Origin of the sequence: Cellulosimicrobium protaetiae, from assembly GCF_009708005.2 — a bacterium.
Classification (GTDB): domain Bacteria; phylum Actinomycetota; class Actinomycetes; order Actinomycetales; family Cellulomonadaceae; genus Cellulosimicrobium; species Cellulosimicrobium protaetiae.
The window spans coordinates 3,560,453-3,791,138 of record NZ_CP052757.1; the positions used below are offsets into that span (position 1 = coordinate 3,560,453).

At 74.3% G+C, this 230,686-nt stretch carries 188 protein-coding genes, 1 tRNA gene, 2 pseudogenes and 2 riboswitches (2 of these 193 cut by a window edge); of the genes and pseudogenes, 89 read left to right on the forward strand and 102 right to left on the reverse strand.

All coding sequences use genetic code 11. The features are described 5' to 3' along the window. Positions 1 to 359 carry the beginning of a YqeB family protein gene (locus FIC82_RS15360; RefSeq protein WP_154799083.1) on the reverse strand. It extends 394 nt beyond the left edge of the window, so the window shows 359 of its 753 coding nt (coding positions 1-359); the start codon lies at positions 357 to 359; its stop codon lies beyond the left edge, outside the window. Between the two features lie 181 nt (positions 360 to 540). Between FIC82_RS15360 and nhaA (FIC82_RS15365) the strand changes: the two genes are divergently transcribed. Beyond that, positions 541 to 1,827: a Na+/H+ antiporter NhaA gene (gene nhaA / locus FIC82_RS15365; RefSeq protein ID WP_154799084.1), complete on the forward strand. Its 1,287-nt coding sequence runs from the start codon at positions 541 to 543 to the stop codon at positions 1,825 to 1,827. Between the two features lie 88 nt (positions 1,828 to 1,915). On the opposite strand, the gene FIC82_RS15370 is transcribed toward nhaA (FIC82_RS15365), so the two are convergent. Then, a complete protein-coding gene (locus FIC82_RS15370; protein ID WP_168731961.1) occupies positions 1,916 to 3,409 on the reverse strand; it encodes an extracellular catalytic domain type 1 short-chain-length polyhydroxyalkanoate depolymerase in 1,494 nt (497 codons plus the stop codon). A 262-nt stretch (positions 3,410 to 3,671) separates the two neighbouring features. Here FIC82_RS15370 and FIC82_RS15375 point away from each other — a divergent pair, with 262 nt between their 5' ends. The 14 genes from FIC82_RS15375 to FIC82_RS15440 all read left to right on the forward strand — a co-directional run bounded on the left by FIC82_RS15375 (position 3,672) and on the right by FIC82_RS15440 (position 18,475). Further along, on the forward strand, positions 3,672 to 4,886 hold the full coding sequence (locus FIC82_RS15375) for a substrate-binding domain-containing protein (RefSeq protein ID WP_154799085.1): 1,215 nt from the start codon (positions 3,672 to 3,674) through the stop codon (positions 4,884 to 4,886). A 1-nt stretch (position 4,887) separates the two neighbouring features. Next, positions 4,888 to 5,664 carry an ABC transporter ATP-binding protein gene (locus FIC82_RS15380; RefSeq protein ID WP_168731962.1) on the forward strand — a complete coding sequence of 259 codons (777 nt, stop codon included), beginning with the start codon at positions 4,888 to 4,890 and terminating at the stop codon, positions 5,662 to 5,664. Next, positions 5,661 to 6,440 (forward strand): ABC transporter ATP-binding protein, encoded by a 780-nt coding sequence (locus tag FIC82_RS15385; protein WP_154799086.1) that lies wholly within the window; start codon positions 5,661 to 5,663, stop codon positions 6,438 to 6,440. Before FIC82_RS15380 ends, FIC82_RS15385 begins: the two co-directional genes overlap by 4 nt. Beyond that, complete coding sequence (locus FIC82_RS15390; protein ID WP_168731963.1) at positions 6,437 to 7,312, forward strand: branched-chain amino acid ABC transporter permease; 876 nt, start codon at positions 6,437 to 6,439, stop codon at positions 7,310 to 7,312. The genes FIC82_RS15385 and FIC82_RS15390 overlap by 4 nt, the downstream gene beginning before the upstream one ends. Continuing rightward, complete coding sequence (locus tag FIC82_RS15395) at positions 7,309 to 8,466, forward strand: branched-chain amino acid ABC transporter permease (protein ID WP_154799087.1); 1,158 nt, start codon at positions 7,309 to 7,311, stop codon at positions 8,464 to 8,466. Before FIC82_RS15390 ends, FIC82_RS15395 begins: the two co-directional genes overlap by 4 nt. Next, complete coding sequence (locus FIC82_RS15400; protein ID WP_253691216.1) at positions 8,463 to 10,079, forward strand: class I adenylate-forming enzyme family protein; 1,617 nt, start codon at positions 8,463 to 8,465, stop codon at positions 10,077 to 10,079. The genes FIC82_RS15395 and FIC82_RS15400 overlap by 4 nt, the downstream gene beginning before the upstream one ends. Continuing rightward, positions 10,076 to 10,774: a TetR/AcrR family transcriptional regulator gene (locus FIC82_RS15405; RefSeq protein WP_154799088.1), complete on the forward strand. Its 699-nt coding sequence runs from the start codon at positions 10,076 to 10,078 to the stop codon at positions 10,772 to 10,774. Before FIC82_RS15400 ends, FIC82_RS15405 begins: the two co-directional genes overlap by 4 nt. Then, entirely contained in the window at positions 10,771 to 11,565 is a 795-nt protein-coding gene (locus FIC82_RS15410) for a 3-hydroxybutyrate dehydrogenase (protein WP_154799089.1), read from the forward strand. Before FIC82_RS15405 ends, FIC82_RS15410 begins: the two co-directional genes overlap by 4 nt. Further along, a complete protein-coding gene (locus tag FIC82_RS15415; RefSeq protein ID WP_168731964.1) occupies positions 11,562 to 12,662 on the forward strand; it encodes an alpha/beta hydrolase in 1,101 nt (366 codons plus the stop codon). The genes FIC82_RS15410 and FIC82_RS15415 overlap by 4 nt, the downstream gene beginning before the upstream one ends. Further along, positions 12,659 to 13,543, forward strand: a complete 885-nt coding sequence (locus FIC82_RS15420) for a CoA transferase subunit A (RefSeq protein WP_154799090.1) — start codon at positions 12,659 to 12,661, stop codon at positions 13,541 to 13,543. Before FIC82_RS15415 ends, FIC82_RS15420 begins: the two co-directional genes overlap by 4 nt. A gap of 3 nt (positions 13,544 to 13,546) precedes the next feature. Next, positions 13,547 to 14,251 carry a CoA transferase subunit B gene (locus tag FIC82_RS15425; RefSeq protein WP_154799091.1) on the forward strand — a complete coding sequence of 235 codons (705 nt, stop codon included), beginning with the start codon at positions 13,547 to 13,549 and terminating at the stop codon, positions 14,249 to 14,251. Then, entirely contained in the window at positions 14,248 to 15,414 is a 1,167-nt protein-coding gene (locus FIC82_RS15430; RefSeq protein WP_216609915.1) for an alpha/beta hydrolase, read from the forward strand. Before FIC82_RS15425 ends, FIC82_RS15430 begins: the two co-directional genes overlap by 4 nt. Positions 15,415 to 15,428: 14 nt before the next feature. Further along, positions 15,429 to 16,649: an acetyl-CoA C-acetyltransferase gene (locus tag FIC82_RS15435; protein WP_168732315.1), complete on the forward strand. Its 1,221-nt coding sequence runs from the start codon at positions 15,429 to 15,431 to the stop codon at positions 16,647 to 16,649. 65 nt (positions 16,650 to 16,714) lie between these two features. Then, positions 16,715 to 18,475 (forward strand): alpha/beta hydrolase, encoded by a 1,761-nt coding sequence (locus tag FIC82_RS15440; RefSeq protein WP_216609916.1) that lies wholly within the window; start codon positions 16,715 to 16,717, stop codon positions 18,473 to 18,475. On the opposite strand, the gene FIC82_RS15445 is transcribed toward FIC82_RS15440, so the two are convergent. Then, the gene (locus FIC82_RS15445) at positions 18,429 to 19,949 is read right to left on the reverse strand and encodes an MFS transporter (protein ID WP_154799092.1); all 1,521 of its coding nucleotides are present in this window, start codon (positions 19,947 to 19,949) and stop codon (positions 18,429 to 18,431) included. The two genes, FIC82_RS15440 and FIC82_RS15445, sit on opposite strands and share 47 nt — an antisense overlap. Before the next feature lie 87 nt (positions 19,950 to 20,036). Here FIC82_RS15445 and FIC82_RS20860 point away from each other — a divergent pair, with 87 nt between their 5' ends. Next, positions 20,037 to 20,711 carry a TetR/AcrR family transcriptional regulator gene (locus FIC82_RS20860; protein ID WP_216609917.1) on the forward strand — a complete coding sequence of 225 codons (675 nt, stop codon included), beginning with the start codon at positions 20,037 to 20,039 and terminating at the stop codon, positions 20,709 to 20,711. Positions 20,712 to 20,746: 35 nt separating this feature from the next. Here the strand turns inward: FIC82_RS20860 and FIC82_RS15455 are convergent, their stop codons facing one another. Continuing rightward, positions 20,747 to 22,243: a helix-turn-helix transcriptional regulator gene (locus FIC82_RS15455; RefSeq protein ID WP_154800391.1), complete on the reverse strand. Its 1,497-nt coding sequence runs from the start codon at positions 22,241 to 22,243 to the stop codon at positions 20,747 to 20,749. A 180-nt stretch (positions 22,244 to 22,423) separates the two neighbouring features. Here FIC82_RS15455 and aceA point away from each other — a divergent pair, with 180 nt between their 5' ends. The 4 genes from aceA to FIC82_RS15475 all read left to right on the forward strand — a co-directional run bounded on the left by aceA (position 22,424) and on the right by FIC82_RS15475 (position 28,550). Then, on the forward strand, positions 22,424 to 23,851 hold the full coding sequence (aceA, locus tag FIC82_RS15460) for an isocitrate lyase (protein WP_256390395.1): 1,428 nt from the start codon (positions 22,424 to 22,426) through the stop codon (positions 23,849 to 23,851). A 109-nt stretch (positions 23,852 to 23,960) separates the two neighbouring features. Continuing rightward, entirely contained in the window at positions 23,961 to 25,682 is a 1,722-nt protein-coding gene (aceB, locus tag FIC82_RS15465; RefSeq protein ID WP_154799093.1) for a malate synthase A, read from the forward strand. A gap of 201 nt (positions 25,683 to 25,883) precedes the next feature. Beyond that, positions 25,884 to 26,672, forward strand: coding sequence for a hypothetical protein (locus FIC82_RS15470; protein ID WP_154799094.1), 789 nt, complete (start codon positions 25,884 to 25,886; stop codon positions 26,670 to 26,672). Between the two features lie 102 nt (positions 26,673 to 26,774). Then, the gene (locus FIC82_RS15475; RefSeq protein ID WP_154799095.1) at positions 26,775 to 28,550 is read left to right on the forward strand and encodes a SulP family inorganic anion transporter; all 1,776 of its coding nucleotides are present in this window, start codon (positions 26,775 to 26,777) and stop codon (positions 28,548 to 28,550) included. A 25-nt stretch (positions 28,551 to 28,575) separates the two neighbouring features. On the opposite strand, the gene FIC82_RS15480 is transcribed toward FIC82_RS15475, so the two are convergent. Next, positions 28,576 to 29,016 (reverse strand): winged helix-turn-helix transcriptional regulator, encoded by a 441-nt coding sequence (locus FIC82_RS15480; RefSeq protein WP_154799096.1) that lies wholly within the window; start codon positions 29,014 to 29,016, stop codon positions 28,576 to 28,578. Between the two features lie 179 nt (positions 29,017 to 29,195). Here FIC82_RS15480 and FIC82_RS15485 point away from each other — a divergent pair, with 179 nt between their 5' ends. Further along, positions 29,196 to 29,561 carry a DoxX family protein gene (locus FIC82_RS15485; RefSeq protein ID WP_154799097.1) on the forward strand — a complete coding sequence of 122 codons (366 nt, stop codon included), beginning with the start codon at positions 29,196 to 29,198 and terminating at the stop codon, positions 29,559 to 29,561. A gap of 83 nt (positions 29,562 to 29,644) precedes the next feature. Here the strand turns inward: FIC82_RS15485 and FIC82_RS15490 are convergent, their stop codons facing one another. The 3 genes from FIC82_RS15490 to FIC82_RS15500 form a co-directional block, all read right to left on the reverse strand. Then, positions 29,645 to 30,505 carry a phosphotransferase gene (locus tag FIC82_RS15490; protein ID WP_154799098.1) on the reverse strand — a complete coding sequence of 287 codons (861 nt, stop codon included), beginning with the start codon at positions 30,503 to 30,505 and terminating at the stop codon, positions 29,645 to 29,647. Positions 30,506 to 30,577: 72 nt separating this feature from the next. Continuing rightward, a complete protein-coding gene (locus tag FIC82_RS15495) occupies positions 30,578 to 31,144 on the reverse strand; it encodes a hypothetical protein (protein WP_154799099.1) in 567 nt (188 codons plus the stop codon). Between the two features lie 9 nt (positions 31,145 to 31,153). Further along, on the reverse strand, positions 31,154 to 34,528 hold the full coding sequence (locus FIC82_RS15500; protein WP_168731965.1) for a type I restriction endonuclease subunit R: 3,375 nt from the start codon (positions 34,526 to 34,528) through the stop codon (positions 31,154 to 31,156). A gap of 302 nt (positions 34,529 to 34,830) precedes the next feature. On the opposite strand from FIC82_RS15500, the gene FIC82_RS15505 reads away from it, so the two are divergent. Next, complete coding sequence (locus FIC82_RS15505) at positions 34,831 to 35,262, forward strand: hypothetical protein (protein WP_154799100.1); 432 nt, start codon at positions 34,831 to 34,833, stop codon at positions 35,260 to 35,262. A gap of 4 nt (positions 35,263 to 35,266) precedes the next feature. Here the strand turns inward: FIC82_RS15505 and FIC82_RS15510 are convergent, their stop codons facing one another. Both FIC82_RS15510 and FIC82_RS15515 read right to left on the reverse strand, forming a co-directional pair. Then, a complete protein-coding gene (locus FIC82_RS15510) occupies positions 35,267 to 36,064 on the reverse strand; it encodes a YidC/Oxa1 family membrane protein insertase (RefSeq protein ID WP_154799101.1) in 798 nt (265 codons plus the stop codon). Between the two features lie 130 nt (positions 36,065 to 36,194). After that, entirely contained in the window at positions 36,195 to 36,479 is a 285-nt protein-coding gene (locus tag FIC82_RS15515) for a DUF6412 domain-containing protein (RefSeq protein WP_154799102.1), read from the reverse strand. 250 nt (positions 36,480 to 36,729) lie between these two features. Between FIC82_RS15515 and FIC82_RS15520 the strand changes: the two genes are divergently transcribed. Together FIC82_RS15520 and FIC82_RS15525 are read left to right on the forward strand one after the other, a co-directional pair. Beyond that, the gene (locus FIC82_RS15520) at positions 36,730 to 36,990 is read left to right on the forward strand and encodes a helix-turn-helix domain-containing protein (protein WP_154800392.1); all 261 of its coding nucleotides are present in this window, start codon (positions 36,730 to 36,732) and stop codon (positions 36,988 to 36,990) included. Next, positions 36,987 to 38,240: a type II toxin-antitoxin system HipA family toxin gene (locus FIC82_RS15525; protein ID WP_154799103.1), complete on the forward strand. Its 1,254-nt coding sequence runs from the start codon at positions 36,987 to 36,989 to the stop codon at positions 38,238 to 38,240. The genes FIC82_RS15520 and FIC82_RS15525 overlap by 4 nt, the downstream gene beginning before the upstream one ends. Positions 38,241 to 38,256: 16 nt before the next feature. Here FIC82_RS15525 and FIC82_RS21105 read toward each other — a convergent pair whose 3' ends face one another. The 6 genes from FIC82_RS21105 to FIC82_RS15555 form a co-directional block, all read right to left on the reverse strand. Next, a complete protein-coding gene (locus FIC82_RS21105) occupies positions 38,257 to 39,819 on the reverse strand; it encodes an SNIPE associated domain-containing protein (protein ID WP_154799104.1) in 1,563 nt (520 codons plus the stop codon). Continuing rightward, positions 39,816 to 41,315 carry a hypothetical protein gene (locus FIC82_RS15535; protein WP_154799105.1) on the reverse strand — a complete coding sequence of 500 codons (1,500 nt, stop codon included), beginning with the start codon at positions 41,313 to 41,315 and terminating at the stop codon, positions 39,816 to 39,818. Before FIC82_RS15535 ends, FIC82_RS21105 begins: the two co-directional genes overlap by 4 nt. Before the next feature lie 36 nt (positions 41,316 to 41,351). Next, positions 41,352 to 41,789: a hypothetical protein gene (locus FIC82_RS15540; RefSeq protein WP_154799106.1), complete on the reverse strand. Its 438-nt coding sequence runs from the start codon at positions 41,787 to 41,789 to the stop codon at positions 41,352 to 41,354. Positions 41,790 to 41,824: 35 nt separating this feature from the next. After that, the gene (locus tag FIC82_RS15545) at positions 41,825 to 43,093 is read right to left on the reverse strand and encodes a restriction endonuclease subunit S (protein ID WP_154799107.1); all 1,269 of its coding nucleotides are present in this window, start codon (positions 43,091 to 43,093) and stop codon (positions 41,825 to 41,827) included. Further along, a complete protein-coding gene (locus FIC82_RS15550; protein WP_154800393.1) occupies positions 43,086 to 44,666 on the reverse strand; it encodes a class I SAM-dependent DNA methyltransferase in 1,581 nt (526 codons plus the stop codon). Before FIC82_RS15550 ends, FIC82_RS15545 begins: the two co-directional genes overlap by 8 nt. 92 nt (positions 44,667 to 44,758) lie before the next feature. After that, complete coding sequence (locus FIC82_RS15555) at positions 44,759 to 46,912, reverse strand: hypothetical protein (protein ID WP_154799108.1); 2,154 nt, start codon at positions 46,910 to 46,912, stop codon at positions 44,759 to 44,761. Between the two features lie 181 nt (positions 46,913 to 47,093). Between FIC82_RS15555 and FIC82_RS15560 the strand changes: the two genes are divergently transcribed. The 7 genes from FIC82_RS15560 (at position 47,094) to FIC82_RS15590 (ending at position 55,490) form a co-directional block, all read left to right on the forward strand. Then, complete coding sequence (locus tag FIC82_RS15560) at positions 47,094 to 47,234, forward strand: hypothetical protein (protein WP_154799109.1); 141 nt, start codon at positions 47,094 to 47,096, stop codon at positions 47,232 to 47,234. 61 nt (positions 47,235 to 47,295) lie between these two features. Continuing rightward, positions 47,296 to 47,577, forward strand: a complete 282-nt coding sequence (locus FIC82_RS15565; RefSeq protein WP_154799110.1) for a DUF3892 domain-containing protein — start codon at positions 47,296 to 47,298, stop codon at positions 47,575 to 47,577. Between the two features lie 44 nt (positions 47,578 to 47,621). Further along, on the forward strand, positions 47,622 to 48,362 hold the full coding sequence (locus tag FIC82_RS15570; protein ID WP_154799111.1) for a FliH/SctL family protein: 741 nt from the start codon (positions 47,622 to 47,624) through the stop codon (positions 48,360 to 48,362). Positions 48,363 to 48,494: 132 nt separating this feature from the next. Beyond that, positions 48,495 to 50,171 carry an anti-phage ZorAB system protein ZorA gene (gene zorA / locus FIC82_RS15575; protein ID WP_168731967.1) on the forward strand — a complete coding sequence of 559 codons (1,677 nt, stop codon included), beginning with the start codon at positions 48,495 to 48,497 and terminating at the stop codon, positions 50,169 to 50,171. After that, the gene (locus tag FIC82_RS15580; RefSeq protein WP_216609918.1) at positions 50,168 to 50,968 is read left to right on the forward strand and encodes an OmpA/MotB family protein; all 801 of its coding nucleotides are present in this window, start codon (positions 50,168 to 50,170) and stop codon (positions 50,966 to 50,968) included. Before zorA ends, FIC82_RS15580 begins: the two co-directional genes overlap by 4 nt. Beyond that, complete coding sequence (locus tag FIC82_RS15585) at positions 50,965 to 52,482, forward strand: EH signature domain-containing protein (protein WP_154799113.1); 1,518 nt, start codon at positions 50,965 to 50,967, stop codon at positions 52,480 to 52,482. The genes FIC82_RS15580 and FIC82_RS15585 overlap by 4 nt, the downstream gene beginning before the upstream one ends. Next, a complete protein-coding gene (locus FIC82_RS15590; RefSeq protein ID WP_168731968.1) occupies positions 52,482 to 55,490 on the forward strand; it encodes a DEAD/DEAH box helicase in 3,009 nt (1,002 codons plus the stop codon). The genes FIC82_RS15585 and FIC82_RS15590 overlap by 1 nt, the downstream gene beginning before the upstream one ends. A gap of 87 nt (positions 55,491 to 55,577) precedes the next feature. On the opposite strand, the gene FIC82_RS15595 is transcribed toward FIC82_RS15590, so the two are convergent. The 4 genes from FIC82_RS15595 to FIC82_RS15610 form a co-directional block, all read right to left on the reverse strand. Beyond that, positions 55,578 to 56,030, reverse strand: a complete 453-nt coding sequence (locus tag FIC82_RS15595) for a DUF779 domain-containing protein (protein WP_168731969.1) — start codon at positions 56,028 to 56,030, stop codon at positions 55,578 to 55,580. A 175-nt stretch (positions 56,031 to 56,205) separates the two neighbouring features. Then, positions 56,206 to 57,729 (reverse strand): aldehyde dehydrogenase, encoded by a 1,524-nt coding sequence (adh, locus tag FIC82_RS15600; RefSeq protein ID WP_154799115.1) that lies wholly within the window; start codon positions 57,727 to 57,729, stop codon positions 56,206 to 56,208. Between the two features lie 162 nt (positions 57,730 to 57,891). Beyond that, the gene (locus tag FIC82_RS15605) at positions 57,892 to 59,205 is read right to left on the reverse strand and encodes a transcriptional regulator (RefSeq protein ID WP_253691218.1); all 1,314 of its coding nucleotides are present in this window, start codon (positions 59,203 to 59,205) and stop codon (positions 57,892 to 57,894) included. A 59-nt stretch (positions 59,206 to 59,264) separates the two neighbouring features. Next, entirely contained in the window at positions 59,265 to 60,254 is a 990-nt protein-coding gene (locus tag FIC82_RS15610) for a LysR family transcriptional regulator (RefSeq protein WP_168731970.1), read from the reverse strand. Between the two features lie 108 nt (positions 60,255 to 60,362). Here FIC82_RS15610 and FIC82_RS15615 point away from each other — a divergent pair, with 108 nt between their 5' ends. Next, positions 60,363 to 61,772 (forward strand): aspartate aminotransferase family protein, encoded by a 1,410-nt coding sequence (locus tag FIC82_RS15615; RefSeq protein WP_154799116.1) that lies wholly within the window; start codon positions 60,363 to 60,365, stop codon positions 61,770 to 61,772. Between the two features lie 44 nt (positions 61,773 to 61,816). Here FIC82_RS15615 and FIC82_RS15620 read toward each other — a convergent pair whose 3' ends face one another. Then, on the reverse strand, positions 61,817 to 62,344 hold the full coding sequence (locus FIC82_RS15620; RefSeq protein ID WP_168731971.1) for an SAM-dependent methyltransferase: 528 nt from the start codon (positions 62,342 to 62,344) through the stop codon (positions 61,817 to 61,819). 76 nt (positions 62,345 to 62,420) lie between these two features. On the opposite strand from FIC82_RS15620, the gene FIC82_RS15625 reads away from it, so the two are divergent. The 3 genes from FIC82_RS15625 to FIC82_RS15635 all read left to right on the forward strand — a co-directional run bounded on the left by FIC82_RS15625 (position 62,421) and on the right by FIC82_RS15635 (position 64,457). Then, positions 62,421 to 62,813: a hypothetical protein gene (locus tag FIC82_RS15625; RefSeq protein WP_154799118.1), complete on the forward strand. Its 393-nt coding sequence runs from the start codon at positions 62,421 to 62,423 to the stop codon at positions 62,811 to 62,813. A 112-nt stretch (positions 62,814 to 62,925) separates the two neighbouring features. After that, the gene (locus tag FIC82_RS15630) at positions 62,926 to 63,837 is read left to right on the forward strand and encodes a sulfurtransferase (protein WP_154799119.1); all 912 of its coding nucleotides are present in this window, start codon (positions 62,926 to 62,928) and stop codon (positions 63,835 to 63,837) included. Between the two features lie 158 nt (positions 63,838 to 63,995). Continuing rightward, positions 63,996 to 64,457, forward strand: coding sequence for a SufE family protein (locus FIC82_RS15635; protein WP_154799120.1), 462 nt, complete (start codon positions 63,996 to 63,998; stop codon positions 64,455 to 64,457). Between the two features lie 27 nt (positions 64,458 to 64,484). Here FIC82_RS15635 and FIC82_RS15640 read toward each other — a convergent pair whose 3' ends face one another. The 6 genes from FIC82_RS15640 to eda form a co-directional block, all read right to left on the reverse strand. Next, positions 64,485 to 65,471 carry a bile acid:sodium symporter family protein gene (locus tag FIC82_RS15640; protein WP_168731972.1) on the reverse strand — a complete coding sequence of 329 codons (987 nt, stop codon included), beginning with the start codon at positions 65,469 to 65,471 and terminating at the stop codon, positions 64,485 to 64,487. 21 nt (positions 65,472 to 65,492) lie between these two features. Next, positions 65,493 to 66,263 carry an SDR family NAD(P)-dependent oxidoreductase gene (locus tag FIC82_RS15645; protein WP_168731973.1) on the reverse strand — a complete coding sequence of 257 codons (771 nt, stop codon included), beginning with the start codon at positions 66,261 to 66,263 and terminating at the stop codon, positions 65,493 to 65,495. A gap of 25 nt (positions 66,264 to 66,288) precedes the next feature. Continuing rightward, positions 66,289 to 66,756: a TFIIB-type zinc ribbon-containing protein gene (locus FIC82_RS15650; RefSeq protein ID WP_154799121.1), complete on the reverse strand. Its 468-nt coding sequence runs from the start codon at positions 66,754 to 66,756 to the stop codon at positions 66,289 to 66,291. A 111-nt stretch (positions 66,757 to 66,867) separates the two neighbouring features. Beyond that, a complete protein-coding gene (locus FIC82_RS15655) occupies positions 66,868 to 67,263 on the reverse strand; it encodes a hypothetical protein (RefSeq protein ID WP_154799122.1) in 396 nt (131 codons plus the stop codon). 87 nt (positions 67,264 to 67,350) lie between these two features. Further along, positions 67,351 to 68,472, reverse strand: a complete 1,122-nt coding sequence (locus tag FIC82_RS15660; protein ID WP_168731974.1) for a sugar kinase — start codon at positions 68,470 to 68,472, stop codon at positions 67,351 to 67,353. Between the two features lie 3 nt (positions 68,473 to 68,475). Next, positions 68,476 to 69,135 (reverse strand): bifunctional 4-hydroxy-2-oxoglutarate aldolase/2-dehydro-3-deoxy-phosphogluconate aldolase, encoded by a 660-nt coding sequence (eda, locus tag FIC82_RS15665; protein ID WP_154799123.1) that lies wholly within the window; start codon positions 69,133 to 69,135, stop codon positions 68,476 to 68,478. A gap of 70 nt (positions 69,136 to 69,205) precedes the next feature. On the opposite strand from eda, the gene FIC82_RS15670 reads away from it, so the two are divergent. Next, a complete protein-coding gene (locus FIC82_RS15670) occupies positions 69,206 to 70,105 on the forward strand; it encodes an IclR family transcriptional regulator (protein WP_154799124.1) in 900 nt (299 codons plus the stop codon). Positions 70,106 to 70,130: 25 nt separating this feature from the next. After that, complete coding sequence (locus FIC82_RS15675) at positions 70,131 to 70,532, forward strand: universal stress protein (RefSeq protein WP_253691219.1); 402 nt, start codon at positions 70,131 to 70,133, stop codon at positions 70,530 to 70,532. 58 nt (positions 70,533 to 70,590) lie between these two features. On the opposite strand, the gene FIC82_RS15680 is transcribed toward FIC82_RS15675, so the two are convergent. Beyond that, positions 70,591 to 71,469 (reverse strand): SDR family oxidoreductase, encoded by an 879-nt coding sequence (locus tag FIC82_RS15680; protein ID WP_154799126.1) that lies wholly within the window; start codon positions 71,467 to 71,469, stop codon positions 70,591 to 70,593. Positions 71,470 to 71,611: 142 nt separating this feature from the next. On the opposite strand from FIC82_RS15680, the gene FIC82_RS15685 reads away from it, so the two are divergent. Next, positions 71,612 to 72,022, forward strand: coding sequence for a winged helix-turn-helix transcriptional regulator (locus FIC82_RS15685; protein WP_154799127.1), 411 nt, complete (start codon positions 71,612 to 71,614; stop codon positions 72,020 to 72,022). 48 nt (positions 72,023 to 72,070) lie between these two features. Here FIC82_RS15685 and FIC82_RS15690 read toward each other — a convergent pair whose 3' ends face one another. After that, positions 72,071 to 73,147 carry a hypothetical protein gene (locus FIC82_RS15690; RefSeq protein ID WP_168731975.1) on the reverse strand — a complete coding sequence of 359 codons (1,077 nt, stop codon included), beginning with the start codon at positions 73,145 to 73,147 and terminating at the stop codon, positions 72,071 to 72,073. 2 nt (positions 73,148 to 73,149) lie between these two features. Beyond that, entirely contained in the window at positions 73,150 to 74,322 is a 1,173-nt protein-coding gene (locus tag FIC82_RS15695; protein ID WP_154800402.1) for an SPFH domain-containing protein, read from the reverse strand. Between the two features lie 223 nt (positions 74,323 to 74,545). Here FIC82_RS15695 and FIC82_RS15700 point away from each other — a divergent pair, with 223 nt between their 5' ends. Then, positions 74,546 to 75,265, forward strand: coding sequence for a nucleotidyltransferase family protein (locus FIC82_RS15700; RefSeq protein WP_168731976.1), 720 nt, complete (start codon positions 74,546 to 74,548; stop codon positions 75,263 to 75,265). 51 nt (positions 75,266 to 75,316) lie between these two features. On the opposite strand, the gene FIC82_RS15705 is transcribed toward FIC82_RS15700, so the two are convergent. From FIC82_RS15705 to FIC82_RS15715, 3 genes are read right to left on the reverse strand one after another with little or no spacing between them, the layout of a single operon-like run. Beyond that, a complete protein-coding gene (locus FIC82_RS15705; RefSeq protein ID WP_154799128.1) occupies positions 75,317 to 78,394 on the reverse strand; it encodes a molybdopterin-dependent oxidoreductase in 3,078 nt (1,025 codons plus the stop codon). Beyond that, a complete protein-coding gene (locus FIC82_RS15710; protein WP_154799129.1) occupies positions 78,391 to 79,266 on the reverse strand; it encodes an FAD binding domain-containing protein in 876 nt (291 codons plus the stop codon). Before FIC82_RS15710 ends, FIC82_RS15705 begins: the two co-directional genes overlap by 4 nt. Further along, positions 79,266 to 80,636: an XdhC family protein gene (locus FIC82_RS15715; RefSeq protein ID WP_154799130.1), complete on the reverse strand. Its 1,371-nt coding sequence runs from the start codon at positions 80,634 to 80,636 to the stop codon at positions 79,266 to 79,268. Before FIC82_RS15715 ends, FIC82_RS15710 begins: the two co-directional genes overlap by 1 nt. A gap of 260 nt (positions 80,637 to 80,896) precedes the next feature. Here FIC82_RS15715 and moaA point away from each other — a divergent pair, with 260 nt between their 5' ends. Together moaA and FIC82_RS15725 are read left to right on the forward strand one after the other, a co-directional pair. Beyond that, a complete protein-coding gene (gene moaA, locus FIC82_RS15720; RefSeq protein WP_154799131.1) occupies positions 80,897 to 82,003 on the forward strand; it encodes a GTP 3',8-cyclase MoaA in 1,107 nt (368 codons plus the stop codon). A gap of 94 nt (positions 82,004 to 82,097) precedes the next feature. Continuing rightward, positions 82,098 to 82,370, forward strand: coding sequence for a DUF456 domain-containing protein (locus tag FIC82_RS15725; RefSeq protein WP_154799132.1), 273 nt, complete (start codon positions 82,098 to 82,100; stop codon positions 82,368 to 82,370). Between the two features lie 184 nt (positions 82,371 to 82,554). On the opposite strand, the gene FIC82_RS15730 is transcribed toward FIC82_RS15725, so the two are convergent. From FIC82_RS15730 to FIC82_RS15745, 4 genes are all read right to left on the reverse strand, one after another. After that, positions 82,555 to 83,022 carry a molybdenum cofactor biosynthesis protein MoaE gene (locus FIC82_RS15730; protein ID WP_168731977.1) on the reverse strand — a complete coding sequence of 156 codons (468 nt, stop codon included), beginning with the start codon at positions 83,020 to 83,022 and terminating at the stop codon, positions 82,555 to 82,557. Continuing rightward, positions 83,019 to 84,407, reverse strand: a complete 1,389-nt coding sequence (locus tag FIC82_RS15735) for a molybdopterin molybdotransferase MoeA (protein ID WP_154799133.1) — start codon at positions 84,405 to 84,407, stop codon at positions 83,019 to 83,021. Before FIC82_RS15735 ends, FIC82_RS15730 begins: the two co-directional genes overlap by 4 nt. Before the next feature lie 100 nt (positions 84,408 to 84,507). Further along, positions 84,508 to 85,998: an NCS2 family permease gene (locus tag FIC82_RS15740; RefSeq protein WP_168731978.1), complete on the reverse strand. Its 1,491-nt coding sequence runs from the start codon at positions 85,996 to 85,998 to the stop codon at positions 84,508 to 84,510. A gap of 44 nt (positions 85,999 to 86,042) precedes the next feature. After that, on the reverse strand, positions 86,043 to 86,522 hold the full coding sequence (locus FIC82_RS15745; RefSeq protein ID WP_154799134.1) for a nucleoside deaminase: 480 nt from the start codon (positions 86,520 to 86,522) through the stop codon (positions 86,043 to 86,045). Positions 86,523 to 86,943: 421 nt separating this feature from the next. On the opposite strand from FIC82_RS15745, the gene nhaA (FIC82_RS15750) reads away from it, so the two are divergent. Beyond that, positions 86,944 to 88,359 carry a Na+/H+ antiporter NhaA gene (nhaA, locus tag FIC82_RS15750; RefSeq protein WP_253691220.1) on the forward strand — a complete coding sequence of 472 codons (1,416 nt, stop codon included), beginning with the start codon at positions 86,944 to 86,946 and terminating at the stop codon, positions 88,357 to 88,359. Between the two features lie 889 nt (positions 88,360 to 89,248). On the opposite strand, the gene FIC82_RS15755 is transcribed toward nhaA (FIC82_RS15750), so the two are convergent. Then, complete coding sequence (locus FIC82_RS15755) at positions 89,249 to 89,797, reverse strand: DsbA family protein (protein ID WP_253691221.1); 549 nt, start codon at positions 89,795 to 89,797, stop codon at positions 89,249 to 89,251. Between the two features lie 54 nt (positions 89,798 to 89,851). Then, positions 89,852 to 90,982 (reverse strand): DUF2235 domain-containing protein, encoded by a 1,131-nt coding sequence (locus FIC82_RS15760; RefSeq protein WP_154799136.1) that lies wholly within the window; start codon positions 90,980 to 90,982, stop codon positions 89,852 to 89,854. A 146-nt stretch (positions 90,983 to 91,128) separates the two neighbouring features. On the opposite strand from FIC82_RS15760, the gene FIC82_RS15765 reads away from it, so the two are divergent. After that, the gene (locus FIC82_RS15765) at positions 91,129 to 92,250 is read left to right on the forward strand and encodes a M15 family metallopeptidase (protein WP_154799137.1); all 1,122 of its coding nucleotides are present in this window, start codon (positions 91,129 to 91,131) and stop codon (positions 92,248 to 92,250) included. 60 nt (positions 92,251 to 92,310) lie between these two features. Here FIC82_RS15765 and FIC82_RS15770 read toward each other — a convergent pair whose 3' ends face one another. From FIC82_RS15770 to FIC82_RS15780, 3 genes are all read right to left on the reverse strand, one after another. Beyond that, complete coding sequence (locus tag FIC82_RS15770; RefSeq protein WP_168731979.1) at positions 92,311 to 92,571, reverse strand: acylphosphatase; 261 nt, start codon at positions 92,569 to 92,571, stop codon at positions 92,311 to 92,313. After that, a complete protein-coding gene (locus tag FIC82_RS15775; protein WP_154799138.1) occupies positions 92,568 to 93,044 on the reverse strand; it encodes a dsRBD fold-containing protein in 477 nt (158 codons plus the stop codon). Before FIC82_RS15775 ends, FIC82_RS15770 begins: the two co-directional genes overlap by 4 nt. A gap of 71 nt (positions 93,045 to 93,115) precedes the next feature. Continuing rightward, positions 93,116 to 95,119, reverse strand: a complete 2,004-nt coding sequence (locus tag FIC82_RS15780; protein ID WP_154799139.1) for a thioredoxin domain-containing protein — start codon at positions 95,117 to 95,119, stop codon at positions 93,116 to 93,118. A 108-nt stretch (positions 95,120 to 95,227) separates the two neighbouring features. On the opposite strand from FIC82_RS15780, the gene FIC82_RS15785 reads away from it, so the two are divergent. Then, entirely contained in the window at positions 95,228 to 97,411 is a 2,184-nt protein-coding gene (locus FIC82_RS15785) for a serine/threonine-protein kinase (RefSeq protein WP_154799140.1), read from the forward strand. Between the two features lie 93 nt (positions 97,412 to 97,504). On the opposite strand, the gene FIC82_RS15790 is transcribed toward FIC82_RS15785, so the two are convergent. The 7 genes from FIC82_RS15790 to FIC82_RS15820 form a co-directional block, all read right to left on the reverse strand. Continuing rightward, positions 97,505 to 97,960, reverse strand: a complete 456-nt coding sequence (locus FIC82_RS15790; protein WP_253691222.1) for a hemerythrin domain-containing protein — start codon at positions 97,958 to 97,960, stop codon at positions 97,505 to 97,507. A gap of 272 nt (positions 97,961 to 98,232) precedes the next feature. After that, the gene (locus tag FIC82_RS15795; protein ID WP_154799141.1) at positions 98,233 to 99,036 is read right to left on the reverse strand and encodes an amino acid ABC transporter ATP-binding protein; all 804 of its coding nucleotides are present in this window, start codon (positions 99,034 to 99,036) and stop codon (positions 98,233 to 98,235) included. Then, positions 99,033 to 99,962 carry an amino acid ABC transporter permease gene (locus FIC82_RS15800; protein WP_253691223.1) on the reverse strand — a complete coding sequence of 310 codons (930 nt, stop codon included), beginning with the start codon at positions 99,960 to 99,962 and terminating at the stop codon, positions 99,033 to 99,035. Before FIC82_RS15800 ends, FIC82_RS15795 begins: the two co-directional genes overlap by 4 nt. Positions 99,963 to 99,965: 3 nt before the next feature. Beyond that, the gene (locus tag FIC82_RS15805; RefSeq protein ID WP_154799142.1) at positions 99,966 to 100,844 is read right to left on the reverse strand and encodes an ABC transporter substrate-binding protein; all 879 of its coding nucleotides are present in this window, start codon (positions 100,842 to 100,844) and stop codon (positions 99,966 to 99,968) included. A 215-nt stretch (positions 100,845 to 101,059) separates the two neighbouring features. Continuing rightward, a tRNA-Met gene (locus FIC82_RS15810) sits at positions 101,060 to 101,133 on the reverse strand. A gap of 62 nt (positions 101,134 to 101,195) precedes the next feature. Continuing rightward, positions 101,196 to 102,236, reverse strand: coding sequence for an aldose 1-epimerase (locus FIC82_RS15815; RefSeq protein WP_168731981.1), 1,041 nt, complete (start codon positions 102,234 to 102,236; stop codon positions 101,196 to 101,198). A 119-nt stretch (positions 102,237 to 102,355) separates the two neighbouring features. Next, positions 102,356 to 105,418, reverse strand: a complete 3,063-nt coding sequence (locus FIC82_RS15820) for a UPF0182 family membrane protein (protein WP_168731982.1) — start codon at positions 105,416 to 105,418, stop codon at positions 102,356 to 102,358. 158 nt (positions 105,419 to 105,576) lie between these two features. On the opposite strand from FIC82_RS15820, the gene FIC82_RS15825 reads away from it, so the two are divergent. Beyond that, positions 105,577 to 106,185: a PPA1309 family protein gene (locus FIC82_RS15825; protein ID WP_253691224.1), complete on the forward strand. Its 609-nt coding sequence runs from the start codon at positions 105,577 to 105,579 to the stop codon at positions 106,183 to 106,185. Positions 106,186 to 106,200: 15 nt separating this feature from the next. Here FIC82_RS15825 and FIC82_RS15830 read toward each other — a convergent pair whose 3' ends face one another. Both FIC82_RS15830 and FIC82_RS15835 read right to left on the reverse strand, forming a co-directional pair. Then, positions 106,201 to 107,310 carry a YlbL family protein gene (locus FIC82_RS15830; RefSeq protein WP_168731983.1) on the reverse strand — a complete coding sequence of 370 codons (1,110 nt, stop codon included), beginning with the start codon at positions 107,308 to 107,310 and terminating at the stop codon, positions 106,201 to 106,203. A gap of 83 nt (positions 107,311 to 107,393) precedes the next feature. After that, entirely contained in the window at positions 107,394 to 108,389 is a 996-nt protein-coding gene (locus tag FIC82_RS15835; protein WP_154799145.1) for an NAD-dependent epimerase/dehydratase family protein, read from the reverse strand. Between the two features lie 168 nt (positions 108,390 to 108,557). On the opposite strand from FIC82_RS15835, the gene FIC82_RS15840 reads away from it, so the two are divergent. Further along, positions 108,558 to 110,084 carry a zinc-dependent metalloprotease gene (locus FIC82_RS15840; protein ID WP_154799146.1) on the forward strand — a complete coding sequence of 509 codons (1,527 nt, stop codon included), beginning with the start codon at positions 108,558 to 108,560 and terminating at the stop codon, positions 110,082 to 110,084. A 58-nt stretch (positions 110,085 to 110,142) separates the two neighbouring features. Here the strand turns inward: FIC82_RS15840 and FIC82_RS15845 are convergent, their stop codons facing one another. Further along, entirely contained in the window at positions 110,143 to 110,754 is a 612-nt protein-coding gene (locus tag FIC82_RS15845; protein WP_154800409.1) for a YgjP-like metallopeptidase domain-containing protein, read from the reverse strand. A 223-nt stretch (positions 110,755 to 110,977) separates the two neighbouring features. Between FIC82_RS15845 and FIC82_RS15850 the strand changes: the two genes are divergently transcribed. Next, positions 110,978 to 112,093 carry a ThiF family adenylyltransferase gene (locus FIC82_RS15850; RefSeq protein ID WP_168731984.1) on the forward strand — a complete coding sequence of 372 codons (1,116 nt, stop codon included), beginning with the start codon at positions 110,978 to 110,980 and terminating at the stop codon, positions 112,091 to 112,093. Here FIC82_RS15850 and FIC82_RS15855 read toward each other — a convergent pair. Both FIC82_RS15855 and FIC82_RS15860 read right to left on the reverse strand, forming a co-directional pair. Next, entirely contained in the window at positions 112,067 to 112,579 is a 513-nt protein-coding gene (locus tag FIC82_RS15855; RefSeq protein ID WP_418884327.1) for a WhiB family transcriptional regulator, read from the reverse strand. The two genes, FIC82_RS15850 and FIC82_RS15855, sit on opposite strands and share 27 nt — an antisense overlap. 426 nt (positions 112,580 to 113,005) lie before the next feature. Next, the gene (locus tag FIC82_RS15860; RefSeq protein WP_154799147.1) at positions 113,006 to 115,060 is read right to left on the reverse strand and encodes an ATP-dependent helicase; all 2,055 of its coding nucleotides are present in this window, start codon (positions 115,058 to 115,060) and stop codon (positions 113,006 to 113,008) included. A gap of 141 nt (positions 115,061 to 115,201) precedes the next feature. Here FIC82_RS15860 and FIC82_RS15865 point away from each other — a divergent pair, with 141 nt between their 5' ends. After that, positions 115,202 to 115,468 (forward strand): mycoredoxin, encoded by a 267-nt coding sequence (locus FIC82_RS15865; RefSeq protein WP_053369708.1) that lies wholly within the window; start codon positions 115,202 to 115,204, stop codon positions 115,466 to 115,468. A 90-nt stretch (positions 115,469 to 115,558) separates the two neighbouring features. Here the strand turns inward: FIC82_RS15865 and nudC are convergent, their stop codons facing one another. Next, on the reverse strand, positions 115,559 to 116,593 hold the full coding sequence (gene nudC / locus FIC82_RS15870; protein ID WP_336240045.1) for an NAD(+) diphosphatase: 1,035 nt from the start codon (positions 116,591 to 116,593) through the stop codon (positions 115,559 to 115,561). Between the two features lie 71 nt (positions 116,594 to 116,664). Here nudC and FIC82_RS15875 point away from each other — a divergent pair, with 71 nt between their 5' ends. Then, positions 116,665 to 117,585, forward strand: a complete 921-nt coding sequence (locus tag FIC82_RS15875; RefSeq protein WP_168731985.1) for a phosphotransferase — start codon at positions 116,665 to 116,667, stop codon at positions 117,583 to 117,585. Between the two features lie 70 nt (positions 117,586 to 117,655). On the opposite strand, the gene FIC82_RS15880 is transcribed toward FIC82_RS15875, so the two are convergent. The 3 genes from FIC82_RS15880 to FIC82_RS15890 form a co-directional block, all read right to left on the reverse strand. Then, positions 117,656 to 121,267 (reverse strand): UvrD-helicase domain-containing protein, encoded by a 3,612-nt coding sequence (locus FIC82_RS15880; RefSeq protein ID WP_418884328.1) that lies wholly within the window; start codon positions 121,265 to 121,267, stop codon positions 117,656 to 117,658. Then, on the reverse strand, positions 121,264 to 124,683 hold the full coding sequence (locus tag FIC82_RS15885; protein ID WP_168731986.1) for an ATP-dependent helicase: 3,420 nt from the start codon (positions 124,681 to 124,683) through the stop codon (positions 121,264 to 121,266). Before FIC82_RS15885 ends, FIC82_RS15880 begins: the two co-directional genes overlap by 4 nt. 77 nt (positions 124,684 to 124,760) lie before the next feature. Then, positions 124,761 to 125,735: a DUF3152 domain-containing protein gene (locus tag FIC82_RS15890; protein ID WP_253691225.1), complete on the reverse strand. Its 975-nt coding sequence runs from the start codon at positions 125,733 to 125,735 to the stop codon at positions 124,761 to 124,763. A gap of 66 nt (positions 125,736 to 125,801) precedes the next feature. Here FIC82_RS15890 and FIC82_RS15895 point away from each other — a divergent pair, with 66 nt between their 5' ends. Then, positions 125,802 to 126,548: a TetR/AcrR family transcriptional regulator gene (locus FIC82_RS15895; protein WP_154799148.1), complete on the forward strand. Its 747-nt coding sequence runs from the start codon at positions 125,802 to 125,804 to the stop codon at positions 126,546 to 126,548. 92 nt (positions 126,549 to 126,640) lie between these two features. Beyond that, the gene (locus FIC82_RS15900) at positions 126,641 to 126,865 is read left to right on the forward strand and encodes a DUF3107 domain-containing protein (RefSeq protein WP_047234756.1); all 225 of its coding nucleotides are present in this window, start codon (positions 126,641 to 126,643) and stop codon (positions 126,863 to 126,865) included. Positions 126,866 to 126,978: 113 nt separating this feature from the next. Here FIC82_RS15900 and FIC82_RS15905 read toward each other — a convergent pair whose 3' ends face one another. Continuing rightward, entirely contained in the window at positions 126,979 to 127,704 is a 726-nt protein-coding gene (locus FIC82_RS15905) for a ferritin-like fold-containing protein (RefSeq protein WP_154799149.1), read from the reverse strand. Positions 127,705 to 127,945: 241 nt separating this feature from the next. Between FIC82_RS15905 and FIC82_RS15910 the strand changes: the two genes are divergently transcribed. After that, positions 127,946 to 129,595 (forward strand): DEAD/DEAH box helicase, encoded by a 1,650-nt coding sequence (locus tag FIC82_RS15910; RefSeq protein ID WP_168731987.1) that lies wholly within the window; start codon positions 127,946 to 127,948, stop codon positions 129,593 to 129,595. Between the two features lie 92 nt (positions 129,596 to 129,687). On the opposite strand, the gene FIC82_RS15915 is transcribed toward FIC82_RS15910, so the two are convergent. From FIC82_RS15915 to FIC82_RS15925, 3 genes are all read right to left on the reverse strand, one after another. Further along, positions 129,688 to 132,378 (reverse strand): family 20 glycosylhydrolase, encoded by a 2,691-nt coding sequence (locus tag FIC82_RS15915; RefSeq protein WP_168731988.1) that lies wholly within the window; start codon positions 132,376 to 132,378, stop codon positions 129,688 to 129,690. A 104-nt stretch (positions 132,379 to 132,482) separates the two neighbouring features. Next, on the reverse strand, positions 132,483 to 133,667 hold the full coding sequence (locus tag FIC82_RS15920) for a CynX/NimT family MFS transporter (protein WP_168731989.1): 1,185 nt from the start codon (positions 133,665 to 133,667) through the stop codon (positions 132,483 to 132,485). Continuing rightward, positions 133,664 to 134,389 carry a FadR/GntR family transcriptional regulator gene (locus tag FIC82_RS15925; RefSeq protein ID WP_168731990.1) on the reverse strand — a complete coding sequence of 242 codons (726 nt, stop codon included), beginning with the start codon at positions 134,387 to 134,389 and terminating at the stop codon, positions 133,664 to 133,666. The genes FIC82_RS15920 and FIC82_RS15925 overlap by 4 nt, the downstream gene beginning before the upstream one ends. A gap of 137 nt (positions 134,390 to 134,526) precedes the next feature. Between FIC82_RS15925 and FIC82_RS15930 the strand changes: the two genes are divergently transcribed. Beyond that, the gene (locus FIC82_RS15930) at positions 134,527 to 136,620 is read left to right on the forward strand and encodes a glycoside hydrolase family 18 protein (RefSeq protein ID WP_154799152.1); all 2,094 of its coding nucleotides are present in this window, start codon (positions 134,527 to 134,529) and stop codon (positions 136,618 to 136,620) included. Between the two features lie 121 nt (positions 136,621 to 136,741). Here the strand turns inward: FIC82_RS15930 and FIC82_RS15935 are convergent, their stop codons facing one another. From FIC82_RS15935 to FIC82_RS15945, 3 genes are all read right to left on the reverse strand, one after another. After that, the gene (locus FIC82_RS15935) at positions 136,742 to 138,526 is read right to left on the reverse strand and encodes a beta-N-acetylhexosaminidase (protein WP_168731991.1); all 1,785 of its coding nucleotides are present in this window, start codon (positions 138,524 to 138,526) and stop codon (positions 136,742 to 136,744) included. A gap of 132 nt (positions 138,527 to 138,658) precedes the next feature. Continuing rightward, positions 138,659 to 139,291, reverse strand: coding sequence for a MarC family protein (locus tag FIC82_RS15940; protein ID WP_154799154.1), 633 nt, complete (start codon positions 139,289 to 139,291; stop codon positions 138,659 to 138,661). Positions 139,292 to 139,298: 7 nt separating this feature from the next. Further along, on the reverse strand, positions 139,299 to 140,138 hold the full coding sequence (locus FIC82_RS15945; RefSeq protein ID WP_168731331.1) for a PHP domain-containing protein: 840 nt from the start codon (positions 140,136 to 140,138) through the stop codon (positions 139,299 to 139,301). Positions 140,139 to 140,256: 118 nt separating this feature from the next. Here FIC82_RS15945 and FIC82_RS15950 point away from each other — a divergent pair, with 118 nt between their 5' ends. Next, positions 140,257 to 141,159, forward strand: coding sequence for an alpha/beta fold hydrolase (locus FIC82_RS15950; protein WP_154799156.1), 903 nt, complete (start codon positions 140,257 to 140,259; stop codon positions 141,157 to 141,159). Then, a complete protein-coding gene (locus tag FIC82_RS15955; RefSeq protein ID WP_154799157.1) occupies positions 141,156 to 142,766 on the forward strand; it encodes an aminopeptidase P family protein in 1,611 nt (536 codons plus the stop codon). The genes FIC82_RS15950 and FIC82_RS15955 overlap by 4 nt, the downstream gene beginning before the upstream one ends. 248 nt (positions 142,767 to 143,014) lie before the next feature. On the opposite strand, the gene FIC82_RS15960 is transcribed toward FIC82_RS15955, so the two are convergent. Next, positions 143,015 to 143,824 carry a YflT domain-containing protein gene (locus FIC82_RS15960; RefSeq protein ID WP_216609919.1) on the reverse strand — a complete coding sequence of 270 codons (810 nt, stop codon included), beginning with the start codon at positions 143,822 to 143,824 and terminating at the stop codon, positions 143,015 to 143,017. Positions 143,825 to 143,969: 145 nt separating this feature from the next. On the opposite strand from FIC82_RS15960, the gene FIC82_RS15965 reads away from it, so the two are divergent. Together FIC82_RS15965 and FIC82_RS15970 are read left to right on the forward strand one after the other, a co-directional pair. Next, a complete protein-coding gene (locus FIC82_RS15965) occupies positions 143,970 to 145,310 on the forward strand; it encodes a magnesium transporter MgtE N-terminal domain-containing protein (protein WP_168731992.1) in 1,341 nt (446 codons plus the stop codon). Next, the gene (locus FIC82_RS15970; RefSeq protein ID WP_168731993.1) at positions 145,303 to 145,812 is read left to right on the forward strand and encodes a DUF1003 domain-containing protein; all 510 of its coding nucleotides are present in this window, start codon (positions 145,303 to 145,305) and stop codon (positions 145,810 to 145,812) included. Before FIC82_RS15965 ends, FIC82_RS15970 begins: the two co-directional genes overlap by 8 nt. A gap of 16 nt (positions 145,813 to 145,828) precedes the next feature. Here FIC82_RS15970 and FIC82_RS15975 read toward each other — a convergent pair whose 3' ends face one another. Beyond that, the gene (locus FIC82_RS15975; protein WP_154799158.1) at positions 145,829 to 146,626 is read right to left on the reverse strand and encodes a maleylpyruvate isomerase family mycothiol-dependent enzyme; all 798 of its coding nucleotides are present in this window, start codon (positions 146,624 to 146,626) and stop codon (positions 145,829 to 145,831) included. Between the two features lie 109 nt (positions 146,627 to 146,735). On the opposite strand from FIC82_RS15975, the gene FIC82_RS15980 reads away from it, so the two are divergent. From FIC82_RS15980 to galK, 11 genes and pseudogenes are all read left to right on the forward strand, one after another. Continuing rightward, the gene (locus FIC82_RS15980) at positions 146,736 to 147,884 is read left to right on the forward strand and encodes an Mrp/NBP35 family ATP-binding protein (protein ID WP_154799159.1); all 1,149 of its coding nucleotides are present in this window, start codon (positions 146,736 to 146,738) and stop codon (positions 147,882 to 147,884) included. A 443-nt stretch (positions 147,885 to 148,327) separates the two neighbouring features. Then, positions 148,328 to 149,347, forward strand: a complete 1,020-nt coding sequence (locus FIC82_RS15985) for an efflux RND transporter periplasmic adaptor subunit (protein WP_154799160.1) — start codon at positions 148,328 to 148,330, stop codon at positions 149,345 to 149,347. Further along, a complete protein-coding gene (locus FIC82_RS15990; RefSeq protein ID WP_154799161.1) occupies positions 149,344 to 150,234 on the forward strand; it encodes an ABC transporter ATP-binding protein in 891 nt (296 codons plus the stop codon). The genes FIC82_RS15985 and FIC82_RS15990 overlap by 4 nt, the downstream gene beginning before the upstream one ends. Next, positions 150,231 to 151,442, forward strand: a complete 1,212-nt coding sequence (locus FIC82_RS15995) for an ABC transporter permease (protein ID WP_168731994.1) — start codon at positions 150,231 to 150,233, stop codon at positions 151,440 to 151,442. The genes FIC82_RS15990 and FIC82_RS15995 overlap by 4 nt, the downstream gene beginning before the upstream one ends. Before the next feature lie 86 nt (positions 151,443 to 151,528). Beyond that, a complete protein-coding gene (locus FIC82_RS16000) occupies positions 151,529 to 152,500 on the forward strand; it encodes a hypothetical protein (RefSeq protein WP_154799162.1) in 972 nt (323 codons plus the stop codon). Next, positions 152,497 to 154,074 carry an efflux RND transporter periplasmic adaptor subunit gene (locus tag FIC82_RS16005; protein WP_253691226.1) on the forward strand — a complete coding sequence of 526 codons (1,578 nt, stop codon included), beginning with the start codon at positions 152,497 to 152,499 and terminating at the stop codon, positions 154,072 to 154,074. Before FIC82_RS16000 ends, FIC82_RS16005 begins: the two co-directional genes overlap by 4 nt. A 122-nt stretch (positions 154,075 to 154,196) precedes the next feature. Beyond that, positions 154,197 to 154,883, forward strand: a complete 687-nt coding sequence (locus tag FIC82_RS16010) for an ABC transporter ATP-binding protein (RefSeq protein WP_168732324.1) — start codon at positions 154,197 to 154,199, stop codon at positions 154,881 to 154,883. A gap of 68 nt (positions 154,884 to 154,951) precedes the next feature. Continuing rightward, on the forward strand, positions 154,952 to 156,184 hold the full coding sequence (locus FIC82_RS16015; protein ID WP_154800422.1) for an ABC transporter permease: 1,233 nt from the start codon (positions 154,952 to 154,954) through the stop codon (positions 156,182 to 156,184). A 127-nt stretch (positions 156,185 to 156,311) separates the two neighbouring features. Further along, positions 156,312 to 157,085 (forward strand): DeoR/GlpR family DNA-binding transcription regulator, encoded by a 774-nt coding sequence (locus FIC82_RS16020; protein ID WP_154799163.1) that lies wholly within the window; start codon positions 156,312 to 156,314, stop codon positions 157,083 to 157,085. 50 nt (positions 157,086 to 157,135) lie between these two features. Further along, positions 157,136 to 158,338 (forward strand): annotated as a pseudogene (galT, locus tag FIC82_RS21110) (galactose-1-phosphate uridylyltransferase); the annotation flags it as partial. A gap of 156 nt (positions 158,339 to 158,494) precedes the next feature. Further along, positions 158,495 to 159,655 (forward strand): annotated as a pseudogene (gene galK / locus FIC82_RS16025) (galactokinase); the annotation flags it as partial. A 94-nt stretch (positions 159,656 to 159,749) separates the two neighbouring features. Here the strand turns inward: galK and FIC82_RS16030 are convergent. The 5 genes from FIC82_RS16030 to FIC82_RS16050 all read right to left on the reverse strand — a co-directional run bounded on the left by FIC82_RS16030 (position 159,750) and on the right by FIC82_RS16050 (position 165,232). Continuing rightward, the gene (locus FIC82_RS16030) at positions 159,750 to 160,553 is read right to left on the reverse strand and encodes an exodeoxyribonuclease III (RefSeq protein ID WP_154799165.1); all 804 of its coding nucleotides are present in this window, start codon (positions 160,551 to 160,553) and stop codon (positions 159,750 to 159,752) included. A gap of 102 nt (positions 160,554 to 160,655) precedes the next feature. Beyond that, entirely contained in the window at positions 160,656 to 162,086 is a 1,431-nt protein-coding gene (locus FIC82_RS16035; protein ID WP_154799166.1) for an MFS transporter, read from the reverse strand. Between the two features lie 120 nt (positions 162,087 to 162,206). Continuing rightward, positions 162,207 to 163,088: a bifunctional methylenetetrahydrofolate dehydrogenase/methenyltetrahydrofolate cyclohydrolase gene (locus FIC82_RS16040; protein WP_154799167.1), complete on the reverse strand. Its 882-nt coding sequence runs from the start codon at positions 163,086 to 163,088 to the stop codon at positions 162,207 to 162,209. A 112-nt stretch (positions 163,089 to 163,200) separates the two neighbouring features. After that, complete coding sequence (gene glyA, locus FIC82_RS16045) at positions 163,201 to 164,490, reverse strand: serine hydroxymethyltransferase (protein WP_154799168.1); 1,290 nt, start codon at positions 164,488 to 164,490, stop codon at positions 163,201 to 163,203. Positions 164,491 to 164,571: 81 nt separating this feature from the next. Beyond that, positions 164,572 to 164,682: riboswitch (ZMP/ZTP riboswitch) on the reverse strand. Positions 164,683 to 164,713: 31 nt separating this feature from the next. Further along, a complete protein-coding gene (locus FIC82_RS16050) occupies positions 164,714 to 165,232 on the reverse strand; it encodes a GNAT family N-acetyltransferase (protein WP_154799169.1) in 519 nt (172 codons plus the stop codon). A 107-nt stretch (positions 165,233 to 165,339) separates the two neighbouring features. On the opposite strand from FIC82_RS16050, the gene purU reads away from it, so the two are divergent. Beyond that, positions 165,340 to 166,260, forward strand: a complete 921-nt coding sequence (purU, locus tag FIC82_RS16055) for a formyltetrahydrofolate deformylase (RefSeq protein ID WP_168731996.1) — start codon at positions 165,340 to 165,342, stop codon at positions 166,258 to 166,260. Between the two features lie 141 nt (positions 166,261 to 166,401). Here purU and FIC82_RS16060 read toward each other — a convergent pair whose 3' ends face one another. From FIC82_RS16060 to FIC82_RS16095, 8 genes are all read right to left on the reverse strand, one after another. Then, the gene (locus FIC82_RS16060) at positions 166,402 to 167,511 is read right to left on the reverse strand and encodes a substrate-binding domain-containing protein (protein ID WP_154799170.1); all 1,110 of its coding nucleotides are present in this window, start codon (positions 167,509 to 167,511) and stop codon (positions 166,402 to 166,404) included. Between the two features lie 82 nt (positions 167,512 to 167,593). Continuing rightward, positions 167,594 to 168,883 carry a multiple monosaccharide ABC transporter permease gene (gene mmsB / locus FIC82_RS16065; protein WP_154799171.1) on the reverse strand — a complete coding sequence of 430 codons (1,290 nt, stop codon included), beginning with the start codon at positions 168,881 to 168,883 and terminating at the stop codon, positions 167,594 to 167,596. Between the two features lie 52 nt (positions 168,884 to 168,935). Then, the gene (gene mmsA, locus FIC82_RS16070; RefSeq protein ID WP_154799172.1) at positions 168,936 to 170,495 is read right to left on the reverse strand and encodes a multiple monosaccharide ABC transporter ATP-binding protein; all 1,560 of its coding nucleotides are present in this window, start codon (positions 170,493 to 170,495) and stop codon (positions 168,936 to 168,938) included. 414 nt (positions 170,496 to 170,909) lie between these two features. Further along, on the reverse strand, positions 170,910 to 171,401 hold the full coding sequence (locus FIC82_RS16075; protein WP_253691227.1) for a GNAT family N-acetyltransferase: 492 nt from the start codon (positions 171,399 to 171,401) through the stop codon (positions 170,910 to 170,912). Between the two features lie 139 nt (positions 171,402 to 171,540). Further along, positions 171,541 to 177,732: a pullulanase-type alpha-1,6-glucosidase gene (gene pulA, locus FIC82_RS16080; protein ID WP_154799174.1), complete on the reverse strand. Its 6,192-nt coding sequence runs from the start codon at positions 177,730 to 177,732 to the stop codon at positions 171,541 to 171,543. Positions 177,733 to 178,010: 278 nt separating this feature from the next. Beyond that, complete coding sequence (locus FIC82_RS16085) at positions 178,011 to 181,664, reverse strand: ATP-binding cassette domain-containing protein (RefSeq protein WP_154799175.1); 3,654 nt, start codon at positions 181,662 to 181,664, stop codon at positions 178,011 to 178,013. 160 nt (positions 181,665 to 181,824) lie between these two features. Beyond that, positions 181,825 to 182,811, reverse strand: coding sequence for a malate dehydrogenase (locus FIC82_RS16090; protein WP_154799176.1), 987 nt, complete (start codon positions 182,809 to 182,811; stop codon positions 181,825 to 181,827). Between the two features lie 113 nt (positions 182,812 to 182,924). Then, the gene (locus FIC82_RS16095; RefSeq protein ID WP_154799177.1) at positions 182,925 to 184,142 is read right to left on the reverse strand and encodes an NADP-dependent isocitrate dehydrogenase; all 1,218 of its coding nucleotides are present in this window, start codon (positions 184,140 to 184,142) and stop codon (positions 182,925 to 182,927) included. 372 nt (positions 184,143 to 184,514) lie between these two features. On the opposite strand from FIC82_RS16095, the gene FIC82_RS16100 reads away from it, so the two are divergent. Beyond that, positions 184,515 to 185,603: an MIP/aquaporin family protein gene (locus FIC82_RS16100; protein ID WP_253691228.1), complete on the forward strand. Its 1,089-nt coding sequence runs from the start codon at positions 184,515 to 184,517 to the stop codon at positions 185,601 to 185,603. Between the two features lie 64 nt (positions 185,604 to 185,667). On the opposite strand, the gene FIC82_RS16105 is transcribed toward FIC82_RS16100, so the two are convergent. Beyond that, a complete protein-coding gene (locus FIC82_RS16105; protein WP_154799179.1) occupies positions 185,668 to 186,096 on the reverse strand; it encodes a DUF3017 domain-containing protein in 429 nt (142 codons plus the stop codon). A 54-nt stretch (positions 186,097 to 186,150) separates the two neighbouring features. Here FIC82_RS16105 and FIC82_RS16110 point away from each other — a divergent pair, with 54 nt between their 5' ends. After that, a complete protein-coding gene (locus FIC82_RS16110) occupies positions 186,151 to 187,545 on the forward strand; it encodes an NAD(P)/FAD-dependent oxidoreductase (RefSeq protein ID WP_154799180.1) in 1,395 nt (464 codons plus the stop codon). Between the two features lie 404 nt (positions 187,546 to 187,949). On the opposite strand, the gene purH is transcribed toward FIC82_RS16110, so the two are convergent. Then, entirely contained in the window at positions 187,950 to 189,632 is a 1,683-nt protein-coding gene (gene purH / locus FIC82_RS16115; protein ID WP_154799181.1) for a bifunctional phosphoribosylaminoimidazolecarboxamide formyltransferase/IMP cyclohydrolase, read from the reverse strand. Positions 189,633 to 189,694: 62 nt separating this feature from the next. After that, a riboswitch (ZMP/ZTP riboswitch) is annotated at positions 189,695 to 189,783 on the reverse strand. Positions 189,784 to 189,787: 4 nt separating this feature from the next. Then, a complete protein-coding gene (locus FIC82_RS16120) occupies positions 189,788 to 191,206 on the reverse strand; it encodes an MFS transporter (protein WP_154799182.1) in 1,419 nt (472 codons plus the stop codon). A gap of 102 nt (positions 191,207 to 191,308) precedes the next feature. Here FIC82_RS16120 and FIC82_RS16125 point away from each other — a divergent pair, with 102 nt between their 5' ends. Then, complete coding sequence (locus FIC82_RS16125) at positions 191,309 to 191,956, forward strand: ArsR/SmtB family transcription factor (protein WP_154799183.1); 648 nt, start codon at positions 191,309 to 191,311, stop codon at positions 191,954 to 191,956. Here the strand turns inward: FIC82_RS16125 and purN are convergent. After that, positions 191,953 to 192,594: a phosphoribosylglycinamide formyltransferase gene (gene purN, locus FIC82_RS16130; RefSeq protein ID WP_047233091.1), complete on the reverse strand. Its 642-nt coding sequence runs from the start codon at positions 192,592 to 192,594 to the stop codon at positions 191,953 to 191,955. The genes FIC82_RS16125 and purN overlap by 4 nt on opposite strands. A 171-nt stretch (positions 192,595 to 192,765) precedes the next feature. Between purN and FIC82_RS16135 the strand changes: the two genes are divergently transcribed. The 3 genes from FIC82_RS16135 (at position 192,766) to FIC82_RS16145 (ending at position 196,368) form a co-directional block, all read left to right on the forward strand. After that, positions 192,766 to 193,404, forward strand: a complete 639-nt coding sequence (locus FIC82_RS16135) for a hypothetical protein (RefSeq protein WP_168731997.1) — start codon at positions 192,766 to 192,768, stop codon at positions 193,402 to 193,404. 73 nt (positions 193,405 to 193,477) lie between these two features. After that, entirely contained in the window at positions 193,478 to 194,818 is a 1,341-nt protein-coding gene (locus tag FIC82_RS16140; protein ID WP_154799185.1) for a M20/M25/M40 family metallo-hydrolase, read from the forward strand. A gap of 59 nt (positions 194,819 to 194,877) precedes the next feature. Beyond that, the gene (locus FIC82_RS16145; protein WP_154799186.1) at positions 194,878 to 196,368 is read left to right on the forward strand and encodes an MFS transporter; all 1,491 of its coding nucleotides are present in this window, start codon (positions 194,878 to 194,880) and stop codon (positions 196,366 to 196,368) included. 799 nt (positions 196,369 to 197,167) lie between these two features. Here the strand turns inward: FIC82_RS16145 and FIC82_RS16150 are convergent. Further along, on the reverse strand, positions 197,168 to 198,442 hold the full coding sequence (locus tag FIC82_RS16150; RefSeq protein WP_154799187.1) for a cell division protein PerM: 1,275 nt from the start codon (positions 198,440 to 198,442) through the stop codon (positions 197,168 to 197,170). 81 nt (positions 198,443 to 198,523) lie between these two features. Here FIC82_RS16150 and FIC82_RS16155 point away from each other — a divergent pair, with 81 nt between their 5' ends. Both FIC82_RS16155 and FIC82_RS16160 read left to right on the forward strand, forming a co-directional pair. Beyond that, entirely contained in the window at positions 198,524 to 199,369 is an 846-nt protein-coding gene (locus FIC82_RS16155) for a patatin-like phospholipase family protein (RefSeq protein ID WP_154799188.1), read from the forward strand. Beyond that, entirely contained in the window at positions 199,366 to 200,433 is a 1,068-nt protein-coding gene (locus tag FIC82_RS16160; protein ID WP_253691229.1) for a 1-acyl-sn-glycerol-3-phosphate acyltransferase, read from the forward strand. The genes FIC82_RS16155 and FIC82_RS16160 overlap by 4 nt, the downstream gene beginning before the upstream one ends. An 85-nt stretch (positions 200,434 to 200,518) precedes the next feature. Here the strand turns inward: FIC82_RS16160 and sucD are convergent, their stop codons facing one another. The 3 genes from sucD to FIC82_RS16175 all read right to left on the reverse strand — a co-directional run bounded on the left by sucD (position 200,519) and on the right by FIC82_RS16175 (position 204,372). Further along, entirely contained in the window at positions 200,519 to 201,409 is an 891-nt protein-coding gene (gene sucD, locus FIC82_RS16165) for a succinate--CoA ligase subunit alpha (RefSeq protein ID WP_154799189.1), read from the reverse strand. 37 nt (positions 201,410 to 201,446) lie between these two features. After that, positions 201,447 to 202,616: an ADP-forming succinate--CoA ligase subunit beta gene (gene sucC / locus FIC82_RS16170; protein WP_168731998.1), complete on the reverse strand. Its 1,170-nt coding sequence runs from the start codon at positions 202,614 to 202,616 to the stop codon at positions 201,447 to 201,449. A 175-nt stretch (positions 202,617 to 202,791) separates the two neighbouring features. Then, a complete protein-coding gene (locus FIC82_RS16175) occupies positions 202,792 to 204,372 on the reverse strand; it encodes an OmpA family protein (RefSeq protein ID WP_154799191.1) in 1,581 nt (526 codons plus the stop codon). A gap of 155 nt (positions 204,373 to 204,527) precedes the next feature. On the opposite strand from FIC82_RS16175, the gene FIC82_RS16180 reads away from it, so the two are divergent. Together FIC82_RS16180 and FIC82_RS16185 are read left to right on the forward strand one after the other, a co-directional pair. Beyond that, positions 204,528 to 204,749 (forward strand): helix-turn-helix domain-containing protein, encoded by a 222-nt coding sequence (locus tag FIC82_RS16180; RefSeq protein ID WP_154799192.1) that lies wholly within the window; start codon positions 204,528 to 204,530, stop codon positions 204,747 to 204,749. Position 204,750: 1 nt separating this feature from the next. After that, positions 204,751 to 205,326, forward strand: a complete 576-nt coding sequence (locus tag FIC82_RS16185) for a Clp protease N-terminal domain-containing protein (protein ID WP_154799193.1) — start codon at positions 204,751 to 204,753, stop codon at positions 205,324 to 205,326. Positions 205,327 to 205,345: 19 nt separating this feature from the next. Here the strand turns inward: FIC82_RS16185 and FIC82_RS16190 are convergent, their stop codons facing one another. Beyond that, a complete protein-coding gene (locus FIC82_RS16190) occupies positions 205,346 to 205,573 on the reverse strand; it encodes a helix-turn-helix domain-containing protein (RefSeq protein ID WP_154799194.1) in 228 nt (75 codons plus the stop codon). Then, on the reverse strand, positions 205,573 to 206,205 hold the full coding sequence (locus FIC82_RS16195) for a hypothetical protein (protein WP_154799195.1): 633 nt from the start codon (positions 206,203 to 206,205) through the stop codon (positions 205,573 to 205,575). Before FIC82_RS16195 ends, FIC82_RS16190 begins: the two co-directional genes overlap by 1 nt. 223 nt (positions 206,206 to 206,428) lie before the next feature. Here FIC82_RS16195 and FIC82_RS16200 point away from each other — a divergent pair, with 223 nt between their 5' ends. Then, positions 206,429 to 207,121 (forward strand): DUF6518 family protein, encoded by a 693-nt coding sequence (locus FIC82_RS16200; protein ID WP_253691230.1) that lies wholly within the window; start codon positions 206,429 to 206,431, stop codon positions 207,119 to 207,121. Between the two features lie 21 nt (positions 207,122 to 207,142). On the opposite strand, the gene FIC82_RS16205 is transcribed toward FIC82_RS16200, so the two are convergent. Continuing rightward, positions 207,143 to 209,929: a UvrD-helicase domain-containing protein gene (locus FIC82_RS16205; protein ID WP_154799196.1), complete on the reverse strand. Its 2,787-nt coding sequence runs from the start codon at positions 209,927 to 209,929 to the stop codon at positions 207,143 to 207,145. 122 nt (positions 209,930 to 210,051) lie between these two features. Here FIC82_RS16205 and FIC82_RS16210 point away from each other — a divergent pair, with 122 nt between their 5' ends. After that, positions 210,052 to 210,432, forward strand: coding sequence for a VOC family protein (locus FIC82_RS16210; RefSeq protein ID WP_154799197.1), 381 nt, complete (start codon positions 210,052 to 210,054; stop codon positions 210,430 to 210,432). Between the two features lie 21 nt (positions 210,433 to 210,453). On the opposite strand, the gene FIC82_RS16215 is transcribed toward FIC82_RS16210, so the two are convergent. From FIC82_RS16215 to FIC82_RS16230, 4 genes are all read right to left on the reverse strand, one after another. Next, a complete protein-coding gene (locus tag FIC82_RS16215) occupies positions 210,454 to 210,936 on the reverse strand; it encodes a DUF456 domain-containing protein (RefSeq protein WP_168731999.1) in 483 nt (160 codons plus the stop codon). A 93-nt stretch (positions 210,937 to 211,029) separates the two neighbouring features. Further along, on the reverse strand, positions 211,030 to 211,836 hold the full coding sequence (locus FIC82_RS16220; RefSeq protein WP_154799198.1) for an alpha/beta fold hydrolase: 807 nt from the start codon (positions 211,834 to 211,836) through the stop codon (positions 211,030 to 211,032). Continuing rightward, entirely contained in the window at positions 211,833 to 212,393 is a 561-nt protein-coding gene (locus tag FIC82_RS16225) for a PadR family transcriptional regulator (RefSeq protein ID WP_154799199.1), read from the reverse strand. The genes FIC82_RS16220 and FIC82_RS16225 overlap by 4 nt, the downstream gene beginning before the upstream one ends. A gap of 146 nt (positions 212,394 to 212,539) precedes the next feature. Next, the gene (locus tag FIC82_RS16230) at positions 212,540 to 212,914 is read right to left on the reverse strand and encodes a hypothetical protein (RefSeq protein WP_154799200.1); all 375 of its coding nucleotides are present in this window, start codon (positions 212,912 to 212,914) and stop codon (positions 212,540 to 212,542) included. A 443-nt stretch (positions 212,915 to 213,357) separates the two neighbouring features. Between FIC82_RS16230 and FIC82_RS16235 the strand changes: the two genes are divergently transcribed. From FIC82_RS16235 to cobA, 5 genes are all read left to right on the forward strand, one after another. After that, positions 213,358 to 215,118, forward strand: a complete 1,761-nt coding sequence (locus FIC82_RS16235) for a nitrite/sulfite reductase (RefSeq protein WP_154799201.1) — start codon at positions 213,358 to 213,360, stop codon at positions 215,116 to 215,118. 176 nt (positions 215,119 to 215,294) lie between these two features. Continuing rightward, the gene (locus FIC82_RS16240; RefSeq protein ID WP_418884360.1) at positions 215,295 to 216,008 is read left to right on the forward strand and encodes a phosphoadenylyl-sulfate reductase; all 714 of its coding nucleotides are present in this window, start codon (positions 215,295 to 215,297) and stop codon (positions 216,006 to 216,008) included. A gap of 8 nt (positions 216,009 to 216,016) precedes the next feature. Next, on the forward strand, positions 216,017 to 217,027 hold the full coding sequence (gene cysD, locus FIC82_RS16245; protein WP_154799202.1) for a sulfate adenylyltransferase subunit CysD: 1,011 nt from the start codon (positions 216,017 to 216,019) through the stop codon (positions 217,025 to 217,027). Beyond that, entirely contained in the window at positions 217,027 to 218,409 is a 1,383-nt protein-coding gene (locus FIC82_RS16250; protein ID WP_154799203.1) for a sulfate adenylyltransferase subunit 1, read from the forward strand. Before cysD ends, FIC82_RS16250 begins: the two co-directional genes overlap by 1 nt. A 10-nt stretch (positions 218,410 to 218,419) precedes the next feature. Continuing rightward, positions 218,420 to 219,844 (forward strand): uroporphyrinogen-III C-methyltransferase, encoded by a 1,425-nt coding sequence (gene cobA / locus FIC82_RS16255; RefSeq protein ID WP_168732000.1) that lies wholly within the window; start codon positions 218,420 to 218,422, stop codon positions 219,842 to 219,844. A gap of 59 nt (positions 219,845 to 219,903) precedes the next feature. Here the strand turns inward: cobA and FIC82_RS16260 are convergent, their stop codons facing one another. Beyond that, on the reverse strand, positions 219,904 to 220,521 hold the full coding sequence (locus FIC82_RS16260) for a LuxR C-terminal-related transcriptional regulator (protein ID WP_154800428.1): 618 nt from the start codon (positions 220,519 to 220,521) through the stop codon (positions 219,904 to 219,906). Between the two features lie 77 nt (positions 220,522 to 220,598). Continuing rightward, positions 220,599 to 222,038 carry an ATP-binding protein gene (locus tag FIC82_RS16265; protein ID WP_168732002.1) on the reverse strand — a complete coding sequence of 480 codons (1,440 nt, stop codon included), beginning with the start codon at positions 222,036 to 222,038 and terminating at the stop codon, positions 220,599 to 220,601. A 136-nt stretch (positions 222,039 to 222,174) separates the two neighbouring features. On the opposite strand from FIC82_RS16265, the gene FIC82_RS21270 reads away from it, so the two are divergent. Both FIC82_RS21270 and FIC82_RS16275 read left to right on the forward strand, forming a co-directional pair. Continuing rightward, positions 222,175 to 223,926 (forward strand): PspC domain-containing protein, encoded by a 1,752-nt coding sequence (locus FIC82_RS21270; RefSeq protein WP_154799205.1) that lies wholly within the window; start codon positions 222,175 to 222,177, stop codon positions 223,924 to 223,926. Next, positions 223,926 to 224,510, forward strand: coding sequence for a hypothetical protein (locus FIC82_RS16275; protein WP_154799206.1), 585 nt, complete (start codon positions 223,926 to 223,928; stop codon positions 224,508 to 224,510). Before FIC82_RS21270 ends, FIC82_RS16275 begins: the two co-directional genes overlap by 1 nt. A gap of 205 nt (positions 224,511 to 224,715) precedes the next feature. Here the strand turns inward: FIC82_RS16275 and FIC82_RS21305 are convergent, their stop codons facing one another. Further along, positions 224,716 to 225,483: a hypothetical protein gene (locus FIC82_RS21305; protein ID WP_336240055.1), complete on the reverse strand. Its 768-nt coding sequence runs from the start codon at positions 225,481 to 225,483 to the stop codon at positions 224,716 to 224,718. A gap of 246 nt (positions 225,484 to 225,729) precedes the next feature. Between FIC82_RS21305 and FIC82_RS16285 the strand changes: the two genes are divergently transcribed. Next, on the forward strand, positions 225,730 to 226,899 hold the full coding sequence (locus FIC82_RS16285) for a glycosyltransferase family 4 protein (RefSeq protein ID WP_168732003.1): 1,170 nt from the start codon (positions 225,730 to 225,732) through the stop codon (positions 226,897 to 226,899). 4 nt (positions 226,900 to 226,903) lie between these two features. Here FIC82_RS16285 and guaA read toward each other — a convergent pair whose 3' ends face one another. From guaA to thiE, 4 genes are all read right to left on the reverse strand, one after another. Next, positions 226,904 to 228,505 (reverse strand): glutamine-hydrolyzing GMP synthase, encoded by a 1,602-nt coding sequence (gene guaA / locus FIC82_RS16290; RefSeq protein WP_168732004.1) that lies wholly within the window; start codon positions 228,503 to 228,505, stop codon positions 226,904 to 226,906. A 34-nt stretch (positions 228,506 to 228,539) separates the two neighbouring features. Next, on the reverse strand, positions 228,540 to 229,238 hold the full coding sequence (locus FIC82_RS16295; protein WP_154799208.1) for an OmpA family protein: 699 nt from the start codon (positions 229,236 to 229,238) through the stop codon (positions 228,540 to 228,542). Further along, complete coding sequence (locus FIC82_RS16300) at positions 229,235 to 229,888, reverse strand: GNAT family protein (protein WP_154799209.1); 654 nt, start codon at positions 229,886 to 229,888, stop codon at positions 229,235 to 229,237. The genes FIC82_RS16295 and FIC82_RS16300 overlap by 4 nt, the downstream gene beginning before the upstream one ends. 160 nt (positions 229,889 to 230,048) lie before the next feature. After that, on the reverse strand, positions 230,049 to 230,686 hold the 3' portion of the coding sequence (gene thiE / locus FIC82_RS16305) for a thiamine phosphate synthase (RefSeq protein WP_418884329.1). The gene runs 55 nt beyond the window's last position; 638 of the gene's 693 nt are visible here — the last part of the coding sequence; the start codon falls outside the window, past its right edge; it ends in the stop codon at positions 230,049 to 230,051.

The window sequence follows — 230,686 nt, forward strand, 5'->3', positions numbered from 1 at the left end:
CGGTCGAGCTCGGTGCGCTCGTCCCGCAGCACCAGGGTCGCCGAGCCGCGGTCGACGGTCACGACGGCGATGTCGCGCAGCGCGTGGGAGGCGAACGCCGCGCCGACGAGCGCGCCGACGACTCCGCAGATCACGACGCCGAGGAGGCCGCGCTCCCCCAGCAGGTCGTCGACGAGGCGCGCGGGCCCCTGGAACGGCGCCCACGGGAGGGTCGTCATCCAGCCGGCCAGCCGCAGCAGCCCGTACGCGACGAGCGCGCCCAGCACCGGCGCACCTCCCCACAGGACGGCGCGGTCGAGCGGTGTCGGACCGACGTCGGTGGACGGCAGGGGGTCGGGCGAGGGCGCGGTGTCGGGCACCCGGGGATCGTGCCGTGCGGTGGCGGCTCGGCGCGTCGCCCGCGAGGATGACCGCGGGACGGACACGTCGGTCGCGAGAGGTACCGGCCCGGTAAGATCGGCCTCGGTGTGCCGGGAAGTCTGGTCGGCCACGGACCCCGGAACCTGGGCCGTGCCATGCGACCGCGACCCCTGGAGAACGATGTCCCACGCCCCCACCTCCCCGCCGACCACCCTGGACCGTGTCCGCCGCTGGGCCAGCCGCGAGACGACCGGGGGCGCCCTGCTCATCGGCGCGGCGCTGCTCGCGCTGCTCTGGGCGAACTCGCCCTGGCGCGACTCCTACCTCACGCTGTCGAGCACGGTGGTCGGCCCGTCGTCGCCCCTGCACCTCGACCTCTCGCTGTCGACCTGGGCGGCCGACGGCCTGCTCGCGATCTTCTTCTTCGTCGTGGGGGTCGAGCTCAAGCAGGAGTTCGTCGCGGGGAGCCTGCGCAACCCGAAGCAGGCGGGCGTCCCGATGCTCGCGGCGGTGGGCGGGATGGCCGTGCCCGCGGTGATCTTCGTGGTCGTCCTGCTGACCATGGGCGACGCGAGCGCGCTGCACGGGTGGGCGATCCCCACCGCGACGGACATCGCGTTCGCGCTGGGTGTGCTCGCCGTCTTCGGCCGCGGGCTCCCGGTCGCGATCCGCACGTTCCTGCTCACCCTCGCGGTCGTCGACGACCTGCTCGCGATCGTCGTCATCGCGATCTTCTACACCGAGGAGCTGAAGTGGGGCTACCTCGGCCTCGCGCTGCTCGCGGTCGGGCTGTACGCGGTGCTGGTGCGGACGCGGCGGACCCGCTGGTGGCTCCTGCTGCCCGTCGCGGTCGTCGCGTGGGCGTTCATGCACGAGTCGGGCGTCCACGCGACGATCGCCGGAGTCCTGCTCGGCTTCACGGTCCCGGCTCTCGTCGTGCACGGGGAGAGCGAGTCCCGGACGCACCGCTTCGAGCGGACGCTGCGGCCCGTCTCCCAGGGGATCGCGCTCCCGGTATTCGCGTTCTTCGCGGCAGGCGTCTCGATCGTGGGCGGGGAGACGCCCGTCGCCGAGGTGCTCACCCAGCCGGTCGTCCTCGCCATCGTCCTCGGGCTCGTCCTGGGCAAGATCGTCGGCGTCCTCGGCGTCACCGCGCTGGTCACGCGCTTCACGCCGCTGCGCCTCGCGGCGGGCATCGGCGTGCGCGACCTCCTGCCCGTCGGCTTCCTCGCGGGCATCGGCTTCACCGTGTCGCTCCTCATCGCGGAGCTGTCGTTCCCCGACGCCGAGCACACCGACGGGGCGAAGATCGCGATCCTCGCGGCGTCCACGATCGCCGCGGTGCTGGCGGCGGTCGCGCTCCGCTGGGACGCGCGGCGCGCCCGGTCGAACGACATGAACCGCGACGACCTGCCGGACGACGTGACCGAGTTCATCGGCGACGAGAAGGACCGCCTCGACCACTGACGGCCCGCCCGCCGAACCCGGGGTCGTGGGCGAGGTTGCGGCCCAGCCCGCCCGTGTCCCCGGGTTCGACGCGCGGATCCCGGCGCCCTCAGCAGGTCGTCGTGACCTCGTAGCGGCCCGGCGCGGCCCCGCGGAGGGTCGTGACCGTCGCGTCGCCCTGGCCGAGGTACGCGAGCGAGCCCACCGCGTAGTACGGGTTGTACGGGTTCACGCCGTAGGAGATCGCCCGGCCGGCGGCCCGGTGCTGGGCGTTGGTCGCCGTCCCGCACCATGGCCCGGACGGCGCCTGGACCGTCACGGTGACCTGCGTCGTCGTCGCGTTGCCCGCGGCGTCCACCGCGCGCGCCGCGAGCACGTGCGTCCCGGGCGGGAGCGCCGCCGTGTCCCAGTCGTACGCGTACGGGGCAGAGCGCAGCGTCGCGAGGGCCGCGCCGTCCACGCTCAGCTCGACGCGGTCCACCGCGCGCTCGTCCGACGCCGTGACCCGCACCGGGACGATCCCGGACACGACCCCGCCCTCGGCAGGCGACGTGAGCTCGACCGTCGGGGCGACGACGTCGGGGTCCGGCCCGGTGCCGGGGTCACGGTCGACGCGGCGGTTGTTCTCGAACAGGAAGTCGGTGAGGTAGGCCGGGTAGTCGACGCTGCTCGTCGACACGTATGCCCCGCCCGGGCCGCCGCCCGCGGGCCACGCGTGGGCGAGCCCGGTGTTCCGCACCAGCGAGACGCGCGGGCCGTCGGCGTCGGACCACAGCGAGCCGGAGCCCGCCGTGTTCGTCCCCGGGAGCCCGGCGAGCGAGAACGACGACGTGGCCCCGGCGCCGTAGAGGTCGGCCATGACCTGGGCGTTGAGCGTCCCGTAGCCGGTCGCGACGGTCGTGTCGGCGCTGCCGAAGACGACGGACGTCACCTGCGAGCCGAAGTCCGCCGCGTGCGTCCCCGCGAACGTCCGGCACGTGGAGCGCGCCTGCGCGAGCGTCGTCGCGACGCTCCCGATCTGGCCCGACGTCGTCCCGACGGTCGGACCGGCCGCGATCCCGACGCCGGCGAACACGTCGGGCGCGAGGCAGCCCATGACCATCGCCTGGCCGCCGCCGGAGGACAGCCCGCTGACGTAGACCTGGTCCGGGTCGATGCCGAGCGAGGTGTCGGCGAGCAGGGCCGAGACGAGGTCGAGCAGGTTGTCGTCGTGGCGCGCGGGGTTCGTGCGGCTGTGGTTCGTGTCGTAGTAGTCCCAGCAGCCCAGCAGGACGCCGCCGTTCGGCGCGGCAGGGATCGCCACGACCATGCCGTGGTCGTCGGCGGTGGCCGCCCAGTTGCCCGCGTTCTTGAGCACCTGGGAGGTCTGGACGCAGCCGTGCAACGAGATCATGAGCGCCCGACCGCCGGGGAGCGCGGGCTCGCTCGTCGGCCGGTACACCTCGACCGTCATGCCGCCGGCCGAGCGCTGCGACCAGGAGCCGGCGGCGGAGGCCGGTGCGATCACGAGCGGCGCGAGCACGACGGCGAGCGCCGTGCCGAGCGCGAGCGCCGCCGCGGACCGGCGGGAGCGGCTGCGCCGCCTGAGGGAGTGCCTGACCATCTGAACCTCCACGTCGAGGTCGGGTCGCCGTCGGCGCTGGACGCGCCGCGACGCGCACCGTTGCGCGCCGGACCCGGGCGAAGCGGACGTTACGTGTGACCTGAATCACCTGTCAACACTCCCGCATCCGGCCCTGTGGCCGGATCGTGACCGGCGCGGGTTGACATCGCGTCGATCGCGGATCCATGATTCCCGCAACCTGAATCGCCTCTCATGTTTTTGAGCGGCGCTCCCCCAGGACCACCCAACGAAGGGCGAAGTCATGCGGACGAAGAAGTCCCAGCGGCCGGCACTCGCCGTCGCCGCGCTCGCGGCCGCGAGCCTCGTGCTCGCCGCGTGCGCGCCGACCGACGCGACCGGCGGCGACACGACCGGAGGCGAGAGCAGCGCGAGCGCCGAGCCGGTCGACGTCGGCATCATCTACTCCAAGACCGGGCCGCTCGCGGCCTACGGCGAGGCCTACTACGAGGGCTTCCAGGCCGGTCTCGACCACGCGACCGACGGCACGGGCGAGGTCGACGGCCGCCCGGTCAACGTGACCTTCCACGACGACGGCGGCGACCCCGACAAGGCGGTCGGCCAGGCCAAGGACCTCATCGGCAAGGGCTACCAGATCCTCGGGGGCACGGTCGTGTCCGGCGTGGCGCTCAAGCTCGCCGAGCAGGCCGAGCAGAACAAGGTGCTCTACATCTCCGGCCCGGCCGCGGTCGACGCGCTCACGGGCATCAACGACTACACCTTCCGCTCGGGGCGCCAGTCGCTCCAGGACGTCGCGACGGCGGGGACGTTCGTCGACCCCGACGGCGCGAAGGTCGTCGTGTTCGCGCAGGACAACGCTTTCGGCCAGGGCAACCTCGCCGCGGTCGAGGCGGTCCTCGGCGCGCAGGGCGCCGAGGTGACGAGCGTGCTCGTGCCCGAGGACGCGACGGAGTTCACGCCGTTCGCGCACCAGATCGTCGACGCCGCGCCCGACCTCGTGTTCGTGGCGTGGGCCGGGGCGACGTCGGGCGCGATGTGGCAGGGCCTCGACCAGCAGGGCGTGCTCGACTCGACGACGGTCGTCACCGGCCTCGGCGACGTCGCGACCTACGGCGCGTACGGCGGCGCCGCGAGCAAGGTCGACTTCCTCAACCACTACTTCCCGGGCGCGGCGGGCACCGACGTCGAGGCCGCGATGCTCGCGTCGGTCGAGGAGGCCGGCAAGCAGGCGGACCTCTTCACGCCCGACGGCTTCGTCGCGGCGCAGATGATCGTCCACGCGATCACCGAGGGCGGCGACGACGTCGAGGGCATGGTCGACGCCCTCGAGGGCTGGAGCTTCGAGGGCCCCAAGGGCACGACGACGGTCCGCGCGTCCGACCACGCCCTGGTCCAGCCGATGTACCAGGTCAAGCTCGTGGCCGACGGCGACGCCTGGGTCCCCGAGCTCGTCACCGAGGTGCCGGGCGAGGACGTCGCGCCGGCCGAGGCGGGCTGACGTGGGCGAGCCGCACACCCTCCCCGCGCTCGAGGTCCGCGAGCTCGGCCTCCAGATCGGCGGGGCGCGCATCCTCCAGGGCGTGAGCCTCGCCGTCGGGCGGGGCGAGATGCTCGGGGTGATCGGGCCGAACGGTGCGGGCAAGACGACGCTCTTCAACCTGGTCTCGGGGATCCACCGCCCGACGAGCGGGTCGGTGCTCCTCGAGGGCGCGGACGTGACGACCGCCTCGGTGGCCGCGCGCGCCCGCGCCGGGCTGGGCCGCACGTTCCAGACGTCGAGCCTGTTCCCGCGCCTGAGCGTCCGGGAGAACGTGCGGCTCGCCGCGCAGGGGCGCCTCGGCGGCGCCCTGTCCGTGCTGCGGTTCCCGCGTCGCGGCGACGCCGCGACGCGGGAGGCCGACCGGCACCTGGAGACCGTGGGGCTCACGCGCCGCGCCGACGTCGCGGCCGGGGACCTGTCGCACGGCGACAAGCGCAAGCTCGAGATCGCGGTGCTCCTCGCCACGGAGCCGCGCGTCGTGCTGCTCGACGAGCCCATGGCGGGCGTGTCGTCGGCCGACGTGCCCGGCCTCGTCGAGGTCATCCGCGACCTGCACGCGACCGGCTGCACGGTACTCATGGTCGAGCACCACATGGACGTCGTGCTGGGGCTCGTGGACCGCGTCGCCGTCATGCACCACGGCGAGCTGCTCGCGTGCGACACCCCCGACGCCGTCATGGCGGACCCGACGGTGCAGAGCGCCTACCTGGGCGTCACGGCAGGGGAGGCAGCATGATCGCCGGCAGGAACCGGACCGACCGGACCGGAGCGACGGCCGACGTGCCCGTGCTCGAGGTGCGCGGGCTGTCCGCGCGCATCGCGGGACAGCAGGTCGTCGAGGACGTGACGTTCTCGGTCCCGGCGACGGGCGTCACGGCGGTGCTGGGGCGTAACGGCGTCGGCAAGACGTCGACCCTCAAGGCCGTGCTCGGCCTGATCGAGCGCCGCGGCGAGGTGCGGCTCGCGGGCGAGCGCGTCGACGGCGAGCGCACGGACAGGATCGTGCGCCGTGGCGTCGGGTACGTGCCCGAGGACCGGGAGGTGTTCGCCGGGCTCACGGTCGCGGAGAACCTGCGGCTCGCGGAGCGCGACGCGCACCCGCGCCGCGAGCTCGTCGCGGAGCTGTTCCCGGACCTCGTGCAGCGCGCGGCGCAGCGCGCCGGCACGCTCTCGGGCGGCCAGCAGCAGATGGTGTCGCTCGCGCGCGCCCTGCTCAACACCAACCGCCTGCTCCTCGTCGACGAGCCCACCAAGGGCCTCGCGCCCCGGATCGTCGGCGAGGTGTCGGACGCGCTCGCCGAGGCGGCCCGCACGGTGCCGATCCTGCTCGTCGAGCAGAACCTCGAGGTCATCGAGCGGCTCGCCGAGCGTGTCGTCGTGATCGACGCGGGCCGCGTCGTGCACACCGGCCCCGCGCGCGAGCTCCTCGACGATCCCGACCGCGTCCAGCAGCTCCTCGGCGTGCACGCCGAGGTCGACCACCACGGAACCGAAGGGGCGGTGGCCCGGTGAGCACGATCGTCCTTCTCCTCGTCACGGGGCTCGGCCTCGGGGCGCTGTACTTCCTCGTCGCGTCGGGCCTGTCGCTCATCTACGGGCTCATGGGCGTGCTGAACTTCGCGCACGGGTCGTTCCTCACGCTCGGCGCGTTCGGCGGCTGGTTCGTCGCGCGCTCGCTCGGCGCGGACTCGTGGGGTGTGTTCGCGCTCTCGCTGGTCGCCGGTGCGGTCGTCGGGGCGGGGGCCGCGGCGCTCACCGAGCTGCTGCTCATCCGCCCGCTCTACGAGCGGCACATCGAGCAGGTGCTCGTCACGGTCGGGCTCTCGCTCGCGTCCGTGGCGCTGTTCGAGGGCATGTGGGGCTCAGACCCCGAGTTCATCTCCGGGCCCGCGTGGCTCAAGGGCACGACCGACCTCGCGGGCGCGCCGGTGCCCAACGACCGGTTCGTCGCGATCGCCGCGGCGGCGCTCGTGCTCGGCGCGATCGTGCTGTTCCTCCGGCGCACCCGCTACGGGCTCATCATCCGCGCGGGCGTCGAGAACCGGTCCATGGTCACGGCGCTCGGGATCGACGTGCGCAAGGCGTTCACGCTCGTGTTCGCCCTCGGCGGCGCGGCTGCGGGACTCGGCGGCGTCCTCGCCTCGCAGTACTTCGGCTACGTCTCGCCGCACCTCGGCGGGTCGCTGCTCATCTTCGCGTTCATCGTCACCGTGATCGGCGGCCTCGGGTCGCTCACCGGTGCCGCGGTCGCCTCCGTCCTCGTCGCGGTCCTGCAGCAGTTCGCGAACTACTACCTCGGCTACGGCGACCTCATCGTCGTGCTGCTGCTCGCGCTCGTGCTCCTCGTCCGTCCCACCGGCCTCCTCGGGAGGGCAGCCGCATGACCACCCAGACCGCTCCCCCGGCCGCGGCGGCCCCCGCCGACGACGCACCGCGCGCCCACCGGAACGCCCGTCGGGCGCCGTCGGGCACGCTCGTCCGCACGCTCGCGGGCGTCGCGCTCGTCGCGCTCCTTGCGTGCCTCCCGCTGCTGGCGATCCACGTCCCGGGCGTCCTGCCCGGCCCCACCTACACGCCCGGCGCGCTCCAGATGATGGCGCTGTGCTGGCTCATCGGCGCGCTCGCCCTGAGCTACCACCTGCTGTTCGGCGTCGCGGGCCTGCTGAGCTTCGGCCACGCGCTCTACTTTGCCGCCGGCGTCTACGGGCTCGCGATCGTGCTCGACACGACCGAGATCCCGCTCCTGCCCGCCGCGGCGCTCGTGCTCGTCGGGGGCATCGTCCTCGCGCACGTCGTCGGCGCGATCTCGCTGCGCGTCACCGGCATCTCCTTCGCGATGGTCACGCTCGCGTTCGCCCAGGCGGGCAACGTGCTGGTGCGCCGCAACCCCGGCGGGGCGACCGGCGGAGAGGAGGGCCTGGCGCTCGCGACCGGGAACGTCCCCGACGCGTTCGTCGGGGTGCTCAACACACGCAACCTCTACTGGCTCGCGCTCGCCGTGCTCGTCGGCGTCTACCTCGTCGTGCTGTGGGTCGAGCGCTCGCGCGCCGGGCACGTCGCGGCGGCGACGCGCGAGAACGAGATGCGCGTGCGCGTCATCGGCGGGCGCCCCTACCTCGTCAAGCTCCTCGTGTTCGTGCTCGCGGCGACGCTCGCGACAGTCGTCGGCATGGCGTACCTGCTGCTCCAGTCCGGTGCGGTGCCGCGCGCGACGTCGGCCGACTTCACGCTCACGCTGCTCGTCATGGTCGTGCTCGGCGGCGTCGGGTCCCGGTGGGGCGCGATCGTCGGCGGCGTGCTCTACACGATCCTCGACCAGCGGCTCGGGACGCTCGCGAGCTCCGCGGCCGTCGCGGACCTCCCGGCCGTGCTGCGCGTGCCGCTCAGCGAACCGCTGTTCCTGCTCGGGACCCTCTTCATCCTCGTCGTGATGTTCCTGCCCGGCGGGATCGCCGGCGCCGCGTCGCGCCTCGCCGCGCGCCGCCGCCCGCGGGAGGATCGGGAGGGAGCCCGCGAGCGCCTCGAGGAGGTGGCATGACGATGACGCAGCACCGGCCCGGCGCGCAGGACGGCCTGCACACCCTCGGGCGCTGGACGCGCGACCGCGCCCTCGCGACGCCGGACCGCGTCGCGGTCGACGACCGGGGCGTGACCCTGCGCTACCGCGACCTGCACGAGCGCGCGAGCACCCTGGCGGCCGCGTTCCGCGAGGCGGGCTACGGCGTCGGGGACCGCGTGGCCACGGTGACGGGCAACAGCGCCGACCAGGTCGTGCTGTTCTTCGCGTGCGCGCAGGCGGGGCTCGTCCTCGCGCCGCTCTCGTGGCGCCTGTCGCCCGGCGAGCTCGCGGCCCAGCTCGAGCAGGCCGACCCCGCGCTCGTGCTCGTCGAGCAGGAGTTCTCCGCGCTGGCCGACGTCGCCCTGGACCGGCTCGTCCTGCCGCCTCGGCGCACCGAGCTCGGCCGCAGCGGCGTCGAGGCGCGGGTCCCCGCGCCGTCGCGCCGCCCGCGGCTGACCGACGGCGCACGGGGTACAGGTGGCGCAGACCGTGCCGCGGTGGCGCCCGCGCCCGAGCGCCGGGACGTGCGCGACGACGACCCGCTCCTGCTCGTCTTCACGTCCGGGACGCAGGGCACGCCCAAGGGCGCGCTGCTCACGCACGCGAACTGCTTCTGGACCAACCTCTCGCTCTCGCGCACGGTCGAGCTCACGAGCCACGACGTCGTGCTGAGCGTGCTGCCGCAGTTCCACGCGGGCGGCTGGAACATCCAGCCCCTGCTCGCGTGGTGGACCGGCGCGACGGTCGTCCTGGAGCGCACGTTCGAGCCCGAGCGCGTGCTCCAGCTCGTCGCCGAGCGCCGCGTCACCACCATGATGGGCGTCCCGACGAACTACCTGCTGCTCGCCGAGCACCCCGGCTTCGCGGACGCCGACCTGTCGTCGCTGCGGCACGCCGTCGTGGGTGGCGCGCCCATGCCGGAGCCGCTGCTGCGCACGTGGCACCGGCGCGGCGTCGCGCTCTCGCAGGGGTACGGGCTCACCGAGGCCGGGCCCAACGTGCTGTGCCTGCCCGACGACCAGGCGCGCGAACGCATCGGGTCCGCCGGGACGCCGTACCCGCACGTCGAGGTCGCGGTGGCCGACCCGGTGACCGGCCGGCACCTCGACGGACCGGCGTCCGGCGAGCTGCTGGTCCGCGGTCCCGGGGTGTTCGCCGGCTACTTCCGCGACGACGCCGCGACGGCCGCCGTCCTGCACGACGGCTGGTTGCGCACCGGGGACCTCGTCGAGCGCGACGCCGACGGGTACTACCGCGTGGTGGACCGGATCAAGGACGTCTTCATCGTCGGCGGCGAGAACGTCACGCCGTCCGAGGTGGAGGCCGTGCTCCGGCGGCACCCCGGCGTCGCGGACGTCGCGGTCGTGGGCGTCCCCGACGGCCGGTGGGGCGAGGTCGGCGCGGCGTTCGTCGTCCCGCGCCAGGGCGTCCCCACCGACGCCGAGGACCTGGAGGCGTTCTGCCGCCGCGAGCTCGCGCACTTCAAGGTCCCGCGCCGCTTCGACCTCGTCCCGTCCCTGCCCCGCACGTCGTTGCACAAGGTGTCGCGCCGCTCGCTCGCCGAGCGCGTGACCGTCCCGGAGGACTCATGAGCACCCAGCCCCGCACCGCCCGCGGCAACCGCACGCGGGCGAAGATCCTCGCCGCGGCCGAGCAGGTGTTCGCCGAGGTCGGGTACCACGACGCGTCGATCGTGAAGATCACCGAGTCCGCGGGCGTCGGGCAGGGCACGTTCTACCTGTACTTCGAGTCGAAGATCGACGTGTTCGACGAGCTCGTCGACGACCTCAACCGCCGCGTGCGGCACGCGATGATCGAGGCGAGCTCGCAGGCGACGACGCGTCTGGCCGCCGAGCGTGCGGGCTTCGAAGCGTTCTTCCGCTTCACCGCCGAGCACCCGGCGCTCTACCGCATCGTGCGGCAGGCCGAGTTCGTCTCGCCCGGGGCGCTGCGCCGCCACTACGCGCGCATCGTCGAGGGCTACATGACCGGGCTCGACAAGGCGCGCGCGAACGGCGAGGTCGGCCACGACGTCGACCCGGAGGTCGCCGCCTGGGCGCTCATGGGCATCGGCGAGATCGTCGGGATGCGCTGGGTGCTGTGGGGCGGGCGCTGGGACGAGGGCGCGGAGCCGCCGTCGTACGACACCGCGGCCGCCGAGGTCCCGCCGCACGTGTTCGAGCAGACCATGCAGTTCATCGAGCGCGCGCTCGCCGCGCCGCGGGCCGCCCCACCGGCCGGGACCGGACCCGCCACCACGACCGACACCGAAGGAGACGCGCGATGACCGCCGCCGCCACCGTCCCCGCAGGCATCCCCGCCGGGTCCGGCGCCCCGACGCTCGCCGGGCGCCGCGCGCTCGTCACGGGCGGCGCGAGCGGCATCGGCGCCGCGTGCGCGCGCGAGCTCGCCGCGCGCGGCGCGCACGTGACCGTCGCCGACGTCGACCCCGACGGCGCGCGCCGCCTCGCGGACGAGCTCGGCGGCGAGGCGTGGGTCGTCGACCTCGCCGACACGCGCGCGCTCGACGACCTCACGCTCGACGTCGACGTCCTCGTCAACAACGCGGGCGTGCAGCGCGTGAGCCCCATCGAGGACTTCCGGCCCGACGACTTCCGCCTGCTCCACGCGATCATGCTCGAGGCGCCGTTCCTGCTGGTCCGCGCCGCGCTGCCGGGGATGTACGCGCGCGGGTTCGGGCGCGTCGTCAACGTCTCGTCCGTGCACGGCCTCGTCGCGTCGCCGTTCAAGTCGGCGTACGTGTCCGCGAAGCACGGGCTCGAGGGGTTGTCCAAGGTGACGGCGCTCGAGGGCGGCCCGCACGGCGTGACGAGCGTGTGCGTCAACCCCGGGTACGTGCGCACGCCGCTCGTCGAGAGGCAGATCGCGGACCAGGCGCGCGTGCACGGCATCCCCGAGTCCGAGGTGCTCGCGACGGTGCTCCTCGCCGAGTCCGCGGTGAAGCGGCTCGTCGAGCCGGAGGAGGTCGCGTCGCTCGTCGGCTGGCTCACCGGCCCCGACGCGTCGATGGTCTCGGGGGCCTCGTGGACGATCGACGGCGGCTGGAGCGCCCGGTGACCGCGGGTGCGACCGCGGGCACGGCTGCCCGCCCGACGACGGACCCCGCGCGCGCGTCGCACGACGTCACCGCGGCGACCCACACCTACGCGACGCTCGACGTGCCCGTCGCGGGCGGCCGTCTCCGCGTCGGCGTGTGGGACCCGGTCGACCCGCTCGCACCCGGGCCGGGCGCCCGGCCCGACGGCGGCACGCACCCCGCGCACGACGCGGTCCCGACCGTCCTCGCCGTGCACGGCATCACGGCGTCGCACCGCGCGTGGCCGGCGGTCGCCGCGGCCCTCCCGGGCGTGCGCGTCGTCGCGCCCGACCTGCGGGGGCGCGGGCGCAGCAACGCCCTGCCCGGCCCGTACGGCATGGGTGCGCACGCGGACGACCTCGCGACGGTCCTCGACGCGCTGGGGATCGACCGCGTCGTGGCGCTCGGCCACTCCATGGGGGCGTTCGTGTCCGTCGTGCTCGCGCACCGCCACCCCGGCCGCGTCTCCCGGCTCGTGCTCGTCGACGGCGGTATCCCGCTCCCGCCGCCGACCGGGCTCGCGCCCGACGCGACGCACGACGAGGTCCTGCGCGCCCTGCTCGGCCCGGCCGTCGAGCGCCTCGAGCGCACGTTCGCCGACCACGAGGAGTACCGCGGCTTCTGGCGCGCGCACCCCGCGTTCGCGAGCGCGTGGGACGAGCCGTGGGGCGACGTCGTCGCGGGGTACGTCGACTACGACCTCGTCGGCGAGGCGCCCGCGCTGCGCCCGGCGTCGTCGGGCGCGGCGGTCTCCGCCGACTCGCTCGAGCTCTACGAGGGCGGGCCGCTCGCGGACGCGCTCGCGGGCGACCACCCGCTCGACGTGCCCCTCGTGCTGCTGCGCGCGCCGCGCGGCCTGCTCGACGAGCCCGAGGCCCTCTACTCGCCCGAGCACCTCGCCGCGTGGCGCGCGCGGCTGCCGGGGCTGCGCACCCGCGACGTAGCGGGTATCAATCACTACACGATCATCATGAGCCCGCCCGGCGTCGAGGCCGTCGCGGGCGAGACCCTGCGGGCCCTGGCCGCCGTCACGAGCGGCGGACCCGGACCGGCGAGTGACGAGGAGGTCACGGCATGAGCCCCACGATCGCGTCCCCACGAGGGACCGGGCTGGACAAGGTGGTCGCGTCCGCGGCCGAGGCCGTCGCGGACGTGCCCGACGGCGCGTCGCTCGCCGTCGGCGGGTTCGGCCTGTGCGGCAACCCCATCGCGCTCATCGAGGCGCTGCTCGCCCAGGGCACGCGCGACCTGTGGGTCGTGAGCAACAACTGCGGGGTCGACGACTGGGGCCTGGGCGTCCTGCTCGGCGCGGGGCGCATCCGGAAGATGACGAGCTCGTACGTCGGCGAGAACAAGGAGTTCGAGCGGCAGTTCCTCTCGGGCGAGCTCGAGCTGGAGCTCACCCCGCAGGGCACGCTCGCGGAGAAGCTGCGCGCCGGGGGCGCGGGCATCGCCGGGTTCTGGACGCGCACGGGCGTCGGCACGCAGGTCGCCGAGGGCGGCCTGCCCCAGCGGTACGACGGCGCGGGCGGCGTCGCGCAGGCGAGCGCGCCCAAGGAGGTGCGCACGTTCGGCGTCGGGCCGCGCGGTCGCGACGGCGCGTTCGCCGACGACGCCGAGTTCGTCCTCGAGGACGCGATCACCACGGACTTCGCGCTCGTGCACGCGCTGCGCGGCGACCGGCACGGCAACCTCGTGTTCCACCGGTCGGCCCGCAACTTCTCCCCGCTCGCCGCGATGGCGGGCCGCGTGTGCGTCGCGCAGGTCGAGGAGCTCGTCGAGCCCGGCGAGATCGACCCCGACGCCGTGCACCTGCCCGGCGTGTTCGTGCACCGCGTCGTCGAGGTCGGCCCCGACGCGCCCAAGCGCATCGAGCGTCGCACCGTGCGCCCGGTCGCCACGACCGACCAGCCCGCGCCCGCGCCGTCGGGCACCGCGACCAGCGTGAAGGAGGGCTGAGGCATGGCGCTCACCCGTGACGAGATGGCCGCGCGCGCCGCGCGCGAGCTCCAGGACGGCTGGTACGTCAACCTCGGCATCGGCCTGCCGACGCTCGTGCCCAACTACGTGCCCCAGGACAAGCACCTCGTGCTCCAGTCGGAGAACGGGATCCTCGGCGTCGGGCCGTACCCGACCGAGGACGCCGTGGACCCCGACCTCATCAACGCCGGCAAGGAGACCGTCACCGTCCTGCCGGGCGCCGCGTTCTTCGACTCCGCGCTGAGCTTCGGCATGATCCGCGGCGGCAAGATCGACGCCGCGATCCTCGGCGGCATGCAGGTCTCCGCGACGGGCGACCTCGCCAACTGGATGATCCCCGGCAAGATGGTCAAGGGCCCCGGCGGCGCGATGGACCTCGTGCACGGGGCCGCGCGCGTCATCGTCCTCATGGAGCACGTCGCGCGCGACGGCTCGCCCAAGATCTTGCGCTCGTGCTCGCTGCCCCTCACCGGGCGGGGCGTCGTGCACCGGATCATCACCGATCTCGCCGTGATCGACGTGACGCCCGACGGCCTCGTGCTGCGCGAGACCGCACCCGGCGTGAGCGTCGACGACGTGCGCGCCGCGACCGAGCCAGACCTCGCCGTCGCGCTCGACGACGCCCCGCTCGACGTCGCCGATGCCGGCCCGGGGCCGTCCACCCAGGCCGCCGGGACGCCGTCGTGACGCGCGACGTGCTGCGGCGTGACGTGCTGCGCCACGACGTCCCCACCCCGCGCGGGCGCGAGCACGTGCGCGAGGTCGTGGCCGACGGCGACGCGCGGGCCACGGTCCTGCTCGTGCACGGCAACTGCTCGTCGTCGGCGTTCTTCGACCCCCTGCTGCGCGCGCTGCCCGCCGACGTGCGCGGCGTCGCCGTCGACCTGCGCGGGTACGGGGACGCCGAGGTCCGTCCCGTCGACGCGACGCGCGGCGTGCGGGACTACGCGGACGACGTCGCGGCCGTCGTCGACGCGCTCGATCTCGCGCGCCCGCTCGTCGCCGTCGCGCACTCCGCGGGGGCGGGGGTCGTGCTCCAGCTCGCGACCGACCGGCCCGACCTGTTCGACGCGGTCCTCCTCGAGGCGCCCATGTCGCCCTACGGGTTCGGCGGCACGCGCGACGTCGACGGGACGCCGCTCTCCCCCGACTTCGCGGGATCGGGCGCTGGGACGGCGAACCCCGCGTTCGTCGCGGCGCTCGCCGCCGGCGACCGCAGCGAGGACGCCGGGTCGCCCCGCGACGTGCTGCGCCGCTTCTACGTCGCCGACCCGGCCTCGCTCGGCGAGCCGCTCGGCGCGCTCGAGGAGCTGCTGCTCGACTCCGTGCTCTCCACGCGCACCGGCGACGGCAACTACCCGGGCGACCACACGCCGTCGGGCACGTGGCCCGGCGTGGCACCCGGGACGGGCGGCATGAACAACGCGATCAGCGCGAGGTACTGCGACCTGTCCGGCTTCGCGGCCTCCGGCGCGACGGCACCGGTGCTGTGGGTGCGCGGCGACGCCGACGCGATCGTCTCGGACGCCTCGCTGTTCGACCTCGCACAGCTCGGCGCGCTCGGTGCGGTACCCGGCTGGCCGGGCGCCGAGACGCACCCGCCGCAGCCGATGGTCGCTCAGACCCGGGCCGTCCTCGACGCCTACGCGGCCGCGGGCGGGCGGTACCGTGAAGAGGTGCGGCCCGGCGTCGGGCACAGCCCCCACCTCGAGGAGCCGGACGTGTTCCTCGGGCTCCTGCTCGGGCTCGTGGACGACGCCGTCGCCGGCACGACCACCGTACGAGCGGGCACCACACCCCCGGCGCCCGCGCAGACACCGCCGTCCGCACCCCTGGAGGTCCAGCCGTGAGCACCACCGCTCCTATCCCCCACGACTCCCGCGATGCCTCTCCCGCCGCCCGCCCCGACGACGTCGTGATCGTCGCCGCCGCCCGCACTCCCCAGGGGCGGCTCAAGGGCTCGCTCGCCGCGCTGACTGCGGTCGAGCTCGGCGCCGTCGCCGCGCGCGCCGCGATCGAGCGCTCGGGGCTCGGCGCGGACGCCGTCGACGCCGTGGTGTTCGGCCAGGTGCTCCAGGCCGGGGCGGGGCAGAACCCCGCGCGCCAGACGGCCGCAGGCGCCGGCATCGGCTGGGACGTGCCCGCCGTGACGGTGAACAAGGTGTGCCTGTCCGGCCTGACCGCCGTCATCGACGGGACGCGGATGATCCGCTCCGGCGAGGCCGAGGTCGTGCTCGTCGGCGGCCAGGAGTCCATGACCAACGCGCCGCACCTGCTGCCCGGCTCGCGCGCCGGGTTCGCGTTCGGCGACGCGACGCTCGTCGACGCCGTCGCGCGCGACGGGCTCACCGACGCGTTCGACCGCGCCTCCATGGGCGTCTCGACCGAGCGCACCAACACCGGCGACGTGTTCGTGTCGCGCGAGGAGCAGGACGCCGTCGCGGCGGCCTCGCACCAGCGCGCCGCGGCCGCGGCGAAGGACGGCCTGTTCGACGCCGAGCTCGCGCCCGTGAGCGTCCCGCAGCGCCGAGGCGAGCCGGTCGAGGTGCGCGACGACGAGGGCGTGCGCCCCGACACGAGCGTCGAGGGCCTCGCGCGCCTGCGACCCGCGTTCGACCCCGAGGGCACCATCACCGCGGGCAACGCGTCGCAGATCTCCGACGGCGCCGCCGCGCTCGTGCTGACGACCCGCGCCCGGGCCGAGTCCGCGGGCGCGCCCGTGCTCGCGACCGTGCGGGCGTGGGGCCAGGTCGCCGGCCCGGACACGTCGCTGCACTCCCAGCCCGCGCGCGCGATCCGCCAGGCCCTCGACCGGGCCGGGTGGACGGTCGAGGACCTCGACCTCGTCGAGATCAACGAGGCGTTCGCGACCGTCGTCGCGGTGTCCACGCGCGTGCTCGGCGTCTCGCCGGACGTCGTCAACGTGCACGGTGGCGGCATCTCGCTCGGCCACCCCATCGGTGCGTCCGGTGCCCGCCTCGCGGTCCACGCGGCGCACGAGCTCGCACGCCGCGGCGGCGGGCGCGTCGCCGTCGGGCTGTGCGGCGGCGGGGGCCAGGGCGAGGCGCTGCTCCTGGAGGCCTGACGGTCGGCGACGGGGGCGCGGGGGTTCGAGGGGACGGTTCGAGGCGCCTCGCCTACGCTCGCGATGTGCAGCCCACCGTGACGGAGACCCGCGCCCCTGAGCCCGTCGACGAGGAGCGGCCCCGGCACGGCGTGTGGGGGCGGTGGTTGCGGCGGTTCTCGGCGACCGGTCTGGTGCTCGCGCTGCTGTGGTTCTGCCTGTCGTTCACCCCGTCGCTCATCCCGCGCGCCTGGTACTACCAGGCCGTGATCTCGGGCGTGAGCGCGGTCGGCGGGTACGGCGTCGGGGCGTTCGTCGAGTGGTTCGCGGTCAAGGTCGGGCTGCGCATCCGGTGGACGGCGCGCGCGAGCCGGGTCGCGTGGTGGGTGCTGGCCGGGGCGACCGTCGTGCTCGTGCCCCTCTCGCTCGTCCTCGGCGCGCGCCGCCAGATCGAGCTGCGGCACCTGTTCGGCATGTCCGAGGACGTGCCCGGACGCGAGGTCGTCACGCTCCTCGTCGCGCTCGCCGTCGCGCTGCTCGTGCTCCAGGTGGGCCGGGGTCTGCGGCGCCTCGCGCGCTGGCTCAGCCTCGTCGTCGACAACGTCGTGCCCGCTCCCGTCGCGCGGTTCGTCAGCGGCGTCGTGGTTGCCGTGGTCGTCGTCCTGGTGTTCAACGGCGTCGTCTGGTCGGGTGCGCTCAACGCGCTGAACTCGATCTACGCGACCGCGAACGCCGACGTCGACCCGCGCTTGTCGCCCCCCGTCCAGCCCGAGCGGTCCGGGTCGGACGCGTCCCCCGAGACGTGGGGCTCGCTCGGCGCGGAGGGTCGCAAGTTCGTCGTGTCCGGCCCGACCGTCGACGAGCTGAGCGCGTTCGCCGAGGCGGGCGACGTCGTCGACCCCGCGGACGTGCGCGAGCCGATCCATGCCTACGCCGGCCTCGATCCCGACGGCGACCTCGACGCCACGGCGGCACGCGTCGTCGACGAGCTCGACCGCACCGACGCGTGGGACCGGTCCGTCCTCGTCGTCGCGACCACGACCGGGACGGGCTGGGTGGACCCCGGCATGGTCGAGGCGCTCGAGCTCATGCACGGTGGCGACACCGCGATCGCGAGCATGCAGTACTCGTACCTGCCGAGCTGGATCAGCTTCGTGGGCGACCGCTCGACCCCGCCCGCGGCCGGGAAGGCGCTGTTCGAGGCCGTGTACGACCGTTGGTCGGAGCTTCCCGAGGACGGCCGCCCGCGCCTGCTCGCGTTCGGCATCTCGCTCGGGTCGTTCGGCATGCAGGGCGCGTTCAGCGGCGTCCAGGACGTCGAGGCCCGCTCCGACGGCGCGATGTTCACCGGGACGCCCGGGTTCACGCCGATGTGGCGCGAGCTCACCGACGCGCGCGATCCCGGGTCGCTCGAGTACGCACCCGTGCTCGACGACGGCCGGCAGGTCCGCTGGGGCGACCCCGTCGAGACCGGGGTCGCGGACCTCTGGGGCCCAGGCCCCGGGTGGGACGAGCCGCGCGTCGTCTACCTCCAGCACGCGTCCGACGGCGTCACCTGGTGGGGACCGGAGACGCTGTGGTCGGAGCCCGACTGGCTCCGCGAGCCGCGCGGCCCGGACGTGCTGGGCGACGTGCGGTGGTACCCGTTCGTCACGTTCTGGCAGCTCACGGGTGACCTGTTCGTCGCGGCCGCCTCGGACATCCCACCCGGCCACGGCCACGTCTACCACCTCGAGTACGCCGACGGCTTCGCCGCCCTGCACGCCCCCGACGGCTGGACCGACGCCGACACCGCGCGCCTCAAGGACGCGATGGACGCGCCGACGCAGGGCGGCTCGATCGGCTGAGGACGGTAAGCGCCATGGCCACCAGGACGCCGGCCGCGCTCACGGCCGCGGCGACCCAGAACGACGCGGCGAACGGTCCGGCGGGGTCGCCCTCCGTCGTCGCGCCCGCGAGCAGCGCCGCGACGACCGGCGCAGCCGCCGCCGAGCCGACCGTCCGGATCACGCTGTTGAGCCCGGTCGCGGCGCCGATCTCCTCGGGCGGCGACCACGTCACGACCAGCTGCGCGCAGATCGCGTAGCCGATCCCGTTGCCGAGGCCCAGCACCGAGAAGGCGACGACGACCGCCCACGGCACCGTCGGCCACAGCGCGAGCCCGACCGACCCCGCGAGCATGACCCCGACCGCGACGCCTGACGTGGCGGCCGCACCCACGCGCGCCACGAGGAGCGGGGTGGACCGGCCGCCGAGGAAGACCAGGACGGCGCTCGGCAGCATCGCGAGCCCCGACGCGGTCACGTCCAGCCCGTGCCCGTATCCGGTGGCCGCGGGCGCCTGCATGAGCACCGGGAGCGCGACGTAGCACACGTACGGCACGAACCCGACGGCCGCGGTGAGGACGCTCACGAGCGCGAGCGGCCCGTGGCGGAACGTGCGCACGTCCACGAGCGGCGCCTCGGTGCGCCGCTCGACGAGCACGAGCGCGACGAGAAGGACGACCCCGACCGCACCGACGCCGAGCGTGCGGGGCGACGACCATCCCCACGCGCCGCCCTGCGACACCGCGAGCAGGACCCCGACGAGCCCGCCGGCGAGCAGCACGATGCCCGGCCAGTCGGTGCGCCGTCGCTGGGACCGCGCGCTCGCCGCCGGGACCCACAGGAGCACCAGCACGGCCGCGACCGCGATCAGGACGGCCGCGAGCACGAACATCCACCGCCACGACAGCGCCTCGACGATCACACCGCCGAGCACGAGCGCCGCGCCCGCGCCGAGGCCGATCATCCCCGAGATCCAGCCGAAGGCCGCCGGGACGCGGGGCGGAGGCAACAGGTTCCGCGCGAGCGCGAGCGCCAGCGGGAACGTCGCCGTGCTCACGCCCTGCACCACCCGGGCACCGAGGAGCACCCCGAGGCTCGGCGCGGCGGAGGCGACGATCGTCGCGGCGGCGAAGACGGCGAGCGTCGTGAGGAGCACGCGCCGGTGGCCGAACCGGTCGCCGAGGTTGCCGACCACCGGGGCGAGCACGGCGCCGGCGAGGAGGAAGGCGGTGAGGATCCACCCCGTCCCTTGCGGACCGGCGTCGAGCTCGCGCCCGAGCGTGGGGAGCGCGGGCACCACGAGCGTCTGCATGAGCGAGAACGCGAGCACGACGACGCTGAGCGCGGCGGTCACGAGGGCCGGCTGCGGGGCCGTGCCCTCCGCGACGCCCGCGCTCGCGGGAGGGGCGTCGGCGGGTACCGGCGAGCGCGCCGCGTCGTGGGTCGGCGTGTCGAGGGTCGGCGTGTCGGAGGTCGTGGTGCGGCGGGTGGGCACGGGGCTCGCTCTCGGACGGGATCAGTTATCGGAACGGAGATTCCGTTCCGGCTCGCGATCGTACCCCCTCCGGGCTACGGTGACGCCATGCCCGACGTCGTACCCGCCCCGCCCCCGCTCCCCGGCCGCCAACGCGAGGCCCGCGCCAACGACACGGCGATCCTCGCCGCCGCGCGCGAGGTCTTCGCGCTGCAAGGCCACGGGGCGCCGATCTCGGAGGTCGCGCAGCGCGCGGGCGTGGGCGTGGGCTCGGTCTACCGGCGCTACCCCACCAAGGAGGCGCTCGTCGAGGCGCTCCACGTCGCGGCGGTCCAGGAGGTCGCGGACCTCGCCTCGACGGTGGCGGACGCACGGCAGGCGGCATCCGGTTCGGACGACGCGCGCGACGACGGCGCCGTCGCGACCTTCCTGGCACGGCACATCACGGATGCCACCGGCCCGCTGCTCCGCCCCCCGGGCGCCCAGAGCCCCATCCCGCCCGAGCTCGCGGCGGCGTCGGACCGGCTCCGCGCAGGTCTGGACCGCCTCATCGCCCTCGACCGCGCGGAGCGCCGCGTCCCCGACGGCTTCACCCCCGCCGACGTCATGCAGCTCGTGGTCCACCTGCGGCCGCCGCTCCCGCTCCCCCGCGCGGAGTCGGACGCGCTGCACCTGCGCTACCTCGGGCTCGTGGTGCGCGGTCTGCGCGAGCAGGCCGCGGCCGACGCCCGGCTCGAGGACGGGCCGGGCTGGGACGAGTGGGTCGGCGCCTGGCACGACTGACCGCGGCCCTCCGGGGACGCTGCGGCGCTCGTGCGCTACCCGGCCGGGGCGTGCCGGTCCAGGAACGCGTACACCTCGGTGGTGTCGACACCGGGGAACGCGCCGGTCGGCATCGCGGCGAGCATCGACGCGTGCGGTCGGGCGCTCGGCCACGACTGCCCGGCCCAGCGGTCGGAGAGCGCGTCCGGCGGGCGGCGGCAGCACGCGCCGTCGGGGCAGCGGGAGACCAGACGCTCGGTCGTGTCGCGGCCCAGGAACCACTTCACGTGCGCGAACGGCACACCGACGCTCACCGAGAACTCACCGTCCGCGGACGCCTGCACGCGCGAGGTGCACCAGTAGGTGCCGCTCGGGGTGTCCGTGTACTGGCTGAACGGGCTGAGCCGGTCCTCGACCGCGAACACCGTGCGCGCGGTCCAGCTCCGGCACACGTACTGCCCCTCGACGGCGCCCAGCGGATCGGCCGGGAAGCGCACACCGTCGTTCTCGTACGCCTTGTGGATGACACCCGACTCGTGGACCTTCATGAAGTGCACCGGGATGCCGAGGTGCTTCGTCGCGAGGTTCGTGAACCGGTGCGCCGCCGTCTCGTACGACACGGCGAACGCGTCGCGCAGGTCCTCGATCGAGATCTCGCGTGCGTCCTTCGCGGCCCGCAGCGCCTTGACCGCGTGGCGCTCGGGCAGCAGGAGCGCCGCCGCGAGGTAGTTGGCCTCGACCCGCTGGCGCAGGAACTCGCGGTAGTCGCGCGGCTCCGCGTGACCGAGCACGTGCGGCGCGAGCGCCTGGAGCAGCGCTGACGTCGCGTTGGACCGCCCACGCATCCCGTTGCTCGGCAGGTAGACGCGGCGGTGGCGCAGGTCGAGCACCGAGCGGGTCGAGTGCGGCAGGTCGCCCACGTAGTGCAACGTGAAGCCGAGGTGCGCCGCGATGTCCGCCGCGACCCGCTGCGGGAGCGGCCCGCCCGCGTGACCGACGCCGTCGAGCAGCTGCGCTGCCGCGTCCTCGAGCTCGGGGAAGTAGTTGTCCTGCGCGCGCATGGTCGCGCGCAGCTCCGCGTTGGCGCGACGCGCCTCCTCGGGGGTCGCGGCGCGCTCGGTGTGCAGGCGCTGGAGCTCGCGCTCGAGCGCGACGATGGTCTCGAGCGCGTCGGTGGGCAGCGACTTGCCGACGCGCACCGGGCGCAGGCCGAGCGCGTCGAAGAGCGGGCCGCGCTGCGCGCGCTCCAGCTCGATCTCGAGCGCGTCCCGGCGCGACGGCGCCTCGGGCGAGAGCAGGTCGTCGAGGCTCGCGCCGAGCGCCCGCGCGACAGCCTGGAGCAGGGCGAACTTCGGCTCGCGCTTGCCGTTCTCCAGGAGCGACACCTGGGACGGCGCACGCCCGATCGCCGCGCCGAGCTCGTCGAGCGTGAGGCCCCGCGCGGTGCGCAGGTGCCGGATCCTGCGGCCGATCGTCAGGGCGTCGGGCTCGCTCTCGAGCGGAATATCCGCATGTTCCGCGATTCCGGCCGGTCGCGTCGTCGGGATAGCCATGACTGAGAGTGACACGCGCCACTCCTTCCGCACAAGAGAAGAACCGCGATTCTTTCGCGCGATCTGGCTTGAGACGGGGTTGTCAGCGGGAGGAAGGTCGAGGCACGGACCTCGCCGAGGTCCACCGACCGGCCCGTCCGGTCCGCGCAGCGCGGACCGGCGCACCACCAGGAGGCACCCGTGAACAGGCCCACCATCGTCAGCCGCCGCTCCCCGTCCGAGTACGCGGGCGGCGCCCGTCCGCTCGGCGCCGTCGCGACGACGGCGGACGTCGCGGGCCGCACCCCGGATCGCGCCGGGAGCGACGGCTCCCGCCCCGGCGACCAGACCCAGACCGCGGCGGAGATCGCCGAGCAGTGGGCGACCGACCCGCGCTGGGCCGGACTGCAGCGCGACTACACCGCGGAGGACGTCGTCGCGCTGCGCGGCTCGGTGCGCGAGGAGCACACGCTCGCGCGTCGGGGGGCCGAGAAGCTCTGGGAGCAGATCCACACCGAGGAGTGGGTCGCCGCGCTCGGCGCGTTCACCGGCAACCAGGCCGTGCAGCAGGTGCGCGCGGGCCTCAAGGCGATCTACCTGTCCGGGTGGCAGGTCGCGGCCGACGCGAACCTGTCCGGCCAGACCTACCCCGACCAGTCGCTCTACCCCGCCAACTCCGTGCCCGCCGTCGTGCGCCGCATCAACAACGCGCTCCTGCGCGCCGACCAGATCGAGACGGCGGAGCGGTCCGGCTCGGCGGACGAGCCGGGCCGTGACTGGCTCGCCCCGATCGTCGCCGACGCCGAGGCCGGGTTCGGCGGCCCGCTCAACGCGTACGAGCTCATGCACTCGATGATCGCCGCGGGCGCGGCGGGCGTGCACTGGGAGGACCAGCTCGCGTCGGAGAAGAAGTGCGGCCACCTCGGCGGCAAGGTCCTCGTGCCGACGAGCCAGCACATCCGCACGCTCAACGCCGCGCGCCTCGCCGCCGACGTCGCGGGCGTGCCGTCCGTGGTCATCGCCCGCACCGACTCGCTCGCCGCGGACCTCCTCACGTCCGACGTCGACGAGCGCGACCAGCCGTTCCTCACGGGTGAGCGCACGTCCGAGGGCTTCTACCGGGTGCGCCCGGGGCTCGACGCGGTGATCGCGCGCGGCCTCGCGTACGCGCCGTACTCCGACCTCATCTGGGTCGAGACGGGCGAGCCCGACCTCGAGCTCGCGCGCACGTTCGCCGAGACGATCCACGCGCAGTACCCGGACAAGAAGCTCGCGTACAACTGCTCGCCGTCGTTCAACTGGAAGAAGCACCTCGACGACGCCCAGATCGCGAGCTTCCAGAAGGAGCTCGCCGCGATGGGCTACGCGTTCCAGTTCATCACGCTGGCCGGCTTCCACGCCGTCTCGCACTCCATGTTCGAGCTCGCGCGCGGCTACAACGAGCGCGCGATGACCGCCTACGTCGAGCTGCAGGAGGCCGAGTTCGCCTCCGAGGCCGACGGCTACACCGCCACCCGCCACCAGCGGGAGGTCGGCACCGGCTACTTCGACCGGGTCGCCACGGCTCTCAACCCCGACGCCGCCACCCTCGCGCTCGCCGGGTCCACCGAGACCGCCCAGTTCCACTAAGCCCTCCCCTCCCGCGAGATAGAACCCGCGCGCCCGAGATAGAGCTCGCAGCGCTCTACCTCGAAGCTCGGGGTTCTATCTCGCGGGAGCACGACCTTCGGAGCACGCCATGACCACGCTGACCACGACCACCTCTCCCCCTCCGACTTCCCCCTCTGCGCCAAGCAGCCCGCGTGTCACCGGCACGCTGCGCGTCACCGGGACGCTGGGCGAGCGCTACCGCGAGATCCTCACGCCCGAGGCGCTCGACTTCCTCACGCTGCTGCACGACCGGTTCGTCGCCCGCCGCCACGAGCTGCTCATGGACCGGCAGCAGCGCCGGCAGGACGTCGCGGACGGCATCGACCCCGACTTCCGCGCCGCGACGCGGCCCGTGCGCGACGACCCGTCCTGGCGCGTCGCCGGTTCGACCGGCGCGCCCGGCCTCGAGGACCGCCGCGTCGAGATCACGGGCCCGACCGACCCGAAGATGACGATCAACGCCCTGAACTCCGGGGCCAAGGTGTGGCTCGCGGACGCCGAGGACGCGTCGAGCCCCACGTGGCGCAACGTGGTCGAGGGCCAGCTCGCCCTGCACGACGCGATCCGCGGGACGCTGACCCACACCGTCGACGTCCCCGACGGCGAGCCCAAGGAGTACCGCCTGCGGTCGACGACGCTCACCGACCTCCCGACGATCGTGTTCCGCCCGCGCGGGTGGCACCTCATCGAGAAGCACATGCGGTACGTCGACCGGGCCGGCGTGAGCGTGTCGGCGTCGGCGTCGCTCGTCGACTTCGGGCTCTACCTGTTCCACAACGCGCACGAGCTCGTCGCGCGTGGTCGCGGGCCGTACTTCTACCTGCCCAAGCTCGAGGGCTACCGCGAGGCGCGGCTGTGGAACGACGTGTTCGTGCTCGCCCAGGAGTACCTGGGGCTGCCGCAGGGCACGATCCGCGCGACCGTGCTCATCGAGACCCTGCCCGCGGCGTTCGAGATGGAGGAGATCCTCCACGAGCTGCGCGACCACTGCGCCGGGCTCAACGCCGGGCGGTGGGACTACCTGTTCTCCGTCATCAAGGCGTTCCGCACGCGCGGCGACTCCTACGTGCTGCCCGACCGCGCGCAGGTCACCATGACCGCCCCGTTCATGCGGGCGTACACCGAGCTGCTCGTCGCGACGTGCCACAAGCGCGGCGCGCACGCGATCGGCGGCATGAGCGCGTTCATCCCCGACCGACGCCGGCCCGACGTCACCGAGCGCGCGTTCGAGCAGGTCCGCTCGGACAAGCGCCGCGAGGCGACGGACGGGTTCGACGGGACGTGGGTCGCGCACCCCGACCTCATCGAGGTGGCCCGCGGCGAGTTCGACGCGGTGCTGGGGGACGCGCCGAACCAGGTGTCGCGGCTGCGGGACGACGTCGAGGTGGGCCAGCACGAGCTGCTCGACATCGGCTCGGCCCGCCGCGCCGGGGCGACCGTGACCGCCGCGGGCCTGCGGTCCAACGTGTCCGTCGGCGTGCGGTACCTCGAGTCGTGGCTGCGCGGCGTCGGCGCGGCCGCGATCGACCACCTCATGGAGGACGCCGCGACCGCCGAGATCTCGCGCTCGCAGGTCTGGCAGTGGATCGCGTCGGGCACACGCACCGAGAACGGCGTGCCCATCACGCGCGACCGCGTCGAGGCGCTCCTCGCCGAGATCGTCGACGACCTGCCGCGCACCCCGGGCAACCGCATCGACGACGCCGCGAACGTGTTCCGCGCCGTCGCGCTCGCCGAGGACTTCCCGACGTTCCTCACCATCGGGGCGTACTCGCAGTTCCTCGTGGGCTCGGAGGTCGACCAGCCGTAACGGCACCTCGCCGAGCACGACCTGGGGGTCGTCATCCAGCGGATGACGACCCCCAGGTCGTGCTCGCGGGCTGGTGGTGTCGTGCTCGACGGCGCACCCCCGCCGGGGTGGTGGCGCGCGGCGGTCGCGGTGTGGGAGCATCCGGCCACGCACGGCGACACCGGTCGTCCGGGCGCTCGCCCGCACGACCCCGGAGCACCCATGAGCAACCCCTTCGCGCCCCCGCAGGCCGCCGCCACGCAGAACCCTCCCGGGCCCGCCTCGGCGCCGGTCGGCCACGGCCCCGTCCCGCCGGCGCCGACGCGCCCCGTCGCGGGGCTCCCCGGCCCGCCCCCGCCCGCTGCGCGCCGCGGTCTGTCACGCACCGCCGTCGGGCTGATCGTCGGCGCGGCCTGCCTCGCCGTGGGTGGCGGCGTCGGGTTCGCCGTCGGCGTCGCGAGCGACGCGGGCGGACAGATCGCCGCCTGGTACACCGCACCGGTCGACGAGGGGTGGACCGACGACTGGTCCGACGAGGGCTGGACCGACGACGGCGGGTACGAGGGCGACTGGGAGGGGGCCGGCACCCGGGGCGACCCGTGGTACTTCGACGGCATCAGCATCAGCGGTGAGGAGTGGGACGTCCTGCTCGACCAGCCCTACGAGGCGACCGCGGAGATCCTCGCGCACGACGACGTCAACGTCGCGCCATCGGCGGGCACCGAGTACTGGATCGTGCCGGTCACGGCGACGTACTACGGCCCGAGCTCGGAGGTCAACGCGTGGGGCGCGATCGACGTCGGCTTCGTCGGCGACGACGGCCTCCACGCGGACGGGCAGTGCGGGGCCGTGCCGGACGCGCTCGTCGGGACGGGCATCGTCGGGACCGACGACACCGTGACGGGCAACGTCTGCCTCGCCGTCCCCGCGGGCGCGCCCGGGCTGTGGACCCTCTCGATCGAGGGCTACGAGCCTTGGTACCTCACGGCGGACGACCCCCTCGCGGGCTGACCCGGACGCCGTCCGTCCGCCCCCGGACCACCACGACGTTGCTGTGGTCGCCCGGCGCGCACCGTGCCAGAGTCTCCCCATGGCGCACCCGTGGGAGACGCGATGAGGCCCCGGCCGGTACGCGCCGCACGGGCCTGGTGGGACGGCGTCCGGCCCGCGCGAGGGACGTTCTGGCGCTCCGCGGGCGCGGGGGTGCCGGGCGCCGTCGGCGGGGTGCCGGACGGGATGGCGACCGCGACGCTCGTCGGCGTCAACCCGATCCACGGCCTCTACGCGACCGCCGTCGGCCGCATCGCGGGCGGCCTGACCGTCGACTCGCGCCTCATGATCGTCACGACGACGAGCGCGGCGGCGCTCGCCGCCGGGTCGGCCCTGGAAGGAGTCGCCGGCGAGGACCGGCTGTCCGCGCTCATCCTCCTCACGACCCTCGCCGGGGCGCTGATGGTCGTCGCCGGGCTCGTCGGCCTCGGGCGGCTCACCGGGTTCGTGTCCCACTCCGTGATGACCGGGTTCCTCACCGGCGTCTCGGTGAACATCCTCCTCGGCCAGCTCGACGACCTCACGGGCGCGGACCCGACCGCGCCCCTGGCCGTCGCGCAGGCGTACCAGGTGCTGACGTCGCCGGGCACGTGGGACGTGCCGACGCTCGTCGTCGGGCTGGGTTCCGTCGCGCTCCTCCTGGCCCTGGCCCGCACCCGCCTCGCCCCCTACGCCGCCGTCGTCGCCCTCGTGCTCTCCGCCGCCGGGGTGTGGGCCGCGGGTGCGACCTCGGTGCAGCTCGTCGGCGACGCCGGGGCGATCCCCGCCGGGCTGCCGGTGCCCGCCGTCCCGGACCTGCGCCTCCTCTCCGTCGACCTCGTCGTGGGCGCGCTCGCGGTGGCCGCCATCGTGCTCGTGCAGGGTGCGGGGGTCGCCGAGTCCGTCCCGAACCCTGGTGGGCGCCGCGCGGACCCGGACCGCAACTTCGTCGGTCAGGGCGTCGCGAACCTCGCCGTCGGGTTCTTCCGCGGCATCCCCGTCGGCGGGTCGGTCGGCCAGACGGCGATCAGCACCGCCGCCGGGGCGCGCGACCGCTGGGCGGGGATCATGTCCGGCGTCTGGGTGCTCGTGGTGCTCGTCGCGCTGTCCGGGCCCGTCGGGGCGGTCCCGTCCGCGACCCTCGCGGCGCTGCTCGCCGTCGCGTCGGTCGGATCGATCCGGCTCTCGGCCATGGCGACGGCGTGGCGCACGGGCAGCCAGTCCCAGGTCGCGATGGCGACGACCTTCCTCGCGACCCTCCTCCTGCCCGTCGCCGCCGCGGTCGGCATCGGTGCCGCGCTGTCGATCCTGCTGCAGGCCAACCGCGAGTCCCAGGACCTCCGGATCGTGCGTCTCGTCCCCCTCGAGGGCGGGCACTACCGGGAGGAACCAGCACCGCGGCGGCTCGACGACGCGAGCGTGACGGTGCTGGACGTCTACGGGAGCCTCTACTACGCGGGCGCCCGCTCGCTCGAGGCGGCACTGCCAGAGCCCGAGCACGCGCACGACGCCGTCGTCGTGCTGCGCCTGCGCGGCCGCGCGAGCCTCGGGGCGACCGCGTTCACCGTGCTCGCGCACTACGCCGACCGTCTCGGCGAGCGCGGCGGCAAGCTCTACGTGAGCGGCGTGGACCCCGCGCTCGCCGAGAAGTTCGACCAGGTCATCGACGTGCGCGTGCACGAGCGGATCGCGGTGTACCCGGCCCGGCCCGTCGTCGGCGAGTCCACGGCCGAGGCTGCACGGCACGCGGAGGCATGGCTCGTGCACGGCGTCGAGACCGAGCAGATCCCCGTGGTGCGACCGGCTGGTCCCGTGCGGCGCCTGTGGTCACGACTGCGGTCGACGTTCCACCGCGGGTGACGGTCTCCGCCCGGAGCGACGACCGTCAGCCTGCCGCGGCCCGCCGGGAGTCGAAGCCGTCGCGATGGTTGCGGATGGTGCCCGTGTTCTCCAACGCCCACTCAACGAGCGCGAGCACGGGCGGCAGGAGGGTCGCGCCGAGGTCGGTGAGGGCATAGTCGACACGCGGCGGCACGACGGGGTGGACCGTGCGGCTCACGAGACCGTCGCGCTCGAGCTGGCGCAGGTTGAGCGTGAGCATCCGCTGCGAGATCCCGTCGACCCCGTGGAGAAGCTCGGTGAAGCGCTGCGGACCGCCCGAGAGCGTGCCCAGGATGAGCACGCTCCACTTGTCGCCCACCCGGTCCAGCACCGAGCGCACCTCGCTCGTGGCCTCGGCCGCGGCGCACCCCCGGTCGACGGGGATGCCGTGCCGTGCCGCGAGCTCGCGCACCCCGGGAACGTCGGTGCTCGGCGTGGTCGTCATGGGTCTCCGTCTGCTCGGTGCGTACCGTTCGGTGCGCTGCTCGGTGCGCTGCTCGGTGTGCCTCTCGCACACCGGTGTGCCTTTTGTAGGCGGGCCCATGGTTACCCATCATGTGCCCAGGCACAAAGAGTGACCGGCCGCCCTGAGCCGTCGCCGCCTCCTCGTCGAAGGACTCACGCATGGACGTCGCCCTCTGGATCGCCTCCGGTCTGCTCGCCGCCGCCTTCCTCGGCGCGGGGCTCATGAAGGCCCTGCGCCCGATCCCCGTGCTCCAGGAGCAGATGCGGTGGGTCACGCCGGAGCGCACCGCTGGTGTCCGCGCGATCGGCTGGCTCGAGGTGGCGGGCGCCGTCGGCGTGATCCTCCCGTGGGTGCTCGGCGTCGCACCCGTGCTCACGCCCGTCGCCGCGGTCGGGCTCGCGCTCACGCAGGTCGGCGCGATCCCGCTGCACGTGCGCCTCGGCGAGGCCAAGTCCGTCCCCGCGAACGTCGTCCTGCTCGCGCTGGCCGTCTTCGTCGCCGTGGGCCGGTTCGCGGCGCTCTGAGCGCTGTATCGGCGAGGCCCCGCGACGACCCGCGACACCGCGGGGGCACGCCGCTCCGAGCCGGGACGCTCAGCGCGGAGCGCTCAGTCCAGCGCGCGCACGAAGTCGACGCGCTGCGACGCGAACCACGCCTCGTTCTCCCGGATCCGGTCACCAACCCCGTCGTCCCACATGCGCTGCCAGCCGCCGCCGCGCGCCTGCGCCGCGTGCCGCATGGCGTACCAGCTCCGCGCGAACCGCTGCGCGAGCACGTCCAGCAGCGCGAGCCGCTCCGCGCGGTCCAGCCCGTACGCCTCGGTGAGGATCCGCGTCCGGCGGGGTGCGTCGAGCCCGCGCAGCACCGCTGGCCGCGCCTCCGGCGGTGCGACCGGTGCCCAGTACAAGAGCGACGTCGCCACGTCGAGCAGCCGCGTCGTCGGCGCCGCCATGTCGAAGTCGATCACGCCGACGAGCCGGTACGGACCCTGCGGGTCGTCACCGGCCGGGACGAACAACGCGTTCTCGACCGTGAGGTCGTTGTGCCCGACGACGTCCGGCACGTCGAACACGTCCGGCACCTCCGCGAACTGCACCCGCTCGGGCCACGAGACGCCCTCGGGCAGCACGACGTCGCATGACACCGCGTGCAGGTCCCGCAGCCACTCGCCGAGCTGGACGAGCAGGTCCTCGTCCGTCGCCCACGCGTGCGGCGGTCGCCCGCCCATCTCGCCCGGCAGGAACGTCACGACCTCCCGGCCGTCGTCGTCGACGCCGAGGAACCGCGGCGCGCGCTCGAAGCCCGCGGCCTCCAGGTGCAGCAGGTACGCCTCGACGGCGGGGCTGTGCGGGCCGCGAGGGCGGCGGACGGTGCCGCCGCGCCGGACGACGCCGTCCGACACGTCACCACCGAGCAGGGGGACCTCGACGTCGTCCGCGTCGTCGCGGTACGTGAGCAGATCGGTCATACCCGACACCCTCGCACGGGCACCGGCTCCCTGACCAGGGCCGCAACCAAGCCGGAGACACAGGACGACAGCTCAGCGAACGAGCCGCCAGGCACGACTCGCATCATCGACCACCCCGCGGTCCCGTAGCTCGCGGAGACGTCCCCGGACCGCTTCAGCCTCATCGCCCGGGAACCGTGCCAGCAGAGCTTCCTCCGGTACCCAGGTCGTGTAGAGGTCGGTGTAGTCACAGCAGCGCTGCAGGGCACGGACGACCTCGAGCTGGTCGTCGTCGAGAAGACCGAACCGCTTCCAGAGCGCCAACCCTCCGCCCGCGACGGTTCCGAGCCCACCTGTCGTCCCGGCACTGAGCAGGTCGACGAGGAAGCCGACCACGACGGGCACGAGGCCGTCCCGGATCCCGTCCACGTGGACGTACATGCGTGTCCGCATGAACATCATGCCCATCTGACCTGCGGGGATCTCTGGCGACTCGGTGACGTGACCCACCCTCCCCCCGACCTCCTTGAGGACCGAGATCAGGTCACGGGCAACCACCGCCTCGTCGACCCTGCCCGGGGCGACGACCACTCCTGCGGCACCGAGCCAGTGGCTCGGATCGAAGTCATCGACGAAGAATCCCTCAGCGGGCGTCGTCATGTCTCCTCCTCACGCCGCATAGCGCGGCGCCATCGACTCCATCTGCTGCATGACGAGCACGATCGCCCCGGACTGCCGGTCCGGCGGGTACTTGTGCTTGATGAGCAGCCGCTTGATCGACGACCGGAGCTTGGCCTTCACGTCGTCGCGGACGGTCCAGTCGGTCTTGACGTCGCGGCGCATCACGGCGACGAGGTCCCGGGCGATCTGCGCGAGGACGTCCTCGCCCTGCAGGTCGACCGCCGACTCGTTCGTCGACACGGCGTCGTAGAAGGCGAGCTCGTCGCGGTTCAGCGGGGGCTCGAACCGCTGCCCGCGCGTCTCCTCCGCGGCCACCTCTCGTGCCATCTCCACGAGCGCCGCGATGACCTCGGCCGACGTGAGGTTGGAGTTCACGTACTTCGACATGATCGACTGCAGGCGGTCGGAGAACATCTGCTGCCGCACGAGGTTGCCGCGCGTGAGCCGGCGCGCCTCCTCCGTGACGAGCCTGCGCAGCGCCTCGATGGTCAGCTGGGGGTTCGGTGCCGCCTGCGCGGCCGCGAGGAAGTCGTCGTCGATGCGGTCGAGCCGCGGGCGCTCGAGCCCGGCAGCGGCGTACACGTCGACGACCTCCCCGGACACCACTGCCGTCGCCATGAGCTGGTTGAGGAGCCGCTGGACGTCGTCGGGCACGGGCTCGCCGCGAGCCTGGCGCTCCTCGGCGTCCAGCTTGCCCATCCAGACGCGGACCTGCTCGTAGAACCGCGCGTCGTCCGCAAGGTCCGTGACGGCGTCGGACCGACCGGCGATGGCCCAGGCCCGGGCGAGCGCCGCGGCCCGACGGCGGAACTCGGCACCGCGCGACTCCTCGCCGTCTGCCGTGACGACGTTGCCGGGCGTGCGGGGATCGCGCAGCCACGCGACGGTCGCGAGAACCGTGTCGAGGTAACCACGACGCGACCCCGCCGCGCGGGCGCCCGTCAGCCGTCCCCGCCACCCCGACGGGTCGACGAGCTCGCGCAGCCGTGCGACGAGGTCGGTCACCACCTCCGCCGCGTCGTCGACGGTGCGCCCGACCGGGCGCGCACCCTGGTCGCGGACCGTGTACTCCGCGAGCGCCGCGCGCAGGTTCTCCGCGATCGGCGCGGACGCGACGAGCAGCCCGGCGTTCTTGCCGCGGAACGTGCGGTTGACGCGGGCGAGCGTCTGCATGAGCAGCGCGCCGCGCATGGGCCGGTCGAGGTAGAGCGTGTGCAGCGGGGGCGAGTCGTACCCGGTGAGCATCATGTCCTTGACGATGACCAGCTCGAGCTCGTCGTCGGGGTCCTTCAGGCGCTTCTTGACGACGGCGTTCTCGGAGTCGCGGCGCACGTGGTCCGCGATCGGCGGTTGGTCCGCCGCGGTGCCGGAGTAGACGACCTTGATCCTCCCCTGGTGCAGGTCGTCGGAGTGCCAGTCGGGGCGGAGCGCGACGATCTCGTCGTACAGCCGTGCGCAGATGTCACGTGTCGCCGCGACGACCAGCGCCTTCCCCGGCGCACCACCTGCGCCGGGTGCGTCGCTCGCCGCGGGTGCGGGAGCGCCGTCGGGCACCGCGGCGCCGCGCACGAGCTCCTCCATCGCTCCACGACGTCGCTCCCAGTGCTGCACGACGTCGGCCGCGAGCTCGCGCAGCCGGGCCGGGGCCCCGTACACGGCGTTGACGACGGCGACCGACTTCTCGATGCGGTCGCGCTCGACGTCGTCGAGACCGACGGTCGCCTCGTCCGCGGCGGCGTCGATCGTCTCCGCGTCGAGACCGTCCGCGAACGCGACCTTGACGAGCCGCGGTTCGAAGTAGACGGGCACCGTCGCGCCGTCCTCGACCGCGCGCGTGAGGTCGTACACGTCGATGACGTCGCCGAAGACCTTCTCGGTGTTGCGGTCGGCGGTCGAGATCGGCGTGCCGGTGAACGCGATGAGCGTCGCGTTCGGCAGCGCGTTCTTCAGGTGCCACGCGTACCCGTCGAGGTCGTCGTAGTGGGACCGGTGCGCCTCGTCGACGACGAGCACGACGTTGCGGCGGTCGGACAGCACGGGATGCTTGGCGCCCGCGTGCTTCTCCTCCGCGGTCAGGCCGAACTTCTGCAGCGTCGTGAAGTAGATGCCCCCGGTCCTGCGCGACGCGAGCTCGTCGCGCAGCTCGGCCCTCCGCTTGATCTGCCGGGGGCTCTCGGTGAGCAGCTGCGAGCGCGCGAACGTCTCGTAGAGCTGACCGTCGAGCTCGGTGCGGTCGGTGACGACGACGATGGTCGGGTTCGACAGCTTCGGGTGCCGTGCCACGTGGGCCGCGTAGAGCTCCATCTCCATGGACTTCCCGGAGCCCTGCGTGTGCCAGACGACGCCCGCGCGACCGTCGGTCTCGACGGCCCGGATCGTCGCCTCGAGCGCTCGGCTCACCGCGAAGTACTGGTGCGGCTTGGCGACGCGCTTGGTGAGCCCGTCGTCGCCCTCGTCGAACGCGACGAACCCGCGCAGCAGCTGCACGAACCGCTGCGGGTTGAACAGCCCGTCGAGCATCGTCTCGAGCGGCGACGAGAGGGTCACCTCACCCTCCGCGACGTCGTCCGTGATGCCGTCGACGGCGTGCCCGTCCCGGTCCGCCGCCTCGTCCGCGTCGGTGACCGCGGGGACGGGCGCACCGGTCGGACCGACGACCCGGCCGTCGTCGTCCACGTTCCACGGCGAGTAGTGGTTGAGCGGCGTGAAGGGCGTCCCGTACTTCGCGACGATCCCGTCGCTGATCACCGTGAGCACGCACGCGCGGAACGCCATGGGCAGCTCGCGCACGTACGTCGTGAGCTGCGCGTGCGCGGCGGCCACGTCCGCGCGCGCGGTGCCCGCGTCCTTGAGCTCCATGACCACGACCGGCAGCCCGTTGAGGTACAGCACGACGTCGAAGCGGCGCTCGACGTCGCCGTCGACCACGCGGACCTGGTTGACCACCAGCCACTCGTTCTCGTCCTCGCGCGAGGAGACGAGGCGGATCGTCGGGGTCTGCTGACGCCCGTCCTCGACGTACGTGACGCCGCGGTACCCGTCGACGAGGACGTCGTGGACCCGCTTGTTCTCGGTGATGGCGTCCTGCGACGTCGGGCGGAGGATCTCGACGAGCGCCTGCTCGAGGTAGTCGCGCGGGACGTCCGGGTTGAGGCGTCGCAGCGCGGCGCGCACGCGCGAGGGGATCACGACCTCGTCCCAGGACTCGCGCTGCGGCAGCGGCTCACCACCCGTCGCGTACCCGGGGTGCCCGACGGCGGACGCCGCGCCGGGCGCGATCGCCGGCCCGTCGAGGTGCTGCCAGCCGATCCCGGCGAGGTGGTCGAGCGCGAGGTGCTCCCACTCGGCTTCGTTGCTGCGCACTGTTCCTCCGTGGCGTCGGTGCCGGCCGGGTGTTGGTCGCGCCTCGGCGGGTCACTGGTCGGCTGGTCACTGGGTCGGCTGGTCGTGAGACTACTGGCGGCCGGTGCCCGACCGCGCTCCCGAGCATGCCGTGACCGGCGCGCACGTCGTGCAGCGTGGCGCGATACGGGGTGGTATCGGCGTGCCGCGCGTTGCCCGGACGGCGGACGCTGCGAGCTGTGGAGGAGGAATTCGCTCGCTGCGCGCCGACGACTCCTGTGGACACCCGGATCGCTCGGGCCGTGCCCTTCCATCCTGGGCGGATGACGACCCCACCCGACACCGTCCACCCCGGCGACCGGCTCCCCGACGACGAGTCCCTGCTCGCCTGGGCACGGTTCCTCCACCAGCAGGTCGACGCTCGAAGGGTCTCCCTGTGGATCACGTTCCTTGGCGCCGACGACCGCACCCTGCCGGTCGTCGTCCCGATCGACGACGTCCCGACCTCGCCGGACGACGAGATCGTGACGAACCTCGTCGGCGTGCTGCGCGACGTGCTCGACGACCAGGCGCCCGGCGGCAGCGCGGTCCTCATGCTCGAGCGTCCCGGGACGGACGCGGTGACGGCCGGAGACGGCCGGTGGTTCTCCGCGCTGCACGCCTGCGCGGCCCGGTCCGGCGTCCGGCTCCGCGGTGTCTTTCTCGCGACCGGCCGTCGGGTGCGACCGTTGACACCGGACGACGTCGGCGACTGAACGCCTACCCGGCGACCTCGAACGGGTACCTGCGCCGCAGCACGACGCGCTGCACGAGGGTCCACGTCACCGTGACGAGCAGGTACAGCCCGGCCGCGAGCGGCACGAAGCACGCGATCACGGCAGTGAGGAACTGCAGCGCACCGAGTGCGCTCTGCATCCCCGGCCCGGCGAGCGGGTTGGGCATGTCGCCTCCGGGCGCGACGGCCGTCGCGGCGGTCGCGCGCGGGACGGCCAGTCGACCGCCGGGAAGTGACGCCCGACGAGTGAGCTCTCCCACGAGCGCGATGGCGAGCACGACCATCCCCACGACGGCGACGGTCGGCAGTGACATGCTCCCGCCACCGAGCGCGCCGACGAGGCTCGACCCGAGCGGCGCCCCGAAGAGGTCGTGCCCGAGCAGCTCGTTGTCGTGCCCGGCGATCTGCGCGTGGAGGAACAGCGCGTACACGACCCCGACGACGGGCGCCTGGGCGAGCATCGGCAGGCAGCCGGCCAGCGGCGTCGTGCCCTCCTCGGCGTAGAGGTCCCGCATCGCGCGCTGCAGCTTCTCGGGGTCCTTCCGGTGGCGCCGCTGGAGCTCGGCGAGGCGCGGGGCGAGACGGGCACGGTTGCGCTCAGCCTTGGCCTGGGAGACGCCCACGGGGACGAGCACTGCCCGCACGGCGAGGGTCAGCAGGACGACGGCGACCGCGGCGGCCGCGGTCCCGGCGAGGGGTTCGAGCAGGTAGGAGAGGCCCATGAGGGCGCGGTAGGCAGTGTCGAGCACCGCCGCGACGGGCGGGAGGTCGAGCAGGTTCATGGTGGTGGTGTCCTCGGTCGAACGTGTGGTGGACGCGTTCGCCGATCACCCCGCGCTCAGCGGGCAGCAGCACGCCGCGGGGGTGCGCGGGTGCGGGTGCGGGTGCGGGTGTTGAGCCTCGGCCGGGTGATCAGCCGAGGAGGAGACCGGGAGCCCTGGGCCGGGCGCTTCCCGGCGCGTCGGGGTCGCTCTGGGTCACGGCCGGGCCGGTGTCGACCGCGTCCCGCAGCCGATCCACCGGGCGCGCGGCCGTGCCGACCACGAGCGGCGTCCCCCACCGCGCGGTCGCCACGGCGACCGCCGCGACGAGCGTCGCGGCACCGAGGAGCAGGAGCGTGGCAGTGAGGGTCTGCGTCCCGAGCAGGAGCACGAGCGACGAGGCGACATCGCGCGCGACCAGCAGCACGTCGGTCATCTCTCACCTCCGGTCGGGCTCGCGCGGGCGGGACCTGATCAGCATAGGCCGCACCGCCCGCCGTCCACCGCTCGGCGAGCGCGAAGGCACCTGCTCACCGTCCACGGCACGGTCGACGCTTTCCCTGGACACCCGGCCCCTTCCGCGCCCATTGCATCGCATCTGATTCATTCGAGGCGTAGCCTGATGCTGAATCAGAAATGATTCGATCCTGGCCACCGAACGGGATGAATCAGATATGAGCACATCAATGCCGTGGCTCCGTGCGCGGACCGCGGACGCTCTGGGCTCGGCCGTGCGCCGCGCCCGGCAGGTTGCCGGGCTGTCGCAGGACGAGCTCGCTCGTCGCGCATCGACGTCGAGACCTACCGTCTCGCGCCTCGAACGCGGCTCAGCCGTCGCGACCTCGACCCTTCTCGACGTGGCAACGGCCTGTGGCTACGAGCTCGTCCTCGTCCCTCGGGGTGCGAGGCTCACCGTCACCACGGGCACGAGCGACGGTGAGTCGTGAACGCCACGCCCGACGTCCTCGCAGTCCACCTCCGCGGTGACCTGATCGGCGAGGTAAGACGCCTGCGGAACGGGCGACTACGCCTGCAGTACTCGGACGAAGCACTCGAACGCTGGGGCGAGGGCAGCCGCCCGCTCTCGCTGTCGCTCCCGCTGACCCCGCGTCGGCTCGACGGGCCCGAGGTGCACCGGTTCCTGGACAACCTGCTCCCCGAGGGACCGGTGCGGGTTGCGCTCGAGCGGGAGCACGACGTCGCCCCCTCGGACACGTTCGGCCTCCTCGCCCGGGTCGGGGCCGAGTGCGCCGGAGCCGTGCAGCTCACCCCAGAGGGAACCACGCTCGCCGACGGGTACCTCCGACCCCTGGACGACGCCGAGTTCGTACGGCTCGTGTCCGAGCTACCGACGCTCGATCCACCGGACGACCTCACCGTGACCGCGTCGCTCGGTGGTGTGCAGGCGAAAGTACTGCTGCACCGCACCGAGACGGGCTGGGCCTGGCCCGCGAACGGCGCGCGCTCCACGCACATCGTCAAACCCGACCCCCTCGGCGGGACCGGGATCGAGGGCCTGGTGCGCCTCGAGCACTGGACGCTGCGCCTCGCCCGAGCGAGCAGTGTCCCGGCCGCCCGCAGCGAGCTGATCGCGGTCGACGGGCGGGACGTAATCGTCGTCGAGCGGTACGACCGCACCGGCGGGCGACGGTCGCACCAGGAGGACCTCGCCCAGGCGCTCGGTCTCGCCGCGCAGGACAAGTACGAGCCGCCCGGACGGTCGCCGGGGCGGCTCGCCAGCGTCGCACGCACGGCCTCGGCCGAGGCGATCGACCCCGCGGCCCTCTGCCACGACCTGCTCCGGCTCGTCACCTTCAACACGATCGTCGGCAACGGCGACGCGCACGCGAAGAACTACTCGCTGCTCGTCGACGCCGAGGCGTCGTACAGCGTCGCGCCGCTGTACGACGCCGCGCCTGTCTACCTCGTCTCGTCCGCGTACCGGCACTCCGGGCTCGCCGTCGCGGGCCGGAACCGGCTCGACCTCATCACGGGAGCGCTCCTGGTCGAGGAGGCGGTGTCGTGGGGAATGGGTCGCGCTCCGGCGGTGGAGACCATCGCCTCGGTAGCGGAGGCCGTTTTGCACGGCCTCGATGCAGTCCCGGCCGATGTCCCACACGCTCAGGTTCCGGAACGCGTGGCCGAGAGAGCCACCGCGGTCGCCGGATCAGCGACCGCCACCCGCGCCGCATCCTGACGGCGCCGGGACGTTCTCAGCCAGTCGTCCGGAGGTTCTGGCTCTGCCGGTACTCCAGCGCTTCGGGCAGCTCGGTGAACTGCAGCACGTCGCCCGCGAGGTCCCGGAGCTGGACGAGCGCGTCGTGGGGAGTCGCGTAGAAGAACTCGCGCCGCAGGTTCACCCGGTTGACCCGCTTCTCCGCCAGACGACGATGCATCTCGGCTTCGATACCGACCGCGTCGTCGGAGAAGAAGAGCGCGTGGACGTCGAACCCGAACGGCACGGACGCGTCACCGAGCTCTCGGACACGGTCCATCGGTTCGAGCCGACGCGTCATGCCGATCTTGATCATCCCCTCGCCGAAGGCCCCGAGGTTCGAGATCACGTACACGTAGCCCGCGCGCTGGTTCGCGGCCCGATAGTCGACGTCCTCGATCGCACGATCGACGTCGGCGAGCTGGGCCTCGTACCGGGCGACGGCCTCCAGGTCGCCCTTCGCCCTGAGGGTCTCCACGACGTTCGCGAGGTGGTTCTTCTCCTTCTCGAGCTTCTCGCGCGCTCGCGCGATCTCCTGCTCGACCTTGCGCTGCTCGCGCAGGGCCTCGCGTGCGGCGCGGTTCGCTTCCTTCTCCTCCTCGACCTTCGCGAGATAGTCAGCGGTGAGGCCGAGCTCGAAGACTCGCGCGTCGTGGTATCGATCCGAGACGTGGATCGACATCATGCTGCCGAGCCGAGCGATGGTCGCTTTCGTCTTCTCGAGCTTGTCGACACTGGCAGCCAAGCGGTGCGGCTTCAGGCCACGGACGAGAGCGTCTGCCTCTCCGTTGTAGGCACGCAGCATGAGCTTGGAGATCTGCGACACCATCTTGCGCCCCTGCGCCTCGGATCCGTTCACCGTCCATCCAGCGGCGGACTCGATGGCTCCGCCATCCACCTTCGCCATGTCCTTGAGGTGACCGCGCAGCGTGGCGAGTCGCTCCTTGTACGCCTCGACGTTCTCCAGGGGGTGCTGGTACTCGTAGACCCCCACCTCCTGGAGGATCTCCGTCTCCTCGAGGTGGACGACCGTCACCTCGAGCTCGCGGATACGCAAGTCGAGCGCCTCCCGCCGCGAGGTGAGGCCGGCGATCTCCGCTGCGAACCGCTCGCGCGACGCCTGCCGCTCCGCGTCGAGCGCAGCCGTCTCGTCCTGGAACCGGCGCCGTGCGTCCTCCCGCTCGCGCTCGATCGTCACCGCATCCAGGGCACCGACCCGGTGGAGCTCCGCGAGCAACCGCTCGTTCTCCGCACGCAGCCCGTCGGCCGACGCCGCGAGCTCCCGCGCCCGTCGCCTCGCACCGAACAGCGGGATCCCCGGGTCCCCCGCGGGCTGCCCGGTCGCGGTGCTCGACGGCACGGCGGGCGGCACGGCCACGGGGCTGGACGGAGCGGGCGCGGTGGTCGGTACAGGCTCCGGTGCGATCGGCACCCAGAACTGCCAGCCGGGCGGTGGCTGCGGCCAGTCCCCCGGCGGTGTCCATCCGTCGGGCGGCACCCACCCTTCCGGCGGCGCCGGCCAGCTCGGTGGTGAGTTCCATCGATACCCCTGCGTGCTCATGCGTTCTCCTTACACCGTTGTGCTTCTACGTACGATCGTTCGCGCCGTGCATGGACGCGCATCTCCCACACCAACGCTCGGTGGCCGCGGAGCGCTCGCCGGTATCGACGCAGCGCGGCCACGCCCTGCCAGACGAGCACCCCGGGAACCGCGAGGGCCGCGACGATCACGGCCACCGAGAACACCATCGCCAGAGCGAGCCCTCGCACTACGCCACCTGGGGCAACTACTGAGTGCTCGACGACCGAGCCGATCGCTAGAGCAAGAGGATCCAGCAGCGTCGGTGCAAGAATCGCGAGCCCGACGATCCACCAGCGGAAGGTGCCGCGGGCGGGGTCGGCACCGGCCTGCCTGAGGTCCTTGGTACGCCCACGGTGCTCAGCGAAACGGAGGCTGCCGACGACCAGAGACCCGAGCACAACGATCCCGAAGAACGCCACACCGAGCGGGAAGTACAGGTCCTCGACATCCGCCACGGCAGTGATCCCGAGAACAGCCATCAACGCGAACCCCGTGGCGGTAGTGATCGCCTCGACGCGATCAGAGCGCTGCCCGGGCGCGGAGCGGTTCACGGGCGGGGTACGCCAGCGCCACGACCGCTGCGTCGCGCCAGCGATAGGGAGCAACAGCAGGAGGCAGACGACGACGGCACCCACCACGGGGGAGGCTAACCAGGAGCCGATGCGGTCGTCGAGCAGCTGCGCCCCGGACGCGAGCCATCCTCGACGCTGAGCGAGAGCGACGGCTGTGGGGAGACCGAGCACCAGCGGGACGACGAGGACCCAGCCTCCCAGACGACCACCTCGCGCCAGCTCGGGGAGCAAGTGATCCCGGACTTCGAGAACAACCAGAAGTCCCACCATGACGACCGACACGACAGCGACCCACTGACCGGCGAGGTCGACCAGCGGTGTGCGGATCCCGACGAGTGCCCACACCATGACGGCGCCCACGACCGCCGCGGCGCTTCCGAGCCCGATCAGCGTCGCGGCTCGGATCCCGACCCGCTGGAGCGTCGTCGACAACGTGATGCGCAGACTGACCGCCACCGACCGTACTTCCTCGATCCCGCACTGCCTGCGCCACGCAACGAGCAGCGCCGGGATGCTCGGCGCGGTCATCGACGCGTCCGCCAAGCGCTTCCGCGCTCGGGCGTCGAACATCTCGGAGCGGTAGTCCACCTCGCCGATCGCGGTCGGGGTGGGCTCCTTCCCCTGCAGCCGCAAGCCGAGGGCGATCAGCTGCTTGCGTCGTTCCTCGGCATCCGGCACGGTCTCGTGCTCGCGGAGCTCGCGACTCATCGACGTTGCCCAGGCCTCGTCGACAGGATCCCCCGGTACCCAGCAGAAGCGCTCCGCCAGAACCAGACGGAGCAGCTCCTGCCGACGCGCACCGCTCTCCGGCACCCGGTACAGCCCGCCCAGCGTCCCCACCGTGACCACAGCTCCGGCGACCGCCGCCATGCCGAGCGCCAGGCACACGATCTCGACCAGCATGTTCCTCCCCCTGGCAGAACAACAGACCTTTCTGGCTTACCGGCGGCGGCTCCCCAACGTCGGGAGGCCGCCGCGGGACTCGCGGGCGCGGTAGAGCGTGTCGTCGAGGTCCTCGCCGGCCGGGCCCTCGTCGAGGTCGAGGATCGCGCTCTCGCGGAACCGGGCCTCACGACGCTCGAGATAGGTCGGGCGGTCCTCGTCCGTCTCGTCCCGGGCACGACGGCGCGGCGTCTCAGCCAGGGCGTCCGGGTCCGGCCCGCTCGGGCTCGCGGCGGTCGGGGCTGCCCCGTTCCGGGTAGGCGTGCCCGACGGCGCAGCATCCGTCCGCGCGGCACCTCGCCGCGCAGTGCGGCGCTGGCCGTGGCAGACGGCGGTGCTGCTCGCGTCCAGGTGTGGCGGCCACGACCCGTCCGGGTTCGCGGCGAGCGCGCGACCGCACGCCGGGCACCCCCGGCGTGGGGCCGACGAAGGCATGGGCGTGCTCGATTCCGGCGACCGGTGCGGCACCGTCACAGCCCTGCCATCTCGGCCGCCTCGCGCACCCGGAGCTTCCCCAACATGAGCTGCGGCAGCAGCGTGTCGCGCAGATCTCTGAGCGTCCGGCTCTCGCGCGCCAGGCTCCCGATGTGTTCCCGGAGCGCCTGAGCCTCTGCACCGAAGCTTCGCACTTCCGTGTCATCGAGGATCGGAATGCTGGCGCGAGCGAAGGCTTCCGGCTTGACTGCGGGGTAGGCACTCCCCTCCGCGGCGCCCTCAAGGTGCTCGGTGAATGACGAGCGACGTAGCGCCTCGTACAGGTACCCCCACGGCAATCCACTAGCCCTGATGACGGCAAGTCCCGTCGACGCGACGAGATCAGGATCCTCGTCGAGGATCAGCGCGTGAGACCTGCGATTCGGACGAACCGTCGACCAGATCACATCGCCGACGGCGACTCCGCGCCTCGCACGGCTCGGAGCGGACTCCCATGGCTGCAACTCGGGCCATTCCATTGACCCCACGCCAACCGAGGCGATGTCGATGTATCGAAGATGACCCTCAACAATCGGGGAGCGCTTCTCGGGGTTGATGAGGGCAACCTCCGACAGCGATACGGACTCGCCGTCCCATTGCTTGAGCAACGCTTCCAGTCGATTCGCCAAGCACTTATCGACCGTAGTGGCGAGGCGGATGTTGGCCGCGATCTTGTCGTCAAGCGCTCGAAGTACGTCGGCGATCTCGCCCTGCATCCGTCGGGACGGGACACAGACGTGCACAGCCTTGGCATCGGGGTAGTACATCGTCGCGTGAACCGAGCCGTACGCGACCCGTTGGACGCTGGCCTGTTCCCCCATCAGCAGGTAGTGCAGGTACCGATTGTCCAATTCGGGGCCACACACCCAGTTGACGAAATCTTGGCTGGTCGCCATCGGAACGCCCATCGTCACGACATAGCCCACTGACGCAGTGCGCGAGAGACAGACCGTCCCCGCCGGAAGCAGTCGCGCTGACGAGTTGTCAAGGCCAAGCTGCGAGATGTGCTGCAGCGTGTCGGCGATGGTCAGCCCATGATTTCCGGTCGCATCGCGCACCCCGATCCACGGGATTCCTCCGTCCCAGTACTCAGGCTTCGATCTGCTCGGTGTGTGTCCGCTCTCGAGCCGAGCCAGTTCCGAAAGCGGCCGCCAGGCGAAGCCGTCCGGTGCGAGGTGACCCGGATTGCCGATGCTGAACGCGAACTTGCCGGGGATGACGGCGGTCGTCGCTTCTCGCCCCCCGGTCCTCGTCTCCCTAGCCATCGATCCGGCCCAGCTGCTCGCGGACGACCTGCTCAAGACGGCTCGACTCCTCGAACTGCTCGAAGAGCTCCTTCGTCAGCCTCGCGATCTTCTCCTCGACGGGTTCGCCGTCGTCTTCGACCTCGGCGGCGCCGACATAGCGGCCCGGCGTCAGGGCATAGTCGGCATCCTTGATCTCGGCGAGGCTGGCTGAGTAGGCGAAGCCGGGGACGTCCTCGTACTCCAGCCCGGCGGCGACGGCCGACTTCGTCCCGCGCCAGGCGTGGAACGTGCCGGCGATCTTTGCGATGTCGTCGTCGGACAGCGCGCGCTCGGCGCGGTCGACCATGTGGCCGAGGTTGCGGGCGTCGAGGAAGAGCACCTGACCGGTGCGGTCCACGGACCCGCGCGAGCCCGCCGTCTTGTCCTTGGCGAAGAACCACACGCACACGGGGATCCCGGTGGACCGGAAGAGCTGCGTGGGCAGCGCGACCATGCAGGACACGAGGTCGGCCTCGACGAGCTGGGCGCGGATCTCGCCCTCTCCGCCGGAGTTGGAGGACATAGAGCCATTGGCCATCACGACGCCGGCGGACCCACCGGGCGCGAGCTTGGACAGGATGTGCTGGATCCAGCCGTAGTTGGCGTTCCCGGCGGGCGGGACGCCGTAGCGCCAGCGGGCGTCGTCGGTGGTGCGGGCCCAGTCCTTGATGTTGAAGGGCGGGTTGGCCATGACGTAGTCCATCTGCACGTCGGGGTGCAGGTCGCGCGCGAACGTGTCGCCCCAGCGCGAGCCGAGCTGGCCGGTGAGGCCGTGCACGGCGAGGTTCATCTTCGCCATGCGCCAGGTGCGCTCGTTGAGCTCCTGCCCGTACACGGAGATCGCCTGCGGGTCGGCGCCGTGGCGCTCGAGGAACTTCTCGGCCTGGACGAACATGCCACCGGACCCGCACGCCGGGTCGTACACGCGGCCGGAGTACGGCTCGAGCATCTCGACGAGCACGCGCACCACGCCGGGGGGCGTGTAGAACTCGCCGCCGCGCTTGCCCTCGGCGGCGGCGAACTTCGCGAGGAAGTACTCGTAGACCTCGCCGAGCACGTCGCGCGCCCGGATCGCGCCGACGCCGGTGAACCGCGCCGAGCTGAACAGGTCCACGAGCTCGCCGAGGCGGCGCTGGTCCACGCTGTTCGAGTTGAAGATCGTCGGGAGCGTCGCGGCGAGCGCGGGGTTCGACCCCATGATGTGCACCATCGCGTCGTCGACGAGCTCGCCGATCGTCGCACCGGGCTCCTCGGGCGTGGCCGTACGCCCCTTGGCGTGCTGCGCGAGGTAGCCCCAGCGCGACCGCGTCGGGACCCAGAACACACCCGCGCCGCGGTACTCGTCCTGGTCCTCCAGCAGGGGCTGCGCATCCTCCTCGCTCAGGCCGTCCGCGACGCACTCGGCGAGGATCGCGCCACGCCGCTCCTCGAACGCGTCGGACACGTACTTGAGGAACACGAGCCCCAGGACCACGTCCTTGTACTGGCTCGCGTCCATGGAGCCGCGGAGCTTGTCCGCGGCCTTCCACAGCGTGTCCTTGAGCTCCTTCATGGTGGTCGCCGTGCTCGGCGTCGCCACCGCCTGCTTCGTCCTCGGGGGCACTTCTGCTCGCTTCCTCGAATGGTCCTCATGAACAGCCCTGCTCACGAGCCGGGCTCATCCTTGCGCATACGTACGACACCGGTCGTGACGCCGTCGACCAGCACCCGCTCCAGCTCCTCGAGCCGCGCCAGCTCGGTACGGACCGCGGCGCGGCGTGCACGCACCCGCGCGAGCGCCGCGACGACGTCGTCCGCCTGGTCGGCCGGGACGAGCCGCACGTCCCAGGACCGCCAGCGGGTCCCCCGGGCCTGCGCCGCGACGTCGCGCGCGAGCACCTCGGGCGCGAGCAGCACCCCGGGCCCGACGGCGCCCGGCCGCTCCCCCGGACCGCGCGCCCGCAGGCGCAGCACCCGGGCAGGGAAGGCGACCACGGAGAAGCCCGCGGTGTCGACGATCGCGGCGGGGCGCGGCGTCGTGCAGAACACGACGTCGCCCGGCTCGGTGAGACGCCCCGCCGGATACCGGGCGGCGAACCCGAGCCGGTCGACGACACGCGCCCCGACCTCCACGTCGCCGAGCAGCTCGGGAACGCCGAGGACCCGCGACTCACCCGCCGGGTCGTCGCCCGGCGCGCGCACGTCGGCGTCGTCGAGCCGGTTGCCCGGGACCCGACGCACGACGCCGCCCTCGACCACGCTGCCCAGCCGCACCCGGCGCGCCGGCTCGGCGTCACCGCGCTCGATCTTGACGCCGAGCGCAGGCCGCGAGTCGCCGTCGATGCCGTCGACGAGCTCGACGGCGCGCGACACCGCGGCGCCTCCGTCGTCGCGCGCGACCGGCTCGACCGGGCGCGCGACCTCCACCAGGCTCCCCCGAGACGCGAGCAGCTCGCGGGTGCGCACGAACCGGGAGTACCGGAAGGCGTGCCGCGCGACGTCGTCCGACGTACCGAGCGCCGCGACGACGTCGGTCACGAGATCCTCGACCACCCCTCGGGGCAGGGTGCCGCGGACGGGCGAGACCCCCGAGAGGTCGGCCACGGTCATCCAGCGCTCCGCGATGTCGAGGCCAGGGTCGCCGTCCCCCAGGATCCACAGCGCGAGGCGCTCCCGCGAACGCTCGACGAGCAGACCGGCAGGCAGGAGGACCGCCGCGCGCAGGCGGTTCGTGCGCAGCAGGGCCGAGCGCGCCGACTCCGCGTCGGGTGACGACGACCCGTCGATCAGCGCGCTGGCCGGCCCGATCACGAGCGCGTACTGCCCGTCGGCGAGGCCGAGCACGAGGTCGTCGACGAGGTCGAGGACGGCGACGTCGTCCAGCGCACCGAAGCCGACCGACGGGACCTGGGTCACCACGAGCGGGAGCTCGTGAGGCCCGGGAGCTCGGGCGACGGACTCGCCCTCCAGGGGCCGCACCGACCAGCCGTGCGCGCCGAGCCGGCGGCGGACGAGGCGGTGGGCGTCGCCCGTCGGCACGTGGGCCGTCGGGGACTCGACGACCTCGCCGCGGCCGAGGACGGCGGCCAGGATGTCCCCGCAACCCGGGTACGGGTCGGCGACGGCGCGCTCCACCGTCACCCCCGACGCCGCGTGGTCGCCCCCGACGGCACCCGCCAGGTCCGCGACGAGCGCGAGCGCGGCGGGTGCGAGCGCCGACCGGGAGAGCTCGTCACGACCCGCGCGGAACCGGTCCGCGAGCAGCGCCTCCACCGCGGCACCGGGCGTGTACGCCGACCCGGCTGCGAGGTCCGCGAGCGCTGCGAACCGGTCGAGGTGATCCCCGAGCGCCTCGACCTCCGCGTAGAGGGCGTCGTCGTCCGGGTCGAGCTCGTCCGCCAGGTCGAGGACGTCGTCCACGTCGAGGGACCCGAGGGGCTCGGACACGTAGGCCTTGAGGCGCAGGAGCGCGGTGAGTCCGGCGAAGGCGACGTCGCGGTCCGGGCCGGACGCGTCGTCGAGCACCGCCCGCAGCGCGACGTCCGCACGGAACGCGCGGTTGTTGCCGAGGCCGCTCGCCTCGACCCAGTCCGCCACGTCCGACGCGCGGAACAGCAGCGCCTCGGAGCGCGACCGTCCCGGGACGACGACCGCCCGTCGAACCGGCGCGGGGAACGGCGTGGGGCCGGTGGCGTGGCGCCGGCGCCAGACCGAGACCACCGGACGTCGGACATGGGCGAGCTCGGCGACGTCGGCGAGCGTGAGGCGCAGGTCCGCGAGCAGCGGCGACGACACGGGGATCGCAGGAGAAACCGTCACTGTGCACACCTCCTCGGGTCGTGTTCGTCGTCGTGACCCCGACCCTATCGGGATTCAGCGCCGTGCCAGTCACGACTGCGATAAGCCCTCTTATCGACTCTCGCGTCGACCGGGAGCCTGCGAATCGAGAACGCTCCTCCATGACCGGTCACAGCGGCCGGCGCAGGGCGAAGGAGCTCGCATGACCCCGATCAGCCACGTGAGGTGCCGGTGCGGGTCCGTGTACCCCCTCCACGAGGGACGCGGCCTGTGCCCGCACTGCGTGTCCCTCACCCCGCCCGCCGACCGAGCCGCCGCCGAGCCGGACGTCGACGACGACTGAGCTCCGGCACCCCCGTCTCGTCGCCCCTGCACCCCGCACCCCGCACCGCTAGGAGACCACCATGCCGTTCATCCGCTCCGTCCGGGTCGCGCACCCGGGCGCCACCAACGAGCACGTCGTCGAGGTCCGCTACTCGACCACCACGACCGGTCCGCTCCGCGCCGGGACTCGCGAGGCCGTGCACGCCGCCATCCGCCGCGGCGAGCGCTTCCGCACGTTCGACGAGCGCACGCACAACCAGGCCGACGTCGTCGCCCGCGTCAGCTCGCGCGGGACCCGCTACATCGCGACCGTCGCGAACGGACGCGAGACCGACAACCTCCTGCACCTCCCCCGCCACTGAACGCACCCCGACCCACCGAAGCCGCACCGAACCGAAGGAGCACCATGTCCCCGTACACCCAGCCCCTGTCCGTGCCCCCGCTGCGCGGCGCCCGCGCCGTCGCAGCGGCCCTCTCCCTCGTCGGGTCGCTCACCGCGTGCGGTCTCGCGGCGCCGGTCGCCCCGGAGGTGACCCCGACCGCGTCGTCGACCTCGACCGAGCCGGCCGAGACCGAGCCCACGCTGACCGGTACGTATCAGGAGGGCTACGACCTCGGGTACGAGCACGGGTCGACGACGGGCGCGCGTGCCGGTACCACCTTCCTCGCCGAGCGGACCGAGCAGTTCAACGACGGCTACGAGGCCGGGTACTCCACGGGCAAGGACGAGGCCGAGGCCGCGAACCAGAACCCCGTGACGTCGTTCGGCACGCCCATGGAGTGGGAGGACGGTCTCACGCTCACGGTCACCAACGACGGCTACTTCACCCCGAGCGAGTGGGCGGCGGTCGGGGACTTCCCCACCTATCTCAGCTTCACGTTCACCGTCACCAACGGGACGGCCACCACCTGGTCCTCGTCGGGGTACACGCAGGTCACGAGCGGGGGCGTCGCGGGCGACGAGGTGTACGACTCCGACCAGGGCTACGGCGGCGCACCCACGGCCCCGGTGCTCGCGGGGCAGTCGATCACCTGGAAGCAGGGATTCGGTGTCACGGACCCGGCGGACCTCACGATGAACGTGTCGCTCGACTGGGACCACGTCGACGTCGTCTACACGACGGTCGAGGACGCCTGGACCTTCTAGTCCAGCGCCGTCATCAGATCGTGAGGTGATTTCACCCGGTCGGGCGGCATGTCCTGCTTGCGGAAGATGCGATCATTCGGCGGCACCACCACGTACTCCCGGTGCCGCGCGACACGTACGAAAGGCACCACCATGGCGGAGCAGGAGCTCGGCGGATTCTGGACCCTGATCTGGCCCGACTGGAGCGCGGTGGGCGACGGGGGTGTCCACGCCGCCGCCCCGGTCCTCGTCGTCCTCATCTGGATCGTCGCCGCGATCGCGTGCGGCTTCGCGTGGGCCCAGGCTCGTCGGGCGAGGAGCTTGGCAGACGAGACCGACGCCCTGCTGGAGGGCGTGACCACCGACACCCTGTGGGAGCACCGGGCGGAGGTCCTCCGTCGGTCGGCCACGGCATCGCCCGAGGTCGCCGACGCGTGGCGCGAGTTCGACGAGACGCTCGTCTCCGTGACCGACGAGCGCAAGGTGTGGAACACCGTCGAGGCGGAGCAGCTCTTCAACGCCTCACGGTTCGCGCCGCGGCTCCTCCACAACCGGTTCCTTGACGCGGCACCGGCCGCACTCACCACCCTCGGCCTGCTCGGCACGTTCCTCGGCCTCACGGTGGGACTCCGGGGGCTGGACCTCGACGGCGACTCCGACACGCTCACCACGGGCATCCAGACCCTCGTCGCCGGAGCCGGCGTGGGCTTCACCGCATCGTTGTGGGGAGTCGGGACCAGCCTCCTCGTGAACGTCCTGACGAAGTACTGGGAACGGCGTGCGGTCCGACGCATCGAACGGCTCCAGTCGCGGATCGACGCCCTCTTCACGCTCCGCTCGCCGGAGCAGTCCCTCATCGACATCGCCCGGTCCACGCGCGAGTCACAGGAGTCGCTCACCGAGCTGCACCAGAAGATCGGCGACAAGCTCCAGGAAGCTCTCGTCGGGGTCGCGGAGCAGACGCGCGATGCCGTCACCCAGTCGATGGAGAACGCGCTCGCCCCCGTGATGCAGGACCTCGCGTCGAAGGCGGCGAACCAGTCCGCGGAGGTCTTCGAGAAGGTCTCGGAGCAGCTGACGTCGTCGTTCCACGCGATCGGCACCTCCCTCGCCGAGGGGCTCACCCAGTCGTCGGAGTCCATGCGCTCGACGCTCGAGTACATGGCGGAGAAGCTTGCGCAGCAGGCCGACCAGTACCGCGAGCAGATGGCCGAGCTGCAGGCGGCGACCGCTCGGCAGGTCGAGCTCCTGGAGCAGTCGCTCCCGCGCGTCGTCGAGAGCGTGCAGGAGGCCACGACGCGTCTCGAGACCGGGTCCGAGCGGCTCGAGACCGCCGCGAAGCACCTCGCCGTCACGTCCGACCGCTTCGAGACGGTGAGCGAGAAGTTCGGCGACGTCCTCGCGGACAGCGCCGAGGCGTTCGAGGAGATGAGCGCCAAGAACACCGGCGCCGCGAACGTGCTCGAGAGCCTCTCCGGGCAGATGGTGGAGCTCACCACGACGACCGTCGCCGCGAGCGCCACGCTCGAAGCGTCCGCAGAGACCCTGCACCAGGGGTTCGGGACCCTGCGCGCGCAGCAGAACGAGTTCCTCGTCGACCTCGAACGGACGCTCGCGTCGCACTCGGAGGTCATCGCCACCTGGCTCAACACCTACTCCGACGAGGTGAGCAAGCACACCGGCCGCCGGATGGAGGAGTGGAACCGGCACACCGAGAGCTTCACCACGACGATGCTGACCGCGGTGCAGGCGATGTCGTACGCCGTCGACGAGCTGAACGAGTCGGTCGAGCAGCGCCGCGGACCGGAACCTGAGGCGGAGGCCGCGTGAGGCGACTCCTCCACCGTGGCCGGAGCGCCGAGGCCACGGAGGACTCGGTGTGGATCTCCTTCTCCGACCTCATGACGTCGCTGCTCACCATCTTCATGCTGGCGGCGGTCGTGCTCGTGCTCTCGCTCACCCAGAAGCAGGAGGCGCTCGCCACGGAGCAGGAGCGCGCAGAGGCGCAGCAGCAGGCGTTCGACCAGACGCTCGGATCGCTCAGCGAGGCCGAGACGGTCCGTGCGCAGATGCTCGTCGAGATCCGGGACGCCCTCGCCGCGCAAGGAATCGAGGTGACGGTCAGCGCGGACAACTCCGTCCTGAGCATCCCGACCTCCCTGCTGGGCTTCGAGGCGGGCTCGTACGAGATCCGGCCGCAGCACCAGCAGCTCGCCCTCACGATCGGCGACACCATCGCCGAGGTCCTCTCGCGCGACGACCGCTACACGTACCTCGACACCGTGTTCGTGGAAGGGCACACCGACAACACGCCCTTCCCCGGGCTCGAGGGCTCGGGGAACTGGGGCCTGTCGACCTTCCGTGCCATCTCGCTGTGGCGGTTGTGGGACGAACGGCTCGCCCCCGAGCGCCAGCTCGACTCGCTGCAGCGCGAGGACGGTCGCACCCTCTTCTCGGTCGCCGGCTACGGCGAGAGCCGACCGGCGACCGCCACCCAGCTGACCGACGACGAGCGTGCCGCCAACCGGCGCATCGACGTGCGGTTCACGGAGAAGCGGCTCAGCGCCGAGGATCTCGCCGCAATCCTCGACGCGCAGATCTCGCTCAGGGCCGGGGACGGCACGTGATCTCGCTGCTGCCGCTCCCCCCGGTCCAGGTCGACCTCCCCCCGTGGGAGGGCGAGAGCGTCAGCCGCTGGCGCGCTCTCGAGTCCCGGGCGGCCCACCTGGCGGCCCGTGCGGGTACCGGACCACGGTTCGACGCACTCCTCGCGGAAGCCCGCCGGATGCTCGAGAGCGAGCACCCCGACGTCGCGAGGCGGATGCTCACCGACCGGCGATTCGCTCGTGCCGTCGCGACCGTCTGGGCGGACTCCCCGGCACTCGCGGCACGCACCATGTCCGCCCAGCTGGTCGGAGCACTGCGCCCGACGCCGCACCGACGCCCGTCGCGCCTGACGGTCGTGATCGCGACGAAGCTCCTGCTCGGGCACTTCGACGAGCTCGACACGTGGCGCCCCGGACTCTTCGCCGAGCTGACGGCGACCGTCCGCGCGATGGTGGCGGCATCCGTCGTCGGCCGCACCGACACGGTCGAGACGCTCCGCACCCAGGGGGCGTTCCTGCTGGACCCGCAGGGCCCGCGCACCCTCGCGCGTCACCTGCTCTCGACCGGTACCAGCCCGCACGCGTGGTTCCGCACCTACGGGCTCGCGATGGCCGTCGACACCCGGTACTTCCACCTCGTACGCGACGCTGTCTACCTCGTGCAGATCGAGGACGCCGACCCGACGGTCACAGGCCACCCGGTCCTCACGGAGGTCCGTGACGAGGTCGTCGCCCGGCAGCGGTCCGCGACGCCTACGTCGGACCCCGGCAGTGCGCGCCGCTTCGGTCACGACGTGCTGACGGCGCTCCTCCTCAAGGACGTCCGACGCCCGGCGCCCGACTGGCTCGAGACCGTCACCGCCATCGCGGGCGACCCGCGGCACAGGCAGACCGAACGCTGGGCGCTGTGGTGGCGCCCGCTCGACCAGCGGTTGCTCGACCGCGCCGTGCGCTGGATGAGCACCGCCGACCTCCGAGCGTTCCTCGACGCGGTCGAGGACTACGGACGTTCTCGCGGCAAGACCGACCTGACGCGCATGATCGCCCCCCGCCGGATCTTCCTCGACGGACTCTACGAGGCCGACCGCATCGTCGAGACCCGGCTCGTGCTCGGGGCGGACGTGAGCCGACGCGTCGCAGGGCCCGCCGGGCTGTCGCAGTACGACGCGGCGCGCTACTCGGAGACCGGGGGCAACGACAAGGCGATCATCATCGTCGACTGCGGTGACTTCACGCTGGTCGAGGGGTCGCACAACTTCAAGCTCTACGTCTTCGCCGGTCGACCGGTGGCCCGCCTCATGAACCGGTCGGAACGCCACTTCACGCTCGACGACTTCCGCGACCGGGTCCCCCGAGAGCACGAGCGACTCCACGGTCCGGAGAGATGGACCATGATCAGCCACCAGGGACTCTGGCAGCGCGAGGCGTTCAACTTCCTGCGCTACCTCGGGGTCCGCGTCGAGGAGCGAACACTCGTGGACGAACGCACCTACCTCACGATCCAGCGACGCCGCGCCTCCGAGGGATGGTACTGATGGGTCTGCTCGACCGCCTGCGCCGACGCCCGCTCGTCCCGGACGACGTCTTCGCGCCGATGCCGGGGTTCCGCGTCGCGTTCGACGAGGAGACCCGATTCACGGCGGAGCTCGACGTCATTCGGCTCATGCGCGACGGCCTCGCCCAGCGGAGCGCCCAGGAGCAGTTCATCGTGCTCGACATGCTCGCCGAGGAGGGTCGCGCGACCCCGGTCGCCGAGGGCTTCGTCGTCCCCGCGGACGTGGTGGCGCAGATGGACGACGACGAGTCGACGATCCTCGGTCTGCCGCCACGCTTCTCCGGTGAGATCCGCACGGCTCCGCACAAGTGGACGTCCAGCCCGGAATTCCGTGTCGACGTCGTCGTCCGCACGGGCACGCACCCTGAGCCTTACGAGCGGCGAGGCCCCGCCATCTCGGTGGGCGGTTCCCTCTCCCGCCTGAGCCCACCGGCGCTCCAAGCGCTACGTTCCCTCGAGGCGCACGCAGCGCTGTCGCCCCCGCGTCGCACGGACGCCCGCAACGTCCAGCTCGTCGCAGAGCTGCAGGACGCACGGAACCGGGCGACGTCGTCCACGGGAACGGCCGACCACGACACGACTCTGGCGCTCGGTCTCGGCCCGCTGGACAAGTTCTCGACCACCGTCCCCCGCGGCGTCGGACTGACGGTCGAGCAGCAGCAGGACGGCTCCCTCACCGTCACTCCCGACCTCGGCCCCACGCTCGACCCGGACGACGTGAGACGCAGGCTGGGCCAGCTGCCGCGCGACGAGGCCGAGGCGGGGGTCCTCCGGGTCGGCGACCAGCTCGTGCTGCTCGACCGCGAGCGTCTCGCGGGCGTGCAGGAGGTGCTGCGGCGACCACGGATCGCACCGGAGCAGGTCCAGCAGTTCTTCGACGCCCCGGGGGCGTTCTACGACCCGGAGGTCGTCGACGTCGAGGTGCACCTCGGGGTTCGCGTCCTCGGTCTGGGCGTCATCGCACCCGTCTCGTTCACGGAGGCTGCGGAACGAGGGATCGGATGGTTCGACGACGTCCGAACGACGACCCCGCCCGAGGTCCTCCGCGAACGACCGACGTCGGTCGCGGAGCACCGCGACCTGACCGCCACGATCGAGCAGGCCTGGGAACGAGGCGAGACGGTCGTCCCGCTCGACGACGCGGTCGTCGACGTGAGCGATCGTGACCGCGTCACGGAGGCGCTCGACGCGGCTCGTGAGCGCCTCGGGCGGCTGGGAGCCACCGCCGACAACGCGCCGGCGACCTCCGAGGCGACCGCAGAGGACACGTCGCACGGGCCGCGGGTCACGGTCGGCATGCACATCGCCGACCTCGCCGGGGGGCCCGACCAGTTGCGGCTCACTGCTGAGAGGGCACGGCCCACCCGTCCTGTGGACTACGCGTCGCTCGCGCTGGACCCCTACCCGCACCAGCGCTCAGGCATCGAGTGGATGACCGCGCTCATGCAGGCGGCGGCGAGCTCCGACCAGGACGCTCCCCACCGTGTCCGCGGCGCCGTCCTCGCCGACGACATGGGGCTCGGCAAGACCTTCATGACCCTCGTGGCGCTCCGCGAGCTGATCGAGTCGGTGCGCGCAGGCGGGCGCGAACCCGGTCCGGTGCTCGCCGTCATGCCGGTCGCTCTCCTGGACAACTGGCTCGCCGAGATCGAGAAGGCGTTCGGGACGAGCACCGGACCGTTCAGCGAGGTCGTGCCGCTCCAGGGCGAGGGACTCGGCCTCTTCCGGATCCGCGGACGAGGTCGGGAGACCGCGGCGGGGCTCGACGACCTCGACGCACGAGGGATGGTGCGAGAGGACCGACTCGCCGACCTCGTCTCGTTGCGGGTCGGGGACGCCTGGGGTGACGCACGCCTCGACCGTCCGGGAACCCTCGTCCTCACGACCTACGAGGCCCTCCGCCGCCACCAGGTCTCGCTCGGCCTGGTCGAGTGGGAGGCGGTGGTCCTCGACGAGGCGCAGAACGTGAAGAACCCCGAGACGCTCAGCTCGCGCGCGGCCAAGGCGCTCAAGACCCGCTTCTTGCTCGCCGCGACCGGTACGCCGGTCGAGAACTCGCTGCTCGACTTCTGGAACCTGGTCGACACGGCTCAGCCCGGTCTGCTCGGGTCGTGGGCGCAGTTCCGCGACGACTGGGAGACCCCGATGCACGCAGCGTCCGGAGAGGAGCACGCGCGACTGGGCAAGGCGCTGCGGGACGAGGTCGGGCCGTTCATGCTCCGTCGGATCAAGGAGGACCACCTCCCCGGGCTCCCGCCCAAGCACGTGCACTCCTTGCGACGGGCGATGCCGACTGCGCAGCGTCAGGCCTACGACGATGTCCTTGCCGGCTATCGGGCACGCAAGGGCGTCAAGGGGGCTGCGCTCGCGACGCTGCACGCGCTCTCCGAGGTCAGCCTTCACCCGTGGCTCCGCACGAGTGCCGCCGACGTCCGCGACGTCCGTGCGGTGGACGAGTCCGCGCGGACTCTCACGACCGTGCGCGAGATCCTCGACGAGATCCGCGGACGCGACGAGAAGGCGATCGTGTTCTGCCGTACCAAGGCGATGCAGCGCGTGCTCGCCGGATGGCTCGGCGAGCTCTACGGGCTGCGCGTCGACGTGGTCAACGGCGACACCGCGGCGACGGGTGCCACGCACGGGAGGCTCGCGCGCATCCGCGCGTTCGAGGCGCGTCAGGGGTTCAACGTCATCGTGCTCTCGCCCCTCGCCGTCGGCGTCGGTCTCACCGTCGTGGGAGCGAACCACGCGATCCATCTGGAGCGGCACTGGAACCCCGCGAAGGAAGCACAGGCGACGGACCGGGTGTACCGGATCGGGCAGAAGCGCGACGTGCACGTCTACTACCCGATCGCCACGCACCCGGACGTCGACTCCTTCGACGTCAACCTCGACAACCTGCTGCGCAGCAAGACCACGCTGCGCGACGCCGTCGTCGTGCCGGAAGCGTCGCCGGACGAGGTCATGCGTGCGATGGGACTCGTCTGAGCAGGAGCACTTCGCGGATGGCACCTCGGCGCAACGCTGGTCGCGGCGGCACCGATACGTCAGTGGACGGGCTGAGCCGCGCGGTGGCTAGGCGCCGACTGCGAGCACGGCCCACTCGTCGTCGGTGAGGAGTCGCGAGCGGATGATGAACCGCACGCCCTCAGGCGCCTCGACGCTGAACCCGGCGCCGCGGCCGGGCACGACGTCGATCGTCAGGTGGGTGTGCTTCCAGTACTCGAACTGGGCGCGGCTCATCCACACAGGCACGCGGAACCCGCCCGGCCCGGGCTCGCCGGAGCCGTCGCCGGCGTCCGCGACGACGACCAGGTCGCCGAGGTGCACGTCGGCGTCGCCGAGCAGGAAGTCGCCCTGCGGGTAGCACATGGGCGACGACCCGTCGCAGCACCCGCCGGACTGGTGGAACATGAGCTCGCCGTGGACCGTCCGCAGCCGCGCGAGCAGTGCGGCGGCGTCGTCGGTGAGGTCGACCCGCGCGGGCGGCGCGCCCACCGGAGCGGGCGAGGGGACGTCGTCGGGCACGGAGGACCTCCATATATCGGGCCGACCAGGCGATCCTGGCGCCGCGAGCAGGTGGTCCTGGTCCGTCCGGACGGCCGGACGAGCCAAGACCACCTGCTCGGCGGGCCGGGGGGAGGCGAGCCCGGGTCGGCGGGGCGGGGGCGGGCAGGGCTGAGTCGGGTTGGGTTGGGTTGGCCTAGAAGAAGCCCAGCTTCTGGGCGGAGTAGGAGACGAGGAGGTTCTTCGTCTGCTGGTAGTGGTCGAGCATCATCTTGTGGTTCTCGCGCCCGACGCCGGAGCCCTTGTAGCCGCCGAACGCCGCCGCGGCGGGGTAGGCGTGGTAGCAGTTGGTCCACACGCGCCCGGCCTCGATGGTGCGGCCCGCGCGGTAGGCGGTGTTCCCCGACCGCGACCAGACGCCGGCGCCGAGGCCGTAGAGGGTGTCGTTGGCGATGGTCATGGCGTCGTCGAAGTCGGAGAAGTCGGTGACGGCGACGACGGGGCCGAAGATCTCCTCCTGGAAGATCCGCATCGAGTTCTTGCCCTCGAAGATCGTGGGCGTCACGTAGTACCCGCCCGCGAGGTCGCCGCCGAGCTCGGCGCGCGTCCCGCCCGTCAGCACCTTCGCGCCCTCGGCCTTGCCGATCTCGATGTACGACAGGATCTTCTCGAGCTGGTCGTTGGACGCCTGGGCGCCGATCATCGTCTCGGTGTCGAGCGGGTCGCCCTGCTTGACTGCCTGGGTCCGGGCCACCGCGTCACCGAGGAACGAGTCGTAGATCGACGACTGGATGAGCGCGCGCGACGGGCAGGTGCACACCTCGCCCTGGTTGAGGGCGAACATCGTGAACCCCTCGAGCGCCTTGTCGTAGAAGTCGTCGCGCGCGTCCGCGACGTCGGAGAAGAAGATGTTCGGCGACTTGCCGCCGAGCTCGAGCGTGACCGGGATGATGTTCTGGCTCGCGTACTGCATGATCAGCCGGCCGGTCGTCGTCTCGCCCGTGAACGCGATCTTGCGGATGCGGGGGCTGGACGCGAGCGGCTTGCCCGCCTCGACGCCGAACCCGTTGACGACGTTCACGACGCCCGGGGGCAGCAGGTCCCCGATGATGTCCATGAGGAACAGGATCGACGCGGGCGTCTGCTCGGCCGGCTTGAGCACGACGCAGTTGCCCGCCGCGAGCGCCGGGGCGAGCTTCCACACGGCCATGAGGATGGGGAAGTTCCACGGGATGATCTGCCCGACGACGCCGAGCGGCTCGTGGAAGTGGTACGCGATGGTGTCCTCGTCGATCTCGGAGATCGAGCCCTCCTGCGCGCGGATCGCGCCCGCGAAGTAGCGGAAGTGGTCGATCGCGAGCGGGATGTCGGCGGCGAGCGTCTCGCGGACGGGCTTGCCGTTCTCCCACGTCTCCGCGACGGCGATCCGCTCGAGGTTCTCCTCCATGCGGTCGGCGATCTTGTTGAGGATGTTGGCGCGCTCGGTCGCGCTGGTGCGGCCCCACGACCGGGCGGCGCCGTGCGCGGCGTCGAGCGCCCGCTCGACGTCGTCGGCGTTGCCGCGCGCGACCTCGGTGAAGGTCCGGCCCGTGACGGGGCTCGGGTTCTCGAAGTACTGCCCGCTCGACGGCGCGACGTACTCGCCGCCGATCCAGTGGTCGTACCGGGCCTTGTACTCGGCGATCGCCCCGTCCGTGCCGGGGGCTGCGTAGACCGTCATCGTCTGCCTCCTCGTCGCGCCGACTCGCAGCGCTCGATCTCGCCGCGCTGCCGGGTGGGTCGGGCGGGGAGTGCCCGACGGCGGTGCACGGCTCGGCGCCTCGTCGCGCCGTGGGACGACGCTAGGCGGGCGAGCGTTGCAAGACCGTTGCAACGGTGACGGTCAGGCGAGCTCGTCGTCGAGCAGGTCGAGGTGTGCGCGGGCACGGACCCAGAGCGGGCTGCCGTGGTCGGCGAGCGCCTGGAGGCGGGTCCACGCGGCGTGGTCCTCGGCGCCGTCGTCGGTGCGGGTCCAGGCGTCGAGGACGCCGGTGTCGCGGGCCGCGAGGACGGCGGCACGGACCTCGGCCGCGAGCTCGGCGCGCAGGTGCTCGATGGCGGGCGCGCCCGAGCGCGGCAGGACGGGAGCGCGGTAGGCGCCGACCGCGCCCCGGACGTCACCGGCGGCGAGACGGTCCCGGACGACGTCGGCGTCGGTGCGCAGCGGGCGAGCGAGCCGGTAGGGGCGGGACCCGGCGAGGATTGGCCCGGCGACGCGCCGCAGGCGCGAGACCTCGGCGCGGACGGTGACGTCGGAGAGGTGGCCGGGGTGCAGGAGCACCGCGAGCTCGTCCGCGGACAGGCCCCGCGGGTGCACGGCGAGGAGCGCGAGGATCTCGGCGTGCCGCAGCGACAGGCGGTGCTCCAGGCCGTCGGGCGCCCGCAGCACGGGCGACGTCCCGAGCACGACCAGCTCGGGCACGCCGTCGCGCGGCGGGTCGGGCACCGCGCCCGCCACACCCGCCCCCGGACCGGTCGCCGCCCGCTCGGCGAGCTCGCGCTCCAGGCTCAGCACCGTGGCGCGCACGAGCGAGAGCACGACGCCCGACGCCGCCGACTGCCGTCCGGTGACGTCGAGGACGCCGAGAACACGCCCGGTCCCGGGCTCGTGGATGGGGACGGCGGTGCAGCTGAACGCCTGCACGGGTCGGGAGAAGTGCTCCGCGCCGAGGACCTGCACCGCGCTGCGCGCCGCGAGCGCGGTGCCCGGCGCGTTCGTCCCGACGCGCTCCTCACGCCACACCGAGCCCTCGACGAAGCCCACGCGCTCGACGGCGTCCCGCAGCGAGCGGCTGCCCTCGACCCACAGGAGACGACCCGCGTCGTCGGACACGGCGACGGCCAGGCCGTCGTCCGCGGCGGCGTCGACGACGAGCTCGCGCACGACAGGCATGACGGCGGCCAGCGGGTGGGCGTCGCGGTAGGCGACGAGGTCGTCGTGGGCGAGCGCGGACTCCGATCGCGGGCCCTCCGGGTCGACGCCGCTGTGCACGGACCGGCGCCACGAGTCGGCGACGACCGGGTGGACGCCGGGCGGGAGCACGCCGTCGGTGAGGAAGGACCGGTAGGCCGCGCGCACCGAGCGGGCGTCGCGGCGCGCGTCGGAGCGGCGCGGGTGCGCGTCCGAGCGCAGCGGCGGTGCGAGAGTGCGCGGCACGGGACCTCCGACGTCGTCGTGCGGTGCTGGGCCCAGTGTAGGGCGAGCGGCACGGGGCGCTACCGCGGCCCGTGGCGGGCGCCGTCGGTCTCCTCGCCCGGTGCGCCCGAGGTCCCGGGAGCGGCCCCGGTCGCGACGTGGGTGGCCCCGCGCCGCAGCTCCGCGAGGACGACGCGCGTCGCCGCGGTGGGCGAGGCGCCGCGGCGCACCGCGGCGTAGACCGGTCGCGTCCGGGGTGCGCGCAGCGGGCGGGTGACGACGTCGTAGCGCGGGTCGACGGCGAGGCCCGGCAGCAGCGCGACGGACAGGCCAGCCTCCACGTGCGCGAGCAGCAGCTCGTAGCTCGGCAGCCGTGCGACGACGTGCGGCTCGAACCCGGCGTCGCGGCACGCGCTCTCGACGAGGGTCGACAGGTACCGGCCGGGCAGGTCGGCCGCCCACCGCGCGTCGGCGAGGGCGGCGAGGTCCACCGGCCCCTCCCCCGCCGCCAGCCACGCCGCGGAAGCCGCCGAGGCACCCGCAGGCGCGACGAGGACGACCGGGTCCTCGAGCAGCGGGACGGTCGCGACGTCGGGCCCGGCGAGCCGTGCGCCGTCGAGCAGGTCAGCGGTCACCGCGACGTCGACGTCCGCGCGTCGGAGCGCGGGGCCGCTCTCGCGGGGGTCGAGCTCGACGACCTCGACCTCGACCTGCGGGTGCTCGACCGCGAGGCGGGCCGCGAGCGGGATGACGAGGGCACGGACGGCGCTCGAGAACGCGGCGACCCGGACGACCCCGGCCGGTCGCGCGTCCGGGTGGGCGAGCTCCGCCTCCGCGAGCGCCATCTGGTCGAGGATGACGCGCGCGTGCCGAGCGAGGGTGCGACCCGCAGGCGTCAGGTGCACGCGCCGCCCGGTCCGCTCGACGAGGCGCGCCCCGGTCTCGGCCTCGAGCGCCGCGAGCTGCGCGGACACCGCGGACGGGCTCAGGTGCAGGGACGCCGCGACGGCGCGGACGGTGCCGAGGCTCTCGAGCCGGGCGAGGATCTGCAGCCGGGCGGCGTGGAGCACGTGGTCCTCCGGTGTCGTGCGTGCAAGGCGCTCTGTGCGGCTTCTCCGCACAGACTGTACGAGAACTCGTGCTGTACGCGCACAGAGTGGCGTCCCTACCCTCGGAGGATGGCCGTCGTCCCGTCCTCCGCCCTCGCCCCGTCGACCTCGGCAGACCCGCCCGCCGCTCCGTCCACGGTCACGTCCACGGTGACGTCCGACGCGGCGACGTTCTGGGCCGACGCCGACCGGCACCTCGTGCGGTACGGCGGGCCGTTCACGCCGGAGATCGTCGAGAGCGCGGCGGGCAGCTTCGTCACGACGGCCGACGGACGGCGGGTCCTCGACTTCACGTCGGGGCAGATGAGCGCGATCCTCGGGCACAGCCACCCGGCGATCGTCGAGACGGTCCGGAACCAGATCGGCACGCTCGACCACCTGTTCTCCGGGATGCTCTCGCGCCCGGTCGTCGACCTCGCGCGCCGCCTCGCGGGCACCCTGCCCGACCCGCTCGAGAAGGTCCTCCTCCTCACGACGGGGGCCGAGTCGAACGAGGCCGCGATCCGGATGGCGAAGCTCGTCACGGGCCGGCACGAGGTCGTGTCGCTCGCCGGGTCGTGGCACGGCATGACGCACGCGGCGGCCGCGGCGACGTACAGCGCGGGACGTCGCGGCTACGGCCCGACGGCGCCGGGCAACCTCGTCATCCCGGTCCCCAACGCGTACCGCCCCGACCACCTCACGCCCGACGGCGCGCACGACTGGCGCCGCCAGCTCGACCTCGCGTTCGACCTCGTCGACGTGCAGTCGACGGGGAGCCTCGCGGCGTGCATCGTGGAGCCGATCCTCAGCTCGGGCGGGATCGTCGAGCTGCCGCCCGGCTACCTCGCGGCGCTGCGCGACAAGTGCCACGAGCGCGGGATGCTCCTCATCCTCGACGAGGCGCAGACCGCGCTGTGCCGGACGGGCTCCTGGTACGCGTTCGAGGGGCGCGACGGCGAGGAACCCGTGGTGCCCGACATCCTCACGATCTCCAAGACGCTCGGCGCCGGCCTGCCCCTCGCCGCCGTCATCACGAGCGCCGAGATCGAGGAGCGCGCCCACGAGCGCGGCTTCCTGTTCTTCACGACGCACGTCTCGGACCCGCTCGTCGCGGCGGTCGGCAACACCGTGCTCGACGTGCTCGAGGCCGAGCAGATGGACGCCCGGGTGCGCGTGCTCGGCGACCGGCTGCGCGCCGGGCTGCTCGACCTCCAGGACCGCCACGCCACGATCGGCGACGTGCGCGGACGGGGTCTGCTCCAGGGCATCGAGCTCGTGCTCGACCGCGAGACGAAGGACGGCGCCGACGCCCTCGGCGCCCTGGTCACCCGGCGGGCGCTCGACCTCGGGCTCCACATGAACGTCGTGCAGCTCCGGGGCATGGGTGGCGTGTTCCGCATCGCACCCCCGCTCACGGTGAGCGAGGAGGAGCTCGACCTCGGTCTCGACCTCCTCGACCGCGCGCTCGGCGAGGCGGAGCGCGAGCTCCTGGGCTGAACCTCCTCCGAGTCGCCGAGCCACCGAGCCACCGGGTCACCAGGTCACCCCGGTGCGTCGTGCGGGCGCCGCGCTCCGACGGCGACCACGCCGTCGTGCACCACGACCGCCTCGCCCAGCTCCGGGACGGCGAGCGACGCGCGGACGCCGTCGACCACGCGATCGTCGTCGCCAGGCGTCTCGTAGACGAGCCAGAGCGCCCCGCCCGGGACGAGCAGCGCCGCGAGCGCGCCCGCCTCGGCGCGCGCGGACCGTGTCCAGAAGACGTTGACGTTCACGGCGAAGGCGACGTCGAACGGTCCGCCGAGCGTGTCGGCGAGGCCCGGGTCCGCGACGTCGCCCTGCCGCACGACGAGCCGGCCGTCGTCGACCGCGGCGCGGTTGCGCGCCGTCGTGCGGGCGACGGCCGTCGCGGACCGGTCGACCGCGACGTACCGCACGCCGGGGTGCCACGCGAGGACCAGCTCGGCCGCCGCGCCGGGGCCGGGCCCGATCTCGAGCACGGCCGCGTCGCCGCGCAGGTCGAGCAGCGCGACGGCACGCTGGACCCGCTCCGGGACAGCACCCACCACGCCGTCAGTCTGGACCGCCGGGCGTGCAGCGGCGAACGGCGAGCACGACAGGGGACCCCGGCGTACCGTCTGAGGCATGGCCGGTGCCGGGGCCGTCGTCCTCGCCTACGCCGCCGCCACCGCCCTCGGGTCGTGGACGGCGGTCCGCCACGACCTGCACTCCGAGCCGTTCGGTCGTGACCCCGTCCCGCTGCCCGCCGCCCGCACCGTCGCGCTCGGGCTGGGAGGCGGCACCGCGATCCCCGTGGCCGTGACCGCGCTCGTGGCCCTCGCCGCACCTCGCGCGGGCCGTGCGCGCGGCTGGGCGCGCACGTGCGTCGCGCTCGGCGCGACCTCCCTCGCGGGGACGCTCGTCGAGCCTGCGGCGTGGGGCCGCAGGGCGCCGGGCGCGGACGTCGGGGCGGCCACCGTGCTCAACCTCGGGGCGTCCGTCCTCCTGCTACGACACGGCCTGCGGCACCTGGCGTAACACCGTCTCAGCATGCGCGACGGGGCTTCCGTGATGCGGACACCGGACCTAGCCTGACGCTCGGACGGACCACCACCTCGGACACCCCAGCTCCCGCCGCACGGAGGACACCATGCCCGCACCGCTCGACACCGCCGAGAAGATCACCCAGTACGCCCACCCCGACCGCCTCGTGAGCACGGACTGGCTCGCCCAGCACCTCGGTCAGGCGGGCATCGTCGTCGTCGAGTCGGACGAGGACGTGCTGCTCTACGAGACGGGCCACATCCCCGGTGCGGTGAAGATCGACTGGCACACCGACCTCAACGACCCCGACACGCGCGACTACATCGACGGCAAGGGCTTCGCCCAGCTCCTCGGCAGCAAGGGCATCGGCCGCGACACGACGATCGTGGTCTACGGCGACAAGAACAACTGGTGGGCCGCGTACGCCGCGTGGGTCTTCACGCTGTTCGGCCACGAGGACGTGCGCCTGCTCGACGGCGGCCGCGGCAAGTGGATCGCGGAGGGCCGCGAGGTCACGACCGACGTCCCCGCGCCGGAGGCCGTCGAGTACCCGGTCGTCGAGCGCGACGACGTGACGATCCGCGCGTTCAAGGAGGACGTCCTCGCGCACATCGGCAACGGGCCGCTCGTCGACATCCGTTCCCCGCAGGAGTACACGGGCGAGCGCCTGCACATCCCGGACTACCCGGAGGAGGGCGTGCTGCGCGGCGGTCACATCCCGACGGCGCGCAACGTCCCGTGGGCGACGGCGGTCGCCGAGGACGGCACGTACAAGTCGCGCGAGCAGCTCGAGGCGATCTACCAGGAGGGCGGCCTCGGCCTCGCGACGGACGACGAGGTCGTCACGTACTGCCGCATCGGCGAGCGGTCGAGCCACACCTGGTTCGCGCTGACCTACCTGCTGGGCTTCGACAAGGTCCGCAACTACGACGGCTCGTGGACCGAGTGGGGCAACGCGGTGCGCGTCCCGATCGTCAAGGGCGAGGAGGCCGGCGAGGCCCCCGCGTCGCTCAACTGACGCACCGCTCGCACCACACGCCCGACGGCGCGCGGCCGGCCCTCGTGGGCCCGCCGCGCGTCGTCGGCGACTGCCGCGGGCATACGTCGCGCGCGCCGGGCGTTCCGCACGGTGGGACCGGGTCCCGGCCGCACGCCCCCGATGCAAGGATCGACACCATGAGCCCCCCCTCCGACGCCTCGTCGAACCTGCCCGCGACGCTCGCGGAGATCCGCGAGGACTTCCTCGCGCTGCCGGAGCGCGAGCGCCTCCAGCTCCTGCTCGAGTTCGCGAACGAGCTGCCCGACCTCCCGGAGCGCTACGCGAGCGCGCCCGGGATGCTGGAGCGCATCGAGGAGTGCCAGTCCCCCGTGCGCGCGTTCGCCGAGGTGGACGGCGACGGCGTCGTGCACTTCTTCGCGACCGCGCCCGCCGAGGCACCGACGACGCGTGGGTTCGCCTCGATCCTCGCGCAGGGCCTCTCCGGCCTGACCGCGCAGGAGGTGCTGGACGTCCCGGACGACTTCCCCATGTCGATCGGCCTGACGCGCGCCGTGAGCCCGCTGCGCATCGGCGGCATGAACGGGATGCTCACGCGCGCCAAGCGGCAGGTGCGCGAGCAGGTCGCGGCACGCTCCTGACCCGGCCGTCGCGCACGGTCCGGCGCGTCAGTCGCGGAGCGCGAGGCGCCGCGCGAGGACCGCGCAGACGACGAGCTGGAGCTGGTGGAACACGATCACCGGGACGGCGACGACGCCCGCGACCGCGACGGGGAACAGCACGCTCGCCATCGGGAGCCCGGTCGCGAGCGACTTCTTGGACCCGCACATGAGGAGCGCGACCCGGTCCTCGGTCGAGAGCCGCAGGGCGGCCCCGCCCCACCACGTGAGCGCAAGCATCGCGGCGAGGACGAGCGCGCTGACGACGAGCAGCGCGACGATCGACCAGCCGGACACGCTCGACCACACCCCCGCCGAGGACGCGGCCGCGACGGCGCCGAACACGACGACGAGGATCGTGCCGCGGTCGACGCCGAGCGTGAGCCAGCGCCGTGCGCGGACCCAGTCGCCGACCCACGGCTGCAGGAGCTGCCCGACGACGAACGGCAGCAGGAGCTGGAGCAGCACCGTGCGCAGGCCGCCCAGACCGCCCGTGGGGCCGTCGGCTCCCCCGGCCGCACCTCCCGGGCCGCCCATGAGCCACAGCACGAGGAGCGGCGTGATCACCATGCCCGCGACGTTCGAGACGGTCGCGCCGCAGATCGCGCCCGCGACGTTGCCGCGCGCGACGGACGTGAACGCCACCGACGACTGCACGGTCGACGGCAGCAGGGACAGGTAGAGCACGCCTGCGGCCAGCGGCGCCCCGACGAGCGGCTCGATCGCCCACGCCGTGACGAGCCCGAGCACCGGGAAGGCGACGTACGTCGCCGCGAGGATCCCGCCCTGCAGGCGCCAGTTCCGCAGCCCGGCCCACACCTCGCGCGTGGACAGCCGCATGCCGTAGACGAGGAAGAGGACCGTGACCGCGACGTCCGCGACGGCGTCGACCACGCGCTGCGCGCCCGGCCCCACCGGCACGACGAGCCCGAGCACGAGCACGACGAGCAGCGTGACGACGAACGGGTCGACCCACCGGCTCAGGACTGCGCGCACGGGGACCGAGCCTAGCCCGGCTCAGAACAGGGTGTAGCCGCCGTCGACGGTGACGACCGCGCCGGTCATGAAGCTCGACGCCGCACTCGCGAGGAACACGACGGGCGGGCCGATCTCCTCGGGCTCGGCCCAGCGCCGCATCGCGGCGGGTGCGACGCAGTCGTCGTAGTACTCGGGCTGGTCGACGGGCGACGCCTCGGTGCGCACGTACCCGGGCGCGACGGCGTTGACCCGGATGCCGTGCGGCGCCCACTCGGCGGCGAGGCCCTTGGTGAGCTGGTGCACCGCCGCCTTGGAGGCGAGGTACGCGGGCTGCCAGCGCGGCCGGTTGACGATCGACGCCGACATCGACCCGACGTTGACGATCGTCCCCGGACGGCCCGCCGCGACCAGGGCGCGGGCCACCGCCCGCGAGCAGTACCAGACGCCGTCGAGGTTCGTCGCGAGCGTGCGGTGCCACACGTCGTCGTCGATCTCGAGCGCGGCTCCCCCGATCGAGATCCCCGCGTTGTTCACGAGGAGGTCGACCGTCCCGAGGTCCGCGGCCGTGTGCGCGACGACGTCGTCCACCTGGGCACGGTCCGTCACGTCGAGCGCGTACCCGCGGGCGTCGAGGCCCGCCCCGCGCAGCGCGTCGGCCGCCTCCTCGGCGGCCGACGCGGTGGTCGCCGTGAGCGCGACCCGCGCCCCGGCCTCGCCGAGCGCGCGGGCCACGGCCCGCCCGATCCCCCGGCTCCCGCCGGTGAGCAGCGCCGTGCGGCCGGCGAGCGAGAACGAGTCGAGGACGGTCACGCGGGACAGTCGACCACGCGGTGCGTCAGAAGTCGAAGAGGTCCTCGAGCCACGACTCCTTCTTCTTCCGCTTGCGGTAGCGGGGGTCGTAGCCGTCGCGCCCGTCGTAGCGGCGGTCCCGGTCGTCGCGGTAGCGGTCGTCCCGGTACCGGTCGTCGCCGTACTGGCCGCCCTGGTAGCGGTCACGGTCGTCGTAGCGCCGGTCGTCGTACGCCGCGCCGCGCCCCGGGGTCCCGTAGTCGGCGGCGGCAGCCGGCGGGTAGGACGTCGGCGCGGGGGCCGGAGCCGCAGGGGCCGGAGCAGCGGGGGCGGCGGGGGCCGTCGCGGCCGGCCCCGCAGCCTCGGCGGCGATCTCGCTCTCCACCGAGCGGTCGATGATCTTGTCGAGCTCGCCGCGGTCGAGCCACACGCCGCGGCACGTCGGGCAGTAGTCGATCTCCACGCCCTTGCGCTCGGTCATGACCAGGACCGTCTGGTCGGTGGGGCACAGCATGTCTGCCTCCTCGCGAGATGGGCCGGGCGCGGTCCGCGCCCGCACAGGTACTGCGCAGTCCAACGCGGCTCCGGCGCGCAGGGTTCCCGTTCCCGTTCCCGGGCCGCCGGGTCAGCCGGTGCGGCGCTCGCCCGCGAGCCGGTCGCGCAGCTCGTCGGCGAGGTGCACCTCGTCGTCGAGGGCGGCGAGCGCGTCCGCGACGCGCGGGAGGAAGTCGGCCCCGGCCCGGAACCACTCGGCCCCCTCGAGGAACCGTTCCGCGGCGGCGGCGTCGTGCAGAGCGAGCGCGAGGTCGGCTCGGAGCACCAGGGCGCGGAACCTCACACGCTCGGAGACGCTGCGCGTCCGCACCCCCTCGGCGGCGAACGCCCGGTCCAGCACCTGGGCCGCTCCGCCGGGGTCCCCCGCCGCCCGGAGGATGCGCGCGTGCTCGACGGCCCGCCCCAGGTCCGGGGGTTCCTCGGCGCCGCGGCGTGGCAGCCCGGGCACGAAGGCCCCACCAGCCACGCCGCACCTCCCGCCTCCCGCCGACAGCCCGACCACACTAACCCTGGTCGTTCGGCCCGGCACGGCGGGAGGCGGGTGCGGAGAGCGTCAGCGCTGCACGCGCGCGCTGCCGCCCGAGGCGAGCTTGCGGACCTCGGCGAGCGACGCCGTCGACGTGTCGCCCGGCGTCGTCATCGCCAGCGCGCCGTGCGCGGCCCCGTACTCGACCGCCTCGTGGATCGAGCCGAGCTCCAGGAGCCCGTACGCGAGGCCCGACGCGAACGAGTCCCCGCCGCCCACGCGGTCGAGGATCTCCAGCCCGGGGCGGTGCGTCGCCTCGGCGAAGCCCTGCACGCGCGACCAGGCGATCGCGCCCCAGTCGTTGACGGTCGCGGTCTTCACTCCGCGCAGCGTCGTCGCGATGACCTGGAAGTTGGGGTACTCCTCGGCGGCCCGCGCGATCATCGCGCGGAAGGCCCCGGTGTCGAGGTCAGTGAGGTTCTCGTCGACGCCCTCCACCTCGAAGCCGAGCGAGGCGGTGAAGTCCTCCTCGTTGCCGATCATCACGTCGACGTAGCGGGCGAGGCGACGGTTGACCTCCTGCGCGCGCTCGACGCCACCGATGCCCTTCCACAGCGAGGGGCGGTAGTTGAGGTCGTAGGACACGATCGTACCGTGGCGGCGCGCCGCGGCCATGGCCGCCTCCGCGACGTCGGCGGACGACTCCGACAGCGCGGCGAAGATGCCCCCGGTGTGGAACCAGCGGACACCGCGACCGAACACGTCGTCCCAGTCGACGTCCTCCGGGCGGAGCTGGGCGATCGCGGTGTTGCCGCGGTCGGAGACGCCGACCGCGCCGCGCACGCCGAACCCGCGCTCGGTGAAGTTGAGCCCGTTGCGCACGGTGCGTCCGATGCCGTCGTACTCGCGCCACTGCACCCAGCGCGTGTCGAGCCCGCCGGTGAGCATGAGGTCCTCGACGAGTCGGCCGACCTCGTTGTCCGCGAGCGCGGTGACGACCGCGCCGCGCAGCCCGAAGGCGCGGCGCAGCCCGCGCGCGACGTTGTACTCCCCGCCGCCCTCCCAGGCGTCGAAGCTGCGGGCGGTCTTGATGCGGCGCTCGCCCGGGTCGAGTCGCAGCATGACCTCGCCCAGGGCGACGACGTCGTAGGCGCACTCGTCGGCGGGCCGGAGGGCGAGCGGGGGCTGGTTCACGGTGGTGCCGGTCACGGGTCAGGCTCCTTCGGCGGGGTTCGGGACGGACGCGGCGAGCTCGACGGCCTCGCGCGTGCGGCGGGCGATCTCGGCGGTGTCGCCGGCGCGCACGAGCGCGGCGTCGACCATCCACGAGCCGCCCGCGGCGAGCACCGACGGCAGCGCGAGGTAGTCGAGCAGGTTGGCGGCGCTCACGCCGCCGGTCGGCACGAACCGCAGGCCGGGGAACGGGGCGGAGAACGCCTTGACGGCCGCGGGGCCGCCGACGACGTTCGCGGGGAAGAGCTTGACGGCGTCGAGGCCGAGGTCGAGCGCGGCGATGACGTCCGACGGCGTCGCGACCCCGGGCAGGATCGGCACCCCGACCTCCTGCGCGCGGCGCACCACGGCGGCCGACAGCCCCGGCGAGACGAGGAACCGCGCCCCGGCCTCGACGGCCTCGTCCACCTGGGCCGCGTTGACGACGGTCCCCGCGCCGACGAGCACGTCCGGCACCTCGCGCGCGATCGCCTCGATCGCGGCGCGCGCACCCGCGGTGCGGAAGGTGACCTCCGCGACGGGCAGGCCGCCGTCGCGCAGCGCGGTCGCGACGAGCACGCCCTGCTCGGCGTCGTCGACGACGACGACCGGCACGACGCGCGCGCGTGCGATCGCCTCCAGGGGTCCGTGGGATGACATCCTCACTCCGTTTCGCTATGGTGAACGCCTGTTGTTCACTACGGAACGCACTCTAGGCGAAGGAGTGACGATGGCGGAAGCCGGGAGCACGACGCCAGGCACTCCAGGGGGCGACGAGCTCACCGTGCCCGGTCCGCACGGCAGCCCGCTCGGGAGCGTCGACAAGGCCCTCACGGCGCTCGAGGCGCTCGCCACGGCCGGGCCGGGCGGTGTCGCGCTCGGCGACCTCGCGCGCTCGCTGGGCCTGCACAAGGCGTCGCTGCACCGCACGCTCGCGGCGCTGCGCTACCGCGGCTACGCCGAGCAGGACACGACGACGGGCGACTACCGCCTCGGCCCGGCAGCGACCGCGCTCGCGACGGTCTACCTCGGCGAGGAGAACCTGCCCGCGCTGCTGCACCCGGTGCTCGTCGCCGTGTGCCGGGCGACGGACGAGCTCGTGCACCTCGGCGCCCTCGCCGGGACCGAGATCGTCTACCTCGACAAGGTCGAGCCCGCGCGCGCCGTCCGCGTCTGGTCGGCCGTGGGGCGCCGTCGCCCCGCGGCGACCACCGCGCTCGGGCGCGCCCTGCTCGCCCACCGGCCGCTCGACGACGCCGCGCTCGCCTGGTACGCGGCGGCCGCCCCCGACGAGCACCCCGTCACCGCCGCCACGCTCCGCGCGACGTGCGACACCACCCGGGCGAACGGCTTCGCGACGGAGACCGAGGAGAACGAGCCGGGCATCAGCTGCATCGCCGTGCCGGTCCTGCGGGCCGGCCAGTCCGTGGCCGCGGTGAGCGTCACGGCCCCCGCGGAGCGCCTCGGGACGCGGCGGCGCCGCGAGATCGAGGCGATCCTGCGCGACGTCGTCCCCTCGCTGCTGCCCCCGACGCTCGCCGTGCCGGACGCCGTGCTCGGCGGCTCGGCGAGCCCGCGCGGCGCGGCCGACCCGGACGCGCGTCGACCGGCGTCGGCGGCGGGGCTGTGAGAGAGTTCAACCGCAGCACGACGGAATGACGGAAGGGCCCGCGATGACCGTCCTCGTGGCGTACAACGACTCCCCCCAGGGCGAGACCGCGTTCCGGGCGGCGGTCGCCGAGGCGGTCCACCGCTCGACCGCCCTCGCGGTCCTCGTGCTCACGCCGCAGGACGCCGAGGCGGGCGTCCCCGCCACCCTCGCGCACCTTCTCGACACGCTCCCCGCCGAGGTCGCACGCCCCGAGGTCTCCTACCGATCCGAGCATCTCGACCCCGCCGAGGCGATCATCGACGAGGCCGAGCGCACGGCGCCCGACCTCGTCGTCGTGGGCGCGCGCAAGCGGTCGCCGGTCGGCAAGTTCCTCCTCGGCAGCACCACGCAGCGCGTGCTCCTCGACTCGCCCGTCCCGGTGCTCGTCGTCAAGGCGTCGCACTGACGGCTCCCTGAGATTCAGGACGCGGCCGCCCGGGGCCCGGGCGGCCGCGTCGCCCGAGTCAGCCCTGCGCGACGGCGGCGCGCAGCCCGTCGACGAGCGGCGTCGTCGGACGGCCGAGCAGCCGAGCGAGCTCTCCCGACGTCTCGGCGAGCAGCCCGTCGCGGATGTTCCCGTCCAGCGCGACGACGAACCCGGCCGTGCCCTCGTCCAGCCCGACCCCGAGCAGGAGCGCGCGGTGCTCGTCGGGCGAGACGCGCCGGTAGGCGACGGGGCTCCCGAGCACCTCGGTCGCCGCGACGGCGAGGTCGTCGAACGTCCACGCCACGTCGCCGCTCAGCTCGTAGACGGCCCCCGCGTGCGCGGCGGCGTCCGCCTGCGCGGCGAGCGCGACGACCGCCGCAGCCTCGGCATAGTCCGCGCGGCTCGCGCTGGCGACGCGGCCGTCGCCGACGCTCGACACGATCTCCCCGGTCTCGCGAGCACCCTGGACGTCGCCGACGTAGTTCTCGGTGTACCAGCTGTTGCGCAGGACCGTGGTCGTCAGGCCCGAGGCCGCGAGGATCTCCTCGGTGGCCTTGTGCTCGGGAGCGAGGACGAGGGCCGAGGTCGTGGCGCGCGGCGCACTCGTGTAGACGACGCGCGAGACGCCGGCCGCGACGGCCGCGTCGATCACGTTGCGGTGCTGCTCGACGCGCTGCCCGACCTCGGACCCCGACACGAGCACGAGGACGTCGACGCCCGCGAGCGCCGCGGCGAGGGTCTCGGGGCGGACGTAGTCGGCCTCGCGGACCTGGACGCCGCGGTCGGCGAGGTCGGCGACCTTCGCGGTCGTCCGCGCGGTGGCGACCACCTGGGCCGGGTCGGCGCCGCGCGCGAGGAGGGACTCGACGACGAGGCGGCCGAGGTGGCCGCTGGCTCCGGTGACGGCGATGGACATACGAGGGCTCCTTCGGTGCGCGAGAGCACGACCGGGCGGCCGTGCCGTCCTAGCATGCACTTACTTTTCGAAAGTGCCAACCACCGGAGGGTGCGTTCTATCTCACAGCGCTGTTCCCCCGCGGGCGCCGTATCCTGGGGTGATGACGACCGACGCCCGCCCCGTGGAGGAGACCGGACCCACCGACGCGATGGTGGCCGACGTCTTCCAGCGCGGCTGCACGTCGCGGCACGTCCTCGAGGCCGTGACCGGGCGGTGGGGAGTGCTCACCGTCGCCGGGCTCCGCGACGGCGCGGTGCGCTTCAACGCGCTGCGGCGCCGCATCGACGGGGTCAGCGAGAAGATGCTCGCCCAGACCCTCCAGTCCCTCGAGCGCGACGGCATCGTCGTGCGCGAGGTGCGCGCGACCATCCCGCCGCACGTCGAGTACTCCCTCACCGACCTCGGGCGCCGCGTCGCCGACAGCCTGACGGGCCTGCTCGACGTCCTCGAAGGCTCCGTCGCGGAGGTGACGGCGTCCCAGCGCGCGTACGACGCGCGCCGAGACGCCTGACCCCCGACCTCTCCTCCGGGAGTCAGCCGGGCTGCGAGCCGCGGAGGGTCACTGCTGCGACCGGACGTACCAGTACACGAGCGCGGCGACCACCAGCAGCCCGGCCACCACGGCGAGCACGATCTTGCCGACGCTGTACGGGCGCCGCCCGATCACCTGGCCGGTGTTCGCGTTGACCATGACCTGCCACTGCTTGCCCGCGTACACGTAGGTCGCGATCCACAGCGGCAGCAGCACGAGCTTGAACATCACGGCGGCGTAGGCGGTGCTGATCGAGGAGACCCGTTGCTCGTCGCCCCCGATGTCGCTCTCGACGTCGTCGCGGATCTGCGGCGCCATCGCGGCCTTCGCCCGATCCAGCCCGGCCGGCGGCTCGACGTCGTAGCGGGCGGCCGAGAAGCCGGCGAGGTACTCCGCGCGGAACGGCACGGCCCGCTCGACGTGCCACGGCCCGAGCCGCGCCAGGTCCCGCTCGGCGACCTGCGAGGACGCGGGGACGAGCACGTCGTCGAAGTCGCGGGCCACCCGCCCGAAGGCCGGCGACCAGCGCACCCGGCGCTCCTGACGTTCCTCGTCACCGTGCTTCACGGTGACGTAGTAGGCGTCCCCGCGCTGCCCGACGTAGTCCGACGTCGTGCTGGCGTCGAACGTCCAGTGCGGCACGTACGACCCGTGCAGGGACTCGGTGTCGCCGACCTTCTTCAGCTCGCCCGGGGCGAACCACCGGGAGCGGACCCAGCGCCGGAACGACTCGCGCGCCTGCGCCTGCTCGACGGCGAACGGCACGACGGCCTCCGGCTGCACGAGCCCGTCGGCCTCGGCCGCGGCGACGAGGTGCCCGCCGCAGAACCGGCACGCGACCGACAGGTCGCTCCCCTGCGTCGTCGCGCCGCACCCGTCGCACGTGAGGATCCGCACGTCGAGGATCCCGGCGCGCACGCCGCCCTGCGCCGCGGCCCACGCGTCGAACGAGTGCTCGTCGACGGCGTCGCCGGGTGCGTGCACGATCTCGACCGTGCCGCCGCACGCCACGCACCGCAGGTGCCGGGTTCCCGGCGCGTACGCGAGCTGCGACCCGCACGCGTCGCACCGCGTCCGGACGAGCTCGTCCTGGGCGTCGCTCACCGTCAGCCCGCCAGCGGACCGGTCGGGGCGCCGGTCGGGGGCAGCGGCGGGGGCGTCGCGGCGAACAGCGACGCGAGCGCGGGCACCTCGCCCGCGGCGGTCCACGCGGCCATGCCCTGCTGCCACACGAGCGACGCGCGTGTCACCTCGCCGGACCGGACCCGGCCCGCGAGGTCCGCCGTCGTGCCCGGACCTGCCTGAGTCCCACCGACCGCCCAGTACCACGGCGACTCCGCGGCGGGCAGCGGCGGCGGCCCGGCGGCCGGCGCGGCCGGCTGGGCCGACGGCGCGGCGGCCGGTGCCGGCGCAGCCCGGCCCAGCGACAGCGCGAGCTGCTGCCCCATGGCCGCCCCGAGGCCCATGCCGGCGCCGAGCCCGAGCCCGTCGCCCGCGCCTCCGGGGTTGGCGGCGGCGGTCTCGATCGCGTTCGCCGCCTGGAACTTCGTGTACTGGTCGAGGTTCCCGACGACGGCCATCTGCGTGCGCTTGTCGAGCGCCGCCTCGACCTCGGGCGGGAAGGAGACGTTCTCGAGGACGAAGCGCGGGACGGCGATGCCGTACTCCGACAGGTCCTCCGAGAGCTGGCCCGCGAGCCGCGTCGCGATCTCGCGCTGGTTCGCGGCGAGGTCGATCGCCGCGACGCCGGCCTCCGCGAGCGCCGGGCCGAGCTGCCCGACGACGAGGCGGCGGAAGTAGTCGCCGATCTCGTCGGTGCGGAACTGCGGGTCGGTCCCCACGAGCTGACGCAGCAGCGCCGACGGGTCGACGACCTGGAGCGCGTACGTCCCGAACGCGCGGATGCGGACCGCGCCGAGCTCGGGGTCGCGCAGGATCACCGGGTTCTGGGTGCCCCAGGTGAGGTCGGTGAGCTGTCGCGTCGCGACGAAGTACACCTCCGCCTTGAACGGCGAGCTGAACCCGTACTTCCAGCCCTGGATCGTCGACAGGATCGGGAGGTTCTTCGTCTCGAGCGTGTACGTGCCCGGCCCGAACACGTCGGCGAGCCGGCCCTCGCTGACGAAGACGGCGCTCTGCCCCTCGCGCACGACGAGCTTCGCCTGGTTCTTGATCTCGTTGCCCTGGCGAGGGAAGCGCCAGACGATCGTGTCCCGGCTCTCGTCGAGGAACTCGATGATGTCGATCAGCTGTCCACGCAGCTTCTCCATGAAGCTCATCCGGACTCCTTCGCTCGTCGTGCGGGCCACCTCGCGCCGGGGGCGGCGGGCGCCCGGCGGGCTGAGCATAGCGGCACCTGGCGTCGATGAAGAAGAAACCAAGTTTTGGCAAAGCCACCAGGTGGTCGCGGGGCCGGTCGGTGTCCCGAACCCGGGGTCCTTCCCCAGCGCCGCCCGGGCGTGAGGAGGCGTCCCGGGTTCGCCGTCGACCTATCCTGGCGAGGTGCCGACACCGCCCACGAGCGCACCCGCGACGACGCCCACCGTCGGCGTCCTCCTGGCCGCCGGCGCGGGACGGCGGCTCGGGCTCGGTCCGAAGGCCCTGCTGCCCCACCGAGGACGGCCGCTCGTCGAGCACGTCGCGCGCGTGCTCCACGACGGCGGGTGCGACGTCGTCGTCGTGGTGCTCGGCGCCGAGGCCGACCGCGTGCGCGCCGAGGCGTCGCTCGGCGACCCGCACGTGCGCGCCGTCGTCAACCCCGACTGGGCGTCGGGCATGGCCTCGTCGCTGCGCGCCGGCGTCGCGGCAGCACTCGACCTCGCGCCCGCACGCGTCGTCGTCGCGCACGTGGACCAGCCCGGCGTCGTGCCCGACGACGTCGCACGCCTCCTCGCGGCCCACCGCCCCGGCCGCGTGACGGCCTCGCGCTGGACGACGAGCCCCGAGCGTCGAGCACGACATGGAGGTCGTTCTGAGGCGGAGAACGACCCTCAGGTCGTGTTCGGCGTCGAACGGACCCCGCGCTGGGCCCATCCGCTCGTCCTCGACGCCGGGCTTGCCGCGCCAGCCGCCGCGAGCGCCCGCGGCGACCACGGCGCGCGCGACTTCCTGCGCGCCCACGCGGACCTGATCGACGTCGTCGACCACCCCGGCGACGGCCGCGACCTCGACACGGCGACCGACCTGGACCTCCTCGACCCCGACCCACCCGCCCCTCGCTGAGTGCATGAAATAGTCGCGTCCGAGGCCGTTCGGCGCGACTATTTCATGCACTCAGCGGGCGGTGGCGGCCTTCAGACCCAGGTAGACGCGGTCCCGGGCGAGCGGGAGCTCCGTGAAGCGGACTCCCGTCGCCGCGCGGATCGCGTTGGCCAGTGCCGGAGCCACCGGGTTGAACGGGCTCTCGCTCATCGACTTCGCGCCCATCGGCCCGACCGTGTCCGACGTCCGCGCGAAGTAGACCTCGCTGCGCGGGGTGTCCGCGAAGGTCGGCAGGTGGTACTGGCGGAAGATGTCGGTCGTGACGCGCCCGGTCTCGTCGACGACCACGTTCTCGTAGAGCGCGGCGCCGAGCGCCTGCGCGATGCCGCCCTCGACCTGGCCGCGGCACTGGCGCGGGTTGACGACCTCGCCGGCGTCGGCGGCCTGGACGGACTGGAGGATGCGGATCTCGCCGGTCCCCCGGTGCACCGCGACGCGGAAGCCGTGCACGTTGAACGCGACCGAGCGCGGGGTGCCGCCCCAGCGGCCCTCGGCGACGAGCTCGATCCCGGCGTCGGCGGCGGCGCGCGCGACGTCGGCGAGCGGCAGCACGCTCGACGTCCGGTCGCCTCCCGTGCAGTCGACGCCGCCCGGCACGAGCCGGCAGTCGCCCGGCGCCGCGCCCGCCATCCCGGCGGCGACCTTGAGCACAGCCTCGGCGAGGTCCTGCGCCGCGGCGAGCGAGGCCTTGCCCGCGACGACGGTGCCGGTCGACCCGAACGCGCCCGTGTCGTGCTCGAGCAGGTCGGTGTCGGACTGCCGCACGACGACGTCCGCCGCGTCCTGCCCGAGCGCGCTCGCGACGAGCTGGGCGTGGACCGTCGTCGTGCCGTTGCCGAACTCGGCCGTGCCGACCTCGGTCTCCACCACGCCGTCCGCCCGGAGCCGCACGCGCGCGTGGGAGAAGTGGCCCCGAGGCGGCACCGTGTCGATCATCGACAGCGCGGTGCCCTCGCCGACGCCCCACTCGGGCCCCAGGTCCGGCAGCGCGTCCGCACCCGACCCGGCGCCCGCCCCGTACGCGGCGACGTCGCGCGCCCTGCCGCGCGCGAGGGCGTCGGCGGCGAGGTCGAGGCACTGGTCGAGACCGTAGCTGCCGTAGAGGACGTCCTCCTCGGGCGTCGGGTGCGTGGAGAGCATGGGGTCGCCGTCGAGCACGACGTTGCGGCGCCGCAGCTCGAGCGGGTCCATCCCGAGCTGTCGCGCGAGCTCGTCGACCGCCGACTCGACGGCGAAGATCATCTGCGACAGCCCGTACCCGCGGAACGCGCCCGCGGGCACGGTGTTGGTGTAGACGCAGTGCGCGTCGACCTTCTTGTTCTCGCAGCGGTACACCGCGAGCGACTCGCCGCACCCGTGGAACATGACGCCCGGCCCGTGGTTGCCGTACGCGCCCGTGTTGCTCAGCACGTCGAGGTGCAGCGCGGTGAGCGTCCCGTCGCGGCGCGCGCCCGCGCGCACCCGGATGCGGAACGGGTGCCGCGTCGTCGTGCCGACGAACTGCTCGGTGCGCGTGAGCTCGAGCTGGACGGGCCGCCCCAGGCGTAGGGTTGCAAGCGCCGCGACGTCCTCGGTGAGGACCTCCTGCTTGCCGCCGAAGCCCCCGCCCACGCGCTCGCAGTGCACGCGCACGCGCTCCGGTTCGAGATCGAGCACGCGCGCGAGGTGGCGCCGCGCGAGGAACGGCACCTGCGTGGACGACCGCACGACGAGGCGCCCCTCGTCGTCGAGCGACGCGATCGCGCAATGGGTCTCCAGGGCCGCGTGCTGCACGCGGTGGGTGCGGTACGTGGCCTCGTGCACGACGTCGGCCTCCGCGAGACCGCGCTCGACGTCGCCGAGCTCGCTGTGCACCTCCGCGACGACGTTCGCCTCGGGCCGAGACACCCGCGCCGCGGCCGGGTCGAGATCAGGGTGGACGAGCGGCGCGCCGGGCGCCATCGCCTCCTCCGGGTCGACGACGGCGGGCAGCGCCTCGTACTCGACGCGCACTTGGCGCACGCCCTCCTCGGCCGCCGCGACCGTGTCCGCGACGACGGCCGCGACACGCTGCCCGACGTGCCGCACGACGTCGTCGAGGACGCGCGTGTCGTCGGGGTCGTCGGTGAAGAGCTCGTGCTGGGCGGTCGAGAACCGCGTCACCGGCGCGTCCTCGTGCGTGAGCACGGCATGCACGCCCGGCACCGCGAGCGCCGCCGTCGTGTCGATCGCGACGACCCGCGCGTGCGCGTGCGGCGAGCGCACGAGCTTCATGTGCAGCAGGCCCGGGTAGTCGGCCGGGTCGACGTCGAGCGTGTACCGCACCGTCCCGGTGACGATCCCCCGCCCGGCCGGCGCCGGCACGTCCCGCCCGAACGCCTGGCCTCCCGAGACAGAACCCTGGCCTCGCGAGGTAGGACCCTGGTCCGCCGAGATAGAACCCTGGTTCGCCGAAGTAGAGCTCTGGTCCCGTGAGAGAGAACCCTGGTCCTGGCCGGGCTGTTCGCCGCGGGTCCGTGAACCCGTCCAGCCGTCGTGCTCGTGGTCGCACGGCGCCGCGCCGGCGGGATGCCCGACGCCGCACGTGTCGCCGCCGAGGACGGCGTCCGCGATCGCGCGGTAGCCGGTGCAGCGGCACAGGTTGCCCTTGAGGCTGCGCGGCAGGTTCGCACGCTGGGCGTCGTCGAACGTCGCGGCGGTCATGATCATGCCGGCGGTGCAGAAGCCGCACTGGAAGCCCTGCGCGTCGAGAAACTGCTGCTGCACGGGGTGCAGGGCGTCGCGGTCCGTCGGTGGGTCTCCGAGCGTGTCCCCGGGCGCGCCGCGGTCGGGCGTGCGCGCGTCGTCGGGCACGCCCGACGCCGCGGCGAGCCCCTGGATCGTCGTCACCTCGTGGCCCGCCGCGCGACGTGCCGGGTAGACGCACGAGTGCACGGGGACGCCGTCGACGTGGACCGTGCAGGCGCCGCAGTCGCCGCCGTCGCAGCCCTTCTTGACGCCGAGCGCACCCTGCTCGCGCAGGTACGTGCGCAGGCACTGGCCCGCGCGCGGCTCGGTCTGCGCCGTGCGGCCGTCGATCGAGACGGGCGGGCGGGGGTCGATCGCGGTCATCGGTGGTCTCCGTCCGTGGCGTCGACGAGCGGGGAGAGCAGCTCGGAGCGGATCTCCTCGCCGAGGCGGTAGGTCATGTCCCGGCGCCACGCGGGCAGGCCGTGGATGTCGTCGTGGTAGAGGTCGAGCGGGATCTCCGCGTCGAGCGCGGCGGCGAGCGCGGCCGCCGTCGGCAGCGCGTCCGCGGGGAAGCGGAGCTGCACGGGCCGGCGCGTCGAAGCCGTGACGGTCAGGACGAACCCTCCCCCGGCGTCGGGCGGGTCGACCCGGCCGATCAGCAGGACGCCGGAGCGCCCGAGGTTCGAGAGCGAGAGGCGCCGGAACGCGGTGCGTGCGCGCAGCGCGTGGTCGGGCACGCGGATCGCGCGCAGGAGCTCGCCGGGTGCGAGCGTGTTGGCCAGCTCGCCCGTGACGAGCTCGGCGACCGGCTGCTCCCGGCGGGTGCCGCCCGGGCCCCAGACCTCCGCGACGCCGTCGAGCGCGGCCGTGAGCGAGATCATCGGCCCCGCGGGGAGCGACGTGCAGACGTTGCCCCCGACCGTCGACGTGTTCCAGATCTTGAAGGACGCGACGAAGCTGTCGCAGCACGGACGCACGAGGTCGAGCGCGGCCCAGCGCTCGCGCACGGGCGCGGCCTGGGCGCTCTCCTCGAAGGCCCAGAGCTCGGCGACCGTGCAGGTCGCGGCGATGTCGAGACCGTCGTCGGTCACGGTGAGCGCGGGCCAGCCGGCGCTCGTGACGTCGAGCAGGCGCCGCAGCGTCTGGCTGCCGTAGGAGAACAGGACGGTGCCGCCCGCGAGCCAGGCGTCGCCCTCGCGCCACTCGCCGGGGTCGACGGTCGGGACGAGGTCGGTGACGGTGCTCAGGTCCATCAGGAGGCCTCCTCGGGCATCGGCGCGGACGCGACCGCGCGGTGGGGGTCGGACGACGCGGCGGGAGGGTCGGCGTGGATCGGCCCGTCGGTGCCGCTGAGCGGGACGACGGCGGCGCGCCCGTGCCGGGTCGCGACGAGCTCCGCGGTGATCGAGACCGCGACCTCCTCGGGCGTCACCGCCCCGAGGTCCAGGCCGATGGGCGAGCGGAGGCGCGCGAGCGCCGCGTCGGTGACACCCTCCGCGCGCAGGGCCACCACGCGCTGCGCGTGCGAGCGGCGCGAGCCCATCGCCCCGACGTACGCGAGCGGCAGGTCGAGCGCGAGGCGCAGGAGCGGGACGTCGAACTTCGCGTCGTGCGTGAGGACCGCGACGGCGGTCCGGGCGTCGATGCGACCCGCCCCGGCCTCCGCGGCGAGGTAGCGGTCCGGCCACTCGACGACGACCTCCGCCTCCGGGAACCGTCGGGCGTCGGCGAACACCTCGCGCGCGTCGACCAGGGTCACGCGGTACCCGAGCAGGCGCACGTGCCGCACGAGCGCGCCGGCGAAGTCGTTGGCGCCGAACACGAGGAAGCGCGGCGCGGGCAGGCGGGTCTCGACGAGCAGCGTGACGGGCTCCGCCTCGTCGCACGCGGCCCCGCCGTCCAGCGTCGCTGCGCCACCCTCCGGCTCGACCGCCGGGTCGAGCGCTGGACCGGGCGCCGCGCCGGGCGCCGAGACCCGCGGCGCTCCGTGCGCCGCGTGGACCGTCGCCGTCCCGCCCGCGCGCAGCACAGCGACCACCTGTGCCGCCGCGGCGTCGAGGGCGGCCGGACCGACCAGGTCGTGCAGCGCTCGGGCGACGCTCCGCTCGTCCGCGGCGCCGGGGTCGTCGACGAGGACCGCGGTGCGCCGCGCCCCGTCGATCCGGCGCACGAGCGCGGAGGTACCGCGCCCGGCGGCCTCGGCGTCGCCGGAACCTGCGCCCGGACCCGGCGGGACGCCTGAGCCCGCACGCGCTCCGCCGTCGGGCGGTGCCGTCAGCGCGGCGAGCGCGCGGGCGGCGTCGTCCCCCGGGAAGACGGGCTGGACGTGGACGTCGAGCGTGCCGCCACAGCTCAGCCCGACGGCGAACGCGTCGTCGTCGCTGTAGCCGAACGTCTCGCGGTGGCTCTCGCCCGTGGCGATCGCGTCGAGCGCGGCGTCGTGCACCGCGCCCTCGACGCACCCGCCGGACAGGCTGCCGAGGACGGCACCGTCGGCGCGCACCGCCATCGCGGTGCCGACGGGTCGCGGCACGGAGCCGGACGCCGCGACCACCGTCGCGACGGCGAACGGGGGCTGCCCCGGGCCGAGCCACGGGGCGAGCTGGTCGACGATCTGGAGCATCGTGGGCCTCGCTTCCGCCAGGGTGCCGGCGAACCGGCGTCCTTCCAGTGAACCCTTGCGGTGAGTCCCCTGCGTGTCCGGGGACGCGTCGGCTGTGACGCGCCGGAAACACAGGGCTTGAATCCGCCCTTGGACTGCTCTCCCACCAGAGGAGAGGTGTTCCGCTGAATGGAAGTTTGCTTCCATTCGATGGACTCCACGCTAGCACGCGCCACCGCCCCGGTCACGGGCCCGACCCGGGGAACGTCTACGATCGGCCCATGACCGCGGTCTCGCTCGGGATGCCCAGGCTGCGCTCGACCGCGCCCACGGACGGCTCGGTGAACCTCGACCCGGACCGCCCCGCGACCGATGCGCTCGTCGACCGCTACGGCCGCGTCGCGCGCGACCTGCGCATCTCGATCACCGAGAAGTGCTCGCTGCGCTGCACCTACTGCATGCCGGCTGAGGGGCTTCCGGCCATCGCGCGCGAGGACCTGCTCACGCCCGCCGAGATCGGACAGGTCGTGCGCGTGGCCGTCGGCCGCCTCGGCATCACCGACGTCCGCTTCACGGGCGGCGAGCCGCTCATGCGCCCCGATCTCGCGGCCATCCTGCGCGCCGCGCGCGCGGCCGCGCCCGACGTGTCGCTCTCGCTGACGACCAACGCGATCGGGCTCGACAAGCGGGTCCACGAGCTCGTCGCCGCCGGCCTCGACCGCGTGAACATCTCGCTCGACTCCGTCGACCGTGCGGACTTCGCGCGCCTCACGCGCCGCGACCGGCTGCCCGACGTGCTCGCCGGGATCCGTGCCGCGCTCGCCGCCGGGCTGGCCCCGGTCAAGCTCAACGCGGTGCTCATGCCGGAGACGTTGGCGGGGGCGGCCGACCTGCTCGCCTGGGCGGTGGACCACGGGTGCCACCTGCGCTTCATCGAGCAGATGCCGCTCGACGCCGACGGGCACTGGACGCGCGACGACCTCGTCTCCGCGACGGACCTCCTCGCCGTGCTCAGCACCCGCTTCGACCTGCTGGAGGTCGGCCGCGACGACCCGTCCGCGCCCGCGGAGGAGTGGCTCGTCGACGGCGGCCCCCAGACCGTCGGGATCATCGCGTCCGTCACGCGCTCGTTCTGCGGCGCGTGCGACCGCACGCGCCTCACCGCCGAGGGCACGGTCCGCTCGTGCCTGTTCGGCGACGACGAGACGGACCTGCGCGCGATCCTGCGCTCGGAGCACCTCACCGAAGACGAGCGCGACGACACCCTCGCCCGCGCGTGGCAGGGAGCGATGTGGCGCAAGCCGCTCGCGCACGGCAGCGACGCCCCCACGCTCGCCGCCGACGCGTTCGCGCCGACGTCGCGCAGCATGGGCGCGATCGGCGGCTGAGCGTCGCGACGGTGGCGCAGATCATAGGGTGAAGCCGGTCACCACGACGCGTCTGCCCAGGTCACGCAGGACGGACCTTCCTACCATGGATGCCGTGACGACGATCTCCCCTGCACCCACCAACCGCCCCGCGACCTCGCCCTCCGACGCGCCCACGGCGACGCCGGACAACAGCACCTCCGCGCTGCCGATCTACCGCACCGACGACCGCTCCGACAGCTGGAAGGCCGGGACCAAGAGCGTCCTGGGCGCGACGATCGGTGCCGTCGTCGGGACGGTCGTGCTGAGCTGGTTCGGCCTCGTCCTCGGCACCGCCGTCGGCCTGGGCATCGGCATGCTGCTCGACAACCGCCCTGCCGCGCGCTGACCCGACCGCCCTCCACCCGGCTCCGCGCGACGAGCGCGCGACCGGGAACGTCCCGCCCGACATCGTCGTCGCACGGCGGATCCCGCAGCTCCACGAGAGGCGAGAAGTGGTCCCTCCCCGGCCGTATCCGGGGGCCACTTCTCGCCTCTCGTCGTCCACCGACGCAGCCTGGTGCAGCGTCGCGCTACAGCCCGACCCACTCCGAGACGCCGTCGTCGAAGTGCTGCCGCTTCCAGATCGGCACCTCGGCCTTGATGCGTTCGACGAGCAGCGAGCACGCCTCGAACGCCTCACGGCGGTGGCCCGCGGCCGCGGACGCGACGAGCGCGACGTCGCCGATCCCGAGGACGCCGTACCGGTGGACGGCCGCGACCCGCAGCCCCGTCTCTGTCGCCACGGCAGCCACGCACCGGCGGATCACCGCGGTGGCGTCGGGGTGCGCCTCGTAGTCGAGCCGGGTCACGCCCCGGCCGCCGTCGACGTCGCGCACGACGCCGCGGAACGTCACGACGGCGCCGCACTCCGGGCTCGCGACCGCGTCCTCGACGGCGCGCGCGACGGCGTCGTCGAGGACTTCGGTCGTCACGCGGCTCACGTCCTCGGACGCACCACCCTGGACAGCGCCCGATGACTCGCCCTGCGTCTCGCTCACAGCTCTCGCACCTCCACCTCGGTCCCGGCGTCCCACTGTGTCACGTCGGCGGGCACGTCCACGAGGACGTCCGCCCGCGCCATCGCCGCGACGAGGTGCGAGCCCGCCCCGCCGACGACGCGCACCGTGCCGTCGGGCCCGGTCGCACCCCGCAGGAGCTGATGCTTCCCCGCGGGCGACGTCAGGCCCTCGGCGAGGACGGCCGTGCGCACCCGGTCGACGGCGGGCAGCCCGGCCGCGCGCTCGAGCGGCTCGCGCAGGAACATCGCGAACGACACCTGCGCGCTCACCGGGTTGCCCGGGAACGTGAGCACGGGCGTCCCGTGCACGGTGCCGAACCCCTGCGGACCGCCCGGCTGCATCGCGACCGACCGGAAGGTGACGACCGGCGACGCCGCCCGGCCGGCCTCCTGGCCCGCGCCCTGGTCGACGACCCGACTGCCGACGGCGCCCGAGCCTGCGAGCACGTCCTTGACCACCTCGTACGCCCCCTGCGACACGCCGCCCGACGTCACGACGAGGTCCGCGACCGCTGCCGCCTCGGCGAGCACGGCGGCGAACCGCGCGGCGTCGTCGCCGCATCGGGCCGTGAGCACGACGTCGCCGCCCGCGCGCCGGACGGCGGCGCCCAGCGCGTCGGCGTTGGCGTCGAAGACCTGCCCGGGCCCCGGCGTCTCCCCGGGGCCGACGAGCTCCGACCCGGTCGACAGGACGGCGACGCGCGGCCGGGCGACCACCCGCACGCTCCCCACCCCGCACGCCGCCGCGGCGGCGAGGTGGTGCGGCGCGAGGACGGTGCCGTCCGCGAGGAGCACGTCCCCGGGCCGGACGTCGGAGCCCGCCTCTCGGACGAAGTCGCCCGGCGCGCGCGGCGCGCGGACCTCGACGACGTCGCGCGGACCGGAGCCCGGCGCATCGTCCCGGGATCCCCGTGCGCGCTCGTCGCCCGCGGCGCCCCCCGTGCTCCCGGTGCCCGCGGTGCCCGCGAACGACCCCGTACCCGTGTCCTCCACCGGCACGACGGCGTCCGCGCCGTCGGGCACGGGCGCGCCGGTCATGATGCGGGCGGCCGCGCCGGGGGCCAGCGCGGTGGGGACGCCCGGGGCTGCGGGGATCTCGGCCACGACCACGAGCCGGACCGGCGCGTCGGGGCTCGCGCCGGCGACGTCCGCCGCGCGGACGGCGTACCCGTCCATCTGGGAGTTGCGGAACAGCGGGACGGCGACAGGTGCGGCGAGGTCGCCCGCGAGGACCCGGCCGAGCGCGTCGGCGAGCAGGACCTCCTCGGTGCGCGCGCGCCGTCGGGCCTCCTCCACCAGGGGGGCGAGCAGCGCCGCGACGTCCGCGCGGTGCTCGTCGACGCTCACGCGCGCTGTCCCGGCCATGCCACGCCCTCCCACGTTCCTGTCCGCTCCCGTCACCGCCCACGCCGACGGGCCACCCGGAGGAGCGGGTGACCCGTCAGCCGAGCGGTCGTACCGAGGCTCAGCCTCCCACGACCGCGGTCAGCGGACCGCGCACGAAGTACACGACGAACCCGGCCGCGACCACCCACAGGAGCGGGTGGACGTCGCGCGCCTTGCCGCACGCGAACCGCAGCAGGACCCACGTGACGAACCCGATGCCGATGCCGTTCGCGATGGAGTAGGTGAGCGGCATCGTCACGATCGTGAGGAAGACCGGCAGCGTGACCGTGAAGTCGGTCAGGTCGATCTCCTTGATCTGGCCCATCATCATCGCGCCCACGACGACGAGCACCGCGCTCGCGACCTCGATCGGCACGACCGCCGTGAGCGGCGTGAGGAACATCGCGACGAGGAACAGCCCGCCCGTGACGACCGAGGCGAGGCCCGTGCGCGCGCCCTCGCCCACGCCCGCGGCCGAGTCGACGAACACCGTGTTCGACGACGACGACGTCGCGCCGCCGACCACCGCGCCCACACCCTCGACGACGAGCGCCGACTTGATGCGCGGGAAGTTGCCGTCCGCGTCGGCGAGCCCGCCCTGCTTGGCGAGCCCCGTCATCGTGCCCATCGCGTCGAAGAAGTTCGTGAAGAACAGCGTGAACACGAGCATCGTCGCCGCGAGCGCCCCGATCCGGTCGAACGCGCCGAACGAGAACTGCCCGAACAGGCTGAGGTCCGGCACAGAGACGAGGGAGCTCGGCAGCGTGGGGACGGTGAGGTGCCAGCCGCCGGGGTTGTCGTCGGACGCGGGGCCGAGGTGCAGCACGGACTCGGCGACGATCGCGACGACGGTCGTCGCGACGAGCCCGATGAGCAGCCCGCCCTTGACCTTGCGCGCCACGAGGATGCCCATGGTGAGCAGCCCGACGACGAACACGAGGGTCGGGACCGAAGTGATCGACCCGCCGTCGCCGAGCTGGACCGGCGGCCCGCCCGCGGTGCGCGTGACGAACCCCGCGTCGACGAACCCGATGAACGCGATGAACAGGCCGATGCCGACCGTGATCGCGGCCTTGAGCTGGCGCGGGACGGCGTTGAAGATCGCCGAGCGCGCGCCCGTCACGGCGAGCAGCACGATGAGCAGGCCGTTGACGAGCACGAGTCCCATCGCCTCGGGCCACGTGACGTCGCCGATGACGGCGACGGCGAGGAACGAGTTGATGCCCAGGCCGGCCGCGAGCGCGAACGGGAGGTTCGCGACGAGGCCGAACAGGATGGTCAGACCACCGGCGGCGAGGCCGGTCATCGCGCCGACCTGCGCCGTCTGGAGCCAGCCGCCCGCGACGTCGACGGGCGCGTTCTCGGCGCTCGTCCCGCCGAGGATGAGGGGGTTGAGGATGACGATGTACGCCATCGCGAAGAAGGTCACCAGGCCGCCGCGGAGCTCGCGCCCCGTGGTCGAGCCGCGCTCGGTGATCTTGAAGAAGCGGTCGAGCCGGCCGGGGGCCCGGCCGGTACCGCGTGCGTCGTCGTTCTCGGCGGTCTCCCGCCGCGTGCCGAGGAGAGTCACGTCCTTGTGCCCTTTCCTGAGGTGCCGATCGGCCGCGCGGCCGGTCAGTACTCGATCCGGGACTCGAGGACGCGCCAGGCGTCGAACGGCGCGGTGGCGGTGGCCGTGCGCTCGTGCACGACCTGCATGCTCCGGTCGGCGGGGTCGGCGGCGAAGAAGTCGTAGAACTCCGCGTCGTCGAACCCGGCGCTCGCGGCGTCGTGGCGGTCGGCGGCGAAGTACACGGCCTGCACGCGCGCCCAGAGGGCGGACGCGAGGCACATGGGGCACGGCTCGCAGCTCGAGTAGAGCGTCGCGCCGGTGAGGTCGAACGTGCCGAGCGCGGCGCACGCGCGCCGGATCGCGGTGACCTCGGCGTGCGCGGTGGGGTCGTTGTCCTGCGTGACCCGGTTGTTGCCCTCGAACACCTGCCCGTCGGCGGTGACGATCACGGCGCCGAAGGGTCCTCCGGCGTTCGCGACGCTGTCGACCGCGAGGGCGACGGCTCGGTCCAGGTGTGCTGCGTCCACGACAAGAGTGTCCATGGTGAGTCTCCACGGTTCGGGCAGCGACGCCGGGTGCTCCGCCTCCGGCTGTCCGGCTCGTCGATGAGCCGGGAGGAGGCGGCCGGCGGGCCGCTGCAGGCGAGTTGTCACTTCCGCCTGGTAGGTAGCTGCCGGTGTCGGATCGATCGCGTCGACCACCGAGCGTGTCGCTCGGCCCGGGCCCGCCGTTGGCACGCACGACGCTAGCAGTGCGTGACCGACGACACAAGAGATTCGGAAGAATTTTTCCACACTGTGGACAAGGTGGTGGAGAACTCCGCCGCACGCGGCCCGTTGCGGAAGGAACTCCCGCCCGGAAGAGTTGTCCCAGCGCAGGGCCGACCCAGGGTCGGTCCGAAGATCCCAGCTCTCACGTCCGACGCCCGGGGGCGTCGCCCGTCCCCGACCACCCGGAGGCCCCGTGACCGAGCCCGCTCCGCCGTCGTCGTTCCCAATCGTCCGCGTCCCCGCCCGGCCGGGCCCGCCGCTGCGCTTCCAGCTGCGTCCCGTCGCGCCCTCGCTGCGCTCGTTCCTGGCGACCGAGGCGGGCGGCGCCGTGCTGCTGCTCGTCGCGACCGTCGTCGCGCTCGTGTGGGCGAACTCCGCCTGGTCGGGGGCCTACGACGACCTGTGGTCGGCGACCGCGGGCTGGCACGTCGGGCCGTGGTCGTTCGAGATGGACCTGCACCACTGGGTCAACGACGCTGCGATGGCCGTGTTCTTCCTCGTCATCGGCCTCGAGATCAACCGCGAGGTGACGAGCGGCGAGCTGCGCAACCGGCGGACCGTCGCCGTGCCGGCGCTCGGCGCGCTCGGCGGGCTCGCCGTGCCCGCGCTCATCTACGTCGCGTTCAACGCCGGGTCCCCCGCGCAGCACGGCTGGGGCATCGTCATGTCGACCGACACGGCGTTCCTCGTCGGGATCCTCGCCCTGTTCGGGCCGCGCTGCCCAGACCAGCTCCGGCTCTTCCTCCTCACGCTCGCCGTCGTGGACGACATCGGCGCCATCACCGTCATGGCGCTCTTCTACACCGACGACCTCTGGCTCCCGGGTCTCCTCGTCGCCGCCGTGCTCGTCGCCGTCATCCTCGCGCTGCGCTGGCTCGGTGTCTGGCGGCTCACCCCGTACGCGCTCGCCGGGATCGCGCTGTGGGGCGCGGTCTACGCGTCCGGCGTCCACGCGACGCTCGCGGGCGTCCTCGTGGGCCTGCTCGTCCCGTCCCGCTCGTCGCGGCCCGTCGACGTCGCGGTCGTGCCCAAGTACGCCAAACGCCTCGCGCAGGAGACGACGGCGGAGCGCGAGCACCTCACCGAGCTCGCCGCGCGCGCGGCCGTCCCCACGAGCGAGCGCCTCCAGCGCGTGCTGCACCCGTGGAGCGCGTACGTCGTCGTGCCGGTGTTCGGCCTCGCCAACGCGGGCGTGCAGCTCGACGCCGAGTCGCTCCGGACCGCAGCGACGTCGCCCGTGACGATCGGCGTCGCCGTCGCGCTCGTCGTGGGCAACGCCGTCGGCATCTTCGGTGCCGCGACGCTCGCCCTGCGCCTCGGACTCGGCGACCTCCCGGGCCGCGTGCGCTACTCCCACCTGCTCGGCGGGGCGATCCTCGCCGGCATCGGCTTCACCATCTCGCTCTTCATCGCCGAGCTCGCGTTCGACGACGAGGCGCTCATCGAGCAGGCCAAGATCGGCATCCTCGCCGGCTCGCTCGTCGCCGCCGTGCTCGGCTCGCTCGCGCTCCGCCTCTTCGGCGAGCGCTGGCCCCTCTGCTCACCCGGCGCCGACGGCCCCCCACCCGAGCTCCCGCCCCTCCCCTGGCGCCCACCCGCGACCGCCTGAGCCCCACCTCCACCGAGAGAGAACCCGGGCCCGCCGAGGTAGAACCCTGGTGCGTCGAGATAGAACCCTGGTCGGGCCGAGCCCGCGTGGTTGCGTCCCGAGCCCGCGTGGTTGCGTCCCGAGCCCGCGTGGTTGCGTCCCGAGCCCGCGTGGTTGCGTCCGCGGTGGGGGTGGTCTCGGTGCTCGGGGCTGCCGCGCCGTCACCCCGGTCGTTCGGCCGTGGGTTCGAGGAGCGCGGCTCTGACGCCCCTTCGCATCCGAGCCCACCCCCACCGCTCGGCGATCGTCTCGCCTGAGCGGGATGGCGACGTGCCGCTCGCGATCGCCGGTGCCCCCTGGAACGGGCGCCCGTGAGGATCGGGACACCCGTGCCATGGTCAGCGAGACGCCGACCAGGCCGTCCCGGCTGGTCGAGCAGGCGACCTGGGCGCGTCCCGCGAGCACGATGCACCAAGACCACCTGCTCGACGCGACGGCGCTCCAGCCGGCGATAGTGGCGTGGCGCCGAGGTACGGCAACCCGGCCGGTCGTGCGGCGCAGGCCGGACTCAGCACCGCGGGCGGTCGCCCGGGTGAGCGACGACCAGGGTGAGACGGAGTAGGGCGGGGTGGGTGGTGGTGCCGCGTCGTGGCGGGCCTGGCGGGAGCCGCGAGGAACGAGCGGCGGATGGTAGACGCGGCACCACCACTCACCCCGCCCACCCAAGGCGACCACACCGCCGTCGAGCACAAGAACCACGGTTCTACCTCGACCGACCAAGGTTCTACCTCGCGCGACCACGGTTCTACCTCGCGCGACCACGGTTCTACCTCGCGCGACCACGGTTCTGCCTCGCGGGACCACGGTTCTACCTCGGCCGACCACGGTTCTACCTCGCGCGACCGCGGTTCTACCTCGCCGGGGTGGCGGCCTCGATGGCGGTGCGGAGGCCGTCGGCGGTGACGCGGCCGCGGTAGCGGACGCCGTTGACGAACAGGGTCGGGGTGCCCTGGACGCCCACGGCGAGGGCGTCGGCGTAGTCGCGCTGCACGGGCGCGGCGTGCTGCTGCGCCGCGTCCCCGACGACCGAGGCACCGTCGATGCCGAGCTCCTCGGCCCGGTCCGCGAGGCCGGCCTCGCCGAGCTGGTCCTGGTGCTCGAACAGCGCGGCCTGCATCTCCCAGAACCTTCCCTGCACCGCGGCGGCCTCGACCGCGAGCGCGGCGGAGAGCGCGTGCGGGTGGATCTCGAACAGGGGGAAGTGCCGGAACACGAGGCGCACGCGCCCGCCCGACGACTCCACGGCCTGCCGCAGGACCGGCGCGGCGGCGGCGCAGTACGGGCACTCGAGGTCGCCGAACTCGACGATCGTCACGGGCGCGTCCGGGTTGCCGAGCACGTGCGCGTCGGCAGGGACGAGCTGCTCGGCCGGGATCGGTGCTGCGGTCTGCTCGGTCACGCCGCCCAGCATGGCACGGGTGTCGCGTGCCGCACCCGGCGGGCGGACGGCGACTCACGCGAGGACGAGCGGACGGTCCTCCCTCGTCCCGCCGGGGATCGGCTCGACGAGCCGCTCCAGACCCGGCCCCGCGCTCTCGCGCCACCAGGAGACGTTCCGCGCGTGCCGCGCGTAGTCGGACGCGGGGTCCGCGGTGAGGTAGGCCGCGGTCTGGGCGAGGTAGACGGCGTCGACGGTGCCCGGCGGGGTGGGCACGCCCGCGAGGACGCGCCGGTCGCCGCGGAAGCGCGGACGCCGGTGCATCCGCTTGAGGACGTTGAGCGCGCCGAAGAGCAGGCCGGGGCGGAACCGGCACACGAACTCGTCCTCGTGGTGGAGCTGGGCGAACAGCCGGTCCTCGTCGAACGACAGCCCGCGCGCGATCGCCTCGCCGACCATCCACAGGAGCGCGGTGTCGGAGAGCGCGCGGGCGCGCGCCCCACCGCCGACGTCGCTGTGCCCGCCGGGGAACCACACCTGCTTGACCCGGGCCGCCATGGCGACGGGGACGTCCCACAGGCAGGGCTCGAACGTGATCCGACGGTCGTCGATCGCGAGGGCCTGGCGCGCGCACTCGACGTCGCCGGACAGACGGAGGTCGTGGAACCGGCTGCGTCGGCGCGACAACCCCGGGACACCCAGTGCACCGACCGTGTCGAACACCCCGAGGAACGCGACGGGGACGTGGTCGTGGCAGTGCCCCGCGCGGAAGGCCGCGGCCTGCTCGGCGCGCTGCGCGGCGTCGCGCACGCGGTAGATCCGCTCGGCGTCGCACAGGTGGTCGCGCGCGAGGGAGTCCTGCGTGAGCAGCCCGACCGTGGAGATCATGCCGACGACGCTGCGGGCCGTGTAGGCGCCACGGCTGAACCCGAACACGTAGATCTCGTCGCCGGGCTCGTAGTTGAGCGCGAGATGGCGGTACCCCGCGACGACGTTGCGCGTCAGCCCGTACCCGAACGCCCCGCCGAGCAGCCGGTCGACGAGGTAGCCCTGCGCCCCGACGCCCTCGACGGAGAACACCATCTGCTGCACGCCGTCCGGTCCGATGCCGGTGCGGACCGAGCGCGCGATCTTCTCGATGTTCGACACGCTCGCGTTCACCGGCGAGTTCCACGTGCCGTCGCAGCACAGCACCAGCCGCTTCATGACCCTCTCCCCACCTCGCCCGGCACCGTCGCCGGGGTCACCATCTGGGGAGGGTCCTGCGGGGTTCGTGATACTTCGGTGAGCGTGTCCGTGCTCACCGCCGAACGGTCCGGGGGCGCGCGCCCGGTGGCGTAGGTTCTGGCGGTGTGACCGTCACGAACGCCCCCTCCTCCACCGAACCCCCGGGCTACCACCCGACCGGGACGGAGCGACGGCACGCCCGCGGGACGCGCGGGCACCGCGGCGTGTGGGTCGCCGTCGTCGTGACGCTGGCGCTCCTCCTCGGGGCCGCCGGCGGTGGGCTGGTCTGGTACCGGGGGTCGACCTACGACGAGCTGGACGGGCGGACGGCCGTGGCGCAGGAGCTGCTGGCGACGTCCGACGGGAAGGTCGCCGACCCCGCCGTCCGGGACGACCTCTCGGCCGAGGTCGTCGACGCGCGCGCCCTGCTCGGTGCGTCGTTCCTCGTTCGCATGACGACCGGCACGACGGGCGCGACCGCGTCGCTGGAGCAGGCGTCGCAGGCCGTGCACGCCTCGATGCTGGACCACGCGCGTGCCCAGGTCGAGGAGGCCCGGACGAGCCTCGCGCCCGTCCAGGAGCAGGGCGAGAAGATCTACGCCGCCACGGAGGGCCTGGGTGCCGACGAGGCGGTGCGCACCCGGCTCCGGGAAGCGCTCGACGCGGCCGCGACGACGTCGGAGGCGGCCGGGACCGGAGCGTCCGCCGACGACCTCGCCGCGCTGGAGCAGGCCGTGCTCGACCTGGAGGCGGACCTGGCGACCGTCGCCACGTCGACGGAGGAGATGTCGACCGCGCAGGACGCCGTCTCCTGCCCCGCTCCGGACCAGGTGTGGGACCCGGACGGCGGGCGCGTGCCCGACTCCGCGCTCGCCCCGATCCCGTGGTCGCCGTCGGACCGCGTGCGTGCCGACGTGCTCGACGGTCTCGTCGCCCTCGACGCGGCCTACGTCGAGCGGTTCGGCGTGCACCTGACGATCAACTCCTCGTACCGGACGTACGAGGAGCAGGCGGGGCTCTACGACCCGTCGTCGCCGATCGCCGCGCCCCCCGGCTGCTCGAACCACGGCCTGGGGTTCGCCGTCGACCTGGGCGGCGGCGTGCAGGCGTTCGGCACCCCGCAGTACGAGTGGCTCAAGCAGAACGCCGAGTCCTACGGCTGGACCCACCCCGACTTCGCCGAGCCCGACGGGCGCGTGCCCGAGCCGTGGCACTGGGAGTCGGTGCTGGCCCGCGCGGACTCCTGAGCGGTCGCACTCCCGGACCGGCGTCGTGGCCGACTCGTCCTGCGCGCGGCGGGACCGTCGTCACCCCGCGCCCGCGTCGACGTCCACCCGGGTGACGTGACCCGGCGTCGTGCCCTCGCGCAACCACGCCACGAGCCGGTCGACCGCTCCCCGCGGCCCCGTGGCGACCACCTCGACCGTGCCGTCGGGACGGTTCGTCGCGGCCCCGTCGAGGCCCAGCGCGGCGAGCCGCTCGCGCGTAGCCCACCGGAATCCGACGCCCTGGACCCGCCCGTGCACGACCGCCCGCAGCGCGACCGGTGCGTCGGGAGCCGTCGTCACAGGTGCACGTGCGCCGGGACGCCCGTGGACGACTCGATGTCCGACTCGGCGTCGTCCAGCAGCCGGTCCGCGAGCCGCCGCAGCGCGCGACCGACGGCGATCTCGTCGCCGATGAGCGGGACGTCCAGGTCGTGCGGGTCGCGCCGCGCGCGCCCGACCGTCCGCACGTGCTCCGGCGTCTCCGCGACGAGCACCGCCTCCGCCGTCGTGCGTCCCTCCGACTCGACGACGCTCACCTGCACGCGCCACACCTTCGTGGTGTCGGTCCCGCCCCCGGTCTCCGCACCGGGGACGTGCTCGACGTAGCTGTCCGACCCCGGGTAGACGAGCGTGCGCTCGCCCGTGTCGGTCCACTCGACGAGGTACGGCGGCGAGCCGTCCTCGTGCCGCAGCTCGACCACCACCCCGTCGCGCACCGCTCCGCCGACCACGCCCGAGGCGGTCACGATCCTGTCCCCGACCGATGCCCTCATGGCTCCTCCTCGTGCCGCACCGCCCTTCCATCATGCGACCGGGGCGGGCCCCCTGCACCCCCGGGGCCCGTTCAGCCGCCGAGCTGGACCCGCAGCGCGTCGGGGTCGTGCGCCGGGAGGCGGCACACGAAGTCGGCGCACAGGTAGGCGCCCGGGCCGCGACCGTCGAGCAGCCCGACGCCGTCGACCGCGAGCGCCGCGGCCTCCCCGGGCGTCGCGCCGAGGAGGATCCCGTTCGGGTGGTACCAGTCCCGCGCGACCGCCCGGAACGCCTCCTGGAGCCCGAGGTCCGCGACGAGCACGAGCTGGTGCGGCGGCTCGGCGAGCCCGACGGCGACGCGCAGCACCCCGGCCGCGCCGAGCGGGTGCTCGCTCGCCCCGCTCGACGAGGCGACGTGCGCGCGGGCGGCGTCGCGGTAGCGCGGCTCGCCCGTCGCGAGGTGGGCGAGCAGCGCGGCGCGCGCCGCCGCCGTCGTGCCCGACGGCACGGCGCCCTCGGAGGCGTCGGCGGCGGCACCCGCGGCGAGCCCGAGGTCGGTGAGCACGGGGTCGGTGCCCTGCGGCGGCGCCAGCTCCCCGTCCGCGCCGACGGTCGCGTCGACGAGCCGCAGGCCCTCGCGCACGTACCGGGGCTCGCCCGTGAGCCCGCCCAGGACGAGGAGACCCGTCGCGAGGGTGCCGTGGTCCTCGAGCGTCGCGACGGCGTCGGACGCGACGCCACCCTCCGAGGCCCGCACGAGCGTCCCGTCGGCGCGCACGTGCGTCGCGAGGAGCCGGTCCGCGGCGGCGCGCGCGGCGTCCGTGAGGTCGGGCAGGTCGAGGTGGTGGCCGGCGCGGGCGAGCGCTTCGATCGCGAGGCCGTTCCAGCCGGTGAGCACCTTGGTGTCGAGCCGGGGCGGCTCGTGGTGGGCGCGCTCGGCGGGCGGGAGCAGGTAGTAGCCACCCTCGACGCGCTCGCCGTCGACGACGGACTCGGAGTCCTGCGCGCTGGCGAACGCGCCGTCGGCCAGGCGCAGCACGCGCAGGAGGAAGCGCCCGACGTCGGCCGCGACCCGCGCGGCGCCCTCGCCCGGGTCCGGGGTACCTGGGGCGGGCGCGGGCGTGCGGAGCGGTCCGTCCACCGGCCCGGTCCGCCGGAGCACCGCGAGGGTCGTCGCGGCCGAGAGGAGCTGGGCGTTGTCGTAGAGCATCCGCTCGTAGTGCGGCTCCGACCAGTCGGGCCGCGTCGCGTACCGGAAGAACCCGCCGTCGACGTCGCGCAGCGGGCTCGCCGCCACGGCGTCGACCGTGCGCCCCGCGAGGACGAGCGCGCGCCGCGCGACCTCGGGGTCCACGACCGACGACGCGGCGACGTCGAGCAGGAGCTCGAGCGCGGGGGCGACGGGGAACTTCGGCGCGCCGCCGAACCCGCCGTGCACGCGGTCCTCCGCCGCCTCGAGCCGGTCGACGACGGTGCGCGCATGGTCGGCGGGCCGGCCGATCGGCCCGTCGTCGGCCCCGGCGGGGGCGCCGGGCTCCCCCGGCGCGGCGACCGTCGTCGCCGCAGCGCTCGGGACGCCGGTCCGCCGCCCCGCCGCGGCGTCCCGGAGCGCCGCACGGATCGCCTCGCCGGTCTCGACGGCCTGGTCGCGCCGCTCCTCCCAGGCCCGCGCGACGGCGTCGAGCACGTCCCGGAACGCGGGCCGGCCCGCCACGGGGACCGGCGGCCAGTACGTGCCGGCGTAGAACGGGGCGCCGTCCGGCGTCGTGAACACGGTGAGCGGCCAGCCGAGGTCGGGCGTGAACGCGCTCGCCGCGGCGAGCAGGCTCGCGTCGACGTCGGGGTGCTCCTCGCGGTCGACCTTCACCGCCACGAAGCCCTGCGCGAGCAGCGCGCCGATCCCGGGGTCGGAGAAGCTCTCGCGTGCCATCACGTGGCACCAGTGGCACGTCGCGTACCCGACCGACACCATCACCGGCACGTCCCGGCGCCGCGCCTCGGCGAACGCCTCGGCACCCCACGGGTGCCAGTCGACCGGGTTGTCGGCGTGCTGACGCAGGTACGGGCTCACGGCGTCGGCGAGGCGGTTGACCATGCCGCCCAGACTGCCAGGTCGCCCGGCGCGGTGGGGCGCGGGGCGCGGTCGTGGGACGTCGTGGTTGTCCGCTACGTCCCTGACCGGGTCACTTGTAACGTTGCGCCTATGCCCGCCCCTGAGCGCTCCGCGCCCGCCGCCGCACCCGCTCCGTCGCTCCCCCGACGACCGGTGCGTCAGGTCCCGGCGAGCGGCGAGAGCAAGGGCGCGTTCGTGCTCGCCGAGGTGCTCGGTCACGGCGGGTTCGCGCACGTCTACCGCGCCACGGACGCGGGGGGCGACGACGTCGCCGTGAAGGTCCTGACCGGCCTGCAGGACGGCGCGCGCGAGCGCTTCGCCCAGGAGGCGCGCCTGCTGGAGGCGGTCGGCGGGCGCGGGTTCCCCGCGTTCGTCCGCTCGGGCCTGGACGACGAGCAGCCCTGGTTCGCGATGGAGCTCGTGCCCGGGACGACGCTGCGCGACCACGTCCGCGCGGCCGGGCCGCTCGACGGTCCGCGAGCGCTGCGGCTCGCCGCGCAGGTCGCGGAGGCGCTGCTCGTGCTGCAGGAGCAGCACTGCGTGCACCGCGACCTCAAGCCCGCCAACATCATGGTCGACGGGGACCGCGTCGTCCTCCTCGACCTCGGCATCGCGAAGATGTTCGACGCCGCGACGTCGACCCAGCCGGTCGGGACCCTGGCGTACATGGCGCCCGAGCTGTTCGCGCGCCGCGTCCACCCGCGTTCCGACGTGTACGCCCTCGGTCTGCTGCTGGTGTTCGCGTGCACGGGCGTCGTGCCGGCGGACCTGAACTTCCTCGGTCGCGACCTCGGGGCCGAGGACCTCGTCCGGGAGGTCCCCGACGACCTCGTGGGGGTGCCGGCCGGGATGGAGCTCGCCCCGGCCCCGGGCGAGCTGCCGGAGATCGACCCCCGCCTGCAGGACCTGATCCTGTCCATGACCCGGTACCAGCCGAACCATCGACCCGCGCTGGAGAGCGTCGCCGCGGTGCTCCGGGCCCGGCTCGCCGGGGAGGCCGCGGACGACACGCTGCTCCTCACCCGGAGGATCATGGCCGACGGCGCCACCGCTGCCGAGCGCGCGCTCGGTCCGGTCGCCGGGCTGGCCGCCACGACGGGACCGGTGCCCCGCGCCGAGCCGGCGTCGGTCGCGGCGACCGGCGCGGCGTCCGGCGGGTCCGTGTCGGCGGGCGGGTCGACGACGTCCGGCGTGGGGGCCCGCGTCTCCGAGCCCTGGCACGCCCTCGTCTACGACGCGACGCTGATGAGCGTGCTCGCCGAGGTGCACGGCGACGGGTTCGACGGTGCGGCCGCCGAGGTCATCGCCGACCACGTGGCGAGCATCGGCGCGCACGTCGCCGACGGCCGGACCCCGGCCGAGCTCAAGGACTGGCTCTGGCAGGCGATGCAGTGGCAGGTCGCCGCGCCCCCGGCGGGGCACGCCGACACGTTGCGCGGGTGGCGGGCGTACCGTCGCCCGCCGCAGGTGACGCCCCCCGAGCCCGTGGTCCGCGTCGCCCGGCTGCGCACGGACGAGCCCGCCCCCGTCCCGGTGCGTCACGACGTGGGCGGGCGGCCCGTGCCCGTGCGCCGGGTCTCGACGCTGGGCCGACCGCCCTCCGCGTCGTCCTCGGCCGGGCCGGCGTCCGTGTCCGTCGCGCGCACGCGCGTGCTGGACTCCCCCGACCTCGTCGCCACGCAGGTCGGGCGACCCGCGCCGCCGTCCGTGCCCCCGCGACGGCGGACGGTCCAGCACCTCGGGCCCACACCGTCGCCCCCGGCGGTCCGCCCGGCCCCCGCCCCCGCGCGCGTCACCGGTGCGGCTGTCACGAGCGCCCCGGCCCCGCAGCCCGCGTACGCGCGGGAGCCCGGACCCGTCTCTGCGGTGCCCCCGCAGCAGGCGCCGGCCCCCGCGCCCTCGTCACCGTCCCGGTCGGCGGCTCCCTCCCGGCCCACGACGCGGTCCTGGGACCGGTCACGGGTCGGGGGTGCGCTCCTGCGCGCGCTGCCGCGCCTGCTCGCAGTCCTCGCCGTGCTGCGCACGGTGTGGCTCGTGCCCGACGGCGCAGCACGGGACAGCGAGCCCTTCGTCCCCTTGCCGCCGCAGCTCCTGGAGACCCTGCGCGTCTCGATCGACACGGCCCCGCTCGTCGACGGCCCCGCGCTCGCCCTGGCGGCGCTCGCGGTGGCCGTGATGCTGCGCGTGGCCGGGCAGCGCACGTGGACATGGGCGTACGCGCTCCTCGCGTGCGCGTCGGTCGTGACCACGGTGGTGCTCGTCCTGCGCGGCTGACCGACGGGCGGCGGCCGTGCGGCGGTCCGGCAGCAGCCGGGAAGCAGCCGGGCGGCGGCCGGCCGCACCGCGGGGTGTCACCCGGCCGCTACCTCAGAGCGGACCGAGCACGTCGTCGCGCGGTGCCGTGAGGTCGAGCGCGGCGAGGACTTCGCCGAGCGCCCGCTCCTCGTACCGGAAGTGCGACTCCATGATCGCCCCCACCCCCTCGACGTGGCGCACGACGGCGTCCCGCGACGCCCCGGGGTCCGCCGCCCGGTCGAGCGCGTGCTCGAGGTCGGCGACGAGGTAGGCGATCATCCCGTGGTCCTGGCGCAGGCGTCGCAGCACGTCGGCCAGGCCGGGGTGTCGCCGCTCCAGCTCGGGGAAGAGCACGGCGTCCTCGGCGGTGTGGTGCCGGGTGAGCGCGGTGCAGAACCCGCGGCACCACACGAGCAGGTCCGCGGCCGGGCCGGGCGGGCCCGCGCCGTCGGCCGCCGTGTCCTGCACCAGCTCGAGCGCGCGCCGCAGCCGGCCGTGCACCGCGCGCATCTCGTCGTACCAGGCCACGAGCCTGGTCTTCTCGCCCTCACTCACCGGTGAGGAACGAGGAAAGGGTCCGTGTCGTCACGGTCACCCCTCTCCGGGTTCGGCGCCTCCATGCCTGACGTGGTCCGTCACCGGCACGCGACGCTGGCGCGACCCTACCAGCCGATCGACGAGCCACCCCTGGGTCGCGACGCCGTCCGCCGAGAACGACACCACGCGCCGTCGAGCACGACCTGAAGGGCGCGAAGGGGCTCAGAACGACCCTCACGTCGTGTTCGGCGGGGTGGGGGTGCTCAGGCGTGGAGGCGGCGGAGGAACGCGCGGGTGCGCTCGCGCTGCGGGTCGCCGAGCACCTGCTCGGGCGTGCCGCGCTCGTGGACGCGGCCCTCGTGGAGGAAGCAGACCTCGTCGGCGACGCGGCGCGCGAAGCCCATCTCGTGCGTCGCGACGAGCATCGTGCGGCCCTCGGCACGCAGCTCGGCGAGCAGGTCGAGCACCTCGCCGACGAGCTCGGGGTCGAGCGCGGACGTCACCTCGTCGAGCAGGAGGAGCTCCGGGCCGTTGACGAGGGCGCGCGCGATGGCCGCGCGCTGCTGCTCGCCGCCCGAGAGCTGGTCGGGGTACGCGGTCACCTTGTGCCCGAGCCCGACCCGGCCCAGCATCTCGACGGCCGCCGCCTCCGCCTCGGCGCGCGCCCGCCGGTGCACGAGGCGGGGCGCGAGCGTCACGTTGTCGAGCACCGTGAGGTGCGGGAAGAGGTTGTACGCCTGGAAGACCATGCCCATGCGGGCCCGGACGCGGTTCGCGTCGAGCCGCGGGTCCGCGACGTCCTCGCCGTCGAGCAGGATCTGCCCGTCGTCGACCTCGTCGAGCAGGTTGACGACGCGCAGCAGCGTCGACTTGCCCGAGCCGGACGACCCGACGAGCACGACGCACCGGTGCGCGTCGACGTCGAGGTCGATCCCGTCGAGCACGACGCGGCGCCCACCCGGGGCACCCGGGGCGGGGAAGGTCTTGCGGACACCGCGCAGCGACAGCAGGTGACCTGCTCCCGCGTCCTGCACGGCCGGGGCCGCCGGCCCGTACGGAGAGCTCATCGGATGTCCCCCGCCCCGCTCACGGTCGCGAGCGACCGGCCCCAGCCGCGGCGCGCCTGGTACGCGTCGACCGCGCGCGTCAGCGGGAACGACACGAGGAAGAACAGGATCCCCGCGACGACGTAGGGCGTGAAGTTGTAGCTGCCCGTCGTCGCGATCTGCGCCGCGCGGATCGCGTCGACCGCGCCGAGCACGGAGATGAGGCCCGAGTCCTTCTGGAGCGAGACGAGGTTGTTCGCGAGCGGGGCGGTGACGTTGCGCACGGCCTGCGGCAGGACGACGCGGCGCGTCGTCTGGGCACGCGTGAGCCCGAGCGAACGTGCGGCCGCGACCTGCGACGGGTGCACCGACTCGATGCCCGCGCGGAACACCTCGGCCAGGTAGGCGGTGTAGGTGAGGACGATCGCGAGCGCCCCGAGGAAGGCGCCCGACGTCGGCAGCCACTCCAGGCGCAGCGCCGGCAGCCCGAAGCCGACGAGCAGCAGGACGAGCAGGAGCGGCACCCCGCGGAACAGGTCGACGTACGCGGTCGCGAACGCGCGCAGCGGGAAGAGCGCCGGGATGCGGCTCGTGCGCGCGATCGCCAGCCCGAGACCGAGCAGCGTCCCGACGACTCCCGCCACGACCCACACGCGCAGGTTGAGCCACAGCCCCTCGAGGATCGCGGGCAGCGACTCCCACGCCATCGCGGGGTCGAAGAACGCGGTCCGCGCGCGCTCCCAGCCGGGCGCGTTGACGACGACGAGCACGACCGCCGCGACGACGAGCACCGTGCTCACGAGCGCCACGAGGAGCGAGCGGCGGCGCTGGGTGCGCCGGAACGCCGCCCGGTCGAGCGCGAGCGGCGACGGCGACCACGCGGTGGTCGGGGCTCCGCCGGGCACCTCGCTGCGCCCGGGCGGGCGCGCGTCGTCGGGCACGGTCACGGGTCAGTCGAGGACGGGGATGTCGTCCGACTTGAGCCACGTCGTGCGCAGCTCGGCGAGCGTGCCGTCGGCCTCGAGCTCGTCCACGGCCTGGGTCACGCAGTCGGTCAGCGCGGAGTCCAGGTCGAGCACGAGCCCGTACTGCTCGACGACGCCCTGGTCGGGCAGCGTCCCGATGACGACGGAGTCGGGGAAGTACTCGGTCGACGCGGCGACGCCCTGGTCGACGTCCATGACCATCGCGTCGATCGTCCCGGACTGGAGCGCCTGCATGCCGTCGCCCGCCGCGTTGTACGGCGAGATGTCCGCGTCCTCGCCCCACGCGCCCTCCGCGAGCGTGAGGCTCGTCTGCGCGGCCGTGACGCCGATGCGCGCGCCGTCGAGCTCGGCGAGCGTCGTCGCGCCAGCGTACGGGCCGTCCTCCATGACGATGACGCCCTGGCGCGTCGTGAGGTACGGGCTGGAGAAGTCGACGGCCTGCTCGCGCTCGTCGGTGATCGACGTCTGGTACGCGGCGACGTCGAACGGCTTCACCGCCGGGCTGATGATCTGCTCGAAGGTCACGGTCTCCCAGACGACGTCGTCGGCCGCATAGCCGAGGCGGTCCGCGACCGCGTAGATCAGCGCCGACTCGAAGCCCTCGCCCGAGTCGTGCTCGCCGATGTACCACGGCGCGTACGCCTCGCCCGCGCCGACGGTCAGCACGCCGTCGGTGAGCGTCGGGAGCGCGCCGGGCTCGCACTGCGCGGCGTCGCCCGACGCGCTGCCGCTCGGGCTCGCGGCGTCGTCACCGTCGCCTCCCGACGAGCAGGCCGTCAGCGTGAGCGCGGCGACCGCGGTGACGGCGGTCAGGACGGCGGGACGGGTACGCAGACGGCGCATGGTGACCTTCCGGGTGTCGGGCGCCCGCGGGAGTGGTGGGCGCCGGCCACTGACGATAACGCCGGGCCGTGGGCCGTGGCTTCCCCCGGGGCGCCCTCGGCCGGGTGGGCCGCGTCACAGGTGACGCCGCGTCGTCCCCGAGCGCGACGCAAGAGCCGGACCCCGGACACGACGAAGGCCCTCGATCATCGGATCGAGGGCCTTCGTCTTCTGAGTAGCGGGGGCAGGATTTGAACCTGCGACCTCTGGGTTATGAGCCCAGCGAGCTACCGAGCTGCTCCACCCCGCGTCGGTGATCACTACTCTACGCGAGGTTCCGGACCAGGCCAAATCGGGTGGACGAGACGTGGGTCACGCCAGGATCTCCGCCCCGAACGCGAACTCGCGCACGGCCCCGGGCTCCAGCCGCACGTCCGCCGCGCAGTCGGGACGATTGAAGGCGTCGGTCAGCGTCTCGACGGGCTCGACGGCCAGCGCAGCCCGCTCGCGGCGCACGAGGCCGTCACCCGTGTACACGTGCACGAGCCCGCGGTCCTGCCACACGGCGAGCCCCTGCCCCGTCGCGGGGTCGCGCACGAGCGTCCGGGCGCGCCCGTCGGCGTCGGCGCCCAGGTCGCCGAACGCGTGGTCGAGCCGCACGCCGGCGAGCGGTAGCGGCCCGACGCCGTCGATCGCCCCGAACGCCTCCGCCCCCGCGAGCGGGAGCAGCCCGGCGCCGGTCAGGACGGCGTGCCCGGCCGGGACGGTCAGCTCGAGCCGGTCGATCGTGTCGTGGCCCGGGACGCGCAGGTACGGGTGCCACCCCAGGGCGACGGGCGCGGCGGTCGCGCCGACGTTGCGAGCCCGCAGCGTGACGCCCAGCGAGCCCGCGTCGAGCACGTACTCGACCTCGAGGGCGAGCGCGAAGGGGTACCCCACGTGGGCGTCAGGGGCGACGGACGCGCGGAGCGTGACCGACTCCGGTCGCGCCGGGTCCACGTCCGTGAGGCGCGCGGGGTCCTCGTCCCGGTCGACGACCGTCCAGTCGAGCGTGCGGGCGAACCCGTGCATGGCGAGGGGCTCCCACGGCAGGACGGGCGGCACCAGGTGCCGGACGCCGTCGAACACGTACTCCCCGCCGGCGAGCCGGTTGACGAACGGAGCCATCAACGCCGAGCGGGCGGCGTCGTGCGCCGCGACCTCCGCCTCGTCCGCGTACCCGTCGACGAGGTCCTCCACGCGCTCGACGCCGTCAGGTCCGCGCCACGGCGCGCGCCACGCGAGGACGGCGGCGCCGCGCAGCGCCACGACGAGCTCCGCCCCGGACGGGTGGCTCAGGCGCACGGCGGGGACGGTCGTGGTGCTGTCGCCCGCCGCGCTGAAAGCGTTGCTGCAAACCGTTGCAGTAGTCACGAGGAGCGATCCTCCCGCCCGGTGGGCGAAAAGACAACTCTGCCACGGGACGACGGACGGGCGGGGACACCCGTGGTGTCCCCGCCCGTCCGTCGTGCCTGTTCTGACCGACCCGCGCGTCAGCCCTCGGTGTCGAGCGACTGCTCGGCCGCCAGCGCCGCCTCGAGCGCCTGCTGGAGCCGGTCCTGCGCCTCGCCGTAGGCCGCGAAGTCGCCCTCGGCGAGCGCCGCCTGGCCGTCCTCGATCGCTTGCTGCGCCTGGCGCAGCGCCTGGTCGAGCTCGGCACGGGCGCCGCCGTCGACCGTGCCGCCGTCGGCCGGCGGCGCCGGCTCCTCGGTGGCCGGGGGCTCGGTGCCCGGGTCCGTGGTCCCGGGGTCGGTCGTGCCCGGGTCCGCGGTCTCGCCGTCGGCCGGCTGGTCCGGGACCTCGGTCTCGACCCCGCCGTCCGCGTCGCCCGCGTTCGCGCCCGAGTCGCCGCCGAACACCTGGTCCAGCGCCTCGTCGAGCGTGTCGGCGAAGCCGATCTCGTCGCCGAAGGACACGAGCACCTTGCGCAGCAGCGGGAACCGCGTGCCCTCCGTCGACTGCACGTAGACCGGCTGGACGTAGAGCAGGCCGCCGCCCACGGGGAGGGTGAGGAGGTTGCCGTTGATGACCGTCGAGTCACCGCGCCGCAGCGCCAGCAGCCCGTCCGCGGCGGTCGGGTCGGTGTTGAAGTTGTTCTGCACCTGGCCCGGTCCGGGGACGGTCGCGTTGCGGGGCAGCTCGAGCAGCCGCAGCGTGCCGTAGTCCTCCGAGCGCACGCCCGCCTCGTTCCCCGGTTCCGCGTCGACCGCGAGGAAGCCGGTGAGGATGTTGCGGTCCGACCCACCACCGGGGATGTACGTCGACATCAGCGAGAACGTCGGGGCGTCCTGGCTCGGCATCTGCAGCGTGAGGTAGTACGGCGGCTGCAGCGGCTTGACCGTGCCGCTGGCCGTCGGGTCCTCCGGGCTGCGCCAGAAGTCCTGGCCCGAGAAGAACTCGTTCGCGTCGTCCACGTGGTAGCTCGCGAGCAGCGTGCGCTGGACCTTGAACAGGTCCTCCGGGTAGCGCAGGTGGCTCATGAGGTCGCCCGAGATCTCCGAGATCGGCTGGAGCGACGTCGGGAACACCTGCGACCAGGCCTGGAGCAGCGGGTCCTCCGCGTCCCACGCGTACAGGTCGACGGAGCCGTCGTACGCGTCGACCGTCGCCTTGACGGAGTTGCGGATGTAGTTCACCTGCTGCGGGGCGAGCGCCTCGACCGAGTTCGCCGCGACGAGCGAGTCCGCCGTCGACTCGTCGAGCGACTCCGACGTCGAGTACGGGTAGGCGTTCGACGTCGTGTAGCCGTCGACGATCCACTTCACCCGGCCGTCCACGACCGCGGGGTAGACCCGGCCGTCGAGCGTCAGGTACGGCGCGACCTTCGCGACGCGGTCGCGCGGGCTGCGGTCGTAGAGGATCTGGGAGTCCTCGGTCACGCGGTCGGAGAACAGGATCTGCTCGGAGCCGAACTTGAGCGCGTAGAGCACCTTGTTCATGAATGAGCCCACGCTGGGGCCGGCCGCGACGTCCTGGGTCGGGAACGTGTTGTTGACCTGACCGCCCTCGTCGTCGACCGGGTAGTCGAGCTCCCAGGGGTCACGGCCCTCCGGCGCGCCGACGATCGAGTACTGCGGCGCCTCCGGCGAGAAGTAGATGCGCGGCTCGTAGCCGCCCTGGTCCGCGTACATGTCGGTGAACGCGCCGGTGGACGGGATCGAGCCCTCGTAGAACGCGGGACGGCCGTCCGGGCCGATCTGGTTCCCGTACGCCGCCACGACGCCGAAGCCGTGCGTGTACACCGTGTGGTCGTTGACCCAGTTGCGCTGGTCGGCACCCAGGCCGTCCTGGTTGAGCTCGCGCACCGCGATCACGGTGTCACGGCTCTCGTCGTCGATCGTGTACCGGTCGACGGACAGCGACGGCGAGAACTGGTAGTACTGCTTGTTCTGCTGGAGCTGGCTGAACGACGGGCTGACGATCTCCGGGTCCAGCAGGCGGATCGACGCCGTGGTGTCGGCGTCCTCGCGCAGCGCGCCCGCCTCCGCCTCGGTCTTCGCGTTGTACTGCTCGGTCTCGACCGCGTCGATGCCGTAGGCGGCCTTCGTCGCGTCGATGTTGCGCTGGATGTACTCCTCCTCGAAGTCCTGCGCGTTCGGCGTGACCTGGAAGCGCTGCACGACGCTCGGGTAGATGCCGCCGATGGCGATGGCGGAGACGACCATGAGGCCGACGCCGATCGCCGGGAGCCGCCAGTTGCCGCGCACCGCGGTCACGACGAACAGGGCCGCGACGAACAGGGCGACGACCGTGAGGATCGCCTTCGAGGGGATCACGGCGTGCACGTCGGCGTAGGAGGCGCCGTCGAACTTCGCGCCGCCCGAGGTGAGGATCGAGTACCGGTCGAGCCAGTAGTTGGCCCCGATGAGGACCAGGAGCAGCGCGGCGGTCACCGAGAGCTGGACGCGCGCGGCCGTCGTCGTGCGCGGCCCCGCGTCGGAGCCGCCACCGATGCGCAGCCCGCCGTAGAGGTAGTGCGTCGCGACCGCGGCGATGCCCGCGATGATGACGACCGCCATGAGGAAGCTCACGACGAACCGCAGCGCGGGCAGCGTGAAGACGTAGAACGAGAGGTCGATTCCCCACTGCGGGTCCGTCGTGCCGAACGGCACGGAGTTGAGCGCCAGCAGCACGGTCTGCCACTGCGACGCCGCCGCCGCGCCGGCGAAGAAGCCGACCAGCGCGGGCGCCACGATCATGACGACCTTGCGCAGCGGCTCGATGGCCTCGCGGTACTGGTCGAGCGTGGCCTGCTCGGGCGTCGACGGCGCGTAGATCGGCCGTGACCGGTACGCGAGCGAGAACGACAGGAAGACGAGCCCGCCCATGACGAGGAACCCGCCGACGAACAGGGCGATGCGCGCGCCCCACTGCGTCCACAGGACGTTCGCGAAGTCGAGCTGCCGGAACCACAGCACCTCGGTCCAGAACTGGGCGAGCAGGAGCAGGAGGACCACGAGGGCGCCGACGACGGCGATCGCGATCCCGATCGGGCTCCGGCGCCGGGACGGTCTCGCCCCGGAGGACGGCCGGCGGGGCGCTGCGGCGAATGACACGGTGGGTATACCTCTTCGGTCGTGGCTCGGGCGTTGCACCGGGGTCAACGCCCGGTCCTCCCCCAAGGTTCCCACGGTCCGCGGTCCGGTGGGGAGACGACACCGGCCGGTCACCGCGGTCCGCGCCCGGTCGGCGCACGATGGGGGACGATGGGGGCATGCCCCAGCCTGACGACGTCGCGCCCTCCCCCGTCCCCGCAACCGGTCCCGGCCCCGTCGCGCCCGGCGGCCCGACGCCGCAGCACGCGCTCGCGCTCGCCGTCCACGAGGTCGAGGCGCACGCGGCGGACGCGGGCTGGGACGCCCCGCCGCGGCTCTTCGCGCTCGTCGCGACGGCCGGGGCGCTCGCCGCGGACCCGACGCTCGCCGACCGCCTGCCGCCCGACGTCGTCGCGGCGGCCGCCGCCGACCCGCACCACCTGCTCTCGATCGAGCAGGAGGGCTTCGCGGTGGACGGCGACCTCGAGGACGGGCTCGCGCGCGTCGCCTGGCCCGCGACGGTCGACGGCGCGGCGCTCGTCGTCGAACGCATCGTGCTGCCCCCGGCCGCCGAGGAGGGTGTACCCGAGGACCCGGACGCCGCGCTCGACTACCTCACGTCGCACCCCGACCGCCAGGACGTGCGCCTCGCCGTCGGCGTGCTCCGCGACGGGCCCGCGTGGTGCGCCGTCCGGTCGCGCGCGCACGACTCCGCGACCGACGTCGCGGGCGGTCCGGACCTCGTCCCCGGACTCGTCACGGCGCTCCGGGCGACGCTCGAGGACTGACGCGGGCGGCCCGCGTCAGCCGCGCGCCTCGCACGTCGGGAGGGAGTCGCCCTCGCCCGCGCCGATCGCCTCCATCGCGGCGCGGGCGTCGGCCAGCGTCGAGACCGCGGCGACGTGCAACCCCTCGGGGACGTTGCCCACGACCTCGGGGCAGTTCGCCTGCGGCGCGAGGAACCACGACGCGCCGTCGCGCAGGGCGCCGTACAGCTTCTGCTGGATGCCGCCGATCGGGCCGACGTCGCCCTCGACGCTCATCGTCCCCGTCCCGGCGATGACGACACCGTTCGCCTCGTCCTCGGGCGTGAGCTGGTCGACGATGCCGAGCGCGAACATCGTGCCCGCGCTCGGGCCGCCGATGTCCTCGATCTGGATCGTGACGTCGACCGGGAAGTCGAACGTCGGGTCGATGAAGACGCCGAGCAGCGCGGTGTCGCCGCCGTCGGTCGTCGTGACCGTGAGGTCGGTCGCCGTGCCGTCGCGCACGACGCCGAGGGTCACGTCGGCCCCCGGTTCGACCGTCGCGAGCCCGTCGATGAGGTCCTGGTACGTCGGGACCGGCGCGCCGTCGAGCGCGACGATGACGTCGCCCTGCTCCACCACGCCGTCCGACCCGCTGTCCGGGACCGCGGCCTCGACCGTGAGGGTCGCCGGGACCTCGTACCCGAGCTCGGTGAGCGCCGCGACGGTCGCGTTCTCCTGGGAGGAGATCATCTCGGCCTGGCCCTGCTGCTCGGTCTCCTCCTTGGTACGACCGGTCGGGAAGACTTCCTCGACGGGTCGCACGCTGCGCGAGCGGTCGAACCAGCCCTGCACGACCTGGCCGAGGTTGACCGGGTACCCCGGTCCCCCCGCGACGGAGACGGTCGTCAGGCGCAGCTCGCCGGTCGAGTCGAACGTCTCGGCGCCCGTGATGGAGATGAGCGGTGTGCCGCCCTGCTCGCCGAGCGTGTCCTCCGTCGGCCCCGGCGACCGGACCGCGTACGGCGCGGGCAGGATCGCGAGGCCCGCGACGAGCAGCGTCGTCACCAGCAGGGAGATGCCGAACGTCACGGTCCGCCGGGTCACGGGCGGCGGGGTGTGCTCGTCCTCGGTGAGGAGGGCGTCGAAGGAGGGGGCGTCGCTCACCGGGACATCATCCCCGAGGTTGCTGGGTTCTCCCTGCCGACGCCGCCGCGAGCCCGGTGCGGCACGCGCGCGGCCCCGGGACGTCACGGCTTGCGCGCTCGGGCCTGCCGCCACACCGCCGCGGTGCCGAGGGCAGCGACGGCCGCGCCCGCCGCGCCCAGGGCCGCCGCGTCGCGTCCCCCGAACCGGATCCCCGCGACCCCCACCCGGCCGCGCACCTCCGCGAGCAGCACCTCGAGCGCGGCCGCGCCCGTCCAGGTCGGCTCCCACCCGGCGCCGTGCAGACGCCCGGCGGAGACCGACCAGGGGTGCACGACGAACGCGAGGTCGTTCGCCGGCGACGGCAGCACCCCGACCCGGTGCAGGCGCTCCGCCGCGCCGAAGGCCGTCGCCGGCGGGAGCTGGACCGTGCGCAGCCCGGCCGCCGCCGCGACCGTCTCGGAGTCGAGCTCGTCGGGCAGCCCGTCCCGCAGCGGGCCCGCGGTCAGGCCGCCGACCAGGCCGCCGTCGAGCGCGACGCGGACCGCCGAGACGACGTCCTCGACGTGCACGAGCTGCCACGTGCGCTCCCCGCCGCGCACCGTGAGAAGCCGTGGGGCCTCGAAGTGCCGGGTGAGGAGGGTGTCGATCCCCGGCCCGACGACGACCGCCGGCCGCACCAGGCCGAGCGGCACCCCGCGGAGCGCCTCGCGCAGCGCGTCCTCGAACGCGGCCACGTCCCCCGCGAACCCGGGGGCGTCGTCGACGGCGACCGGGTCGTCGTCCTCGATCACCGCGCGACCCGGCGTCGCCCCGTGCACCGCCGCCGAGGTCACCGCGACGACGTGCTCGATCCCCGCGGCGACCGCGGCCTCGCCCGCGCGCCGGCCGAGGAGCGCGAGCCGGGCACGCTGCTCGGCGTCGGTCTTCGCCCGCGGCGCCCCGAACTCCCCCGCGGGGGCGACGACGACGAGCCGGCGTGCGTCGTCGGGCCACCCGTCGGGGTCCACGGGAGACACGTCGGCCGCGCCCAGCCCCCGGCGGACCGCGTCCGCGACCTGACCGACCCCGACGACCACGACGGGGTCACGAGGCGGCACGACAGGCCCGGGTACCCGGGACTCCCCCGTGCCTCCGGGGGGCTGCCCCCCGGCGGGGACCGCGTCGCTGCGCCGTGAGCGAACCCGGCCCTCGGACATGGCCCAGCCCCCGTTCTCGGCGCTCGATCGTGGTTACGGTGATCACCGACGCTACCGTGAGGAGTCGCCATGAGCAGCCTTCCCCCCGACCGCACACCCGGACCGGACGACGACACGCCCTTCGACCCGCGGTTCGAGGAGCTGCTCCGCTCGATGCTCGGACCCGACGCGGACGAGGCGCTGCGCGAGCTGCGCGCCCGCGGCCTCGACCCCCAGGCGCTCGCCGCCGGGGGCGCGGCCGACCCGCAGCTGTTCCAGCACGTCCTCGCGCAGGTCCAGCGGCTGCTGTCGACGCCGAGCGACGGCCCCGTGAACACCGACGTCTCGCACGACGTCGCGCGCCAGGTCGCCGTCGCCGAGGGCGACCCCTCCGTCACGACGGCGCAGCAGCGGGCCGTCACCGAGTCGCTGTCCGTCGCCGAGCTGTGGCTCGACGCCGTGACCGACCTCCCGCCGTCGGGCGGACGCGCCCAGGCCTGGAGCCGCTCCGAGTGGGTAGAGCACACGCTCCCGGCGTGGAACGAGCTCGTCGCTCCGGTCGCCGCGTCCGTCGCCGACGCGCTCGCGACCGTCCTGCGCGACCAGCTCCCGGAGGGCCTCGGGGACGACCCGTCCGCGCTCCCGGGCGTCGGCTTCACGCTCCCGGGCCAGGTCCCCGGTCTGCCCGCGGGCGCGCTCGGGATGCCGGGCGACCCCGCGGCGCTCATGCAGCGCCTCGGCTCGGCCGTCTTCGGCATGCAGGTCGGCCAGGCCGCCGGGACGCTGTCGCGCGAGGTCTTCGGTGCCACCGACGTGGGGCTCCCCCTGCTCGACCAGCCCGGGACGGTCCTGCTGCCGACGAACGTCGAGGCGTTCGCCGAGGGACTCGACGCGCCGGCCGAGGAGGTACGGCTCTTCCTCGCGCTCCGCGAGGCCGCCCACGCGCGCCTCTTCACGCACGTGTCGTGGCTGCGCGGGCACCTGCGCAGCCTCGTCGACGCGTACGCGCGCGGCATCACGATCGACCTGTCCGCACTCGAGTCGCAGCTCGCCGACGTCGACCTCACCGACACCGGTGCCCTGCAGCAGGCGCTCTCGGGCGGTGTGTTCGGGCTCCAGAACACGCCCGAGCAGCAGGCGACGCTGCTCCGGCTGGAGACGACGCTCGCGCTCGTCGAGGGCTGGGTCGACGAGGTGACGGCGGCCGCGGCGCTCCCCCACCTGCCGCACGCCGTCCCGCTGCGCGAGATGCTGCGACGACGACGCGCGGCGGGCGGCCCCGCCGAGCACACCTTCGCGACCCTGGTCGGGCTGGAGCTGCGTCCCCGTCGCTCGCGCGACGCGGCGGCGCTCTGGGCGCTCATCGCCGCGCAGTCCGGGTCGAGCGCGCGCGACGGCGTGTGGGACCACCCCGACCTCCTGCCCGACGCGACGGACCTCGACGACCCGACGGGCTACGAGAGCCGGCGGGCCGTGACCCGCATCGAGGAGGCCGACGTCGACCGCGCCCTCGAGGAGATCTTCCGAGCCGCGGCGAGCGGCGGGTCGGACGAGGACCCGTCGACGGACGAGCCGCACGACGACGGCACCACGGACGGGGACGGCGCCGCGCGCTGAGCCGACGGCGTCGACCCGGGCGGGCACCCCGACCCGGTCGACGACCCGGTCGGCCAGGTCAGGTCAGGGCGCGCCCGTCGGGGACCGCGTCGTCGCCCGAGTCCTCCCCCTCGTGGTCCGGGTCCTCGTGTGCCGGGTCCTCGTGGTCCGGGTCCTCGTGCCCGGCGTCGCGGGCGAAGGACACGCCCTCCAGGAAGCCGCGCGCCCGGTCGGTCCTCGGGTAGGCCTCGAGCAGCTTCCAGAAGCCGGGGCCGTGCCCGGCGTGGAGCAGGTGGGCGAGCTCGTGCAGCAGCACGTAGTCGAGCACCCAGGGCGGCATCCCCCGCACCCGGGTCGAGATGCGGATCGTCCCGTCGATGAGGGTGCACGACCCCCACCGTCGGTCCTGGTTGCCGGACCAGCGCACGCTCGTGGGGTGCGCCCGGCCGTCGAGGTACTTCTCGGACAGCTCCGCCGCCCGCCGCTCGAGCTCGTCGTCCGAGGGCCGTCGGCGGCGCTCGGAGTCGGCGAGGCGGTCGAGCATGCGCTGGACCCACTCACGCTCCTGCGCGCGCGTGAAGCGCGCCGGGATCGCGACGACGGTGCGCTCGCCGTCACGGTAGGCGCTCACCGTGCTCTTGCGTCGGCGGCTCCGCCGAACCTCCACGATCGTCTCCCGGGCCACGCTCAGACCGTAGTGGTTCTCGCCACGAAAAGGCAGGGCCCCACGCCGCGCGCGGCGGATTCCTGCGCCCGCAGGTCGAGCGGACGGCCGCAATGCTTGTGCGTCCGGTCAAGGGATGGCCCACGAAGCGCCCTGATCACGCCCTGTGGACAACCGGGGTCGGGCCGCGGCGCCGTGCCAGTCTGGACCGGGCGCCCGCCGCGCCGCACCCGACGACCACGGAGGAACCGTGCCCCGACGACGAGTCCTGCGACCCGAGGCCCGCGTCCTGCGACGCGCCCCCGGAGAGGTGCAGGTCGGCACCGACCCCCGCTGGTCGGTGCGGATCGCGGGGCTCGAGCCGGACGACGAGGAGTGGCTGGGCGCGCTCGCGTCCCCCGCCGGGCAGCGTGGCGGCCCGGACCCGGTGCTCGCGGGGGCGACGGGCGCTTCCGGCCGGCGCAGCGCCCTCGTCACGCTGCTCGAGGAGGCGCACCTGCTCGTCCCGGCACGACCGCGACGTGCGGCCTCGACCGCGCCGGCGAACGGCCATGCCGACCTCGGCGTGCTCTCGGCCCTGCGGCCCGACGGCGCCGGGCACCGCGTGCTCGCGGCCCGCGCTCGGTCGACGGTCGCCGTCGTCGGGCTCGGGCGGGTGGGGGCGGCGCTCGCGCTGCACCTCGCGACCGCGGGGGTGGGCACGATCGTCGTCGACGACCCGGGCACCGTCCTCTCGACCGACGTCGGGTCGGGTGCGTACCGGGTCAGGGACGTGGGTGCGTCGCGCGAGGCGGCGGTCAGGAGGCTCGTCGAGGAGGTCGCGCCCGCCGTCGTGGTCGCCGGGACGTCGTCGGAGCGCACGACGGCCCACGTCCCGGCTCCACCACCCGACGTCGTCGTCGTGGTCGAGCACGGCGCGGCGGACCCGGGACGGGTCCGGCGGCTCGTGGGTGAGGGGGTCGCGCACCTGTCCGTCGTGGTGCGGGAGGCCGACGTCGTCGTGGGACCGTTCGTCCGGCCGGGGCTCGACCCGTGCCTGACGTGCGTGGACCTGCGCCAGGCGGACGTCGACCCGTGCTGGCCGCAGCTCGCGCGGCAGCTCAGGGAACGACGGCCTGCGGGGTCGTGCGAGGAGACGCTCGTCGCGGCGTCGGCGGCCGCCGTCGCGCTCGGTCAGGTCCTGGCAGCCCTGGACGGGCTGGTGCCCCGCGCAGCCACGGCCTGCATCGAGATCCCTGCTCCCGATGCCGTGCCGCGGCTGCGCGAGACGAGCCGCCACCCGCTCTGCGGGTGCGGCGAGCTGGCGCGCACGCCCCCGGACGGGGCGCCGCTGCCCATGTCAGGCCGCCGTCGAGGCGCCGACTGACGCCCCGGCGCCGGCACGTGCGGCCTCCTGCACCTGGCGCTCGGCCTCGCGGGCGAGCACCTCGGCCTTGCTCGGACGGCCGCGACCGCGCTTGCGCGCGACGACGACGCCGTCCACGAAGACCTCTCCGCCCCAGACGCCCCAGGGCTCCCGACGCTCGATCGCGCCGGCGAGGCAGCCCTCGACGAGGGGGCACGTGCGGCACAGTGCCTTGGCCTCCTCGACCTCGGCGGACCGCTCGGCGAACCAGAGCTCCGGGTCGTTGGTGCGGCAGGGAAGCAGGCCCGCGAGGAGACGGTCGAACTCCGCGGAGTCCTGCTCGCCGAGCGGGGTGGCCAGCGGTTGGTGGGGGACCCAGGGGCCGGATCCGCCCTGGGCAGTGATGTTGTCGAGCAGCGCGGTGAGCCGCACGATGTCCTCCAGTGATGTCCTGTCGTGGGTGTGAACGTCGTCGTCACAGGACCCGAGGACAGCGGTCCCCGTCATGGGAGAGACGGGAGAGACCGGTGATCCTCATCGGCAGACGTGTCCGGAGAACACGAAGGCCACGGGTCCGAGACGGACTCCGCGGCCTGGAAGGTTCTGGTCGGTCAGACCAGACGCGTCCTGGAGGCGGAGTCGGGAGCGGGGCGGGTGACGAAGGTGCCGCCGCGGTGCGCGGTTGCACGCGGACGGAGTCCTCCTGGCGTGCCCGTGTAGACGGACGCGTTATCCAGCAGGTGCGCCATGGCGATCTGGTTCTTCATCAGCTTTCCCACCCCCTCTCTCCGTTCGGGGCCCGCCTTCCGGCGCGCCCCTCTCCAACAGGACTCGTCGACCATATGTCGCGCGTCGCAGGACGCACAACTTATTTACGAGAATTTCTCCGACGAGTTTGTCGAGCCCCCTGCGGAGCCCGAGAACGGCTCCCCCTCAACGATCCGCACGACCCACGATCTCCAGGATCTCCGCGCCGTACCGCTCGATCTTCGCGGGCCCGAGTCCGTTGATCCGAGCGAGCGCGGCCGTGCTGGTGGGCCGGGTCTCCGCGATCGCGGCGAGCGTCGTGTCCACGACCACCGTGAAGGCCGGCTTGTCCGTCTCCTGCGCGACCTGACGCCGCCACTCGCGCAGGCTCTCGAACAGCTCGCGGTCGTACTCCCCCGTGAGCCGCAGCTTCGCCTGCCCGGCGCGCGGGCGGCGCGTGCCGTGCGCCCCCGGCTCGTCCGGCCACAGCCCGTCGAGGAAGCGGGTCCGACGCCGCGTCGCGCGGCCACCCGGGTTGCGCGACCGGGCGAACGACAGCTCGAGGTGCTCGCGGGCACGCGTGATGCCCACGTAGAGCAGGCGCCGCTCCTCCGCGATCGCCTCGTCGGTCTCCGCGAGCGAGATCGGCATGAGCCCCTCGCTCGTGCCCGCGAGGAACACGGCGTCCCACTCGAGGCCCTTGGCCGCGTGCAGCGACGCGAGCGTGACGCCCTCCACGGTCGGGGCGTGCTGCGCCGCGGCGCGCTCGTCGAGCTCGGCGACGAAGGTCGCGACCGTCGGCGCCGGTCCCTCGGCCGCCTGCGCGAGCGCCGCGACGTCGTCCGCGAGCGCGACGAGCGCCTGCGTGGACTCCCACCGCTCGCGTGCCGCGCCGCGCGCCGCGGGCGGCTCGGGCGCCCAGCCGGCCGCCGCGAGGACGTCGCGCACCGTCTCGGGCATCGCGACCTCGGGGTCGGCCGAGCGAGCCGCCCCGCGCAGGAGCACGATCGCGTCGCGCACCTCCTTGCGCTGGAAGAAGCGCTCGCCGCCCCGGACGAGGTAGCCGATGCCGGCGTCCGCGAGCGCCGACTCGAACGCCTCCGACTGCGCGTTGGTGCGGTAGAGGACCGCGATCTCGCTCGCGCGCGTCCCCGCCGCGAGCAGGCGCGAGATCCGCTGGGCGATGCCGGTCGCCTCGGCCTCGTCGTCGTCGTACGCCGTGAACGCGACCGGCGGGCCCGCGGGCCGCTGGGCGACGAGCTCGAGCGCCTGGTGCGCCCCGCCCGCGCGCCCGGCGCGCGCGAGGAGCTGGTTCGCGAGGTTCACCACCTGCGGCGTCGAGCGGTAGTCGCGCACGAGCCGGATGACCTGGGCGCCCGGGTGCGTGCGCGAGAACGTGAGGAGGTGGTGCGGCGTCGCGCCCGTGAACGAGTAGATCGTCTGCGACGGGTCCCCGACGACGCACAGCTCCTCACGCCCCCCGAGCCACTGGTCGAGGACGAACTGCTGGAGCGGCGAGACGTCCTGGTACTCGTCGACGACGAAGTGGCGGTACTGGCGCCGCACCTCGTCCGCGACCCCGCCCTGCGTCGCGAGCATGTCGCCGAGCATGAGGAGCACGTCCTCGAAGTCGATGACCGAGCGCTCGGTCTTCACGTCCTCGTACGCGGTGATGAGGCGCGCGACGGTCTGGTGGTCGTACCCGGCGGGCGGCTCGCGGTCGATCGCCTCGCACGCCCGGACGTAGTCGTCCGCGGTGACGAGGGAGACCTTGGCCCACTCGACCTCGGACGACAGGTCGCGCACCGCGACGCGGTCCACGCCGACCCCGAGCCGGCGGGCCGACTCGGCGATCACCGGGGCCTTGTGCTCGAGGATGCGCGGCGGCGCGCCCCCGACGACCTTGGGCCAGAAGTATCCGAGCTGTCGTAGCGCCGCCGCGTGGAACGTGCGCGCCTGGACGCCCGTCGCCCCGAGCTCGCGCAGGCGCGTGCGCATCTCGCCCGCGGCCCGCGCGGTGAAGGTCACGGCGAGCACGCTCGTCGGGGCGTACACCCCGGTGCGGACGCCGTAGGCGATGCGGTGCGTGATCGCGCGCGTCTTGCCCGTCCCGGCCCCGGCGAGCACGCACACCGGACCGCGCAGCGCGACGGCGACGTCGCGCTGGTCGGGGTCGAGAGCTTCGAGGATCTCGTCGGCGGTACGCAGGGACGGCGGACGTGAGACCGGTGGCGTGGACATCACCCGCGATTCTCGCAGGCGCCGGTGACACGCGCGCCGGTCCGCGCGCACGGTGGGAACAGCACGGAAGCCACCGGTGTTACCGTCACGACCGATCGACCGCGGCACGCGCCGCCCGGACCAGCACCAGGAGAGCCCTCGATGAGCACCGCCCCGACCCTTCCCGACGCCGGCTCGATCGTCATGTACTCGACGAGCTGGTGCGGGTACTGCCGCCGCCTGAAGACGCAGCTCGACTCCGAGGGCATCGGCTACACCGAGGTGAACATCGAGGAGACCCCGGGGACCGCGGAGTTCGTGGAGTCGGTGAACGGCGGCAACCAGACGGTCCCGACCGTCGTCTTCCCCGACGGCTCCGCCGCGACCAACCCGTCGCTCGCCGAGGTCAAGCAGCGCCTCGCCGCCTGACCCACCTGCTGAGTGCTGGGTATCTGTCGTCCACGGCTCGTCGGGACGACGAATACCCAGCACTCAGCGGTCAGCGTCGGCACCCGGTGGTCAGGGGTCGGGGAGGCGGTCGCCGAACCAGTCCTCGACGAGCGAGCGCGCGATGGACGCGCGGCCCGGGAGCAGCACCTCCCCGGAGCCGACCGCGGCGGCGAGCCCGGGGCGCGTGAACCACCGCGCGTCGGTGAGCTCGACGCCGTCGACCCGCAGGTCCGTCGTCAGCGCCCGCGCGGCGAACCCCAGCATGAGCGACGCCGGGAACGGCCACGGCTGGCTCCCGCGGTAGGCGACCTCGCCGACGACGACCCCCGCCTCCTCCGCGACCTCGCGCCGGACCGCGCTCTCCAGCGACTCGCCGGGCTCGACGTACCCGGCGAGCGTGGAGAAGCGCCGCTCGGGCCAGTGTGCGGCGTGCCCGAGCAGCAGCCGCTCGTCGTCGCCCTCGCCGTGCACGACCGTCATGATGACCGCCGGGTCCGTGCGTGGGTACAGCTCCACGCCCTGCGCGACGCACCGCCGCGTCCACCCGCCGTTCTCGACCGTCGTCCGGCCGCCGCAGCGCGGGCACCGGGTGTGGTTCGCGTGCCACGCCGCGAGCGCGACGGCCTCGGTCGCGAGCCCGGCGAGGGGCGCGTCGAGCCCGCCGACGAGCTCGCGCAGCCCCGACCACGACCGCTCGCGCGCGAGGACCGCGAACGGGTCGGACGCGTCGACGCCCTCGATGTCGACCTCCTCCGCGTCCGCGTCGTCGGGCAGGACGAGCGCGACGTACGTCGTGCCGTCGCCCTCCCCGAGGAAGAGCCAGCGCGCCTGGTCCTCGTCGGCCGCGACGCCGACGTCGGAGAGGTCCGCCGGGTCGAGCAGCGCGACGCCGTCCGTCGGGCTCGCCCCGGCGAGCGCGAGCCGACCGCGGTGGACGAGCACGACGCGCGTCGCGGGATCTGTCCGGAGCGTCCGCACGAGGTCGGGCTCGGCGCGCCGGTGGGCCGCGCGGTCGAGGACCGCACCGTCGAGCGGCAGCGGGAGGTCGCGGAGGGTGGTCCTGGGGAGCGTGCCCGACGACGGCCGGGCGGCGGGGATGGTCACCCTCCGACCGTAGGCCACGCGGACGGCGTGGGTGCCCCGGGACCCGGGCGGGGAGCGACTACCGTGGTCGGGTGCCTCGCTCACCGCTGACCCTCGCCGCGCTCGCGACCGCCGCCGTGCCGGGGCTCGACGCACGCAGCGCTCGGCCCGTCGAGGACCCGGGCGACTACGACACGGCCGTCGTCACCGATGCCGACGGGGCCCGGTGGACCGTGCGCGCCCCGCGCAGCCTCCAGGCAGGTGCGGCGCTCGAGGCCGAGGCGGAGCTCCTCACCTCGCTCCAGCTCTACGCCGACTCCGGGGTGCTCTCCTTCGCGGTCCCGCGCATCAGCGGCACGGCGCTCCTGCCGGAGGGCGGGCGCGCGGTCGTGCACCCGGCGCTCGACGGCACGGCGCTCGACGTGGACGGCCTGCGCCCGGGGCCGGGGCTCGCCGCCGACCTGGGGCGGGTGCTCGCGTCGATCCACGAGCTGCCCCGCACGATCGTCGACGACGCGGGCCTGCCCGGGTACGACGTCGAGGAGTACCGCGCGCGCCGGATGGCCGAGCTCGACGAGGCCGCGGCGACCGGGAAGGTGCCGGCGGCCCTCCTGCGCCGCTGGGAGACCGCGCTCGAGGACGTGTCCCTGTGGCGGTACCAGCCCGTCGTCGTGCACGGCGACCTCGGCCCCGAGCAGGTCCTCGTCGCGCGCGGCCGCGTCGTCGCCGTGACCGACTGGGCGAGCGCGCGCGTCGCCGACCCCGCGGACGACCTCGCGTGGCTGCTCGTGTCCGCCCCGCCCGAGGCGATCGACTCGATCATGGAGGCGTACCAGCTGCGCCGCACCGAGCTCACGGACAAGAACCTCGTGGACCGCGCGCTCCTCGTCGGCGAGCTCGCGCTCGCGCGCTGGCTCCTGCACGGCGTGCGGCACGGGCTCGACGACGTCGTCGCCGACGCGCTCGACATGCTCGCCGACCTGGACGAGGCGACGCAGGGCGCCGACGACTGACCGCGCGGCCGCCGTGCGACGTGCGCGGTCGCGGTCGCGGCTGTCGTCGGCCGCGCCCGGCGCGCAAGGGTCACCCCGCGATCAGCGCCTCGATCTCCGCCTCGCCCAGCAGCCGGCGCGGCCGCACGGTCTCGTCGGACGCGACGTAGTAGAACGCGGCGTTGACCTTCTCGAGCGGCAGTCCGGTCCATCGCGACCACGCGAGCCGGTAGACCGCGAGCTGCACCTCGCGCACGCTGCGCGCGGCGGCGTCGGTCGGCGCGCGGCCCGTCTTCCAGTCGACCACCACGACGGCGTCCCGGGCCCCGCCTGCGTGCTCCGGCAGCTCGGGGAACACCGCGTCGATGCGCGAGCGCAGGACCGTCGCCCCGACGGGGGTCTCGACGTCGACCTCGACGGCGAGAGGCGTGCGGCCGGCCCACCCGGAAGCGAGGAACGTGCGCTGGAGCGTGTCGAGGTCCGCGTCCGGGTCGAGGTCCTCGTCGTCCGCGCCGGGCAGGTCCTCGACGTCCAGGAGCGAGGACGTCGTGAAGTAGCGCTCGGCCCACAGGTGGAACCTCGTGCCCCGGCGCGCGTGCACCGTGGGCTCGACCGGGACCGGGCGCCGCAGGTGCAGCGCGTACTCGTCACGGTCGGCCGCGAGCCGCACGAGGCTCGACGCCGAGACGTGCGCCGGGAGCTCGACCTCCCGGCCCGACCGCTCGGCCCGCTCCGCGAGCAGGACCCGGGCGAGCGCGACGAGGTCACGACCCTCGCCGTCGACCAGCACGCCGGTGGGCGCGGTGAGCCCGGCAGGTCCGCCCGCGGCATGGCCGGCCACCGGGTCGAGCGCCCCGCCGGGCTCGCTGCCGGGCTCGCTGCTCGGCTCGCTGCCGGAAGGTGTCGGGCTGGGGGCGCCGTGGTCGGGGACGGCACCACTACCCGCGCCGATGCCCGCCCCGCCGACGGCACGCCGGGCACGCGCCTCGCGGGCCCGCTCGACGGCCGCCGCGGTGCTGCGCAGGACCGCACGCGCCGACCCCTCGGGCGCGTCGTCGGACGCGGGCCACTCGCCGGTGACCTCGACGTCCTCGAGCGGGTTCGTGTCGTCGGGGCCTGGCGGCCGGGACCAGCCGTCCGCGCCGACGACCCCGGACTCGACGAGCTCCAGGAGGAACGGCGAGAGCACGCGCGGGCGCGAGCCCGTCTGCCACCACGACGCGGTGAGGTACAGCTCCCGGCGCGCCCGGGTGAACGCGACGTACGCGAGCCGGCGCTCCTCCCCGAGCTGGTGCTCGCCGCTCGCCGCGCGGAACTCGTCGCGCCGCGCCACGAGCTCCTTGGTGTCGGACGCGAGGTCGAAGCGGAACTCCGGCAGGTCGGCCGCGTCGCCGCGCAGCGGGTACGGGAGCTGGCTCACGTCGGTGAGCCACCCGCTGTCCGCGCGCACGCCCGAGGACGACTGCGCCGTCGTCGGGAACACGCCGTCGACGAGCCCGGGGACGACGACGACGTCCCACTCGAGGCCCTTCGCGGCGTGCGCGGTGATGACCTGCACGGCGTCCGGGTCGGGCTCGCGCACCGGGAGGTCCAGCCCGTTCTCCCTGCTCGAGGCGACGCCGAGCCAGGCGAGGAACGCGCCGAGCGTCACGACGTCGGCCGTCTGGGTGAACGTCGCGGCGACGTCCCGGAACGCGTCGAGGTGCTCGCGTGCCCGGTCGCTCACGGCCTCCGGGTCGACGAGCCGGCGCGACGCGAGGAGGGCCTCGTTCGTGGCCGCCTCGACGTCGAGCCCGAGCGCGCGCTCCGCCTCGACGACGAGCTCCGGCAGCGAGAGGTAGGTGAGCCCGCGCAGCGCGCGCAGGGTGCGCGCCAGCGCCGACAGGCGGGCGTGGCCCTGCGCCGTGAGCGTGCGCCCGTCCCCCGCGGGCTCGCCCGGCGCGGGCAGGTCGTCGAGAGCGTCGACGATCGAGCGGTGGTCGGCCACGTCGCCCTCGACGACCGCGGCACCGTCGTCGGGGCCCTGCCCGGCGCTCCGCCGCCGCGCGCCGAGCGCGCCCTCGATGCGCGCGAGGTCCGCGGCGCGGCTCCCCAGCGCGTGCAGGTCGGCCGCGCCGAGGTGGAGACGCGGCCCGGTCAGGAGCCGGACGAGCGCGTCGCCGCGCGAGGGGTCGTGCACGGCCTCGAGCAGCGCGACGACGTCGACGACCTCCGGCGTCGTCAGCAGACCGCCGAGCCCGACGACCTCCACGGGCAGTCCGCGACGGCGCAGCGCGACCTCGACCGCCGCGAACTGGCTGCGCTTGCGGCACAGGACCGCGGCGGTGGCGCGCCCGCCCGGCGCGCCCGCCGGCCGCCAGCGCGCCGCGACGAGCTCCGCGACCGCAGCCGCCTCCTCCTCCGCGGTGGCCGCGACGTGCGCCGACACCCTGCCCGGCCCGGCGTCCGGGCGCAGCGCGAGCGGCGGCACCTCGACCCGGTCGCCGGAGCTCGGCCGGGCGCCGCCCCGCAGCGGGCCCGCGGTGACGTTCGCCGCGGCGAGCACCGCGGCGTCGTTGCGCCACGACGTCGACAGGAAGCGCACGGCCGACCGGTCGCCCGCCGCGCGCGGGAACCGCTCGGGGAACCGGGCGAGGCCGCCCGCGCTCGCGCCGCGCCAGCCGTAGATCGACTGGTGCGGGTCGCCGACGGCCGTCACGGGGTGCCCGCCGCCGAACAGCCCCGCGAGGAGCTCGACCTGGGCGTGCGACGTGTCCTGGTACTCGTCGAGCAGGACGACCCGGAACCGCGCCCGCTCCGTCTCCCCCACGACCGGGACCTCGCGCGCGAGGCGGGCCGCGAGCGCCACCTGGTCGCCGAAGTCGAGGGAGTCGGTCGCGCGCTTGCGGCGCCGGTACTCCGCGACGACGTCGAGCAGCCGGACGCGCTCCGCGACGTCGCCGACGAGCTTCTCGACCTCCTTGGTCCGGGCCTTCTGCCGCGGGCCGAGCGGCAGCGCGTCGAGCTGCTCGACGATGCCGGCGAGCCGGTCGCGGGCGTCGGCGGGCTCGAGCAGGTGCTCGCCGAGCGCGCCCGACAGCCCGAGCACCGCCGCGACGACGGTGCTCAGGGCACGGTCGGTGCCGAGGTCGTCGTCCCAGCCCTCGACGACCTCGGACGCGAGCTGCCACTGCTGCGCCTCGCCCAGGAGCCGCGCACCGGGCTCGACGCCGACGCGCAGGCCGTGGTCGCCGACGAGCGACGCGGCGTAGGCGTTGTAGGTCGCGACCGTCGGCCGGTCGAGCAGCGACAGGGCCGACGACGCCCCGCCGCGGGCGCGCGCGAGCTGCGCGAGCCGTACCTGGACGCGCTCGGCGAGCTCGCCGGCCGCCTTGCGCGTGAAGGTCAGGCCGAGCACGGCGTCCGGGGGGACGAGCTCGTTCGCGATGAGCCAGACGACGCGCGCCGCCATCGTCTCCGTCTTGCCGGATCCGGCTCCGGCGACGACGAGCGTGGGCTCGAGCGGCGCCTCGATCACCTCGACCTGCTCCGGGGTCGGCCGGGGGCGACCGAGCAGGTCGGCGATCTGCGTCGCGGACAACGTCGGACGGGACGGCTCGACGGCCCCCGCGAGGCGGGCGGTGCTCTCGACCGGGACCCCGTCGGCCGCGACCAGCCGGACCGTGGGCTCCGGCTCCGGGAGCTCGAACAGCTCGCTGCTCACGCCACGACCCTCCTGCCCTCGGGCTGCACCGGGCACGCGCGCCGCACCGGGCACATCTCGCACAGCCCGTTCTGGCGGGCCGTGAACGTCGCCGCCGACATCGTCCCGGCGGCCTCCTCGACGAGGTCGCGCGCCCAGCTCGACCCGTCGGGAGCGGGGTCGAGCGCGGGCTGCGGCACGACGGCGGGGCCGACGTGCGTGCTCCCGACGTAGACGAGCTGCGCGCCCGCGCTCCGCGTCCCCTCGGGCACGTCGAGCGCGCCCGCCTCGACCGCGACCTGGTACGCGCCGAGCTGCGGGTGCTCGGCCCCCTCCGCCTTGGTCGCCGTGCGCCGCCCCGTCTTGAGGTCGACGACGCGGACCTTCCCCTCTCCCGCGGCCTCGACCCGGTCGATCGTCCCGCGCAGCCGCGCACGGCCCACGGTGACGTCGAACGTCGGCTCGACGAGGAGCGGCTCCCCCGCCTGCGCGACGTAGGCCGCGAGCTTCTCGATCATGCGGTCGGCGCGGCGACGGAGCTGGCGGGTCGGCCAGCCCTCGGGCAGAGCGAGCTCGGCCCAGCGACGGTCGAGCTCCGCGCGCAGCTCCGTGAGCGAGCCCGACGGGTGGCTCTCCGCGATCGAGTGCACCAGCGTCCCGAGGCTCTGGTGCGTCGCGTCCGGGGCCGTCCCGCCCGCGGCCTCGAGCGACCACCGCAGGGGGCACGTCGTGACGGTCTCGACCTTCGAGGGCGAGACCGTCACGGTCTCCGCCGGGGCCCGCAGGGACGCGGTGCTCGACACGCCGGCGACGCCGTACCAGGTCTCGGTCCGGGCCTCCGGGACGCCGAGCGCGCCGAGGTCGGCGAGGAGCGTGGCCGCGGCGACCGCGCGCGCGTCCGGGACGTCGGACGCGTGCGACTCGCGCGCCGCGGTCTCGACGAGCACGCCGCGAGCGGCGGCGACGAGCCCGCGCAGGTCGAGCGGCGCGCCCACGCGCAGGTGACGGCGCCCGTCGGGTGCCGTCCCGGGCGCGGGTCCGACGACCGCCCCACCTGCCGCGGCCGGGCCGGGCGACCCGTCGTCCGGCCCGTCGGTGCCGCCCGGGCCCTCGTCCGGGCCGTCGGGGCCGGAGGGCGGGACGACGAGGTCGCAGAACACCGACGGCGCCTCCTCCGCGTCCTGGACCGCCGTCACGACCAGGCGTCGGGTCGCGCGCGAGGTCGCGACGACGAAGGCGCGCAGCTCGTCCGCGAGCACCTGCGCCCGGGCCTGCGCCCCCACCCCGTGCGCGTCGTGGGCGCGGCCCGCCAGGAGCTCGACGAGCGCCTGCGAGCCGAGCAGCGAGTCGCGCAGCCGCAGGTCGGGCCACACGCCGTCCTGCACGCCCGCGACCACGACGACGTCCCACTCGCGCCCGGCGGCGCCCGCGGGCGTCAGGGCCGCCACCGCGTCCGCGCCGCTCGCGCTCGCCGCGAGCGAGTCGGCGGGGAGGTCCTGCGAGGCGAGGTACTCGACGAACGCTCCCGCCGGGGCTCCTGGCATGCGGTCGACGAACGTCTCCGCGGCGCGGAACAGCGCGAGGACCGCGTCGAGGTCGCGGTCCGCCCGGGCACCGGCCGGACCCCCGTCGAGCGCGGCCGAACGCCACCGGTCCGCCAGGCCCGTCGCTGCCCACGCCGCCCAGAGCACCGTCTGCGCCGTCGCGCCGGGCTCCGCCGCCGCCGTCCGGCCCGCCTCGAGCGCGCGCGCGACGGCGACCGGGCCGCGTCGCACGGTCGGGGCGAGGGTCGCCGCGCGTGCCGGGTCCTGCAGCAGCTCGACCAGCAGCGCGTCCGACGAGCGCCCGCCACCGCCCTCGATCTCCTCGGCGCGCAGCGCCCGCCGCAGCCGACGGAGCGCGACGACGTCGAGCGCACCGACCGGGGACGTGAGCAGGGCCGCGGCGGTGAACGGGTCGAGGGCGTCCGGGTCGTCCGCGTCCGCCACGCACACCCGGACCGCCGCGAGCAGGGGCGCGACCGCCGGCTCGTCACGCAGCGGGACGTCCGAGCCGAGCAGGGTCACCGGCACCGACGCCGCGACGAGCTCTCGCCGCAGCGCCGCGAGCCGCGTCCCGGTGCGCGCGACGACCGCCATCCGGTGCCACGGCGTGCCGTGCAGCAGGTGCTCGGCCCGCAGCTCGCGCGCGACGTACGCCGCCTCCTGCGCCACGGCCGACAGCACGACGACCTGGACGGGCGCGGCGGCCCGGGGCTCGGCGCCCGTGCCGTGCCCCGGGGGCACGTCCACCGGACCGGACGCGTCGTCCGCGCCCGCGACGTCGGCGGGCACGCCCCGGGGGCCGGCACCGCGGTGCACCGCACCCGCGACGGTGCCGACCTGCGCCGCGACCCGGCGCGTCACGTCCCGCAGCGCGGCGTCCTGCCGCCACGCCGTGCCGAGCACGGCAACGCGCGCGCCGAGCTCGCCACGGCGGGCGCCGTCCCGACGGGCCGGGGCCGACGCGCGGCCCACGAGCCCCGGGCTCGCCCCGCGGAACGTCTGCACCGCGGAGTCGGGGTCGCCGAGCAGCACGAGCCGGGCGCCGTCGTCGTGCAGCACGTGCAGGAGGCGCGCGGTCGCGACCGTCGCCTCCTGGTAGTCGTCGACGACGACGAGGTCCCAGCGTGGCCGGGCGGCGTCGGGCACCTCGTCGTCCCACGCGAGCAGCGCCTCCGCCGCCTCGTCGACGACGATCGCCGGGTCGAACCGGGCGCCCGCGTCCGGGGTCCCCGACCGCAGCGCCGTGACGTCCAGGTACTCCGCGAAGAGCTGGGCGCCGAGCGTCCACTCCGGGCGGTCGTAGCGCTCCCCGAGGGCCGCGAGGTCCGTGGGGGTCAGGCCACGCTCCGCCGCACGCATGAGCAGGTCGCGCAGCTCCTGGCGCAGACCGCGCAGCCCGAGCGTCTCGGGGGGCAGGCCCGGCGGCAGGGCGAGCGGCGCCCCGAGGTGCGCGAGGTCGCCCTCGAGGTGGCCCTCGAGCAGCTCGGAGAGCACGAGGTCCTGCTCCGGGCCGGAGATGAGCGTGGGCGGCGGCTCGCCGAGCGCCGCGGCACGCTCGCGGAGGACGGCGAACGCCGCGGAGGCCGCGGTCCGCACCATCGGCGCGCCGACCGTCCGACGGGCGCGCGCGGACAGCCGGTCACGGAGCGCCGACGCGGCGCGGCGGGTCGAGGCGAGCAGGAGGACGCGCTCCGGGGCGGTCCCGGACGCGAGGGCGGCGAGCACGACCTCCTGGGCGACGAGGGTCTTCCCCGTCCCGGGAGCCCCGACGACGACCGTCGCGCCGGGACCGGACGCCGCCGCGACCGCCGCCCGTTGGGCGTCGTCGAGCTCGACGTCGGCCTCGTGGTCGCGCGACCGCGCGACGAGGCGAGGGGCGGTCGTCCTGGGCACGGCCCGATCCCATCACGAACCACCCACACCGCCCGCACCGGGCGGCGTCGCGCGACCGGCGCGCGACGAGCGGACGGCTACGGGACGGGCCACCCGTTGGGCACGCAGCCCTGCGCCGAGATGGACTGCTGGACCATCACGGGCGCGACCGCGCCCGGCGCCGGGCAGTCCTCGTGGCCGTGCCCGAGCACGTGCCCCACCTCGTGGTTGACGAGGTACTGCCGGTACGTCGCGACGTCGTCCCCGAAGTCGGGGGCGCCGACCACCCAGCGCTCGAAGTTGAGCACGGCGACCCCGGACACGGAGTTGCCGCACGAGTACTTCCCCTCGGTCGCGAGCGGCGCGCACAGCCGGTCCGTCGTCGCGGGGCTCGCGAGCACGACGCGGATCGACGCGTCGTCCGCGGCGGTCCGGGAGAACGTCACGCCGTCGGGGCCCGACCACCCGCGCGGGTCGTTGAGCGTGGCCAGCACCGCGGTCGCGAGCACCTCTCCGTCGACGGGGAGCCCGGCCTCGACCTCGACGCGGACCGAGCGGACCGTCCCGCCGCCCGGCGCGGGCGCCTCGCCCGGGACCACGACGAGCGTGCCGCCGAGGTCGGGCTCGACGACGACCTCGCCCACGAGGCCCGAGCCCGGCTCCGCGACGGGGGGCTCGGGCGTCGGGACCGGCGCGGGCACCGGGACCGCGGCCGTCGCGTCGGGCTCGGGAGCCGGCGCCGGCGTCACCACGGCGTCCGGACGAGGTGCGAGGAGCCCGAGCGCGCCCGGACCGGTCGCCGTGCTCCCGGTGGTGGCGGCGCGCTCGGCCTGCGAGCGGCTCGCCGCATCCGTGTCGTCCCGGACAGGTGCGGGCGGGTCCGTGCGGTCCGCCGCCGCAGGGAGCTCGGCGCCCGGCGGCACCGGGACGTCCCACACCTCCGCCGTCGCCGCGCCGCCGCCGAACCCGACCACGAGGCACGCGGCGACCGCCGCCCCGTGCCGGAGCCCCCTCGACGAGCGCGTCTCGCGGGGTCTCGCGGGCCGGTTCGGGGTGGTATGTCTGTCGGGCACGCGCCCATCGTCCCACCCCTCGCGACACGAGGTCGACACCGGGGGCGGTTTCCGTATCCTCCCCCCATGACGGGAGCCAGCGAGGGACGCGCACGCGTCACGGCGGGGGCGCCCAGGGGCGCACGCACCCGGATGCCCCGGGACGAGCGTCGCGCCCAGCTCCTGACGATCGCCGAGGAGCTCTTCGCCTCGCACGGCTACCACCACATCTCGATGGACGACATCGCGGACCGCGCCGGGGTCGGCAAGCCCGTGCTGTACCGGCACTTCCCCTCGAAGCTCGACCTCTACCTCGCGATCGTCGACGACCAGGGCGAACGCCTGGTCCGCGCCGTCCACCGCACGCTCGACCCGTTCCGCGAGCCGGCGCCGGGCGTCCCCGCGGGAGACCTCGACGCGCTCGCGGTCGACGGTCTCGCCGTGATCGAGGGCATCGTCCGGGCGTACGTCGCCTACGCGCGCTCGGCCGGGCGGTCCGCGGCGCTGCTGTTCGAGTCCGACGTCATGCGCGACCCGGTCGTCCGGGCGCGCGTCCTCGCACCCGACGCCCGGATCGCGGGCGCGTTCGCCGACGTCCTCGTCCGGATCGCGGACCTCGACGCCGACGAGGCGCTCGTCGTCTCGCGGACGTGCACGGCCGTCGGCCGCGCCGCCGCGACCGAGGCGGTGCGCCCCGACGGGAGCGCGACGGCGGACGACGTCACGCGCCTCGTCCCGCGCCTCGTGTGGCGCGGGGTGCACGGCATGCTGCGCCGGCCGCGGACCGGGTCCGTCGAGGGCGGTGCGCCCGCCGGGTCGTCGGCGGGAATCTGACTACTATCGAACGCGTTGTCGCCGGTGGGCGCCCCCGGGCGTCCCGAGGCCCGTCGTCGCTGCGCCTGGCGCAGCCGCTGTGAGGAGAAGCTGTGGAAGTCACGATCGGTGTGCAGAACCTGGCCCGTGAGCTCGTCGTCGACACGGACCTGTCCGCCGAGGCCGTGGCGACCGCGGTCGCCGACGCGCTGGGCGGCGCCCCGGCGCTCGAGCTCACGGACTCGCGCGGTCGTCGCGTGATCATCCCGACGGCGTCGCTCGGCTACGTCGAGATCGGCACCGAGGAGCAGCGCAAGGTCGGCTTCGGCTCCCTCTGACCGAGGCCGACCAGGTCGTACGAGCATGCGGTTGCCGCCCGTCACCAGCACGTGGCGGGCGGCGACGGCGTCCTCGACGCTCCCGGGCCGGTGCGACCGGTGGAGCCAGAGGCTCAGGCGGCGAGGCCGAGGCGGTCCATGCGGCGGGAGTGCTCGGCGGTGAGGCGCGAGAAGACCCAGGACTGGGTCGCGGGCGCGGGGCCGTTCCCTGGACCGTCCGGCGCGTCGGCGGCCACGGCGTCCACCCCCGCGGCGACCAGCCGCGCGAGCGCCGGGCGCCGGGACAGGACGACGCCGACGACGCCGAGCGCCTCGCCGACGAGCCGCCGACCCCACAGCGCGAGGCGGGACGCGAGCACGGGGTCCGCGGCGGCGGCGTCCGCGATGACCGGCGCGTAGCGCTGAGCCGGCGTGTCCTGGGTGAGCGCGTCCACGACGACGGCGCGCGAACGCTCGTCGAGGCCCTGCGCGGCGAGCAGGCAGAAGTCGTCCGCGACGCCCTGGCCCACGTACCCCTTGAGGATCCCCTCCCACCACGTGCTGGGACGCGTGCGGGCGTCGAAGTCGTCGAAGAGGCCGTCGAAGGCCGTCATGCAGTCGGCTGAGTCTCCGCCCAGCTCGTCGACGCGCACGAGCACGCGCTCCTGCCGGTCGAGCATGGCCGCCGCGAGCCGCGAGAGCGCCTGTCGCTGGCGCAGCGTGGGCGCGTGCGCGGCGTCGCCCGCGAGGCGCCCGAAGCTCGCGAGCTCGGTGTACGCGACGAGGCCGAGCAGCTCGACCGCGTCCGCGTGGTCCACGGTGGACAGGGTCGTGGGGCTCACGTGCTCGGTGTCGCTCATCGGGCCAGGATAGTTCTCCGATATCATGGCGGGCGTACATCGGTTGCCCGGTCGTCCAGACCTCACGCTCGTCACACGAACGACGACGGCACGGCACGGTCCGCAGCGCGGGCCGGGCCACGACATCCCACGATCGGCTGCCGGCCACGAGGTGCGTACGACCGCGACCGGGAGCCTCCCGGGACCGGGCCCCGCCGGGCCCGCCGACGGTCGCGCGTGCCCGAACGAGACAGAGGCACCAGTGACCACCACAGACGCGACCCCTGACGTGAGCGCGGACGCGACGACCGTCGCAGCGAGCGTCCACGCGGACAACACCACCTTCGCCGACTTCGGCGTGCGCCAGGAGATCGTCGACGCGCTCTCCGACGCGGGGATCGTCCAGCCGTTCCCCATCCAGGCGATGACGCTCCCGGTCGCCATGTCCGGCCACGACATCATCGGCCAGGCCAAGACCGGTACCGGCAAGACCCTCGGCTTCGGCGTGCCGCTCCTGCACCGCGTCGTCGCCCCGGGTGAGCCCGGCTTCGACGAGCTGCCCTCCCCCGGCAAGCCGCAGGCGCTCGTCGTCGTCCCGACGCGCGAGCTCGCGGTCCAGGTCGCGAACGACCTCACCACGGCCTCGAAGCGCCGCTCGGTGCGCATCGTCCAGCTCTACGGCGGGCGCGCCTACGAGCCCCAGGTCGAGGCTCTGACGCGCGGCGTCGAGGTCGTCGTCGGCACGCCGGGCCGCATGATCGACCTCATGAACCAGGGCCACCTCAACCTCACGCGCGCCGCGACCGTGGTCCTCGACGAGGCGGACGAGATGCTCGACCTCGGGTTCCTCCCGGACGTCGAGAAGATCCTGGCGCGCACGCCCGCGCAGCGGCACACGATGCTCTTCTCGGCGACCATGCCGGGCGCCGTCGTCTCGATGGCGCGCCGGTACATGAAGCAGCCGACGCACATCCGCGCGAACGACCCGGACGACGGCGGCCAGACGGTCAAGAACATCGAGCAGGTCGTCTACCGCGCGCACGCGCTGGACAAGGTCGAGATGCTCGCGCGCATCCTCCAGGCCGAGGGCCGCGGCCGCACGATCGTGTTCGCCCGGACCAAGCGGACCGCGGCGAAGGTCGCGGACGAGCTCGTCGACCGCGGCTTCGCCGCCGGCTCGATCCACGGCGACCTCGGGCAGGGCGCGCGCGAGCAGGCGCTGCGCGCGTTCCGCAACGGCAAGATCGACGTGCTCGTCGCGACGGACGTCGCGGCGCGCGGCATCGACGTCGAGGACGTCACGCACGTCGTGAACTACCAGTGCCCCGAGGACGAGAAGACCTACCTGCACCGCACCGGCCGCACCGGCCGCGCGGGCAACAAGGGCACCGCGGTGACGTTCGTCGACTGGGACGACATCCCCCGCTGGTCGCTCATCGACAAGGCCCTCGACCTCGGCATCCCGGAGCCGGTCGAGACGTACTCGAGCTCGCCGCACCTGTACACCGACCTGCACATCCCCGAGGGCACGAAGGGCCGCCTCCCGAAGGAGCGGCGCACGCTCGCGGGGCTCGAGGCGGAGGAGATCGAGGACCTCGGCGAGACCGGCAAGCGACACACGCCGGCCGGTGGTTCGCGGGGTCGCCAGGGCGGCAGGTCCGACGGCGGTCGCGGACGCTCCGAGGGCGAGCGCGGTCGGTCCGGCGGCCAGGGCCGTTCCGGCGGGCGTCGCGCGGAGGGTGAGCGCTCGGGCGGTCGTGCCGAGGGCGAGCAGGCCGACGCCACCGCCCAGGGCGCGCAGCCCGAGGGCGGCGAGCGTCGCCGTCGGTCCCGCAACCGCCGCCGCACGCGCGGTGGTCGCCCCGTCGAGCAGCAGGGCGGCGGCGCGCCGGCCGCCCAGCCCGCCGAGTAGTCCGGAGCGCCCCGCAGCCCGACGACGAACCCCGGGTCGCTCCCCACGGTCACCGCACCGTGGGGAGCGACCCGGGGTTCGTCGCGTCCGGCTCAGCCGCAGGCGGTCGCGGCCAGGTCGACGTCCACCACGGTGGGCGGCCCGTCGAGCGCACCCGCCACCCTCGCCGTCACGGTCGCGGTCGACGCCGGGACGGACACCGACCGCGTCGAGAACGTCTGGTACGCCGAGGCGCCGGGCGCGACCGCGGCGACCGTCCGCGTCCCCCACGGGGTCGCGAGCACCACGTCGAGCGTCGTGTCGTCCGTGTTGAGCGCGCGCACCGCGACAGCGGCACGACCGGCCAGGCAGCGCACCTGCGCCTCGACCTCGACGTGCGGCCCCTCCTCGGGCGAGACCTCGGAGTACAGGTCGGCGACCGCCTGCGCGTCGAGCGCGCCGGTGTACACCCTCAGGTCGTCGACCTCCATCGCCGCGGCGTCGGTCGCGCCCGGCCACCCGGGGGCGTCCCAGAGGCGGCCGAGCTGGTCGATCCCGAGCGTCGCCGTCGCCGGGACCTGGCCCACCTCGACACCGTCGGCGTAGACCCGTGTCGTGGCGCCGTCCGCGGTGAGGGCCAGGTGCACCCACTCGTCCAGCGGGGTCGCGTACCCGGAGACGTCGTCGGCGACCCCGAGGCGCGTGAGCCCGACCCGTCCGGTGTCCCGGTACTGCTCGAGCTTGACGGCGGTCCGGACGCCTGCCGTCGCGTCCGAGACGAGGACGGAGCTGCGTCGGGGGTCCGTGCGCTTCACCCAGACGGCCAGCGTCCAGGACCCCTCGACCGGGTCCGCGTCGAGCCGCACGCCGTCGTCGACGCCGTCGAGCGCGAGGCCGCCGCCCTGCGGCGCGGGGACCCAGCGCGCGCCGTCGACCGCTGCCTCGTCCCCCGTGACGGCGTCGCGTGCGCCGGTCCCGGTGCCCTCGTCGAACGCCCAGTGGTGGACGAGCTCCGGCTCGACGGGCTCGACCGGCTCCCAGGCGACGTCCGGTGCCCGGTACCAGCCGTAGCCGAGCTCGGTCCACCGCTCGCCGTGGGGCACGAGCCGCTGCACGAACTCGTCGTAGTCGCGCCCCGCGGGCGACCACGCGACCTCGGCGATGGCGGGCATCCGCGGGAAGGTCATGTGGTCGGTGTACACGGCGGGCGGGATGAACTGGTCGTGGCTCGTGGGCAGGCTGCTGCTGCCCCGGTAGGCGCGGTCGGCCCACAGCGACGCCTCGACCCCGGCCACCTGCTCCTCGGTCGCGAGGTGCACGCTGCCGTCCGTGCTCGACAGCTCGGTCAGGGGGTCCCAGTCGTAGGCCCGGCGGAGGTTGACGATCGCCGCCCACTGGAGCCCGTAGGGCGTCGACGCGTCGTACTTCATGTCCGTGTAGGCCCGGTCGGCGGGCGAGACCACGAGGCGCGCGCCCGCGGCGAGGGCCGTGCGGACCTCCCGCACGTCGACCGACTCGTTCGCGGTGCCGATCGTGGGCCGGTTGCGGGACGCGACGCCCCAGTACTGCATCAGGCTGCCGGCCGGGAGCGTGGAGCCCTGCGCCCACTGGTGCCAGCCGACGATCGTCTTGCCGTGCGCCGTCGCGATCTCGTTGGCCGTCGCGGTGTACGCCTCGTACCAGCCGGCGGGCGGGTCCGGCACCTCGTCGCCGCCGAGGTGGAGGTAGCGGCCGGGGTTCTGCGCCGCGACCGAGGCGATGACCTTCTCGAGGTAGACGCGCACGTTCGCGGCGTTCTCGGGCGTCGCGCAGACCATCGGGTTGCCGACGTCGAACCCGTAGTACGGCGCCTTCGGCTGCCCGTCGCAGTTGAGGGAGCCGATCGCGGCCTGCGCGGCGAGCGTGTGGCCGGGACCGTCGATCTCCGGCACGACCTCGATGTACCGCGACGCCGCGTAGTCGACGATCTCGGCGTAGTCGGCCTTCGAGTAGAACCAGGGGTCGCCCGTGTTGGTCCCCGGCGCCCAGCCGCTCTGCGTCTGCCCACCGATCTCCGTGAGGGCGGGGAGGTCGTCGACGACGATGCGCCAGCCCTGGTCGTCGGTGAGGTGCAGGTGCAGCGTGTTGAGCTTGTAGAGCGCCATCTGGTCGATGTACCGCTTGACGTCCTCCACCGGGTAGAACCGGCGTGCGGTGTCGAGCATGGACGAGCGGTACGCGAAGCGCGGCTCGTCGGCGATCTCGACCGCCGGCAGGGACCAGGTCTCCGCCTGGACTGTGCCGGCCTCGATCTGCGCGGGCAGGAGCTGACGCAGCGTCTGGACGCCGCGGAAGAGCCCCGCGGCGGTCGGCGACTCGAGGCGCACGCCGTCGTCCGTCACCGCGAGCGCGTACCGCTCGGACTCCGTCTCGTCGAGCCCGGGCTCGGGGGTGACGACGAGCTCGACCGCTCCGTCGCCGCTCCCGGCGCCGTCGACGGGCACCTCGAATCCGGTCGACGGCCGCAGGAGGTCGGCGAGGTACTCGCCGACGGGGGCGGCGTCGCCCGCGGCGACGACACGGGTCGTGGGGGCGACGACGAAGCCGGGCCCCTCCTGGAGCGCGACCTCCGCGGGGCGCGGGACGAGCGCGAGGTCGGTCGCGTCGGCGGGCGGCGGGCCTGGCTCGGCGCCGGACGCCGGGGCGAGCGCGGGGAGCGTCCCGAGCGCGAGCAGGACGGCGAGCCCGGCACCGAGGCGGCGCGTGCGCGCAGCTCGGGGCGGGTGGGCACGGTGGAGGTGGCGGGGCGTGGACGACGGTGTCACGGGGCACTCCTCAATCGAGGCGACGTATCCCCGGATCCTGCCGCCACCTCGGCAAACTGTCAATATCTGACTGAATGGAAGATCAAACAGTCAGAATCTCTCACCTAGTGAACGTGTGCGTCGCGCCCCGCGAACCAGACGGCGGCACCCTGGACGGCGGCCGCCGCGACGAGCAGCAGGAGCGGGAGGGTCCAGGCACCGGTCGCGTCGTGCGCGAGGCCGAGGCCGAGCGGCCCGGTCGCGGCGAGCAGGTACCCCGCGCTCTGCGCCATGCCGGAGAGCTCGGACGTGTGCGCCGCGTCGCGCGCCCGCAGGGCCATGAGGGTGAGCGCGAGGCTGATGCCGCCGCCCTGACCGAGGCCGACCAGCACGACCCAGAGCGCCGCCGCGCCGGGGGCGAGCGCCAACCCGAGCAAGCCCGTCCCGACGAGCACGACGAGCACGACGCCGATGCCCCGCTGCCGGCGCATCCGCCCGGCGAGGACCGGGGTCACGAACGACCCGAGGATCCCCGCGAGGTTGCACAGTGCGAGGAGCCAGCCGCCCGCCTCCGGCGTCCACCCCTGCGCGACCATGATCTCGGGCAGCCACGCGTTGACGGCGTAGAACGACAGCGACTGCATGCCCATGACGACGGTGACCGCCCAGGCGAGCGGGCTGCGCCACACCGCGGAACGAGCGGCGCCGGCCCCGGCGCCGAACGCCGTCGAGCCGGCCGGGTCGGGCCGCAGCGCGCGCGGCACCCACACGAGCACGCCGAGGACGGCGAGCACGCCCCACGTCGCGAGCGCACCGCGCCAGTCGAGCCCCGCCGCAGCCGCGACCGGGAGCGTGAGGCCCGCGGCGAGCGCCGCGCCACCCGAGAGCGCCATCGAGTAGAGCCCCGTCATGAGGCCGATGCGGTCGGCGAAGTCGCGCTTGATGAGGGCGGGCAGCAGCACGTTCCCGAGGCCGATGGCGCACCCGGCGACGACGGTCCCGGCGAAGAGCCCCCACGTCTCCGGGACGAGCCGCAGGGCGAACCCGACGCACAGCACGACGAGGCTCACGAAGAGCGCACGTTCGAGCCCCCACCGGCGCGCGAGCACGGGCGCGACCGGCGCCAGGAGGCCGAAGCACAGGACGGGCAGGGTCGTGAGCACGCCCGCCGCGGTCGCGCTCAGACCCTCGTCGAGCCGGATCTCCCCCAGGAGCGGGGAGATCGCGACGACGGCGGGCCGCAGGTTGAGCGCCGCGAGGACGATCGCGAGGACCGCGCCGAGCCCCAGCGGGCGGCGCAGCCCGCTCACGCCCCGGCCCCCGCGCCCCGGTCGCGTCGCCCCGGCCCCTCGTCCGCGACCGCCTCGACGAGCTGGGCCCGCACGGCGTCGATCGTCGCGGTCACCGCGCGCTCGGCCGCGGCGGCGTCACCCGCGCGGATCGCGGCCACGACCTCCTCGTGCCCGGGGACGTCGCGGTCGTGCCGCCGCCGGATCCCGGAGGGGTACGTACGCACGAGCGCGTGGTCGAGGCCGTCGTAGAGGTCGGCGAGCAGGGGGTTGCCCGCCGCGCGCACGACCTCGGCGTGGAACGCGACGTCGGCGGCCTGGAACGCGTCCTCGTCGGCGTCGCGGGACTGCGTCTGGACCGCGAGCGCCGCGTCCAGCCGGGTGATCGCGTCGGGGTCCTGTCGCACGGCCGCGGCGCGCGCCGCCCCGCGTTCGAGGATCGCGCGCACGTCGAGCACGTGGAAGGCGTCCGCCGTCCGGGCGCGGCGGACCAGGGCGGCGTCGAGGCCGTCCGCCGCGCGGACGTACGTGCCGTCGCCGCGCCGGGGTTCGAGGACGCCGGCGTGCTCGAGGGCGCGCACGGCCTCGCGCACGGTGTTACGACCCACGCCGAGCTCGGCGACGAGCTCGGGCTCGGGCGGGATGCGGGTGCCGACGGGCCACTCCCCGCACGCGATGCGCTCGCTGAGCCGTTCGACGACGAGCTCGGACACCTTGCGGGGAGGGACGATCGCGTGGTTCACCGAAAGAACCTAACATCCCCTGTTTACCTCGAGTGCGCCGCGCACCGTACGGGGTCCCTCGTACGGGGATTGACCATCGCGCGGCACCAGGAGGACGTTGCGCGAGACCGCTCCTCGACGACGAAAGCGAGATCACCATGGACCCCACCACCCCACGACGACGGCGGCTGCGGCTGCGACTGCGACCGCGTAGGATCCTCGCCCTGGTCGCCTCGGCGACGCTCGTCGGGACGCTGCTCACCGGGATCACGGCGGCCACCGCCGCCGACACGGAGATCGCCCTCAACGGCGGGTTCGAGTCGGGGCTGTCCGGGTGGACCTGCTCCGGATCGACGGGGCAGCCGACCGCGAGCCCCGTGCGCTCCGGCACGGGCGCGCTCCGGGCGACGCCCGCCGGCGCCGACAACGCGCGGTGCTCGCAGACCGTGGCCGTGCAGCCCTCCTCGACGTACACGCTCAGCGCGTGGGTCCAGGGCTCGTACGTGTACCTCGGGGCGAGCGGGGCCACGGCGCAGCCCGTCTCGACGTGGACGCCGTCGGCCGCGACCTGGCAGCGCCTCAGCGTCACGTTCACCACGACGTCGACGGCGACGTCCGCGACGATCTACCTGCACGGCTGGTACGGCCAGCCCGCCTACGTGGCCGACGACGTCAGCCTTGTCGGTCCGGGCGGCGGCACGACCCAGCCGCCCGCCACGCCCACCGGCCTCGCCGCCGGGACGCCCACCGCCAGCAGCGTCCCCCTCACGTGGGGCGCCGTGGCCGGGGCCACCGGGTACGCCGTCTACCGCGACGGCACCAGGGTCGCCACCACCACGGCCCCGTCGACCACCGTCACCGGCCTCGCCGCCTCCACCTCCTACTCCTTCCAGGTCACCGCGACCAACGCCGTCGGCGAGTCCCCCCGCTCCCCCGCCGTCACCGTGAGGACGACGAGCGGCACGACGCAGCCGCCCGCGGCGCCCACGGGGCTCACGGCCGGGACACCCACGGCGAGCAGCGTCCCCCTCACCTGGGGCGCCGTGACCGGAGCCACCGGGTACGCCGTCTACCGCGACGGCGTCCGTGTCTCGACCACGACGAGCCCGACCGCGACCGTGACCGGCCTCGCGGCGTCCACCTCCTACTCCTTCCAGGTCACCGCGACCAACGCCGGCGGCGAGTCCCCCCGCTCCACCGCGGTCACGGCGACGACTGCCGGCAGGACCGGCGGCGGGCTCCCCGAGCACGCTCTCGTCGGGTACCTGCACGCGTCGTTCGCCAACGGCTCGGGCTACACGCGCATGGCGGACGTCCCGGACTCGTGGGACGTCATCAACCTCGCGTTCGGCGAGCCGACGACGGTCACGTCCGGAGACATCCGGTTCAGCCTGTGCCCGCAGACCGAGTGCCCGAACGTCGAGTCGGTCGCGGAGTTCAAGGCCGCCATCGCCGCGAAGCGTGCGGCGGGCAAGAAGGTGCTCCTGTCGATCGGCGGCCAGAACGGCCAGGTGCAGCTCACGACGACCGCCGCGCGCGACGCGTTCGTCGCCTCGGTGAGCTCGATCATCGACACCTACGGGCTGGACGGGGTCGACATCGACTTCGAGGGCCACTCGCTGTACCTGAACACGGGCGACACGGACTTCCGCAACCCGACCACCCCCGTGATCGTCAACCTCATCTCTGCGCTCAAGACCCTCACGGCGCGCTACGGGGACGACTTCGTGCTGACGATGGCACCGGAGACGTTCTTCGTCCAGAACGGCTACCAGTTCTACGGCTCGGGGCCGTGGGGCGGCCAGGACCCGCGCTGCGGCGCGTACCTCCCGGTGATCCACGCGCTGCGCGACGAGCTGACGCTGCTCCACGTCCAGCACTACAACTCGGGCCCGATCATGGGACTCGACGACCAGTACCACACGATGGGCGGTGCGGACTTCCACATCGCCATGACGGACATGCTGCTCACCGGCTTCCCCGTCGCGCGCGACGCGTCCAAGACGTTCCCCGCGCTGCGCCCGGACCAGGTCGCGATCGGCCTGCCGGCGAGCACGCACGCCGGCAACGGCCACACGTCGCCCGCCCAGGTCGACCAGGCCCTGGACTGCCTCACGAAGGGCACGGGCTGCGGGTCGTACCAGACCCACGGGCGCTGGCCCGCGCTCCGCGGGCTCATGACGTGGTCGATCAACTGGGACCGCTTCAACGGGTGGGAGTTCTCCCGGAACTTCGACGAGTACTGGCCGTGACCGGCACCAGCCACCCGCGAGTGCGCGGTGCCACCGGCCCACGCGGCTGACCCGCGGCGCTGACCCGTGGCGGCGGCACGACCGGCGTCGGGGCCCTCGGCCCGGACGCCGGTCGTGCCGCTCAGTCGTCCCAGCGCACGTCGTGCACGCGGTTCCAGCCGATCCCCGCGGCGTCCCACCGGGCCGCGTGCGGGACCAGGCGCGCCTCGAACGCCGCGTAGTCGCGGTCGGCCTGCGCCGTCCACGCGACCTCGGCGAGCGCGGGCAGCCGGGGGAACGTCATGTGGTCGAGGTAGACGACCGGCTCGACGAACTCGTCGGTGCTCGTCGGCAGGTGGGTGAGGCTGTCCGGGTACGACCGGTCCGACCAGAGCGGCGCCTCGACCCCCGCGACGCGCCCCGCGACGTCGACCTGCCGCTCCGGGTCGAGCGTCGACGTCAGCTCGGTCTCGGGGTCCCAGTCGTAGGCGCGCTCGAGGTCGATCCGGCCCGCCCACTCGAGGCCGTAGGGCGTCAGGTCGTCGTACTTCATGTCGAGGTACGTCCGGTCCGCCGGAGACATGACGAGGTCGGCCCCCGCGGCGAGCGCGGCCCGCACCTCCCGCACGTCCTCGGTCTCCCGCTCCGTCCCGACGAGCGGACGGTTGTGCTCGCCGACTCCCCAGTACTGGACGAGGCTGCCCGCGGGCAGGGTCGTGCCCTGCGCCCACTGGTGCCACCCGACGACCGTCCGGCCGTGCCCCGCGACGATCTCGTTCGCCGCCGCGGCGTAGTTCTCGTACCAGCCCTCCTCCGGGTCCGGCGCCTCGTCGCCGCCGACGTGGACGTACGGCCCGGGGTTCTGCGCGACGACGGCCGCGAGCACGGTCTCGAGGTAGCCACGCACGGCCGGCATGTTCTCGTCGCTCGAGCAGACGATGGGGTTGTTCACCTCGGGGCCCCAGTACGGTTCGCCGGGCGTCCCGTCGCACCGCAGCGACCCGATCGCGGACTGGGCGGCGAGCGTGTGCCCCGGACCGTCGACCTCGGGGACGACGGTGACGTACCGCTCGGCGGCGTACGCGACGATCTCCGCGTACTCCTGCGGCGTGTACGACCACGGCCCCCCGGTCCCCGGCGGCCAGCCCTCCTGCGTCCGTCCGCCGACGTCGGTCAGCTCGGGCAGGCCGTCGACCGGGAACCGCCACCCCTGGTCGTCGGTGAGGTGCAGGTGCAGGACGTTGAGCCGGTAGTCCGCGAGGTGGTCGACGAACCGCTTGACGTCCTCGACGGGGAAGAAGCGCCGGGCCACGTCGAGCATCGCGCCCCGGTAGGCGTAGCGCGGCTCGTCCGCGATCTCGACCGCGGGCACCTCCCACGCGACGCCGTCCGCCGGTGCCGGGGACTCGACCTCGGGCGGGAGGAGCTGCAGCAGGGTGCGCGTCCCGCGGTAGAGGCCCGCGGGCGTCGTCCCCGAGACCACCACCGCGTCCTCGGTGACCTCGAGGATGTACGCCTCGTCCGCGGGGTCGTCGAGCAGCCCGTGCGGCTCCCACGACTCGCCTCCGGCGTCGATCCGCAGCACCACGGCATCGCCCTCCGTCGAGCCCTCCGTCCCACCGTCGTCCCGGGTCGTCTCCACGGCGAGACCGAGCCCCGTGGGGGTCCGCAGCTCGTCGGCGAGCAGCTCGCCGACGCGGACCGCTCCGTCCTGCCCGACGGCGCTGCCCGCCGACACGTCGACGACGACCCGGGTCCCGTCGTCGAGCACGAACGGCTCCCCGCCCGAGACCTCGACCGAGGCCGGGAGCGGGACGAGCCCGAGGCCCTGCCCGGACGGTGCGGCACCAGGGGTGGGCGTGCAGCCGGCGAGGACCGCGACCCCGCCCGCCACGACCACGGTGAGCACACCGAGCGTGCGTCGCACCGAACGCCTGCCTGCATTCATGAGGACCCCTGCCGAACTCGCCGCGCGGACGGCCGTCGTCCGCGTCGGCCCGACCCTAGCGCTCCCGGACCGGCCACCGCGAGGGTGGGCCGGGCCGGAGGAGAGCGACGGTCAGGCGGCCTGGACGAACTGCGTGACGGCGTCGGCGACGAGCTGGACCGCGATGGCAGCGAGCAGGAGCCCCGCGATGCGCGTCACGAGGATGGTCCCGGAGTCGCCGAGCACGCGGTTGATGACGTTCGCGAAGCGCATGGACAGCCACAGGCACACGTGCACCGCGACGACGCCCGCGACGATCGCCACCCACTCCGCGACACCGCCCCCGCGCTCGCCCGCGCGCTGCACGAAGACCATGGTCGCGACGATCGCTCCCGGCCCGGCGAGGAGCGGCGTCCCGAGCGGCACGAGCGCGACGTTGACGCCCTTGTTGCCCGACGGCTGCGGCTCCTCCATCTTGCCCGTGAGGAGCTCCATCGCGACGAGCAGCAGCAGCAGACCGCCCGCGGTCTGCAGCGCGGGCAGCGAGATGTGCATGTAGCTGAGGATCTGCTGGCCGAACGCCGCGAACGCCACGATCACGCCGAACGCGACGAGGATCGCGGTGCGGGCCGCCTGGTTGCGCTGCTTGGCACCCATCGCGCTCGTCAGGCCCAGGAACACCGGCACCGTGCCGGGCGGGTCCATGATGACGAACAGGGTGACGAAGACCTCCGTGAAGAGCCGGACGTCGAAGAACTCGTTCATCGTCCGATCATCGGATCACGTCCAACTGTCCCAGCTCCTCGATCTGCTCCAGCACGGTCGGTGCTGTCGTGTTCTCCCCGAGCCGGTTCGGTTTGCCGGCCCCGTGGTAGTCGCTCGACCCGGTGACGAACAGGCCCAGGGTGCGGGCGAGGTCGTCGAGCCGTGCGCGCTGGCGGTCGTCGTGGTCGCGGTGGAACACCTCGAGCCCCGCGAGCCCCGCCGCGGCCATCTCCTCGATCACCGCGTCGGCGACGACGCGCCCGCGACCGTCCGCGCCCGGGTGGGCGAAGACGGGGACGCCGCCTGCCGCCCGGACGCCCCGCACGGCCGCGGCGGCGTCGGGCGCGTAGTGCGGCACGTAGTACGGGGTGTCGGTGGCGAGGATCGTCGCGAACGCCGCCGAACGGTCGGGCGCGAGCCCGGCCGCGACGAGCGCGTCCGCGATGTGCGGGCGTCCGATCGTCGTGCCCTCGACGGTCTGCGCGAGCACATCATCCCATGTGATCGGGTAGTCCTCGCCGATGAGGTCGACCATCCGTCGCGCCCGGCTGGTGCGCGCGTCGCGCGTGCGGTCGAGCTCGGCGAGGAGCGCCGCGTGCGCGGGGTCGTGCAGGTAGGAGAGCAGGTGCACGCTGATGCCGCCCGAGCGAGCCGAGATCTCCGCGCCGCGGACGAGCGCGACGCCGTGCCGGAGCGCGGCGTCCGTCGCCTGCGCCCAGCCGGCGGTCGTGTCGTGGTCCGTGAGCGCGACGACGTCGAGGCCCGCCGCGGCCGCGGCCTCGACGACCTCCCCCGGCGCGTCCGTGCCGTCCGACGCGGTCGAGTGGGTGTGGAGGTCGATGCGCACGCGACCCAGGATAGTGACCGGACCGCGGGGCGACGGCACCGGACCCGCACACGATGTGCACACGGGACCCGGCCCCTCACCACGGCCGTCCCAGGCTGGGGTGCCACAGTCGAGAGCGATGACCCCCACGACGCTCGCCCCCGTCCCCTCCTCCGCAGCCCTCCTCACCCCGCCCGGCCACCGCACCGACGCGTCCGCCGCCGGCCCGGACGTCCCGCCCGCCGTCGTCTTCGTCCACGGCATGCGGACGTCGAGCGCGATCTGGGACCGCCAGGTGGAGCACGTGCGGGGGCTCGGGCACGACGCCGTGGCCGTCGACCTGCCCGCGCACGGCACCCGCGCGCACGAGCGCTTCACGCTCGACAGGTCCTTCGAGGTGCTCGACGAGGCCGTCGCGTCCTTCGGCCCGGGCCGGAGGGTCGCGCTGGTCGGGCTCTCGCTCGGCGGGTACACGTCGCTCGCCTGGGCGGCCCGCCGCCCCGCGAACCTCGCGGGCGTCGTCGCCGCGGCGTGCACGTCGGACCCCAAGGGCAAGCCGGTCGCGCTCTACCGCGACGTCGCGCGCCTCGTCGTCGCCGGTGGGGGCGCGGTAGGCCGCGGCGCGCGCTGGGCCGCCCGCACGAGCGCTGCCGCGTGGGGCACGATCGCCCGCGGCGGCCGCTCGCTCCCGGCCGGCGCGGCGTCGTCGTACGCTCTCGCCGGACCCGGTGACGCCACCGGGACGACCCCCGCCGCCCCCGGCTGGCACGTCGTGACCGACGCGCTCACCCAGCTCGCGGGGCGCTCGTGGCTCGCCCACGTCCGCGACGTCGACGTGCCGGTCTGGCTCGTCAACGGCGCCCGCGACCACCTGCGCCTCGACGAGCAGCGCTACCTCGCGGCGGCCCCGGACGCGGCGCTCGTCGTCGTGCCGCGCGCCGGCCACGACGTCAACAGCGAGGCCCCCGAAGCCTTCAACCGCGTGCTCGGGCGCGCGCTCGCGGACTTCGGTCGCGTGCGCGGTGCGAGACTGGGGGCATGACCGACGCCACCCCCGTCACGCCCGAGCAGACCCCCGACACCCAGGAGGCCCAGGACCTCGCCGCGCGCGGGAGCAACCGCTCGCAGCGCCCGGACTCCGACGCGTTCAAGGCCTTCATCACGAGCGGCTGGGCGCCGCGCGCGCAGCTCGACGTCGAGCCCCTCCCGGCCGCGCCCTTCACCGCCGCACGGCGCGCCGCGCTGTCGGCCCGGTTCCCGGGATCGCGCCTCGTCGTCCCCGCCGGCCCGCTCAAGACGCGCTCGAACGACACCGACTACCGGTTCCGCCCGCACTCCGCGTTCGCGCACCTCACCGGCTACGGCACGGACCAGGAGCCCGACGCGGTGCTCGTCCTGCACCCGGTCGAGCCCGGCACCGGCGACGGCGGCTCCGCGCATCACGCCGTGCTCTACGTGCGCCCGCTCGCCGCGCGCGACACCGAGGAGTTCTACGCCGACTCGCGCTACGGCGAGTTCTGGGTGGGGGTGCGGACGTCGCTCGACGACGTCGCGACCGCCACGGGCGTCGAGGCCCGGCACGTCGACGAGCTGCGCGACGCGCTCGCCAAGGACGTCGGCCCGGGCGGCGTGACGCTGCTCGTCGTCGCGGGTGCCGACGAGGCCGTCGAGGCGCTCGTCGAGGCGATCCGCGCCGAGGCGGGGCTCGACGACGTCGCCGAGGAGACGCAGGAGCTCACCGAGGCCGAGTGGCTCGCGCGCGCGGAAGCCGCCTACCGGCGCACGGACGCCGCGCTCGTCGAGGCCGTCTCCGAGCTGCGCCTCGTCAAGGACGCGCACGAGGTCGAGCAGATGCGCGAGGCCGTCGACGCGACCATCGCGGGCTTCGAGGAGGTCGTGCGGAACCTGCCGCGCGCCGTCGAGCACCGCCGCGGCGAGCGCGTCATCGAGACGACGTTCGACGCGCACGCGCGCCTCGAGGGCAACACGGTCGGCTACGAGACGATCGCCGCCGCGGGCGAGCACGCGACCACGCTGCACTGGATCCGCAACGACGGCGTCGTGCGGACGGGCGAGCTCGTGCTGCTCGACGCGGGCGTCGAGGTCGACTCGCTCTACACCGCGGACGTCACGCGCACGCTGCCCGTGGACGGCGAGTACACCGAGGTCCAGCGCCGCGTCTACCAGGCGGTGCTCGACGCCGCGGACGCCGCGTTCGCGGTCGCCGTCCCCGGCGCGCGCTTCCGCGACGTGCACGCCGCGGCGATGGAGGTCGTCGCCGCGCGGCTCGAGGAGTGGGGGCTGCTCCCGGTGAGCGCGGCCGAGTCGCTCTCGCCCGAGGGTCAGCAGCACCGCCGCTGGATGGTGCACGGCACGAGCCACCACCTCGGCCTCGACGTGCACGACTGCGCGCAGGCGCGCCGCGAGCTCTACCTCGACGGGGTCCTGGAGCCGGGCATGGTCTTCACGATCGAGCCGGGCCTGTACTTCAAGGCGGACGACCTGACGGTCCCCGAGGAGTACCGCGGCATCGGCGTCCGCATCGAGGACGACGTGCTCGTCACGGCCGACGGCAACGAGAACCTCTCTGCCGCGCTCCCCCGCCGAGCGGAGGACGTCGAGGCCTGGATGAGGCGCCTGCGCGACTGATCGAGGGCCCGCCTCGCCGGCGGCGGAACTGGGCTATGGTGACCCGTTCATCCACCGGCGAGGGGAGGTGAACTCACGTGGCGAAGAGCACCAAGAAGGAAGCATCGATGTCCCTCAAGGAGAAGCGCGCCCAGAAGCGCGAGAGGGCTGCCGAGACCTCCGTGAAGTCGCGGAAGCGCTAGCGAGCGCTTCCGGCGAGGGGCCGGCCGACGGACGACGACGTCCGGCGGCCGGCCCTCGTCGTCGGGTCAGGCAGGGCGCTCGGGCTGGTCGGGCTGCTGCGAGCCGGGTGCCGACGGGGGGTCGGGCTGCGCTCCCGGTGTCGACGGGGGGTCGGACTGGGCACCGGGCTGCGGGTCGGTCGGCTGGTCCGACGTCGGGCGCATCGCGCCGTAGCGCGGCTCGCCGGTCGGGGTGGTCCAGCGCGGGTCCGGCGTCCGCGCGGGCGGCGTCACCGGGGGCACGGGCGCGCCCGACGGCGGCTCGGGAGCGGGGGCCGGCGGCGCGACCGGCGGCGTCGGTGCCCCGGGCGTCCCCCACGTCGGGTTCGCGGGAGGCGCGGCCGCGCGCACGCCGCCCGCGCCCTCCGGCATCCGGGACAGGAGCTGGCGCGCGTCGCCCGCGCGCTCGGGCGCGCAGAGGATCCCGTACGCCGACGCGACGATCTGGCTCTGCGACGTGAAGTCGCGCCTGCCTCGCGTGAGCGCGTAGGACAGCACCGAGAAGAGCAGGCCGAACCCGGCGCCGACCCCGATCGCGGTGAGCACGAACGAGCCGTCGCCGGAGAAGAGGAAGAGCAGGAGGCCGACGAAGAGCCCGAACCAGGCGCCCGACGCCGCGCCCGCGATCGCGACCCGGCCGTACGTCAGCCGGCCCGTCACGCGCTCGACCATCTTGAGGTCCGTGCCGACGATCGTCACGAGCTCGACGGCGAACTTGTTGTCCGAGAGGAAGTCGACGGCCTTCTGCGCCTCGAGGTAGGTCGCGTACGACGCGACCTGCTCACCGCGCGGCGGGGTGGGGACACGGGGGACGGCACCCGGGCGTGACATGCTCATTCGCCCAGTCTGTCCTACTCGTGCGGAGCGCGCGAGAGCCGGGCGGCGACGGGTGGGGGCAGCGTGCGGCGCGGGGGCGTCCGAGGGGCGCGCCACGTGCCGGGAGGAACGGGCGACGACCGGGGTGCGTGCGTAGGCTGGCCGCGTGAGCGCAGCCACCACCGTCTTCGTCGCGCGTCTGGCCGGGACCAGCGTGTTCGACCCCATCGGCGACCAGGTCGGTCGGGTGCGGGACGTCGTCGTGCTCATCCGGCCGAAGGGCGCGCCGCGCGCCGTCGGCCTCGTCGTCGAGGTGCCGGGGCGCCGCCGGGTCTTCCTCCCGCTCACCCGCGTCACGAGCATCGACGCCGGGCAGGTCATCTCGACGGGCCTGGTGAACATGCGGCGGTTCGAGCAGCGCGCGATGGAGACGCTCGCCGTGAGCGAGCTGCTGGAGCGCACGGTCGAGCTCGTCGACGGGTCCGGCTCGGCGACGATCGAGGACCTCGCGATCGAGCGCCAGCGGACGGGCGACTGGCTCGTGACCAAGCTCTACGTGCGGCGCAGGTCCCAGCACAAGGGGACGCTCGGGCTGCGCCGCCGCGGCGACGCGATCGTCGTCGACGTCGGCGCGGTGACCGGCCTCGCGGGCGGCACCGAGGCGCAGGGCGCCGCGATGCTCCTCGCCGCCTACGACGACCTCAAGCCGGCCGACCTCGCCGACGTCATCCACGACCTGGGCGACACGCGCCGCCTCGAGGTCGCGGGCGCGCTCGACAACGAGCGCCTCGCCGACGTGCTGGAGGAGCTGCCCGAGGACGACCAGGTCGCGATCCTCTCGGGCCTCGACACCGACCGTGCCGCCGACGTCCTCGAGGCCATGCAGCCCGACGACGCGGCCGACCTGCTGCACGAGCTGCCCGAGGCCCAGGCCGCGCAGCTCCTCGAGCTCATGGAGCCCGAGGAGGCGCGCGACGTGCGTCGCCTGCTCGCCTACGCCGAGGACACGGCGGGCGGCCTCATGACGTCCGAACCCGTCGTGCTCGGCCCCGAGACGACGATCGCCACCGCACTGGCGCAGATCCGGCGCAAGGACCTCGCGCCCGCGCTCGCGTCGATGGTGTTCGTCGCGCGCCCCCCGCTCGAGACGCCGACGGGCCGGTTCCTCGGCGTCGCGCACTTCCAGCGGCTGCTGCGCGAGCCCCCGCACGCCGCGGTCGGCTCGGTGCTCGACTCCGACGTCGAGGGCGTCGCGCCCGACGCCCCGCTGGGCCGGGTCACGCGCATCCTCGCGACGTACGACCTCCTGTGCGTGCCGGTCCTCGACGCGGAGAAGCGCCTGCTCGGCGCGATCAGCGTCGACGACGTGCTCGACCACATGCTGCCCGACGACTGGCGCGAGACCGACGACGACGTGGACACCGAGCACGCCCGCGCCGCGCTCGCACCCGGGTCGCTGCCGCGGCCCGCGGCCCGCGGCGGCGCGGCGGGGGTGACCCGTGGCTGACCGCCTCGACACCCCGAAGACCGCGCGGCGCTCCCTCATCCCGCGGGTCAAGGTCGACCAGGACGCGGTCGGGCGCGCGACCGAGGGCATCGCCCGCTTCCTGGGCACGCCCCGGTTCCTCGTCTACCTCACCGTGTTCTGCGCGGTGTGGATCATCTGGAACTCCTGGGGGCCGGAGGGGCTGCGGTTCGACTCGGCCGAGTTCGGGTTCACGGCGCTCACGCTCATGCTCTCGCTCCAGGCGTCGTACGCCGCGCCGCTCATCCTGCTCGCGCAGAACCGCCAGGACGACCGCGACCGCGTCACCGCCGAGCAGGACCGCCAGCGGGCCGAGCGCAACCTCGCGGACACCGAGTACCTCGCGCGCGAGATGGCCGCGCTGCGCATCGCGCTGAGCGAGGTCGCGACGCGCGACTTCGTCCGCTCGGAGATCCGCAACCTGCTCGAGGAGCTCGAGGAGAAGTCGGCGCGCGCGGCCGACGAGGAGACGCCCGACCGCTGACGCGGGACCGACCGCGCTACTGCGTCCCTTCCGCCGCGACCCGCCGCAGACGCTCGACGAGCCCAGGGTCGCCCTCGACCGTCAGGCCGTCGGCCGGGCCACGGCCCCACAGCCACAGGTCCAGCGCCCAGGCGGGCCCGGCGACCTGCGTCGTGGTCGAGCCGGGCAGGTCGACGAGCTGGGCGACGTCCAGGTCGTAGGCGGTGCCCGACTCCGGACCCGTCCCGGTGAAGCGCCCGAACGCGAGCTCCCAGCTCCGGGGCCGCTCCCCGAACCCGTCGACGACGACCGACACGGTCGCGCCGTCGGGCGTGAAGACGCCCCAGCCGGGCACACCGTCCACCATGACGGTCAGCACCTCGTCGACCCCGTCCGCCGCGACGTCGGGGTCCGCCGGGGTGACGTCGCGACCGGCGGTGAGCTCGGCGTCGGCGCGGTGGATCAGGGCCTCGTGGGCCTGCCGGCGGACGACCCAGCCCACGTGCCTCCCGTCGTCGTGCCACGACCAGCACGGCTCCCCGGGGTCGCGACCGGTGAGCGCGGCGACGAGTCGGCTCGTCGAGCGCTGCAGCAGCGCGGGCAGCTCGGCGTCCGAGGACGGGCGCGCGAGCGGCTCGACGTCGTCGCCGTCGAGGCCGCTGCCCGGACCCGGCCCGACCACGCGCGCCCAGAAGTCCTGCACCTCGGCGAGGTGGTAGATGAGGTCCGCGCCCGTCCACTCGGGGCACGACGGCACGCGAGCGTCGGGCGGTGCGCTGCGGGCAGCGTCACCGAAGAGCTCGCTGTCGCGGGCGAGAGAGGCCAGGGCGTCCATCCGTGCACGGTAGCCCCGATCCGGGACGGCCGTCGTGCGACGGGGCTCACGTCCGGACCAGGACCAACGGCCCGGCGGACGCGGCACCCGCCGCGCCTACGATGGGTCCATGCCCGACCCCGCCGCAGACCCGCTCGAGCTCGCCGTCCGGCAGGCGCTCACCACGGTCCTCGACCCCGAGATCCGCCGCCCCGTGACCGACCTCGGCATGATCCGCTCGGTCGTCGTCGAGCCCGGCGCGTCGGGCACGGTCGTCGCGGTGGGTGTCGACCTCACGGTCGCGACGTGCCCGATGCGCGACACCCTCACGCGCGACGTCGACGCCGCCGTGCGCGCGGTCGACGGCGTGGCGGACGTGCGCGTGGACCTGGGGGTCATGTCGGCCGAGCAGCGCGCCGAGCTGCGCACGATGCTGCGCGGCGGCGTCGGCGAGCCCGAGATCCCGTTCGCCAAGCCGGAGTCCCTGACGAAGGTCTACGCGATCGCGTCCGGCAAGGGCGGGGTGGGCAAGTCGTCGGTCACCGCGAACCTCGCGGTCGCGCTCGCCGCGCAGGGCCTCGAGGTCGGCGTCGTCGACGCGGACATCTACGGGTTCTCGATCCCCCGCATGCTCGGCGTCGACCGCCAGCCCACGCGCGTCGACAACATGCTCCTGCCGCCGATCGCGCACGGCGTGAAGGTCGTCTCGATCGGCATGTTCGTCCCGCCCGGCCAGCCGGTCGTGTGGCGCGGGCCGATGCTGCACCGCGCGCTCCAGCAGTTCCTCGCGGACGTCTTCTGGGGCGACCTCGACGTGCTGCTCCTCGACCTCCCTCCCGGCACGGGCGACATCGCGATCTCCGTGGCGCAGCTCCTGCCCGGCAGCGAGATCGTCGTCGTCACGACGCCGCAGGTCGCGGCCGCCGAAGTGGCCGAGCGGGCCGGCTCGGTCGCGACCCAGACGCAGCAGGGCCTCGTCGGCGTCGTCGAGAACATGTCGTGGCTCGAGCAGCCCGACGGCTCGCGCCTCGAGCTCTTCGGGTCCGGCGGGGGCGAGCGCGTGGCCGCGAACCTCTCGCGCGCGACGGGCACCGACGTCCCGCTCCTCGGCCAGGTCCCCCTCGACGTCTCGCTGCGCGAGGCGGGCGACGGCGGCACCCCGGTCGTCCTGGCCGACCCCGCCGCGCCCGCCGCGGTCGCGCTGCGCGACGTCGCGGCGGGGCTCGCGCGCCGGCCGCGCGGTCTCGCGGGACGGTCGCTCGGAGTCACCGTGGTCTGACACACGTCCGGTCCCGCCCGAGGGCCCGGTGCGGTCCCACGGCGACCCTCTCGAAGGGTCCCTGTCTTTTCCTCGTGCCACGGTATAGTCTCGCCCGCATCTCGTCAGGGGGACGGCCGTCAGGCCGGTGAGGGGGATCGTGTGACGTGGCGTCGTTGCCGCACCGCCGTGCCCCCGTGCGCCCCCTCTCCCTGCCTGACGTGCGACGTCGCACGCAGCACCCGTCCCGCGACGCGCTCGGCCAGCGCCCCGCGCACCGCCGTCGCGACCTCCGGCGCGCCATACCCGGTGCCGACCTGCGGGTGGAGAAGTCTCGACGGAACTCCTCCCCAGGGATGACGCGGCCCTCCCCTCCGCCGCCCTAGCCTTCGGGCGGGGCGGCCCCGCCCCCCGTCAGCAGCGCCCGCCCCGCCGTCCGTCACCCTCGTCCCAGGAGCCCGCACGTGGGTATCACCCGCCGGATCGTCTTCCCCGCCCTCCGCATCGTCATCTGGGCGGCCATCGCCGCCCTGCTAGCCGTGATCGCGTTCCGCTCGGCACCCGAGCCGCCGACCGACCCCGCGTTCCCGACGGCCGAGCTCGTCGAGCCGCGCGTGGCCGTGACGACGGGAGACGTGACCAACACAGTCACCGTGACCGGTCAGATCGTCGCCGACCCGGCGACGTCCCAGAAGGTCACCCAGCGCGGTGTCGTGACGGCTGTCCACGCCAAGCCCGGCGACGTCGTGGAGGCCGGCGCCCCCCTGCTCGAGGTCACCCTCGAGGAGCCCCGCGAGCCCCTGACGGAGACCGACCCGGAGACCGGCGAGGTCACCGTCACCGAACGTCGCCCGAAGGTGACGAAGGAGACCGTCGAGGCGAGCATCGGCGGCACCGTCGCGACGTTCACCGCCCTCAAGGACCAGGAGGTCGCCGTCGGGGAGGACTTCGCGTCGATCTCCCCCGGCACCCTCTCCGCCACGGGCAGCATGGTCGCCGAGCAGCAGTTCCGGCTGCTGCAGATCCCCGCCGAGGCGACGGTCACCGTCACCGGCGGCCCGGCCCCGTTCACGTGCACGAACCTGCGCATGGGTGCGGCCGCCGCCCCGGCCGGGACGCCCGAGGAGGGAGGCGCCGACCCCGCGGCGGGCGGGTCGTCCGCGAGCGTCACGTGCGCCGTGCCCGGGGACGTCACCGTGTTCGCCGGGCTCGCGGCCGAGCTCGAGATCACCGCGGGATCGGTCGAGGGCGCGCTCGTCGTCCCGGTCACCGCCGTCCTGGGCCGCGTCGAGCAGGGCAAGGTGTGGGTCGTCGGCGCCGACGGCGAGGCCGAGGAGCGAGCCGTCACGCTCGGGATCACCGACGGCGCCGTCGTGCAGGTCACCGAGGGGCTCGCCGAGGGCGACGAGGTCCTCGAGTTCGTGCCCGGCCAGGACGTCGTGCCCGTCGTCGACCCCATGACCGGCGAGGTGATCGGGGGATGAGCCTCCTGGAGCTGAACGGGGTCGCGCGCTCCGTCCTCCTCCCCGACGACCGCGAGCTGGAGATCCTGCGCGGCATCGACCTCACGGTCGACGCGGGCGAGCACGTCTCGATCGTCGGGCGCTCGGGGACCGGGAAGTCCACCCTCCTCAACATCCTCGGCCTCCTCGACACGCCCACGGGTGGCGAGTACCTGCTCGACGGCGTCCCGATCGGCCGACTCTCGGGCCGCGCCCGTGCGCGTCGCCGCGGGACCGACTTCGGGTTCGTGTTCCAGCAGTTCAACCTCCTGCAGGGCCGCACGGCGCTCGAGAACGTCGTCGCGCCGCTGCTGTACGCGCGGGGGCGGCAGTTCTGGCAGCGGACGACGCTCGCGGCCGACATGCTCGACCGCGTCGGTCTCGGCGACCGTCTCGACACCCGTCCGGAGAAGCTGTCCGGGGGCGAGCAGCAGCGCGTCGCCATCGCGCGCGCGCTCGTGCGCACGCCCCGCGTGATCCTCGCCGACGAGCCGACCGGCGCCCTCGACGTCGACACCGGCAGCGAGGTGATGGACCTGCTCGACACCATCGCCCGCGAGAACGGGTCGGCGCTCATCGCCATCACCCACGACCTCGCCGTCGCCTCGCGCGCCTCCCGGCAGTTCCGGCTCGCCGACGGCGTGCTCACCCCGATCGCGATCAGCGCGCGCAGCGCCGGGTCGCTCGCCGCGCTCGACGCGCGCCGTCCGGGCACCGGGGGCACGGTCGACGCCGAGCCGTACGGGCCCGGACCGGGTCACCCCGTCGGCGCGGCGCACGCGCTCGAGGCCGGCGACGACCAGGCCGAGCACGTCGCGCGCCCGCTCGTCGCGCCCGTCGGTGCCCCGCACGCGGGGGGCGCCGCGTGACCGGGGTCGTCGGCGCGCTCCTCGAGGCGTGGGACGAGCTCCGTGTCCACAAGGTGCGCGTCCTGCTCGCGCTCGTGGGCGTCGCGGTCGCGGTGTGCGCGATCACGGCGATCTCCGCGGCCGGCGAGATGCTGCGCCAGGTCTCCGCCGAGCAGAACGAGCGCTGGAACGGTCGCCCGGCCACGCTGCAGGTGTCGGCCTGGCCGACGGGCGAGGCGGGCAGCGTCATGCCCGCGCCCGAGGAGTACGAGCGCGTCTTCGACGAGGTCGTGGCGCGCTACTCCGTCGAGTACTCGTCGATGCTGCGCGACGCGCCCGCACCCGTGCGCTTCCCCGACGGGACCCGTGAGGTCACCACGACGGGCGTCGAGGCGGACTGGGCCACCATGCACCGCTTCGAGGTGACCTCGGGACGCTGGTTCACGGACGCGGACGCGGACCGGCTCTCCCCCGCCCTCGTCGTCAACCAGGGGTTCCTCGACGCGCTCGGCGGCGTGAGCGTCGCCGACCACCCGACCGTGACGATCGGCGGGGAGAACCCCGTGGTCGCGACGGTCGTCGGGGCGTTCCCCGACGACTGGCCGGGCATGGACCCGGTCGCGTACGCCCTCGTGGACGCCCAGTCGACGTGGGTGACGCCCGAGACCATCGAGATGATGGGGCCGCCGCGGCTCGAGCTGTGGGTGCCCGAGGAGCTCTCCGACGGCCTCGTCGAGGCGATCCGGCGGGACGTCGCGGGCGCGCTCGAGGGCGTGCAGGCCGACGTCTACCGCTACGACTCGCCCGACTACGCGACCGTCGACGGCGCGATCCGGTGGACGGTGCTCGGCGTGAGCGTCGTCGCGCTGCTCCTGGGTGGCCTCGGGCTCGTCAACATCGCGCTCGTCACCGTGCGCTACCGCATCCGGGAGATCGGGATCCGGCGGAGCTTCGGCGCGAGCTCGGGACGCGTGTTCTTCTCCGTGATGATGGAGAGCGTCGTCGCCACGACCGTCGCGGGCCTGCTCGGCGTGACCGTCGCCGTCGTCGCGCTGCACAACGTCCCGCTCGACGCGCTCATGGGCTCGACGGTCCAGGACCGGCCCGGCTTCCCGTTCTCCGCCGCCCTCACGGGCATGCTCGCCGCCGTCGGGATCGGCGCGCTCGCGGGCCTCCTCCCGGCGCTCGTCGCCGTCCGCGTCAAGGTGATCGACGCGATCCGCTACTGAGCCCGCCCGCCCCGTCACGACGCCTCCGACCCACGACTGCACATCGACAGCACGACGACAACTGCCACGAACAGGGGATGCACGACATGGCACGACGAGTCACCGCCCTTCGCACCACCTCGACCGCGCTGCTGCTGGTCAGCACGCTCGCCCTCGCGGCGTGCGGGGGTGACGACGCCGCGACGGACGCCTCGACCGACGGACCGCTCACCGAGTTCTTCGCCGACGTCTACGGGGACTGGGACGAGGAGACGGCCCAGGCCGAGCAGATGGAGATCGAGGAGGCCATGGCCCGCTGCATGGTCGAGCAGGGCTTCGAATACCAGCCGGTCGACCAGTCGGCCATGTCGTACACGACCTCCACCGACGAGCAGGACCCCGAGAAGTACGCGGCCGAGTACGGGTACGGATTCTCCGTCTACCAGGAGCCCTCGGAGGAGGAGCAGGCCGCGATGGACGCCTGGGTGGACCCGAACCAGGAGTACGTCGAGGCCATGTCGGAGTCCGAGCAGACGGCGTACTACGAGGCGCTCTACGGGGAGCAGGCGTTCATGGAGTACGACGAGGACGCCGAGATGCCGGAGTACGACCCGGCGACCGCCGGGTGCCAGGGCGCCGCAGAGCTCGAGGTGCGCGGCGACCAGAACGCGCTCTACGAGAGCGCCGAGATGGTCTCGTTCAACGAGGCGACGACCCAGCTCTACGAGGACATCGCCGCCGACCCGCGCCTCAAGGAGGCGGACACCGCGTGGTCGGCGTGCATGGCCGACGCGGGCTTCGCCGGGTACACCACCCCGCAGGAGGCCATGGACGACATGATGGAGCGCTCGAACGGTCTCTGGGAGGGCACCGACCCGGAGGGCCCGAGCGAGGAGACCATCCAGGAGGCGCAGGACCTCGAGCGCGACACGGCCGTCGCCGACCTGGCGTGCAAGGAGGAGGTCGGCTACGAGAAGGTCCAGCTCGACGTCCAGCGCGAGCTCGAGGGGGCGTTCGTCGAGGAGCACCGCGCGGAGATGGAGGTCGTCCGCGACCTCCTGACCGAGGCGCAGAAGTGACCGCCGACGACACGCTCCTGCGCACCCCGGAGCCCGGGACGGAGCCACCCGGGGAGGACGGGCCGCGCGAGCGCCGCAGGCTCGCGCTCACCGGGCACCGCCTCGTGTGGTTCGTCGCGGGGGTCGCGGTCCTCAGCCTCGTCGCGGGGATCGTGGTGAGTCGCCTCGTCGTCTCCCCCGCCCAGGCGGCGGCCGACGCCGAGCCCCCGCAGGCCGGCCCCATCACGGTGCCGGTCGAGCGCCGGGCGCTCGACAACGACGTGACCCTGCGCGCGGACGCGACGTACGACGACGCCGTGTCGGTGAAGATCGAGACCGGCGACCTGGGCGGCCCCGCGGTCGTCACGGGTCAGGTCCCCGAGGTGGGTGCGGAGCTCGGCCCCGCGAACGTCGCCCTGGAGATCGCCGGGCGTCCCGTGATCGTGCTCCCCGGGGAGCTGCCCGCCTACCGGTCGCTCCGCGTCGGCGTCTCCGGGCCCGACGTGCTGCAGCTGAAGGCGGCGCTGTCCGCCGTGGGCATCGACCCGGGCCGTGCCGACAGCGACCTGTACGACGCCGCGACCGCCACCGCCGTCGAGAAGCTCTACGCGCAGGTGGGCTACCCGGCCCCGTCGGCCGAGGAGGAGGCCGCGCTCGCGGTCTCGAGCGCGCGCGAGGGCGTCCGCGCGGCCGAGGACGCGCTCGACGGCGCGCGCGCCGCCCTGACCGCGGCGCAGTCGGGGGCGAGCGACGTGGAGAAGCTCCAGGCGGACAACGCGGTGCGCGCGGCCGAGCGTGCGGTCGCCGCGGCGCAGGCCGACGGTGGCGACGTCGCGGGGGCGCAGGACGAGCTCCGGCTCGCCCAGGCGCAGCGTGCGGAGCTCGACCGGCCGCGCGAGACGGCGGCGGAGAGCGCGGGCGTGGAGTCCGCTCGCCGCCAGCTCGGCGACGCGCAGCAGGCGCTCGAGGAGGCACGCACGCAGACGCTCACCGCGCTGCCCGTGAGCGAGGTGCTGTTCCTCGCCGGGCTGCCGCGCCGGGTCGACGAGGTGCTCGTCGAGCGCGGCGGCACGGTCGAGGGCCCGGTCCTCTCCGTGTCCGGGGCGACGCTGGTGCTCGAGGCGTCCGCGTCCGCGTCGGACGCGGAGCTGCTCGAGGTCGGCGCCACGGCGACGCTCACGCTGCCGGACGACACCGAGGCGACGGCAACGGTGACCGCCGTCGGGCCCGCGGCGGCGTCGAAGGACGGCGAGCAGGAGGGCCAGGGGGACGAGCAGGGGGGCGCCGGACGGTACACGGTGACGCTCGCGCCCGACGCCCTCACGCCCGAGCAGGTCACGGCCCTGCAGGGACAGAACGTGCGCGTGCGCGTCCCGGTGAGCTCGACCGGGGGCGAGGTGCTCGCCGTCCCGCTCGCGGCCCTCACCGCGGGGCCGGGAGGCGAGTCGCGCGTGGAGGTGCGACGCGGGTCGGGGCAGGACGCGACGACGGAGCTCGTGGACGTCGAGACCGGCCTCGCGGCCGAGGGCTTCGTCGAGATCGTCTCGGCCGACGGCGAGCTCGACGAGGGCGACCTGGTGGTGGTCGGCGAGTGACCTGGACCGAGCTGGGGCTCCCGGGGACCGACCCCGGCGGCGGCTCCGACGCGGTACCCGCGCGCACCGTCTCCGCCGCCCCGGGCAGCCATGGCCAGGCGTCGTCGGCCGGCCCGGGCCCCGTGGGCGTTCCCGCCGCGGTGGTCGACCTCGTCGACGTGTCGCGGAGCTTCCCGGGACCGCCACGGGTCGACGCGCTGCGGCAGGTGAGCCTGCGCGTGGACCCCGGGGAGTACGTCTCGATCATCGGCCCGTCCGGCTCGGGCAAGTCGACGCTGCTCAACATCCTGGGGCTGCTCGACCGCCCGACGTCGGGCGAGTACCTGCTCGACGGCGTCCCCACGGGGAGCGCGTCGGAGTCGGTGCGCTCGGGCCTGCGCGGTGGCCGGATCGGCTTCGTCTTCCAGTCGTTCCACCTGCTCCCGCGCCGCACGGTGCTGGACAACGTGCTGCTCGCGACCCTGTACAGCGGGGTGCCGCGCGGCGAGCGGGAGGAGCGGGCACGGTCCGCGCTGGAGCGCGTGCACCTCACGCACCGGACGACGTTCCACCCCACGACCCTCTCGGGGGGCGAGCGGCAGCGGGTCGCGGTGGCCCGGGCGATCGTCGCCGCGCCGCACCTGCTGCTCGCGGACGAGCCCACGGGCAACCTCGACTCGACGAACTCGGCGGAGGTCATGGACCTCTTCGACGAGCTCCACGCCGACGGGCTCACGCTCGCCGTCATCACGCACGACCCGGTCGTCTCGGCGCGCGCCCAGCGTCGCGTGCGGATCGCGGACGGCCGGCTCGAGGAGCTGGACCGGTGAGGGCGCCGTGGGCGCGGGTCCGGCACGCCCGCCGACGCGGCGAGGGCGACCTCCGACGCGGCACGCGGCTGCGCGTGCGCGGCCGCGACCGCTTCGGCGCGCGCGACCTGTTCGCCGAGGCAGCGCACGGGATCGCCGCGCGGCCCGGCCGGCTCTTCCTCACCGTGCTCGGGACGGTCCTCGGGATCGCGTCGGTCGTCGTCACGGTCGGTCTCGCGCAGACGGCCGCCGGGCAGATCAGCAAGCAGTTCGACGCGGTGGCGGCGACGCAGGTGGTCGTCGAGCCCAAGACGTCGATGCTCATGTCGGGCGAGGAGCGCGCCGTCGCGCAGCTCCCGTGGGACGGCCCCGAGCGCGTGCTGCGGCTCGCGGGCGTCGAGCAGGCGGGCGCCGTCGCACCGGTCGACGTCGGTGGCGCCACGGTCACGGCGGTCCCGGTCAACGACCCGTCGGTCGCCGCCCAGGCGAGCCCGGACGTCGTCGCCGCCACGCCGGGGCTCCTGGGCGCCGTGCGGGGCGACGTCGTCACCGGTCGGTTCTTCGACGCCGGGCACGACGCGCGCGCGGTCCGGGTCGCCGTCCTCGGCGCGCGCGCGGCCGAGCGGCTCGGGATCAACCGGGTGGACCGTCAGCCGTCCGTGTTCGTCGGCGAGCGGTCGTACACGGTGATGGGCATCGTCGACGACGTGCAGCGGCGCACCGACCTGCTCGACGCCGTGATCCTCCCGGCGGGGACGGCGCGCGCGGACTTCGGCGTCGGCCCGCCCGAGGAGCTCCAGGTGCGGATCGCGACCGGCGCGGGGCGCGTCGTCGCCCGGCAGGCGCCGGTCGCGCTCGACCCGAACGCGCCCGAGGGGTTCGTCGTCAAGGCGCCGACGTCGGGCTCAGCGCTGCGGGAGAACGTCCAGGCCGACGTCAACGCGATCTTCCTCGCGCTGGGCGGCATCGCGCTCCTCGTCGGCGGGGTGGGGATCGCCAACATCACGCTGCTCTCGGTCATGGAACGGGTCGGCGAGATCGGGCTGCGACGCGCCCTGGGTGCGACGCGTCGCGACATCGGTGCGCAGTTCGTCGTGGAGTCGGTCGTCGTCGGGCTCCTCGGCGGGCTCGTGGGCTCCTCTCTCGGGGTGCTGGCGGTGGTGGTCGTCTCGGTCGTGCAGGAGTGGACGCCGATCCTCGACGTCCGCATGGCCGTCGGGGCGGCGCTCCTGGGGGGCGTCGTCGGGCTGCTCGCCGGGACGTACCCGGCCCTCAAGGCCGCCGCGATCGAGCCGATCGCGGCGCTGCGCGGCGGGACCTGACCGTCCGGTCGCCCGGCCGGGGACGCCGTCCCGGTCGGGCGACCCGCGGGGCGCCGGTGCCGCGGCGTTATGTTGAGTCGTGTGCGATCATGTTGGATTTTTCGGCGACGTAGACAATACTGGTCACATGCTCGCCACCCAGCGCCAGGACCGCATCCTCGCCGAGATCCGCGACCACGGAGCGGTACGCATCGGCGACCTGACCCGAGAGCTCGGCGTCTCGGACATGACGATCCGTCGCGACCTCGTGGAGCTCGCCGACCAGGGTCTCGTGCGCAAGGTCCACGGGGGCGCCGTCGCTCCCCACACCACCGCCCACGAGCCCGGGTTCGCCGCCAAGAGCTCGCGCGAGGCCGCGGAGAAGGAGGCCATCGCGACGGCCGCGGCCCGCCTCGTCACGCCGAACGCGTCGATCGCGCTGAGCGCCGGGACGACGACGCACCTGCTCGCCGCCCGCATCGCCGCCGACACCGCGCTGCGACCGCTCACCGTGGTCACGAACTCCCTCCCCGTCGCGGAGGTCCTGCACCGCGCGAACGACCCCCGCCTCGAGACGATCCTCACCGGCGGGAGCCGTACGCCGTCCGACGCGCTCGTGGGCCCGCTCGCCGAGGCGGCGATCTCCGGGCTGCGCGTCGACCTGGCGTTCGTCGGGGCGCACGGCGTCGACCCGGACATCGGGCTCACGACGCCGAACCTCGACGAGGCCGCGACCAACCGTGCCCTCATCGACTCCGCCGGCCGCACGGTCGTGCTCGCCGACCACACGAAGTGGCACACGACCGGCCTGCGCGTGTTCGCGACGTTCGCCGACGTGGACGTCCTCGTCACCGACGCCGGCCTCCCCGACGACCAGCGCACCCGCGTCCAGGACCTCGTCGAGCGGCTCGTCGTCGCCTGACGGCCGCCCCGGACTCTTCACCCCAGCACCGCGATCGGAACCACGTACGCATGAACCCGCACCTGCGCCGCACCTCGACCCGCCTCGCCGACGGCCGCGAGCTCGTCTACTTCGACGACTCTCCCGAGTACGTCTCAGGTGAGCGCTCACGTCGGCTCGACGACCCCCGGCCGCTCGCCGACCGGTTCGTCCCGGTCCCCGGCCCGGACGGGACGCCGCACCCGTACGTCGGGCCCGAGATGCGCCGCGACCCGCTCACGGGCGACTGGGTGCCCCTCGCCGCGCACCGGATGAACCGCACGTTCCTCCCCGCCGCCGACTCGTGCCCGCTGTGCCCGGCCCGGCCCGGGGCCGCGTACTCGGACGGCGAGGTCCCCGACACCGACTACGACGTCGTCGTCTTCGAGAACCGCTTCCCCTCCCTGCAGCGCGTGCCCGGCACGCCCGACGGCGTCGTCGAGGACGCGCCGCTCCAGGTCCACGCCCCGGCGGCAGGCCGGTGCGAGGTCGTGTGCTTCTCGAGCGACCACCGCACGTCGTTCGGCGCCCTGTCCCCGCAGCGCGTGCGCACGATCATCGACGCGTGGGCCGACCGCACCGCCGCGCTCGGGGCGGAGCCGGGCGTCGAGCAGGTCTTCTGCTTCGAGAACCGGGGCCAGGAGATCGGCGTCACGCTGCACCACCCGCACGGTCAGATCTACGGCTACCCGTACGTCACGCCCCGCACGCGCGCGCTGCTCGACGAGGCGCGTGCGCACCACGACCGCACCGGCCGCAACCTCCTGCGCGACGTCCTCGACTCCGAGCTCGCGGACGGGCGCCGCGTCGTCCTCGAGACCGAGCACTGGGTCGCCTACGTCCCCTTCGCGGCCCGCTGGCCCGTCGAGGTCCACCTCGCCCCGCGCCGCGACGTGCCCGACCTGCCCGCGCTCGCCGACGCCGAGCGCGACGACCTCGCCACCGCCTACCTCGAGCTCCTGCGTCGCCTCGACCGCTTCTTCGAGACCGCCGACGGCGACCCCATCCCGCTCCCGTACATCGCCGCGTGGCACCAGGCGCCCGCGCACGAGGGACGCTCGGTCGCCGACGGCGGCACGGACGACGTGACCCTCGCCCGGCTGCACCTGCAGGTCTTCTCCGTCCTGCGTGCGCCGGGCAAGCTCAAGTACCTCGCCGGGTCCGAGTCGGGCATGGGCGCGTGGATCAGCGACACCACGCCCGAGCGGATCGCGGCGCGGCTCCAGGAGCTCGCGCCCTCCGGCGCCGCGCGCGGGTGGGTCCCCTCGTGGTCCGACGACGACGGTGCGGCCCGGGCGCGCGCGGTCTTCGCGGCGGCGTTCGGCAAGGCCGACCCCGGACCCGGGGACGAGCCGTCCGGCGACCACCCGGGCGAGGTCGACGTCTGGGCGGCGCCCGGCCGCGTGAACCTCATCGGCGAGCACACCGACTACAACGCGGGCCTGTGCCTGCCGATCGCGCTCCCCCACCGCACGTACGTCGCGCTGCGCCCGCGCACGGACTCCGTCGTCCGGCTCGCGTCCGCCCAGGCGCCCGGCGAGACCTGGACGACGACGCTCGACGACGTCGCTCCCGGCACGGTCGCCGGGTGGGGGTCGTACGTCGTCGGCGTCGCCTGGGCCCTGCGCGGGCACCTCGTCGCCCAGGGCGCGGACCCCGCCGCGATCACCGGCTTCGACGCGGCCGTCGACTCGAGCGTCCCCTTCGGGGCCGGCCTGTCGTCGTCCGCCGCGCTCGAGTGCTCCGTGGCGGTCGCGCTCGACGACGTCGCGGGGCTGGGCCTCGCCGCGACCGACGGGGGACGCGCCACCCTGGCCGCGGCGAGCATCCGCGCCGAGAACGAGATCGCCGGAGCGCCCACGGGCGGCATGGACCAGTCCGCGTCGCTGCGCGCGCAGGCGGGCCAGGCGCTCCTCCTCGACTGCCGCCCGGGACTCGACCCCGTCGAGTCCGCCGAGCAGGTGCCGTTCGACCTCGATGCCGTGGGCCTCGCCCTGCTCGTCGTCGACACGCGAGCCGAGCACCAGCTGGTCGACGGCCAGTACGCCGCACGCCGGGCCACGTGCGAGGACGCGGCCCGCACGCTCGGCCTGGACTCCCTGCGCGAGCTCGCGGACGACGTCGCGACGCGGGACGACCCCGCGGGCGCGCTCGACGTCGCCCTGGAGAAGCTGCCCGACGACGTCGCACGCCGCCGGGTGCGCCACGTCGTGACGGAGATCGGCCGCGTGCGCGACCTCGTCGCGCTCCTGCGCGACGGCCGCCCCGACGCGGTCGGGCCGCTCATGAACGCGTCCCACGCGTCGCTGCGCGACGACTACGAGGTGTCGAGCGTCGAGCTCGACGTCGCCGTGGACGCCGCGCGCGTCGCCGGCGCCCTCGGGGCGCGCATGACCGGCGGCGGGTTCGGCGGCTCCGCGATCGCGCTCGTCCGCACCGACCAGGTCGAGGCCGTGGCCGACGCCGTCCGCACGGCGTTCGAGCGCGAGGGCCTCGGTGCGCCCGGCTTCCTCCTCGCGACGCCGTCCGCGCCGGCCGAGCGCGTCGCCTGACCCGAGCAGACACCACACGCCGCCGAACACGACATGAGGGTCGTCATGCGGCATCTCACGACCCTCATGTCGTGCTCGGCGGGGGCGGAACGGCTCAGATGTCGTAGGTGATCACGAGGGGGGCGTGGTCGCTCCAGCGCTCGTCGTGCGACGGCGCGCGGTCGACCTCGACCTTGACCGCGCGCTCGGCGAGCGACGGCGTGGCGAGCTGGTAGTCGATGCGCCAGCCGGAGTCGTTGTCGAACGCGCGGCCCCGCCACGACCACCAGGTGAACGGGCCGGGGCCCTCGCCGCCGTGGACGCGGCCGAGGTCGACGAGACCGACCTGGTCGAGCCAGGTGTCGACGTAGGCGCGCTCCTCCGGGAGGAAGCCGGCGCTCTTGAGGTTGCCCTTCCAGTTCTTGATGTCGACGTTGCGGTGGGCGATGTTGAGGTCGCCCGCGAGCACGACCTTCTCCCCCGTGGCCGCGAGCTCGCGCAGCCGGGCGGTGACCTTCTCGAGGTAGGCGTACTTCGCGACCATCGTCTCGGGCTGGCTCACGGTGCCGGAGTGGATGTACGCCGAGACCACCGTGACGCGGCCGCCGTCGGGCAGCTCGAGGTCTGCCTCGACCCAGCGGCCCGTGTCGACGGGCGGCTCCGGCTCGCCGGCACCCAGCCCGACGCGCACGGCGGAGACGGGGAGCCGCGACGCGACCGCGACGCCCGCCCGGCCCTTGACGTCGCACGCCTGGTGCGCGACGTGCCACCCGTCGAGGAGGTCGTTGACGACCGAGTCGGGCGCTCGGACCTCCTGGAGCAGCAGGACGTCGGGCGTCCGGGACGCGATCCAGGCGTCCATCCCGCGGCGGTACGCGGCGCGGATCCCGTTGACGTTGGCGGTGGCGATGGTGAGCAAGTGGGCTCGTCCTCCCTCGGTGACGGTCGCGCGCGGCCGCCAGGACGGTCGCGGCACGCCGGCCATCCCATCACACGCCACCGACAGGACGGGTCCCCGGCGTCACGCAGGAGGCGTGGTCTCGCTCACGCTCAGGGGGGCGACGCGGGCGGGCCTGAACGCGCCGGCGAGGACCGCCGACACAGCGGCGAGCACGGCGAGGACGACGAACCCGAGCCGGAGGTGGTGGGCGGTCGCGAACACGCCCGTGAGCACGCCGCCGAGCACAGCGCCCGCGTAGGTGAAGACGTTGAGGCGCGCGACCGCGCGGTCCGTGACCGTCGCGACGACCACGGCGGGAGGCTCGACCGGTGCCGCGCCCGTCTCCGCGTCGACGAGCACGTCCTCGACGACACCGTCCCCGACCGCGTCCTCGACGCGCCCGCCCGAGGCCGCGGCCTCGGCGCCCACCGAGACCGCCGCGACCGCCTCGCGGGCGCGGTCCCCGATCGCCGAGAACGCGAGCGGCGCGACGACCCCGAGCCCGAGCCCGGTCGCCGCCAGCCCGAGCACGGCGACCGGCCAGGCGGGAGCCACGGCCACCGCGACGAACCCGAGGGCGCCGAGCGTGCCTCCCAGCCGCACGACCCGCACCCGGCCGAGTCGCTCGACGAGACCGTCCCCGACGAGCCGCGACACGATGAGCGCCGCCTGGTAGGCCGCGTACCCGAGGGGCGCGGCCACCGCGCTCGCCGCGAGGACGTCGCGCAGGAACGTCGCGCTCCAGCTCGAGACGGCCGAGTCCGCGACAGGGAACGCGAGCATCCCCGCGCCGAGCAGCGCGATCGTCCCCCCGGCCACCCACGCGGTCCCGGGCAGGGCCAGGCGTCGGGCGTCATCCGTCGGCCCGGCCGGCTCCGGACCCGGCCGTTCCCCACTCGGCAGCTCTGCGGCCGACGCCGCCGCACCCGACGCCGCCGCGCCCGGGTGCGCGGCCGCGCGGGCCGCCGAGCCGCCGTCGGGAAGCCGCAGCGCGAGCAAGACGGCGCCCGCGGCCACGAGCAGCGCGACGAGCGGGAGCGCGACCGGCTGGCCGAGCGCGACGAGCGCGCTGCCCGACACGGCGAGCGCACCGAGCACTCCCCCGGCCGCGTTGGCCGCGTAGAACGACGCGAGCAGGCTGCGGCCGTGCGCGCGCTCGACGTCGATCCCGAGCATGTTCATCGCGGCGTCGACCGCGCCGAGCGCGAGCCCGTACAACCCGATCGCCACGAAGAAGGCGGGCCAGGACGGCGCGAGCCCGATGCCGGCGACCGCGAGGGCGGCGAGCAGCAGGCCGCCCACCACCACGGCGCGCGCACCGCGAACAGCGGCGACGACGCCGGACAGCGCGCTGCCCAGCCCGGCGAGGACGCACACGCCCAGCACCACGAGCGTGACGACGTCGTCCCCCATGCCGAGCCGGTCCTTGTACCCGGGGATGCTCGTCAGCACCACGGCGAACCCGAAGCCCTGCACGGCGTACGCCGCCGTCGTCGCGATGCGCTCCGTCACCCGCGCAGACTAGCGCTCACGCGTCGTGCTCGGTCCGCGGCACGGCGGTGAGGTCGACGGACGGACGGCGCGCAGAAGGTGAGATGCCGAAGGAGGGTGGGGTGGCGCCCGTTCCTCGGATCAGGCGGAGGCGCGCTCCGCCGCGTCGACGACGTTCGCGAGGAGCATCGCGCGCGTCATGGGCCCGACCCCGCCGGGGTTCGGCGAGATCCAGCCCGCGACCTCGGCGACGTCGGGCGCGGCGTCCCCGACGACCCGGCTCTTGCCGGTCTCCGGGTCGACCTCGCGCGAGACGCCGACGTCGATGACGACGGCGCCCGGCTTGACCATGTCGCGCGTGACGATGCCCTGCACGCCCGCGGCCGCGACGACGACGTCGGCGCGGCGCACGAGCTCGGCGAGGTCCGTCGTCCCGGTGTGCGTGAGCGTCACGGTCGCGTTGACGGCGCGGCGCGTGAGCAGCAGGCCGATCGAGCGGCCGACGGTCACGCCGCGCCCCACGACCACGACCTCCTTGCCCGCGAGGGAGATCCCGTGCCGCTCGATGAGCTCGATGATCCCGCGCGGCGTGCACGGCAGCGGCGACGTGACCTCCTCGTTGACGCGGAGGACGAGGCGGCCGAGGTTCGTCGGGTGCAGCCCGTCCGCGTCCTTGGCCGGGTCGATGAGCTCGAGCACGCGGTTGGTGTCGATGCCCTTCGGGAGCGGCAGCTGCACGATGTACCCCGTGCAGGCCGGGTCCTCGTTGAGGCGGCGGACGGCGGCCTCGATCTCTTCCTGCGTCGCGTCGCCGGGCAGGTCCTCGCGGATCGACGACAGCCCGACCTCGGCGCAGTCGCGGTGCTTGCCCGCGACGTACCACTGCGAGCCCGGGTCGTCGCCGACCAGGAGCGTGCCCAGCCCGGGCACGACGCCCTTCCCGGCGAGGACCGCGAGGCGTTCCTTGAGCTCGGACTTGATGGCGGCGGCAGTCGCCTTGCCGTCCAGGATCTGTGCGGTCATGTGGGTCTCCTCGTGGGTCTGACGGGGCCGGAGAGACCGCTGAGTGCGGGGTATTCGTCGCGGTTCCGGTCGGCCGGCGACGAATACCCCGCACTCAGCGGTCGGGGTCGACCTACTGGGACAGGCCCGGGTAGAGGGGGAAGTCGGCCGTGAGCTTGCGCACGCGGGCGCGCAGCGCGTCCACGTCCGACGCTGCGCCGGCCTTGAGGGTCGCGGCGATGACCTCGGCGACCTCGGTGAACTCGGCGTCGCCGAAGCCGCGGGTCGCGAGCGCGGGCGTGCCGATGCGCAGGCCGGACGTGACGCGCGGCGGGCGCGGGTCGAACGGCACCGCGTTGCGGTTCACGGTGATGCCGACCTCGTGCAGGAGGTCCTCGGCCTGCTGGCCGTCGAGCGCGGAGTGGCGCAGGTCGACGAGCACGAGGTGGACGTCGGTGCCGCCCGTGAGGACGGAGACACCGGCCTCGGCCACGTCGGCCTGGGCGAGGCGGTCGGCGATGATGCTCGCGCCGCGCAGCGTGCGCTCCTGGCGGTCGCGGAAGTCGTCCGAGCCCGCGATCTTGAACGACACGGCCTTGGCGGCGACGACGTGCATGAGCGGGCCGCCCTGCTGGCCCGGGAACACGGCGGAGTCGATCTTCTTGGCGTACTCCTCCTTGCTCAGGATGAAGCCGGAGCGCGGGCCGCCGATCGTCTTGTGCACCGTGGAGGACACGACGTCCGCGTACGGCACCGGGGACGGGTGCAGGCCCGCGGCCACGAGGCCCGCGAAGTGCGCCATGTCCACCCAGAGCTTCGCGCCGACCTCGTCCGCGATCTCGCGGAACGCCGCGAAGTCGAGATGGCGGGGGTACGCGGACCAGCCGCCGATGATGACGTCGGGGCGCGTCTCGAGCGCCTGCTTGCGGACCTCGTCCATCTCGATGCGGTAGGACTGCGGGTCCACGCCGTACGCGGAGACGTCGTAGAGCTTGCCGGAGAAGTTGATCTTCATGCCGTGCGTGAGGTGGCCGCCGTGGGCCAGCTCCAGGCCGAGGATCTTGTCGCCCTTGTTGATGAGCGCGTGCAGCACGGCGGCGTTGGCCGTGGCGCCCGAGTGCGGCTGGACGTTGGCGTGCTCGGCACCGAACAGGTCCTTGGCGCGGGCGATCGCGAGGTTCTCCGCGACGTCGACCTGCTCGCAGCCGCCGTAGTAGCGGCGGCCCGGGTAGCCCTCGGCGTACTTGTTGGTGAGCACGGAGCCCTGCGCCTGCAGGACGGCGCGCGGGACGAAGTTCTCGGACGCGATCATCTCGAGGGTGTCGCGCTGGCGCGCGAGCTCCCCGTCGAGGACGGCCGCGATCTCGGGGTCGAGCTCGGCGAGCGGGGTGTCGAGGACGTTGTCGGCTGGCTGGGCGCTCATGGCGTCTCCTCCGCGGGTGCTTGGCAGTGTGTCGTCGGTGGTCACGTTCCCGGCTCGCCGGGTACGCCCCACCAGGGGGTGACCCGGGGCCCAGGCGAACGACCCGTCGTCTGCACAGCGTGTCGCTCCCCGGTGGTGATCCACCCTGCCCGGGCGGAGTTCCACCGGGCGGCGCCAGTCGCGACGCGTCGATCCTAGCGCACGGCCCGCGGGCGGTGCCGGGCTACTCCTGCCCGACGGCGTCGGACGCGTTGCGGGCCTCGGCCTCGCCGAGGATGCGGCGCAGGTAGGTGTAGGTGAGGTCGCCGGCGGCCTTGTCGTACTGCTCCTCGTAGCCGTGCTTGGTGTACATGGCGAGGTTCTGCTTGGAGTCCTTGCCCGTGAAGACCCAGATCTCCGTGGTCTGCTCCGGGAGGTACGGCAGCACCTCGAGGAGCATCTGCGTCCCGATGCCGCGGCCCTGCATGTCCGGTGCGACCGCGAGCCGGCCGAGCGTCGCCTTGCTGTCCTCGATCTCGACGCGGACCGAGCCCACGAGGCGAGGCCCGAGCCACGCGCCGATCGTCACGACGTCCTCGCGCGCGAGGTCGTCGCGCAGCTCGTGGAGGGTCTGGGTCAGCGGGGGGATGTTGGGGTCCTGGTAGAGCTGCGCCTCGGTGACGAACGCCGCCCGCCGCAGGGTCAGGAGCTCACCGGCCTCGGCGTCGTCGACGAGGCGGGTCGTGATCTGCGCGTCGTTCATGAAGACATCGTGTCAGACATCGCGCGGCGCGACCGCGCGTGTCCGGGTGATGTCAGGCCGCCGGACGGCGGCCTCGTCACCGCCCGGACGCGGCTACCCTCTGAGGGGTGTCCACGACAGATCCCCGTGGCGCCGACGTCCCCGACACCTCGGCGCTCCGCACCGCGCAGCCCCCGACCGGCGACCCCACGCACTGGGTCCTCACGCTCTCGTGCCCGGACGGGCCGGGGATCGTGCACGCCGTCGCCGGGGCCCTCGCGCGGCTCGGCGGCAACATCACGGAGTCGCAGCAGTTCGGCGACCCGCTCTCGGGGCTGTTCTTCATGCGCGTGCAGGTCACGGCGGCCGCGGAGCGCGCCGAGCTGGAGCGCGCGGTCGAGGAGGTCGCGGCCCGGTTCGCCATGACGTGGCAGCTCGACGTCGTCGGGCGCCGCATCCGCACGCTGCTCATGGTCTCCAAGGCACCGCACTGCCTCGTCGACCTGCTGTACCGCGAGCGCTCCCAGGGCATGCCCATCGAGGTCGTCGGCGTCGTCGGCAACCACCGCGACCTCGAGGACATCGCGACGTTCTACGGCAAGCCGTTCCACCACGTGCCCGTCACGCGCGACACCAAGGCCGACGCCGAGGCGCGGCTGCGCGGGCTCGTCGACGAGCTCGACGTCGAGCTCGTCGTCCTCGCGCGCTACATGCAGATCCTGTCGGACGAGCTGTGCCGCGAGATGCCCGGGCGCATCATCAACATCCACCACTCGTTCCTGCCGAGCTTCAAGGGCGCGCGCCCGTACGCCCAGGCGCACGACCGCGGCGTCAAGCTCATCGGCGCGACGTCGCACTACGTGACGGGCGACCTCGACGAGGGCCCGATCATCGAGCAGGACGTCGAGCGCGTCGACCACTCGCGCCGCGTCGAGGACCTCGTCGCGATCGGCGAGGACGTCGAGCGCCAGACGCTCGCGCGCGCCGTGCGCTGGCACGCGGAGCACCGTGTGCTCCTCGACGGGCACCGCACCGTCGTCTTCCGCTGAGCCGCGGCTCTCGCCCGCTCCCGGCGCCGGCAACGCCCCCTGCACGACGGCGGCCCCCGCCACGTCCGAGGACGTGACGGGGGCCGTCGTGCGGCCGCGTGCCGGTACGCCGCCGCCTCCCGGTCGCTCAGAGCGAACGGGTCACTTGGTGAGCTCCTCGAGGGTGGGGTCACCCGCGTAGACCTCGGCCGCGTTCTCCTGCGTGACGATGACCGGCTCGAGGAGGAAGGCCGGGACGACCTTGACGCCGTTGTCGTAGGACTCGGTGTCGTTGATCTCCGGCTCCTCGCCCGCCTGGAGCGCCTTCACCGCGTTGATCGACTCCTCGACGAGCTTGCGCGTGTCCTTGTAGATCGTCGAGTACTGCTCACCCGCGACGATCGACTTGACCGACTCGACCTCGGAGTCCTGGCCGGTGATGACCGGGGTCTCCTTGCCGGCCTGCTTGGCCGACGTGAGCGCCGCGCGGGCGAGCGTGTCGTTCGGTGACAGGACGCCGTCGAGCTCCTTGTCGGAGTAGCTGCCCGACAGCACGGTGTCCATGCGCTTCTGCGCGTTCTCGGCCTTCCAGCCCTGCGTCGACACCTGCTCGAACGAGGTCTGGCCGGACGGGATGACGAGCGTGCCGTCCTCGATCTTCGGGTCGAGCACGCTCATGGCGCCCTCGAAGAACGGCGTCGAGTTCGCGTCGTCGGACGAGCCGGCGATGAGCTCGATGTTGTACGGGCCCTCGCCCTTGCGCTCGGCGAGGCCCTGGAGCAGCGCCTCGCCCTGGAGCACGCCGACCTGGAAGTTGTCGAACGCGATGTACTCGTCGACGGCGTCCGTGTTCTTCACGAGACGGTCGTAGGCGATGACGGTCGCGCCGTTGTCCTTGGCGTTCTTGAGCTGGCTGCCGAGCTGCGACCCGTCGACGGCGCCGACGATGATGACCTTCGCGCCCTGCTCGACCATGGCGTCGATCTGGCTCTGCTGCTCCGAGACGCCGCCGTTGGCGAACTGCACGATCGGCTTGAAGCCGGCCTCGGTCAGGCCGTCGTTGAACAGCTGCTCGGCGAGCACCCAGTTCTCCGACGTCTTCTGCGGGAGGGCGACACCGATGGTCGCGCCCTCCTCGAAGCCGGCCGCCGCGGACTCGCCGCCGGTCGTCTCGCCGCCACCGGACTCGCCCCCGCGGTCGGAGGAGCAGCCGCTGAGCACGAGCGCGCTCGCGGCGGTGAGCGCCAGGAGCGTCGTGGTGAGCTTCTTCATGGGTACCACTTTCTTGTCGGGCATCCGTCGTCGGATGCGGTCAGGGGTCGTGCGGTGGGTGGGACGTGATTGATCGGTCAGGTCAGCCCTTGGCGGCGGTGGCCCCGGCCTCGACCGGGACCTCGGGCTGGAGGTCGTCGGCGCCCGTGACGGCACCCGTGCCCTTGTCGCGCCGCGACGGGAAGATCAGCGCGATGATCGACGGCCGACCCTGCACCTTGTTGTAGACGTCGAACGCGACGGCGGCGAGCAGCACGAGGCCCTTGATGATCTGGGTCAGGTCGGAACCGACGCCCATGAGCTGGAGACCGTTGTTGAGGACGGCCATGACGAGGCCACCGATGACCGAGCCGACGACGGTGCCCACGCCGCCGGAGACCGCGGCCCCGCCGATGAAGACCGCCGCGATCGCGTCGAGCTCCCACATGTTGCCGTCGAACGGGCCGGAGGCCGTCGAGCGGCCGATGAAGATCATCCCGGCCAGCGACGCGAGGATGGACATGTTCATCATGACGAAGAAGTTGGTGCGCTTGATGTTCACGCCGGACAGCGCCGCCGCCGCCCGGTTGCCGCCCACCGCGTAGACGTGGCGACCGGTGATGGTCCGCGACGCCACGAACTGGTAGACGACGACGAGGAGCACCAGGACGAGCGCGGGGACCGGGAACGACGTGCCGACACGGCCCGAGCCGTAGAGGTACGTGAGGTAGGCGATCACGGCGCTGAAGAGCACGACGCGGGTCACGGCGACCGAGGTCGGGACCGGCTCGGCGCCGAGCTTGCGGGCGCTCGCGCGGCGGCGGAGCTCGGACCACACGACGAACGCGATCGCGACGATCCCGAGCAGCAGCGTCGAGTTGTTGAGGCCCGTGTTCGGCCCCCACTCGGGCAGGTAGCCGCCGCCGAGCGTCTGGAGCTCCTGCGGGACGGGAACGGTGTTCGAGTCGCCGATGAACTGGTTGAGGCCGCGGAAGAGCATCATGCCGGCGAGGGTGGTGATGAACCCGGGGATACCGACGTAGGCGACCCAGAACCCCTGCCACGCGCCGATGATCGCCCCCACGCTCAGCCCGAGCAGGATGCCGAGCCACCACGGGATGCCCCAGTCGCGGATCGCGAGGGCCACGATGATGCCGGTCACCGCGGCCACCGACCCCACGGACAGGTCGATGTGGCCCGCGATGATCACGAGGACCATGCCGATGGCGAGGATGAGGATGTAGGAGTTGCCGTTGAGCAGGTTCTGCGCGTTGCTCGGCGTGAGGACCCGCCCGCCCGTGGCGACCTGGAAGAAGATGATCAGGGCGAGGAGCGCGAAGAGCATGCCGAACTGGCGCGCTCCCCCGCTCAGCAGCTGCTTGATGGACGACATCGTCGGTGGTTCCTTCTCGGTTGCGATGCGGTGGCTGGTTGGGGGGACGCGCTCAGGCGGCCGCGTCGGAGGGTGCGTCGCCGGGCGTCCCGGTCATGAGGCGCATGAGCCCCTCCTGGGTCGCCTCCGACCCGGGGACCTCGCCCGTGATCCGCCCCTCGAAGACGGTGTAGATGCGGTCGCACAGGCCGAGGAGCTCGGGCAGCTCGGACGAGATGACCACCACGCCGCGGCCCGCGTCGGCGAGCTTCTGGACCAGGCCGTAGATCTCGTACTTGGCGCCCACGTCGATGCCGCGCGTCGGCTCGTCGAGGATGAGGAGCTCCGGCTCGGTGTACATCCACTTGGCGAGCAGGACCTTCTGCTGGTTGCCGCCCGAGAGCTTGGCGACACCCTCGTGCACGCTCGGCGCCTTGATGGAGAACGCCTTGCGGTACGACTCGGCCGCGACGAACGCCGCGTCCTGGTCGATGACGCCCGCCTTCGCGATGCGCGGCAGGTTCGCCGCCTGGATCGTGCCGAGGATCGTGTCGAGCAGGTTCAGCCCCAGCGCCTTGCGGTCCTCGGGGACGTAGGCGATCCGGTTCTCGATGGCCGAGAGCACCGTGGGCATGGACACCTCGCGACCGTCGATGCGCACGACGCCGGACTTGTAGCGCCCGTACGACCGCCCGAAGAGCGACCGCGCGAGCTCGGTGCGGCCGGCGCCCATGATCCCGGCGAAACCGACGATCTCGCCGCGGCGGACGTGGAACGTCGAGCCCTTGCACACGTAGCGGCCCGGCACCTCGGGGTGCTCCACGGTCCAGCCCTCGACCTCGAAGAAGGTCTCGCCGATGGACGGCGTGTGCGCCGGGAAGCGCGACTCGAGCGAGCGGCCGACCATGCCGCGGATGATGCGGTCCTCGTCGACGGCGTCGCCCTGGACGTCGAGGGTCTCGATCGAGCGACCGTCGCGGATGATCGTGATCGAGTCGGCGACCTCCTCGATCTCGTTGAGCTTGTGGGAGATCATGATGCTCGTCAGCCCCTTGGACCGCAGGCCGCGCAGCAGGTCGAGCAGGTGCTCGGAGTCCTCCTCGTTGAGCGCGGACGTCGGCTCGTCGAGGATGAGCAGGCGCACGTCCTTGGCGAGGGCGCGGGCGATCTCGACGAGCTGCTGCTTGCCGACGCCGATGCTCTTGATCTGGGCGTCGGGCGACTCCTGGAGGCCGACGCGCGCCATGAGCTCCTCGGCGCGCTGGCGGGCCGCGCCCCAGTCGATGCCGAACGCACCCTTGACCTCGTTGCCGAGGAAGATGTTCTCGGTGATCGAGAGCTCGGGGATGAGGGCGAGCTCCTGGTGGATGATGACGATCCCCGCGTGCTCGCTCGACCGGATGTCCTTGAACTGGACCTCCGCGCCGTCGTAGTAGATGTCGCCCGAGTAGGTCCCGTGCGGGTACACGCCCGAGAGCACCTTCATGAGCGTCGACTTGCCGGCGCCGTTCTCCCCGCAGATCGCGTGGATCTCCCCCGCACGGACGCGCAGGTTCACGTCGTCGAGGGCGCGCACGCCCGGGAACTCCTTGGTGATGCCCCGCATCTCGAGGATCACGCGGTCGTCCGTCATCGGACCTCCTCCTGCCGAGGACAGCTCGCGGCGCACCGACGCGCCGCGGACCCGGACACCCTCAGCGCCGTCCGAGCGGGCCTGACGTTATGCCGGTCACGTTCTTGGCGTCAACTCCTGAACGCAAGGATCGACAGAACCGTGACCAAACAGCGACCTTGGTCCCATGACAGCGCAGACATATGCCCCACGATGTGAGCGCAAACACGCGGGAACGCTCCCAAGCGGTCACGATCTGAAGACGTGAGAGCGCTCCAACCGACTGTCGCAAACCGCTCCCGAGCATTCGTGGGTGCCGCGCCCAGTCTTCCCACGCGGGCAGGAGGAGGATGCGGCGGTCCCGGTCGGAGAGCGCGCGTCAGAGCGTCGTCAGGGGCGGTGTCCGTCTGCTCGACGGAGGCGCCGACCTGTGACTCAGCGAGGCGGGAGCGGGCGCTTGAAGCCCTCGTGCGACTGCTCGTAACCGAGCGACCGGTAGAACCGGTGGGCGTCGGCCCGCTGCTTGTCGGACGTGAGCTGGGCGAGCGCGCACCCGCGCTCCTCACCCCACGCGTGGGCCCACGTCATCATGGCGCGCCCGACGCCCTGCCCACGGAGTCGACGGTCGACGCGGACCGCCTCGACGAGGAGGCGCGACGCGCCGCGCCGGGAGATCCCCGGGATCACGGTGAGCTGCATCGTGCCGACGACCTCGCCGTCGAGCTCGACGACGACCAGCTCGTTCTGCGGGTCCGCGTCGATCGCGGCGAACGCCGCCTCGTGCTCGGGACCGACCTCCCCCGTGCGGGCGCGCGCGATGGCGTCGTCCGCGATGAGCGCGACGACGCGGGGCAGGTCGGCGGCGACGGCCGGACGGAACACGAGACCCGCCGTCGGGGGGACGGCGGGCTGGGGCGCGGTGGTCACGGCTCGCGACCGTAGCACCCGGTCGTCTCGCGGGAAGAACCCGACTCCGCCGGGGTAGAACCGGGGTAGGCCGAGGTAGAACCCTGGTGAGGACCAAGGTTCTACCTCGGCGGACCAGGGTTCTACCTCGGCGGTCGGCTCAGGAGCAGGTGAGCTCCTCATGGGTGACGGTGAAGGTCGAGGTGACCTCCTCGCCGTCGACCACCGCGGTGGCGGTCACCGTGGCCTCGCCGGCCGTGACCGCCTTCTGGCGGGTCGCGAACGACTGGTAGGCGTTCTTCCCGGCCGCGACCTTCGAGAACCCCTTCTCGCCGAACGGCGTGGACAGCGTCAGGTCCACGGGGACGGCGCCGTCGTTCGTCGCGCGGACCGCGACGTACGCCTTCCCCGCGAGGCAGCGAGGCTGGACCTCGACCGTGACGGGCAGCTCGCCGGCCGCCTGCGGCTCGACGAGCACCGCGACGGTGCGCGCCGGGACCGTGACGGTCCCGGAGGCCGCGTCCCACGTGGTGCCCTGCACGACGGCGTCGCTCCCCTCGGCCTGGACCGGCGAGAGCACGTACTCGCGGCCCACCAGCGCGGACAGCGGGACAGCGACCTCGTCCGGCGAGGCGTTGAACACCGTGAGCAGGCCGTCGAGGGCCGGGTCGACGTCGGCGCCCACGGTGTCGTCCACCGACATCGCGACGACCCCCGGGACCTGGTCCGTCCCGGCACCCGGGAAGGTGACCTTCTCCCGGATGAGGTCCGCGTCGCCGAGCCGGAAGAGCTCGGTCGAGTGCCGCAGGCGCAGGAGGTCCTGTGCCTGCGTCGACGCGGTGGCGATGTCGTCGGCCGACGGCTTGAGCGCGGGGTCCGCGAGGAGCGGTGCCATGAGCGACCACTTGTCCTCGTTGTCGGCCGCCATCGGCAGGCCCTTGCCGAACCCGTTGTCCTGACCGGTCCAGTCGATCGCGTTGAACCAGTCGCCCGAGTCGTAGCTGTTGCGGTCGAGCGACTTGGACCGCAGCAGGTCCGTGCCCGCGTGCCAGAACGACGGCGTCTGGGAGAGCGCGGCGGTCGCGAGCGAGACCGTGTTCATGCGCACGCGCTCGTCCATCGGCGTGTCCGCCGGGAGCTTGAGCGTGAGCAGGTCGAACAGCGTCTCGTTGTCGTGCGCGTCGACGTAGGTCACGACCTCCTCGGGCGAGTCGGCGTAGCCCGCCGGCGCTCCGCGGTAGTCGATCTCGTCGCCCCGCTTCTCCTCGCCCGTGGACGTGAGGAGCGTGTAGTCGCGCAGGTTGCCCGCGAGGCCGAGGCGCACGAGGTCGGTCTGGTGGCCGAGGTCGGCGAGCTCGTCCGCGGAGCCGTCGTTGACGGTCCCCGGCTCCCCCGCCCGGGCGGGCTGCCCGTTCGGGTCGGTCGCGAGGCCCGTGCCGAAGCCCTGCGTGAAGGTCGACGCGCCGTCGACGGGCGAGCCGCCGTGCACGGCGTCGCGCAGCCGGTCGGAGAACGTCCCGATGCCCGTGCCACCGAGCTGGCCCTGCGTGGCCTGCTCGAACAGCGCGTTGCCCGCGACCTCGCCGAAGTCCCAGCCCTCGCCGTACAGGTAGACGCTCTTCCCGTCGACGCCGTCCCCGGCGAGCGTGAGCTCGTCGAGCGCGGCACGGACGTCGAGCATGTTCTGCTTCGAGTGGTGACCCATGAGGTCGAAGCGGAACCCGTCGACGCGGTAGTCCTTCGCCCACGTGACGACCGAGTCGACCATGAGCTTGCCCGCCATCGCGTGCTCGGTCGCGACGTTCTGGCAGCACGTGCTCGTCTCGACGGAGCCCGTGGTCGGGTTCTGCCGGTGGTAGTAGCCCGGCACGACCCTGTCGAGGACCGACTTCGCGTCCTGCCCGCTCGCCGCGGTGTGGTTGAACACCTGGTCGAGCACGACCTGGAGCCCGGCGTCGTGGAGCGACCCGACCATGGTGCGGAACTCCGCGACGCGCGCGCCGCCGTCCGCGTCGAGGGCGTACGACCCCTCCGGTGTGCTGAAGTGCCACGGGTCGTAGCCCCAGTTGAAGCCGTCCTCGCCCTGCACCGCCGCGACCGCGGCCTGCTGCTCGGGCGAGTCGGGCGCGAACCCGGTGAGGTCACCCGTCGTCTTCTGGGCGGCCCGGTCCTCGGGGATCGACGCGATGTCGAACGTCGGGAGCAGGTGCACCGTGGTGAGGCCCGCGTCCGCGAGCTCGCGCAGGTGCGTCATCCCGGCCGAGTCCTGCTCGGCGAACGCGAGGTAGGTGCCGCGCCGCTCGGCGGGGACCGTCTCGTCGGAGATCGAGAAGTCGCGCGCGTGCAGCTCGTAGATCGTCTGGTCCACCGCGCGCTCGACGACCGGGGCGGGCGTGCCCTCCCAGACGCTCGGGCGGAACGCGGGGTCGTCGAGGTCGACGGCCACCGAGTGCGTGGAGTCGAGCGTGAGCCCGACCGAGTACGGGTCGGTGACGACGTTCGTCTCGACCTTCCCCGTGCTCGGGACGTAGACCCGCACCTCGTAGAGGTAGCGCGCGCCCTTCCACCCGACGTCCGCACCGCCGAGCTTCTTGTCGGCCGCCTTGCCGTCGAGCGTCCACGTGCCGTCGGCCTGGCGCGCGGCCTCGAACCGGCGCGGGTCGTCGTCGAGCGACGCCCCCGCGGGCCAGGCGAGCACCGAGACGGCCTTCGCCGTCGGCGCCCAGAGCGCGAACGACGCCCACTTGCCGTTGGCGTGCCAGGAGACTCCGAGCTCGCGCTCGGCCGCGTCCTCGGCGAACAGGTCGTCGACGACGCCCGGCACCTGGACGCCGGTCGCGGCCGTGAGGACGCCCTCGTCGGCCCGGGTCACGAGGAGCTGGCCGGTGAGCGCGGCCTCGGCCGCGGCACGGTCGAGCGGTTCGCCGTCGTCGAGCACGCGCAGCGCGGTGTGCCCGGCGAGCGCCGGGAACTCGGCGGCGACGTCGTCGGGCAGGCCCGCCGGGTCCACCTCGAGCGTGTACGACGCCGTCCCCTCCGGTGCCTGCACCTCGCCGTCCGCGCTGCCTGGGGCGACGGAGATCCCGCCGTCCGGCGCCGCCCACAGGGTCCACTCCGACCCGGCGCCGAGTTCCGCGGGCCAGGCGACCAGGCCCTCACGGACCCAGTGCGCGGCCTGCTGCCCGGTCCCCGGCAGCGGCGGGTTCGCCACCTCGACGGTCAGGACGTGGGTCGCGAGGTCGTAGGAGAACGTGACGTTCTCGCCGTCGCCCACGGAGAACTGGTAGTTCGCCCCGTCGGGCGCGCCACCCACGCCGTAGTTCTCGGCCCAGCTCAGGCCGTGCGCGACCTTGCCCTCGTACGCGCCGGCCGCGAGGCGGTCGGTCGACCAGGTGTAGGTGCCGTCGCCGTCGGGGTCCCTGAGCCAGGACGCGAGGCAGTCCGGCGCCCACGAGGCGGGGCAGCCGACCTGGTCCTGGAACGAGCCCGGGAGGGTGACGATCGGGCCCTGCGCGGTGCTCGAGAAGTCCTTGCTCACCGGGTCCCAGTAGAACGTGACCGGGCCGCCGGTCGTCGTGTACGTCGCGTTGCCGCCGTCCTGTACGCCGCCGACTCCGTAGTTGACCGTCCACGACCCGTTGAGCGCGACCTTGTACTCGTACGTCCCGGCCGGGACGTCGAACGTGCCCGCGTAGACGCCGTCGGCGCGCTTCGTGAGCTTGGCCGCCTCGCACGCCGGGGCCCAGTCGCCCGCGCAGCCCATGGCCGCGTTGTGGCTCCCGGGCACGGTCACGAGGTCGATCTCGGGCTCGGGCTCCTCGCCCACGACCCCGCTCACGTCGACCCCGACGCTCGCGAACGTCGACGCGGCGGCGCGGTCGCCGTCGGCGTCGGTCGTCACGGCGCGGTACTCGACCAGGGTGCCCTCGGCCAGGCCCGCGACGTCGTGGAAGACGCGCGGCGCCGTGTCCTCGGCGGTGCCGAGGGGCTGCCACTCGGCGCTCCCGACCTCGCGCCACGCGAATGACGTCTCGGCCCACGCATCGGCGTCGACCGTGGCCGTCACGGGCGCGACCCCGGTGACCGCTCCCCCGGCGCGCGGCACGGTGACCGCGATCTCGCCCGACGAGTCCGCGCCGACCTCGCGGTCGGCCCGCAGCACGACGGTGCCCGTCGCCGGGACGGTCAGGGTGACGACGCCGTCGACGTCGGCGGTGACGGGCTGGGCCGACTCACCGTAGAGCACCTCGTACGAGGCGCCGGGCGTGAGGGTCGTGAACGTCGCCGTCCGGTCCTCCGCCGCGTTGTTCAGCGCGACGAGGTGCTCGACCTTCTCCGCGCGGTCCACCCGGCTGAAGGCGTACACGCCCGCGCCGTTCTCGACGTAGCGCTCGACCTGGGCGCCGTCGGCCAGCGCCGGGTGCGCCTCGCGCAGCGCGGCGAGCTCGGCGATGTGCGCGTAGAGCGGCGCGTCGGTGCCGAAGCGGTCGACGCTGCCCGCCTGCTCGCCGGTGACGAGAGGCTGGTCGGCATACTCGTCGACCTGCGTCGCGAACAGGGTCTGGCGGGCGTCCTTGTCGCCGCCCGTCCCCGCGAAGCCCTGCTCGTCGCCGTAGTACACGACCGGCTGCCCGCGGGTCAGGTACATGAGGTCGTGCGCGAGCTCGTCGCGCGCGAGCGGGTCGTCGGTGCTCGCGAGCATGTACCCGACGCGCCCCATGTCGTGGTTGCCGAGGAACGTCGGCAGCGCCTGCGCGTTCGTCGTGGGCGTCGTGTACATGTCGTCGCTCGCGAAGAGCGAGGCGAGGCCCTTGGCGCTGTTGCCGCTCGCGAAGCTCGTCGCGGCCGACTGGAACGTGAAGTCGAGCGTCGAGCTCATGTCGGTCTTGCGCACGTAGGGCGAGAGCTTCGCCGCGTCGGCGTCGTACACCTCGCCGAACATGAAGAAGTCGTCCTTGCCCTGCGCGTGCGCGTAGTCGAGGACCTCGGTGGTCCACGTCTCCCAGAACTCGAAGTTCACGTGCTTGACGGTGTCGATGCGGAAGCCGTCGATCCCGAGGTCGATCCAGTCCTGGTAGACGTCGACGAACCCGTCGACGACCGTCGGGTGCTCGGTCATGAGGTCGTCGAGGCCGTCGAAGTCCCCGTACGTCACCGACTCCCCGGTCCACGTCGAGTTGCCGCGGTTGTGGTAGAGCGTCGGGTCGTTGAGCCAGGCCGGGACCTTGAGGTCCTCCTTGCCCGCGGGGACCACCGGCGTGTACGGGAACGACGTCGCGGCGTCCAGCGCCGGGAACTCGCCCGTGCCCGCGTGGTCCGCCGGGTCGAACACGGCGCCCTCGGCGTCGCGGTACGGCGACGTGGCCTGGTCGACGTACGAGTACTGCTTCTCCTCGTAGTCGATCACGTCGGCCGTGTGGTTCGTGATGATGTCGAAGTAGACCTTGATGCCGCGGTCGTGCGCCTCGTCGATGAGCGCCTCGAGCTCGGCGTTGGTGCCGAGGTGCGGGTCGATCTGGGTGAAGTCGGTGATCCAGTAGCCGTGGTAGCCCGCCGACGCGTCGGCGCCCGTGCCCTGCACCGGCTGGTTCTTGAACGACGGCGTGAGCCAGATCGCCGTCGTGCCCAGACCCTCGACGTAGTCGAGGTTCTGCCGCAGGCCGGCGATGTCGCCGCCCTGGTAGAAGCCCTTGTTCGTCGGGTCGTAGCCGGAGACGAGCGGGTCGTCGCCGAGGCCCGCGGCGTCGTTCGCGGTGTCACCGTTGGCGAACCGGTCGGTCATGACGAAGTAGAAGCGCTCGTCCGACCCGGGCTGGCGCACCGGGGGCACGACGAGCCCCGCGTCCTGCGCCTCGTCGTAGCCGCCGGCGAGCCCGAGCGGCGTGAGCGCGATGCGGTGCGTCGACTCGTCGAACGAGACGCGCACGGTCGCGTCGCCGCCGAGCACGAGCGGCGCGTTGTCCTGGCTCCCGTCGCGCCCGTAGGCCTCGTCCCACGCGTCGTCGTACGCGACCTTGTACTGGTACGTGCCCGCGGGCAGGTCGAAGTCCGCGGACCACACGCCCGCGGTGTCGGTCGGTGAGAGCTCTGTCGCGGCGCACGCGGGGTCCCAGTCGGCCGCGCAGCCGAGCTCGGACTGGAGGTCACCGACGAGCGCGAGCGTGCGCTCGTCGGCCCCCGCGGCGGGGGCTGCGAACGCGGCGAGCGTGACGCCCGCGAGGCTCGCGGCGGCGACCGCGACGGCGGTGACCGACGCCGTCGTGCGAGCCCCGCGCGAGCGGCGGGGCGACGGGTCGGATGGGTAGGGCGACGGGGTGCGCGGAACGCGGCGACGTCGCGGCGTGGAGGTCATGAGGACTCCCTCGTCCGGTGGCTGGTGCGGGGCCGCAGGCATGAGCTGGCACGAACCGGTGGACGCGGACGACGGCGACCGACAGCGGGCGACGTCGACCGCGGCTTCTCAGCGTACGGCTGAGCCGAACTGTACTGCTTGCAGAAAGTTGCAGCAAGAGTCAGAAACCGGTCCGGCGCCCGCCGCCTCACCGCCCCCAGACGACGGCGAACCCGGGGCCGCCCCCCACGGAACACGTCCGGTGAGGAGGGACCCCGGGTTCGACCGGGAGCGGGAGATCAGCCCGCGAGGTGCCCCCACCGTGGCGCCAGGTCGCGCCACGGCCCGACCTCGGCAACACGGCCCTCGTCGAGCACGACCACGCGGTCCGCCCGCGCGAGCGCGGCCCGCTTCGACGTCGCGCCGATGACCGTGGTCCCCCGCTCCCGGAGCGACGTCCACAGCTCGATCTCGGTCGCCGCGTCGAGCGCGCTCGAGACGTCGTCGGCGAGGAGGAGCTCGGCGTCGGTCGCGAGCGCCCGCGCGAGCGCGAGGCGCTGGACCTGCCCTCCCGACAACCGGACGCCGCGGTGGCCCACGAGCGCCTCGTGGCCGCCTGCCTCGACGACGTCGCGCTCCAGGCGCGCGGCCGCGACCGGGCCGTGGACGTCGCGCTCGTGCCCGAGCCGCACGTTGTCCGCGAACGACCCCGACAGCACGCGCGGGACCTGCGCCACGTGGGCGACCTGTCCCGGACGCAGGAACGTCTGTGCGTCGACGACGTCGGTCCCGTTCCACCGGATGTCGCCCGTGTGCTCCATGAGTCCCGAGAGGGCCGAGAGCAGGCTGGACTTGCCCGCCCCGACCTGCCCGAGCAGCAGGACGAGCTCGCCGCGGCGCACCGCGAGGTCCACGCCCTGGACGCCGATCGTGCCGTCGTCGTGCAGCGCGGTGACGTCGACCAGGTCGAGCCGCTCGAGCGGCCGACGCGGTCCCGGGTCGGGTACGGGCGCCTCCCCCGTGAGGAGGTCGACGCCGGGCGGCAGGTCCATGAGGTCCGTCCCGGCGGCGAACCGGCTCGTGGCACGCTGCCACGAACGCGTGCCGGGCGCCTCCGTCACGACCGCCCCCGCGACCACGCCGAACCAGCCGAAGCCGGTCACCGCGTTGGCGACCAGGAGCGCGGTCGCGAGGTCCCACGTCCCGGTGAGCAGCCCGGCCCAGGCCGCGACGACGCCGAGCTGGATCATGACGAGCGGGACACCGTCGAGCGCGGCCTGCACCCGGTGCTCGAAGACGGCGGCCCGCACCCGGCCCGCGTCGACGTCTCGCAGGTGCGCGTGCACCTGGGGGGTCCGCGCCGCGAGCTTGACGGTACGCGCCGAGTCGAGCGCCGAGACCAGCGCGCGCCCGAACCGGGCGCGCGCCGCCGACGACCGCGTGGCCGAGCGTCCGGCGATCGGGCGCCCGAGCGCGGACGCCGCCGCAGACACGACCATCACGGCCAGCAGCACCGCGCCCGCGAGCCACGACCCGCTGAGCAGCGCCGTGACCCCGGCGATGACGAGGCCGTTGACGAAGTCGACCCAGCGGTCCGCGTACCGGACGAAGCGGTCGGCGTCCATGGCGCGCGCGACCACCTCGCCCGGGGGCGTCGCCGTGAGACGGTGCTGGCGCGTCTGGCCCGCCATGACGGCCATGCGCACGCGCAGCAGCACCTCGATCCACCAGCGGGGGTAGACGTAGAGCGCCCACGCGAGACACAGCGGCGCGACGACGAGGAGCACGGCGAGCGGGACGAGCTGCTGCGCGGGGAAGCCGTCGTCGAGGTCCTGCACCGCGCGGCCCCAGAGGAAGCCCGTCACCGCGCCCTGCGCCGAGACGAGGCTCGCCACGAGGAACAGCACGGCGCCCACGACGCCCCACGCGGGGCGCACGAAGAGGGCGTGCAGCACGCCGCGCGCGAGGCTCGGGCCGTCGCCCGGGTCGTCGAGGACCGGGGGCTCACCCCGCCGGCGACGACCGCCGACGGCCTCCGCAGCGCGGTCCGGCTCCGGGGCGGAGCTCGGAGCCGGGGCGTCGACGCCGTCGGGTGCACCCGGACCCTCAGGGCCGCCGGCCCCGTCGAGCAGGTCCTCGCCGCCTCCGTCGGGGCGCGGGCCGCCGGCACCCGTCGCAGCCCCCTCGGCGACGCTGGCCGCCAGGAGGTCGCGGTACGGACCCGCGACGCGCGCGAGCGCCGCCCGCTCTCCCTGCTGCACGACCCGGCCGTGGTCGAGCACGGCGAGGAGCCCCGCGCGCTCGATCGTCGTGAGACGGTGCGCGACGAGCACGCCCGTGCGCCCCGCGAGCAGCCGCTCCGAGGCCGCGACGACGCGCGCCTCGGTGAGCGGGTCCATGCGCGCCGTCGCCTCGTCGAGCACGACGACCTGCACGTCGCGGACCAGCAGCCGCGCGAAGGCGACGAGCTGCTCCTCCCCTGCCGAGAGCGACGTCCCGCCCGGACCGAGCAACGTCTCGAGGCCGTCCGGGAGCCCCGCGACCCAGTCGTCGAGCCGGAGCTCGCGCACGGCGGCCTCGACGTCCTCGCGCGGCACGTCGGCGAAGAGCGCGACGTTCTCGGCGAGCGTCCCCGCGAGGATCTCGGTGCGCTGCGTCACGACGCCCACCGCGGCGCGCAGCGCCTGGAGGTCGAGGTCGCGCACGTCGACCCCGCCCACGAGCACGGTGCCGCGCGGCGGCTCGACCGCGCGCGACAGCAGCGACGCCAGGGTCGACTTGCCCGACCCCGTCCGCCCGACGAGCGCGACCGTCTCGCCCGCGGGCACCCGCAGGCTCACGCCGTCGAGCGCGAACGTGCCCTCGGCGTAGGAGAAGTGGAGGTCGCGCAGCTCGATCCCGACCGGCCCGGCGGGCAGCGTGCGCCCGCCCGTCGGCTCGGGCTCGACCGCGAGCATCTGCCGGATGCGCGTGAGCGCCCCGATGCCCTCCTGGATGTCCGGGAGGTGGTGGACCAGGTTGTCCACCTGCCCGACGAACATCGCCGTCACGAGGAACAGGGTGACGAGACGGTCGACGCCGAGGTCGCCGTCCGCGGCGAGCGCGGCGCCCGCGACGGCGACGCCGGCGAGCAGCGACGCGAGCACGAGGCCCGCTCGCCGGAGCATGCGCGACTCGACGACGAGCACGGCCTCGAACTTCCGGTGCACGGCGGCCGAGCGCTCGGCGAGGCGCCGCACCGCGAACGACTGGCCGAGGCTCGTGCGCAGGTCGTCGCGCGCGGCGACCGACTCCTCGAACGCCGCGGCGTGGTCCGTCCAGGCCGCCTCCTCGATCACCTTGCGGCGCGCGATCTCCCCGAGCATGGGCCGCACGATCACGGCGGCCAGGGCGCCGAGCACCGGGAAAAGGATCCAGGCGGGCCACCACGTGAGGCCTGCGACGACCCACATCGGCAGGACGCCGACGACGGTGCGCCCCGCGCCCCAGAGCTGACGGCGCACGAGCGTGCCCACCGCGTGCGTGTCGTCGTCGACACGGTCGAGCACCTCGCCGACCGCCTGCTCCGTGAGCGTGGCGAGCGGCTGGTGCAGGGCCGCCGTGAGCAGGTCGCCGCGCAGTCGGCCCTCGGCCCGGTCCACGACCCCGGCCCACACGACCTGGCCCGCCGTGTCGAGCAGGGCGGCACCGACGACGCACAGCGCGAGGAGCTGGAGCGTCGCCGTCGTCGGGTCGTCCGCGAGCCAGCCCGCGATGACGGTCCCGAGCGCGGCACCGACCGCACCGAGCGTGAGCGCGGCGAGCGCGACGACGGCCAGCGGCCCGCGCAGCCGCCGCCAGTCCAAGCGACGGGCGGGGTCGACGGGTGCGCGCGACGCACCCGCCGCCGGGGTGGGGTTCGGGGTGGCCGGGGGGTTCGGGGGCTGCTCGGTCGGCAGGGTGGCGTCGATCATGGCCCGACGACCCTACGGCGCCGCACCACCGCGGGCGCAGCGATTTTCCGCCCGGTCACCCGCCCCCGAACGCCCCGCACCGACGCTCCCGTCCGGCCCCCGGAGCGTCCCCGGTCCCGCGGTCCGGACCGTGCCTCGGACCGCGCGACCGGAGCCAGGCTCAGACGAGCCCGAGCTGCTCCACCGCCTGCCGCTCCTCCTGGAGCTCCGCGACCGACGCGTCGACGCGCCCGCGCGAGAACTCCGACAGCTCGACGCCCTGGACGATCTCCCACGCCCCACCGCGGGACACCACCGGGAACGACGAGATGAGGCCCGTCGGGACCCCGTACGACCCGTCGGACACGACGCCCGCGCTCGTCCAGTCGCCCTCGGGCGTGCCGAGGACCCAGTCGCGCACGTGGTCGATCGCCGCGTTCGCCGCTGACGCCGCCGACGACGCCCCCCGCGCGTCGATGATCGCCGCCCCACGCTTCGCGACCGTCGGGATGAACGTCGCCTCGAGCCACTCACGGTCCTCGGCGAGCCGCGCACCCGGGGTCCCTGCGACGTCCGCCTGGAAGACGTCCGGGTACTGCGTCGCCGAGTGGTTGCCCCAGATCGTCACCTTGCGCACCTCCGACACCGGCACGCCCGCCTTCTTGGCCACCTGCGTCAGCGCGCGGTTGTGGTCCAGGCGCGTCATCGCGGTGAACCGGTCCTTCGGCACGTCCGGCGCGTTCGACGCCGCGATGAGCGCGTTCGTGTTGGCCGGGTTCCCGACGACCAGGACGCGGACGTCGTCCGCCGCGCCCGCGTTGATCGCCTGACCCTGCGGCTTGAAGATCCCGCCGTTGGCCTCCAGCAGGTCACCACGCTCCATGCCCGGGCCTCGCGGGCGCGCGCCCACGAGCAGCGCGACGTTCGTCCCCTCGAACGCCGCGGTCGGGTCGTCGGAGATGTCGATGCCCGCGAGCAGCGGGAAGGCGCAGTCGTCGAGCTCCATCGCGGTGCCCTCCGCTGCCTTGACGCCCTGCGGGATCTCCAGGAGGCGCAGGCGCACGGGGGTGTCGGGGCCGAGCATCTGGCCCGACGCGATCCGGAAGAGCAGTGCGTAGCCGATCTGACCGGCAGCGCCGGTCACCGTCACGTTCACGGGGGAAGTCATGCGCTCACTCTCCCACAGCGGGAACCGCTCGGAAGCCCGACGACGTCCGGAAGACGACGACGGCGACGCCCCTGCGAAGAGGGGCGCCGCCGTCGGGCAGGTCTGACCGGAACTCAGGCCAGGCGCGCCTTGAGGTTCTCGTCGAGCGCGGCGAGGAAGTCCTCGGTCGTCAGCCACTCCTGGTCCGGGCCGACGAGGAGCGCGAGGTCCTTCGTCATCTGGCCGGCCTCGACGGTCTTGATGACGACGTCCTCGAGGGTCTGCGCGAACTCGGTGACCTCGGGCGTGCCGTCCAGCTTGCCGCGGTGCATGAGGCCACGGGTCCAGGCGAAGATCGACGCGATGGGGTTGGTCGACGTCGGCTTGCCCTGCTGGTGCTGGCGGTAGTGGCGCGTGACGGTGCCGTGCGCGGCCTCGGCCTCGACGGTCTGGCCGTCGGGGGTCATGAGGACGGACGTCATGAGGCCGAGCGAGCCGAAGCCCTGCGCGACGGTGTCGGACTGGACGTCGCCGTCGTAGTTCTTGCAGGCCCAGACGTAGCCGCCCTCCCACTTCATGGCCGAGGCGACCATGTCGTCGATGAGGCGGTGCTCGTAGGTGAGGCCCTTCGCGGCGAACGCCTCGGCGAACTCGGCGTCGAACACCTCCTGGAAGAGGTCCTTGAACTGGCCGTCGTAGGCCTTGAGGATCGTGTTCTTCGTGGAGAGGTACACGGGGTACTCGCGCTGGAGGCCGTACGCGAACGAGGCGCGCGCGAAGTCGCGGATCGACTCGTTGAAGTTGTACATGCCCATCGCGACGCCGCCCTCCTCGGGCATGGTCACGACCTCGAACTTCTGCGGCTCGGAGCCGTCGGCCGGCTCGAACGTCATCGTGATCTTGCCCGGGCCGGGGACCTTGAAGTTCGTCGACTTGTACTGGTCGCCGTGGGCGTGACGGCCGATGATGATCGGCTTGTTCCAGCCGGGCACGAGGCGCGGGATGTTGGAGATGATGATCGGCTCGCGGAAGACGACGCCGCCGAGGATGTTGCGGATCGTCCCGTTCGGGGAGACCCACATCTTCTTCAGCCCGAACTCCTCGACGCGCGCCTCGTCGGGCGTGATCGTCGCGCACTTGACGCCCACGTTGTACTGCTTGATCGCGTTGGCGGCGTCGATCGTGACCTGGTCGTCCGTCGCGTCGCGGTTCTGGATCGACAGGTCGTAGTACTTGAGGTCCACGTCGAGGTACGGGTGGATGAGGCGGTCCTTGATGAACTGCCAGATGATGCGCGTCATCTCGTCGCCGTCGAGCTCGACGACCGGGTTGACGACCTTGATCTTGCCCATGCGCAGATCGCTCCAACTGTCGGGGACTGGTGCCCCCGGGAGTCGGACGGCGGCCGGCGGCCCCTCGGGCCCGGTCCGTCGCACACAGGGGCGTTGCTGACCGCGGTCCAGGGTACTCGACTTCTCGACGTCAAGATACTTTCCCGGGCCTGCGTGGATCGCCCGCATCGTGAGACGGAGCGTCCGTTCTCAGGCGGGGCACCGCCGATCTCCACGCTTCTCCCGGGTGGTGGTGGCAAGATGCCCCCAGATGCCGGAATGGCCGGGCACTCGGTCAAGGCATCGTGCCGTCGTCCCGACCGCCCCCGGTGCCGCACCGTGGCGGCCGGGGCGGGACCGCCCGAAGTACCCACCGAACCAGACAGGATGATCATGTCCCAGGACACCACCGCTCCCGGCGCACCGGAGGGCACCGTCGACGACACGCGGCCCGTGCCGACCGAGGCCGTCGCCGTCGTCCAGCCCAGCCTCCTCGCGCGCCTCGGCGCCGAGGTCTTCGGCACGTTCTTCCTCGTCCTCGCGATCGTGGGTGTGGCGCTCTACGCGTTCGTCAGCCAGCAGAACGCCCTCGCCGTCGGTCTCGCCGGCGGCATCGCCGTGATCGCGGGCGCCGCTGCCGTGGGCAACGTGTCGGGCGGCCACTTCAACCCGGCCGTGACGCTCGGTGCCGCGGTCGGCGGACGGACCGCGTGGCGCGACGTCCTGCCCTACTGGGTCGCCCAGCTCGTCGGTGCGCTCCTCGCCGGCCTCGTCCTCATGTCCACCGTCCCGACGTCGCTCCCCGCCCTCGTCGGGCAGGAGACCCGGAACGGCATGTTCGTGGCGACCGCCAACGGGTACGGGAGCTTCTCCTCGCTCTCGACCGCGTCGCAGGGCGGCACCGAGTTCGGCCTCCTCGCCGCGCTGCTCATCGAGACGATCGTGACGGCCGTGTTCGTCGGCGTGATCCTCGGCGTCACCGACAAGCGCGCGAGCGTCCAGTACGCGCCGGTCGTCATCGGCTTCACGCTCACCGCGCTCATCCTCGTCGCCGCGCCGATCACCAACGCGTCGCTCAACCCGGCCCGCTCGATGGCCTCGGCGGTCTTCGCCGGCGACGGCGACCTGTGGAAGCAGCAGTGGGTCTTCTGGGTCGCGCCGCTGCTCGGCGCCGCGATCGCCGGCCTGTTCTACCGCGCGTTCGCGTTCGCGCCGAAGCAGGACGACCTCCTCGGTGAGGACCAGGTCGTCTCGCTGACCGGGGCCGAGGCCCCGGCGTACTCCGCCGCGGCCGGCGCCGTCGGTGCGGGCGCCGTCGGTGCGGGTGCCGTCGCGGCCGTCGTCGAGGAGGAGGTCGTCGTCACGGACGAGAACGGCGACGTCGTCGCGGTCGAGGAGGTCGTCGAGGTCGTCGAGGTGGACGAGCCCGAGGCACCCGCGGCGGACGACGCCACCGGCACGGACGAGGCTCCCAAGGCCTGACGCCCCACGCCCGGCGGGCCCGGACCGCGACCGCGGTCCGGGCCCGCCGTCGTCTACCGCGAGATCAGATCTCGCCCTGGTCGAGGCTCAGTGCGAGGAACGCCATGACGGCGGCGGGTGCGAGGAAGAAGAAGACGTCGAGCCCGCGCGAGCGGACGGTGATCCCGACGGGGCCGGGGCCGGGGATGACGGCGCGGCACACGCCGGCCACGGCGAGCAGCGCGGCGAGAGTGAAGCAGCCGGCGCGCGCACCGACGAGCACCGCGACGAGCGTCGAGACCGCGACGCCCGCGAGCACGAGCCACATCGCCGGCTGGCGCGCCGGGGCGAGGCTCGCGGGTGGTTCGGGGACCGGGGGCTGTGCCTCGTCGTCGGGCCGCGCCCCTGCGGAGGGCTCACCGTCTCCCGGCTCGTCGTCGACGTGGTGCCACGTCGGCACGAGCGTCGTCGGCGGCCGGTGCCGCGTCCCTCCGTCCGCGGTGACGTCGGTCACGCTGCTGCACCTTCCACGTCCGGAAGCCTACCGTCGTGGCCTAGCGTGACGTGCATGTCGTCCGCCGAGCCGCCGGTCCTCCCACCGCCCCCCGCGCACCGCGCCGCTCCTCCCACGGGCGTCCCGGGTCCGCCCGCGTCGGTGGTCGTCGTCGGCGCGGGGCTCGCCGGCGCGCAGACGGTAGGCGCGCTCCGCCGTCGGGGCTACGCCGGTCGGGTCACGGTCCTCGGCGCCGAGGGAGTTCCTCCCTACGACCGGCCGCCGTTGTCGAAGGAGCTCCTGAGCCGCCCGAGCCCCGCATGGCTCGCCGACGACCTGGGCGTGGACGTCGAGGACCTGGCGGACGAGGTCCGCCTCCAGGACCCGGCCGTGCAGCTGGTGCGACGCCGGGCGTCCGATGGTGGCGCGTGGGAGGTCACGACCGCGTCGGGCGACCGCCTGACCGCCGACTCCGTCGTGCTCGCGGTCGGGTCCGCGCCGGTCCGGCCCGACGGCTGGGAACAGGCCACGCTCCTGCACACCGCGCAGGACGCCGCGGCCCTGCGCGCAGCGCTGCACCCGGGGCTTCGCCTCGTGATCGTCGGCGCCGGATGGATCGGGGCCGAGCTGGCCGGCGTCGCCGTCCGCGCGGGTGCGCACGTCACGGTCCTCGAGGCCGCGGACGCACCGTTGCGCCGCCAGCTCGGACCGGTCGTCGGCGCGCACCTCTCGCCGTGGTACGCGGCCGTCGGCGCCGAGCTCGTGACCGGCGTCGCGGTCGCGCAGGTGCGGCCGGACGGCGTCCGGCTCGCCGACGGTCGCGAGCTGTCGGCCGACCTCGTGCTCGCCGCCGTGGGCGCCCGCCCCGCGACGGACTGGCTCGACGGCGCGGTCCCGCGCGACCCGCGCGGCAGCATCCCCGTGGACACCACCGGCGCGGTACCGGGCCTGGACGGGCTCTGGGCCGTGGGCGACTGCGCGACGCGCGAGCACCCGCTGCTCGGCGCAGTCCCCGGCGGTCACTGGTCCGCCGCGCTCCACGACCCCGACGCGACGGTCGCCGCGCTGCTCGGCGACGACGAGGTCGGAACGGGCCACGCGCCCTACGTGTTCTCCCAGCAGCTCGGGCACGACCTCGCCCTGTTCGGCGTGCCCGCCGAGGGCGACATCGTGCTGTTCCGCGGCGACCCGACGGGCGGCGCGACCGGCCACGACGGCTGGGCCGCGTTCTACCTCGCCCCGGGCGCGCACTCCGGCTCCACCTCGGGCGACGGCACGACGGCGGACGGCAGCCCGGCTGCGGACGGCGGCCCCGAGCACCGGTCCATCGAGGTCCGGGCGGTCCTGCTCGTCGACTCGCCACGCGACGTCGGCCCGGTCCGCAAGGCGATGAACCGCACCGGCCGTCTCCGCGTCAACCTCGACGCCGCGCTCGACCCGACCCGCCGCCTCCGCGACGCCCTGGCCTGAGCCCGCCGCGAGGCCGGTTGACCGCGGTGAACCGGTCGCAGGGCCAGCCGACCCCGTGACGAGCCGGGCACGAGGCGGGCCGACCCCGTGGCGAGCCGGTCACGAAGCCAGCCGACCCGTGGCGAGCCGGTCACGAAGCCAGCCGACCCGTGGCGAGCCGGTCACGAAGCCAGCCGACCCGTGGCGACCCGGTCACGAAGCCAGCCGACCCCGTGACGAACCGGTCGCGATGCGAGCCGGTCACGAGGCGAGCCGAGAGCGCGGGCCGAGGGACGGGGCTGCGCGCGGTCGTGGCGGGCCTGGCGGGAGCGCTGAGGAACGAGGCGCGGATGGTAGACCGCGCGCAGCCCCGTCCCTCGGCCCGCCCCGACCAGACCAGACCGGAATCTGACCGGGATTCCCGGTCAGTGCGCGAAGTGGCGCGTCCCCGTGAAGTACATCGTCACGCCCGCCGCCTGCGCCGCCTCGATCACCTCGGCGTCGCGGATCGACCCGCCCGGCGCGACGACGGCACGCACGCCCGCGTCGAGGAGGATCTGCAGGCCGTCGGCGAAGGGGAAGAACGCGTCGGACGCCGCGACGGCGCCGCGCGCCCGCTCCTGCCCGTCGGCGAGGGTGTTGGCGCGCTCGACCGCGAGGCGGCACGAGTCCACGCGGTTGACCTGTCCCATCCCGACGCCGACGGCGGCGCCGTCGTGCGCGAGGAGGATCGCGTTGGACTTCGCGGCACGGATCGCGCGCCACGCGAACGCGAGGTCGGCGAGCGTCGCGTCGTCGGCGGCCTCGCCGGTGACGAGGTTCCAGTGCTGCGGGTCGTCGCCGCCCGTGACCTGGCCCTCGGTGTCCGTCACGACGGCGTCGACCCGGTCCACGCTCTGCACGAGCAGCCCGCCGCTGATCGGCCGTGTCTCGACGGCCGCCGCGGGCGGGGCGTCGACGACGAGGAGGCGGATGTTCTTCTTCGCCCGGAGGATCTCCAGCGCCTCGGGCTCGAAGCCGGGCGCCACGACGACCTCGGTGAACACGGGCGCGATCTGCTCGGCGGCAGCCTTGGTGACGACGCCGTTGGCCGCGATGACGCCGCCGTAGGCCGAGACGGGGTCGGTCGCGTGGGCCCGGGCGTGGGCGTCGGCGACGTCGGTGCCGACCGCGATGCCGCACGGGTTCGCGTGCTTGATGATCGCCACGGCCGGCGCGGTGTGGTCGTGCGCGGCGCGCCACGCGGCGTCGGCGTCGACGTAGTTGTTGTAGCTCATGGCCTTGCCGTGGAGCTGCGTGGCCTGGGCGAGGCCGTTCCGGCCGTCGCCGTTCGTGTACAGCGCGGCGCGCTGGTGCGGGTTCTCGCCGTAGCGCAGTACGTCGGCGCGGTCCCACGTCGCACCGATCCAGGCCGGGAAGCCCGTGCTCACGGTCTCGCCGTCGGCCGGGACCGCGTCCGTGGGCGCCACGACGTTCCCCATCCAGGACGCGACCGCGACGTCGTACGTCGCGGTGTGCACGAACGCGGCGGCCGCGAGCGCCTTGCGCTGCGCGTAGGTGAAACCGCCCGCCTGCACGGCCGCCACGACGTCGTCGTACCGGGCCGGGTCGACGACGACGGCGACGCTCGGGTGGTTCTTCGCGGCCGCGCGGACCATCGAGGGCCCGCCGATGTCGATCTGCTCGACGACCTCGTCCGGCCCCGCACCCGACGCGACGGTCGCGGCGAACGGGTAGAGGTTGACGACGACGAGCTCGAACGGCGCGATGCCGAGCTCGTCGAGCTGCGCGAGGTGGTCGGCCTTGCGCGAGTCCGCGAGGATCCCGGCGTGCACGCGCGGGTGGAGCGTCTTGACCCGGCCCTCGAGGCACTCGGGGAACCCGGTGAGGTCCTCGACCTTCGTCACGGGGACGCCCGCACCCGCGATCGTCGACGCGGTGGAGCCGGTGGAGACGAGCTCGACGCCCGCGGCGTGGAGCGCGGTGGCGAGCTCGACGAGGCCGGTCTTGTCGTAGACGCTCAGGAGCGCGCGCCGCACGGGACGCTGCGCGTCGTCGGCGAGCTGGACGTCGGGGGCGGCAGGCACGTGCGGGGCCGGGTGGGACATGACGAGGGGCTCCTCTGGGTCGCGGTCGCGGTCCGGCGGCGTGCCGGTACCGTGTGGCTGAACCCAGGCGCCCAGGCGGTCGACGCACCAGCAGGTTGGTCCGGTCGCTCCCCGGTGGTCGTTCCCACCCTCGCCAGTCGCGGCCGTCGCCCAGTCTACCGGTCCGCCCCGGACGGCCCGGGCTCGTCCGCCGCGATGCCCGACGCGGCGAGGGCGGCGGCGTCGTCGGCCCAGGTGTCGGGCGTGCCGACCCGCCAGAGGGACCGGACCGTGCTGAGGACCGCGACCGTGACGACGAGGAGCCCCGCGAGCACCGCGAGCGCGGACCCGAGCCCGAACCGGTCGAGGAGACCGCTGCCGACGAGCGGGACGAGAGGTCCCGCGGCGAGACCGGTGAGCCCGAGCACGGACGACAGCCTGCCCTGGAGCTGCGGCGGGGTGACCGCCGCGGCGTAGCCCGAGAGGCCCGCGTTCACCGCAGGGACGAGCAGGAGCGCGAGCGGCAGCACCACGAGGTAGGCGGCGTACGACTCCAGCACCGCCATGACGACGGCCCCTGCCGCGAGCACCCCGAGGGCCGCGACGACGAGCGCACCCGCGCGGACCCGGGCGACGAGCCGGGGCGCGAGGACCGCGCCGACGAGCACGCCCACGCCGACCGCGAGGTCGACGAGCCCGATGAGGACGGGCGCCGTGCCGGTGCGCACCAGCTCGAGGTTGATCCCGACCATGAGCCCGCCGAACGCGACGTTGATGACGACGAACAGGCCGAGCAGCGCGCGGAACAACGGCACGGACCACACGAACCGGAGCCCCTCGCGCAGCGCCTCCGCGGGGCGGGTCGCGCGCGCCGCGGCGACGTCGCCGTTGAGCGGCTCGCGCACGAACCAGGTGCAGACGGCGGTGGCGAGGTGCCCGATCGCTGCCCCGGCGAGCGGGACGGCGTGCGCGACGGCGTACAGCACCCCGCCGAGGGGCCCCGCGAGGAGGCTCGCGACGGCGTCCCGTCCCTGCACGGCCGCGAGCGCCGTCGGCAGCTGGGGCACGGGAACGACCGAGCGGAAGGCTCCGCTCGTGGCCGGGTCGACGAGGGCCCCCACCACCGAGGCGCCGAAGAGCACGGCCGCGAGGTGCCAGGCGGTGAGCGACCCGAGTCCTGCGGCGAGCGCGACGGTCGCCCACAGCGCCGCGCCGACGCTCGCGGACACGACGATGAGCCGACGCCGGTCGACCCGGTCCGCGACGACGCCGGCCGGGAGCGTCGCGAGGAGCGCCCCGAGCTGGCCGACGGCCGCGACCACGCCCGCCTGCACGACCGACCCCGTGATCCCGTAGGCGACGAGCGGCACGGCGAAGAGTGCGACGCCCGCCCCGAGCGACTCCGCGGTCATCCCCGTCATGAGCAGCATGTACGACCGGTTGCGCAGGAGCGACGGCGGGACCGCACCGCCGGGGGCGGCACCCGGCATGACGGCGTCCGGCACGACGGCGGCGGGCGTGGCGGGGTCTGCGGCCGTCGACGACGGGCCGGTGGGCGGGTGGTCCTCGACCGAGGCGGCAGGCGGGTTCGTCATGGCACGAACCTAGGTGCGCAACTCCTGTTGCGCAATAGGTGTTGCGCACTTTCTTCTGCGCACCACCGCGTGCACGGCCCCGGGCGTTGCTAGCCTCGGCCTGTGCTCGAGACCTTCCGCGTCCAGGACCCCGCGGCGCTGCGGGCGATCGCGCACCCGCTGCGCCAACGCATCCTCGTGGAGCTCGCCGTGCTCGGGCACGCGCGCGCCGCCGACCTCGCCCAGGCGACCGGAGAGCCCGCGAACTCCGTGAGCTTCCACCTCCGGGTGCTCGCCAAGGCCGGGATGATCGTCGAGGCGCCCGAGCACGCGCGCGACCGCCGCGACCGGGTGTGGAAGAACGTGGCCGAGAGCTACGCCGTGGAGCCCGGGACGCCCGACGCCGTGCGCCACGTGGTGCGCCCCGCCCTGGCCTGGGCGGAGGAGACGTTCCGGCGCGGCAGCGCGACCGGGGCTCGGGACGACCGGATCCTCGCCCTCAGCACGCTCGTGCTCACGGCCGAGCAGGCCGCGACGATGTCCCGCGAGCTCGCGGAGCTGCTCGAGCGCTGGACCGCGCGCTCGCTCGAGGAGGGGCGCGCCGCGCCCCAGGAGCGTCGCGAGACCTACCAGGCCCTCGCCGTGCTCGCGCCCCGCGACCTCCCCCCGGCGGACGACGCCCGGGTGGGCGAGGGCACGACGGCACCACGTCCCACGGCTCCGCGCCGCGCGGAGTCGACGTCGGAGTCGGAGTCGGAGTCGGAGTCCTAGCCCAGCAGCGCCCGGCGGCCCTCGACGCGCAGCCCCTCGCGCGCGACCCGGCCGACCGTCTCGACGAGCAGCGCGCGCTCCGCGACCTTGATGCGCTCGTGGAGCGACGACTCGTCGTCGCCGTCCTCGACCGGCACCGCGACCTGGGCGATGATCGGCCCGGTGTCGACCCCGTCGTCGACCACGTGGACCGTGCACCCCGTGACGCGCACGCCGTAGGCGAGCGCGTCCCGCACGCCGTGGGCGCCCGGGAAGGACGGCAGGAGCGCGGGGTGCGTGTTGATCGTGCGCCCCGCGAAGCGCCCGACGAACGCCGGGCCGAGGATGCGCATGAAGCCTGCGAGGACCACGAGGTCGGGCCGGAAGACGTCGACCGCCTGCGCGACCGCCTCGTTCCACGCGGCCCGGTCGTCGAAGTCGCCCGGGGCCACGACGACGGCGGCGATCCCGGCCTCGCGGGCGAGGTCGAGGCCGCCGGCGTCCGCCTTGTCCGACACGACGCCGACGACGCGTGCGCCGTACGCGGCGTCGTCGTGCGCGGCGAGGATCGCGGCGAGGTTGGAGCCGGCGCCCGAGACGAGGACGACGACACGGGCGGCGGAGGTGGACTCGACGGGGTGGCCGGACGGCGTCTGCACGGTGCTCCTGCGGGGTTCGGGGGTGGCCCGGGTGCGGGCTCGGTGGCTGCGGCGTGGTGCCGCGATGAGCTTCTGCGGCACCTCGGCGGGACGGGGCGGACGCCCTCCCGGGCACCCGGTCTCCGATGGGAGAATGTACCGCGAGCCGCCCGACCGACCGAGGAGCTGCCCGTGGGCAACCCGTACGCACCGCCCCGTCCCGACGCGCCGCAGCAGCCCCGACCCGAGCCGCAGCAGCCGCCGCAGGAGGGCGCGCGTCCGGACGCGCCGGTCCCGCCCCCGCCGGACGTCCCCCCGTCGGGCACGACCCCGCCCCCGGGACCGCCCGGGACCGGGTGGCCCGCGCCCCTCGTCACCGACCCGCAGGCCGACCGCCGCCCGGCCCCGAACGAGCCGCCCGAGCCCGACCCGGAGCTCGCGCGGGCCGCGACGCGGCGGGTGCTCCACTTCGGGCTCCTGCTGCTCGCCGTGATCGTCGTGAGCACCATGCCGTTCCCGTGGCAGGCCGTGAGCCTCGCGCTCGCCGTCGGGGCGATCGTCGTGGGCATCCGGGCGCTGCTCGCCGTCTGGCGCGCACGCGTGCGCGGTGCGCTCGTCCCCGCACTGGGCATCGGCGTGGGCCTCTCGGCGATGCTCGCGCTGCAGATGGTCTCGACGCTCGTCACGTGGGACGTCGCGCTGGCGCACCAGCAGTGCCTCGACGGCGCGATCACGGTCTCCGCGGAGAAGCGCTGCGACGTCGAGCGGACGCAGGCGCTCGAGGAGACGTTCGCCCGGTGGTTCCCCACGCCGGCCCCCGCGTCGTCCTGACCCGTCCGACGCCGCGCGGCACCCGGTGAGACTCCGTCACCCGCTCGTGACATCGAGTCTCTAAGGTGTGCCCATGACGACCGCGACCGTGTCCCCCCGGCCCGGCGCCGACGAGCGCCTCGCCCGGCTCATCCGGATCCCGACGGTGTCCGCCGAGCTGGAGCAGCGCGGGCTCGCGCCCTTCGACGAGCTCGTCGACCTCCTGAGCGAGCTGTACCCCCTCGTCCACGAGCACCTCGAGCGCGAGCGCATCACCGACCTCGGGCTGCTCTACCGCTGGCGGGGGCGATCCGACGAGGCACCGGTCGTGCTCATGGCGCACTACGACGTCGTCCCGGTCGACGAGAGCGACGACTGGACCTACCCACCCTTCGAGGGGCGCGTCGCCGACGGCTGGGTGCACGGGCGCGGTGCGCTCGACGACAAGGGGCCGCTCGTCGTCGTGCTCGAGGCGGTCGAGAACCTGCTCGCGGCGGGCTTCACGCCCGCGCGCGACGTCTACCTGTCGTTCGGGGGCAACGAGGAGTCGCACGGCGCGGCCGCCGCCGCGATCGCGGCGACGCTGCACGAGCGGGGCGTGATCCCATGGCTCGTGCTCGACGAGGGCGGGGCGGTCACGGACTCCCCGCTCCCCCTCGTCCCCGGGAGCGCCGCGATGATCGGCGTCGGCGAGAAGGGCGTGCTCACGCTGCGCCTCACCGCGCGCGGCGAGGGCGGCCACGCCTCCGCCCCGCCCACGACGACAGCGGTCCGGCGGGTCGCGCGCGCCGTCGAGCGCCTCGGTCCGCGCACCTTCCCCGCGCGCACGCCCGTCGCGATCTCGCGCATGCTCCGCCTGTTCTCCGACCGCGCGACCGGACCGGCCCGCACCGCGCTGCGCGCCCTGGCCGCCGCCCCTCCCGTGTCGGCGCAGACCTTCGCCGCGATGGGCGGCGAGGCCGCCGCGATCGTCCGCACGACCGTCGCGCCCACGATGCTCTCCGGCGGCACGGCCGCGAACGTGCTGCCGTCGCAGGCGTCCGCGACCGTCAACCTGCGGATCGCGCTCGGCGAGACCGTCGCGGGCACCGTCGAGCGCGTGCGTCGGCGCGTGGACGACCCGCAGGTCGAGATCGAGGTCGTCGAGGGCAGCGAGCCCTCGCCCGAGTCCCCCGTCGACGACGAGCGGTTCGCCCTCCTCGCCGCGTGCGTCGGCGTCTCGCACCCCGACGCGCTGCCCGCCCCGTACATCACGATGCAGGCGACCGACGCGCGGCACTTCCACCGGTTCGCGCCCGCGGTCTACCGGTTCGCGCCGCTCGCGATGTCCGCCGAGCTGCGCGCGACCATCCACGGCGTCGACGAGCGCGTCGAGGTCGCCGAGCTCGAGCGGGGCGAGCGGTTCCACCGGGCCCTCCTCGAGCGGCTACCCTGACGCTCCCCCACCTCCGGGGCGCGCGACGACGCGCGCCTCCCCACGCAGAAGGAGCAGCGATGGCTCGCTCGCTCACCGGGCGCCTCGCGGGTTCTACCCTCGCCGGCGTCGTCGGGTTCCTCGCCTTCGTCGAGCTGACGAGCGGCGTCCTCCAGGGCTACTACACGCCGATGCTCACGGACATCGCGCGGCACCTCGGCGTGCACGACGCCGACGTGAACTGGCTCGAGGGCTCCCAACTCATGCTGTCGGCCCTCGTCGTGCCCGCGCTGGCGAAGCTCGGCGACATGGTCGGGCACCGCCGCATCCTCCTGTGGTCGACTGCGGTCACCGCGGCCGCGTCGCTCGTCCTGCCGTTCACGGACTCGTTCGCGGTGTTCCTCGTCGCGTGGGCCGTGCAGGGGTTCTACGTCGTGTGGCTGCCGCTGGAGATCGCGCTCGTGTGGTCGCGCGCGCGGCGCCTGGCGAACCCGGCCGCCGTCACCGCGCGGGCCGCGGGCATCCTCGTCGCGGCGCTCGAGACCGGCGCGATCCTCGGCGCGCTCGCGGGCGGTGCGCTGGTCGACGCGCTGCCGCTGCGGGTCGTCCTCCTGGTGCCCACGCTGCTCGTGGTGGTGTGCTTCGTCGTCGTGCTCCTGGGGGTGAAGGAGTCGCCCGACCCTGCGGGCGGGCGCTTCGACACCGTCGGCCTCGTGCTCGTCTCGCTCGCGCTCCTCGCGCTCACGGGCGGCCTCAGCCTGCTGCGCCTCGAGGGAGTGGTCGCGTTCGCGCCGTGGGCGCTCGTGGTGCTCGGCGTCGCGCTGCTGTGGCCGTTCGCCCGGTGGGAGCTGCGCCAGGACGACCCGCTCGTCGACGTGCGCATGTTCCGCTCCCCCACGCTCGGCCCGGTGTTCCTCACGGCCGGCCTGTTCGGCGTCTCCGTGCTCGGCGCCCAGGCACCGCTGTCCACGTTCGCCCGCACCGACCCCGCCGAGCACGGGTACGGGCTCGGCACGACCGGCTTCCAGACGTCCCTCCTCATCGGCGTCTACCTGGTCGGCATGATCGTCGGCGCGCTCTCCTACCCCCGCGTCGCCCGCCGCGCGACGCCGCGCCTCACCCTGGTCGGTGCGTCCACCCTCGTGGGCGTGGGCTTCCTGCTCTTCCTGCCGTTCCACGGGACGTACGCGAACGTGCTCACCAACATGGTCGTCGTCGGACTCGGCTCCGGCGCGCTCGTCGCCGCGCTGCCTGCCGCAGCGGCCGCCGCCGCACCCCCGACGCTCACCGGCGTCGCGACCGGCCTCACGAACTCCGTCAAGACCGTCGGCGGGGCGATCGCGTCGTGCGTCTTCGGCATCGCGCTCGCCGGTGCCGCGCTCCAGGGCGGCGCGACCGAGAGCACGGCAGGATCGTTCGGCGGGTACGTCACCGTCTGGGTCGTGTGCGGCACGACGGCGCTCGTCGCCGCCGTCCTCCTCCTCGCCGTCGTCCCGCGCCAGGCCTTCACCGACCCCGCCGCCACGGCCCCCACCGAGGGCACCCCCACGGTCCCCACCCCGACCGCCTGACACCCGCCGAGACAGAACCCTCGTTCGGCCGAAGGAGAACCTGGTCGCGCGAGATAGAACCCTGGTCGGCCGAAGTAGAACCGCGGTCACGCGAGGTAGAACGCTGGTTCTTGTGCTCGACGGCGTGTGGTTGCGTTGGGTGGTCGGGGTGGGTGGTGGTGCCGCGTCTACCATCCGCCGCTCGTTCCTCGCGGCTCCCGCCAGGCCCAGCCACGACGCGGCACCACCACCCACCCCGACCTGCTCCGTCGCGCCCTCGGCGTCGCTCACCCGGGCGACCGCCCGCGGTGTCGGTCGTGCGATCCAGGTCGCCGTCGCCGCATCCGGAATCGGCACGACACCTGGCCCCACCGCCCCGGACCGTGTCCCGCACCGCCGCACCGCCGCGCCGCAGCTGGGGATCGTGGGTGGCGTCGCGGTCGCGACGCGACCTGGTCGTCGCGACTTCGCGCCGAGTCGTCGCGCCATCACGCCGAACAGGTGGTCTGGGTTCGTCCTGTCTGCCTGACGAGCCACGGTCGCCTGTTCGGCCTGCCACGATCGCCTGGTCGGCCGCCGCCGTGCCATGGCGGGATGACGGCCGAGCGGTGGGGGTGGGCTCGGATGCGAAGGGGCGTCAGAGCGGCGCTCCTCAGACCCACGGCCGAGGGACCGGGGTGATGGCGCCGCAGCCCCGAGCACCGAGGCCGCCCCCACCGCGGACCCGACCCCGCGGGTCCGAGACCCGACCAGGGTTCTACCTCGGCAGACCAGAGTTCTACCTCGCGCGACCACGGTTCTGCCTCGCGCGACCAGAGTTCTACCTCGGCGGTCGGGCCTCGTCGTCGAGGGGGTCGGCGTGGCGGCGGCCCAGGACGTCGAGCCGTGCCCAGAGGATCGCGAGCGCGGCACCGCCGCCGATCTCGGCCGCGGCGAGCGCGCCGACGACGAGCGCGTCGGCTCCGACGACCTCGAGCCGCCCGGGCCCGACCGCTCCGCCGGCGAGCCAGCTCACGAGCCCGACGAGCAGCCCCGCGCCCACCGCGACCCCGGCGACGGCGAGGCCGACGTCGAGCCACCGGACGTCGTCGTCCGGGTGCGTGCGGGTCACGTCGCGCAGGCGGCGCCACACGAACGTCCCTGCCACGACGCCGAACGCGACGACGACGGCCGGCACCCAGGGGGTCAGGGAGTTGGTCCAGTCGTCGCCGGGCAGGGCACCGAGCATCGGGATCGCCGGCAGGGCGCCGGGCTCCGAGCCGGTCGGGGCGAACGCGCTGCCCTCGCCGACGGCGAACCCGGGACCGACGAGCCACGCCCCCGCCCAGGCCACGAGGTTCGGGAGGACGGCGAGCTGCGCGAGCGCGAGGACGATCCCGCCGACGGTCCCGGGGACGAGGCCCGCGACGATGTCGCCCGACGTCGCGCGCCCGGCGACGAGCCAGGCCCCGACGACGACCGCGGAGGCGCCCGCCAGCAGGCTCGTGCCCAGCAGGCCGCCGCGCAGGCCCAGCCGCACCGACGGCGGGAGCCACCGGTCGAGCCGCTGTGTGAGGTCGCCGACGAACGGCGCGTCCGGCCGCGCGAGGATCCCGGCCCCGAGGCCGAGACCGCCGACGACGGCGCCCCCGACGACGGCGACGCCGAGGCCCCACAGGGGGGTCGACCCGGCGAGCAGGGCGACGCCCAGCGTCGCGAGCGCGTAGGTCACGGTGCCCGCGACCCACGCGGACGTCGTCGTGTGCGCGGAGCGGCGCGCGGACGCGAAGCAGCAGAACAGCGCGAGCGCGGTGAGCCCGAGCGGGACGAGCGTGACGGTCGTGCCGCTCGCGACGAGGGGGACCCCGTGGCCGAGGAGCCAGAAGCCCGCCGCGATCGTCACGGACTGTCCCCACCCACCGCCCTCTGACGTCCCCGTCGAGGACGCGAGGAAGGCCACGACCCCGGGCAGCACGACGACCGCGAGGGAGAGCGCGAGCGCCTGGAGCGCGGCGAGCACGCCCGACGGTCCGCGCCGGACCACGACCGGTGCGGGGGCCGGGCTGCCGTCCACGGTGCGCGTGCGCGCACCACGCGTCGTGCTGGTGGTGCTCATGGTGCCCATCGTCGTCGATCGAGTGGTCGGTACGTGGCATTCGCCCCGGCGCGCCAGCCTACCCGCGCCTACGATCGGTCCATGACGACGTCGCCCGCCCCGACCGCGTTCGTGCTCGGGGGTGGCGGGGTGCGCGGTGCGGTCCAGATCGGCATGCTGCGAGCCCTCCTGGAGCGGGGCATCGCGCCGGACCTCGTCGTCGGCACGTCGATCGGCGCGATCAACGGGGCGGCCCTCGCCGCTGACCCGACGCTCGCCGTCGTCCCCCGTCTCGAGTCCGCCTGGTCCTCACCCGCCGCGGCGCAGGTCTACGGCGAGGCCTGGTACCGGCAGGTGCGCCGCCTCGCGACGACACGCACCCACCTCGCCAGCCCGGCGCCTCTGCGCGCGCTCCTGCGCCAGGTGCTGGGCGCGCGCGCGACGTTCGCCGACCTCGACGTGCCGCTCGTCGTCGCCGCGGCGTCGATCGAGCGAGCGGCGGAGCGCTGGTTCAGCGAGGGCCCGCTCGTGGACGCCGTGCTCGCGTCGGCGTCCGTCCCCGGCGCGCTCCCGCCGACGCGCATCGGGGACGAGCACTACGTCGACGGCGGGGTGGTCTCCTCCATCCCGCTGGGCGAGGCGGTACGACGCGGCGCGCGCACGGTCTGGGTGCTCCAGGTCGGGCGGATCGAGGAGCCGCTACGACCCCCGCGGACCGCGGTCGAGGTCGCGAAGGTGACGTTCGAGATCGCCCGGCGGCACCGATTCGCCCGCGAGCTCGCCGAGGTGCCCGACGACGTGACCGTCCACGTCCTGCCCAGCGGCGGGCCGCTGCCCGGTGACGACCGGCTCTCCTCGTCGCGCCGCCTCGACACGACCCGTGCCCGCGCGTCGTCGTCGTACGCCGCGTCCCGCCGCTACCTGGAGGACCTGGGGGGCGACGCGTGAACGTCGCTCCCCCACCACGGTGGGTCCGCCGGCTGCTCCTCGCGCCGGCCGTCGTCGTCCTGGCGGTGCTGCTCGTCCCGACGAGCCTCATGCTCGTGCTCCTCGTAGGCGGGATCGTGAGCTGGGCGCTGCCCGGGAGGCTCCGGGCGCCGCGCGTGCTGTGGCTGGTGAGCTTCTACGTCGTGTGGGACGCCGTCGCGCTGGTCGCGCTGTTCGGGCTCTGGGTGGGGTCGGGGTTCGGGTGGGCGCTGGACCGTCCGGGCTTCCGGCGCGCGCACGTCCGGCTCGCGGGCGCGATGCTGTCGGTGCTGTTCTGGCAGGTGCGCTGGACGCTCCGGCTGCAGATCGACGCCGACCTGAGCGAGGCGGGCGGTCTGGACGGCGCCCCGATGCTCGTCGTGAGCCGGCACGCGGGGCCCGGGGACTCGTTCGTCCTCATGGACCGGATCCTCAACACGGCGCGGCGCGAGCCCCGGGTCGTGCTCAAGGACACGCTGCAGTGGGACCCGGCGATCGACGTGCTGCTGCACCGGATCCCGTCGTACTTCGTCGTGCCGCGCTCGCGCCGGCGGCCGGGGGCGCCCACCGGCACCGAGGCCGTGACCGCGCTCGCGACCGGTCTCGCGCCGGACTCCGCGGTGCTGCTGTTCCCCGAGGGCGGGAACGTCACCCCGCGGCGGCGTGACGCGCGCATCGCCGCCCTCCGGGCCGCGGGCGAGGACGACCTCGCCGAGCTCGCCGTCACGATGCCGCACGTCATGGCGCCGCACGTGGGCGGCTTCCTCGCCGCGCTCGACGCGACCCCGACGACGGGCGTCGCGGTCGTGGCGCACACGGGTCTCGAGCGCCTGGTCGCCCCGCGGGACATCTGGCGCGAGCTGCCGATGGACAAGCGCCTGACGCTCAAGGTGTGGTCCACGCCCCGCGCGGACCTGCCGAGCGGCGACGAGGAGCGTGCCGCGTGGCTCTACGCCCAGTGGGTCCGGCTCGACGCGTGGCTCGCCGCCGCCGGCGCTCCCACCGCGTCGCCGGCGCGGCCCGGGCGACGCGGACCCACCCCCTGAGGGGTGCACGCACGACGCCCCGCGGCCGGAGGTCCGGCCGCGGGGCGTCGTCGGTGCTCGAGGCACCGTGGTCGTGCACCCTGGGTCAGGCGAGGACCTCGCGCAGCAGCGCGGCGGTCTCGGACGGCGTCTTGCCGACCTTGACGCCGACGGCCTCGAGGGCCTCCTTCTTGGCCTGCGCGGTGCCCGCGGAGCCGGAGACGATCGCGCCGGCGTGGCCCATCGTCTTGCCCTCGGGGGCGGTGAAGCCCGCGACGTAGCCGACGACCGGCTTCGTGACGTGGTCCTTGATGTAGGCCGCCGCACGCTCCTCGGCGTCGCCGCCGATCTCGCCGATCATGACGATGGCCTTGGTCTCGGGGTCGTTCTCGAACGCCTCGAGCGCGTCGATGTGCGTGGTGCCGACGATCGGGTCGCCGCCGATGCCGATGGCGGTCGAGAACCCGAGGTCCTTGAGCTCGTACATCATCTGGTAGGTCAGCGTGCCCGACTTCGACACGAGACCGACCGGGCCCTTGCCCGTGATGGTGTGCGGGGTGATGCCGGCGAGCGACTCGCCCGGCGTGATGATGCCGGGGCAGTTCGGGCCGATCATGCGCGTCTTCTTGCCCTGGAGGTAGGCCCAGACCTCGGCCGTGTCCTGGACGGGCACGCCCTCGGTGATGACGACGATGAGCGGCATCTCGGCGTCGATCGCCTCGATCGCGGCGTCCTTGGTGAACGCCGGCGGGACGAACAGGACGGACACGTTCGCGCCCGTCTCGGCCATGGCCTCGGCCACGGTCCCGAACACGGGGAGCGTGACGTCGTTGCCCTCGTGGTCCTTGTGCGTGACGGTCGTCCCGGCCTTGCGGGCGTTGACGCCGCCGACGATCTGCGCGCCCGAGTCGAGCATGAGGGCGGTGTGCTTGGCACCCATCCCGCCGGTGATGCCCTGGACGATGATCTTGGAGTCGGAGTTCAGGTAGATCGACATGGTGTTCTCTGTCTCAGCTTTCCGCGTCTTCGGGCGATCAGGCGTTGGCCAGCTCGGCAGCCTTGTCGGCGCCGCCGTCCATGGTCTCGGCGAGCGTCACGAGCGGGTGGTTCGCCTCGCGCAGGATCGCGCGGCCGAGGTCCACGTTGTTGCCGTCGAGGCGCACGACGAGCGGCTTGGAGGCCTCGTCGCCGAGGATCTCGAGCGCGCCGACGATGCCCTTGGCGACCTCGTCGCACGCGGTGATGCCGCCGAAGACGTTGACGAACACCGACTTGACCTGCGGGTCGTTGAGGATGACGTCGAGGCCGTTCGCCATGACCTGCGCGTTGGCGCCGCCGCCGATGTCGAGGAAGTTGGCCGGCTTCACGCCGCCGTGCGCCTCACCGGCGTACGCGACGACGTCGAGCGTGCTCATGACGAGCCCCGCCCCGTTGCCGATGATGCCGACCTCGCCGTCGAGCTTGACGTAGTTGAGGCCGTTCGCCTTGGCCTTGGCCTCGAGCGGGTCGGTCGACTCCTTGTCCTCCAGCGCCTCGTGGTCCGGGTGACGGACCTCCGACGCGTTGTCGTCGAGCGTGACCTTGCCGTCGAGCGCGATGATCGACCCGTCCTCGGTGCGGACGAGCGGGTTCACCTCGACGAGCGTCGCGTCCTCCGCCGTGAAGACGGTCCAGAGCTTCCGGATGACCGCCGCGACCGGGGCCTTGAGCTCCTCGGCGAAGCCCGCGGTGTCGACGATCTCCTGCGCCTTGGCCTCGTCGATCCCCACGATCGGGTCGACGGCGACCTTGGCGAGCGCCTCGGGGCGCTCGACCGCGAGCTGCTCGATCTCCATGCCGCCCTCGACGGAGCACATCGCGAGGTAGTTGCGGTTCGACCGGTCCAGCAGCACCGAGAAGTAGAACTCCTCGGCGATCTTGGCGCCCTGGGCGACCATGACGCGGTGGACCGTGTGGCCCTTGATGTCCATGCCGAGGATCTCGGACGCCTTCTCGGCGGTCTCCTCGGGCGAGTGGGCGAGCTTGACGCCGCCGGCCTTGCCGCGGCCGCCGGTCTTCACCTGGGCCTTGACGACGACGGTCCCGCCGCCGAGCTTCTCTGCGCCTGCGCGAGCCTCGTCGGGCGTCGTCGCGACGACCCCGCCCAGCACGGGCACGCCGTGCTTCTCGAAGATGTCACGCGCCTGGTATTCGAACAGGTCCACCCTGCTGCGTCCTTCCGTCTGATGCGCCGTGTGCGGCATGACCGATGTCTCGACATCAAGACATCCCCGTACAGGGTAGCCCGGGAAGGCGGGGGCTCCTATCGCTCGGTGGCACCCGACGGCGGCCGCCGCGTGTTCCGTTGGTCACGCGGCGTCCTGCGCGGGCGGTGCGCGGTCAGTCCGCGACCGGCACGTCCACGAACCGCACCGGCGTGCTGCCGTCCGAGACGGTCGTCGAGCCGTCGGGCACGTCGACGACGACGGTGCCGGCCCCCGTGTCCGGCCAGACGACCGTCACCCGGGACGTGACGCCCGGGTTCAGCGAGCCGACCTGCAGGTCCGCGAGGACGTTGCGCTCGTTGAGGTCGTAGAACGTGGGCTCCACGAGGTAGTCGACCGGGTAGACGCGCACGCCGCCGTCGAGCAGGGTGACGTTGCTCGCGCCCAGGAACCCGCTGCCGAGGTCGCCGCGCCCGTCGCGGACGGACCCGAGCACGCTCACGAACGTCGCGTAGTCCGTCCCGTCGTTGCGCACGTCGAGGGTTCCGACGAGATAGCCGCCCGCACGACGCACCTCGACGAGCTCGACGTGCAGGTCCTGGACCGCGCCGACCGAGTCGAGGTGCTCGAGCGTCGCACCCCCGAGCCCTTCGACGGTCGGCCCCGCTGCCGGCACGGCGTCGCCGTCCGTCGACCCCTCGGCGACGACGGGCTCGTCGGCCGCGGTGAACTCCACCGTGACCCGGCGGTTGAGAGCGCGTGCCTCGTCGGTGAGCTCGGCCGTGACCGGCTCGCGCTCGCCGCGCCCCTCGACGCGCACGTCGAACCGACCGAGGTCCGCGACCTGCCCCAGCCGGTCTGCCACGGCTCGCGCGCGGCGCTCCGACAGGTCCTGGTTCGCGGCGTCGTCACCCACGTCGTCCGTGTGCCCGGCGACCACGAGCTCGCCGTCCGCCGCGAGCGCGAGCTCGCGCGCCACGGCCTCGAGCGCGGTGTCCGCCTCCGGGCCGAGGTCGGCGGAGTCGACCGCGAAGAGCACGTCGGAGCTGACGTTGACGCTCACCTTCTCGCCGGTGTCACGCGTGCGGACGGCGTCGTCGGCCGTGGCGCTGTACGTCTCGAGGACGGCGGTCGGCGCCACGACGTCGTCGACCCCGGACGGCGCGAGGTCGGCCACCGGCACCGTGAGCCCGTCGGCGTCGGCAGCAGCCACCACCGGGATCTCCTCGACGAGACCGAGGGACGGGACGAGGACCGCGGTGGTCGGCGTGGTCGGCGCGTCGAACGCGACGAAGCCCACGACCGGCTCACGGCCCGGCGCGATCATGTACTGGTCGCCCAGCTCGGCGAGAGCCTTCCCGGAGACCGACCGCGCCGCCTCTCGGACGACACCGGAGTCGAGGTCGACCAGCCGCACCCCGTCGAACGAGTCGTCGTAGTCCGAGATCGCCCGGTTCCCGAACACGTTCCCGGCCAGCAACGAGCCCTCGCCGCCGATCGCCCCGAGCTCGACGCGCAGGACGGCGAGGTCCCCGTCGACGACCAGGGGACCGACCGTGCCCTCGATGTCGAGCCCGAGGACGTTGCCCTGGACCGCGACGGGTGTCGGGTCGGTGGAGAGCGTCGGCGGCGCGGAGGTCGCCTGACCCGGGCCGGGATCCGGCGCGTCGGCGCCGCAGCCCGCAAGGGTCAGGGCCACTCCCGCCAGGAGGACGGGCGCGACGCCCGCCCTTCGCGTCCGGTTCCGCTGGTGCATCGTGCGCTCCCCCGTCGATCGTCGTCTGACCCGCGGACGACTCGACCCCCGCGCGGCGGCCCCGACACTAGCCGACACGGGGACGCCTCTCCGAGCCGACCAAGAACGTCAACCTCTATTGACAGTCTGCGCGTCGTCAACCTAGATTGACATCCATGGAACCCGTCGACATGGACGCCGCGAGCAGCACCGACCCCGACACGGGGCTGCGCGCCGTGCGGTCGCTGCGCGTGCTCGCCGAGCGCCTCGAGGCGCTCCAGGTCGAGCACGCCCGGTCGCTCGGCTGGTCGTGGCAGGAGATCGCCGACCGCCTCGGAGTCTCCCGCCAGGCCGTGCACAAGAAGTACGGGGCGTCCCGCACCACCAGGAGGTCATGACATGTTCGAACGCTTCGCCGCCGACGCCCGCGACACGGTGGTCGGCGCCCAGGAGGTCGCTCGCTCCCGCGAGGACGACGCCATCGACGCCGTGCACCTGCTCCTCTCCCTCGCCCGCCAGGAGGGCGGCGCGGGCGCGGCCGCGCTCGCGGCGGCCGGGGTCGACGGCGCCGGGCTCGAGCGCCACGTCGACGCCGCGCGCCGGCACGACACGCTCGACGGCCCCGCCCTCGCGGCGCTCGGGATCGACCTCGACGAGATCCGCGCGCGCACCGACGTCGTCTTCGGCCCTGGGGCGCTCGACCGCGCGGGCGACGGGGAGCGCGCCCGCGGTCGGCGCAACCGCCGGTCCCACATCCCGTTCACGCCCGAGGCGAAGAAGACGCTCGAGCTCTCGCTGCGCGAGGCGGTGCACGAGGGGTCGCGCACCATCGACTCGGGCCACGTCCTCGCGGCGGTCGCGCGGGCGAAGGGTTCGACGGCGCACCGCGCGCTGGTCGACGCGCTCGCCGAGGCGGGCTCCGACGTCGCGGGCCTGCGCGCCGCGCTCGCGGCACGGCAGCGCCGGGCCTCCTGAACCGTCCGGCCGGGCACGCTCAGCGGGGCCGGAGCACCAGCAGGTCGCCGATCTCGCACCCCAGCGCGTCGCAGACGGCGGTGAGGGTGGAGAAGCGGACGGCGCGCGCCCGGTCGTTCTTGAGCACCGAGAGGTTGACGACGGTCACCCCCACCAGCTCCGCGAGCCGGCTCAGCGTCATGCCGCGCTCCTCGAGCAGCTCGTCGAGCCGGCAGTGCACGCGCCCGGGGTCCTCCTCGGGCGGCATCAGACCAGACCCTCGGTGTCGCGCTGGAGCCGCTCCCCGACACGCATCGCGCCGGCCACGGCCCCCAGCGCGATCGCGACGAGCAGCAGCCCGAGCGGGAACGCCGTCACGAAGACCGTGCCGCTCCCTGGGTCACCCCCGCCGAGCGCGGACCGCGCGGCACCGCCGACGACGACCGAGGCGCCGACCTGCACGAGCCACGCCACGAGGGTGGCGAGGCACGCGACGAGCACGAGGCGCGTGGTCGCGGCCGTGAACGCCAGCCCCCGCACCACGCGGCGGCAGAACAGCGCGAGGCACACCGCCGTGACGGCGAAGGCGGTGGGCATCGCCACCGCCTCGACGAGCGCCGCGGCCCGCGCCAAGCCGGCCAGGTGGGGGACGTCGACGACCACGGATCCAGCCGTCGCGGTCACGTCGGCGCCGCCGGGGCCGAGGGGCGCGCGGACGACCTCGTCGCCGGTCAGCTCGACCCGGACGGGGACCGGCCCGTCGCCGAGGAGCTCGGCGACACGCCGCACCATGACGACGGCCGCACCGACGACCACGGCCGCCGCGACGAGCATGGTGACGACGACGTCCGACCGGTCGAGCTCGACGAGCGAGAAGCGCTTGCGGGGTTCGGTGGGCACGGGATCCTCCCTGGGACTGCGCCATGCATATCGGAGAGCGATAACAACGACAAACGATACTATCGTTTTTCGATATGCGCCACGAAGTCGTCGAACGGTGTCCCGGAGCGTCGGCAGCGCGACGACGCGTCACGGCGACTCCCACCTCAGGTGGACGCCGGGTCTCCGGGGACCGGACGACGGGGGGACGCCGTCGGTGACGCCACTCCCTAGCGTGGTCGCCATGCCCCGACCCGACCTCCGTCCGGGGCGCGCCGCCGTCGACCTCGCAGCGCGCCCGACACCGACCACGACCAGCGGCCACCGGACGGGTCGGACCGTGCTGCGCGCCGTCGTCGTCCTCGTCGCGAGCCTGGTGCTCGGCGGCACGACGTCGTACGCGCAAGGACTCCTGCCCGACGCCGCGGCGCCCTTCGCCAACTCGGCGAGCGGGTGGACCGTGCTCACCGCCCTCCTCGTCGCCTGGCACGCGGGCGACCCCCGCGCCCGGACGTGGCACGCAGCGGTGCTGGGCGCCGCGAGCTTCGTCCTGCTCGTCCTCGGCTACACCGTCGCCGCCGACCTGCGCGGGTTCTTCTACGACCCGGTGCTGTTCGGGGTCGTCGGCGTGGTGGTCGGCCCGTTCGTCGGGGTCGCGGCGGCGTGGTTGCGGCGCACCGGTGTGCACGCCGCCCTCGGCACGGCGTTGCTCGCGGGCGTCGGTCTCGGCGAGTGCGTCTACGGGCTCACGACGGTCGTCGAGACGACGGGCGCCACCTACTGGGTCGCGATCGGCGTCGTCGCGCTCGTCCTGCTCGCCGCCATGCTCGCGCGCCGCGTCCGCGGCGCCGTGCCCGCCACGATCGCCGTCACGGGCACCGCCGTCGTCGCGGCCGCGTTCGTCCTCGCCTACCGAGCCCTGGGCACGATCGGCTAGCCCTCAGCTCCCCCGGACCACTCAGAGCTTTGTCACGGGCGAGTAGCGCAGCAGGAGACGCTTGGTCCCGTCGGCCCCGAAGTCGATCTTCGCGACGGCGTTCGGCCCGGCGCCCTCGAGCGCGACGACCGTCCCGAGCCCGTACGCGTCGTGCGTCACCTTGTCCCCCACCGCGAGGTTCGGCACGTCCCCGTCGGCCCGCGGCGTCGCGGACCCGAACTTCGCCCCACCGGTAGGCGAGCCGAACGCGGCGCGGGCAGGGGCCGACGACGACGGGTCGTGGCGGGCCTGGCGGGAGCGGCCCGAGGAACGAGGGCCGCGGAGGGTAGACCCGTCGTCGTCGGCCCCGGACCGCGCCCCCGACCACGACCCGGACCCCGACCGCGACCCAGACCAGGAGCCGGAGCCGGAGCCGCGACCCCACACGGACCCGCCCGCGCGCAGGGTCGCCATCGACGACTCGCGCCGCCGCCAGTCCCACAGCTCCTCGGGGATCTCCTCGAGGAACCGACTCGGCGGGAACTCGTTCGCCATGCCCCACGCGGACCGCACCGCGGACCGCGACACGTAGAGCCGCTCGCGCGCGCGGGTGATGCCCACGTAGGCGAGGCGGCGCTCCTCGGCGAGCTCGGCGTCGTCGTGCAGGGATCGCATGTGCGGGAACGTCCCGTCCTCCATGCCGGTGAGGAAGACGACGGGGAACTCGAGACCCTTGGCCGTGTGGAGCGTCATGAGCGTGACGACGCCCGGGTCCTCCTTCTCCTCGCCCTCCGCTTCGTCGTCCGCGTCGTCCGCGGGGATCTGGTCGGCGTCGGCGACGAGCGAGACACGCTCGAGGAAGTCGGACAGCGTGCCCTCGGGGTCCAGCTCGGTGAACTCCGTCGCGACGGCGTGCAGCTCGGCGAGGTTCTCGACACGCGTCGCGTCCTGCGGGTCGTCGCTCGCGCGCAGCTCGGCGAGGTAACCCGTGCGGTCGAGCACGGCACCGAGGATGTCCGACGGCGTCGCGCCGGAGTCCGCGAGCTCGCGCAGGCCGGTCATGAGCTCGACGAACGCGCGCAGCGGGTTGAGCGTGCGGTTGGTGAGGCCGGGGATCTCGTCGATGCGGGCGAGCGCCGCGCCGAACGAGATCCGCTCGCGGTCCGCGAGCGCCGCGACCGCGCCCTCGGCCCGGTCCCCGAGCCCGCGCTTGGGGGTGTTGAGCACGCGGCGCAGGTTGACGTCGTCGTCGAGGTTGTCGATCGCGCGCAGGTACGCCACGGCGTCCTTGACCTCGCGGCGCTCGTAGAAGCGCGTGCCGCCGACGACCTTGTAGGGCAGGCCGACGCGGATGAGCACCTCTTCCAGCGCGCGGGACTGGGCGTTGGTCCGGTAGAACACGGCGACGTCGCCGGGGCGCACGCCGTCGGAGTCGCCGAGGCGGTCGATCTCCTCCGCGACGAACCGCGCCTCCTCGTGCTCGTTGTCCGCGACGTAGCCGATGACCTTCGCGCCCGCGCCCGAGTCGGTCCACAGCCGCTTGGGCTTGCGGTCGGGGTTGCGCGAGATGACGGCGTTGGCCGCGGAGAGGATGTTCTGGGTCGAGCGGTAGTTCTGCTCGAGCAGGATGGTGCGCGCGTCGGGGTAGTCGGCCTCGAACTCGAGGATGTTGCGGATCGTCGCGCCGCGGAACGCGTAGATCGACTGGTCGGCGTCGCCGACGACCGTGAGCTCCGCGGGGTCGAGCGCGGGGACCTGCGCCGCGCCCGTCCCGCTCGTCGCGGCGTCGGTCGCGGCGGAGTCCTCGCCGACGCCCGCGAGCTCGCGCACGAGCACGTACTGCGCGTGGTTGGTGTCCTGGTACTCGTCGACGAGCACGTGCCGGAACCGGCGGCGGTAGTGCTCCGCGACGGCCGGGAACGCCTGGAGCAGGTTGACCGTCGTCATGATGATGTCGTCGAAGTCGAGCGCGCTCGCCGCGACGAGCCGCGCCTGGTAGCGCGTGTAGACGTCGGCGAGCACCTGGTCGAACTCGGGCACGCTCGCGCCGTGCTGGCCGCCGCGCGCCGCGAGCCCGTCGTCGGTCGCGTGCGCTCCCGAGTCGCGCGCGTAGGTCTCGGGGTCGACGAGCTCGTTCTTGAGGTCCGAGATCTTGTTGGCGAGCGAGCGGGCCGGGTACTTCTTGGGGTCGAGGTCCAGCTCGCGCGTGACGAGCGTGATCAGGCGCTGCGAGTCCGCGGCGTCGTAGATCGAGAAGCTCGACCGCAGCCCGAGCGTCTTGGCCTCGCGCCGCAGGATGCGCACGCACGCCGAGTGGAACGTCGAGACCCACATGTTCCGCGCGCCCGGCCCCACGAGCGTCTCGACGCGCTCGCGCATCTCCGCCGCAGCCTTGTTGGTGAACGTGATCGCGAGGATCTGCCCGGCGTTGGACCGGCGCGTGGCGAGCAGGTACGCGATGCGGTGCGTGAGCACGCGCGTCTTGCCCGACCCCGCACCCGCCACGATGAGCAGCGGCCCGCCCGCGTGCACGACGGCCTCGCGCTGCTGCGGGTTGAGCCCGTCGAGCAGCGCCTCGGGATCGAGGTGGGCGTACCGGCCGCGACGCTCGCCCGGCACCGAGCCCGACGACGCGCTGTCGCCTCCCGTCCCCGCCCCGCCCTGGGCGCCGTCCCCGGCGGGCGACCCCGCGCCGTCGGGCACGGCCGGGTCGTCGGTCCAGCGCGGGGCGGTCCGCGGGAGGCGGGACTCGCCGCCGTGGTCGACGCGCGGGCCGTCGAACAGCGTGTCGAGGCCGGGCAGCGGGAGGTTCTCGAAGAGCGAAGCCATAGCCCCTCCAGCCTAGGCGCCCGCACCCACACCCGATGCCGCGCTCGCCGATGAGTCGTGCCGTCGACGACGGTCTCCCCCATGACGACCGCAGCACCCGCCGCACCCCAAGGAGACACACCATGGCGACGACCCACCTCACCGGCGTGCACACCGTCGCGGTCCCGGTCACCGACCAGGACCACGCGCTGGAGTTCTACACGGGGACGCTCGGGTTCGAGGTCCGCATGGACGGCGAGCTCCAGGAAGGGTTCCGTTGGGTCGAGGTCGCTCCCCCGGGCGCCGCGACGTCCGTCGCGCTCGTCGCGGCCGGCGACGGCTTCCCCGCGGGGGTCGACACGGGCGTGCGCCTCACGACCTCGGACGCGGCCGCCGACCACGCGGCGCTCACCGACGCCGGTGCGGACACCGGCGAGCTCCTGCGCTGGGAGGGCGTCCCGCCGATGTTCTCGCTGCGCGACGTCGACGGGAACACGCTCTACGTCATGGAGCTGCCGGGCTGACCGGTCCGCTCTCGGGCAGGCTCAGGTGATCGCGAGCCCGACGCCCCAGGTGGCCGCCGCGAGCAGGCCACCGAGCAGCTGGACAAGGATCGTGATGCCGGTCGCCTGCATCGCGGCGACCGTCGCGCGCCAGGCGGCGCGACGGTCGCGGCGGCGCAGGAGCTCCGCGACGAACACCGCGAGCACGAACCCGATGAACAGGCCGATCACGGGGATGACGAAGAAGCCGACGACGCCGGCGATCCCGCCCCAGACGAGGGTCGACCACGGGACGTCGGCGCGGCGCATGTGCCGTCCCGCCAGCACGTACTGCGCCACCTCGGCCGCGACCACGAGCACCGCGGCCACGGCGAAGACGACCCACGCCGCGGTACCGCCCGTGAGGATCGCCCAGACGAGGATCGCGCCGAGCACGAGCACGTTCCCGGGCAGGATCTGCACGACGATCCCGACCAGCCCGACAAGGATCGCCAGCCCGACGAGGACCTCTCCGCCCATGCTCACGGCGCCCACCTTCGCACAGGGCGCCGAGAAGTGACCATCCGCCCCGGAGACGGACGACTCGGGGGCGGGGAGACACTTCTCGGCAGCCTGTCCTCACCCGCCGGGAGCGAGAGGCACGAGTGCGGGGTGCGGGACGCCGTCGAGCACCCAGGTGCGGATCATGGCGCTGAAGAGGTCCGGGTCTTCCGCGCTCCACTGGTGGTGCATCCCCGGCGCCAGGCGCACGACGGCGTCCGGGACCCGGCGTGCGATCGTCGCGAGCGCACCGCGCGCCGGGCGCAGGTCGCGCGACCCGGCGACCGCGAGCACCCGCGCCCCGGTGGTCTCCAGGCCCTCCGGCCAGGCGCCGCCGTACTGCTCGGCGACCTGCCGTTCCATGTTGGTCCGCCGGATGGCCAGCCCGGTACGCACGAACACGTCGTGCGCTTCCCGGGGGAGGCGGAGTGCGTACGCCTGTCCCCGCCAGTACCAGCGCCGGTCCCACACCCGCAGCTGCGCCCGGCCGATGGCGCCCAGGATCCCGGGCACGCCGTCCACCACGGCGCCGGAGGCGAGGACGGACGTCGCGAGCGCAGGGTGCCGCGCTGCGAGCCGGAGAGCGACGAGCCCGCCCAGCGAGAGACCGACGACGTGCACCTCGCGCTCGGCCGCGAGCGGTGCCAGCCACGCCGCGAGGTCGTCGGCCGTCGCGTCGAACGAGTGCCAGTCCGCAGCGGCTCGCGTGCCGTAGCCGGGGAGGTCAGGGGTCCAGACGTCGAGGTCGTCGAGCGCCTCGACCTGCGGCTCCCACATCCAGGAGGCGACGCTCCCGCCGTGGAGCAGGACGACGGACGCCCGCTCGGTCCCCGGCACCCCCTCGCGCCGGCTCGGGTGGTGCACGACGGCGTCCGGCACGGTCACGGGAGCACCTCGCCCTCGGTCGCGTCGAGCCACGCGAGCTCCGTCCGGGCGTGGACGAGCCCGTGGCGCAGGGTCGCGAGCCGGAGAGCGAGCCCTCGGGTGTCCCGGACGCGGTCGGCGTCGGCCCCTCCGCCGGCGAGGACGGACGCCACCCGCTCCTCCTCCGCGGTCAGCGTGGCGATCGTCTCCTCAGCCAGCGCGCGGCGGGTCGCGAGGAGCGTCGCGAGTCCGTCGTCGTCGAGCTGGTCGGCGAAGAAGAGCCGGCCGAGGAAGGGCTCGCGGGAGTCCTCCGGCTCGAGCGGCGAGGCGAGCCAGTCGCGCAGCGCCGCGCGGCCGGCGTCGGTGATCGTGTGGACCTTGCGGTCGGGATAGCTCTCCTGGGGCACGACCTCGACCTCCGCGAGGCCGGCGTCCACGATCGCGGCGAGCGTGCGGTAGAGCTGCGAGCGGTCGGCCGCCCAGAAGTGGCGCACGGACGAGTCGAACGCGCGCTTGAGGTCGTAGCCGGTCATGGGCTGGAGGGTGAGCAGGCCGAGCACGAGATATCGAAGGACCATGCGACTAGTGGACCATGCGACTACTCTGGACGCAAGGGTTCAACCCGGACACGGCACGAGGTCGGCAACGGCGGGCGAGATCGGCAACCGGGAGTGCCGATCTCGCCCGCCGCTGCCGACCTCGCGAGGAAGCCGGCCGCCGGGCGTCAGTTCCAGAAGACCGCGACGAGGATGTTCACGAGGGTCAGGCCGCCGATGGCGTGCTTGACGCCCGGGGCCACGGCGCCGTCGGCCGCCTTGGTCGCCTGACGCTTGGCGACGAACGCGAGCACGGCGATGACGAGAGCGACGACCAGCTTGACGCCGATCTTGGCCATGTCCGGGCCGCCGCTGGCCCAGTCCTTCCAGACCGACGCCTCGCCGATGCCCACCATGGCGACCCCTGCGACGAGCGCGGTGAGCGCGCCGTGGAAGACACCCTTGTAGAGGCCCGGCGAGCGCAGGGACGCGAGGTAGCCGCCGAGGACGATGGCCCACCCGATGAAGTGCAGCGCGACGAAGACGTTGTAGAGGAACTCCATGCCGCCATCCTATTTGCTGACGCGCGTGTCGTGAAAGTTTGCACAAGGTGAGATACGCCCGGTTCTCGCGTCGAGCGCGCCGCCCGGACCCCGCCGCGCGTCAGGCCTGGACAAACCAGACTGAATCAGTCTAGTATTTCCGGTTTCCCACGATACGGACGAGGGGTGTCCACGGCGCTGGACCGCCGCTATCGTTCTGCGCATGACCACGGCAGCCCGCACCCTCCTCGTGACCTCGCGTCACGGGATGCCGGCGTGCGCGCACACGTGTCTCAGCTGTTGTCGCTGAACCGCGCCCGACTCAGCGCGAGCCCGCACGCTCGCCCCTCTCCCCGGAGAACCCCTGAGAACCGGCGCGCGCCGTCGGTCCTCAGCCACTCGCACCCTCGCTGAGCGCTCGCCGTCGCGCGTCCCCGCCCCCGACGAGGACACGAGGAACCCCGATGACGCAGGCCACGACTGCGCCTGACACCACCCCCGCAGGGCCGGAGCGCCCCGCGCGGCCGGCGCGGGCCACGGGAGAGCGCCCCGCGCGCCCGGCCCGGGCGGCCCGCCCGAACGGCCAGTGGAAGGTGGACGGCACCGAGCCGCTCAACGCGAACGAGAAGTGGAAGCAGGAGGACGGCGGCCTCTCCGTCCGCGAGCGGATCGAGACGATCTACGCGCGCGAGGGCTTCGACTCCATCACGGGCGACGACCTGCACGGGCGTTTCCGCTGGTGGGGCCTGTACACCCAGCGCAAGCCCGGGATCGACGGCGGCAAGACGGCGACACTCGAGCCGCACGAGCTCGAGGACAAGTTCTTCATGCTCCGCGTCCGCATCGACGGCGGGGCGCTCACGACCGAGCAGCTGCGCGTCATCGCGGGCATCTCGACGGAGTTCGGCCGCGACTCCGCCGACATCACCGACCGCCAGAACATCCAGCTCCACTGGGTCGAGGTCGAGAACGTCCCGGAGATCTGGCGCCGCCTGGAGGCCGTCGGTCTCCAGACCACGGAGGCGTGCGGCGACGTCCCGCGCGTCGTGCTCGGCAGCCCGGTCGCGGGGATCGCCGCCGACGAGCTCATCGACATCGGCCCGGCCGTCGCGGGGATCACCGAGAAGTACATCGGCGTCCCCGAGCTCGCGAACCTCCCGCGCAAGTTCAAGACCGCGCTCACGGGTCACCCGAGCCAGGACGTCGTGCACGAGATCAACGACGTCGCGTTCGTGGCGCACCGCCACCCCGAGCTCGGCGTCGGGTTCGACCTGTGGGTCGGCGGCGGGCTGTCCGCGAACCCGCGCCTCGGCGAGCGCCTCGGGGCGTTCGTCACCGAGGAGCAGGTGCCCGACGTCTGGCACGGCGTCGTGCAGATCTTCCGCGACTACGGCTACCGCCGCCTGCGCAACAAGGCCCGCCTGAAGTTCCTACTCGCCGACTGGGGACCGGAGAAGTTCCGCGAGGTCCTCGAGACCGAGTACCTCGGGTACGCGCTGCCCGACGGCCCGCCCGCCCCCAAGCCGCCGGTCCCCGGCGACCACGTGGGCGTGCACAAGCAGAAGGACGGGCTCAACTACATCGGCGCGGCACCCTACGTGGGGCGCGTGTCCGGGACGATCCTCGCCAACGTCGCCGACCTCGCCGAGTCCGTCGGCTCGCACCGCGTGCGCCTCACGCCGCACCAGAAGCTGCTCGTGCTCGACGTCCCGGACGAGCACGTCGAGCACGTCGTCTCGACGCTCAAGGCCAACGGGCTCGACGCCGCCCCGAGCCCGTTCCGCCGCAGCACCATCGCGTGCACGGGCATCGAGTACTGCAAGCTCGCCATCGTCGACACCAAGGACACCGCCAGCTCCACGATCGACGAGCTCGAGAAGCGGCTCGGCGACCTTTCCCAGATGAAGCCGCTGTCGCTGCACGTCAACGGCTGCCCCAACTCGTGCGCGCGCATCCAGACGGCGGACATCGGCCTCAAGGGTCAGCTCGTCATGGACGACGACGGCGAGCAGGTACCGGGGTTCCAGGTCCACCTGGGCGGCGGGCTCGCGTCGGACGACCGGGAGCTCGCCGGCCTGGGCCGCACCGTGCGCGGCCTCAAGGTCACCGCGAGCGACCTGCCCGACTACGTCGAGCGCGTCGTCCGACGGTACGAGGCCGACAAGGACGGGACCGAGACGTTCGCCCAGTGGGCGCACCGGGCCGACGAGGAGGCGCTCCAGTGAGCGAGGACCAGGGCGCGACGACCACCACCGCCGGCACCCCGTCGTCGGGCACCGCCGACCCGCTGGCCGCGCTGCGCGCCGCGGCGCGGGCGAAGGCCGAGCAACGCGAGAGCGCGAAGGCGGCGCACCACGCGGAGCGCGAGCGCCACGGCCGGCCGAAGCGGTCGCTCGACGAGCTGCGCGAGATCGCGCGGCGCGGCGAGGAGCTGCTGCACGGCGACGGCACGCCGGGCGTCGAGGGTGCCACGCGTCCGGAGGCGACGGCCGAGGAGGTCATCGCCTGGGCGGCACGCGAGTTCGGGACGTCCGTCGCGGTCGCGTGCTCCATGGCCGACGCCGTGCTCCCCCACGTCGTGGCGGCGCAGGTCCCCTGGGTCGACGTCCTGTTCCTCGACACGGGCTACCACTTCGCCGAGACGGTCGGGACGCGCGACGCCGTCGAGCAGCAGATGGACGTGACGATCGTCGACGTCCGGCCCGAGCTCACGGTCGCCCAGCAGGACGCGGCGCACGGCAAGGACCTGTTCGGTCGCGACCCGGCGCTGTGCTGCCAGATGCGCAAGGTCGAGCCGCTGCACCGCACGCTCGCGGGCTACGAGGTGTGGGTCACGGGCGTGCGCCGCGACGAGGCGCCGACCCGGACGAGCACCCCGCTCGTGACCTTCGACGAGAAGAACGGGCTCGTGAAGATCAACCCGCTCGCGGCCTGGTCGTTCGACGACCTGCTCGCGTACGCCGCGCGGCACCAGGTGATCCTCAACCCCCTGCTCAACGACGGCTACCCGTCGATCGGCTGCCAGCCGTGCACCCGGCGCGTCGCGCCGGGCGAGGACCCGAGGGCCGGCCGCTGGGCGGGGCTCGACAAGACAGAGTGCGGACTCCACGTATGAGGACGGGCATGACGACCATCGACCTGACGACCGACGCACCGGGCTCCCCCGCCGGTGCTCCCGCCGGCGCCTCCGCAGAGGCTGCGCCGGCCCCCGCCACGGCGCTGCCGGGCGGGCGCCGCCTCGCGCAGCTCGACGCGCTCGAGAGCGAGGGCATCCACATCATCCGCGAGGTCGTCGCCGAGTTCGAGCGGCCCGTGCTGCTGTTCAGCGGCGGCAAGGACTCCGTGGTGATGCTGCACCTCGCGGTCAAGGCGTTCGCGCCCGGCCCGGTGCCGTTCCCCGTGCTCCACGTGGACACGGGCCACAACTTCCCGGAGGTGCTCGCCTACCGCGACGCGACCGCGCAGCGCCTCGGCCTGCGGCTCGAGGTCGCCAGCGTGCAGGACTACCTCGACGACGGCCGCCTGCGCGAGCGCGCCGACGGGACGCGCAACCCCCTGCAGACGCAGCCGCTGCTCGACGCGATCTCGGGCCACCGGTTCGACGCCGTGTTCGGGGGTGGCCGTCGCGACGAGGAGAAGGCGCGCGCCAAGGAGCGCGTGTTCTCGCTGCGCGACGAGTTCGGTCAGTGGGACCCGCGCAACCAGCGCCCGGAGCTGTGGAACCTCTACAACGGGCGCCACCGGCCGGGCGAGCACGTCCGCGTGTTCCCGCTGTCGAACTGGACCGAGCTCGACGTGTGGCGCTACATCGCACGCGAGCGCATCGAGCTCCCCGAGCTCTACTACGCGCACGACCGCGAGGTGTTCGACCGCGACGGGATGCTGCTCGCCGTCGGGCCGTACTCGGAGCCCCGCACGGACGCCGAGGCCGCGTCCCTGCGGACGGAGAGGGTGCGCTATCGCACCGTCGGCGACATGTCGTGCACCGGCGCCGTGCGCTCCGACGCGACGGGCGTCGAGGACGTCATCGCGGAGGTCGCCGCGACCCGCATCACCGAGCGCGGCGCGACCCGCGCCGACGACCGCCTCTCCGAGGCCGCGATGGAAGACCGCAAGAAGGAGGGGTACTTCTGATGGGCACCCAGACCAGCACCGTCGCCGAGGGCGCGACCCTGCCGCTCGACGACGCGCGGCGCGGCACGCTGCTGCGCCTCGCGACGGCGGGTTCCGTCGACGACGGCAAGTCCACGCTCGTGGGCCGCCTGCTCTTCGACTCGAAGTCCGTCCTCGCCGACCAGCTCGACGCCGTCGAGCGCGTCTCGCGCGACCGCGGGCTCGAGACCGCCGACCTCGCGCTGCTCACCGACGGCCTGCGGGCCGAGCGTGAGCAGGGCATCACGATCGACGTCGCGTACCGGTACTTCGCGACGGCGCGCCGCTCGTTCATCCTCGCCGACTGCCCCGGGCACGTGCAGTACACGCGGAACACGGTGACCGGGGCGTCGACGGCGGACGTCGTCGTGCTGCTCATCGACGCGCGCAAGGGCCTGCTGGAGCAGACGCGCCGCCACCTCGCGGTCGCGAGCCTCCTGCGCGTGCCGCACGTGGTCGTCGCGGTCAACAAGATCGACCTCGTCGACTACAGCGAGGCCCGGTACGAGGAGCTCGCGGCGGACATCCGCGCGGCCGCGACGTCGCTCGGCGTCGGCGACGTGCACACGATCCCGGTCTCCGCGCTCGTGGGCGACAACGTGGTGGACCGGGCGAGCGTCAACACGCCCTGGTACGACGGCCCGAGCCTGCTCGAGCTCCTCGAGGAGCTCCCGACGGGCGACGACCCGGAGGCCGAGGCGTTCCGCTTCCCCGTGCAGGTTGTCATCCGCCCCCAGGCCGCCGCCGAGGAGCGCTACCGCGACTACCGCGGGTACGCCGGCCAGGTGGCGTCGGGCGTGGTGACGGTCGGGGACGAGGTCGTGGTGCTGCCGTCCGGCCGCCGGACGACCGTCGTCGGGATCGACACGGCCGACTCGCTCGCGTCCGGCGAGGAGCTCACGGAGGCGTTCGCCCCGCAGTCCGTGACGATCCGCCTCGCGGACGACGTGGACGTCGCGCGCGGCGACCTCATCGCCTCCGCTGCCGAGGCCCCCGAGGTCACGCAGGACGTCGAGGGCACCGTCGCGTGGCTCAGCGACCGCCCGCTCCTGCCCGGCGCCCGCGTGCTGCTCAAGCACACGACGCGCACCGTGCAGGCCGTCGTGCGCGACGTCGTCGGGCGGCTCGACCTCGACACCGCCGAGCTCGAGCCCGCCGAGCGCCTCGACCTCAACGACATCGGTCGCGTGACGCTGCGGCTCGCGTCGCCCGTCGCCGCCGAGGAGTACGTCGTCGCCCGGCGCACGGGCGCGTTCCTGCTCGTCGACGGCCAGGACGGCGGCACGCTCGCCGCCGGCATGGTCGGCGACGCGCTCGCCGCCGCGCGCCGCCCGGCGTCCCGGCCCGGCTCGTACGCGATCTAGGCTGGCAACCGTGACCGCACCCGAGCACGAGACGTACCCCCTGGGCCTGCGTCTCGACGGCCGCCGGACCGTCGTGGTCGGCGGTGGCCCCGTCGCGGCGCGCCGCACGCGCGGGCTCCTCGACGCGGGCGCCGTCGTTTCGGTCGTCGCGCCGTTCGTGTGCGAGGACCTCGCAGAGCTGCTCGCGGCCCACGGGACCGAGGACGCCGGAGGCGCCCACGGGCACGCGGTCGCGCCCCGGGACCGCGGCGCGCGGCTGTCGTGGGTGCGGCGCGACTACCTCACGGGCGACCTCGACGGCGCGTGGCTCGTCCACACCGCGACCGGCGACCCGCACGTGGACGCCGAGGTCGCGGCCGACGCCGAGGCCGACCGGGTCTTCTGCGTCGCCGCGGGTGACGCCGACCTCGCGACCGCGTGGGTGCCCGCCGTGGCGCGTACGCGCGTCCCGAGCACGGCTCCGGGTGACGTTGCGGGCGGTCCGGCTCGCGACGACTCGCTCCGCCAGGCCGCAGAGGTCACGGTGTCGGTCAACGCGGGCCGGGACCCACGGCGCGCCCAGCGCGTGCGCGACGCCGTCGCCGCCCTGCTCGAGACGGGCGAGCTGCCGCTCCGCGCCGTGCGCGCGCCCGGCGTCGCCTCGTCGGGCGCCGACGAGCAGCTGGGCGGCCTGCCGCTCGCCGGTGCCGTCACGGCACCGCTCGTGCGCCCGGTGGGGTCGGTCGCCCTCGTCGGGGGCGGGCCCGGCGACACGGGGCTGATCTCGGTGCGCGGGCGACGCCTGCTCGCGGAGGCGGACGTCGTCGTGGTCGACCGGCTCGGGCCACGCGGCCTGCTCGCCGAGCTCGGCGACGACGTCGAGGTCGTGGACGTCGGCAAGACGCCGGGGCACCACCCGGTGCCGCAGGCGGAGATCAACCGGATCCTCGTGCACCACGCCCTCGTCGGGCGGCGGGTCGTGCGCCTCAAGGGTGGCGACCCGTACGTGTTCGGCCGCGGCGGCGAGGAGCTCGACGCGTGCCGCGAGCACGGCATCCCGGTGGAGGTCGTGCCGGGCGTGACGAGCGCCGTCTCCGTCCCCGCAGCCGCAGGCATCCCCGTGACGCACCGCGGCCTGTCCCGCGGTTTCACCGTGCTCACCGGGCACGAGGACGTCGGCAAGGTCCCGGCGGCGAGCGACCACACGGTCGTCCTGCTCATGGGCGTCTCGCGGCTCGCGGAGACGGCGGACGCGCTCGTCGCGCAGGGCCGCTCGCCCGAGACGCCCGTCGCGGTCGTCGAGGACGGCTACGGCCCGCGCCAGCGGACGACGGTCGGCACCCTCGCGACCATCGCCGACCGCGCCCGCGAGGCGGGCGTCCGCCCCCCGGCGGTCACGGTCGTGGGCGACGTCGTCACCCTCTCCCCCGCCTGGCCGACCCCCGCCCCTCGCTGAGTGCATGAAATAGTCGCCCTCGAATCGGTTCGAGGACGACTATTTCATGCACTCAGCGGTCAGAGGAGGCGGCGCTGGGCCGCCCAGCGGGTGAGCTCGTGACGGGACGAGAGCTGGAGCTTGCGCAGGACCGCGGAGACGTGGGTCTCGACCGTCTTGATCGAGATGAACAGCTCGGACGCGACCTCGCGGTAGGTGTAGCCGCGTGCGATGAGGCGCATGACCTCCTGCTCGCGGGCCGAGAGCCGGTCGAGCTCGTCGTCGCGCACCGCGACGTCGCCCGCGCCCGTGCCGAACGCGTCGAGCACGAACCCGGCGAGGCGCGGCGAGAACACCGCGTCGCCCCCCGCGACCTGCCCGACGGCCGCCGACAGGTCCGGCCCGGAGATCGCCTTGGTCACGTACCCGCGCGCCCCGGCGCGGATGACCGCGACGACGTCCTCCGCGGCGTCGGACACCGACAGCGCGAGGAACCGCACGTCGCCGAGCACATCGGCGCAGCGCTGGATGACCTCGGCGCCGCCGCCCCCGTTCCCGCCGGGCAGGTGCACGTCGAGCAGCACGACCGGGGGCCGCAGCTCGTGCACGCGCGCGACCGCGGACTCGACGTCGTCCGCCTCCCCCACCACGGCGACGAGCGCCGGGTCGAGGCTCGCGCGCACGCCCGCCCGGAACATGTGGTGGTCGTCGACGAGCACCACCGGGACGGGGCCGGTCGCTGGGACGCCGTCGGCGGGCGTGCTGGGGATGGTCGTCACGGGTCCTCCTGGTTCGACGGGGCGCTCGACGGGGTGCCCGACGGCGGGCGGGCGGGCTCGGGCTCTCCCGTCACGGCCCGTGGCACGCGCAACCGTACCTCCGTGCCCCACCCCGGCCTGCTGATGATCTCGGCCTTGCCGCCGCGGCGCTGGACGCGCCCGAGGATCGACTCCCGGACGCCGAACCGGTCGGGCGCGACGTCGTCCATGTCGAAGCCGTCCCCGCGGTCGCGCACGAAGACCTCGACGGCCGCGTCGCTCACCTCGAGGTAGACCGAGTACGGCGGCCCGCCGTGCGCGACGGCGTTGACGAGCGCCTCCCGCGTCGCCTGGAGCAGCGCCGCGGTCTCCTGGGTGGGGGTGCAGTCGCCCACCACGACGACGTCCACGACGACCGGTCCCGGGTCGGGCTCGGCGCCGCCCGGCACGCCGGCACCGGGAGCCCCGATGGGCTCGGCCCGTCGGCCGACACGCCCGTCCTCGATCTCCGCGACGAGCCCGCGCAGCTCGGCGGCGAGCGACGTCCCCGGCGAGGGGCGGTCGTCGTACAGCCACTCGCGCAGCTCGCGCTCCTGGGCGCGCGCGAGGCGCGCGACCGTGTCGGAGTCCGACGCGCGGGCGCGGATGAGCGCGAGCGTCTGGAGGACCGAGTCGTGCAGGTGCGCGGCGATGTCGGCGCGCTCGGCCTCCCGGGCGCGCGCGGCACGCTCGTCCCCGAGCTCGCGGACCAGCTTGAGCCACCACGGGGCGAGCACGATCGCGACGCCGCCGAGGACCGCGACCGCCGCGACCGCCGCGCGGACGATCTGGGTGGGCCGCGCGTCCTGCCCCACGAGGAGGACGATGCCCACGAGCACGAGCACGACGCCGCCCGCGATGCGGAGGACCCCGGCGGGCGTGCGCCCGCCGGCCCGCGTGAGCAGGCGGCCGCGCTCGACGGCGTCGAGCTGGCTCCACGCGAGCGCCGCGCCCGCGAGCGCGATGAGGACGGGGATCACCCACGACACCTCGACGTCGATGCCGGTGCGCAGCGCGACGAGCAGGGCGGCGCCGCCCAGCAGGACGACGCCGATCGCGACGTCGCGCACGGGGAGCCGGCGCACGCTGCCCTGCAGCCGCGGCGCGAGGCGCGACAGCGACGCCGGGCGCTGCTCGTCGCGCGCCGCGGCCGGGTCGCCGGACGGCACCGTGAGCCACCAGAACACGTAGAGCGCGACACCGGCACCGCCCGCGAGCCCGAGGAACGCCATCACGAGGCGCACGACCCCGACGCCCACGCCCAGGTGCGCCGCGAGCCCCGCGCACACGCCGGCGACCCAGCGGCCGCGCTCGGGGCGGCGCAGCGGCAGGTCACGCGGGCGGGCACCGGGCCGGGCACCGCGACCGGTGCCGCTCGGTGCGCCGGGCCGCGGGCCGGGGCGTGCAGGAGTGGTCACCCCCCGATCGTCACACGTCCCGGGCGCTCGGAGCGCCCCCGGACGGGGAAACCAGGGTCGCGCAGCGACCCGTTCAGGGTCGGGTCAGGGTGGCACCCGATACCGGCGAGGCGGCTCCGGGACCAGCATGGTGGTCATGAGCACTCCCGACCTTCCCGGACCCGGCCCCCAGCCCGGGCCCTCCGGCGGCGCCGCCAACACGCCCGGCGCCCAGCCGGGCACCGTCCCTCCAGGGCCGGGCGGCCCCGACCCCGCGTGGACCGGGCCCTCCGGCCCGACCGATCCCGGGCAGGGTCCGCCGCAGGGCCCTCCCCAGGGTTCGCCGCAGGGCCCGGGCGCGACCCGCCCGAACGGCACCGACGGGTTCTTCGACGCCGTCCGCCGTGTCGGCATCTACCGTGCGGACGACCGGTGGATCGGTGGTGTCGCGTCCGGCGTCGCCGAGCGGTTCGGGATCGACCCGCTCATCGTGCGCGGTCTGCTGTTCGTGACGTTCTTCCTGTCCGGTGCCGGGCTCGTCCTGTACGGCGCGGCGTGGGCCCTGCTGCCGGAGCGGCGCGACGGGCGCATCCACCTGCAGGAGGCGTTCCGCGGCAACGTCGACGTCGCGCTGCTCGGCGCGGCCGCGTTCGTCGTCGTGGGCTTCTCCTGGGGCGGCGGCTGGTGGTCGTGGTGGGACGCGCTCCACCTGGGGTGGCTGACAGGTCTGTTCTGGGTCGCGGCGTTCGTCACCGTGGCCGTCGTCGTGGCCTCGGCTCTCACGCAGCGCGGCCCCCGGGGCACCCAGGGCGCGCCGCCGCCGGCGCCGCCGTGGCCCGGAGGTCCCGGCGCCCCGGGCGCCGGTGGTCCCGGGACGCCCGGGTACGGCCCGACCGGACCCGGGTACGGTCCGACCGGGCCGGGGAACCCTCCCGGCTCTCCCGGTGGCGGCCCCGCACCGACCGACGCCCCGTGGGGCACCCCCGGGACGCCGTCGGGCGCCGCGCCCACCGGCCCCCAGGACCGCGTCACCTGGTCCGCCGAGGCCGGCCCCTACACGTCGGCCGCGCCGGGCGTGACCGCGCCCGTCCCCCCGTACGCCTCGGGCGCACCGCTCGGCCCGACGGCGCCCCGCGCCCCGCAGGCCGGAGCACCGCGTGTCCACCAGGGACGGCAGAACCCGTCCGCGCCGCGGCCGCCACAGCCCCCGCAGGCTCCCCGGCCGCCGAAGCCCCCGCGCACCCGGGGGCCGGGAGCGACCACGACCGGCATCGTGGTCGGGCTGAGCCTCCTGCTCGGCGCGTTCCTGCTCGTCGTCGAGCGCCAGGGCGAGCTCCCCTGGCCCGTCTTCCTCACCTGGGCGGGCCTGTCCGGCATCCTCGCCGGCCTCGCGATCGTCGTCAGCGGCCTGCGCGGGCGGACGAGCGGCGGCCTCGGCTGGCTGGCCGTGCTCCTGCTCGTCGTCGCGCTCCCCGCATCCGCGTGGCGGTCCGCACCCTTCACCTTCTTCCTCGACGACTCGGTACGGACCGTCACCGACGGCACGCACCGCGTGACCGACCCGGACGTCGCCGAGGAAGGGTTCGGGGTCACGTTCGGCGACCCGACGATCGACCTCACCGGGCTCGACCTGTCCGACGCGACGGCGGCCTCCCCCGTCGAGGTCCCGGTCCAGCTCGGTGCGGGTGACGCGACGGTGGTGGTGCCCGACGGCGTCCCCGTCCGTGCGGAGGTCCAGGTGCTCGCCGGCAACGCCCGCTGGCACGTCGACGGCGACCGGCAGGAGATCGGCGGCGTCAGCACGCAGCCGGTCACGTTCGACAACGACGAGGTCCAGTCCGGCGACGACCCGCTGCTCGTGCTGCGGGTCGAGGTCGGGGCCGGTCAGATCACGATCGAGGAGGACTGATGAACGACGGAGACCGCCGCGACGACGACACGCGGCCGCTCGGCGACGAGCTGTTCGACACGCCCCGGACCGCGACCCCGGGAGCGGACGCCCACCCGACGGTCCCGCTGTCCACCGAGCCGCCGGCCACGGAGCCTCTCGTGGGAGACCCGGCGGCACCCGAGCCGCTCCCGACGGAGCCGCTGCGCTCCGGGCCGCCGGCTCGGGACGGGGAGACGTCCGTCCTGGACGTGCCCGGGCCGACGACCCACGAGCCCCCGGAGACGGTTCCGCACACCCTGTCGAGCCCTGGGCCGACCGCCGGCGCCGTCCCGCCCTCGGGGCCGGCACCCGTCGCGACGTCGCCTACGGCGCACCGGCCGCCCGGTGCGCCCGCCGAACCCACCTCACCGGTCCGTCGCGGCCCGCGCGTCTCCACGATCGTGTGGGGATTCGTCATCGTCGCGTTCGGCGTCGTCGTCCTCGCCGCCGCGCTCGGCGCACGGGTCGACCTCGGGCTCGCCACGATCGTCGTGCTCGCCGCGGCAGGTCTCACGCTCGTGATCGGGTCCATCGTCTCGGGGGCCCGGCGCCGGCGAGGCTGAGCCGGTCCGGCCCGTGCCGCGCGGGGCGCCCGCCGCGCCGACCCTGACACGGCGGGCCGAGACGATACAGGCGGAGACACACCGAGGGGCCGTGGCACACGTGCCACGGCCCCTCGGTGTGTCCGAGCGACGCCGCCCCGCACACTCTCCCCGGTGCGACCCGGCGGGAGCGGGTCCTCGGCGTCCGGACGGACGGCCGGGACGGTCAGGGGGTCGGCTCGTCGCCCCGACGCTCGGGCGGGGTGACGGTCGGACCGGTCGCGGGCGGCGTCGTGTCCGGCGAGGCGGCGGGTGACGCACCGGGGGCGGACGGCGTCCCCGTGCCGGGTGCGCCCGTCGCCTCGACGGGCGTCGCGGCCGCGCGCGCCTCGGCGCCCGGAGTCGAGAGGGCGGACGCGCGGCTCGGCGGCTCGGCCGGAGGTGTGGGCTCGGGACGGACGGGCGGCGCGGTGGGAGCCGCATGGGCGGGCGCCACGTGTCGGCCCGCGTCCGACAGGTCACCCGACGACGTGTACGCCCCCGGCGTCTCGACCGCGACGCTGGGGCCGCCCGCGAGCCGCCGGAGCGCGATCCCGACGAGGATGAACAGGACACCGAGCCCCATGACGAGCAGGCACACGCCGAACGCGACGACGGACGTGAAGAGCGACGCCCGGAGGAACGACGCCGTCATGACGGTCTGGCGCGTCGGGTCGTCCTGGTCGAGCTCGGCGTACGTCTGGCCACCGCTCGCCTCGAGGGCGTGCTTGTTGATGACCTCGGCCTGCGCGTACGCGGTGAGCGGCCCGTTGACGTGGCGGCCCGCCATGAACGACGCGTCGTCCGAGACGGTGATCTCCTCGGCGGAGAGCTGGTTCGCGACGACGATCCAGGTCCCGATCCCGGCGAGGAGGAGGACGATGCCGGCGATGATCGACACGAGGCCGATGCCCCGTGCCCCCTTCGCCGGTGTGACGGTGACGGTGCTCGACATGGCGCGCTCTCCCCTTCGTCAGGACCCACCTGATGCCGCCCGCGGGCCGCGACCCGCGGGCGCGGGACCGCCGCAGGGCGGTCGAACCACCCATACGGGACCCACGGTAGCGACGACGACGACGGACCGCGCGGCGAACGCGCACCTCAGCGCGTCGCCCGGAGCCCGGCCCGCCCTCACCGCGGGCCGCGGGCCGGACGGGACCGGTCCGACGTCACCCCGCGCGGGGATGGGAGGATGCCGTCCGTGCGCATCACCCACCTGACCGACTGCTACCTGCCCCTGCTCGGCGGGATCGAGACCCAGGTCGCGCGCCTCGCCCAGCAGCAGGCCGCGGCCGGCCACGACGTCTCGGTGGTCTGCACGACCCCGGCCCGTCCGGGCGCGCACGGGGTCTCCACCGAGCGGGAGGGGGACGTCACGGTCCACCGGCTCGCCGCGCGCGTCCCGGGCGGCTACCCCGTGCACCCGCGCGCACCGCACCACGTGGCGCGGATCCTGGGGGCGGACCGGCCCGACGTCGTGCACCTGCACATGGGGGTCCTCACGCCCTCGACGCAGGCGTCGCTGCGCACCGTCGTCCGCGCGGGCCTGCCCGCGGTGCTCACCGTGCACAGCGTGTGGGGCCGGGCGGAGAAGGCGTTCGCCGGGCTCGACCGCGTCGTGGGCTGGTCGCGCTGGCCCGTGCTGTGGTCCGCCGTGAGCGAGCTGACGGCCGCGCCCCTGCGCCGCATCGTCGGCGACCACGGCGAGGTCGTGGTGCTGCACAACGGCCTGGACCTCGACGCGTGGCGCGTCCCGCGCACCGAGCGCGGAGACCGCATGGAGGGTGCCGCGGTGCACGTGGTCGCGGCGACGCGGTTCGCTCCCCGCAAGCGCGTGCTGCCGCTCCTGGAGGTCGTGCGCGACGCCGTCGCGCGCCTGCCCGAGGGGGCGCTCCACGTGACGCTCGCCGGGGACGGCCCCGAGCTCGACGTGGCACGCCGGTTCGTGGCGGAGCACGGGCTGGGGACGGTCGTGTCGCTGCCCGGACGGCTCGACGCGACCGGGCTCAAGCGCCTCTACGCGCGCGCCGACGTGTTCGCCGCGCCCGCCGTCGAGGAGGCGTTCGGCATCGCCGCGCTCGAGGGCCAGGCCGCCGGGCTCGCCGTCCTCACGCGCTCGCAGTCCGGCGTCGCGGAACGCCTCACCGACGGCGTCGACGCGCTCCTCGCGGACGACGACGCCGGCCTCACCGACGCGCTCGTCCGCCTCGCGACCGAGGACGGCCTGCTCGACCGGATCGTCGCGCACAACCGCGACGTCCCGTCGTCGGCAGGCTGGCCGCGCGTCCTCGCGGACGTCGAGGCGGCGTACGAACGGGCCCGGCGAGCCACCTCGATCGCGGTGGCTCGCCGGGCCCGTCGCCCCCGCTAAGGGGTCACTCCCACTCGATGGTGCCCGGGGGCTTGCTCGTCACGTCGAGGACGACCCGGTTGACCTCCGCGACCTCGTTGGTGATGCGCGTCGAGATGACGGACAGCACGTCGTAGGGCAGGCGCGTCCAGTCCGCCGTCATCGCGTCCTCGGACGACACCGGTCGCAGCACGATCGGGTGACCGTAGGTGCGGCCGTCGCCCTGCACGCCCACGGAGCGCACGTCCGCGAGCAGCACGACGGGGCACTGCCAGATCTCGCGGTCGAGGCCGGCCTTCGTCAGCTCCTCGCGCGCGATGGCGTCGGCGGCGCGCAGCGTCTCGAGCCGGTCGCCCGTGACCTCGCCGACGATGCGGATGCCGAGCCCGGGGCCGGGGAACGGCTGACGCCAGACGATCTCCTCGGGCACGCCGAGCTCGAGGCCGACGGCACGGACCTCGTCCTTGAACAGCGTCCGCAGCGGCTCGACGAGCGAGAACTGCAGGTCGTCGGGGAGGCCGCCGACGTTGTGGTGGGACTTGATGTTCGCCGCGCCCTCACCACCGCCGGACTCGACGACGTCCGGGTAGAGCGTGCCCTGGACGAGGAACTTGACCTCTTCCCCGTGCGCGCCGGCCTCGGCGACGACGTCGCGCGCGGCGTCCTCGAACACGCGGATGAACTCGCGACCGATGATCTTGCGCTTGGTCTCGGGGTCGCTGTGCCCCGCGAGCGCCGCGAGGAAGCGCTGGCGCTCGTCGCGCACGACGAGCCGCACGCCCGTGGCGGCGACGAAGTCGCGCTCGACCTGCTCGGCCTCGCCCGCGCGCAGCAGGCCGTGGTCGACGAACACGCACGTGAGCTGGTCGCCCACGGCCTTCTGCACGAGCGCCGCGGCGACGGACGAGTCGACGCCGCCCGAGAGGCCGCAGATGACGCGCGCGTCGCCCACCTGGGCGCGGATCGCCGCGACCTGGTCGGCGATGACGTTGCCGGGAGTCCAGTCGGGAGCCAGCCCCGCGCCGTCGTACAGGAAGTGCTCGAGCACGGTCTGGCCGTGCGCGGAGTGCTTGACCTCGGGGTGCCACTGCACACCGAACAGGCGGCGCTCACGGTTCTCGAACGCGGCGACCGGCGAGCCGGACGACGTCGCGAGCACCTCGAAGCCCTCGGGCGCGCGGTGCACGGCGTCGCCGTGGCTCATCCACGTGGTCTGGTTCTCGGGGGTCTCGGCGAGCAGCACGCCTGCCGAGCAGACCTCGACCTCGGTGCCGCCGTACTCGCGCAGGCCCGTCTGGGCCACCTCGCCGCCCAGCGCCTTGGCCATCGCCTGGAACCCGTAGCAGATGCCCATGACGGGGACGCCGGCGTCGAACAGCGCGGGGTCGACGAACGGGGCGCCGGTCGCGTACACGGACGACGGGCCGCCCGAGAGGATGATGGCCGCCGGGTCCTTCGCGAGCATCTGCTCGACCGTGAACGTGTGCGGCACGATCTCGGAGTACACCTTGGCCTCGCGCACGCGGCGCGCGATGAGCTGCGCGTACTGCGCGCCGAAGTCGACGACGAGGACAGGTCGGGGCGTGGCGGGCGCGGGAGACGTGGAGGCGTCGGGAGCGGAGGTCACCCGTCGATTCTAGGTGCCCGCGGACCGCTGCCCGTCAGCCGTCCTCGAAGGACAGCTCGACGCGCCGGTTGAGAGCCCGGCCCGCCGGGTTGTCCTCGCCGCCGACGATGTTCTCCGCCACCGGCTCCCGGCTGCCGTGCCCGCCGACCGTGAGGGTGAGGTCGGGCCGCTCGGCGCGCAGGACGGCCGCCACGGACTCGGCGCGCGCGACGGACAGCTCGTCGTTGCGCGCGTCGGTCCCCATCGAGTCGGTGTGCCCGTCGACGGCGACCGCGGCCCCCTGCGGGATCTGGTCCACGAGCTCGGCGAGCGCCGCTGCCGCCGCCGGGGTCAGCGCCGACTCGTCGAACGGGAACAGGAGGTCGGAGGTGAGCACGACGACCGTCTCGCCGGCGTCCTCGCGCGTCGTCTCCAGGCGCGTGGTCGCGTCCTCGACGTCGAGCGGGAACGTCGAGTCGTCGACGTTCAGCGGGTGGACGGCGTCCTCGCGCATCGCGTCCGTGATCGCCCCGGGAGGCGTCGCGTCGAGGATCGCCTCGCGCTCCGCCGCGAGCTCCTGCTCGACCTCGGCGACGAGCTCGTCGTGACGATCGGAGCCGTCGTCGGACGCTGCCGCGGGGAGCGTCGGGCCGAGCGGCGCGGCGACGAGCACGGCCCCGAGGAAGGTCGCGGCCGCCGTGCGGACCGCACGCACGCGCGGCGAGCGGCCGGCGGTCCGCGCGGAGCTCGTCACTCGGCACCGTCGAGGTACGTGATCTCCGCGGCCGTGAAGACCGGCAGCCCCTGGCCGGGCAGGACGTCGATCGTCGCGGGCGATCCCTCGGGGGCGGGGAGCTGGGCGAACGCCTCGATCGTCGCGTGGTTGACGAACCCGTCGAACGGGTACCGCGGCGAGCCGACGATGTGATAGCTGCACTGCTGCGGGTCCGGTGAGCCACCCTTCCACGAGCCCTCCGTGCAGAACGGACGGTACTGCACGAGCCCGACGGGGTCGGTCGCGGTGAGGACCCAGTCGATGCCGAGGTCCAGGTGGCTCGCCGACGCGTCGTCCGGCTGGTCGTCGCTGTCCCAGCGGAGCGCCCACCGCACCGTGAGGATCTCGTCCTGGACCTCGACGGAGCGCAGCGTCGTCGTGAGCTCTCCCCCGAGCTCACTGCTCGGGGCGTCGACGGTCTGCTCGGCCATGACGGAGTCGGCGACGCGCGCCGCGCCACCCGCGGCGGCCTCGTCGACGCCGGCCTCCGCGCCACCCTCGTCGGCCTGCGCCGAGCTCGCCGCGGGCGGGTCGGCGTCCTCCGGGGATCCGCCGAGCAGCCCGCAGCCTGACAGCGCGAGCGTGGCGATGACGGCCAGGGCGGTGAGCGACGAGCGTGCGCGGTTCATGATCCCCCGAGTCGGACGGTCCACCGCCACCCGACTGCCGGGCGGCGACCCGCCGTCGACCCTGCCATACCGGGCACACCCGCGTAACCCTCCTGCGGCGGGCAGAAGTACCCATACCGAGACGTTCTCCGCCGCGTCGAGGCGCGGCGGAGCGCCCGCGTCAGACGGTGCCGAGCCGGGCGCGCAGGTCCCGCGCCGCACGCTCGGGGTCGGACGCCTGCGTGATCGCCCGCACGACGACGACGCGCGTCGCGCCGGCGTCGAGCACCGCACCGAGCCGCTCGGCATCGATCCCTCCGATCGCGAACCAGGGGGTCGTCGGGCGCGTCGCGGCGACGTCGCGCAGCAGGTCGAGCCCGACGGCGGCGCGTCCCGGCTTCGTGGGCGTCGCCCACAGCGGCCCGACGCAGAAGTAGTCGACGTCCGGGTCGGCCTCGGCCACGGCGGCCTGGTCGGCCGAGTGGGTGGACCGGCCGAGCACCGGCGCCGGGCCGAGCAGGGAGCGCACCGCGGGCACGGGGAGGTCGCCCTGGCCCATGTGGACGACGGGCGCGCCGGCGAGGCGCGCGACGTCGGCCCGGTCGTTGACCGCCCAGAGCGCGCCGTGCTCCGCCGCCACCCGGGCGACGAGATCCTGCAGCTCGAGCTCGCGCGCGACGTCGAGCGACTTGTCGCGGAGCTGGACGACGTCGACGCCCCCCGCGAGCGCGGCGTGGAGGAAGTCCTCGAGGTCGCCGCGCTCCTCGCGCGCGTCGGTGCAGAGGTACAGGCGCGCATCGGCGAGGCGGGTGCGCGCGT

Coding starts and splice junctions, on each gene's coding strand:
- FIC82_RS21105 (WP_154799104.1), bottom strand. CDS start 39,819: ATGAGCACGCAGGGGTATCGATGGAACTCACCACCGAGCTGGCCGGCG.
- FIC82_RS15375 (WP_154799085.1), top strand. CDS start 3,672: ATGCGGACGAAGAAGTCCCAGCGGCCGGCACTCGCCGTCGCCGCGCTC.
- FIC82_RS15860 (WP_154799147.1), bottom strand. CDS start 115,060: ATGTCCACGCCACCGGTCTCACGTCCGCCGTCCCTGCGTACCGCCGAC.
- FIC82_RS16235 (WP_154799201.1), top strand. CDS start 213,358: ATGACGCAGGCCACGACTGCGCCTGACACCACCCCCGCAGGGCCGGAG.
- FIC82_RS16260 (WP_154800428.1), bottom strand. CDS start 220,521: ATGTTCCGGGCGGGCGTGCGCGCGAGCCTCGACCCGGCGCTCGTCGCC.
- FIC82_RS16230 (WP_154799200.1), bottom strand. CDS start 212,914: ATGGAGTTCCTCTACAACGTCTTCGTCGCGCTGCACTTCATCGGGTGG.
- FIC82_RS16175 (WP_154799191.1), bottom strand. CDS start 204,372: ATGCACCAGCGGAACCGGACGCGAAGGGCGGGCGTCGCGCCCGTCCTC.
- FIC82_RS15675 (WP_253691219.1), top strand. CDS start 70,131: ATGACGGAAGGGCCCGCGATGACCGTCCTCGTGGCGTACAACGACTCC.
- FIC82_RS15410 (WP_154799089.1), top strand. CDS start 10,771: ATGACCGCCGCCGCCACCGTCCCCGCAGGCATCCCCGCCGGGTCCGGC.
- FIC82_RS16000 (WP_154799162.1), top strand. CDS start 151,529: ATGGCACGACGAGTCACCGCCCTTCGCACCACCTCGACCGCGCTGCTG.
- FIC82_RS21305 (WP_336240055.1), bottom strand. CDS start 225,483: ATGTCGAGCACCGTCACCGTCACACCGGCGAAGGGGGCACGGGGCATC.
- FIC82_RS15695 (WP_154800402.1), bottom strand. CDS start 74,322: ATGAGCTTCATGGAGAAGCTGCGTGGACAGCTGATCGACATCATCGAG.
- FIC82_RS15905 (WP_154799149.1), bottom strand. CDS start 127,704: ATGAGCGACACCGAGCACGTGAGCCCCACGACCCTGTCCACCGTGGAC.
- pulA (WP_154799174.1), bottom strand. CDS start 177,732: ATGACCTCCACGCCGCGACGTCGCCGCGTTCCGCGCACCCCGTCGCCC.
- FIC82_RS16190 (WP_154799194.1), bottom strand. CDS start 205,573: ATGCCGCCCGAGGAGGACCCCGGGCGCGTGCACTGCCGGCTCGACGAG.
- FIC82_RS15420 (WP_154799090.1), top strand. CDS start 12,659: ATGAGCCCCACGATCGCGTCCCCACGAGGGACCGGGCTGGACAAGGTG.
- FIC82_RS15775 (WP_154799138.1), bottom strand. CDS start 93,044: ATGAGGGCATCGGTCGGGGACAGGATCGTGACCGCCTCGGGCGTGGTC.
- FIC82_RS16300 (WP_154799209.1), bottom strand. CDS start 229,888: ATGAACCGCGCACGCTCGTCGCTCACCGCCCTGGCCGTCATCGCCACG.
- FIC82_RS15480 (WP_154799096.1), bottom strand. CDS start 29,016: ATGACGACCACGCCGAGCACCGACGTTCCCGGGGTGCGCGAGCTCGCG.
- FIC82_RS16185 (WP_154799193.1), top strand. CDS start 204,751: ATGTTCGAACGCTTCGCCGCCGACGCCCGCGACACGGTGGTCGGCGCC.
- zorA (WP_168731967.1), top strand. CDS start 48,495: ATGGCGGAGCAGGAGCTCGGCGGATTCTGGACCCTGATCTGGCCCGAC.
- FIC82_RS15795 (WP_154799141.1), bottom strand. CDS start 99,036: ATGAGCTCTCCGTACGGGCCGGCGGCCCCGGCCGTGCAGGACGCGGGA.
- FIC82_RS15455 (WP_154800391.1), bottom strand. CDS start 22,243: ATGGCTATCCCGACGACGCGACCGGCCGGAATCGCGGAACATGCGGAT.
- FIC82_RS15760 (WP_154799136.1), bottom strand. CDS start 90,982: ATGAAGCGGCTGGTGCTGTGCTGCGACGGCACGTGGAACTCGCCGGTG.
- FIC82_RS16060 (WP_154799170.1), bottom strand. CDS start 167,511: ATGAAGAAGCTCACCACGACGCTCCTGGCGCTCACCGCCGCGAGCGCG.
- purH (WP_154799181.1), bottom strand. CDS start 189,632: ATGTCCCACCCGGCCCCGCACGTGCCTGCCGCCCCCGACGTCCAGCTC.
- moaA (WP_154799131.1), top strand. CDS start 80,897: ATGACCGCGGTCTCGCTCGGGATGCCCAGGCTGCGCTCGACCGCGCCC.
- FIC82_RS15650 (WP_154799121.1), bottom strand. CDS start 66,756: ATGCTGTGCCCCACCGACCAGACGGTCCTGGTCATGACCGAGCGCAAG.
- FIC82_RS15540 (WP_154799106.1), bottom strand. CDS start 41,789: ATGCCTTCGTCGGCCCCACGCCGGGGGTGCCCGGCGTGCGGTCGCGCG.
- FIC82_RS15825 (WP_253691224.1), top strand. CDS start 105,577: ATGCCCCAGCCTGACGACGTCGCGCCCTCCCCCGTCCCCGCAACCGGT.
- FIC82_RS15735 (WP_154799133.1), bottom strand. CDS start 84,407: ATGGCCGGGACAGCGCGCGTGAGCGTCGACGAGCACCGCGCGGACGTC.
- aceB (WP_154799093.1), top strand. CDS start 23,961: ATGACCACGCTGACCACGACCACCTCTCCCCCTCCGACTTCCCCCTCT.
- FIC82_RS15590 (WP_168731968.1), top strand. CDS start 52,482: ATGGGTCTGCTCGACCGCCTGCGCCGACGCCCGCTCGTCCCGGACGAC.
- FIC82_RS16200 (WP_253691230.1), top strand. CDS start 206,429: ATGCCCCGACCCGACCTCCGTCCGGGGCGCGCCGCCGTCGACCTCGCA.
- FIC82_RS15635 (WP_154799120.1), top strand. CDS start 63,996: ATGAGCCCCCCCTCCGACGCCTCGTCGAACCTGCCCGCGACGCTCGCG.
- mmsB (WP_154799171.1), bottom strand. CDS start 168,883: ATGTCGTCCATCAAGCAGCTGCTGAGCGGGGGAGCGCGCCAGTTCGGC.
- FIC82_RS16210 (WP_154799197.1), top strand. CDS start 210,052: ATGGCGACGACCCACCTCACCGGCGTGCACACCGTCGCGGTCCCGGTC.
- cysD (WP_154799202.1), top strand. CDS start 216,017: ATGACGACCATCGACCTGACGACCGACGCACCGGGCTCCCCCGCCGGT.
- FIC82_RS21270 (WP_154799205.1), top strand. CDS start 222,175: ATGAGCACTCCCGACCTTCCCGGACCCGGCCCCCAGCCCGGGCCCTCC.
- FIC82_RS15405 (WP_154799088.1), top strand. CDS start 10,076: ATGAGCACCCAGCCCCGCACCGCCCGCGGCAACCGCACGCGGGCGAAG.
- FIC82_RS16180 (WP_154799192.1), top strand. CDS start 204,528: ATGGAACCCGTCGACATGGACGCCGCGAGCAGCACCGACCCCGACACG.
- FIC82_RS15625 (WP_154799118.1), top strand. CDS start 62,421: ATGGCCGGTGCCGGGGCCGTCGTCCTCGCCTACGCCGCCGCCACCGCC.
- FIC82_RS15950 (WP_154799156.1), top strand. CDS start 140,257: ATGACCCCCACGACGCTCGCCCCCGTCCCCTCCTCCGCAGCCCTCCTC.
- FIC82_RS16150 (WP_154799187.1), bottom strand. CDS start 198,442: ATGAGCACCACCAGCACGACGCGTGGTGCGCGCACGCGCACCGTGGAC.
- FIC82_RS16020 (WP_154799163.1), top strand. CDS start 156,312: ATGCTCGCCACCCAGCGCCAGGACCGCATCCTCGCCGAGATCCGCGAC.
- FIC82_RS15680 (WP_154799126.1), bottom strand. CDS start 71,469: ATGTCCATCGCCGTCACCGGAGCCAGCGGCCACCTCGGCCGCCTCGTC.
- FIC82_RS15780 (WP_154799139.1), bottom strand. CDS start 95,119: ATGGTCAACCGCCTCGCCGACGCCGTGAGCCCGTACCTGCGTCAGCAC.
- FIC82_RS16110 (WP_154799180.1), top strand. CDS start 186,151: ATGTCGTCCGCCGAGCCGCCGGTCCTCCCACCGCCCCCCGCGCACCGC.
- FIC82_RS15960 (WP_216609919.1), bottom strand. CDS start 143,824: ATGAGCATGTCACGCCCGGGTGCCGTCCCCCGTGTCCCCACCCCGCCG.
- FIC82_RS15715 (WP_154799130.1), bottom strand. CDS start 80,636: ATGCTCCAGATCGTCGACCAGCTCGCCCCGTGGCTCGGCCCGGGGCAG.
- mmsA (WP_154799172.1), bottom strand. CDS start 170,495: ATGACGGACGACCGCGTGATCCTCGAGATGCGGGGCATCACCAAGGAG.
- FIC82_RS16095 (WP_154799177.1), bottom strand. CDS start 184,142: ATGGGCAAGATCAAGGTCGTCAACCCGGTCGTCGAGCTCGACGGCGAC.
- FIC82_RS15570 (WP_154799111.1), top strand. CDS start 47,622: ATGTCCCCGTACACCCAGCCCCTGTCCGTGCCCCCGCTGCGCGGCGCC.
- FIC82_RS15560 (WP_154799109.1), top strand. CDS start 47,094: ATGACCCCGATCAGCCACGTGAGGTGCCGGTGCGGGTCCGTGTACCCC.
- FIC82_RS16145 (WP_154799186.1), top strand. CDS start 194,878: ATGGCTCGCTCGCTCACCGGGCGCCTCGCGGGTTCTACCCTCGCCGGC.
- FIC82_RS15955 (WP_154799157.1), top strand. CDS start 141,156: ATGACCGACGCCACCCCCGTCACGCCCGAGCAGACCCCCGACACCCAG.
- FIC82_RS16120 (WP_154799182.1), bottom strand. CDS start 191,206: ATGACGAACCCGCCTGCCGCCTCGGTCGAGGACCACCCGCCCACCGGC.
- FIC82_RS15710 (WP_154799129.1), bottom strand. CDS start 79,266: ATGGACCTGAGCACCGTCACCGACCTCGTCCCGACCGTCGACCCCGGC.
- FIC82_RS15545 (WP_154799107.1), bottom strand. CDS start 43,093: ATGGCTAGGGAGACGAGGACCGGGGGGCGAGAAGCGACGACCGCCGTC.
- FIC82_RS15425 (WP_154799091.1), top strand. CDS start 13,547: ATGGCGCTCACCCGTGACGAGATGGCCGCGCGCGCCGCGCGCGAGCTC.
- FIC82_RS15535 (WP_154799105.1), bottom strand. CDS start 41,315: ATGCTGGTCGAGATCGTGTGCCTGGCGCTCGGCATGGCGGCGGTCGCC.
- FIC82_RS16155 (WP_154799188.1), top strand. CDS start 198,524: ATGACGACGTCGCCCGCCCCGACCGCGTTCGTGCTCGGGGGTGGCGGG.
- FIC82_RS15865 (WP_053369708.1), top strand. CDS start 115,202: ATGAGCACCGCCCCGACCCTTCCCGACGCCGGCTCGATCGTCATGTAC.
- FIC82_RS15520 (WP_154800392.1), top strand. CDS start 36,730: ATGCCGTGGCTCCGTGCGCGGACCGCGGACGCTCTGGGCTCGGCCGTG.
- FIC82_RS15495 (WP_154799099.1), bottom strand. CDS start 31,144: ATGACGACGCCCGCTGAGGGATTCTTCGTCGATGACTTCGATCCGAGC.
- FIC82_RS15975 (WP_154799158.1), bottom strand. CDS start 146,626: ATGGACGCCCTGGCCTCTCTCGCCCGCGACAGCGAGCTCTTCGGTGAC.
- FIC82_RS16090 (WP_154799176.1), bottom strand. CDS start 182,811: ATGACTTCCCCCGTGAACGTGACGGTGACCGGCGCTGCCGGTCAGATC.
- FIC82_RS15470 (WP_154799094.1), top strand. CDS start 25,884: ATGAGCAACCCCTTCGCGCCCCCGCAGGCCGCCGCCACGCAGAACCCT.
- FIC82_RS16040 (WP_154799167.1), bottom strand. CDS start 163,088: ATGACCGCACAGATCCTGGACGGCAAGGCGACTGCCGCCGCCATCAAG.
- FIC82_RS15400 (WP_253691216.1), top strand. CDS start 8,463: ATGACGATGACGCAGCACCGGCCCGGCGCGCAGGACGGCCTGCACACC.
- FIC82_RS16050 (WP_154799169.1), bottom strand. CDS start 165,232: ATGAACGACGCGCAGATCACGACCCGCCTCGTCGACGACGCCGAGGCC.
- glyA (WP_154799168.1), bottom strand. CDS start 164,490: ATGAGCGCCCAGCCAGCCGACAACGTCCTCGACACCCCGCTCGCCGAG.
- FIC82_RS15670 (WP_154799124.1), top strand. CDS start 69,206: ATGGCGGAAGCCGGGAGCACGACGCCAGGCACTCCAGGGGGCGACGAG.
- FIC82_RS15785 (WP_154799140.1), top strand. CDS start 95,228: ATGCCCGCCCCTGAGCGCTCCGCGCCCGCCGCCGCACCCGCTCCGTCG.
- adh (WP_154799115.1), bottom strand. CDS start 57,729: ATGACGGTCTACGCAGCCCCCGGCACGGACGGGGCGATCGCCGAGTAC.
- FIC82_RS15615 (WP_154799116.1), top strand. CDS start 60,363: ATGGCCGTCGTCCCGTCCTCCGCCCTCGCCCCGTCGACCTCGGCAGAC.
- FIC82_RS15385 (WP_154799086.1), top strand. CDS start 5,661: ATGATCGCCGGCAGGAACCGGACCGACCGGACCGGAGCGACGGCCGAC.
- sucD (WP_154799189.1), bottom strand. CDS start 201,409: ATGTCGATCTACCTGAACTCCGACTCCAAGATCATCGTCCAGGGCATC.
- FIC82_RS15705 (WP_154799128.1), bottom strand. CDS start 78,394: ATGACCGCGATCGACCCCCGCCCGCCCGTCTCGATCGACGGCCGCACG.
- eda (WP_154799123.1), bottom strand. CDS start 69,135: ATGTCATCCCACGGACCCCTGGAGGCGATCGCACGCGCGCGCGTCGTG.
- FIC82_RS15485 (WP_154799097.1), top strand. CDS start 29,196: ATGGACGTCGCCCTCTGGATCGCCTCCGGTCTGCTCGCCGCCGCCTTC.
- FIC82_RS16085 (WP_154799175.1), bottom strand. CDS start 181,664: ATGATCGACGCCACCCTGCCGACCGAGCAGCCCCCGAACCCCCCGGCC.
- FIC82_RS15395 (WP_154799087.1), top strand. CDS start 7,309: ATGACCACCCAGACCGCTCCCCCGGCCGCGGCGGCCCCCGCCGACGAC.
- FIC82_RS15505 (WP_154799100.1), top strand. CDS start 34,831: ATGACGACCCCACCCGACACCGTCCACCCCGGCGACCGGCTCCCCGAC.
- FIC82_RS15685 (WP_154799127.1), top strand. CDS start 71,612: ATGACGACCGACGCCCGCCCCGTGGAGGAGACCGGACCCACCGACGCG.
- FIC82_RS15565 (WP_154799110.1), top strand. CDS start 47,296: ATGCCGTTCATCCGCTCCGTCCGGGTCGCGCACCCGGGCGCCACCAAC.
- FIC82_RS15630 (WP_154799119.1), top strand. CDS start 62,926: ATGCCCGCACCGCTCGACACCGCCGAGAAGATCACCCAGTACGCCCAC.
- FIC82_RS15475 (WP_154799095.1), top strand. CDS start 26,775: ATGAGGCCCCGGCCGGTACGCGCCGCACGGGCCTGGTGGGACGGCGTC.
- FIC82_RS15745 (WP_154799134.1), bottom strand. CDS start 86,522: ATGGACACTCTTGTCGTGGACGCAGCACACCTGGACCGAGCCGTCGCC.
- nhaA (WP_154799084.1), top strand. CDS start 541: ATGTCCCACGCCCCCACCTCCCCGCCGACCACCCTGGACCGTGTCCGC.
- FIC82_RS15895 (WP_154799148.1), top strand. CDS start 125,802: ATGACGGGAGCCAGCGAGGGACGCGCACGCGTCACGGCGGGGGCGCCC.
- FIC82_RS15840 (WP_154799146.1), top strand. CDS start 108,558: ATGAGCAGCCTTCCCCCCGACCGCACACCCGGACCGGACGACGACACG.
- FIC82_RS20860 (WP_216609917.1), top strand. CDS start 20,037: ATGCCCGACGTCGTACCCGCCCCGCCCCCGCTCCCCGGCCGCCAACGC.
- FIC82_RS16100 (WP_253691228.1), top strand. CDS start 184,515: ATGTCCCAGGACACCACCGCTCCCGGCGCACCGGAGGGCACCGTCGAC.
- FIC82_RS15990 (WP_154799161.1), top strand. CDS start 149,344: ATGAGCCTCCTGGAGCTGAACGGGGTCGCGCGCTCCGTCCTCCTCCCC.
- FIC82_RS16275 (WP_154799206.1), top strand. CDS start 223,926: ATGAACGACGGAGACCGCCGCGACGACGACACGCGGCCGCTCGGCGAC.
- FIC82_RS15515 (WP_154799102.1), bottom strand. CDS start 36,479: ATGACCGACGTGCTGCTGGTCGCGCGCGATGTCGCCTCGTCGCTCGTG.
- FIC82_RS15940 (WP_154799154.1), bottom strand. CDS start 139,291: ATGAACGAGTTCTTCGACGTCCGGCTCTTCACGGAGGTCTTCGTCACC.
- FIC82_RS15370 (WP_168731961.1), bottom strand. CDS start 3,409: ATGGTCAGGCACTCCCTCAGGCGGCGCAGCCGCTCCCGCCGGTCCGCG.
- FIC82_RS16250 (WP_154799203.1), top strand. CDS start 217,027: ATGGGCACCCAGACCAGCACCGTCGCCGAGGGCGCGACCCTGCCGCTC.
- FIC82_RS16205 (WP_154799196.1), bottom strand. CDS start 209,929: ATGGCTTCGCTCTTCGAGAACCTCCCGCTGCCCGGCCTCGACACGCTG.
- FIC82_RS15855 (WP_418884327.1), bottom strand. CDS start 112,579: ATGACGGGGACCGCTGTCCTCGGGTCCTGTGACGACGACGTTCACACC.
- FIC82_RS15550 (WP_154800393.1), bottom strand. CDS start 44,666: ATGAAGGAGCTCAAGGACACGCTGTGGAAGGCCGCGGACAAGCTCCGC.
- FIC82_RS15930 (WP_154799152.1), top strand. CDS start 134,527: ATGGACCCCACCACCCCACGACGACGGCGGCTGCGGCTGCGACTGCGA.
- FIC82_RS16225 (WP_154799199.1), bottom strand. CDS start 212,393: ATGGTCCTTCGATATCTCGTGCTCGGCCTGCTCACCCTCCAGCCCATG.
- FIC82_RS15980 (WP_154799159.1), top strand. CDS start 146,736: ATGCCCGACCCCGCCGCAGACCCGCTCGAGCTCGCCGTCCGGCAGGCG.
- FIC82_RS15490 (WP_154799098.1), bottom strand. CDS start 30,505: ATGACCGATCTGCTCACGTACCGCGACGACGCGGACGACGTCGAGGTC.
- FIC82_RS15805 (WP_154799142.1), bottom strand. CDS start 100,844: ATGCGCCGTCTGCGTACCCGTCCCGCCGTCCTGACCGCCGTCACCGCG.
- FIC82_RS15510 (WP_154799101.1), bottom strand. CDS start 36,064: ATGAACCTGCTCGACCTCCCGCCCGTCGCGGCGGTGCTCGACACTGCC.
- FIC82_RS16140 (WP_154799185.1), top strand. CDS start 193,478: ATGACGACCGCGACCGTGTCCCCCCGGCCCGGCGCCGACGAGCGCCTC.